This is a genomic window from Leucobacter sp. 1207-22 (assembly GCF_052850455.1).
Genome location: NZ_VXCR01000002.1, coordinates 1 through 230,686 on the forward strand (window position 1 = coordinate 1; position 230,686 = coordinate 230,686).

A 230,686-nucleotide genomic window follows, 5' to 3' on the forward strand; every position below is an offset into this window, starting at 1 on the left:
GGGATTCGTTGGTTTGCACAGTGTGTGTGTGCGGCTGGCGGGTCCCTTCTCTTTTTTGTTTGTGCCCGCGTTTGGGTGGTGTGGGTTTGTGTGTTTGCTCACTGTGTGTGGGTGTTAGGGGTTCCGTTGGTGGGGCCCCTTTTTTGTACCCAAACACAGGAACAGGAAAAGCCTGAGTGCTGCAGGCACCCCCGGAGCCAGGGGAGCGGCCCGTTACTGCGCTTAGCGAGCGTCGCTTGCCGCAACATGGACACCTGTCAGGCCGGTGTTCGCTAGACTGGTACGAGTGATGTGATTTACGCCGGAGGACGGCAGTAGGGGAGCTACGCCTATGGGTGTTATGACGTTCATACTCTTGGGGCTGGCCCTCGTATCTACCGTCACTCACCTATTGGCTTCTCGCATTCGTTGCAGAGCGTTTTACGTGCTTGCCGCAATTATGGCGGCGGTCTTTGTTGTGCTCGCGTCGTTCGGCCCAGCCGTCCTTGGTGGCGAGGCGTTCGTCGAATCCATTCCCTGGGTCCCACAACTCGGTCTCGACATCGTTCTCAGGCTTGACACCCTTGGCTGGCTCTTCTCCCTGCTGGTAAGTGGTGCTGGCGCGTTGGTGCTTTTCTATTGCGCCTCGTACTTCGACGACACCGATCTTGGTCAGCCGAGATTCGCTGCGGTGTTTATGGGCTTTGCGACGTCGATGCTTGGCCTTGTTCTCGCAGATAATCTGTACTTGCTCTTCATCTTCTGGGAGGGCACGACCGTCTTCTCGTTTCTGCTCATTGGTCATGTCTTCCGTCTTCGTACGGCAAACGTTGCTGCCCTACAGGCATTGATGGTGACGACCTTTGGCGGGCTTGCTATGCTCGTCGGCTTTGTGCTGCTCGTGAATGCGTCCGGCACATCTCTCCTGAGCGAACTTGTTGCTGATCCGCCTTCTGGCATGCTCGCAACGGTTGCTATTTACCTCGTGGTCGTTGGAGCCCTGACGAAGTCGGCTATTTTCCCGACGCACTTCTGGCTTCCCTCCGCAATGGCAGCGCCAACTCCTGTGAGCGCGTATTTGCACGCTGCGGCGATGGTGAAGGCCGGTGTCTACCTACTCATTCGCCTCAGTCCTGGCTTTAGCGATGTTCCAGGCCTTCGCTGGACTCTCGTCGTTCTTGGCGCCATCACGATGCTGAACGGTGGCATCCGTGCGCTTCGTCAAAACGACATCAAGCTCATCGTCGCGCACGGTACGGTCAGCCAGCTCGGCCTGTTGGTTATGGTCGTTGGTGTTGGAGATCCCGTCACAACCTTTGCTGCGCTCGTCATGTTGTTCGCGCATGCCGCTGCAAAGGCACCGCTCTTCCTTTCCGTTGGCATCATTGACTATGCGACCGGCGTTCGTGATTTGCGTAGGCTTTCTGGGATGTCGAAGCGCTTCCCGCTGCTCGCGGTAGTGAGCGCCGCCGCAGCTGCTTCGATGGCTGGGTTCCCGGTGTTCTTCGGCTTCGTTGCGAAAGAGTCAGTGTTTACCGAGCTCATCGCTGCAGCAGACCGTCAGCCGGTGGCGATGGTTGCACTCGTAGTTGCATTCCTTGGCAGCCTGCTGACGGTTGCATACATGGTTCGCTTCTTCTGGGGTGCATTCATGACGAAGCCGGGCTGCGCCCCGACTCCGGTCACGCACAAGCCAAAGCCGATGTTCTTTGTGGCGCCTACGGTGTTCGTCGTGTTCGCGCTGCTGTTCGGGATCATCGCACCCGTGCTCGATCCCGTGTTCCAGCTTGCCTCGCCTGACATCCCTGGCGTCAGCGAGGCTGCCGAACATCTGAGTCTCTGGCACGGCTTGACGCCAGCGCTTTGGATCTCAGTCGCAGTAATGATTCTTGGCTCGCTGCTCTTCTTCCCCGCTCGGAAGCTGCAGTCGAAGTTGCCACCGGCTTCTGAGCGCTGGTCTGCATCGCACTTCTACTGGCTGATCACCCACTGGCTCGATGCGTTCGCGGTGCGCATGACCTCTATCACGCAGCGCGGTTCACTACCGTTCTACCTTGCCGTCATTCTTCTGGTGCTGATTTTCGGGGTCGGCGGCACAGTGCTCGCGCTTCGACCGTGGCCAGATGAGTGGCAGTTCGTGTCCTCACCTGTGCAAGTGCCGATCGCTATCATCGTGATTCTCGCCGCGGTCTACTCGCTTCGTGCACGCACCCGATTCAAAGCGGCACTACTCGTGGGCGTTACCGGCTACGGCATGGCAGTGATCTTTGCGCTGCATGGCGCACCCGACCTCGCGCTCACACAGCTGCTCGTTGAGACCGTCACGCTCATTGCGTTTGTGTTGGTGATTCGACGGCTTGCTCCTCGCTTCGGCAATCGCGCCTCGGTGAAGGTCCGTTGGGCACGCGCTGGCATCGGTATTGGCGTTGGCCTCGTGCTCGGCGCGGTTGCGCTCATTGCGCTTGGTTCGCGTGTCGCCGATCCAATCTCGCTGCAGCTTCCAGACCTAGCTGTGTACGGCGGGCACGGCCACAACGTCGTCAACGTCATGCTTGTCGATATTCGTGGCTGGGATACGCTCGGAGAGCTCTCGGTGGTGCTGGCTGCTGCTACTGGCGTCGCATCACTGGTGTTCTTGAGCACACGTGTTGATACGAAGCCCAAGTTGAGCCGTCGCGAGGCCCGCAGCGCGATGCAGGACCACATGATGCGTGTGATCGACCCGAAGGATCCTGAGCGTCGTCTGAGCTGGCTGCTTTCTGGTCGCATGCTCGATCCAGACCGTCGTTCAATCATTCTTGAGGTCGTCGTACGCCTGATCTTCCACGCGCTCATTATTCTGTCGATCTACCTGTTGCTCGCTGGCCACAACCTCCCAGGCGGTGGCTTCGCTGGTGGTCTGGTCGCGGGACTTGCGCTGGTCGCGCGGTACCTTGCTGGTGGTCGCTTTGAGCTCCGTGCGACGGTTCCGCTTGATGCCGGTCGCATTCTCGGCACGGGACTCGCACTCGCGGTGACAATGGCGATTCTGCCGATGTTCTTCGGCCAGGCGGCGCTTGCCTCGGCCTGGGTTGACGTCGACCTTGGACCGTTCGGCACGCTTCCGTTCGTCACATCGACGCTGTTTGACGTTGGCGTGTACCTGGTCGTCTTTGGCTTGGTGCTCGATGTGATTCGCAGCCTTGGCGCTGAAATCGATGAGCATGAAGAAGAAGACGAGGCCTTCGGTTTCGACTCTGGCCAAGACTTATCTGACGATGACTCTCGGACCCAGGAAATTCCAACGGCACTGACAACTGAAGCGGAGGTGAAGACACGATGACTATGCCCCTCATCCTGGTACTCGTGATGGTGGTGCTGTATGCCTGCGGCATCTACCTCATGCTAGACCGTGCGCTCACCCGGCTGCTGCTCGGCTTCCTCATGGTCGGTAATGCAACGAACCTCTTGATCTTCCTGATGTCTGGCTCGTTCGGCGAGGCACCGATTGCTGATGGCACCCCGGCAGAGGAGATGAGTGATCCGCTCCCACAGGCATTCATCCTGACCGCGATCGTGATTACCTTTGGCGTCAGCGCATTCTTGCTCGCATTGATTTATCGCTCATGGCGTCTTGCTCAGGGCGCGCATGACCGCCTCGAGGACGACGAAGATGATCTCGGCCTTGCTGGTGCGGAGATGCTCACGACTGAGGAACTCACTGACGAAGACCTGGAGGATGCTCCCGAATTCGAGGACGAGACGCCAGAAGATTCTGATGGCCGCGATCGGTTCGTAACAGGGGAGCGCAACGTATGATTCAGCTAGTTCCCCTCGTCGTGCTGATCCCGCTTGCTGGAGCCGCGCTTGCGCTTGCGCTGCCCGGGCGTCGCCGCATTCAGCAGGGCATTACCCTGCTGGTGCTGACGGCGGTGCTGGTGATCGGCGTCGCATTCATGTTCCTCGTGCATGAGAACGGCACGCTCATCATGCAGGTGGGCGGCTGGGCCGCACCATTTGGCATTTCGCTGGTAATTGACAGCGTCTCGGCGATTATGATCGCGGTGTCTGCGGTCGTCTTGCTTGCGGTCTTCTTGTTCTCCATTGGTCAGGGTTTTGCTGATGGCGATGACGAGACGCCGGTGTCAATTTACTATCCGACGTACATGGTGCTTGGCGCGGGCGTATTTAACGCGTTCATCGCGGGCGACCTCTTTAACCTCTTTGTTGGTTTCGAGATTCTGCTCGTTGCCAGCTACGTGCTGATTACTCTCGGCGGCACTGCGCAGCGGATCCGCGCAGGTGTGACCTACGTGGTGGTCTCGCTGGTTTCTTCGACGTTGTTCCTTGCAGCGATCGGCGTGATCTATGGCGCGACCGGCACAGTAAATATGGCGCAGCTCACCGTGCGAATCGCTGAACTTCCGGATGACGTGCAGCTGGTGCTGAACCTGCTGCTTCTCATTGCGTTTGGTATCAAGGCCGCTGTGTTCCCGCTTGCCTTCTGGCTGCCGGATTCGTACCCCACAGCCCCCGCGCCGGTGACGGCAGTTTTCGCTGGTCTGCTCACCAAGGTCGGCGTATACGCGATCCTGCGTACGCAGACCCAGCTCTTCCCGGAGTCGAGTATTGATCGCCTCCTGATGGTGGTTGCTGGGCTGACGCTACTCGTCGGTATTCTCGGCGCGATCTCGCAGCTCGATGTGAAGCGACTGCTGTCGTTCACGCTGATTAGCCACATTGGTTACCTCATCTTCGGTATCAGCATGGCAACAAGCCTCGGTTTCGGGGCGACGATCTACTACATGGTTCACCACATTATTGTGCAGACGACCCTCTTCCTTGCGGTCGGGTTGCTCGAACGTCACGGCGGCACCACTTCGCTGTCGGGGCTTGGTGGAGTGCTGCGATCCGCGCCCGTGATTGGCGTGCTCTTCTTTATCCCGATGTTGAATCTTGGTGGCATCCCACCGTTCTCTGGCTTCATCGGAAAGATCGGTCTTTTCACGGCGGGTGCGCAGTCCGGATCGGTCGGCGCATACTGGCTCATCGGCATTGGAACCTTGGTGTCACTCCTGACGCTCTATGCACTTGCTCGAACCTGGGTGCTGGCATTCTGGCGGCCAAAGGCGCGCAAGGACGCGGATCGCGGCAGCGCGAAGCAGCCCTCGACAGAAGCAATGATTCTGCGTCGTCGTGAGGAGCAGATGTTCGAGCAGCTGCAGGACGCACCCGATGCTCAGCCTGCGCAGGAGGAAAAGGACATTCCCAAGCTCATGACGGGCGCGACTGCTGGCATGGTCGTCGTGAGTATCTTGCTCACGGTGTTCGCAGGCCCGCTCATGACGTACGCGGAGCGTGGCGGCGACGAACTGATGGCGCCGAAGGCTGTCGTGCAGCAGGTCCTCGATGGTGAACCAGTGTTGCCGGGCGGCTCAGGCGAGACGACATCGATGGACGATGGAGGTGCCAAGTGACCTCTGCGAAGCGCTCTGCAGAGCGAAATGTGCGTCGAATTGAGTGGCGGATCCGTCTGCACGAGATTCCGCTCATCATTGGCCTCGTGATCCTCTGGATGATGCTTTGGCGTGAGGTCTCGCTATTGTCGGCAGTAAGCGGCCTCATTGTCGCGTTCGTGGCGATGCGAGTCTTCTATCTTCCGCCTGTTGACCTCGCCGGCCGTTTCAACGTGTGGTGGGCGGCACGGTACCTTGGGCACTTCCTATTGCAGCTTGGCGTCGCGTCATGGAATGTCGCTTGGCTCGCTGTGAAGCCAGGGCCAGCACCGAAGACTTCGATCATCGAGGTGCCACTGCGCACCAGGTCTGACTTCATTTTGACGATGGTCGGTCTCACGATCTCACTGATTCCAGGATCGCTCGTAGTCGAGGTTGATCGGTACCGCTCGACCCTGTATCTCCATGCGATTGATACTCCCACCGGTGTGGAAGTTGCGGCGATGCGAGCAGAAGTTGCGCGGATCGAGCGGCTACTCATTATGGCTGCGGGTTCGAAGGAAGAGATGGGGAAGGTTCGATGACCACATTCACGACAATCATGTTGATTGCGGTGAGCGCTGGCTTGTCTGTGACTGCCATCGCCGCGATTGTGAGGATCGTTCGCGGTCCTTCGATTCTTGACCGCATGGTTGCCTCGGACGTATTGCTCACGACAGTGATGCTGGCGCTTGGCGTCGATATGGTGGTGCGCGGACACACTCACACGATTCCGCTCATGATCGTGATTGCGGCAACTGCGACGTTTGCAACGATCGTGGTTGCGAAGTTTGTGCGGCGCAAGGCTGAACTTGAGACCCCAAATGGCACCGCTGGCGATTCGTCAGTAACCGAAGGAGTAGGCGCTCATGATTGAAGATATTCTCCACGTCATTTCGTTGTGCTGCCTCTTGGTTGCGGCGTTGCTTTCCGTAGCAGCAGGCATCGGTCTCTTGCGATTCCCAGATGTGCTGAGTCGTCTCCACGCTGCAACCAAGCCACAGATCTTCGGTCTGTTGCTCGTGATTCTCGCGATTGCCCTTGAGCAGCAGTCATTCATGACCTTGTTCGCACTGATTCCAGTCTTTGTCTTCCAGTCGCTGACGGCACCTGTCGCTGCCCACATGGTCGGCCGCGCCGCCTACCGAACCGGTGAGCTCGATGAGGAAAGCCTGGTGCTTGACGAGCTCGAACCAGCAATTGAACGAGCAAACGCCGAGGCATAACCAGCACCGGTTCTGCCTCGGCGTTTGCCGTGACGCGTATGGTTACGCGTCTACCAGATACCTGCTGTAAGCAGGAAGCGTGAGGAACGTCGGGAAATCATCGCCAAGTGCCACCTCAGCAAAGAGTTCCGCGGCATCGTTGTAGCGGTCACCTTCGAACCGTTCAAATTCTGCGAGGGTCTCGTCGAGAATCTGTTGCACCCACGCACGAGTAATGCGTGTGCCTTCTGCCGTGCTGTGGTCCTGATGGATCCACTGCCAAATCTGTGACCGGCTAATCTCCGCGGTAGCGGCATCCTCCATGAGGTTGTCAATGGCGACGGCGCCAAGTCCCCGCAGCCAGGCTTCGATATACCGAAGGCCAATCGAAACATTCTCACGTACGCCACCCTCAGTGACCTCGCGTCCGATGTGAACGTCAAGAAGCTGAGCGGCGGTGACCGTCACATCATCGCGTTGGCGATCGACCTGGTTGGGGCGGTCGCCGAGCACGTTGTCGAACTCTGCCTGCGCAACTGCGATGAGGTCAGGGTGAGCCACCCAGGTGCCATCGAAGCCGTCAGTAGCTTCGCGCCGCTTATCTGCGGTGACCTTTTCTTCCGCACGCGCTGTCACCTCGGGGTCACGGCGGTTCGGGATGAACGCGCTCATGCCACCAATTGCGTGGGCGCCACGCTTGTGGCATGTCTTTACGAGCAGCTCGGTGTATGCCCGCATGAAGGGAACGGTCATCGTGACTTCGCTGCGATCGGGGAGGACGAATCGTGCGCCACGGCCACGGTAGTTCTTGATGATCGAGAAAATGTAGTCCCAGCGGCCAGCGTTCAGCCCAGCGATGTGATCACGCATGACATAGAGAATTTCCTCCATCTCAAACGCGGCTGGCAGGGTTTCGATGAGCACGGTGGCGCGGATCGTGCCATGCGGGAGACCAAGTTCTTGCTCGGTGTAGGTGAAAATGTCGTCCCAGAGCTTCGCTTCTTCGCTTGACTCGAGCTTGGCGATGTAAAAGTATGGGCCGCGGCCGCGGGCGACAAGCTCGCGCGCATTATGGAATGCGTACAGTCCGAAGTCGACGAGGCTGCCCGATGCAGCGCCGGCCTGCCCCTGTGCGTCGACGAAGCGCATGTGCTTCTCCACCAGATGCCAGCCCCGGGGGCGCATCACGATGGTCGGAGTGCGTTCAGCCGTGACACGATACTGCTTGCCTTCTGGGCTGGTGTATTCCAGCTGCTCACGGATGACGTCGTAGAGCGAAAGCTGACCGCCGATGACGTTGTGCCAGGTTGGGCTCGTGGCGTCTTCTTGATCCGCGAGCCAGACCTTCGCGCCTGAATTCATCGCATTGATGGTCATCTTGGGATCAGTCGGTCCTGTGATCTCGACGCGACGGTCCTCAAGCCCTGGACCCGCTCCTGCGACCTGCCAGCTCGGATCCTCACGAATGAGCTGGGTGTCTGCACGAAACTTCGGGTCCCTGCCATTGCCAATTTCGTACCGGCGGCGTTGACGGTCGGCAAGGCGTTCGTGACGAGTCGTAGCGAACTTTTCGTGGAGGGCCGTGACGAACGCGAGCGCCTCCGGCGTGAGGATCTCATCGAATCTTGGCTGTGGGCGCCCGAGTACTTCGATACGAGGGCCGTGGGTGGCGGTGCGCTGCGGCGCTGCCGCCTGCATGGTGGTCATGATCTTTCCGTTCTATGCGTTGATTGGCTGCGTCGTTGACTTGGGTGCCCAAGCGATGTCGAGTGTCATGATGGGCTCCTCCGCTGGCCATCGAAACTGAGATGAATTTCTGGGTGTGAGTCCCATCCTGCTGGGGAAATCGCGACATAGTGCATGCAGTGCGGGGTGAAGAAGTGCATTTTTTCTACTTGCGCAAAGTTTCGCGTTGCTGCGACGATGAGAAGAAGCACGTGAGAAAGGATTCGACAATGTCGTCAGCCAACACAGAAGTACCGGTCGCTGAGGCAAGTGACGCACTGGTCCTTGGCCGCCGCATAAGGGAGCGCCGCATGCAGATGGGCATGACCCTTGAGCACCTTGCCAAGCTGGTTGACCGGGCGCCATCGCAACTTTCATCTATTGAGAACGGGAAGCGTGAGCCGAACCTGCCGCTCCTTCGTGCCCTTGCCGTGGCGCTCAACTCGACGCTCGACGAGCTCCTGAGCGATGAGGCGCCGAGCGCACGGGCTGCGCTTGAGATCGCTGTCGAGCGTGCTCAGCGTGGGCCCGTGTTTCAAGCTCTGGGCTTGCAGCCGATCCGCGTCTCAAAGACTGCGAGTGATGAGGTGCTTCAAGCCATCCTTGGTCTGCACCAGGAAGTCGAACGAGTGCACCGTGAGCGAGCTGCAACACCGGAGGAGGCGCGCAGAGCAAACACCGAGCTCCGCTCAGAGATGCGTTCCCTGAACAATTACTATCCAGCTTTAGAACGTGCCGCGCACGAACTGCTGGAGCGAGTGGGGTACACGGAAGGTCCTGTATCGCAGCGAACCGTCTCTGACATTGCCGAGCAGCTCGGCTTCAGCTTGCACTATGTGACCGGCATGCCTCACTCAACTCGTTCGGTCATTGATCGTCGAAACGGCCGGGTGTATCTCAGCAGCACACAGCCGTCACGTGACGCGCGCGCGCCGATTCTGCGTGCGCTTGCAGGAATCGTGTGCGGACACGAAGAGCCTAAGAACTACGGAGAGTTTCTGCGGCAGCGAGTCGAGTCGAACTATCTCGCGGGTGCAGTGCTCTTGCCGGAACAATCTGCAGTCCGTACCTTGCAGGACGCAAAGGCGGCGCGCGATATTTCAATGGAGGATCTCCGTGACGCGTACGCGGTGTCATACGAGATGGCCGCCCATCGATTTACGAATCTTGCGACGACGCATCTGAATCTTGAGGTGCACTTCACCAAGGTGCACGAGTCAGGGACGCTCATCAAAGCATATGAAAATGACGGCGTGCGGTTCCCCTCCGACGCGCTCGGCAACCTTGAGGGCGCCATGATCTGCCGAAACTGGACTGCTCGTACCATTTTTGCCCAACCTGACCGGTTCAACCCTTGGTATCAGTACACAGATATGGCGAGCGGTGGCACCTACTGGTGTACCTCACGCGTGGAGAAGGCGAAGGAAGGGTTGTACTCGGTGAGCGCTGGCGTCAGGTTTGAAGATGTGAAGTGGTTCCGTGGACGGGACACCCCGCATCGCACGGCCTCACACTGCCCGGATGACACGTGCTGCCGGCGGGCATCTCCTGAACTTACCGAGAAGTGGCAGGAGCTTGCTTGGCCGGAGGCGGCAACGCCAACGAGCCTGCTCGCCGCGCTCCCGACCGGAGCGTTCCCAGGTGTCGACAATCACGAAGTCTTTGCCTTTCTTGAAGCTCACGAACGGGCATCGAACTCGAAACCGTAATATCTCTGTGATAAATGGTGTTGTGGGATGCGCCCGCAGGCTTGCCTGCGATAGCGTAGAGAGTGCAACGCATCGACGGAGTCCCGCGGTGCGAGTTCGAGCGACGAGATCGGAATGGTGAAGCCATGAGCAGCGAAAATCGCCAGCGCGCAGCAGACGACACTGAGGTGCGTGCAACGCAGCAATTCCGAGATGATCTTGGTGCGATGATTCGGGCACGCGCGACTGATCTGACGGTTGATGAGCGCGAAGCAGTTGAGGCGCTTCCTTCTGGAGCGGCCTTGCTCGTCGTTCGTCGCGGACCTGACCAGGGCGCTCGATTCCTCCTCGACCAGGCAAGCACAGTTGCTGGTCGTCATCCCGCAGTTGACATCTTCCTTGATGACGTCACGGTTTCGCGTCGTCACGCTGAGTTCACGCGTGAGGGCACGACGTTCTCGGTTGCAGACCTGGGGTCTTTGAACGGCACCTATTGCGACGGAACTCGCATCGTAGGCTCGCGCGAGCTTGCTGACGGTGACGAGGTGCAGGTCGGTAAGTACCGGTTCACGTTCTTCGCGTCGCGATTTGACCTTTCGGATCTGATCTAGCGTGTCCGTCGCGGTTGCCCGCGAGCAGCCGGAGCGCCTGCTCAGTATTGGGCAGGTGCTTTCGGTTCTTTCAGAGAGCTTTGCGGATCTCACGCCGTCGAAGTTGCGCTTCCTGGAAGAGCAAGGTCTGATTGCGCCTGAACGGACCAAATCGGGTTATCGCAAGTTTTCCCAAGAGCACATCGAGCGCGTTCGCCTGGTACTGACATTGCAGCGGGATCATTACCTGCCACTCAAGGTCATCGCAGAGATGCTTGAAGAGCTTGATGCTGGGGGAGACCCCATCATTCCCGGCGCTGCAGAACGCAGCGTCTCGAGCATGCTCGCGCCGAGCAAGGTGCTCAGCGGAGAAGAGCTCTGCCGTAAGGCTGGCACCGACATGCGCTTCTTGGGGCAGGTGATTGCAGCGGGACTCCTGCCGGCCGCAGAGGTGTTCCCGTTTGAGTGCATTGCCCAGCTGGCTGCACTGGTACGACTCGCAGAGCAGGGGCTTGGGCCGCGTCATCTGCGTGCGGTGCGGGTTGCTGCAGAGCGCGACGCTGAACTCCTTGAGCGTGGGGTCGAAGCCCGCCTGGCACATGCCGGGGAACACGCACGCCGTGAAGCCGCACTGGCGCTTGCTGAAGACCTTGAAGCTGTTCGCTCGGGCGTGTTGCATCGCGCATTGAATGGCGCGTAACAGCTCGGAAATTCGCGGGAAATCGCGGGTGAAATCCATCTGAATCAGGGGTGGAAAATATTGCCGCGTGGCGGTCGTTGCGTGTGGGGAAAAGCAGGGATACCTTTGACTGTGTCCACCCCACCCGAAAGGAACGTCATGGAGCATTCGGAGCCTTCGCACGAAGGTATGCACTTCACTTCGCTGGGTGCTGATCTCCTGTTTGATGACGGCCTCCCGAAGCCAAACACTGATGGTGGCTTCAAGGGTGCTGTGGCGGCTCGCGCCGCGGGCATTACCTATCGTCAGCTTGACTACTGGGCGCGTACGGGGCTCGTTGAGCCGACCGTTCGTAGCGCGAAGGGTTCTGGTTCGCAGCGACTGTATGGGTTCCGCGACATTCTCGTATTGAAGCTCGTAAAACGACTGCTTGATACCGGTATCTCGTTGCAGCAGATTCGTACCGCAGTTGAGCAACTCCATGAAGCCGGGGTTCACGACCTTTCGCAGACCACCCTGATGAGCGACGGCGCGAGTGTGTATCTCTGCACCTCCAGCGACGAGGTTATCGACCTCGTGAGCCAGGGCCAGGGCGTTTTCGGTATCGCGGTTGGTAAGGTGCTTCGCGAAGTAGAGACGACGCTTGTCGATATGGATGACCATCGCGAGAAGGGCGAGTCGGACCTCGTTGATGAACTTGCAGTGCGTCGTAATTCACGCCTGAAGATTTCTTAAGCTTCTTGCATCGGGTCGTAACTGTACGGCCGCATGATGCAAACGCAGATGGCCCCTATGCTTCCGAAAGAAGCATGGGGGCCATCTGCGTTCTCCCGAAACGGGAGTGAGGTTCTTTAGTTCTCTGTGACGACCGTCTCAGTGTTGCCGCGCTGGGGCGCCGCTGGAGCATCGATCTCTGCTGCACGAAGCACGCGATCGAGGACCTGGTCAAAGTTTGCGGCCATTTCTTGGGCGGCTTCGCCTGGCCACAAGTGAACTGGCTTTGCTGCACCCTGAGCCTGCTGCAGCGCAGGGCGCTCAGGCAGCTGTGGGTTGAGTACGAGCGGGCCAAACATTTCGCGAAGCTCGCGAACGCGGAACTGATGCTCCTGCGACTGTGGCTGCGAGCGGTTGATGAGCACGCCGAGCGGCTGCAACCGGGGGCTCACGCCGCGGCGGATCTCCTCAATCGCGCGAAGCGCTCGGTCAGCTGCGGCAACCGCGAACAGGCTGGGCTCGGTGACAATGATGACGCGGTCACTTGCTGCCCAAGCCGTTCGCGTCAGCGCGTTCAGCGAAGGAGCGGAGTCGATGAGTACGAGGTCGTACTCGGACTCGAGTGACGCAAGCGCCTCTTCAAGCTTCCAGATATCACGGGTAGACGGGTGGGGCCCGTCGAAGTTAATTGCCGATGGGCTACCGACGAGCAGGTCAACTTTGCCGCCCTCGTGAAGGGCGTTCCAGCCACTTGGCGCGATGGCAGCGCGAACGGTGGCGGGCTTGGGGCTCTCGAGGACATCAGCCACGTTGGAGAAACCTGCGGGGTTTACTGCGAGGCCGGTCGATACGTCAGACTGGGGATCGAAGTCGACCACCAGAGTACGTAGACCGCGCGAGAACGCAGCAGAAGCCAGGCCAAGGGTCACCGTTGTCTTGCCTACGCCGCCCTTGAGGGAACTCACACTCAATACATGCACAGTGACAGTCTACTGGATCTCGATTGAATGCGAGCTGGATTTGAGGCGGAATCGCTCTACGCGGAATTGATGGCCTACCATCGTACGGTGGGCCAACCGTGGCCTGTGTGAGGAGCTCAACAGTATGGCGATCCGCGAAATTCGCGTGTTTGGCGACCCAGTGTTGCGTACGGTCTGTACCCCGATCGAAACAATCGATGACGGCGTACGGGCGATGGTGCAGGACCTATGTGACACGGTTGCGTTTGACGGCAGGGCTGGCTTGGCGTCAACCCAGATTGGGTACACCCAACGTGCGTTTAGCCTGCACATCGACGGTGAGGTGAGCTACGTTCTCAACCCTGAGCTCTGTGATCTTGAGGGCGAACCTGTGCCCACAGGTGAGGGGTGCCTTTCGGTGCCTGATCTGTGGTTTGACGTGTTGCGGTACCCACGCGCCGCAGTGCGAGGTATCGACCTCGACGGCAACCCGGTCTTGATTCGAGGCGAGGGACTCATGGCTCAGGCCCTCCAGCACGAGTGCGATCATCTTGATGGAAAGCTGTATATTTCACGTCTCGAACGTGAAGCGCGGGGTGAGGCAATGCGTCAGATCCGCACCTCAAGCTGGTTCTAAGCGGGCTGCGGCCAGCGGCTGCAGTGCAAAACGCGCTGAGGGGCGACACACTTTTCATGTGTCGCCCCTCAGCGCGTTTTCAGCTCTTTTCGGGTGAAACTCAGTGCGAGTAGATCGCGTCGATCTCGCCCGCAAAATCGCGGAGGATCGCGTCTCGCTTGATGCTGAGCTTTGGTGTGATGTGTCCGTTCTCCTCAGTAAACGTCAGTGGGAGGATAGTGAACTTGCGGATCGATTCTGCGCGTGACACGTACAGGTTGGCGCGGTCGACAGCGTTCTGAATTTCTTCGCGAACCTTGGGGTTGCGCGCGGCCTCTGCGAGGGTCATGTGTTCGTCTTCGCCGTTGTTCGCGAGCCATGCCGGAAGCATTTCGGGATCGAGTGTGACGAGCGCGCCAATGAACGGCCGCTGGTCGCCGACGACGACAACCTCACCGACAATGGTGTTGCTGCGGATCGGGTCTTCAAGCGCAGCTGGGGCAACGTTCTTGCCGCCGGCGGTCACGATGATTTCCTTCTTGCGGCCGGTGATCGTGAGGTAGCCCTCGTCGTCGAGTGCACCCAAATCGCCTGTGCGGAAGAAGCCGTCGCTTGTGAAGGCCTTTGCAGTTGCTTCTGGATTCTTCCAGTACTCCTTGAAGACATCGAAGCCCTTGACGAGAATCTCGCCGTCCTCGGCAATGCGAATAGTGTGTCCTGGAAGTGCAGGGCCCACCGTGCCAATCTTGAAACGGTTCGGCAAGTTCACGCTGACAGGGGCAGTGGTCTCGGTGAGCCCATAGCCCTCAAGAATCTTGACACCGAGGCTTCGATAGAAATGGCCGAGGTAATTGCTCAGGGGAGCAGAGCCTGAGATCGCATACGTGACATGACCGCCGAGCTTCTCGCGAAGCTTGGCGTACACGAGCTTGTCGAAGAGCTGGAACTTCACGCCGAGCATGAACGGAACCTTGCCTGCATCGACCGCCTGGGAGTGCGCGACAGCGACCTTGGCGGCCGCGCGGAAGATCTTGCCCTTGCCATCAGCTTCGGTTGACTGCTCGGCTGAGTTGTACACCTTCTCAAATACACGCGGCACCGCGAGGATGAACGTGGGGTGGAAGGTTCCAAGCGCCGGCAGCAGCTTCGACGTGTCGGCCTGGTGGCCGACACGTACACCTTCTGAGACTGCAAGCACTGAAATGAACCGTGCGAACACGTGCGCGAGCGTCACAAAGAGCAAGGTAGATGCGCCAGGCTGCTGCACAACCTCTGACAAGCCAGCTGAGGCATTGTTCGAGAGATCTACAAAGTTCGAGTGGGTGAGGACACAACCCTTCGGACGCCCAGTCGAACCAGACGTGTAGATCAGCGTCGCCATGTCGCCTCCGACCGCGATGGAGCGGCGGCGTTCGATCTCTTCGTCAGCGATGTCCTGACCAGAAGTAAAGAGCTCGGCGAGTGCATCGCGATCGAGTCGCCACACGAGATCTACGTGAGGAAGCTCAGAAGCAACCTCGTGGAAACGGGCGGCCTGCTGGTCGGTCTCGGTCATGAGGCCACGGGCACCTGAGTCCTGCAGAATCCAATGCAGCTGGAGTGCAGAAGACGTCTCATAGATGGGGACCATGACAACGCCCGCGTAGTGCAGGGCGAAGTCAACGAGCGTCCATTCGTAGCTGGTCTTCGCCATAAACGCCACGCGGTCGCCAGCCTGGAGGCCGCTCGCGACGAATCCCTTCGCAAGCGCGATAACTTGGCGACGGAAAGCAGAAGCGGTGATGTCGTCCCAGCCGCCAACCCCGTCTGGCGTGGCAAACAACACGCGATCGGGTGTTGACGCAACGCGTTTCTCTAGGAGGTCAGAAATGTTCGTCTCTGGGTGGGAGGGAACAAGTGCGGGGGTTTCGGCTTGTTTCACGGCAACTCCTTCGGGACGTCGTGCGATCCGTAGCGGGCCAAGTCGTGTGACGAAACGCCCCGCGTGATTGGATACAGCTTATACGTATGGCTGTATTCCGCTACGTCTCTTGTATCCTTGTTGCAGCGAGGAAGGGAAGCCGCCGACTGTGCTCTATTGGATCTTTAAACACCTACTTATCGGCCCACTATTGAAGACGATCTATCGTCCGTGGGTTGAGGGCTCAGAGAACATTCCCTCGAGCGGGCCAGTCATCCTTGTCGGAAATCACCTCTCAGTGATTGATTCATTCGTGCTTCCCGTCATGGTGGACCGACGTGTCTACTTCCTTGCGAAGAGCGATTACTTCACCGGCAAGGGCCTCAAAGGCTGGATCGTGAAGTCCTTCATGCTTGGCGTCGGTCAGCTGCCGATCGACCGTTCTGGTGGAAAAGCTTCTGAGGCTTCGCTCAATACTGGTCTTTCTGTTCTCGAGCGTGGCGACGTGCTTGGTATCTACCCTGAGGGCACTCGCAGCCCAGACGCCAAGCTGTACCGCGGGCGTACCGGTGTGGCGCGTCTCGTACTGGAGTCGGGCGCAACCGTAGTTCCGGTCGTCATGATTGACACCGAAAAGGCCATGCCGATTGGCGTGAAGGTGCCTCGTATTCGGCGAATCGGCACGGTCATCGGCAAGCCGCTCGACTTTAGCCGTTTCGCTGGCATGTCTGCAGACCGCTTCGTATTGCGAAGTGTGACGGACGAGATCATGCTCGAGATCCAAAAGCTCAGTGGCCAGGAGTATGAAGACGTCTACGCCTCCAGCGTACGTAACCGTGCACCAGTGCGATAAATCACGTGTGCTCCCACTAGGCTGAAGGAAACGTGCATGCGGCGTAGCTGATACACGTTGAATTGATAAGTTTTTAAGCACCAAGGAGAGCAGAGAACGTGACTGGTCGACAGCAAAACGTTACCGATGAGCAAATCTTCGCGGAGCTTGATCACTATCTGAAGCTTGAAGCCAAGCAACAGCCAAGTTGGCCGAGCTTGGATGCCCTCGACGTTGCAAAGCGTGAGCTTTCGACACAGCCACCGCTCGTATTTGCAGGCGAAGTTGATGCATTGCGTGAGCGTCTCGCTGAGGCGGCACAGGGCAAAGCGTTCCTGCTCCAGGGCGGCGATTGCGCTGAGACGTTTGAGGCTGCAACGGCGGACAAGATCCGCGACCGTGTGAAAACACTGCTGCAGATGGCCGTCGTGCTGACCTACGGTGCATCGCTCCCAGTGATCAAGGTGGGCCGCATGGCCGGCCAGTTCGCAAAGCCGCGGTCAAGCAATGAAGAGACCCGTGAAGGTATCACGCTGCCGGCGTACCGCGGTGACCTGGTCAATGGATACGACTTCACCGAAGAGTCGCGTACTGCTGACCCCTCGCGACTCGTGCAGGGCTACCACGTCTCTGCTTCGACCTTGAACCTGATCCGCGCCTTCACCCATGGCGGATTCGCGGACCTGCGTCAGGTACATGCGTGGAACCGTGGCTTCGTTGCGAATCCAGCGAACCAGCGCTACGAGTCGCTCGCTGCTGAGATCGATCGTGCGCTCCGCTTCATGGAGGCGTGCAAGGTTGATCACGCTGCCCTCTCGCAGACTGAGTTCTACGTCAGCCACGAGGCGCTGCTGCTCGATTACGAGCGTCCGCTTGCGCGCATTGACTCGCGCACTGGTGAGCTGTATGGCACCTCGGGCCACATGCTGTGGATCGGTGAGCGGACACGAGACCTCGATGGTGCGCATGTCGACTTCCTGTCGAAGGTGCGCAACCCGATCGGTGTGAAGCTGGGGCCGACCGCGACAGTCGAAGACGCTGTTCGTCTGATGGACAAGCTCGATCCTGAGCGTGAGCCTGGTCGCTTGACGTTCATCACGCGTATGGGTGCTGGCAAGATCCGCGATGTACTCCCTGGCATTCTTGAAGGTGTGAAGCGTGAGGGGTCGACTCCGCTGTGGATCACCGACCCGATGCACGGCAACGGAATCACCTCATCGACTGGCTACAAGACCCGTCGCTTCGAAGACGTCATGGACGAAGTACTTGGCTTCTTCGAGGCTCACCGCGAGGCAGGTACATTCCCCGGCGGCGTGCACGTTGAACTCACCGGTGATGACGTCACTGAATGCCTCGGTGGTGCAGAAAACATTGACGAAGAGGCGCTTGCTACGCGCTACGAATCAGTGTGCGATCCGCGTCTGAACCACCATCAGTCGCTCGAGCTGGCGTTCCAGGTCGCTGAGGAGCTGAAGCGCTCGGTCTGATCCCAGCCGGAGCCGTTGTGGCGCTCAAGTACTCGCTTAGATGTACTTGAGCGCCACTTTCGTTCCTGCGGGGTGCTTGCTGCCAGCCTTTGGCTTGGTGCTTTTCACCTCAACAAGATCACCAGCGATGCCCTGCGGAATGACGCCGGTGTCGACCTCGAAGCCGGCCGCGCGAAGCTCTTCAACGGCCTCGTTGAGACTGCTGCCACGCACATCAGGGATCTCGAAGAGCTCGGGGCCCAAAGAGCGCGTGATCGAGAACGTGTCGCCTGGGCGAACCGGGTCTGTGCTCATCCTGGCAGACAGCACGAGACCCTCCTTCATGTTTGGGTCGTAAGCTTCATAGTCGTCGGAGTCGTCGTGCACGAGACCTGCGCCCTCCAAAGCGGAGATCGCCTCGTCTGCCTCCATGCCAACAACATTCGGAAGCGGGCCAGCAGAGACGACGAGATTGATCGTGCTCTGCTCCGGGAGAGTCTCTCCGACGACCTCTTCCGCCTCGTTGAGCGCGGCAAGGACCGTTCCGGCCGCGGCCTCATCGAATCGAGTGTCGACGACGCTGCCGTACACAAAACGAGCATCTGCAATGGCTTGCTCAGCCTTAGCAGTTGTGAGACCCACGAGTGCAGGGATTGGCAATTGCTCAGGCCCAGTGGAGACACACACCTGAACTGAGGACTCACGATCAACTCGCACACCGGCAGCGGGCTCTGTGCTGACGACTTTTCCGACTGGGATATCAAGGCTTGAACACTCAGCGGTTTGCATAGTGAGGTCGCGTTCGGAGAGGAGCGTTTCTGCCGCCTCGGGTGTCTGACCAATGAAGTCGGGGATTGCGACCTGTGAGCCGGGACCCTGACCAAACCAGAAGCCCAGCCCGCCTGCAACGAGAATAGCAGCAGCGCTCGAAAGCGCAATGGTGCGGCCGCGACGACGTCGGCGTTCAGCATGTTGCTGGGCCGTGGTGACCGGGGTTGTTTGCTCTGCGCTCACCGGGGGTGCCGCAGCTGCGACGTCCACCGGCGTAACACCTGCGATCGGCGCGTCAGTGAGGGAACCGAGTACGGTTGTCGCTGGTGTTGGGTGATCCGCCTCTGGGAACTCATGAAGCACCAGGGTGTCCGGTACTCGGTACGGATCAGAGCGAAGGTCTCGCAGGACTTCAAGGGCTACGCCCGCGTCAGCTGGCCGTTCCTCTGGCGTGCGACGCGTCAACCAAATAACGAAGTCATCGATTGCTGGTGTCGACGTTGGGGAGGCCTCTGAAGGCCGGGGGACCGTCGAGTGCGCATGCTGGTAGGCGATCTGCATGGGCTGCTCACCGGTGAACGGCTGCGCGCCAACGAGCATCTCGTACAGCATGATGCCGAAGGCATAGAGATCGCTACGCGCATCTGCGATGCCGCGGGTCACGAGCTCAGGGGAGAGGTAGGCAATGGTTCCCAACAATGCCTGACCGGTTGTCGTGTTTGCGCTGACCTCACGCGCAAGACCAAAGTCACCGATCTTGATGCGACCGTCATCGACGAGCATGACATTCTCTGGCTTCACATCGCGATGCACGATGCTGGCCTCGTGCGCAGCTGCGAGCCCGGCGAGCACAGCCTCAGAAATCTCAAGCGTTTCGTCAAGCGTCAGACTCTTGCGGCTCTTGAGAAGATCTCGCAGCGTGATGCTTGGGAGGTACTCCATGATGAGGTAAGAGCGCCCGAGGTCTTGCCCCTGGTCAAACACGTTGACGAGGTTTGGATGAGATAGCTGTGCAGCACTTCGCGCTTCGCGGTCAAAACGCTTTGTGAAGTTTTCGTCCTCAGAGAGGTGCTGGTGCATCACCTTGACCGCCACTTTGCGGTGGAGGCGGATGTCATCCGCGAGGTAGACCATAGCCATGCCGCCACGCGCGATCCTGGACAGGATCGTGTAGCGGTCCTCGAAGGTTTGCCCGATAAGCGGGTCCGTGGGATGGGTGGTCACCGTCAAAGTCTATGGAACATTCCTGCGTTCTTTGGCATGCGCGCCGTAGGTCTCGCGCGTTGCGTCAAAGAGTCTCGAGTGGCAAAGTTGTATGTGTGAGCGAGCAGCGTTATCTGGCAATTCCTGACCTAGTTGAAATTTTTGGTGTAACTCCGGGCCGTGTGCGCCGGATGATTGAGGAGCGTTACCTCCTCGCGGTGCGCGTTGATGGCGTACTGAGCGTTCCAGAAGAGTTCGTGCTCGACGGTGAACCCGTTGCCGGTGTGCGCGGCACTGCGCTTGTGCTGCTTGACGCTGGATTCTCGGAGACCGAGGCCGTTGAGTGGATGCTTGCTGAGAACGAGGAGCTTGGCGCTCGCCCCATCGATGAACTGCGACTTGGTCGCAAGGCTGGCGTGCGTCGCGCAACGCAGGGTTTGGCGTTCTGACACACGATTGGTAAAGAAACCCCCGCTGCACGTGTTGTGCGCGGGGGTTTTGTCTTGAGTGCGCTGATCTCGTTGCCCGTACGCACTTTGGGGTGAACTGGCCTGAACGCCGCGAGTAGGCTGGAGCATGAGCCGAATCGGCAAACAGTGTTGCCCGCCGGGGCAACAGAGAGTGAAGGAAGGCAGCTCATGGCATCTGAAGCTGACAAGCATCCGCGCGAGGCCGCGATTCGTGCGTACGTTCGAGAGAACTTTGCTGACACGATTGAGGACCTCAAGCGCCTCGTTCGTATCCCCTCGGTGTCGTGGCCAGCGTTCGACCACGAACCGCTTCAGCGCACCTCGGCTGAGATTGCAGAAATGCTGCGCGAAACCGGCATTTTCGACCTGGTAGATGTGCGCCGCGCACCGGTCGATGTTCAGCCAGAGGGCGCGACTGAAATGGAGCTCGGTCAGCCAGCCGTCGTCGCGCGCCGTGAGGCGAAGAATGGCCGTCCGACGGTTCTGCTGTACGCACACCATGATGTTCAGCCTCCCGGCGACGAACAGGAATGGGAATCGCCCGCCTTTGAGCCGACCGAGCGTAACGGACGTCTGTACGGACGCGGAGCCGCAGACGACAAGGCCGGTGTGATGTCGCACGTCGGGGCGATCCGCGCCCTGGCTGACACTATTGCAGCTGATGGCGGGGATCTTGATCTTGGTATTGCGCTCTTCATCGAGGGCGAAGAAGAGTGGGCATCGCAGTCATTCGGCACCTTCCTGCGCGAGAATCGTGACGTCCTTGCCGCCGATGCAATTATCGTTGCTGACTCAGGCAACTGGGACGAGAAGACTCCCGCGCTGACTGTCGCGCTGCGCGGAGCTGTCGCATTCAACCTGCGCGTTCGTACGCTTGGACACGCATCGCACTCTGGCATGTTCGGCGGCGCCGTGCCTGACGCAATGATGGCGACAGTCAAACTGCTCTCAACACTGTGGGATGAAGACGGCGCGGTTGCGGTTTCGGGTCTCACCTCTGCTGATATTGCATCGCCTGAGTATGACGAGGCGCGTCTTCGCGAGGAGTCGGCACTGCTTCCTGGTGTTTCAACCATCGGTCGCGGTGAGATTCTTTCTCGCATCTGGGCGCAGCCGGCGATTTCGATCACCGGTATCGACGCACCGAGCATTGAGAATGCATCAAACACGCTCATTCCCGCAACACGCGTGCGTGTGAGCGCACGTGTCGCACCGGGCCAGGACCCGGACGAAGCATACGCTGCGATTCGTCAGCACCTCGAGGAACGTGCCCCGTTTGGTGCGGAGCTCGAATTTGAGGACGCCGGTCTCGGTCAGGCGTTCCTTGTCGACACGAGCGGTTGGGCCGTGTCTGAGGTGCGTGGCGCAATGGCTGATGCGTGGGGCGTTGATCCTGTCGACATGGGGGCTGGCGGATCGATTCCGTTTATCGCTGAGCTCGTTGACGAGTTCCCCAACGCAGAGATTCTTGTCACCGGTGTTGAAGACCCGGATGGTCGCGCGCATAGCCCGAATGAGTCACTGCACATCGAAGCGTTCGAGAAGTCGGTGCTCACTGAGGCGTTGTTCCTCTCGCGGTTGAATGAGCGAGGCGAGTAACACTCGCATGCAGTGAGGCCATGTGGTCCTCACTCATAGAGGATGCCCCCTGCAGCTCTAGTGAGCGACAGGGGGCATCCTCTTCTCTAGGTGGCACTCGAACTGCGCATGACGAGTTACGAGTGATGGGGCTATGCGGCGCGCTTGCCAGCCTTATCTGCGAGCTGCGCAAGGCGAAGCGAAGCCTCTGCATCAATGGGTGCCCGCGTAATGGTTTCAAGAGCACGCTCGAGATTGCCTGCAATCATGCTCTCAACTTCGTCGACTGCTCCACTGTCGCGGATGGTGCGCTGCAGCATCGCGATCTGCTCAGCATCAAGGTCGGTGCCGAGGAGATCGTCGAAGATGCGCTGCTGTGTTGGCTGCAGGCCTCGTCGCGCGAACGCAACGAGTACCGTACGCTTCCCCTCGACGAGATCATCGCCACTGGGCTTGCCGGTGAGTTCTTCATCACCAAACACGCCGAGAATGTCGTCGCGAAGCTGGAACGCGATACCCACGGGAAGTCCGAATTCTGCGAGGGCACGCTCCTGCTCGGCTGATGCGCCTGCGAGTGCTGCGCCAAGGAGGAGCGGGGCTTCAACGCTGTACTTCGCTGACTTGAACACGAGGACGCGGGTGGAGCGGGCAATCTGTTCTTCGTGATCGGCAAATCCGGGTCGCTGCTCCTCGACGATGTCAAGGAACTGGCCAACCGCAACCTCAGACCGCATGCGGTTGAAGTGGCCTCGCACGGCACGCGCAGCAGGAGCATCTTGAATGCTGACGCACGCGCGGTCGAGGAGTTCGTCCGACCAGGACTGCAGAAGATCGCCGAGCAGAATTGCGCCAGAAATTCCGAAGTGATCGGCGGATCCGCGCCACGACTTCAGCTGATGCTGAGCGGCAAACTGCTGATGCGTCGATGGGCGACCGCGTCGCGTGTCTGAGCGATCAATGACGTCATCATGAATGAGAGCTGCCGCGTGGAACAGTTCGAGAGAGCATGCGAGATCGAGCAGAGCACTGAACTCAGCGTCGATGTCTTTGTGTACTGAGAAGGGGCGGATCGCACGAAAGCCTTGTACCGCAAACAGGGCGCGGAAACGCTTTCCGCCGGTCAGGAAACCAAGTGCCTCATCGAGGAGGGGAGTCGCGTCCGGGCCCAGCGCGGTGAGCGCCTCGCGGTGGCCGGCGACCGTATCGTTCAGGCGCTCCTGGAGAAGCCCTGCGAGTCTCGTTGTTTCATCCACGGCAACTAGCCTAGCTGTAGGTCAGCGGCGTAGACTGGTGGAGCTGACAACAGTCAGCATGTTATGTGGGAGGTACAGGGAGATGGCCCTTTCTGAGCACGAGCAGAGACTGCTCGATGAGATGGAGCGTCGCTTCTATCAGAGCGAAGCAGATGTGCTTCCTACAAGTGGCGCTAGTCGCCCTGCCCTGAGCTATCGAATGATCGTGCTTGGCACGCTCATCACGCTTGCTGGTGTCGGTGTCATGGTTGCTGGCGTAGCCGCGCAGCTGCTCTGGCTTGGGCTCATTGGTTTCGCTGCAATGGTTGCTGGCGTTGTGCTGTTCTTTACTCGTCGTGAAAAAGAGATTGGCGTGACCGATGCAAGCTCGGCGCGGTCGAGCGCTGCACCAAAGTCTGCTGCGGCAAAGGAGTCGTTGAGCGACCGCATGGAGCGTCGCTGGAATGAACGTATGGAGGGGGAGCGCTAGACGCGCGTTTCGCTTCAAAGACCCGGGCAACTCGTTGAGAGTTGCCCGGGTCTTTTTTGTGCGCGCAGATGAGGCCTGCCGAGGGGAATAGTCGCAAAAGTTGTGTTCGGCGAATGCCGAGGCCGGGATGCGCCACGCTGAGGGCGGCGTGTCGACACGGGGCCTGTTTGTTCGGATTGTGTCACCTCTCCACAATCGCTCCACTTTGCTCCACGGATGATGTTAGTTGCCCGATCTGCGGTGCTGTGTTCGCGAAAAGACGCGAAATTTGTGATGTCGAGATCACTTCGCAGATGCGTGAGGTGGCCTAACTTCGAGTGTTGCGTTTCGCGTGTTTTCAGTGATGTTTCACATAATTCAATTCTTATTCCCAAAAACTGGTGACTAGTGGAGTGAAGTGGAGTACTGTGGGGTCAACGCAACGGTGAGGAAGGGAGAGGACTATGTTCCTTGGTACTTTCACGCCGCGCTTGGATGAGAAAGGACGCCTCATTCTTCCGGCGAAATTCCGGGCAGAACTGGCAGACGGACTCGTCATCACCCGCGGGCAGGAGCACTGCCTGTATGTGTTTAGTGAGCGCGAATTTGCGGAGATGCACGACCGAATCAGGCAGGCGCCGGTGACGTCGAAGCAGGCCCGCGATTACCTGCGCGTGTTTCTGTCCGGAGCTCACCCTGACTCGCCTGATAAGCAGCACCGGGTGACTATCCCTCAAAGCCTTCGTGATTACGCGGGCCTCGACCGTGAACTTGCCGTTATCGGCGCTGGTTCACGTGCTGAGATCTGGGACGCCGAAGCATGGACGCGCTACCTGTCGGAACAGGAAAGCGCATTCTCTGAGATCGAGGAAGAGGTCATTCCCGGAATGTTTTAGCCGGGAGATCAATCATGAATCACCACATCGAACAGGATCCGCGCGACCTTCACATCCCAGTCATGCTCGATCGGTGCATCGAGCTTTTGGCTCCCGCGATCGGCGCAGAAGGTGCCGTCGCGGTGGACGCAACGCTTGGCATGGGCGGTCACAGCGAGGCGCTGTTGGAGCGCTTCCCGAACCTCACCGTTATCGGTCTTGACCGTGACACCCAAGCGCTTGCACTCGCGGGCCGGCGACTTGAACGGTTCGGCGACCGGTCGATCCGCGTGCACGCCGTGTACAACGAGATTGGCGATGTCGTTCGTCGCCTTGGCTTCAACCGAATTGACGGCGTGCTGTTCGACTTGGGCGTCTCGTCGCTCCAGCTTGATGCAGCTGAACGTGGCTTCGCGTATGCGCAAGATGCGCCGCTTGATATGCGCATGGACCAGACCTCAGGAATGACGGCAGCTGACATCGTCGCGACCGCCCCAGAAGGCCGTCTACGAGAGATTTTCGAACGGTACGGCGAGGAGCCGCTTGCAGCGCGGTACGCTCGCGCGATTGTCGCAGCCCGCGAGGAGGCGCCCATCGAACGTAGCGGTCAGCTGGTTGACCTGCTGCAGGAAGCAACACCAGCAGCAGTGCGGAGCCAGCGCCACCCGGCGAAGCGCGTGTTCCAAGCGCTTCGTGTCGAGGTGAACGCTGAGCTTCGCGTACTGGCAGAGGCAATTCCTGCAGCAATTGACTCGCTTCGTGTCGGTGGCCGACTCGTCTCGATGGCGTATCAGTCACTTGAAGACCGCATCGTCAAGCGTGAACTTGCACAGCGTGCGAAATCAACCACTCCAGCGGGTCTTCCGGTGGAGCTGCCTGAACACAGCCCCGAGGTCAAGCTGTTGACCCGCGGCGCTGAAAAGGCAAGCGAAGAAGAACAGCAGACGAATCCCCGTGCGATCCCCGCACGCCTTCGTGCAGCTGAGAGACTGAGGGAGCGTTCATGAGTGCACAGCCCGTTCGTCTACCGGTAGCACCGCTTCCGGATCGCATTCGCGAGGAATCTCCTCAGCATCTGCGCTCAGTGATCGCCGAGCCGCAGAAAAAGCGTTCACGCGTCGTCGTGGTCTCTGCGGTGCTCGTTGGCGTGTTTCTCGGCCTTCTCGGTATCCAGCTTGCGTTGAGCATCATCATCTCAAGTGGCGCGTATGAAGCGCGCGCACTGAAAGTCGAGGAACGCGATCTGATGCGCGTTGAGCGCGTGCTGTCGCAGAACATGGACAAGCTCTCCTCGCCACAGAACCTCGCTGCAAACGCAGCGCAGCTCGGCATGGTGGAGAACCTGCATCCCGCAACGCTGCGACTGAGCGATGGGGCGATTCTGGGCACGTTGGAGACCGCTACCTCTGAGGTGCGTGAAAACCGGGTGCCGAACGCGACGCTCGCAACCCTTGCGCCGGTGGATGCTGCGGGTCTGACCGCTGACCAGTCGGCTGCGAAGTCTCAGGCTCCCGCGACTTCAGCCCCGGTACGCTGGAAGGGCAAGCTTCCTGCGCCTGCTACTCACTAGTCAGCGCTGCGGCGCACGCTGGTAACTCACCACAGGAGGGGAAGAGTATGAACCGTACCTTTCGGGGTGTTCCCGCGCGTAGCGCATCCGTCCTCGTTGTCATCGTCTTTATGGCGTTGCTCTTTGCCATTCAGCTCATTAATTTGCAGGTGGTTTCGGCATCGGCGCTGAATGAAGAGTCGGCATCAAAGCGCGCTGTTCCTGACGTGATCAAGAGCGTGCGCGGCGATATTGTCGACCGCAACGGCGAGGTGCTCGCGACGACCGACGAACGATACGACGTTCAGCTTTCACCGAAAAACACCAAGGTGAACGGTGGCATGTTCTACCGCAAAGTTGAAGGCGGCGGCATCGGTACGGTCGAGGTGACTTCTGCGCAAGCATTCGAAGAGATTGGTGCCATCACTGGTCAATCCGGCGCCGAGATTCAGAAGATTGTTGACGACGCACTTGAAGAGGACCCGAAGTCTGACTTCGCATATGTGAAGCGTGGAATTGATCTCGCCCAACTGCAAAAACTGAAGGCACTCGACATTGACTGGCTGACGTTTGCGTCGCACCACAAGCGGGTCTACCCGAATGGTGCAGTGGCCGGCAACCTGGTCGGCTTCTCTGGCGCTGATGAAGAGCCGCAGGCAGGCGTCGAGGTCTCTCAGAACGAGTGCCTCGCTGGTGTCGACGGTGAAGAACACTATGAACGCAGCATGGACGGTGTGCCCCTGCCTGGAAGCGTGGTGACCACGCGCGAGGTAGAAAATGGCGGAACCGTACAACTCACCATCGACCGTGATCTGCAGTGGCAGGCACAGCAGATCATCAACACTCAGACGGAGAACGTCGGCGCTGAGTATGGGTACCTCACGATTATGGACGCGAAGACCGGAGAGCTTCTCGCGGTAGCGGAAGACGGTTCGGTCGACCCGAACGACGTTGACGCCTCTGAACCTGATAAGCGTGATGCACGTTCCTTTATTCGCCCGTATGAGCCTGGCTCGACCTTCAAAGCGGTGACGGCAGCGGCGCTGATCGACTCGGGGACCGCCACCCCAACTTCACAGCACCTCACGCCGATGCGGTGGGAACCAGAAGACGGGGTGACGTTCGGCGACTCGACAGTTCACGACGAGATGCCGTGGACCCTGACTGGAATTCTCACCGAATCGTCAAACGTTGGTACGGCCTACTTCGGCACGCAGATGTCAAACGAAGAGCGCTACAAGTACTACCAAAAGTTTGGTTTCGGTATCTCGACGGATGCCGGCATGCCCGTCGAGGACTCTGGGCTGCTTTATGAGCCAAGTGAGTGGGACCGCCAGAGCGTGTACAACATCACCTTCGGTCAGGCGATTTCGAGCACGATCATCCAGACCGCCGGTGCATTCCAAGCCCTCGCAAATGATGGGGTGCGGATCCCACCAACACTGGTGAAGAGTTGCACGAATGATGACGGTTCCGTCACAACATACGATCATGGCAAGCCGGTCCGTGCGGTGTCCGAGGAAACTGCAGATTCAGTTGTTCGAATGCTCGAAACGGTCGTCACCCATGGTTGGTACAGCGACATTGCGGTCGTTCCCGGCTACCGAATCGCCGGAAAGACGGGAACCGCAGAGCAATCTGATGGTGAGGGTGGCTACCGTGCTGACTACGTGTATTCGTTCGCAGGGGTCTTCCCTGCCGACGATCCGCAGTATGTAGCGGTAGCATCGATTGGGTTCCCGAGTTCGGGCGAAGGTGGTGTAGCCGCCATCACGGCGTTCCGTGAGGGGGCAGAAGCCACGATTCGTGCCTTCCATGTTCCGCCCTCCACGGGGGAACTTGATCCTTACCCCATTGAGTACTAGACCCGCGCCCAGCGCACCAGGAGATATTGATAGTGACCAGCGGACCCGCGGAAGCAAGCAAGCAGGCGACCGGTACGACGATCCGTCCGACGCGGCAGCGTGAGACAGAGATTCAACAGATCGCATCTCAGTTTGAGCTTGCGGTCAGTGGAGCCGAAGGTGCCGCGGATGCTGGTGTAGTTACTGGCATCACGCTTGATTCTCGAGACGTTCGACCCGGGGACCTGTATGCCGCACTGCCTGGGGCAAAGCGTCACGGTGCGGAGTTCGCCACGCAGGTTGCTGAGGCTGGGGCCGCAGCGATCCTGACCGATGCTGTTGGTCTCGAGCTCGTACGGTCTGCTCGTGTGGCGCTGCCGGTACTCGTCAGTGCAGAGAATCCGCGCGAAGTGATGGGTGACGTTTCAGCGGTCGTCTATGGGACCGCAGAACTCAACAGCAAATTCTTCGGGGTCACCGGCACAAACGGTAAGACGAGCGTCGTCTATCTCATTGCCGAGCTGTTGCGTGCGGCTGGCTACACTCCTGGGTTGAGCTCAACCGCAGAGCGCCGGGCTGGCGACACCATTATGCCCTCTGGTTTAACGAGTCCCGAGACTCCCGAACTGCACGGTCTGCTTGCTCGTATGCAAGAAGTCGGAGTGAACGCGGTAGCGCTTGAAGTTTCCGCGCACGCGGTCTCTCGCCGTCGCATCGATGGCGTGCACTTCGACGTCGTTGCCTTCAACAACTTCTCACAAGACCACCTTGACGACTACGGCGACATGGAGAGCTACTTCGCTGCCAAGCTTGCGCTGTTCTCACCGAAGCACGCGGCCCACGGCGTCGTCGTCGTTGATTCACCGTACGGTCAGCGCATCGCTCGCGAGTCTCAGATTCCCGTGACGACACTCGCAACCGAATTCGGTCAGACTGCAGACTGGCATCTCGCGATCACGTCACAGACGCTCGATGGAGTTGCGTTTGTGCTGCAGGGACCTGAGGGCGCCTATTTCCGCGGTCGCGTTCCGATGTTTGGTCGGTTCATGGCAGAGAACGCCGCGCTCGCCCTGATCATGCTGCACGAAGCAGGTATTTCGCTTGCTGCGGTCGAGAACGGGCTTGATAACGGCTTGATCCCGGTCTATATTCCCGGACGCCTTGAAGCATTGAACCCTGAGCTTCCCGCGACGGCAGGGCCACGGTTCTACGTTGACTACGGCCACACGCCAGGCGCGTTTGAAGCGATGCTCGATGCACTCGGTGACGTGGCGCAGGGACGCATTATTTTCATGTTCGGTGCCGACGGTGACCGTGACACCACCAAGCGTGAAGAGATGGGGCGGATCGCCGCAGCTGGTTCCGATGAACTGGTGATCTGCGACTACAACCCGCGCACAGAAGATCCTGCTGGGATCCGCGCTCAACTCATCGCAGGTGCACGCGAGGGAAAGCGTGCAAACATCCATGAAGTGGCTGATCCGCGCACAGCGATCGACACGGCTATTTCGCTTGCGGGGCCGGGGGACGTTATTCTGTATGCCGGTCCCGGACACGAGGATTTTCAAGAAGTTGCCGGACGGCGTGTGCCGTTCTCGGCGCGTGATGAAGTACGCGGAGCGCTCCGCGAGGCAGGATTGCTTGCGTGATTGAACTTACGCTCACCGAAATTGCTGAGGCCGTCGACGGCCGACTGGTGCTCGGCGCCAGTGGGGCCGAAGAGACCTCGGTGGTGACCGGGATTTCTCAGACAGACTCACGTGAGGTTGGCCCTGGGCAGATATTCTTCGCGCGCCGTGGAGAAGAAACCGACGGGCACCGTTTTGTCGGTGCCGCAATCGACCTTGGCGCTGCGCTGCTCGTTGTTGAACGTGAAGTTGACGACCGAGTCCCGCAAATCGTTGTTGCTGACAGCACTGACGCGCTTGGCTCGCTTGCTACTGAGGTCATTCGTCGTGTACGCGCCGCTGGCGACCTCACGATCGTCGGTATTACTGGCTCGAACGGAAAGACGACGACCAAGAATTTGGTTGCTGCGATGGCGGAGAAGCTTGGTACTTCCGTTGCGTCGGAGAAGTCCTTCAACAACGAGGTCGGCGGTCCACTCACCATGCTCCGAGTGGAAGCAGACACGCAGACCCTCGTCGCTGAGATGGGTGCGAGTGGCATTGGTGAGATCCGCCGCTTGACCACCATGGCACCGCCCCATATTGGTGTGGTGCTGTCGGTTGGGCTCGCGCACGCTGGCGAGTTTGGCGGCATCGAAGGTACATTCATCGCGAAAAGCGAGATGGTTGAAGACCTTCCCGAGACAGCAACCGCAGTTCTTAACCGTGATGACCCTCGCGTTGTCCTCATGGCAGAGAAGACCTCGGCGAAGGTTCGTTGGTTCGGCCTCCACCCTGAAGCCGATGTGCGCGCAAGCGATATTGCGTCTTCGGCAGCAGGGACGACATTCACGATTCACGCTGACGGCGCATCGGCTCCCGTGACATTCCGCGTGCTTGGTGAGCATCATGTGATGAACGCGCTCGCTGCGACAGCTATCGGACTGCAGCTTGGACTTTCACTCAGGAGCATCGTCGAGGTGCTTGAGAGCGCAACGCTTGCTGCCCCCGGCCGCATGCAGGTTCTTGGCGGACGTGATGGCATCACGATCATTAACGACGCGTACAACGCGAGCCCCGACTCGATGAGCGCGGCGATTCGCACGCTTGCTCAGATTCGGAAGCCAGAAGGGCGCTCAGTCGCGGTTCTCGGTGCGATGAGCGAGCTTGGTGAATTCAGCATCCAGGAGCACTTGCGGATCGGTCTGCAGGCAGTGCGGCTTGGAATCTCAGAACTTGTTGCAGTGGGCAAAGAAGCCCGCAACCTGCATATCAGTGCCATCAATGAGGGATCCTGGGACGGTGAGAGCGTGTTCTTCGAGACGAAGGACGAAGCGTTTGATTACCTGACTGAGACGCTTCGACCGAACGACACCGTCCTGGTGAAATCATCGAATGCGGCGGGGCTCCAGGCTCTCGGCGACAAGCTTGGGGAGGCTTACGCATGATCGCGCTGCTTATTGCGGGCGGTTTTTCACTGCTATACACGCTCGTACTCACACCGCTATTTGTGCGTGGGTTTAAGAAACTGCACTGGGGACAGTTCATCCGCGAGGATGGCCCAGAGTCGCACTTCGCGAAGCGTGGCACACCCACAATGGGTGGACTGATCTTTATTTCCGGCGCGGTGCTTGCGTACTTTGTTGGCAAGCTCGTCATGGGGGAGACCCCGACCGCCTCGGCACTGCTCGTGATTCTCATGGCGGTTGGTGCCGGCGCTGTCGGATTCATCGACGACTTCATGAAGACGCGAAAGCAGCAGTCGCTCGGGCTCGGCGGTTGGGCCAAGATCGCTGGTCAGGTGCTCGTTGCTGTGGTCTTCGCTGCGCTCGCGCTGAACTTCCCGAACGAGCAGGGGCTGACCCCTGCCTCGACCCACATCTCGTTCTTCCGTGACCTGCCCTTCGACTTCCTGTCGCTCGGCACTGTTGTCGGTATCAGCCTGTTCGTGCTCTGGGTGATCGTCATCGTGGTGTCGACCTCGAACTCGGTGAACGTCACGGACGGCCTCGACGGCCTCGCTGGTGGCGCATCCATCATGGTCTTCGGCGCTTATGTCATCATCGGATTCTGGCAGGCCTCACAGGACTGCGCGAGCACGGCATATGAAGCCGGCTGCTACCTCGTACGCGACCCGATGGATCTCGCGGTTGTCGCCGCAGCGTTCGTTGGCGGTCTTGCTGGCTTCTTGTGGTGGAACACGAGCCCTGCGCACGTCTACATGGGCGACACCGGTTCGCTCGGCCTCGGTGGCGCAATTGCAGCGTTCGCGATCCTTTCGCGTACTGAGCTCTTGCTTGTCCTGCTCGGCGGTCTCTTCATTATCGAGTCTGGCTCGGTCATCATTCAGCGGATCTACTTCAAAGCCACAAAGGGTAAACGAATCTTCCGCATGAGCCCGATCCATCATCACTTTGAGCTGAAGGGATGGCAAGAAGTCACTGTTGTCGTGCGCTTCTGGATCATCGCTGCGCTCTTCGTCATCGCCGGCATCGGCGGCTTCTACGCAGAATGGCTGTTGAACCAGTGACCGAACGAAACATCGCAGAGACGTTTGAGCGCGTGCAGGCGCTGACGAGCTGGCACCACGACTGGTCTGGATTGCGCGTTGCCGTGCTCGGGCTTGGTGTCACCGGCTTCTCCGTTGCCGACACGCTTGTTGAGCTTGGTAGCCGCGTGCGTGTGATTTACGGCGCACCCGATGAAGACCGTGAGCGTCTGCTTGACGTGATCGGCTCAGAGCGATATCTCGCAGCAGATACCGAAGAACAGCTTGTTGATCTTCGTGCGTTCGAGCCAGATTTGGTGATTGTTTCGCCAGGATATGCACCAGACCACCCGCTCACGTCGTGGGCAACCGGCCAGGGCATTACTGTCTGGGGTGATATTGAGCTCGGCTGGCGTCTGCGCGACAAGACGGGTCGCATCGCAGATTGGATCTGTGTCACCGGCACGAATGGCAAGACCACAACAACGCGTCTCACCGCACATATGCTGGTCGAGGGCGGGCTTCGGGCAACACCTGCCGGAAACATTGGTGTTCCGATTCTTGACGCGCTGCGTGATCCCCAGGGATACGATGCGATTGTCGTCGAGCTCTCGAGCTTCCAGCTCGAACGCATGGGCACGATTTCTCCATATGCGAGTGTCTGCCTGAATTTTGCGGCAGATCATCTCGACTGGCATGGCAGTGCTGACGCGTATTGGGCAGCCAAGGCGAAAGTATACGAAAACACCCAGGTCGCCTGTGTCTACAACCGTGTTGACGATGAGACGATTCGGATGGTCGAGCAGGCAGATGTCGTTGAGGGCGCGCGCGCAATCTCGTTCGGCCTTGACAGCCCGCCCCCCAGCGGGTTCGGTGTCGTCGAGGGGCTGCTTGTTGACCGTGGGTTCCATGCTGAGCGTCGTGGACAGGCATTTGAGCTTGTGACCGTTGAAGAGCTCGCTGAACGAGGTCTCAACGCGCCGCATCTCGTGCAGGACATTCTCGCAGCGAGCGCGCTTGCGCGTTCTCGTGGCGTCGAGCCTGCTGAGATCGCTCGTGCGGTACTGAGCTTTGTTCCTGATCCGCACCGCCTGCAGCAGCTGGGTGGGACCAAGCGACGCCCCGGCGTCCGTTGGATTGATGATTCGAAGGCAACGAACGCTCATGCTGCAGACGCCGCGTTGCGCGGTATGCACGATGTCGTATGGATTGTTGGCGGCTCCTTGAAGGGCGTCGACATCGCTGATCTTGTGGAGCAGCACGCGGCTCGGCTGCGTGGTGCCGTCGTGATTGGCATTGACCGTGAGCCAGTCTTGCGCGCGTTTGCTGAGCATGCAGCTCAGGTACCGTTGGTCGAGATCACTGAGGTAGACGGTGTCGCGACGATGCATGCAGCTGCCGCTGCTGCTGGAGAGCTTGCGCAGATGGGTGACACCGTGCTGCTCGCGCCTGCTGCTGCCTCGTGGGATCAGTTCCGTGACTACACTGAGCGCGGTCGTGCGTTCCAAGCTGGCATGATCGCCTGGGATGGCGCGGGTGACCTCGGGGCCGAGTAGTCCTGAGCCTGGCTCGGGACGGCTGGCGCAGTCGCGCATCAGCCTCGGATCGTCGCTGAAATTTGGCGGTGATAAGACGACGACTGCACTGTGGACGACCACGCTGCTCCTCGTCGGTTTCGGGCTCATTATGGTCCTCTCGGCGTCTTCGATTACGTCGTACCTCTCTGACAAAGGATTCCTCGGCGGGTTCAAAAGTCAGCTGCTGTACGCCGCCATTGGCGTACCCAACATGGTCTTTGCCGCCTCTCGACCGCTTGATTTTTGGAAGAAGTGGGCCTGGGTCCTGTTCGGCGCTGGCCTGTTCTTGCAAGCACTGGTGTTCACGCCGCTCGGTGTTGAAGTCTGGGGTAACCGTAACTGGATTCAGCTTGGTCCATTTAATGGACAGCCTTCAGAAGCGCTGAAGCTCGCACTCATTGTGTGGATCGGTGTTGTGCTCCTGAAAAAGGAACCGTTGCTCGGTCAAATGAAGCACGAGCTTATTCCGGTGGTGTTCCCCGGGGCACTCCTTGCGCTTGGCTTGGTCCTGCTTGGCAAAGACCTCGGTACAGCCATGGTCATGGCAGCCGTGGTGTTTGGTGCGATGTACTTTGGTGGAGTCCGCTTAAAGACGCTCGGTGTCATGCTCCTGGGAGCGCTGCTCTCGCTCGTGCTTTTCGTGGTCACGAGTGAGAATCGCATGAGTCGTCTATTTGGCCACGCGTCAGGCAACGAGGACTACAGTGGCCTTGGCTGGCAGCCACAGCACGGGCTTTGGGCCATTGCAGACGGTGGCCTCTTTGGAGTTGGGCTTGGTAACTCAAAGGCAAAGTGGTCGTGGCTTCCTGCAGCCGACAACGACTATATCTTCGCAATTATCGGAGAAGAGCTCGGATTCGTCGGCGCGTTTGGCGTGGTCTTGCTCTATGTCGTGCTTGCAGTGGTCATGCTTCGCGTCATTGGTCGCGCACGAGACCGCTTTGGCCGCGCTGTTGTCGGCGGCATTCTCATCTGGGTGGTCGGGCAGGCCTTCATCAATATTGGTGTGGTCATCGGCATCTTCCCAGTGCTCGGCGTGCCACTCCCACTCGTCAGTTCAGGCGGCACTGCGCTCATCGTTGGCTTGGCGGCCATGGGCGTGGTGATTTCGGTAGCAAAAGACAACGCGGCCTACGCAAAGGAACTCTCCGAGGGTGCATTCGTGGGACGATAGTCCTATGACGACTTACCTGCTCGCAGGCGGAGGCACCGCCGGACACGTGAACCCGTTGCTCGCCCTCGCTGATCTCATCACGAAGCGTGACCCGAACGCGGAGATCGTAGTACTCGGAACACAAGAGGGCCTCGAGTCGCGACTCGTTCCTGAGCGCGGCTACGAGCTCACCACGATTGCAAAGCTTCCGTTCCCTCGGCGTCCGAGTGGATACGCACTGAAATTCCCTGCACGCTACGCCAGTACGGTGAAGACCGTGCGCAAGGTGATTCGCGAGCGCAAAGTTGATGTTGTGGTTGGTTTCGGCGGTTATGCTTCTGCTCCCGCATATACGGCAGCAAAGCGCGAACGGATTCCCACGGTCATTCACGAAGCGAATGCGAAGCCAGGTATGGCAAACAAACTCGGTGCGCGAAGCGCTGCACGCGTTGCGGTGACCTTTGCTGGTACGCCAATTGCTGGAGCTATCGTTACCGGCATGCCGCTGCGTCCTGAGATCGAGTCTCTTGACCTCCAGGCACTTCGTGCTGAGGCACGTGCGCACTTTGGTCTCGATCCGAACCGCACGACGCTGCTCGCTACGGGCGGTTCGCTTGGTGCACGCGCGATCAACGAGGGTCTGTCGCGTTCGGCGACTGAGATTACCGCTTCAGGCGCTCAGGTGCTCCACGTCTGGGGTGGACTGAACGAACTCGTGGATCCTGGCGTTGACGGGTATCACGTGATTGAGTATTGCGACAGAATGGACCTTGCCTTCGCGGCAGCCGACCTGGTGGTGTCGCGCGCGGGATCAACGACTGTCAGTGAAATTGCTGGCCTTGGCCTACCTGCCGTGTTCGTTCCCTATGCGGTCGGCAACGGTGAACAGCGTTTCAATGCTGCTGGGGTTGTCGAAGCCGGGGGAGCGCTCCTCGTAGAAGACGAGGAGATCACAGCGGATTGGGTTTCTGGTGAACTGGTCCCGCTACTCCAGGACGCCGACCGACTCGCCGATATGTCGCAACGTGCGCGCGCAGCTGGCAGTCTTGACGGCACCGCGCAGCTCCTTGCGCTCGTTGATGACGTCCTGCGCGAACGAGCAACCGGCAACGGTAGTCTGTAACGCGAACACCCACCGCTAAGGAGCGCAGATGATCTATCCCGATCTCGACCTGGAACTGCCTGAAGACCTCGGTCGCGTACATTTCGTTGGTATCGGCGGCTCAGGCATGAGCGGCATCGCACGTATGATGCACGAAGCTGGCGTCCAGGTGACGGGTTCTGACCGTAGTGCGACCTATTCGACTGCGGCTCTTGAAGCAATCGGTATTCCGGTGAAGATTGGGCACGATGCTGCGCATGTTGGCGACGCTGACACGCTCGTCGTGACCGGTGCACTCTGGCAGGACAACCCTGAGTACCAGCGTGCACTTGCAGATGGCCTCCCTGTGCTCCACCGCTCACAGGCGCTCGCCTGGCTGTCGCGTGGTCGACGTGTCGTATCGGCGGCCGGGGCCCACGGTAAAACCACTTCGACCGGCATGATCATTACCGGCTTGCTGGGCACTGGCGCTGACCCAAGCTTCGTGAATGGCGGCATCATTGAGTCACTCGGCGTGAGCTCGAGCGCTGGCAAGGACGACCTGTTCGTCATTGAAGCTGACGAGTCTGACAAGTCGTTCCTGCTGTATGACACGTCGGTCGCGCTCATTACGAACGTCGATCCTGAGCACCTTGACTTCTACGGATCACGTGAAGCGTTTATGAGTGCTTTCGTTGACTTCGCGAGTGCTGCTCGTGAGCTTGTCGTGATCTCGTCTGATGACCCGGGAGCACTTGAAGTACTTGCGACGATGCGTGAGCGCGGTGCGACAGTGCCGATCCGCACCTTTGGTGAGGCAGCAAATGCTGACGTGCGACTCGTGGCCGTTGACGACTCCGGGCCGGTGAAATTCACGGTTGAGGTAGACGGGCAGCGCTACGACGCGCAGCTCTCGGTGTTTGGTAAGTACAACGCCATCAACGCGGTGGGTGCACTCGCGGTGCTCGTGGGGCTTGGCGTTGAGCCCGGCCCAGCACTTGAGGCGATCGCGACGTTTGGTGGCACGAAGCGCCGTTTCGAGTTCCATGCCGAAGTTGCTGGCGTACGCGTCTATGACGACTATGCACATCATCACACTGAGGTCGAGGCGCTCCTTGAAGCTGCACGAGCTGCAGCCGGAACTGGACGTGTGATCGCGATCCACCAGCCCCACCTGTACAGCCGCACCAGCCTGTTCCACAAGGAGTTCGCGCAGGTGCTTGAAGCCGGTGCGGATCATACGGTCGTGCTCGCAGTCGATGGCGCACGCGAAGACCCAGTCGAAGGTGTCACCGGTGCGCTTGTCGCAAATGACTTCGTTGATCCCGCGAATGTGGCCTACCGGCCCGAGTGGCAGGATGCTGCAGAGTACCTTGCGGAGATCGCGCAGCCGGGCGATCTCATGGTGACGATGAGCTGTGGAACGGTCTACCAGATCATTCCTCAGGTCGTGGAAGCCCTCACTCGTCGATTCGAGACTGCAAGCGCGTGAAGCGTCCAGGCGGTTTCGACGCTGGGCTCGACCCAGATCTCACCGGCAGGCAGGCAGATGTGATGCAAACTGCCAGCGAAGCTGTGTCTGAAACCGCCGCCGGCTCCTCGGAAAACCACGTCCTGACTGGCGGCGAGACTGAGCAAGAATCGTTCGTTGATTCGTCTGCCCCGCCGACCGCATCCACGGCTGTCGCGAAAGCCTGGCTTGGCGGCGTTGTGCAGCGCGGTTCGCAGGCCCTCGAAGCACGCTCGGCGGATCCGCTGCGCGACGCGAAACGTCGGGTGCGTGTCGCCGAACGTAGCGTGAAGCGCCGTGAGCGTCGAGAGCGGAAGCGTTTTTCGGCAGCAGGTCGGCGGAAGCGGATTCGTATTGCGATCGTTGGTGGCACGGTGCTTGGGCTGGCGCTCTTCGTGCTCATCGGTGTTTTTACGCCGATCATGTCGGTGCGCAACATTGAGGTGACGGGTACCTCAACGCTTGATCCGGCCGTTGTGGCGGAACAGCTGGCAACGCTTGAGGGGCAGCCACTTGCGCTCGTCTCGAAGGATGACGTCTTTCAAGCGCTTGAAGGGTTTCCTCTCATTGAGCGCTTTGGAGTCGAACTCATTCCGCCGAGCACACTCATTGTGCGAGTGCAGGAGCGAACACCTGTGATCGCACTCAAAGGCGACGGCGGGTTTACGCTGTACGATGCCGCCGGTGTGCAGGTAGGAACTGCCGCGGAACGTCCTGCGGGTGTGCCACTCGCGAACGAACAGGTGAGTGACGTCACCACGCCTGCGTTCGCCGAAGCGGCACGCATCATTCGCGATCTGCCAGCCGATCCGCGCAACAAGATCGTTGAGGTCTCTGCAAAAGGTGCGCAAGACGTGCGATTCAAGCTCGAAGGCGGCGTAGAGGTCTTTTGGGGCAACCGGGATCGGACCCAAGCGAAGGCTGCGGTACTCGTGAAAATGCTTGCCTCATTGCAAGATCGCGGCGTGTCTTACATCGACGTCTCATCTTCGGAGGCTCCTGTATTCCGTTGATCCTCTAAATCGGCGTGTCGATGGAGGTCGGGGCCAGTACGCACATAACTTTGGTGGGAAGCGTATACGTCAATACTAACTTTAAGGTTCAGGTTGAACTTTAAGGTTTGAGCGGAGGAACTCAGGTGGCAACCAACCAGAACTACCTTGCGGTCATCAAGGTCGTAGGTGTCGGCGGCGGTGGCGTGAATGCCGTGAACCGCATGATTGAGCTTGGACTTCGCGGTGTTGAATTCATCGCCGTGAACACTGACGCACAAGCGCTTCTGCTCAGCGACGCTGATGTGAAGCTTGATGTTGGCCGTGAGTTGACTCGTGGTCTTGGCGCAGGTGCAGACCCCGAGGTCGGCCGTCGTGCCGCTGAAGACCACGCTGAGGAGATCGAAGAGGCTCTCGCTGGCGCAGACATGGTCTTCGTAACCGCTGGCGAAGGCGGCGGTACCGGTACGGGCGCCGCTCCCGTCGTTGCACGTATCGCGAAGTCGATTGGTGCACTGACGATTGGTGTTGTCACGCGCCCATTCAGCTTTGAAGGTAAGCGCCGCGCCGCGCAGGCCGACAATGGCGTGAACACGCTGCGCGAAGCGGTCGACACGCTTATCGTGGTTCCGAACGATCGTCTGCTTGAGATCAGTGATCCCGGAATCAGCATGATCGAAGCGTTTGCTGCAGCGGATCAGGTGCTCCTTGCCGGGGTTTCTGGCATCACCGATCTCATTACGACCCCCGGACTCATTAACCTCGACTTCGCGGACGTGAAATCGGTCATGCAGGGCGCGGGTGCCGCGCTCATGGGCATTGGTTCGGCGCGCGGTGCGGATCGTGCGATCAAGGCAGCGGAGCTTGCTGTCGCATCGCCGCTGCTCGAAGCCTCGGTTGAGGGAGCGCACGGTGTATTGCTGTCGATCCAGGGCTCATCGAACCTTGCGCTGAGCGAGATCTACGAAGCTTCAACGCTCGTGCAAGATGTCGTGCACCCTGAAGCAAACATCATCTTCGGTACCGTCATTGACGACACCCTCGGCGACGAGGTGCGTGTCACGGTCATCGCTGCAGGCTTCGACGCCGACAACGGCATCTCGCAGCAGAGCACTGATCGCGGACGTCGTGGAAGCCACCATGAGACCCTTGACGAGGCAAAGAGCAACGGCCGAGCTGTCGATGCTGGTGGTGAGGCCACTGGTCTTGGATTCCCGGGGTTCTCTGCGGCTCGCGAGAAGGCGGTTGCTGCTGAACCAACGCTCTCGTCTCAGTTTGGTGAGGTACTTTCGAGCCCTCCCGTTGAGGCGCAGTTGAATGATCCCGCATTCGACGGTGACGATGATGACGATCTCGACATCCCGGAGTTCCTGAGGTAAACATTGGAACAGCAGATTGATACCGTGGCACTCGCTGAGCGGCTCTCGCGCGTGCAGTCCGATGTTGCGTCTGCATGCTCGGCCGCTGGTCGTGCGGCGGATGACGTCACGCTGATCGTCGTCACAAAGTTTCACCCTGCAGCGCTGGTGTCTGCACTCGCAGACCTCGGTGTTCGCGATGTCGGAGAGAACCGGCACCAGGAAGCGCGTGAGAAGGCAGCCGAACTTGCTGACCTTGATCTGAACTGGCACTTCATTGGCCAGTTGCAGACGAAGAAGGCAAGGCAAGCTGCGCAGTATGCCACTGCTATTCACTCCATTGATAGCGAGCGCCTCGTTGATGCGCTTGCGCCAATTGAGCGAACGATCGATGCGTTCGTGCAGATCAATCTCACCGATGACCCAGGTCGGGGTGGCATTGAACCAGGCGCAATTGAGTCGCTCGCTGAGCGGATCCTGGAAACACCATCACTTCACCTGCGTGGCGTGATGGCTGTAGCACCACTTGAAGAGGAACCCGCTCGTGCGTTCGAACGTCTCGCTGGTTACTCGGAGCGGGTACGCTCGCTTGATTCCAGCGCCACTGCGATTTCGGCGGGCATGACCCACGATTTTGCAGAAGCTATCGCTGCAGGGGCGACACACCTGAGAATTGGAAGCGCAATTACCGGGAATAGGCCGCCCCAGCGGTAACCTCGGAGCAAGCATTGTAGGGAGTAACAAATGGGTAACCCGCTGAAGAAGACGATGGTATTCCTGGGCCTCGCAGAAGAGGACCTTGCCGCTGAGGCCGCCGAGCAGGCTGCCCCTGTGCAGCGTCCCGCTGCTGCTGAGGCGGCTCCTGCGAAGGCAGCACCGCGCCCGACGGTAGCGCCGCTGCGTCGAGTGACGCCGGTTCGTCATCAGCCGGCTCAGCCTATGAGTGAAATCCTCACGGTGCATCCGACCGAATACAAGGACGCTCGCGCTATTGCCGAGAGCTTCCGCGAGGGTGTGCCCGTAATTCTCAACCTCTCCCGAATGGGGGAGTCAGAGGCGAAGCGACTGATCGACTTCGCGAGTGGTTTGACACTTGGTTTGCACGGGCGGATCGAACGTGTTACCAGCAAGGTCTTCCTGCTCACCCCAGAGCATATTGAGGTGGGCAGCGATGAGCCCACGCGTGAAGAGACTGGTTCGTTCTTCGTGAGCCCCAACGCCTAACACGTGGAGATTCTGCTTATCCTCACCACTGTGGTCCGAACCCTCCTTCGGATCTACGTGTTGTTCCTCTGGGCTCGACTCATTATTGACTGGGTCGTCGTGCTGAACCCTCGTTTCCGCCCACGCGGTATTGTTGCCGTGTTGGTTGAGTTTGTTTTTAGCATGACTGACCCTCCATTGAAGGCGATTCGCAAGGTCCTCCCGCCCATTCGACTTGGCCAGGTGTCAATAGACATGGGTTGGATGATCGCAATGTTTGTTTGTTGGATCGCACTCGGTATTATTCCGGGTTACTTCTAAACAACTAAGCGGTATTGCCACTTTGTTTGCTAGCGTAAGTGTGACGATCATGCGAATGGTCCCCAATCGAAAGAGACGGTAACGATGGCTTTGACACCTGAAGACGTGGTGAATCAGAAGTTCACGATCACCAAGTTCCGTGATGGCTACGACCTCGACCAGGTCGATGATTTCCTCGACACGATTGTCGAAGAGTTCCGCCAGCACGAAGCTGAGAAGGCTGAACTGCAGGCCAAGATTGACGAACTCACCGCACAGCTTGAAGAGGCTCGCGCGAACGCTAGCCAGGCTCCGGCTGCCCCGGTAGCGGCTGCGCCCCAGCCTGCGGCTCCGGCTGCAACCGAGAGCTCTGCTTCGCTCGAAGCAGACGCGGTCAAGTCGAGTGCAATGCTGCAGATGGCTCTCGAGCTTCACGACAAGTACGTTCGCGAAGGTGAAGAAACCCGCGACCAGCTCGTTGGAGATGCCCAGAAGAAGAGCACTCAGCTCGTCACCGATGCAGAGCGCACCGCAAAGAAGCTCACCGATGACGCGCAGACAAAGCGCGAGGCTGAGATGCGCGTACACACCGACGAAGTGAAGAGCATCAAGGGTCGTATTGTCGACCTGCGTCAGTTCGAGGCTGAGTACCGCACAACCCTGCGTTCGTACATTCAGTCTCAGCTTCGTGGTCTTGACACCACGAACGAGCCTGAGGGCATTCCCGAGGGCGTCGAGTAATACCTACGGTGGCTGAAGACATTATTCCCGCCACCGAACCTTCGCAGACCGCGAGGGCGACACATCGATCCATCTGGATCCCTGCGTTGCTCGTCGCGGTCGCGGCGGTTGTGGCAACAATTGACCAGCTCACGAAGAACTGGGTCGTTGCGAATCTCCCACCTGGTGAACCGGTGAAGGTGTTTGGCGAGGCGCTGCAGTGGCTCTTCGTGCGGAACCCAGGTGCCGCCTTCTCCATGGCGAGCGGCGCGACTTGGGTATTCACGATCCTCGCCGCGGTGGTCGCTGGTGTGATTATCTGGCAGATCCGACGGTTGCGATCCGTGCCCTGGGCGCTGTTCCTCGGGCTCCTGCTCGGCGGAGTTCTCGGCAATCTGACTGACCGTTTGACGCGCGATCCGGGCTTCCCTGAGGGGCACGTCATCGACTTCATTTACACGCCCTGGATGATGCCTGCGATTTACAACCTCGCAGATGTCGCCATCGTGTCAGCAATGTGCATCTTTGTGCTGGTGACGCTCCTCGGTCTGCCGATCACTGGTGGCCCGCGTGAGAAAGCACAAGCTGCCGCCGAAGCGTCAGCTGCTACTGACGAGCCAGCCCAGTCAGACGCTGTGGTCGATACAGCCGTAGCTTCTGAACTCGAGAAAGAAGATCGCAGTGGAACAGCGTAGCCTTCCCGTCCCGCCCGGACTTGCCGGTGAACGGGCAGACGCTGCACTCGCGAAGCTGCTTGGTTTCTCGCGTACGTTCGCGCAGTCTGTGCTCGCCGCCGGTGGTGTCGAGCTCGATGGTGTGGCGCTCGGCAAATCAGATCGTCTCGCTGAAGGCGGATGGTTGTCGATCGAGTGGACTGAGCCGCAGGGCCCCGAAGTGATTCCGGTCGACGTCCCAGAACTCGGCATCATTTACGATGACACTGACGTTGTGGTGATTGACAAGCCAGCCGGGGTTGCTGCGCACCCTTCGATTGGTTGGACTGGACCAACGGTGCTCGGCGCACTCGCAGGCGCTGGTTACCGCATCGCGACGTCAGGTCCACCTGAGCGCCAGGGCATTGTGCACCGACTCGATGCTGGAACGAGTGGTCTCATGGTCGTCGCGAAGAGTGAGCACGCATACAGTGTGCTCAAGCGCGCATTCAAAGACCGCGAAGTGCACAAGATTTATCACGCTGTTGTCCAGGGCCACCCTGATCCTTCTGCTGGGACTGTGGAAGGTGCCATTGGGCGCGCGCCAGGTAACGAGTGGAAGTTTGCGGTCACGAGTGACGGCAAGCCCTCGATCACGCACTATGAGACGCTTGAAGCGTACCCATACGCGACGCTGCTTGAGATTGAGCTTGAGACAGGTCGAACGCACCAGATCCGCGTCCACATGTCGGCACAGCGTCACCCATGTGTTGGGGATGCGATGTACGGCGCTGATCCGACGCTCTCCGACCGACTACAGCTCGATCGCCAGTGGCTGCATGCGAAGCGTCTTGGCTTCCGGCACCCAGACACTGGCACGTACGTGGAGTTCGAATCGGAGTATCCCGCTGATCTCGCCCACGCCCTCAAGGTGCTCGACGCGTAGCAACCGCGATCCGCGCACGGCGCACTGATCCGCCCACCAAGAATGATGATTCTGAACAGAATCCGATCTTGGTGGGCGGATCTTGTTTGTTCAGCGAGTGCCAAGAACTCGGGCGTCTGGCAGGGTACCCTGGAGATCGTCGAAAGGGGCCTGACCGGTGTCAGATAAAGACGGGTTTGTTCATCTTCACGTGCATAGCGAGTACTCGATGCTCGATGGTGCGGCACGCGTCGGGCAACTCATGGACGCGGTTGAAGCCCAGGGGATGCCGGCTGTTGCGGTAACTGACCACGGCAACATGTTTGGCGCGTTCGATTTTTGGCGGCAGGCGAAGGATCACGGCCTGAACCCGATCATTGGCATCGAAGCGTACCTCACTCCCGGGACGCACCGCACCGATCGTACGCGCGTGCGGTGGGGCAATGGTGGTGGCGACGACGTGTCGGGTGCTGGCGCCTACACGCACATGACGATGCTGTCCGAGACGACTCAAGGTATGCACAACCTCTTCCGGCTGTCGTCGCGAGCATCGATGGAAGGCTACTACTTCAAGCCGCGCATGGACCGCGAGCTCTTGCAGACGTACGGCAAGGGGCTCATCACGACGACCGGATGTCCATCGGGAGAGATCCAGACACGACTGCGTCTCGGTCAGTACGACGAGGCTCGTAAGGCCGCTGGTGAGTTCCAGGACATCTTCGGCAAGGAAAACTTCTTCTGCGAGATCATGGACCACGGCCTCGAAATTGAGCGTCGTGTGCAAAACGATCTCATGCGGCTCTCGAAGGAACTCGCGATTCCACTCGTCGCGACCAACGACCTTCACTACGTTCACGAGGCAGATGCCGAGGCGCACTCTGCGCTGCTCTGCGTGCAGTCGGGGTCACGCCTTGACGACCCGAACCGCTTCAAGTTTGACGGCTCTGGTTACTACTTGAAGAGCGCTGCTGAGATGCGGCACATCTTCCGCGACTATCCGGAGGCCTGCGATAACACGCTCCTCATTGCCGAACGCTGCAACGTTGAGTTCAATACTTCTGCGAACTATATGCCTGTCTTCCCTGTCCCTGACGGGGAGAGCGAGGACAGCTGGTTCGTGAAGGAAGTCGAGAACGGCCTCCACTACCGGTACCCAAACGGCATTCCTGACGACGTTCGGAAGCAGGCGGAGTACGAGATCGGCGTGATCACGCAGATGGGCTTCCCTGGATACTTCCTCGTTGTTGCCGACTTCATCAACTGGTCAAAGAAAAACGGCATTCGTGTTGGACCCGGCCGTGGTTCAGGCGCTGGCTCCATGGTGGCGTACGCGATGCGCATTACAGACCTTGATCCGCTGCAGCATGGACTCATCTTCGAGCGATTCCTCAACCCAGATCGTGTCTCGATGCCCGACTTCGATGTCGACTTCGATGATCGCCGCCGTGGCGAGGTCATTAAGTACGTGACCGAAAAGTACGGCGATGAGCGTGTGGCGCAGATCGTGACCTACGGCACGATTAAGTCGAAGCAGGCCCTCAAGGATGCGTCTCGCGTGCTGGGCTTCCCATTCGGCATGGGTGAAAAGCTCACCAAGGCAATGCCGCCAGCGGTGATGGCGAAGGACATTCCGCTTTCTGGTATTACTGACCCCAATCACCCGCGGTATAAGGAAGCATCTGAGTTCCGTGCCGTCATCGACGTTGATCCCGAGGCGAAGCAGGTCTACGAGACCGCGCTTGGGCTTGAAGGCCTGAAGCGTCAGTGGGGTGTGCACGCTGCCGGTGTCATCATGTCGAGTGACCCGCTCATTGACATCATTCCGCTGCAGAAGCGTGAGCAGGACGGTCAGATCGTCACGCAGTTCGACTACCCAACGTGTGAGGGGCTCGGCCTGATCAAGATGGACTTCTTGGGCCTGCGTAACCTCACGATTATTTCTGATGCGCTCGAGAACATTCGCTTGAACCGAGGCGAAGAACTCGACCTGGAGCACCTTGAGCTTGATGATGCTGAGTCGTATGAGCTGCTCGCCCGTGGCGATACTCTCGGTGTGTTCCAGCTCGATGGCGGCCCGATGCGCGGCTTGTTGCGCCTCATGAAGCCGGATAACTTTGAAGACATTTCGGCAGTGCTCGCCCTGTATCGCCCGGGTCCAATGGGCGCAGACTCGCACACCAATTACGCTCTTCGTAAGAATGGTCTGCAGCCGATCACTCCGATTCACCCGGAGCTCGAAGAACCACTGCAAGATATCCTCTCGACGACCTTCGGCCTGATCATTTATCAGGAGCAGGTGATGTCGATCGCGCAGCGCGTAGCGGGCTTCTCGCTCGGTCAAGCCGATATCTTGCGTCGCGCGATGGGTAAGAAGAAGAAGTCGGAACTGGACAAACAGTACGCTGGCTTTGCCGGCGGTATGAAGGAGCGCGGCTTCTCTGAGGCGGCGGTCAAGGCGTTGTGGGACATCCTGCTCCCGTTCTCGGATTACGCGTTCAACAAGGCGCACTCCGCCGCGTACGGTGTGGTGAGTTATTGGACCGCGTACCTGAAGGCGCACTACCCGGCTGAGTACATGGCCGCGCTGCTCACGAGTGTTGGTGACTCGAAGGATAAGCTCGCGCTTTACCTCAACGAGTGCCGCCGTATGGGCATCAACGTATTGCCACCCGCTGTCAACGAATCGTTCTCGAACTTCTCTGCTGTGGGAGATGACATCCGCTTCGGCCTCGGCGCGATTCGTAACGTCGGCACGAACGTGGTTGAGGCGATTCGAGAGGGGCGTGAACAACAGGGGCGCTTCGAGACATTCCACGACTTCTTGAAGAAGGTCGCTATCGCGGCGTTGAACAAGCGCACGGTGGAATCGTTGATTAAGGCTGGTGCGCTCGATGGCATGGGTGGTACCCGCCGTGCGTTGCTTGAGATTCACGAAAGCGCGGTTGAGAGCGCGGTGAAGGACAAACGCGACGCGGAGATGGGCAACGTCGGATTCGACTTTGACAGTCTGTTCGCTGAGGTAGCTGAGGACTCCGGTTCGGCTCCTGCTTCTTCGATCCCAGATCGGCCTGAGTGGACCAAGAAAGACAAGCTCGCGTTCGAACGCGAGATGCTTGGCCTGTATGTCTCAGATCATCCACTCCGTGGACTCGAGACAGCGCTCGCGAAAGAATCATCGACAAACGTTGAGAACGCGACGAACCCTGACGCGAACATGGACGGTGAGACTGTTGTACTCGCTGGTCTCCTCACGAGCGTGCAGCACCGCACTGCGAAGTCGGGAAACCTGTATGGCATGGTCACGCTCGAAGACTTCACGGGCGAGATCCAAGCGCTGTTTATGGGAAAGTCTTACCAAGAGTTTGGGCACATGCTGGTGCCTGACTCAATCGTTGCGCTTCGCGGCAAGCTCAACGCGCGCGACGACGGAATGTCGATGCACGCGTATGGCGTTCGGCCCGTCGATGCGGTCGTGCAAGACGATTCGCAGATGCTGACGATTTCGCTCCTTGATACCCGTGCCACTGAGCGGGTAATGGATGAGCTCCTCAATACGTTGAAACGACACTCGGGGGAGAGCGAAGTGCGTCTACACTTGGCAACCTCACACGCAATTCGTGTGTTCGAGCTACCTCTGAAAGTGCGTGTCAGCACCGAGCTGTTTGGTGAGCTGAAGGGAATCCTTGGGCCGCGGTGCCTCTCTCCTGTGGAGGAACTTGTCGGTGGCGGCGAGCGGAGTAGCCTGTAGTCATGCGTGCGATGCAAGAAGCGATCATTTCTGCCCTCGGTGTGCAGCCTGAAACGGATGCTGCCGCAGAAGTCGAAGCGAGGGTCCAGTTCCTTGCTGACTATCTGGACTCGGTACCTGGCGCAGGCGGCTACGTCCTTGGTATCTCTGGCGGGCAGGACTCGTCACTCACTGGGCGTCTCGCCCAGCTCGCGGTTGAGCGAGTGCGCGCGGCTGGGAAGACAGTGGAATTCATCGCTATGCGTCTTCCCTACGGTGTGCAGCATGACGAGGACGATGCTCAGCTTGCATTGCAGTTCATCCGTGCAGACCGGACAGTGTCCGTCAACGTTGCAGCAACCGTCGATGCGACAGTTGCTGAGCTGGAACGCGCCACTGGCGAGCCAGTAACTGATTTTAACAAGGGCAACATCAAGGCGCGTGCGCGTATGATCGCGCAGTACGGCGTTGCAGGCGATCGTCGAATGCTCGTGATTGGTACGGATCACGCCGCTGAGGCAGTCACTGGCTTCTACACGAAGTTCGGCGATGGGGCGGCAGACGTTACTCCGCTTGCCGGCCTGAACAAACGACAGGGGGCGGCAATGCTCGATGCGCTCGAGGCCCCGCGTCGACTCTGGGAAAAGATTCCCACCGCTGACCTGCTTGATGGCGACCCAGGACAAACCGATGAGGACAATCTTGGCGTCTCGTACGCTCACATTGACGACTACCTTGAAGGTCGCGAGGTGCCGGATGCCGCGGCTGATCGAATCGAGCACCTCTACCGTGTGAGCGAACATAAGCGTCGTATGCCTGTGGCACCCGGCGATACTTTTTGGAAGGTGGCACGATGAATAACGAACAGACGTGGGTGCTTGCAGGCGGGTGCTTCTGGTGTCTTGACGCGGCCTATCGGGCGCTGAGAGGCGTTTCTGCGGTCGAGTCAGGTTACACCGGCGGAACATACCCGAACCCGACCTATCAGGCGGTTTGCACCGGGCAGACTGGACATGCTGAGGCCGTGCGCGTGACGTTCGACGCAGACATCATCCCTGAGGACGTCATTCTTGATGCGTTCTTCACCATGCACGACCCCACTCAGCTCAACCGCCAAGGGAATGACGTTGGCACGCAGTATCGATCTGCCATCTTTGTTGCGGATGAGCGTCAGCGTGAAGCGGCCATCGCGGCACTTGCGCGTGCGGATGAGATCTGGCCAGGCGAGGTCGTCACTCAGCTTGATGAACTCGGGGAGTGGTATCGAGCCGAAGAATCGCATCAGGACTTCTTCGCAAAGAACCCTACCCAGGGATACTGCCTCGCAGTTGCAGTTCCAAAAGTGAACAAGGTGCGTGCGCGCTTTACTGAGTACCTCAGAGATTAGCGAGCGGTCGATCGTACTCACACGCGATTGCTGGATGAGTTGCGGTCAGCTGTGCCCTGTGCCCCGTGCGCTGTTCATGCACGGGGCACAGCTGTACCTGATGCAGCACCTGCAAGCTAAAACGGTGTGGCTATGAGCTCGCGGTTCTCTGCGTGGTCCTCTGCACGGGCTTGCGGAGCCGGAGCGGTGAAAGTCGTCGACGAAGCCGTCGGTGTTGCTGTATCGGATGAGGTCGCTTGTTCAGCATCGTCATCACCGCGCTCTGGCTCAAGCGGTCGCTTGCTGAACGACGAAACGCCCCACAGCAAGTCGTGCCCAACGGCTTCAGCATCAATCTCGACGGCGGTGCCAGACTTCTCATCATTCACCCACTGACGTACGCGGAGCCTGCCGTGTACAAGCACTCGCTCACCCTTTGCGAACGATTCACGGGCGTGGGTAGCGAGACGTCGGAACAAATGCACAGTGAACCAATTGGTGTCGCTATCAACCCACTTGTTCCCCTCTCGGTCGAATCGCCTGGAGGTGCTCGCGAGACGGAACGAGCAGAACTCGACTCCGCTTGCTGACCGATGAAAGCGTGGAACCGTTGCGATCTGACCGACCACGGTTACTGGCTGAGACATGATGACCCTCGTTTCTCTTCACATATGTTGGGCCACTCAGCATCTCTTGCAGCAGGGGCGCCGTCGGGCGATCTCACGCAAAGTGGAAAGATCCGCACCCAAATGGGCATGACCCCTTCTGTGAACAACACTGCATTTGCAGGGACGCACCTCCTAAGATGGGTCGCGTGAAGACTACAGATCACCGCCGAACCCTTCGCCGCACTGGCGCAGGCATCGTCGCCGCGCTCGCCGCAGTGACACTGAGCTCGTGCGCCTTGCTTTCTGGCCCGACTCCCGACACGCCTGAGCGGCCGACAACGCCAGTTCCCGAGGTGGCACCTGAATTTGTCCCTGACGGGTCGGCTGAAGACAACCTGCCCTACTTCACTGAGGTGATCCGTACATTCGCTGCAGGCACGGAAGAAGTGCGGGGCCAGCAGGTCTCTACCGCGGTCATGAACGCAGGCTTTTCGAAGGACGCCATGCAGGTATCGTTCGATGAGACCAAAACCGATCTCGTTGCAGACGCAATCTATGTCTCTGTTCGCATCGACGAGTCATGCCTCCTCGGACAGGTGATGACCGAGGACCGCACGTTCGTCACGCGCGTGGATGCCGCCCTCGGGCCGAATAATGACATCTGCCTAATTGGGCAGACTCGCCTGATCGATTGGTAGGCTTGTGAACCATGGCTGAGTACATTTACCAGATGGTTCGCGCGCGCAAGGCGGTCGGCGAAAAGCTCATTCTCGATGACGTGACGATGTCGTTCCTGCCCGGCGCGAAAATCGGTATGGTCGGCCCTAACGGTGCCGGTAAGTCGACGATTTTGAAGATCATGGCCGGGCTTGACACTCCCTCGAACGGTGAAGCTATGCTCACCCCGGGGTACACCGTCGGCATCCTCATGCAGGAGCCCGAGCTTGATGAGTCGAAGACTGTCCTGGAGAACATCCAGGACGGCATCGCAATCAAGGCGAAGGTTGACCGCTTCAACGAGATTTCGGCGCTCATGGCAGAGCCTGACGCAGACTTTGATGCGTTGCTCGCTGAGATGGGCACGCTGCAGGAAGAGATCGACGCAGCTGACGGCTGGGATCTCGACAATCAGCTCGCGCAGGCGATGGACGCACTGCGTACCCCTCCGGCTGAGGCTTCGGTCTCAAACCTGTCGGGTGGTGAGAAGCGTCGTGTCGCACTGACCAAGCTGCTCCTCCAGAAGCCTGACCTGCTCCTGCTCGATGAGCCGACGAACCACCTCGACGCTGAGAGTGTGCTCTGGCTTGAGCAGCACTTGCAGAAGTATCCCGGCGCGGTCATCGCGATTACGCACGACCGGTACTTCCTTGACAACGTTGCTGAGTGGATCGCTGAGGTCGACCGCGGTCGTCTCTACCCCTACGAAGGCAACTACTCGACCTACCTTGAGAAGAAGGCTGAGCGCCTCGATATTCAGGGCAAGAAGGACGCCAAGCTCGCAAAGCGTCTGAAGGACGAGCTCGAGTGGGTTCGTTCGAGCGCCAAGGGTCGCCAGACGAAGTCGAAGGCTCGTCTCGCTCGCTACGAGGAAATGGCTGCTGAGGCGGAGCGCACAAGGAAGCTCGATTTCGAGGAGATCCAGATCCCAGCTGGTCCACGTCTGGGCAATGTCGTCATTGAGGCGAAGGATCTCGTCAAGGGATTCGATGGGCGCACGCTCATCGACGGTCTGTCGTTCAGCCTTCCGCCGAACGGTATCGTCGGTGTCATCGGCCCGAATGGTGTGGGTAAGACCACGCTCTTCAAGACCATCGTTGGACTTGAGCCTCTCGACGGTGGCGAACTGAAGATCGGTGAGACGGTTCAGATCAGCTACGTGGATCAGAACCGCGCAAACATCGACCCTGAGAAGAACCTCTGGGAAGTTGTTTCTGATGGCCTCGACATCATCACGGTTGGTAAGACCGAGATTCCGTCGCGCGCATACGTGTCGAAGTTTGGCTTTAAGGGCCCGGACCAGCAGAAGAAGGCTGGCGTGCTCTCAGGTGGCGAGCGCAACCGACTGAACCTCGCGCTGACGCTGAAGCAGGGTGGCAACCTCCTGCTCCTCGATGAGCCGACGAACGACCTTGACGTTGAGACCCTGCAGTCGCTGGAGAACGCGTTGCTCGAGTTCCCCGGTTGTGCAGTGGTCATTACTCACGACCGTTGGTTCCTGGATCGCATTGCGACGCACATCCTTGCGTACGAGGGCACCGAAGAGAACCCGTCGAATTGGTACTGGTTCGAGGGTAACTTCGAGGCATACGAGGCAAATAAGGTTGAGCGCCTTGGTGCCGATGCTGCGAAGCCATCGCGTAGCCACTACCGCAAGCTGACTCGCGACTAAGTCACACGGATTGAGTACAGAAGATGGCGCGCGCGCATATCGACCTTGAACTGAGGTGGGCGGATCAAGACGCCTACGGTCATGTCAACAACGTGACCTTTGCTCGGTACCTCGAGGAAGCGCGCGTGCGCCTCTTCTGGCTCGGCTCCGGCAGGGAGCAGACGGGCATGGAGAAGCATTTCAGGGGCGACGCTCCTGATGGCCCGAAGATGCTTGTTGCGAGCCAGCAGATTGAATTTCTCCGGGTGCTTGAATACTCAGAGCACCCCATCACCATCGAGATGTGGATCGGTAAGTTCGGCGGCTCAAGCCTCGAAGTCCACTACGAGATTTTTGACGGTTCGAATGCGGAACGCAGCGTTGTTGCTCGCGCGATCACAACGGTTGTGATCGTTGATGGGGAGACGCTCCGTCCGACTCGACTGTCGCCAGAAGGACGTGCCTCGATAGAGCCGTGGAAGGATACGCCGCTCACGCTGCGCCGATAGGCGAGCGGAGCGGCGTTGCCGTTTCATCCTGACGAGGAACCGTTGATGCTCGGGGCGCCGAACGTGCCGAGCACGTGCAGGGTGACTTAGTTCTGGGGGAGCCTGACCGTCGATTCCTGCGCGACGGTGGCAACGAGTTCGCCAGCTGTGTTGTAGAAGCGACCCTGCGTTAGCCCGCGACCGTTGCTGGCAACTGGGGTGTCGAGTTCATAGAGGAGCCACTCATCCACCCGGAATGGGCGATGGAACCACACCGCATGGTCAAGGCTTGCTGCCTTGAAGCCAGGGGTCGCCCACGGAATGCCATGGCGACGCAGCACCGGCTCAATAAGCACGTAGTCACTCGCAAAGGTGAGCGCTGCAGCGTGCAGCATGTCGCCATCTGGCATGGTGTCCCTGGCGCGCATCCACACGCGCTGGTAACCAGTCTTCTCCTCGACTTTCAAAAGCGTGTCGCTCTCGACATACCTGAAGTCAAACGGGCGGGCGAGGATCCACGATGCTCGACCGCTGTCAGCAAGATGGCCGTATTTCTCCCACACTGACGGAAGTTCGTCTGGCGGAGTAATGCCGGCCATGTCGTAGGGAGTCTGATGCGCAATGCCTCCGGATTCAATCTGGAACGAGGCGATCATAGCCATCACCTCGCGGCCATCTTGATATGCCTGCACGCGACGGGTTGCGAATGAGCGACCGTCGTGCAGTGGCGTAACCTCGAAGGTCATGCGCTCATCGGCAACGCCGGGGCGAAGGAAATACCCGTGCATTGAGTGCACTCGGTGATCCGCGCTCGTCGTCGTCCCTGCCGCCGCGATGGCTTGCCCCATAACTTGGCCGCCGAATGCGCGCCCGTGTGGGGTTGGGAAGGGAGGCCCGGTGAGAATATCTGAACTCGTGCGGGCGCCTGCGTCGACGACGCTGAGCATCTCGACGAGGTCTGGAACAACGAATTGTGTCATGTCATTACTCCTAGTGAGCCGCGATGACGTGTGTGTCAGGCGTGGGGGTACGGTCAGCTTATCGCCACAAATATGCGACTGGAGATGAGAGAAACACACTTCACGAGGGTGGCGCGTCGACGTTTTTGATTCGACTCGGCTAGAATGTCAAGGTCTACCAGAGGAGAGTGTCCCCATGGCCAATGTGAACGGCATCATCGACCCACCCATCGACGACCTTCTCGAGAAGGTCGATTCGAAGTACGCACTGGTGATCTTCGCGGCACAGCGCGCGCGTCAGATCAACGATTACTACTCCGATCTTCACGACGGCAACCTGTTCGACAATGTTGGACCGCTCGTAGAGTCGGCAGTTGACGACAAGCCCCTCTCGATCGCGCTGCATGAGATCGTTGAAGACAAGCTCGAGATGAAGCGCCGCTCGGCGTAACATTTCTTCGTCTTGTGGCGCTCTGAGCGTCACTGTCGGTGGCGCCGGATACCCTTGTGGTACCGGCGCCACCGGCTTTTCAGCGGGAGGCGTCTCGCACCCACCACCTATCTAAGGAGCACCGTGCTGCGTCAGTTCACTTCGGAATCGGTTACCGAAGGACACCCCGACAAGATCTGTGATCGTATCTCTGACACGATCCTTGATGCCATGCTCGAGCAAGACTCAGGCGCGCGTGTCGCGGTTGAGACGCTCGTGACCACTGGCCTCGTGCACGTGGCTGGCGAAGTCAACACCACGGGGTATGTTGAGATTCCGCAGCTCGTGCGCGACGCCGTGCGTGATATCGGCTACACGAGTTCCGACATGGGGTTTGATGGCTCGTCATGTGGCGTATCAGTCTCGATTGGTCAGCAGTCACCTGACATTGCAGACGGCGTTGATACTTCACTTGAAGCACGTGAAGGTGCCGAGATTGATGAGCTGAGCCGCCAGGGTGCTGGCGATCAGGGCATCATGTTTGGTTACGCAACAGACGAGACTCCCGAGCTGCAGCCGCTTCCGAGCTGGATCTCGCATCGCCTTGCTGAACGCCTCGCGTTCGTTCGTAAGGAAGGCATCATTCCTGAGTTGCGTCCTGACGGCAAGACTCAGGTGACTGTCGGGTACGACGGTGACCGGGCAGCGTCGATTGAGGCACTGGTTGTCTCAACCCAGCATGGTGCAGACATCTCACAGCCCGCGCTTCGTGACGCAGTCATTCGAGAGGTGATCCGCCCGGTGCTTGACCGTGTTGAGCTGCCAAGCGATGACGCAAAGCTGTTTATCAACCCGGCTGGCCCCTTCGTTGTCGGTGGACCCATGGGTGATGCGGGGCTGACAGGTCGCAAGATCATCATCGATACCTACGGTGGTGCGAGCCGTCACGGTGGCGGTGCTTTCAGCGGCAAGGATGCGTCGAAAGTTGACCGTTCGGCCGCATATGCGATGCGTTGGGTAGCGAAGCACGTCGTGCGCGCAGGCCTTGCGAAGCGTGCAGAGCTGCAGGTTGCTTATGCGATTGGTGTTGCTGAACCAGTGGGGCTCTACGTAGAGACTTTCGGCACTGAGACCGTGCCAAGCGAGCGTATCGAGGCGGCGGTTCGCCAGGTGTTCGATCTGCGTCCGCTCGCGATCATTCGTGACCTTGATCTGTTGCGTCCAATCTTTGCTCAGACGAGCGCGTATGGGCACTTTGGTCGCGAACTGCCAGACTTCACGTGGGAAGCAACGCCGCGTATCGACGAGCTGCGTGCAGCAGCGGGCCTGTAGTTCACATGACCGGGTGTTCATGTCAGCTGGCAGAAGCCCCCGGCACTCGGCGGGTTGCTCAGGTACTGCTGGATTCAGCGCTGCCGCAACTCGACCACCTGTTTGACTACGGGATCCCAGAAGAGCTGGCCGACAGCATTGTTGTCGGCCAGCGAGTCCGGGTGCCGTTCCGATCAAGCAGTAGAAACACGTTTGGCTGGGTGATCGGATTCGCTGAGGCGAGCGAATTCAAAGGTCAGCTCTCACCGATTACGGACCTTGTCGGCAGCGTGCCGCTGTTGACCCCCGAGGTGTGGCGCCTTGCACGTGCGGTTGCTGATCGCGCAGGTGGATCAGCTGGCGATATTTTGCGACTCGCTATCCCTGGTCGACAGGTTCGCGTCGAGAAGAAGCACATCGCGGCAGGAGCTGCGGCACTGGAAGCGGGGGCGACGACCAAGAGCCTCGAGTCCTTCAATGAAGAAGTCGTGGCCCCGGTTGCGGTTGCGCTCGGCGACGGTGTGTCCACTGAGCCGGAAGGCACGGTTGAAGACCAAATCGCGACCCAGTTGTGCGCTGGTGCTCGTCTTGCGATGACGCTGTCGCACGGTCCTGAGCGGCTATCGACAGGCGAATGGGTTGGCGGTTGGGCGCTTCGTCTCGCCCGTCAAGCAGTCGCAGTGTTTGAACAAGGTCGCAGCGTGATTATCATTGCCCCTGATTACCGTGACCAAGATCAGATTCTTGATGCACTCTCTGCCATCGGGCATGACGACACCGTCCGCGTGGATTCCCGACAGTCGAACGGTGAACGATACGCAAGTTTCCTCCGCGCGCTCGATAAGGAGCCGCGAATCATCGCGGGGAATCGATCCGCCGTGTATGCCCCAGCCCACATGCTTGGGGCAGTCATCGTGTGGGATGACGGCGACCCGCTGCTGTCTGAGCCGCTTGCGCCCTATGTGCACGCACGCGATGCCGCGCTGGTGCGAGCAGAGCAGAGCGGCGCTGGGCTGTTCTTTGCCGCGCACGCGCGCAGCACGGACGTACAACGGCTCGTAGAACTCGGGTATGTCGACGCGCAGGTAAATCCACCTCGCCGAACCCGTGTGATTCACGCAGATTCTGCGCTCGCGCCTGACGCGTTCGCGGGTCGCGTTCCTGAATTTGTGGCGCGTGAGATTCGTCGCGCGTTGCGCACAGGGCCAGTGCTCGTGCAGGTGGCGACCGCTGGCTATGCTCCAGTTGCCGTCTGCGCAGATTGCAATGATCTCGCTCGGTGCGGTGCCTGCAATGGCCCCTTCGGTTTTCGTGCCGCTGGTCGTGCGGCGTGCCGCTGGTGCGGCGAACCGCCTACCGGGTGGGAATGCCCGACCTGCGAGGGGCGGCAACTCCAAGAGCGAGGCATGGGTTCTGGCCGAACGGTTGAGCAGTTTGAACAACAGTTCAAGGGCTTCCGTGTGCTGTTGAGCGATGGTGAACACCCCCGTGAAAGTGTTGATGCGCGCCCGGCACTCGTCGTTGCAACGCGCGGTGCTGAACCGCTTGCGGCAGGTGGCTATCGGGCTGTGGTCTTGCTTGATGCAGAACGACTCTTGGGGCTACCGCACCTACGAGCAGGAGAAGACTGTCTGCGTTGGTGGGAAAACGCGGCTGCACTCGCACATCCAGACGGTGTCTGCATCATGGCCTCAGGTGGTGGTGATGTCGTGCAAGCATTTGTCTCGGGTCGCACAGAAGAGTGGCTGCGACGGGAGCTCCGTGATCGCCAGCAGTTGCGCTATCCGCCAGCTGTACGGGTGGTGAGCGTGTCTGGTGGCCGCGCAGAAATTGATCGTGCGCTGTCGACGCTCGAGAAGAACCCTGCGGTGACTGGCTTCGATGTGCTCGGCCCGACCGCATTGCCGCCTGAGCCAGGGCTGCCTCAACTCAGCCGTGCGATTGTGCGTTTTGAGTACAGCCGTGGGGCAGAAATTGCGAAACGGCTCCGAGGTGCCCTGGTTGCTGATGCCGCAGGCGGATCCTCGAAGGCTCGCACGAAGAGTGCACCGGGTCGAGCGCGGCCTGAGGCGCTGAGACTGCGGTTTGACGATCGCGGAGTCTTTGATGGTTGAGTATGCGTGCGACCATCGCCTTGACCGTGGTAGTCTTCGTGCATGCTTATGAATCGTCAGTGGTGGCACGCCGGGAGGCGTGCCCGTTCGTGAGCTAAAAAATAACGAATCCGACACCGCCTCGCCAGGGGCGGTGTTTTCTTTTTGTTACGCGACCCGGTGGCGGGTCCCAACAACAAGGAGTCATCGATCATGGTCGATACGACATCAACTTCCACTTACCGCGCAGATGCGAGCGGTTTCTTCGGCGATTTCGGTGGGGCAGAGTTGCCTCCGTTCCTCGTGGAGCCAATCGCGGAGGTGGCTCGTGCGTATGAGGAGGCAACGCAGGACCCTGGCTTTATGGAGGAGTACCAGTCGCTCCTTTCGAAGTACGTCGGGCGCCCATCGTTGCTGTACTACGCAGGGAACCTCACCGAGAAGCTCGGCGGCGCAAAGGTGTACCTCAAGCGTGAGGACCTGAACCACACCGGCGCACACAAGATCAACCACTGCCTCGGCGAAGCGCTCCTTGCGAAGCGTATGGGCAAGAAGACCCTCATCGCTGAGACAGGTGCAGGTCAGCACGGTGTTGCACTCGCGACCGCGGCTGCACTCACTGGCCTCAAGTGCGAGATCCACATGGGCGCGATTGACATTGCGAAGCAGCACCCGAACGTCGTACGCATGGAACTGCTCGGCGCGAAGGTCGTCTCGGTCGAAGAAGGCGGCAAGACCCTGAAAGAAGCCGTTGACTCGGCATTTGGAGTCTTCGCGGCGAACCCCGAAGAGTACTTCTTCGCTATTGGTTCAGTCGTTGGGCCGCACCCGTACCCGTCGATGGTGCGCGACTTCCAGTCGGTCGTCGGCCGCGAAGCACGTGAACAGATCATCGCAGAGGAAGGCAAACTTCCTGACTACCTCGTCGCAGCAGTCGGCGGTGGATCGAACGCGCTCGGCCTGTTTGATGCGTTCCTCAATGACGACTCGGTCAAGATTCAGGGTGTTGAGCCAGCAGGTGAAGGCCTCGACTCGGATCGTCACGCGGCGACGATGACGCTCGGCACGCCAGGCGTGCTGCACGGCATGCGCACGGTGGTGCTCCAGGATGCTGATGGCGAGCCTTCGGCAGTGCACTCGATCGCTTCGGGTATTGATTACCCTGGCGTTGGCCCACAGCATGCACACCTCGCAGAGCTTGGTCGCGTCGAGTACGTCTCGGTCACCGACGTTGAAGCGCTGGAAGCCTTCCAACTCCTGACCCGCACGGAGGGCATCATCCCCGCGCTCGAGTCATCGCACGCACTCGCGCAGGTGATCAAGCTCGCACCGACGCTCGGCAAGGAGCAGATCATCATTGCGAACCTCTCGGGTCGTGGCGATAAGGACGTCGACTTCGTCGCGGAGCGCCTGCGCCAGGCGTAGTTCCTACCTCGCAGCGCCCAAACTCGCGAAACTCGCAACGCCCAAGCCCGCGAAACTCGCACTTTCTCCCGAAACAGGTCGTTTCATGCGCATGAATCACCCCGTCTCGAGAGAACGGCACCGTTTCGAAGCTGTGGAGCGATGAGCTTACGCTGCAACGCGCATACGTGGGGCGCGGATCCGGAACACTCGGATCCGCGCCCCACGCGTATATCCGGACTCTGCGTTGTGGGGTGTCAACCCACAAACTCCATAAGCTCCGCCAACCCCACAAACCTCGGGAACCCCGGGAACCCCGTGAGATGGGTCCGTTCTGCCGAGATGGCCCCCTTCATGCGTCGGTAATCCTTGATCTCGACAAAACAGGGGTGTTTCGACGGTGCGGCCTCCTGCGGTGGCCGCCATCCCTATAGGGAAGTGGCGCTATGGCTCCACCAATCTTTCAACACGCAGTGGGCGCGACCTGTGTCGATGACCCGGTCACCGCCACAGGCCCTCGGCTGCCCTCGAACAACGCCGAAAAGGGGCGTTTCTCTCGAGATGAGGTGTTGCTCGCGTATGCAAGTACCTATCTCGGCGGAAAGTGCCCGTTTCGAGGGGTTTGCCCATGGGGGCGGCCCTGTTTCCCGCTGCTTGGGCGGGCAAGCAAGGAGGACCATGGAAGACCTGAGAGAATGGAACAATGCGCATCATCTTTGCTGGAACCCCAGAGTTCGCAGTTCCGAGCCTCAGGGCACTCGTGGCGGCAGGCCACGACGTCGTCGGAGTGATCACCCGTGAAGACGCCCCGCTCGGGCGTAAGCGTGTTCTGACACCATCACCTGTCGCAGCAACGGCTGACGAACTCGGTCTGCCAATCCTGAAGGCAAATCAGCTGGGTGACGCGGAGACCGAATGGGCGAAGACCCTGAACGCAGACCTTGGCGTCATCGTTGCGTACGGTGGCCTCGTCCGGCAGGCGCTGCTCGATACGCCAGCCAATGGGTGGATCAACCTGCACTTCTCCGACCTTCCGCGTTGGCGTGGTGCTGCACCCGTGCAGCGTGCGCTCATGGCGGGGGAGCAGGAACTCGGAGTCACGGTGTTCCGCCTCGTCCCAGCACTCGACGCGGGTGACGTTCTCACTCGTGACGCGAAGACTTACCCACTGGGTACCTCCGCAGGAGAAGCGCTGACCGATCTCGCTGACTTTGGCACGGCTGCGTTGATCCGCGCCGTGCAGGTACTGGCAGATACCCCCGAGTCGGGGACGCCGCAGGAAGGTGAGACCAGCTACGCGCACAAGCTCACCCGTGAAGACGGCAAGCTTGACCTGACCCAGCCCGCAGCCGCGGTACTCGCCACGTGGGCGGGTGTCACCCCAGAACCCGGAGCGTATGCGTTCCTGGGGGAGCAGGCCATCAAGCTGCGGACGATCCGCCCGACGACGCTTCCCGCGCCGGGGGAGCCAGGCACCGTCACTCTCGTGAACGGCACCGCCCTTCTTGCACTCACCGATGGTGCACTCGAACTCGTAACCGTACAGCCAGCGGGTAAGCCCGCCATGGCAGCAGATGCTTGGCTCCGTGGCCGACAGGAAGCAACGATCCTCGCATGAACCAGCGCAACAACGCACGTAACGACCGTCCCGCACGTAACGACCGCCACCAGCGCGACGACCGCCCGGCACGTAAGCCACGCATTTCACCAGCACGTCTCGTCGCATACGACGTGCTCCGTGACGTCGAAGACCGCGAGGCATACGCAAACCTTGCCCTCCCCGCACGCATCCGCGAAGCAGAACTCGACGGCCGTGACGCCGCACTCGCAACCGAGCTCGTCTCAGGCACGCTCCGCTGGCGCGGCCGCTACGACGCAATCATCGCGCTCGCCGCAAAGCGCAAGATCGAGGACATCGATTCGCGCACCCGCAACGTGCTGCGCCTCGGCGCGCACCAAATGCTCGGCATGCGCACGGCAGCGCACGCAGCAGTGAACGAGAGCGTCGAACTCCAGCGCCACGTGGCAAACCGAGGTGCAGACGGCTTCGTCAACGGTGTCCTCCGCCAGATCGGCCGTGCAGACAACACAGAGTGGGACGAGCGCATCACCGCAGACGCCTCGAGTGCAGACGAAGCGCTCGCCGCACGCACCTCACATCCGGTATGGATTGTCCGCGCACTCCGCGACGCCCTCACTCTCGAAGGCCGCGCAGACGAACTGCACTCACTCCTCGAAGCAGATAACGCCTCACCCCGTGTCAGCCTTGCCCTCCTGCCAGGCACAGATGTCACGCCCGACGCGCTCGCCGCAGAGCGTGAAGATCTCGAGCCAGCTGGCTTCGCCCCGACCGGCATCGAACTCGCGGGTGGCGACCCAGGCCGCATCATCGCCAACGCCGACGTGCGTGAGGGCTACCTCCGGGTGCAGGACCAGGGTTCACAGCTCGCGGCACTCGCGCTGACGCGTGTGCGTCCGATCAAGGCAGGGGAGCGCTGGCTCGACCTCTGTGCAGGTCCTGGTGGCAAGACCGCGTTGCTCGGGGCTGAAGCACTCACCGCCGAAAACGTCACTGTGCGTGCAAATGAGGTGTCACCACACCGTGCCGATCTCGTACGTCGCTCGGTTGAGGGTGTTGAAGCCGCGGTGGAAGTGGTGTCGCACGACGGTCGTGACCACGGCGCGTATGGCGGGGCTGAGGCGCGATTCGACCGCATCCTGGTCGATGCACCGTGCTCAGGCCTTGGTGCTCTGCGGCGGCGCCCTGAGGCGCGGTGGCGCAAAAGTCTCTCAGACATTCCCGAGTTGGCGAATTTGCAGGGCGAATTGCTCGATGCGGCATTCGAGCACCTCACAGTCGGCGGTGTACTGGCATATGTGACCTGTTCGCCGCACCTGGCGGAGACCCGTGTTGCGATCAAACGCTGGGTCGGCCGTCACGAGAATATTGCAGAGCTTGATGCGAAGGAAGTTGTCCGGCGCGAAGCTCGCGGTGACATCGATCTCGCTGGTTCAACAAAGAGCGTGCAGTTGTGGCCCCATCGTCACGGGACAGATGCGATGTTTATCGCGCTGTTTGAGCGCACGGCGTAGTTCCTCCTGTGTGAGTGCGGGCGCGGGCGTGGAAGTCAGTCGGCGTCCGAGCGCTGCTATTCCACGGTAAGATTGCCCCTGTGACTGAGCAGCGCATCAATCCCAGCATCCTTTCGGCAGACTTCGTGAACTTGCAGTCTGAGCTCGAGGCAATCCGTTCGGCGGATCTCGTGCATGTCGACGTGATGGACAATCATTTTGTGCCCAACCTCACGATGGGTCCGCCCATTGTTGAGCGGATCCAGGCGGTCTCGCCGATTCCGCTCGATGTGCATCTCATGATCTCGGACGCTGACAAGCATGCGCCGACATATGCCGAACTCGGTGCGTACTCGGTGACGTTCCATGCAGAGGCTGCGACTGATCCTGTTGCGCTTGCGCGCAAGATCCGCGACATTGGCGCACGTGCTGGCATTGCCTTGAAGCCGGGAACTGACCCCGAGCCGTACCTCGAGTTGCTTCCTGAGTTTGACCAGGTGCTCGTGATGACTGTTGAGCCAGGTTTTGGCGGGCAGTCGTTCATGCCTGACATGATGCCGAAGCTGCGTCGCTTTGCTGAGGCAAAGCAGAAGCTCGGCCTTGACGTCTGGCTGCAGGTCGACGGTGGTATCTCGGTCGACACGATCGGTATCGCGGCTGAGGCTGGGGCCGACACCTTTGTTGCTGGCTCGGCCGTCTACGGTGGCGTTCCTGAAGAGCGAATCGCAGACCTTCGCGTCGCCGCTGCGGTGCACCAGCACTAGGCTCGCGACTTCAGCTGGCAAATTTCTGAATCCGACTGCGATACGCTGGTGACTGTGAAAACCTTCGAATCACTCTTTACCGAGCTCTCAGAAAAGGTTGCTGCCCGCCCAGAGGGCAGTGACACCGTCGCACGCATTGACGCGGGCGTCCATTCGATCGGTAAGAAGATCGTTGAAGAAGCGGCAGAGGTCTGGATGGCTGCCGAGTATGAGTCTGATGACGAGTGCGCGGAAGAGATTAGCCAGCTGCTCTACCATCTGCAGGTGCTCATGCTCGCAAAGAACATCAGTCTTGAAGACGTCTACCGTCACCTCTAAACACACGAAAGAAGCGCTGTAACTCATGCTTCGCATTGCTATTCCCAATAAGGGCTCGCTCTCTGAAACTGCTTCTGCAATGCTCGCAGAAGCAGGCTACAACGGCCGTCGCGATAGCCGCACGCTGGTGCAGGCAGACCCGAAGAACGACGTCGAGTTCTTCTACCTCCGTCCCCGCGATATCGCAACCTATGTTGGTTCTGGCGCGCTTGACGTCGGTATCACTGGTCGCGACCTCCTTCTTGACTCCGCATCAGCTGCGACAGAGATCGCTGAACTGAACTTTGCAGACTCGACCTTCCGTTTCGCTTCCCCCGTCGGGAGTGACATCTCTGAGATTGAGCATCTCGAAGGTAAGCGCGTTGCGACGAGCTACCCAGTGCTTGTGGGGAACTTCCTCGCAGAGCGCGGCATTAATGCGACGACCGTCAAGCTTGACGGTGCTGTTGAGTCTGCCGTGCAGCTCGGCGTTGCAGACGCAGTAGCCGATGTTGTATCGACTGGCGCGACGCTACGTGCGGCCGGGCTGTCAATCTTCGGTCCAGTCATCCTTGACTCAACGGCGCTCATTATTGGTGGCCCGACTGAGCACCCAGGAATTGACCGACTGCTTCGTCGACTGCGTGGCGTGCTCGTTGCGCGTAAGTACGTGATCATGGATTACGACCTTCCTGTCGCAAAGCTTGAGGCAGCTGTCGAGATTGCAGGTGGCATTGAGTCCCCAACAGTCTCTCCGCTCCGCAATGAGGGATGGGTTGCCGTTCGCGTGATGGTACCTTCTGCAGACGCAAACGAGATCATGGACAAGCTCTACGACCTCGGTGCACGCGCAATCCTTGTGACCGCGATTCACGCGGCGCGTCTGTAAAGGGGGAGTGCACATGGCTACGACGGTTCGTGTCATCCCCTGCCTTGATGTTGCGGCAGGTCGCGTCGTCAAAGGCGTGAACTTTCTCAATCTTCGTGACGCTGGTGACCCGGTAGAACTTGCAGCAAAGTACGCGCTCGAGGGCGCAGATGAGCTCACCTTCCTCGATGTCACGGCAACCGTCGATGACCGATCCACGACGTACGACGTCGTGCGACAGACTGCCGAGCAAGTCTTCGTTCCGCTCACCGTCGGTGGTGGCGTGCGTTCGGCGGAAGACGTCGCTCGTTTGCAAGACGTTGGCGCTGACAAGGTCGGTATCAACAGTGGCGCGATTGCTCGCCCCGAGGTCATTGGCGAGATTGCTGATCGATTTGGGTCGCAGGTTATCGTGCTTTCTCTCGATGTTCGTCGGAGTGAGCGCATGCCATCTGGCTTTGTCGTCACGACACATGGTGGCAAGCGAGAGACTGATCTCGACGCAATCGAGTGGTGCCGTAACGCAGTTGAACGCGGCGCAGGTGAGTTGCTCGTGAATTCAATGGACGCAGACGGCACACGAGATGGATTCGACCTCGAGCTCATTTCTGCCGTACGCGAGGTTGCGAGCGTGCCGCTCATTGCCTCGGGCGGCGCCGGCAAGCTCGAACATTTTGCGCCAGCTGTCGATGCAGGCGCTGACGCGGTGCTTGCTGCATCGGTGTTCCACTATGGCACTTTCACGATTGCTCAGGTGAAGCAGGCGCTCGCTGATGCTGGTCACTCGGTGCGACTGTGAGTGCGAACATTTCTGCAGCTGAGCTGCTTGAGGCTGCGGTGTTTAATCCCGATGGTCTCTTGCCTGCGATCATTCAAGATGATGATTCAGGCGCGGTACTTATGTTGGCGTGGATGGACGCCGAAGCGATCCGCCGCACGTGCGAATCGGGTCGCGTGACCTTCTGGTCACGCTCACGTCAGGAATACTGGCGTAAGGGAGACACCTCTGGGCATCGGCAGTATGTGAAAAGCGTCGCGGTTGACTGTGACAACGACACACTACTCGTGCGAGTGGAGCAGATTGGCGCCGCTTGCCACACTGGCTCTCGCACGTGCTTCGATGGTCGCGCCGTCGAAGTCATCGTTGGTGAAGCCGCGGTTTCGTAACTCTGCAAATTACGAGGGAAGTCCGCGCTAGGCTGGAGCCGTGAACTCGACGACCACCCGCGCAGCGTTTGATGCAGCGCGAGCTTCCCAGTCCGTAATCCCGGTTCGCCGCGAGATCTTCGCAGATGCAGACACTCCCGTCAGCATCTACCGTAAGGTCGCGGCTTCGCGCCCAGGCACGTTCCTGCTGGAGTCTGCTGAACAGGGTGGCGTATGGACCCGCTTCAGCTTCGTCGGAGCAGGGTCTTTTGGCGTGCTGAGTGAAATTGATGGAAAGGCGGCCTGGCGCCCAAGCGGGACGGAACTCTCTGAGGATCGCCTGCTCCCAGGCGGTGTATCTTCGCTTGCTCCAGTCGAAGCATTGAGTGCAGTCTACGATCGCTGGCGTGCTCCGCACGATCCTGATCTGCCGCCGCTCGCAAGTGGATTCGTGGGGTACCTCGGCTGGGAAACCGTGCGCCAGTTTGAACAGCTGCCGGTGAACGACAAGCCTGGAACCAACCTCCCCTCGCAAGGGCTGAGCTTTGTCTCTGAACTCGTGGTGATCGATCATCGCGAAGGTTCGGTTGTGTTGCTTGCCAACGTGCTCAATGACTCGGTTTTGGGGGAGCGCGGGGCACATGGTGGCACGTCATCGGACGAGCAGTGGGCCGATGCGCAACGCCGTCTCGATGCGCTACAGGCAGCACTCGCTGAGCCTCTGGCGTCGCCGCTGAATACGATTGACCGTGAAGCGCTTGCTGCACCTACCCGGTTGACCACGAGTCCCGAGTTCGAAGCCGCGGTTTTGCAGGCAAAGCAGCACATCGTCGACGGCGACATTTTCCAGGTGGTGCCCTCGCAGCGGTTCGATCAGGAATGCACGGCTGATCCGCTCGATGTCTATCGCGTGCTTCGCCACCTGAACCCGAGCCCGTATCTCTACTTGCTGCAGCTCGAAGACGCGTCTGGTAAGCCGTTCGCAGTCGTTGGTTCGAGCCCCGAGGCGTTGGTGACGATTCAGGCTTCTGGTCATGTGATGACCCACCCGATCGCCGGGTCGCGACCGCGAGGGGCGACCGTGGATGAGGACCAATTCTTTGAACGTGATCTGCTTGCCGATGAGAAAGAGCGTGCAGAGCACTTGATGCTTGTAGATCTTGCACGAAATGATCTCGCACGGGTGTGCGATCCGGCCTCGGTAGAGGTCACCGAGTTCATGCGTGTTGAGCGGTTCAGTCACATCATGCACATCGTCTCGAGTGTCGAGGGGAAGATCGCAGCAGGCAACAGCCCGGTTGATGTCTTCCGATCAACGTTCCCTGCCGGAACGCTGTCCGGTGCACCAAAGCCGCGAGCCCTCGAGATTATCGACGAGCTCGAGCCGGTGAAGCGTGGCGTTTACGGCGGTGTGGTTGGGTATTTCGGCTTCGGTGGGGCGGCGGATCTCGCTATCGCGATCCGCACCGCGACGATTCAGGACGGCGTTGCAATGATTCAGGCCGGTGCGGGCATCGTGGCTGACTCGGTTCCCGCGAGCGAGGACGAAGAATGCCGCAACAAGGCTGCGGCTCCATTGCGGGCTGTGGCGATTGCGAATTCGCTGCGGACGGCAGCAGAAGAGAAGGCATAGTATGCGGAACAAATGGGCACTCATCTTGGCGATTGCCGTGCTCGGGGGTGGATCACTCATTATCGGGTCGCAGGGATGGGTGCAGTATGACATCACTCAGCTCGGCGTCGATGAAACTATCGGTCTCGGGGCGGTCAGTGGACATGCTGCAAACCCCGCGCTCTCTCCCGTCGCCGTCGCCGCGCTCGTGGCGTCCCTGGTGCTCGCAATTGCTGGATCGGTGTTTCGGCGTGTCCTTTCTGCACTCATTGTCTTGCTCGGCGCTGGAATCGCTTACGGGGGATACAGCGTGCTCGCCGATCCGATCGCGGCAGTTCGCGGAACGGCGACGGAACATACGGGCCTCGTCGGAGACGCCGTCGATGCAGCAACGATTGCTACCGTGACGATGTGGCCGAGCGTCGTTATTGCGACAGGTAGCCTGATCGCCGTGCTCGGTGTGGTAGCGCTCTTTGTCTCAGGCGGCTGGGGTGCGGGAGACCGGAAGTACGCGAGTGCTTCTGAGAAGGCGAATGCAACAGCGCAGACGGCCTCGGGCGACAGGAAGTCTTCGAAGCAGGCTGGTCCTGATCGGATTTCCGACTGGGACGCATTGAGCGATGGCGACGACCCCACGCTTTCAGGGGCATAGGGGAGATCTTGGCCTCCCGGCGGATCGACGCGCCGCCCCGACTTTGGGAGAAAGCTGAGAGAACCGATAGACTGAGCCAGTACGTATCCGCCCGGGTACGAGCTTGTATACAAGGAGATTCATGAGCACCCAAAACGGTGACCCTGGTCACGGAGATTCGCCCGCAGCATGGACTGCGGTAATTGTGATGCTGCTTGGCGTCGCCGCCGGAACCGTGTTCTTCTTCCTGCACATGCCCACCATGGTGTGGGTAAGTGGAGGTGTTGTTCTCTTTGGCTTGATCCTTGGCTGGATCATTTCGAAGGCGGGTTACGGCGTGAACGGACCCAAGTACGTTCCCAAGTCGCACGACTAACAGTGCTTGAGCAGCTTCTCGCGGGTTCACTCGAGGACGCGGCTACGCGCCGCCTCGCTCGACCGCTTTCGGTTGTAGAAGCCGAGGCACTCGCACGTGTGCCCGCACTTGACGCGCTTGCGGCGCTTGCCCCTGCCGATCACATCAAGGTGATCGCAGAGGTGAAGCGCGCAAGCCCGTCGCGCGGGCCTCTTGCTGATATTCCTGAGCCGCATGCGCTCGCTGCACAGTACGAAACTGGCGGCGCGAGCGTTGTGAGCGTCCTCACGGAGGAGCGCAAGTTCAAGGGGTCGCTCGCCGACCTCGAGGCTGTGCGTAAGGCAGTAAGCATTCCGGTGCTTCGTAAGGAGTTCATCGGCGAGGAGTACCAGATTCTGGAGGCCCGCGCTGCGGGTGCAGACCTTGTACTTCTCATTGTGGCAGCGCTTCCGCAGCCACTTCTTGAACGGCTGTACGCGTTCACACTCCAGCTCGGCATGACGCCCCTTGTTGAAGCCCACTCGGCTGATGAGGTAGCTCGCGCAGTTGATCTGGGTGCGCAGCTCATCGGGGTAAATGCCCGTGACCTTCGTACCTTTGAGCTGGATCGCGATCTTTTCGGTCGCGTTGCGGATCAGATTCCCGCTGGGGCAATTCGCCTCGCAGAATCTGCGGTGCTCAGCGTCGCTGATGTTGAGCACTACCGGCAGGCCGGTGCTGACGCAATCCTTGTTGGCGAGGCCCTCGTGACGAACGACCCAATCGCTACGCTGCAGTCATATTTGAACGTTTAAAGCTAGATCGACGGGGCACTCGAGATGACAGACCAGGCACCTGGTGAGGCTCGCAGCACGCGTAGCCTCCGTGATGAACACGGACCATTCTTCGGCGAGTACGGGGGGCGGTTCATGCCTGAGTCGCTCATCGCCGCCATTGATGAGCTGACCGAAGCATACGCAGCGGCGAAGGCGGATCCTGCCTTCAGCGAGGAGCTTCTTGAACTCCTTCGCTCGTACGCCGGTCGGCCGTCCCCAATCACCGAAGTACCGCGTTTCGCGGCGCTTGCGGGGGGAGCGCGCATCTTCTTGAAGCGTGAGGACCTGAACCACACTGGTTCACACAAGATCAATAATGTGCTCGGTCAGGCCTTGCTGACGAAGCGCCTTGGCAAGACCAGGGTCATCGCCGAGACTGGTGCTGGTCAGCACGGCGTCGCAACGGCAACAGCGGCTGCGCTCTTCGGGCTTGAATGCACGGTGTACATGGGTGAGGTTGACACGGAACGTCAAGCTCTCAATGTGGCGCGCATGCGTCTGCTCGGTGCAGAGGTTGTCCCGGTCACTGCTGGCTCACGCACGCTGAAGGACGCCATCAACGAGGCATACCGTGATTGGGTAGCGACCGTTGAGCGCACGAACTATATTTTCGGTACGGCGGCAGGTCCCCACCCGTTCCCCGCAATGGTTCGTGACTTCCAGAAGGTTATCTCGGAGGAAGCCCGCGCCCAGATCCAAGAAAAGACTGGCAAGCTTCCTGCTGCTGTCGTGGCTTGTGTCGGTGGCGGATCTAATGCGATTGGCATGTTCGACGCGTTCTTGGATGATGCCGATGTGAAAATTTATGGTGTTGAGGCCGCTGGTGAAGGCGTGAACACCGATCGACATGCAGCTTCTATCGAACGCGGTGTTCCCGGTGTTTTGCATGGCGCACGCACCTACGTACTCCAGGACGAAGATGGCCAGACGATCGAGTCACATTCGATCTCGGCCGGTCTTGACTATCCCGGTGTCGGTCCTGAGCATGCCTGGCTCGCAGATATCGGTCGAGCTGAGTACATCCCTGCGACGGACGACGAAGCCATGCAGGCACTCCGTGCTTTGAGTCAGACTGAGGGAATTATTCCTGCAATTGAGTCTTCACACGCACTCGCAGGTGCACTTCGTCTCGCTGCTGAGCTGCCTGCTGACGAGATTGTATTGGTCAGCCTTTCGGGGCGTGGCGATAAAGACATGGTTACCGCTGGTCGTTACTTCGATCTGCTGGACGCTGCTGATTCGGAGGTCATCGGTTGAACACTTCGTTAGAAGCGCACGGCGGATCGCGAGTTTCAGAAGTTATTCGGCGTGCCAATGTTGAGCGCCGTGGCGCGCTCATCGGTTACCTTCCCGCTGGCTTCCCTGATCTGGATACGAGCGTAGAAGCAGCAATTGCGCTTGCTCGTAACGGTGCAGATGTGCTTGAGATCGGTGTTCCTTACTCTGATCCCGTCATGGACGGTGAAATCATTCAGGCGGCAACCAGGCAGTCACTTGCGAACGGGTTCAAACTGCGTGACCTCTTTACTGCAATTCGCAGGATCACAGAGGCAGTTGAGACTCCGGTTCTCGTGATGACCTACTGGAACCCAGTCATGCAGTACGGGGTTGAGCGGTTTGCCCAGGATCTCAAGGCAGCCGGTGGCGCGGGTCTCATTACGCCAGACATTACCCCTGAGGCGGCTGCAGAATGGATTGCAGTCAGTGAACGTGTCGGTCTTGACCGAGTGTTCCTCGCGGCTCCAACATCTTCGGATGAGCGGATCAAGCTCATCCGAGACAGCTCCACCGGATTCGTGTACACCGTCTCGACAATGGGCATCACTGGAGAACGCGCGTCGCTTGATGCTGCGGCCCGCGTACTTACCGCTCGCCTGCGTGAAGCTGGCGTCGAGCTCCCGTGCGTCGGTATCGGCATCTCAAACGCCGATCAGGTCTCTGCTGCGCTCGAATACGCGAGTGGTGCAATCGTCGGTACCGCACTTGTCCGAGCTCTCCGTGATGGGGGAGTCGAAGGACTTTCTGAGGTTGCTCGCGCGATTTCGCAGGGCACGCTGCGATAAGCTGAAACTGTTCCGCTGCGGGAAAGCTTCTTGCAGCCCGACGTAATATCCCGGCGAACCGTTCGTTGGTGAAAGAGGAGTCAATGATTCTCCCGCTGAGCATTCCCAGCCCCGATTTCCAGTTCATTGAAATCGGCGTATTCCAGATCAGAATGTACGCACTGTGCATTCTGATTGGCATCATCCTTGCAGCAATCTGGACTGGTCGTCGCTTGAAAGCGCGTGGCGGCGAAGGCGGGGCTGTCCTCGACTTTGTTGTCTGGGCCTTGGTGTTCGGTATTGTTGGCGCCCGCGTTTACCACGTACTGACGCACTTCGGTGATTATTTTGGGCCAGGCAGCAACCCGCTTGATGCGCTTGCTTTCTGGAAGGGTGGCATCGCAATCTTCGGTGCGCTCATTGGTGGCGCAATTGGCGTGCTGATCGCTTCCCGGCTCACAGGCATTCGATTCTTCTCGTTTGCTGACGCCCTGGTTCCTGGACTCCTGCTCGCGCAGGCAGTTGGACGCTTGGGTAACTGGTTTAACCACGAACTCTTCGGCGGACCGACCACTCTCCCTTGGGGCCTTGAGATTAGCCCGATGAATTCGGCATTCCCCATTGGTCTTCCTGAGGGAACGCTGTTCCACCCCACGTTCCTGTACGAAGCTGTCTGGAACATTCTCGGCATCGTTGTGCTCCTCGCCATTGAGAAGCGCGCTCAGCTCCGTTGGGGCAGCTTCTTTGCTCTGTACCTCATCTGGTATGGCCTTGGCCGTGTCATGGTCGAGTCGCTTCGCGTTGACCCAAGCATGCAGTTCCTTGGGATGCGCACCAACGTACTCGCGGCTTGGGTGGCGGTTCTCGCTGGCGTGATTTTGTTCATCATCGTCCGTCGTCGCCACGTCGGTTTGGAAACCTCGGTCTACCTGCCGGGGCGGATGAACCCGACCGACGCGATTTTGACCACAACTGATGATCCTGAAGCGTTCCATCACATCCTCGATCACGGTCAGCAGCCTGCTGTTGCCGTCGACTCGACGAACTAACGGGGAGGCACTGTCATGCGTCACGCCAAAATTGTTGCAACATGGGGACCGGCGGTCTCCAACTATGACAACACGCTCGAGCTGATTCGCGCCGGCGTTAACGTCGCTCGTTTGAACATGTCGCATGGCACGTACAACGTGCATGAGGGTGTGTACCGAAACATTCGACGCGCTGAAACTGAGGTTGGACGCCCAATTGCTGTTCTCGCAGACCTTCAGGGGCCCAAGATTCGCCTCGGAAAGTTTGAAGGGGGCCCGTACGAGCTCGAAGTAGGCGATGAGTTCGCAATTACGACGCGCGAAATCGTCGGTAACCGGGAGATTTGCGGAACGACGCATAAGAACCTCCCAGGTGATGTGTCGGTTGGTGATCCGCTGTTGGTAGATGACGGCAAAGTTTTGCTGCGCGCAACCAAGGTCACCGAGGACACCGTGCACACGGTGGTCGAGATCCCTGGCGCAGTGTCGAACAACAAGGGAATCAACCTGCCTGGTGTGGCAGTGAACGTCCCTGCACTTTCAGAAAAGGACGAAGAAGATCTGCGTTGGGCTATGAAGCTCGGTGCTGATTACATCGCCCTGTCCTTTGTGCGTGATGCTGCAGACATTGTCCGTGTTCACGAGATCATGGATGAGGAGGGTTTCCGCCTTCCTGTCATCGCAAAGATCGAGAAGCCGCAGGCGGTTGAGAACCTGCAGGAGATCGTCGATGCGTTTGACGGTGTCATGGTGGCTCGCGGTGACCTAGGCGTTGAGCTTCCGCTCGAACAGGTGCCACTCGTGCAGACCGAGGCGATCGCTATGGCCCGCCGAAGCGCAAAGCCCGTCATCGTTGCGACGCAGGTCTTTGAGTCGATGATTGAGAACCCGCGCCCCACTCGCGCAGAGGCATCTGACTGCGCAAACGCGGTACTTGATGGTGCGGACGCGGTCATGCTCTCTGGCGAGACGAGCGTTGGTGCGTACCCTGTCGAGGCAGTCGCGACAATGAACCGAATCATTACGGCGACTGAGGACCATGCGCTCGATCGAATCGAACCGCTTGGTACACAGCCACATACTCAGGGCGGCGTGCTCGCGAAAGCTGCTGGTGACGTTGCACGGGGTGTTGGTGCGAGCGCGATTTGTGTGTTCACGGAATCGGGGGACACCGTACGTCGTATGTCGCGCCTGCGCTTGCCACTGCCGATCTTTGGGTTCACGCCGAGTGCTGAAGTTCGTCGTCGCATGGAGTTGACCTGGGGTGCTCGAAGCTACGAGGTTCCCCGTGTTGAGAGCACGGACCGCATGTTTGAGCAGGTCGATGAGGTACTCCTTGAGGTTGCGCGTCTGCAAGTTGGCGACAAGGTCGTCATCATCGCAGGGTCCCCTCCAGGAATCGTGGGCAGCACCAACACGCTGCGGATTCACCGTATGGGTGAGTCAACGGGGCAGCTGCCCGAGGCGCGTCCTCGGAAGCACATTATTGGTCGCGGAGCCTAAGAGGTAATGCAAAAGGGTCGTACACATTGTGTGCGACCCTTTTGCGTTGTCCCTGAGAATCTCGTGCCCAACCCTTGACGTAAGGTGCCAATCGGCGTGTACTGGTGTCACCCGAAAGGAGTGAAAATGGGATTCATCGCATTTCTCGTGTTGGGTTTAATCGCTGGTGCAATCGCCAAAGCGATTCTCCCCGGTAATCAAGGTGGCGGTTGGTTCGCAACCATGCTGCTCGGTGTCGTTGGTGCGATGCTCGGCGGCATACTCGGATCGTTCCTCTTCAACGCCTCTCTTGAGGAATTCTGGTCGTTGCAGACCTGGGCGCTAGCCATTGGTGGTGCGATCATCGTGTTGTTGGTCTGGGGTCTTGTCACAGGCCGCAAGCGAACTGAGTGACCGGGCAATCACAATGGGCGAAACGATGCCCTCACATGAAAGAAGGTAACAATGGGGTTTCTTGAAGACGCAAAGGACGCCGCGGAAGGCGTTGCCGACAAGATCGGCAAAGCCGTGGAAGACGGGGTCGACCGCACAAAAGACAAATTTGAAGAGCTTCAGGCCGATGTTGATGTGAAGCGTGCAGAGCTTCACAGAGACGTTGTCCACAAGAAGAATGATGTGAAAAAAGATCTTCGAGATTGAGCATCTTCAGCGTGTCGCGCCTCATTCGTGGGTGCTGAAAGGTGTGACCCGCCGGCAAAAGCGCTGAGAACAATTGTTCGACTGGTTGATCGCGCGTCAACGAAAAGACTGAGGGCTCCTGAGCTTTACTTCGTGTAAAGCTCAGGAGCCCTCAGTTATGAGTACCGGATAAGGGACTCGAACCCTTACACCTTTCGGCAACGCATTTTGAGTGCGTCGTGTCTACCAATTCCACCAATCCGGCCTATGGAAAATACTGTATCGCATCGCCGCGCCAGTTTTGTGCAGACTGAGGGAGTAAGATTGTTCACATGACTGAACAGAGCAGCACTCCGCGTCGCGTCGTCGTCGCGGAAGATGAATCACTGATTCGCCTGGACATCGTCGAAACGCTGCGTGACAACGGCTACGACGTTGTTGGCGAAGCTGGCGACGGTGAGACCGCGGTGCAACTGGTCAAGGAGCTTCGTCCGGACCTCGTGGTGATGGACGTGAAGATGCCTCAGCTTGACGGCATTTCGGCTGCAGAGCAGATCAACAAGGAGAACATTGCTCCTGTGGTGCTGCTCACCGCGTTCAGCCAGCGTGAGCTGGTCGAGCGTGCAACCGAGGCAGGTGCACTGGCTTACGTCGTGAAGCCGTTTACCCCAGCTGACTTGATCCCTGCCATTGAGATTGCGCTCTCACGCTTCCAGCAGATCGTGACGCTCGAGAACGAGGTCGCTGACCTTGCAGAGCGATTTGAGACCCGCAAGCTTGTTGACCGCGCAAAGGGAATCCTCAACGACAAGATGGGGCTTTCTGAGCCTGAAGCTTTCCGCTGGATCCAGAAGGCTTCCATGGACCGCCGCCTCACGATGCAGGATGTCGCGAAGACCATCATCGATCAGCTTGGTCCCAAGAAGGACTAATCAGAGTAATGAAAAAGCCCCGCACATCAGCGGGGCTTTTTCGTGTTTACAGGTCTTTATAGACGTTGGTGATCCGCACTGTTGAACACCGTCGTCCTCGTTCGTCAGTGATGACGATCTCATGCACTGTGAGTGTGCGTCCAAGACGGATAGGGGTACAGACTGCCGTAACGAGACCGCTTACCGCTGACCCTGTGTGGGTGGCGTTGATGTCCACTCCTACCGCAACTTTGCCTTCTGGCGCCACGTAGTTTGCGTGCATCGAACCGAGTGTTTCGCCGATAACGACGTAGGCGCCACCGTGCATCAGATTGATCGGCTGCGTGTTTCCCTCGACTGGCATCGTTGCAACGGCGCGTTCACGAGTGAACTCGGTAACTGTGATGCCCATCTTGTCGGCGAGGGCACCGAGGCCGCGCCATGCAATGAAATTCTGTCCCGCGCCTTCTGGCTCAGGGATGAGGGTGTTGTGCTCGCTCAAGATCTTCCTCTCAGCGTTGCGTCGCGTCACCGTATCGAATGTCGGCGGTGACTTGTAGGCTGTATTTGTGTCGAAAACTCAGCCTACCCTCATGGTCGTAGATGGTCACTCGCTGGCCTTCCGTGCGTTCTACGCGCTTCCCGTCGATCGTTTCCAGACGCAGACGGGCCAGCACACGAATGCGGTGCACGGCTTTATCGCAATGTTCCTCAATCTCTTGACGAACGAGAAGCCTGATGCGGTTGCTGTCGCGTTTGATATCTCGCGTCACTCATTCCGCACCGAGGAATACCCGGAGTACAAGGGCACCCGCGGTGAAACACCACCTGAATTTAAGGGCCAGATTCCGCTCCTGCAAGAAGCCTTGCACTCGATGGGTATTGTGACCATCGAGAAGGAAGGGTACGAAGCTGACGATATTCTGGCGACGCTTGCGACGACCGCGTCTGCGGCTGGCTATCGTGTGCTCGTGGTGAGTGGCGACCGTGACACTATTCAGTTGGTTGACGACAACGTGACGCTGCTCTACCCCTCCAAGCAGGGGGTGACTGAACTCACTCGCTATGACGCTGAGAAGGTTATGGAGCGTTATGGTGTGCGCCCTGAGCAGTATCCAGAGATTGCGGCACTCGTCGGTGAGACAAGCGACAATCTTCCAGGAATCCCGCGCGTAGGTGAGAAGACAGCCGTCAAGTGGATCAATCAGTTTGGTTCACTCGAGGAGATTTTGCGTCGTCAAGATGAGGTGACTGGCAAGGTAGGGGAGAGCCTGCGAGAACACTCCCACCTCGCTGAGCGTAATCGCCGGCTGAATCGTCTTGTGCGTGATGTTGAGTTGCCAGTGACGCTGCCAGAACTCGATCGGGGCGAGCTCGACATCGCCCAAGTGCAGCCTGTCTTTGCGAAGCTTGAGTTCCGAACCCTGCTGCAGCGTGTTGCGAAGCTCGCTGGAACGGAGGTGCCAGTTGGCGCAGCCGCGGTCACTATTGAGCTGGCGCCGAAGCTGCCAGAAGCAAAGCTACTTATCGACGAAGAGCTGGGGGACTGGCTCGCAAAGACCGATACACCGGCTGTCGAGTTTGCGGTGCTCGATAGCGTCATTGAAGTTGGGCTTGCAACAGCAGAGTCAACGGTGAAGTTCACTTGGCAGCCGGGCGGTCGTGACTACCGTCAGTTTGAAGAGTGGCTGTCATCTGATGCGCCGAAGGTCTTCTTTGATGCGAAGGCTCACATGCGAATCGCTGCTGGTGTTGGTGTGCAGATCTCCGGAATCGCCGGTGATGCTCTGCTTGCCGCTTGGCTCTTCCGCCCGTCCGCTGCTGAAAAGACGCTTGCCGAGGCCGTGTTCCGGTATCTCGGTGAAGAGATTCCGACGCCCGATCCCAACCAGCTTGTTCCCGAAGAAGACGAGAACGCCGGGGTCGACGCACGTGCTTGGTATGTCTCCCGAGTCCATGCTGCGGTCATCGCACGATTCTCAGAACGTACTGCTCGCGTCTACACAGAGATTGAGCTTCCGCTACTTCCGATCCTGGTTGCGTTGGAGACCCGGGGTGTTGCTGTAGACCTCCCGTTGTTTGAAGCACATGACGCTGAGCTTCGTGCGCGCGTAGCTGAGCTTGAACAGCGTGCATTCACGGCAATCGGTCACGAAGTGAACTTGTCATCACCAAAGCAGCTTCAGCAGGTGCTCTTTGAAGAGCTTGACATGCCGAAGACGCGCAAGACACGAACCGGGTACACCACCGATGCGGCAGCTTTGCAAGATCTGCAACAGCGTCAGCCCCATCCGTTCCTTGATGCACTCTTGGAGCACCGTGATGCAAATAAGCTTCGCCAGATTGTTGAGACGCTGATGAAAGCGGTGCAGGCGGACTCACGAATTCACACGACTCTCGTGCAAGTGGGTGCGAGTACCGGAAGGCTTGCGTCGACGGATCCAAACCTGCAGAACATTCCTGTTCGTACGGCCGAAGGCCGACGAATCAGAGAAGGCTTCATCCATGAGCCGCAGTACAGCACGCTCATGACGGCTGACTATTCCCAGATTGAGATGCGGATCATGGCTCATTTGTCTGGTGACGAAGGGCTGATCGAGGCTTTCAATGCTGGTGAAGATCTGCACCGTTTTGTTGGCTCACGCATCTTTGGTGTCGAGCCGTCAGAAGTCACCAATGAAATGCGTTCGAAGGTGAAGGCCATGTCGTACGGCTTGGCCTACGGTCTCTCAGCATTCGGCCTGTCCAAACAGTTGGGTATCACCGCGGCTGAAGCAAAGCAGCTCATGACGGACTACTTCGAGCGCTTCGGCGGCGTGCGTGATTACCTTCGCTCGGTCGTCGACCAAGCGAAGGCCGATACCTATACTGAGACAATCTTTGGTCGACGTCGCCCGTTCCCCGACCTTGCGAGCCCGAACCGCATCCTGCGTGAAAACGCGGAACGTGCGGCGCTGAACGCTCCGATCCAGGGATCGGCAGCGGACATCATCAAGATCGCAATGATTCGCGTGGAGGAAGCCATTGCATCAGCCGGCCTCTCATCACGTATGTTGTTGCAGATTCACGATGAGTTGATGTTTGAAGTGGCGCCGGGGGAGGAAGCGCAGCTCGAGGCCCTGGTGCGTACCGCGATGGCTGATGCTGCGGATCTCTCCGTGCCTCTCGAAGTTCAGGTCGGTACCGGGCCGAACTGGAACGCTGCGGCGCACTAGAGAAAGCCACATGTCGGGTGGGCTGTGTGAGGCGAAATCTGTAGCCTTTCACAGCCCCTTTCCCGTTAGACTGAAACGGCCCGTGCGCTTGCGCGGAATTCTCTTCTTGGAAGGACCATCAGGGTGGATCCCATTTCAATCGTGATGTTCGGTCTCATCGCCGTGCTCATCTTCTTCATGTTCCGCAACGGGAAGAAGCGTCAGGCAGCAGCACAGGAGATGCAGAACAACATGCGTCCCGGTGCTGAGGTCATGCTTTCCAGCGGAATCTACGCAACCATCGACTCGATTGATGAAGAGAGCAACAAGGTAACGGTAACGAGCGGAACTACTACCCTCGTCGTTCACCGCCAGGCGGTAAGCCAGATCGTAACGCCGAATGAGGCTGCTGTTGCAGATGACGCAGAGAGCGAACTCGCTCCTGACGACGACCCCGCATTCGGTGAGCGTATCGAAAGCACAGAAGCAGCACCGTCGGAGACCACTGAAAAGAACTCCGACAACGACGACAGCGCCGACCAGGCGAAGTAACTACTGATGCCGGGCCTCGGCCCGGCATCTCCTATTGAAAGCGAAAGCGCACTCATGGCGTCATCCCCTGCCGTCAAGAAGGCGAGGCGTTCCCTCGTCTTCCTTCTCGTACTTATTGTTGGCTTGTCTGGACTGATCACTCTCGGAGTCTTCCGCAGTGATGCAACCTGGACTCCAAAGCTTGCCCTCGATCTCCAGGGCGGCACTCAGATTTTGCTCGCTGCGAATCAGACTGACGGCCAAGCTGTCAGCGGTGAACAGCTGAGTCAGGCCGTCTCGATTATCCGTCAGCGCGTTGATGCTTCAGGCGTTTCGGAAGCCGAAATTACGACCCAGGGCAGCAACCACATCTCGGTCGCCATTCCAGGCAAAGCTGACGAAGCAACGCTGAAGCGCATCGAGGCATCTGCAAACCTTGAGTTCCGTCCGGTGCTCGCGGTCGCCGCAGGCATGACGCAGGAGCAGCTGGCAGAGTTGCAGGCTGATCCGAATGCTGAAACGCCGGATGCCGCAGCAAATGCTGCGAATGGCGAGGGCGCAGAAGCAGAGCAGCCAACGGTTCCGGTCGAAGAGCAGATCGCAGCTCGTGACCCAGAGACGATTCCCGACAACGCCGGTGACACGGCATGGCTGACTGAACAGCTGCAGCAGGATTTCGTTGCGTTCAGCTGCCTTGATGACGCTGCGCTGACTGCTGCTGAGATGCCGAAAGATCGTCCCCTGATCACGTGTGACTCGAATGGGATGCAGAAGTACATTCTTGGTCCTGTGGAGCTCAACGGTGACGTGATCACTGACGCATCGGCCCAGATGGGTGTCACAAACACTGGCGCATCGAACGGTCAGTGGGTTGTGCAGATGACCATGAACAAGAAGGGCGCGAAGACCTTCGGCGAAATCAGCACCCGCTTGTACGGCCAGCCTTCGCCGATGGATCAGTTTGCGTTCGTGCTTGACGGTCGCGTGTTGTCAGCACCGCAGATGCAAGCGCAGATTCTCGATGGTCGACCATCAATCTCGGGCGATTTTACGCAGGAAGACGCGGCGACGCTCGCTGACCAGCTGAAGTTTGGTGCGTTGCCCATCGGCTTCACCGTACAAAGCCAGGAAGACATTTCTGCAACGCTTGGCTCGAGCCAGCTGCAAGCCGGCCTGCTGGCTGGCCTGATCGGCCTGTTGCTTGTGGTTGTGTACTCACTCTTCCAGTACCGACTGCTCGGCACCGTGACCATTGCCTCCTTGGCGATTGCAGCAGTACTGACTTACCTCTTGCTGACCTTCTTCTCCTGGCGCCAGGGGTACCGTCTGTCGCTTGCAGGCGTCGTCGGTATCGTCGTCGCGGTTGGCTTTACTGCCGACTCGTTCATCGTGTACTTCGAACGTATCCGTGACGCGCTTCGTGATGGACGCCCAATTGAACGTGCGGTTGAGAATGGTTGGAAGCGCGCGATCCGAACGGTTCTCGCGTCAGACGGCATCAACTTGCTTGCCGCCGTTATCCTGTTCATCCTCGCCGTCGGCAATGTGAAGGGCTTCGCGTTCACGCTTGGCCTCACTACCGTCGTCGATGTCCTCGTGATTGCACTCTTCACCCATCCGATGCTGGTGCTCCTGTCGCGCACACGTTTCTACCAGTCGGGTCACCCGGCTTCCGGCCTGAACCCGCAGCAGCTTGGTGCGGTCTACCGTGGTCGCGCACAGTTCCGTGAGCCCGTGGTGGCGACGAAGGGTGCTGGTAAGAAGGTTGCGAAGAGTCGGAACGAAGCCGAACGTCGTCAGACGATCGCTGAACGCAAAGCTGCCGATCTGGCTGCTGCTGGTAAGGAGGGCTAATCATGGCTCGTTCATTCTCTGAGTTTGGTAACGCGCTCTACACCGGCGAGAAGTCGATTAACTTCATCGGCAAGCGCAAGATCTGGTACGTGATTTCGATTGTTCTGATCGCACTCGCGGTACTCGGCCCCATCGCCCGTGGGGGCTTTGCCTTTGGTATCGAGTTCACCGGAGGAAGCCAGTTCCAAGTGCACCTGACGGACTCTGCCAAGCAGGATCCTGCGGTTGCTGAGAAGGCTGTCGCTGAGGTGCTCCCGAACGCTGCTCCGAAGATCACGAAGCTTGGCCCGACTGATATTCGTGTACAGACAGAAGCTCTCGCTGAGTCTGAAAATGTCGCAGTGACTGACGCCCTGGCCTCTGCCTACAACGTCGAGTCTGAAAAGGTCACCTATTCGTATGTCGGCCCAGCTTGGGGGCAAGACATCACGAAACAGGCGATCATCGCACTTGTTGTGTTCATTTTGCTCGCGGCCTTGGTGATGGCGATCTACTTCCGCACCTGGAAGATGTCGCTTGCGGCCTTGGTCGCGCTCCTGCATGACCTCGTGATTACCGCTGGCGTCTACGGTATTTCTGGGTTCGAGATTACGCCAGCGGCGATGATCGGCTTCTTGACGATTCTCGGTTACTCGCTGTACGACACCGTCGTGGTCTTTGACAAGATTCGTGAGAACACGGCGACTGGCGAGCTCAACGAATCACGAACGTTCGGTGAGTCGGTGAACTTGGCGGTAAACCAGACGCTCGTGCGTTCTATCAACACTTCTGTGGTGGCTTTGCTTCCGGTTGGTTCGATCCTGTTCATCGGCGCATTTGTGCTCGGTGCGGGAACGCTGCGCGATATCTCACTTGCACTGTTCATCGGTATTCTCGTTGGTGCGTACTCAACGATCTTCATTGCGGCGCCTGTGTACGCACAGCTTCGTGAGAAGGACAAAGCGATCATCGAGCACGATAAGAAGGTGCACCGCCTCCGCGAACGTGAGGCGAACACCGTTGCTGCGGAGGCTTCTGAATAGGAGCGAAAAGAAACTCGCGCAACCGCGGGTTCGTTAATTCGATCCCCTGTGGTGTAGCGTTCAATCAGTTCGAGGGAGAGTGCCATGAACGCGACTGACGCTACACCCGGGGGATCGACTGCCCTCCGCCGCCTTGTTCCGCGTATTTTTTCGCGGGGATCGGGACACGGAGCTGTGGACGATCTGATCCGCACAGTAAAGGCCAACCACCCGCGGGGTGACGTTGGACTCATTGAACGCGCATACACCGTTGCCGAGAAGGCACATCGCGGCCAGAAGCGACGGAGCGGTGAGCCATATATCACCCACCCGATAGCGGTTGCTCAGATTCTGGCAGACCTCGGCATTGCACCGGTCGCTATTGCGGCGGCGCTCTTGCACGATACTGTCGAAGACACCGACTACACACTCGAGCAACTTACGGCCGATTTTGGGCCTGAGATTGCCATGCTTGTTGATGGCGTGACCAAGCTGGACAAGGTGAAGTACGGCGATTCTGCGCAGGCAGAAACCGTCCGAAAGATGGTCGTCGCGATGTCGAAGGACATTCGTGTGCTGGTCATTAAATTGGCAGATCGCCTGCACAATGCACGCACCTGGGGCTTCGTGCCAGGTGACTCCGCAAAGCGTAAAGCGCAAGAAACGCTTGAAATCTTCGCGCCGCTGGCGCACCGTCTCGGTATTCAGTCGATGAAGACTGAGCTTGAGGACCTTTCGTTTGCGGTGCTGAAGCCGAAGCTGTACGCAGAGATTGACAATCTCGTACAGCAGCGAAACCCGCAACGTGATGAAGTTGTCGGCAACGTTATTGGCGCGATCGAGTCTGACCTTCGTGACGCGAAGATTCGCGGCGAAGTAACCGGACGGCCAAAAGAGCTTTACTCGATCTACCAAAAGATGATCGTGCGTGGTCGCGATTTTGACGACATCTACGACCTCGTAGGCATTCGAGTGCTCGTGAACTCGATCCGTGACTGTTACGCGGTGCTAGGGGCTGTTCATGCGCGCTGGACACCGATCCCTGGTCGGTTCAAGGACTACATTGCGACACCAAAGTTCAACCTTTATCAGTCGCTGCACACAACTGTCGTCGGGCCAGATGGTCGTGCGGTAGAGATCCAGATCCGCACCTACGAAATGCACCAGCGCGCCGAGTACGGTGTCGCAGCGCACTGGAAGTACAAGCAGCGTCAGCAGCGTCCTGAAGAGACGACCTCGAACGATATGGCGTGGCTTGCGCATATTTCTGACTGGCAGGCTGAAACCGAGGACCCGAGCGAGTTCCTTGACGCCCTCCGTTTCGAAATCGGTGCGAAAGAAGTCTACGTTTTCACGCCAAAGGGCCGAGTGATCGGCTTGCCTGAGGGTGGCACCACTGTGGATTTCGCGTATGCCGTGCATACTGAGGTCGGCCACCGCACCATGGGGGCGAGGGTCAATGGCCGACTCGTCCCGCTTGAGACCACGTTGCAAAATGGCGATGTCGTTGAGGTGTTCACGTCAAAGGATCCCGACGCCGGACCAAACCGGTCATGGTTGACGTTTGTGAAGAGCAAGCGCGCCCAGAACAAGATTCGGCAGTGGTTCTCGAAGGAGCGACGCGACGAGGCAGCTGAAGCTGGGAAGCTCGAGCTCACTAAGGCATTGCGCAAGCAGAGTCTCCCGCTGCATCGGCTGTTGAACTCTGAGGTGTTGTTGCAGGTCGCTGCACAGCACAACTTCGCCGACGTCACCACGTTGTATGCGGCGATCGGTGAAGGGCGCATCTCTGCGGCAAACGTGATTGACCGCGCAACTGCGCTCACCGCATCTGACGCTGGCACGGTGGATCCGACGAGTATCGCGGTGCAAGGCATCGATGCGCCCCGCGCAAAGCGGCACTCTACGTCAGCGAGCGGTGTCATTGTGAAGGGCGCGAGCGACGTCCTCGCTAAGCTAGCGAAGTGTTGCACTCCTGTTCCCGGTGATGAGGTTCGAGGCTTCGTGACCAAGGGTCAAGGTGTTTCAGTGCACCGGGTTGATTGCCCGAACTTCATTGCCTTGTCCTCGCAGGAGGAGCGGCTCGTCGACGTTGAGTGGGCGCCGAACTCTAAGAGCATGTTCCTCGTGCAGATCCAGGTTGAAGCGCTCGATCGTTCAGGATTGCTCTCTGACGTGACGAAGGCCTTGTCAGAGCATCACGTCAACATACTGTCGGCTTCGGTGCATACCTCGAGTGCAAGGCTAGCGGTGAGCCGCTTTGTGTTTGAGATGGCCGGCACGAACCATCTCGACCACGTCCTCAACGCTGTGCGGCGCATTGAAGGCGTGTATGACGTGTATCGCGTCACGAACTAGGCTGTGCTGCGCTGTTCGCTTAGAACAGCGGCACCGTAGACCGTCTCGAGCCGGGCGCGGATCCGATGCGCCTCACTGGGGGAGCACTTTCGTGCCCGTGCTCTGAGTTCGGAACCGCGAGCAAATGCGAGCAGCCTCACGGCGACTCGTTCGCGAACCCCAAATGGATGCGCACCACGGATCAGGTCATATGCGGTACGTATTTGTGAACTGACGGAGTACCCGGCGAGCACTGTAATGTCTTCGGTTGCGATGCGACCAATAATGTACTTTGCGCCAGGTCGTTCGCGAGTGCGTGAGATTCGGCCGCCGCGAGTGAGAATGATTGGCTCGCCGGGGGAGTAGCATGCTCCCCAGACCCACGCTGCAGTGAGGTGCGCAGCGATGTATCGGGGCGAATCGAGCCAGTTCGCCAGCGCAGTTATTCTCGTGATCGGAACGTCCGGCCAGGTGGCAAGTCGGAAGCCTGGACCGCATGCGACGACTGTCCCTCGCAGTCGCTCTGCGTACTGTTGGGCAACTGGCCAGTCAGAGATGCGTGGTGGCAGTGACCGGCCGCTGGTGGATGCTGGAACTGGATACATGCGCACCATCATGCGGCAATACGAAGGGCGGGCGCCACCTCGTGACGCCCGCCCTGTGTATAAATCTGGAGACCTTAGTCACCGATGGCTTCAAGCCAGGACTTCTGAGTCGAGAGCTTGGACTCTGCGGCCTCAGCCTTCTTGGTGTTGCCCGCTGCCTTTGCGGCTGCGATTTCTTTCTCGATCTCGGCAATTGATGCCTCGAGCTGGGCGCGCAGGCCAGTGGTGCGTGCCTGGGTCTCGGGGTTCGTGCGTGACCAGTGGTCTTCTTCAAGCTGCTTGACGTGGTCTTCAATGCGGCGAAGACGGCCCTCGATGTCGCGAAGCGACTCGCGAGGTACGCGGCCAACCTCGTCCCAGCGGAGCTGAAGCGCGGTTACCTGCTTGCGAGCAGCGACGTGGTCGGTGACTTCGAGGATTGCGACGCCCTCGGCGAGGATGGCTTCCTTTGCCTCGAGGTTCGCCGTGTACTCTTCGTTGGTCTGTGCGGCGGCTTCAGCCTTCGCCTGGTACAGCACGTCGCCAGCAGCCTTGAATCGCGCCCAAAGCTGATCGTCGAGCTTACGACTTGCGCGGCCCGAGCGCTTCCACTCATCAAGAAGGTCGCGGTATGCGGGAATGCCATCGATGCCGCGGTCTGCGAGTCCCTCAGCCTGAGTGATGAGGCGCTCCTTGCGGTGCTTGACCTCTTTGTTGTTCGCATCGAGCTGCGAGAAGTGTGCGCGGCGAGCCGTGTCGAACGTCTGACGGGCGTTGCGGAAACGCTTCCAGAGCGCGTCGGCAACCGGCTTTGCAATGTGGAGCCCGGTGCGCTGTGCTGTCTGCCAGTCGGTGAAGAGCTTCTCAAAAGCGAGGCTCGTATCCTTCCAGCGGATCGACTGTTCCGGCTGTGCAGCGAGGCGCTCGGCCTCAACAACGATTGCTTCGCGTTCAGCGAGGGCAGCCTTTTTGGCTTCCTCGCGCTCCTGCTGCTGCTTCTCAGTGAGTTCTGCTGCGCGGCCATCAAGCTTCTCAAGTCGTGCACGAAGCGCGGCGATATCGCCGACGGCTGCGGGCTCAACGAGCTGCTCACGCAACTTGGTGACAGCCTCGGCTGCAGAACCGTCAGTGGTGCCGCGCGCGACACGTGCCTCAAGCAGTGTGATCTGCCCTGCGAGATCGTTGTACTTGCGCTCGAAGTAGGCCAGGGCCTCTTCAGGGGTGCCGTCAGGGAAGGAGCCTACGACGCGCTCGGCGTCACCTTCGCGCACATAAACCGTGCGGTCCTCATCGACTCGTCCCCAAGGGGTTTCGTTCGTAGCTTCGCTCACCGTGTTGCTCACCTGCCGTGCGGGATCGACGTTGTCCGCCGACCGTGGAATAGACGGTATCCACTATAGCCATATGCGAGCATAAAAACTGTGGGGAGTTCGACGCTGCATCAATTGCGCGGTTACGATGGCAACGTGTCTGGATCCGCGCCCTTCTCAACGACCGCCCCGCTTGCGGTGCGAATGCGGCCGCGCTCGCTTGATGAAGTCGTGGGGCAGCGCAAGTTGCTCCGTCCGGGTTCTCCGTTGCGGCAGCTTGCAAGTGACAGTACGGGTTCTGCGGTTTCTCTGATCTTGTGGGGACCGCCTGGCACTGGCAAGACCACGGTTGCGCAGGCGATTGCGCATTCGAGCGGTCGGCGATTCGTTGAACTCTCTGCGGTCACAGCGGGCATCAAAGATGTCCGTACGGTGATGGAACGCGCGTTGAACGACCGGGATTTGTACGACATTGCGACTGTGCTGTTCCTCGATGAGATTCATCGATTCACGAAGGCGCAGCAGGATGCGCTGCTTCCCGGGGTTGAGAACGGTTGGGTGACTCTGGTCGCCGCAACAACGGAGAATCCTTCTTTCTCTGTCATCAGTCCTTTGATGTCGCGGTCACTGTTGCTCACACTTGAGCCGCTCACTGACGACGATTTACGAGAACTGCTTTCGCGTGCGGTCTCGGACCCGCGCGGCTTGCGTGGCGAAGTTGAGCTCACCCCTGAAGCACTAGATGCGCTGGTGCAATTGGCCTCAGGTGATGCCCGCCGCGCGCTCACGGCACTTGAAGCGGCGGCAGCCTCCGCAATGACCGGCAACACGCAGGACGACGAGCCAGGCGAAGTCAGCACTGATGCGCCCACCGAGACTCCGCGCGTTACGCTCGAGATCGTCGAAGCTTCAGTGGACCGTGCGCTCCTTCGCTATGACCGCAACGGAGATCAGCACTACGACGTTGTCAGTGCCTTTATTAAGTCGATGCGTGGCTCTGACCCCGACGCCGCCATTCACTACCTTGCTCGGATGCTTGAGGCAGGGGAGGATCCGCGGTTCATTGCGCGCCGCCTCATGGTGCACGCGGCCGAAGACGTGGGTATGGCGGATCCGCAGGCTCTTCCAATAGCGGTCGCGGCGGCAGAAGCTACCCAAATGATCGGTCTGCCAGAAGCGCGGATCCCGCTCGCCGAGGCGACTATCTATATTGCAACTGCACCGAAGTCGGGTGCGGTTATTGCGGCAATTGATGCTGCGATCGCCGATGTGAAAGCGGGCCGATTCGGCCTGGTGCCAAAGCACTTGCGGGACGCTCATTACCCTGGTGCGAAGCGGCTTGGACACGGGAAAGGGTACCTGTACCCCCACAACGACCCGCGCGGGGTGTCGACGCAGCAGTATCTGCCTGATGAACTCAAAGACCGGGTCTACTACTCGCCAACCACGCATGGAAATGAGCGTGACGTGTCCGAGCGGCTTGAGAAGATTCGTCGTATCACGCGGGGCTCGTGATACGATAGACGCTGGCCAACACCGCGCTAAAGTTTTTTACTTGGGCAGAACGGTGGCAGTGGGCCCCTTATCGGGTTTCTGCAATGGTCGTTCCCTCACCGAGAAATCGGTTCGCTGCGTCGCGTGCGTCACTTGTTGGCGCGGGCGCAGCATAGCCGGGAGAACGCGTGGCTTCACCGAAGCTGCGATGTAATCAGAAACCGAAAGGATCCACGTGTCAACCACGTCGCGTACCCGTTCACAGACTCGCCTGAGCCGCTCGCTCGGCATTGCTCTGACCCCCAAGGCTGCTCGTTACCTCGAGAAGCGCCCCTACGGCCCCGGCCAGCACGGCCGCACCAAGCGTAAGAGCGACAGCGACTACGCAGTTCGTCTCCGCGAGAAGCAGCGTCTTCGCGCGCAGTACGGCATCCGTGAGAAGCAGCTCACCATCGCGTTCAAGGAAGCTCGTCGTCTCGACGGCCTGACCGGTGAGAACCTGGTCGAGCTCCTCGAGATGCGTCTTGACGCACTCGTGCTCCGCGCAGGCTTCGCTCGCACCACCGCCCAGGCTCGTCAGATGGTTGTGCACCGCCACATCCTCGTTGACGGCAAGATCGTTGACCGCCCGTCGTTCCGCGTGAAGCCCGGCCAGCTCATCCACGTGAAGGAGCGCTCGGAGGCTACTGAGCCTTTCCAGATCGCTGCTGCAGGTGGCCACGCTGAGGTACTTCCCGCAGTTCCGGGTTACCTCGAGGTTGAGCTCGAGAAGCTCCAGGCTCGCCTGGTTCGCCGCCCGAAGCGCGCTGAGGTCCCCGTGACCTGTGAAGTTCAGCTCGTCGTCGAGTACTACTCGGGTCGCTAAGCTTCCGCTTACATTAAGGCGGGTGTCGGTTTTCCGACACCCGCCTTTTTGCGTCATCGCCCGAGAGCGTATGCGTGACCGGATAGACTGGAGCGATGTGCACGTGCCAACGGGTACGCTGCAAGGTGCATTCGTGACGAGAGGCAAATCGATGCGCAAACTGAACTGGCTGGTAAGCGGCGTAGTAATCGGCTTTGTGGCCGCTCACTTCGTAAACTCCACCGAGGGAGGCCGTCGCTTCTTTGGCCGACTAAATCGCGGAATAGACGAGTTTGGCCGCGCTTTCGCGAACGGCTACCACGACGCTGAGGCTGAAGGCCGTCCGGTAGATGTCGAGCAAGCGCTCGACAGCCAGACGGAACAGCACTAACTTTTTAACTTTTTTAGAGGAGCAGCACCCGCATGCAGACCGCAGAGATCCGACGCCGTTGGCTTGACTTTTTCGCACAGCGCGAGCACACGGTAGTCCCGTCGGCCTCACTGGTAACTGACGATCCGAGCTTGATGTTCACGGTCGCGGGCATGGTTCCGTTCGTGCCGTATCTCTCGGGAATGGTGCCTGCGCCTTACGACCGCGCGACAAGCGTTCAGAAGTGCATTCGCACCAATGACATTGAAGAGGTTGGCAAGACCCCTCGGCACGGCACCTTCTTCCAGATGTGCGGCAACTTCTCGTTCGGTGATTATTTCAAGGACGGTGCAATTCGTTACGCCTGGGAGTTTCTCACCACTCCCGAGGCTGATGGCGGCCTCGGCTTCTCTGCAGATGACTTGTGGGTCACTGTCTATGAAGAAGACGACGAAGCCTTTGACCTTTGGTCGCAGCATTCGACCTTGCCTGCAGAGCGCATCCAGCGCCTCGGCAAAGAAACGAACTACTGGTCGACTGGCCAGCCTGGCCCCGCTGGCCCCTGCTCTGAGATCTTCTTCGACATGGGTCCCGAGTACGGCATCGATGGTGGCCCCGCGACCGATGACGATCGCTATGTTGAGATCTGGAACCTCGTCTTCATGGAGTACCAGGTCACTGATGTGAAGTCGAAGATTGACTTCACGATCGAGGGAGAACTCCCGAAGAAGAACATTGACACCGGCATGGGGCTCGAACGCGTTGCCTTCATTAAGCAGTGTGTTGAGAACATGTATGAGATCGACGAGGTCCGCCCAGTTCTCGACCGCGCGGCCGAGCTCGCAGGGAAGACCTACGGCGAGAATCAGGCTGATGACGTGCGCTTGCGCATCATCGCTGACCACGTTCGCTCATCACTCATGCTCATCGGCGACGGCGTGACGCCGTCAAATGAGGGTCGCGGCTACATTCTTCGTCGACTGCTCCGTCGCGTCATTCTCTCGATGCGGCTGCTGGGTGTGAACGGAACTTGCTTCGCTGAGCTCTTTGCTGCCTCACGCGATGCGATGGCAAGTTCTTATCCTGAGATCGCGGAGAACTATGACTTTATTTCCCGCGCGGCGCTTGCAGAGGAGAAGACCTTCTTGCGCACGCTCGCTTCAGGCATTGAAGTGCTAGACGAGGCTATTTCTTCGGCAAAGCAGGCAGGCGGGGTTGTGACGGGTGACGCTGCATTCCTCCTGCACGACACCAAGGGCTTCCCGATCGAGCTCACCCTTGAGCTTGCTGAAGAGGCTGGGGTTTCGGTTGACCGCGAGGTCTTCACGACTCTCATGACAGAGCAGCGCGAACGTGCGAAGGCTGACGCAAAGGCGAAGAAGGGCCAGCGCGCTGATCTTTCCGTGTACAAAGAATTGCGCGGTCTCGGCGAGACCAAGTTTGTCGGGTATGACGAACTGCAGCATGAGAGTCGCGTGCTCGGTATCGTCGTTGATGGCGAATCACGCCAGGAAGCGCGCGAGGGCGAAGTTGCAGAGGTAGTTCTCGGCGAGACCTCACTCTGGGCAGAGTCAGGCGGTCAGGACGCAGACCAGGGTCTTATCGTTGGTGACGGATTCGAAGCTGAGGTGCTCGACGTACAGAAGCCGGTGCCCGGTCTGATCGTGCATACCGTCCGGGTAAAGATTGGCGTGCTGAGCCTTGATGCGCGCGCAGAGAGCCGCGTTGATGCAAACTATCGCCGCGGGGCGACTCAGGCGCACTCCGCAACGCACATTGTGCATGCTGCCTTGCGTGATGTGCTCGGCCCGAACGCACACCAGGCTGGTTCATACAATAAGGCCGGCTATATGCGCCTTGACTTTACTCAGTCCGAGGCGCTTTCGAACGAGACGAAGAGCGAGATCGAAGAGATCTCGAATCTTGCGATCCGTTCGAACTACGAGGTTGTTACCCGTGAAATGGGGCTTGACGAGGCCAAGGCACTTGGCGCAATGGCTCTCTTCGGCGAGAAGTACGGCGATCGTGTACGCGTTGTTGATATCGGCGGTGCCTGGTCACGCGAGCTGTGCGCTGGTACCCATGTTGGAACCTCAGCAGAGGTGGGCATGATCAGCCTCGTGAGTGAAAGCTCAGTTGGGTCAACCAACCGTCGCATTGAGTCCCTCGTTGGCTTCGAAGCGTTCCAGAACTTCGCAGCAGAGCGTGCAATTGTGCAGCAGCTCAGCAGTGGACTCAAGGTTCCCCGTACCGAGCTCATCGCTCGTGTGCAGGAACTCGGTGTTCAGCTCAAAACCGCTGAGAAGAAGATTGCGTCGATGGAAGCAGCACAGCTCCAGCAGCGTGTGCCTGAACTCATCGCCGGCGCAGAAGACCTGAATGGTGTTCACGCTGTGCTCGTTTCGCTCGGTGCTGCTGCCGGTGGCGATGACTTGCGAGCGCTCGCGATCGATATTCGTGAACGACTCGGTAGCGATGCTGCCGTCGTCGTGCTTGCCGGTGAGGCAGGGGGCAAGCCTGTGCTTGTTGCGGCGACCAATGCTGCCGCCCGTGAGCGTGGCGTGAAGGCCGGTGACCTCGTCAAGCGTGGATCGCAGATTCTTGGCGGCGGCGGCGGCGGAAAGCCCGACATGGCTCAGGGCGGCGGCACCGACACGACGCAGGTTGCAGCTGCTCTCGCTGCGATCCGCGAAATGATCGGCGCGTAAGCGCGTGCGCACTGGAACACGACTCGGTATCGATGTCGGCAAGGCACGCATTGGCATTGCGCGCTGTGATCCGCACGGCATGCTCGCGACACCGGTCGAGACAGTGACTCGTGATCACGAGGGCACAGCTGACCTCACGCGTATCGGGGCCATTGCTGATGAACTCGACGTGATCGAGTTCGTCGTCGGCCTTCCTCTGAATATGCAAGGAAAAGCTACTCCGTCGACCGAGGATGCGCGAGAATTTGCACAGGCTATTGCGCGTATGCATCCTCAGCGCAGTGTTCGTTTGGTTGACGAGCGACTTTCGACAGTCACGGCTCAGGCGCAGCTGCACCAGACCGGGCGCAATACCAAGAAAAGCCGTTCGGTGATCGATCAAGCGGCAGCAGTGATTATCTTGCAGCAAGCGTTGGACGCAGAACGAGCACAAGATCGTGCCCCCGGAACCGCTGTCATGGCGGACGACTGAACTAAGGGACCCTGACGTGAATCGACGAACAAAGACTCAAGCCCGGAAGAAGCGTGCAGCTATTGTGTGGTCCATCGTGGCCGCCGTCGTTGTGCTACTTGGCGTTGGTGGTGGCATCGCCTGGGTGCAGTTTGGCGACCGTATCTCACTCGCGCTTGGCTGGACGACGAATGACTATGTCGGAGAAGGTTCCGGCGAGGTCACCGTGGTGATTCGATCGGGCGATGATGGCACCGATTTGGCGAATCAGCTTGCTGAACTTGACGTGGTAAAGACGCCCGAGGCGTTCATCTCTACGCTCGCTGCGCAAGATGAAGAGCCGATGTTCCATCCTGGTGCGTTCCAGTTGCGTTCACAGATGAGCGCGCAGGCTGCCCTCGACGCTCTGCTCGACCCCGCGAATGAACTTGACCTTCGCGTCACGATTCCTGAGGGAAAGACGGTTGAGCAGACTATTCGGATTATCTCTGAGCAGTCAACGGTCCCGCTCGAAGATATGCAGAAAGCAGTGGCAAACCTTGATGCGTTCGCGCTCCCTGCTGGAGTTGAGAGCCTTGAGGGGTGGCTCTTCCCTGCGACATACGAGTTTGAGATCGACACCACTGGTGAAGAAGCAGTACACCTGCTTTTCGATACCCAGCTTCAGGTGCTTGATGAGTTTGGCGTCGCTGAAGCTGATCGTGAGCGAGTGCTCACCATCGCGTCGATCGTGCAGCGCGAAGCTGGGCAGGTCGATGACTTTGGGAAGGTGTCACGTGTGATTGCGAACCGTCTCGAAAAAGACATGAAGCTCGAGATGGACTCGACCGCGCACTACGGTATTGGTGCGCACGAGGATGGCGATGTGTGGACCTCTGATGAGGCGCGTGCAGACCAGAACCCTTGGAACACATATGCGCACACCGGACTTCCTGTCGGCCCCATCGCCAACGCAGGTCGTGATGCGATCGCTGCAGCATTGATCCCAACGCCGGGGGACTGGGTCTACTTTGTGAACGCTCCAGGCAACGACGGAACGCTTGCATTCAACTCGACGCTTACGGCGCACGAAAAGTCTGTCGATGAATTCCGTGCTTGGTGTAACGCTACTCCCGACAGTGGGTGCTAGTTGAGCGGCGAAGCGAAGATCACCGCGGCTGATGCTGCGACTGAGTTTCTCGGCGTGGTTGGGTCGCCGATTTCACATTCGAAGTCACCAGACATTCACGCTGCGGCATATGCGGAGCTTGGGCTTGCCTGGCGCTACGGACGTGACGAGTTGCAAGCAGACGATCTTGCTGACTACCTTTCAGCACGCAGAAGCAACTGGCGGGGTCTTTCGCTGACGATGCCGTTGAAGGAAGAAGCTTTTGCTCTCGCTTCGCTTCGAGATCCCGTCGCCGAAGAAAGTGGCGTGGTGAACACGCTCTTGCGGCTTGATAGCGAGAAACAGCCATGGGCAGGTTTCAATACCGATGTTCCTGGACTTGCGGCAGCGATCAAAAACGCCGGACTTGAAGCCTCGCAGACACTCATTCTTGGCTCTGGGGCGACCGCTGTTTCGGCGGTGCTCGCCGCTCGTAAGTTGGGCGCAAAGACTGTGCATGTTCTCGCGCGCAATGCTGATGCCGTGCAAAGCTTGGTGGAACGGTTCGATGGTTCTATAGAGCCAGGTAGCACGTTGCCAATGACTGTGCGGGCTGTGACGGCCAACGGGGCAACCCGCGGTGCGCTGTCGTTGACGGAGGCGAGTGAGCGCGACGCCGAGCTGACAATGACCACTCTGGTGGTCTCGACGCTTCCTTCCCATGCAGCAGCAGAACTTGCGGTGCCGAAGGCGCTTGCAGGTACTCCGTTGTTTGATGTGGCATATGATCCTTGGCCTTCTGCGCTTGCGAGTGCCTGGATTGATGCCGGCGGAGTCGCGTACCCAGGAGTGGCTATGCTCGTTGAGCAAGCACTGTTACAGGTGCGAATTTTCGTCAATGGTGATCCGAACTTCCCGGTGGAGAGTGAAGATCGGGTGTACGCAGCAATGCGCCAGGCTGCTGGTCTCGGCGCACCTGACGTTCAGAATGTGGAAAGATAGGGCTTATGCTTCGCTGGCTTACTGCAGGGGAATCTCACGGCCCTGAACTCATCGCAATGATCGAGGGGATGCCCGCTGGCGTCCCCATTTCCCTTGACGCGATCCGTGAGGATCTCGCACGTCGCAAGCTCGGCTATGGCCGTGGCTCGCGAATGAAGTTCGAGCAGGACGAACTCAACATCTCTGGCGGCGTGGTGCAAGGTGTCACCATTGGTGGCCCCATCGCGATTCGTGTCGGAAACACTGAGTGGCCTAAGTGGACTGAGGTCATGTCAGCTGAGAAGACTGACCTCTCGGAGAAGTCACGTGGTCGCGGTGCTCCGCTGACACGTCCGCGGCCCGGTCACGCAGACCTTGTTGGAATGCAGAAATATGGCTTTGACGAGTCACGGCCCGTCCTTGAGCGTGCGAGTGCCCGTGAAACCGCGGCACGTGTCGCACTTGGTGCGGTTGCGCGTTCATTCCTTGGCGAGTTGGGTATTACGCTCGTCAGCCACACGATCTCGATGGGGACGGTCGAGGTGCCTGCGGGTTCGCCGCTGCCTCGCCCCTCGGATGTCGATGCGCTTGATGCTGATCCGCTGCGTTGCTTCCACGCAGAGACCAGCGCGCGCATGGTTGACGAAGTTGACGATACGAAGAAGTCAGGCGATACGCTCGGCGGCATCGTTGAGGTGCTCGTGTACGGTCTTCCCGCTGGTCTCGGCTCGTACGTGCACTGGGATCGTCGCCTGGACTCACGTCTCGCAGGCGCTTTGATGGGTATTCAAGCGATCAAGGGTGTTGAGGTTGGCGACGGCTTCGAGACGACTCGCCGCCGCGGCTCGGTCGCGCATGACGAGTTGCACCTCAACGACGGCCAGATCGTTCGCAACACCGGTCGTGCCGGTGGTATTGAGGGGGGCATGACCACAGGTCAGGTACTCCGCGTTCGCGCAGGCATGAAGCCAATTGCGACCGTTCCCCATGCGCTCCCGACGATTGATACCGCAACTGGTGAAGAGGCGAAGGCCCACCATCAGCGCAGCGATGTCACCGCGGTTCCTGCTGCGGGTGTGGTTGCTGAAGCAATGACCGCGCTGGTGATTGCTGATGCGGTAGTCGAAAAGTTCGGCGGCGACAGCGTCGCGGAAACCAAACGCAATCTGCAGGCGTACCTTGCCGCGATTCCTGAACAGCTGAACACAGCGATCGAGTCGTGAGCGGATCGCGGCGCGCTGCACGACCTGCTGGTCCGCCCAGCGCAGTTGCCGAAGAGCGGCCGAAGCCGTCACCGCCCGTACAGCGAGCGATGACGGCTCCGATCGCGGTGCCTACGCGTCAGGCAGTGCAGGCGACGAAAACCGCTCACGTTCGAGGCGCTGAGGCAGAGAGCGCACAATCTGCGACGGGTAAGCCAAACCCTCGTCGTCGCCGCAGGCGCGGAGGCGGGAAGCGCCTGCCAGACCGCGCAATTGTCTTCGTCGGCCCAATGGCTGCCGGGAAGACGAGTCTTGGCAAGCGAGTTGCGCGAGATTTGGGGATTCCCTTTGTCGATAGCGACGCTGTCTTCGTTCGGAAGTACGGCGTCATTACCGAGTTCTTTGCTGAGCATGGTGAAGCGGAGTTCCGCCGCATCGAGGCAGAAATCATCGCGGCTGAGCTCGCTGAGTCAGGAACAAAGGTTCTCGCACTGGGTGGAGGCGCGGTGCTCACGGCATCTACTCGCGAGTTGCTGTTGGAACACCCCACAATTCTGCTGATGACCACCCAGGAGGCGGTGCTTCGCACGGCGAACTTGTCCCGTCGGCCGCTCTTGCGCGATGACCCCAATGCCTGGGGGAGAATTCTTGAGGAACGCAAGCCGTTGTATCAAGAGGTCTCGCAGGTCACCTTTAGAACTGACCGTGCCACTAAGGAGCAGTTGTCTCGCCGTGTGACCCAGTGGGTGCGCGGCTATGCGCGTAAGCAGCAGGCCAATGCGGCCGAAGCAGGCGCGGCGCAGCCGGAACACGTACCTGAGCAGCAGACGCAGCTCACACATTCGCAACGTGTCGCCGCGAAGAACGCGAACGCTCGCAGTGGTGGTTCGCGCGCGGCCGCACGACGTAGAGCGGCGCGCAATAGCGCCGCAAAGAACTCACAGCCTAGGAGTGAAGCATGACCGCCGAGCCAACCATTATCCGCGTCACCGGAGAGACTTCGTACGAGGTCACCGTTGGTCGCGGGGTGCTTGACCGAGTACCGGAGGCACTGGGTGATCGTGTGGCAAAGGTGCTTATCGTGCACACGTCGACCGTTGGTCGGCTTGCAGAGAACTTGCGCAACGATCTTGCTGAGAAGTACGAGCAGGTGCTCCTTGCAGAGGTACCTGACGCAGAGTCCGCAAAGCGCGTTGAAGTTGCAGCATTCATCTGGGGCATCTTGGGCCAGGCTGATTTCACGCGCACTGATGCCATCATCGGTCTTGGCGGTGGCGCAGTTACTGACCTCGCTGGATTCGTCGCGGCGACGTGGCTTCGTGGTGTTCCGCTTGTTCACATTCCCACCACGGTGCTTGGAATGGTTGACGCCTCAGTTGGCGGGAAGACTGGCATCAACACGGCAGAGGGGAAGAACCTCGTGGGTGCGTTCTACGCGCCGCAAGCCGTGATCTGCGACCTCGAGTTGCTTGACACTTTGCCGCACAATGAGATTCTTGCCGGATTTGCTGAGGTCGCGAAGTGCGGCTTCATCGCAGAGCCAGAGATTCTTGACATCATCGAGGCAGACGTTGCGCAGGCGACCTCACCGAAGACCCCGGAATTTCAGCGCGTTGTCGAACTCGCAATTGGCGTCAAGGCGCAGGTTGTCTCAGAAGACTTCAAAGAATCAGGTCTGCGCGAAATCTTGAATTACGGTCACACGCTCGGGCATGCGATTGAACATGCTGAGCGCTACCAGTGGCGTCACGGCGTGGCAATCTCGATTGGCATGATGTACGCGGCAGAACTTGGCCGCATGGCAGGCGCACTGTCTGATGCTGACGTTGAACGTCACAAGCGCGTGCTTTCGCTGCTGTCACTTCCGCTCTCATACCCGGCCGGTCGTTGGCCTGGGCTTCTTGAAGCTATGCAGCGTGACAAGAAGGCCCGCGCGGGCATGCTGCGATTCATCGTGCTCGACGAGATCGGAAAGCCGCGAGTCCTTGCAGGGACTGACGCCTCGATGCTGCAGTTTGCCTACCAGGAGATCGCGAACTAGCCACGATCGACCATGTGCGCTTAGGAGGCCAGGGGTTGCGGTGTTTCCCGCGTGAACCCCTGGCTTTCGAGTATCAGGGTGAGGACCTGGCGGTCGCCGGTGTGCATGACACCTTCGACGAACCGGTAGAGTGCGTGTGCGAGTGAGACTCGACCACCGCTCCCAGCGGTCTTACGTAGGATCGCGACAAGCGTGCGCGGTGCGAGTACCGCCTCTTCGAGACCAGGACGGCCATCGATTTCGCGTTCAGTTGAGACGAAATCGCCAAATCCTTCTCCGGTTGCGCCCGCGAATACCTGCTGGCTAATGAACGCGACGCGACAGACACGTTCGAGCTCGGCGGCGCTGAACGGAACGTTCCCTCGGGAGTCTGCTGTGGCTGCTGCAGCAAGGAGCGCATTCTCGGTGGGCGGATCGACGAAGCGATTTCCCGTATCTGGATAGTGCACTCTGTACGTGTTGGCGCCAAAACGGTTGACAAGCTCGGCGCTCAGGCGGTCGATGCCGCGGTAGCGGTGCGGGGTCTGTTCATTCGCCGTTGCGAGGATCGCGAAGCCATGCGTGATGTCGATGGTGCGGCCACCGTCCTCCTGCACCGCGAAAGTATCGCCTGGGCGCAACTGCAAGATGCGGTTGAGTCGCTTGAGGAACTCAGGGGGCATCGCGTTGACTTCGTCCAGAATGAGGGGCGAGCCGTTCACCATTGCCCGCAGTAGGGGGCCTGGGACGAAGCGGCTAACGGTTGCGCCCTGTTCGGCGTGCAATTCGTGAGCGCCAATGAGTTGTGCGCTGGTGATGTCACCGTAGCCAGAGATGAGCTCTGGCTCAGCGCCGAGTTCCCTGCGTGAGAGGTATTCAGCGAGCGCGGTCTTTGCGCCACCGGTTTCACCGATCAGGAGGAGCGGTTCACCTCGGAGCAGCGCTGGGACGGACTCCTCGATAATGTTGCGCATCTGTCCAGTGAGGAGGAGACCTGCATCGAGCTCTTGTTTTGCTTGACGTATGCGTAGTGTTGTGAGGGCTGCAGCTACGCGATCGCGCACCTCTGCGTTGGTGATCTGCGCGTGCCAGGCTGGTGCATCTGAGATGCTGCCGAGAAGTTCTTCCCGCCTGGCTTCTTCTGCTCGGATGAGCCCTCGATGTTCTCGCGCAGCAAGCGCTGAGACTTCTGCCGCTTGGTGACGTATCTCTTTGCGGTGACGTTCGTCTTGACGCGCCTGTACGACGATTCGTAGCGCATGTGCCCGCGTATCGAACTCGTCATCGATGAGTGACTTGTGTGCCGGGTTCTTTACGAGTGTGTTCCACCGTGCGTTGAGATCAGCGAGTGCTGCATCTAGGAAGGTGGAACGCTCAGCGGTTCCATCGTTGCCCTGCCGCTTGGCAATTGCGCGAAGCAGCTCGCGCCGCTCGTCGCGAATCTCGAAGGCTTCGAGGAGGACGGGGTGAGCGGCGGGGGAGAGCATATCGTCACGCTATCACTCCGCTGCGGCTTCTCGCGAGGATCGCTAGGGTGGAGCTATGTCGTATGGCTCAGAGGAATCCCTCGCACAGTTCCGCGTGCGCCTGACTGCCGCAGCGGCGCTTGCTGGAGTCGCCGTCGACGTGATTGAGGGTGAGGACTGGCAAGTTCTTGACGGCCGCGTGCTCGTTGGGAGCGGTTGGTTCGCGTCTCGTGGAATTTCGGAAGAGCAGGCCATTCCACTCGCGCTCCTGTTCATCTGGGAATCCGTGCGTGAGCTTCAGCAAGCGCGCATTCGCAGTCGACGTCGACTCTCGATGAGCGCACGTCGCCCCGAGTGTGAACCGCTGCTGGCTGGCGTGATCCGCGCTCTGTCAACCGCAGAACTCAACCTGGCCTTCCCTGCGTTCCGTGGTCCGCTTTCGCGCGCACTTCACGCACTTGCGCCAACGCAACCTCTCGAACTACCGCGGCATCTGCAGTTTGTTGCTGGCTGCGTTCAGCATGTTGCCGGAGCTGAACTTGCTCCGGTTGATCCAGAAGTGTCACGCGAGCTTGCGTTGCTGACAGCTGGCCCAGATTTGCTCCGGCTTGCGGCGAACCCTGCTGCAGGCGAGCTTGAACGGTTTGAGCGCGTGTTGGCGGTGACGCTGCCAGCCTACGATCGTTTGTTGCGGCGTGATGCAGCAGACCGTGGACTTGGCGCATCCGGAGATCTTGAAGCCGCATCACCGGATTCAGAAAGTGAGGAATCCGGTCTGGAAACCGGCGCCTCGGATGGCCAGGGTGAAGCGGAACGTGAGACCGAGGGGGCAACCGGTACGGCAGGTGAGAGCGAAGTCGCTCGAGCGGGCGATCGTCCAGAGGATGCCGAGGGCTCTGACCTGTTTGCTGCGGAGCAGGCGGGATTTGTCCGTACGGTCCTCTCAACACCGCTACCAGCGCAAGGTGCGTGGATGGACGGCGTCGAAATCCCCGAGATCGAACGTGACGCATCCTCGTCGCACGAAGTGAGTGAGACACCCGGTGGGCAGGGACCTGCAGCGCGACTCATGATTTCACACGCGAACTACCGTGAGCGTCTTGACGCCCAGCGTGAGGCTGTTGAACGCGTGCGAGCTGTGTGGGCGCGGATCATTGCGGAACGCGTTGGTGCTCACCGGTCGCTTTCTCGCCGCGTGGAAGCCGAAGGGGATCTGCTCGACCACAATTCGTTGGTGAGTGCAGTGACCGAGGCAATGTCTGGTGTGCGTCAGCCGCGAGCCTTCCGCTCGCCTGAAACGCGTCCGAAGCGTTCATCCAGAGCGGGCAGCACCGACTATGTGTTGTTGATCGATCGCTCGGCCTCGATGCAGGGCGCGACAGCCGAAGCCGCTGCTGATGCTGCACTCATCGTGCTTGAAGCGCTCGCTGGTGTCGAGCGCGACATTGCGCACGAAGAAGCACAGCTTGGGATTGATCTTGAATTGAGCATTCGCACGGCGCTTGTGCTGTTTGACGCGGAGCCGATCGTCATTAAGCCGCTCGCTGGCGCTCTCGACGAAGGGATGCGGGAGCGCATGTTCGGCGAGATTCGCACCCCGCGAGGCTCAACAAATGATGCGGCTGCACTGCGTGCCGCGGCGCGAGAGCTCCGGCTCGTTGGGGGCTCAGCTGATGGCATTGCTCGAAAGCGTGTCGTGATTGTCGTGGGTGACGGTGGCACGAACGATGCGGGAGCTGCGGCGGCTGAGATCCGCCATCTTCGGTCGCTTGGGGTGAGCGTGCTTGGCGTCGGGATCGGCTCTTCCGATCTCGCACTCAGGTACGCGCCTGACGGGCACACTGTCCGCAGGCTCGATGAGCTCGCACCTGCACTTGAGCAACTCGTCGAGAACGCAGGACTCACGCAAGTATGACCATGCGCGGTATGGTTCAGAACGAAAAGAAATGGGAGTGAAGATGAGCGATGAGCTTCAGCTGGCACGGCTGCTGTTCCCTGCCCTCGTGAGTGAACTCGATGACGCGTTTGCGGTGCATGCCACAGAGCCAACCCTCGCCGACACTGCTGATGCGGCCATTGCTGCTGCCGTGCAACAGTTCCACGACACCGAACTCGGACGCACTGGGTTTGATGCGTTTGAGGTGCCTGGGCGTAATGGCGACATCTCAACCAAGGTCGCGGTCGCGTTCGATGAAGTTCGTCGCATTATGACGTGGATCGGCGGCGACGTTCCAGAGCCTGAAGCGTTTGTCGCTGCTGGGGTTGACGCTGGCAAGCTCGGGACTGCGCTCGCTGGGAATTCAGACCTGGCAATCGTGCCTGCCCCACACGGTATTGGTGCAGAAGGCTGGCGAAGCCTATTTCGTGCCGCAGCACGGCAGCCCGGCAGCCAGCTTTCGCTTGCAGACCCACTCGTGCTTGCTGAAGAAATTGCGTTGTCTTTCCCGGTCCTCGATGAGGTGCCAGAGGGAGTTGTTCGCGTACCGATTGATGCAGCAGGCGAATCCAAGGTGTACTGGACGCTTCGTGCTATTCCGTCGGGTGCCGCGCCAGCTGTGCTCGGATTGAGTCACTTGCATGGCCCGCACTTGACGATTGCAGAGATGCTCATGTTGCAACTCATGAGGCTGACTCGCGGAGCGGATCCACTTGATGCGCGATCGTTCACCTGGCTTGATGGTGTGCTCACTGATGGGCGATTTGCTGCCCGTCACGTATTCGATGCGGGGGAACGAAACGTTCGGGTGACGAGTCGAGAAGTTGGAAATCAGGGTCCGCATTTGGGGGCCCGTCCGCCCGTGGGGTAGGTGACACCCTGGAATAAAACGTTCAGGCAAAAACGTGTTTGCCTGTGTAGACTGAATCGTCGCAAATTTGCGCTCGTACTTTATAGAATCCGGAGAATAACTGGTATGGCAACCTCGAACGACATCAAGAACGGCACCGTCATCAAGGAGAACGGTCAGCTGTGGAGCGTAGTTGAGTTCCAGCACGTTAAGCCGGGCAAGGGTGGCGCATTCGTCCGCACCAAGCAGAAGAACGTCGTGTCGGGCAAGATCATCGACAAGACGTACAACGCTGGTGCAAAGATTGAAACCGCGAACGTTGACCGTCGTGACTTCCAGTACCTCTACCAGGACGGTGCTGACTTCGTATTCATGGACAAGACTGATTACGATCAGATCAACGTTTCGGCCGCTGTTGTTGGCGACGCTTCGAAGTACATGCTTGAGAACCAGGATGCGCAGATTGCGCTCCACGAGGGTGAGCCCCTCTACGTTGAGCTTCCAGCTTCGGTAGTTTTGGAGATCACCTACACCGAGCCTGGCCTGCAGGGCGACCGCTCGACCGGTGGCACCAAGTCGGCAACGGTTGAGACCGGCGCTGAGATTCAGGTCCCGCTGTTCCTCGAGACCGGCACTCGCGTCAAGGTTGATACCCGCACGGGTGACTACCTCGGTCGCGTGAACGACTAAGCGCCGTTGTCAGCCCGTACTAAGGCGCGCAAGCGCGCGCTTGACATGTTGTTCCAGGCCGACGTGCTTGGTGTGCCTCTCTCCGAGGTGCTCACCGCAGAGGCGCGTCGCGCGGCAGGTGAGCCTGACCGTGCGGCCTCGTGGGTCTACGCCCGTGAGATTATCGACGGGGTCTCGGATCACCGTGACCAGATCGACGATCTTATTTCGACGTATGCCCAGGGGTGGACGATCGAACGCATGCCGAACGTGGACCGTGCGGTCCTGCGTCTTGCTGCTTGGGAGATCCTCCATAATCCAGAGGTGCCAACTGCGGTAGCTATTGATGAAGCAATTGAGCTCGTAAAGAACTACTCAACTGATGATTCGAGCCGCTTCGTGAACGGCGTCCTTGGCAAGATCGCGGATCACGCCAACGCATAATTCCAGCGTGAAACCCCCATGTCCCTCAGTGAGGGAGGTGGGGTTTTTGCGTATCTGCGGAGCGAGGCAGGCACCTGCTGGAGGGCAGCGGACACCCCGCCGCCGCCAGACGTTCGCGGAAGCCGTCTGAAAGTGCGATAGGCTAAAGGTTGTTTGTAGCACTTCTTTAAAACCGTCCAGTGAGGCGGAGAAGGGGGGCGAAGCGTGGGAGCGATTACGGTACTCGAAAGAGCCGAGATTTCGCGGGCGCTCACCCGTATCTCGCACGAGATCATCGAAGCCAACCGCGGCGTCGAGAATCTTGTCATTGTCGGCATCCCCACGCGTGGTACCACCCTCGCCCACCGGATCGCCGCCCGCATCGAAGAGATCGAAGGCACGCCAATTGAAGTTGGCATTCTCGATGTGACGATGTACCGAGATGATCTCGCAAACCATCCGACGCGAACCCCGCAGCCAACGGTAATGCCAGCTGAAGGGATCGACAATGTCACCGTGGTGCTTGTCGACGATGTCCTCTATTCAGGACGCACCGTTCGTGCTGCACTCGATGCGCTGAACGACCACGGTCGGCCAAAGGCAGTTCGCCTTGCGGCCCTCATTGATCGAGGTCATCGCGAGTTGCCGATCCGCGCCGACTACATCGGTAAGAATCTGCCAAGCGCAAAACACGAACGAATTTCCGTGCGACTCGAAGAGCTTGACGGCGTTGATGAAGTCACGATTTCTTCTGGTGAGTCTGCAGCAGCTCAGGAAGTGCAAGCATGAGACATCTCCTCGACACGAAGACACTGACTCGTGATGAGGTGCTCCTCATTCTCGACACTGCCGAAGACATGGCGGCGACACAGCAGCGTGAGGTGAAAAAGCTTCCTACGCTGCGAGGGAAAACCGTTGTCAACCTCTTCTTCGAAGACTCAACTCGCACGCGCATTAGCTTTGAGGCTGCCGCAAAGCGTCTGAGTGCTGACGTCATCAACTTCAGCGCCAAGGGTTCCTCGGTCTCGAAGGGCGAGTCTCTGAAAGACACCGCGCAGACGCTCCAAGCAATTGGCGCGGATGGCGTCGTAATCCGCCATCCAGCGTCTGGTGCACCCAATACGCTCGCGAACAGTGGGTGGATCAACGCAGGCGTGTTGAATGCCGGCGACGGTACCCACGCGCATCCGACGCAGGCATTGCTGGACGCCTTTACGATGCGTCGCCGTATTCACGGTGAGGCGAGCCGTGGTCGCGACCTCGAGGGGGTCAGCGTTGTCATCGTTGGCGACATTTCCCACTCGCGAGTGGCGCGTTCAAACCTCTGGTTGTTGAACATTCTCGGCGCAAAGGTCAGCTTCGTCGCTCCCGAAACCTTGATTCCATTCGGCGCGCGCACGTGGCCTGTGAGCATCTACCACGACCTTGATGAGGCGCTTCGTGTCGAGCGCCCTGACGTGGTCATGATGCTGCGAATTCAGACTGAGCGCATGCACGCAGCCTTCTTCCCGAACGAGCGTGAATACGCGCGCAACTGGGGTCTTGATGACCGCAGGCTGCAGCTCCTCACTGACGAGGCAATCATCATGCACCCCGGCCCGATGAACCGCGGCCTTGAGATTTCATCGGCGGCTGCCGACTCACCCCGCTCCACCGTGCTCGAACAGGTCGCCAACGGCGTATCGGTTCGCATGGCGGCGCTGTACCTGCTGCTTTCAGGCGAACGAGGAGATGCCTAATGACTGAAAACCCCGACATTCTTATCCGCGGTGCGCGACTCGCTACTGCGCTCACTGAGCGTGGCGCGGACGTCAGCGCTGCGCCTGCTGTCGACCTGCGGGTTTCTGGCGGCCGAATCGTGGAGCGCGTGGCACAGGCAGACGGTGGGCTCGTGGCGCGAGCGGGCGAGCGAGTCATTGAAGCTGACGGTCTCGTCGCCTTCACCGGTTTTGTTGATCTGCACACGCATCTGCGAGAGCCAGGTTTTGAGCAGTCAGAGACGGTACTCACCGGTTCGCGTGCTGCCGCAGCTGGCGGCTTCACGAGCATTTTTGCCATGGCAAACACGATGCCAGTGCAAGACACCGCCGGTGTCGTCGAGCAGGTGCAGGCGCTCGGTGATGCAGCTGGCTACGCAACGGTTCGACCTATTGGTGCGGTGACCGAAGACCTCGCAGGCGAGCGCCTGAGTGAGATCGGTGCGATGGCGAAGTCACGGGCAGCGGTTCGGGTGTTCTCGGACGACGGCAAGTGCGTCCATGATCCGCTACTCATGCGTCGAGCGCTTGAGTACGTAAAGACGTTCGACGGTGTGATCGCTCAGCACGCTCAGGATCCCCGCCTCACCGAGGGGTCGCAGATGAACGAGGGCGTGCTTTCAAGCGAACTCGGACTCAAGGGTTGGCCCGCAGTCGCCGAAGAATCGATCATCGCGCGCGACGTGCTGCTGGCAGAACACATCGGTGCACGCCTGCACATTTGCCACCTGTCGACCGCAGGCTCTGTTGAGGTGATTCGTTGGGCAAAGGGGCGCGGTATTCAGGTGACCGCTGAGGTTACGCCGCATCACCTCATCCTGACGGAAGAGACCGCACGAACGTTTGACGCTCGGTACAAGGTCAACCCGCCGCTTCGTCGCGACAGTGACGTACGGGCATTGCGTCAGGCTGTTGCAGAGGGACTCATCGACATCGTCGCAACTGACCATGCGCCGCACCCCGTTGAGATGAAAGACTGCGAGTGGGACCAGGCAGCATTCGGCATGGTCGGCCTGGAGTCGGCATTCCCGATCGTGCTCCACACCCTCATCAACGACGGCAATGCGAGCTGGGCAGAGGTCCAGGAATTGCTGTCACAGCGTCCCGCACGAATCGGGCGACTCGAAGGTCACCCGACCGAGCTTGAGCCCGGTCAGCCTGCCGATATTACGCTGGTCGACCCGACTGGCGTGAGCACATTCGATACCGGCCGCCTGGAAGGTCTGAGCATTAACTCTCCCTTCCTTGGTATGGAGTTGCCTGGCCGCGTGCACACCACGATTCGTCGCGGTTATGAGACTTTGACGGATGGTGCGCTCGTCGACGTTGACACCGTCTCGGCTGCTGCACGAAATATCGAGGTGAAGACCGCATGAGCCCGTTGCAGTACGTCTTGGTGATGGCCGCGATTGCGGTGCTCGCGGTTGGTGCAATGCTGCTTGGCTGGCGTGCACGATTTCGACGGAGCACTGAAAATGCAGTCGAAATTGCAGAGCTGACGGGCGAACTCATCGACCAGCTTGAAGACGTGAGCTACGTCTCCACGACGCCGGTAGGTCAGCCGTTTGACCGTGTAGCGCTGAAGGGCCTCACCTACCGCGGGAAGGCGGATCTCGAGATCCGCGCTGATGGAGTGCGGATCACCGTCACGGGTGAACCGGCTTTAACCATCGCAGGCGATCGCGTGCAGGGCTTTGCAGAGGCTGCTGCCCGAGCAGGCAAAGCAGTTGAGCCCGGCGGGCTCTCACTGATCGTGTGGCGCTCCGCAACTGCAGAAGACCAGTTGCTTGAAACTACTTTCCGGTTTGCTGGCGTGCAGATCCGTGATCGATTCGAGGCGGCAATTGCTCGTCTTGTTGAAATCAATGAAAACGCCGCAGCGCAGAACCACAGCTTGAATACACCCATGAACCAGGAGGACGCGTGACCGCGACAAATAACGAAGTATCGGTGCCACCGGCATCTGCCAAGGCTGAGGGCGCGGCAGTGCTCGTGCTTGAGGATGGCGCTCGTTACGAGGGTCGCGCATACGGCTCGACCGGCCAGGCGCTCGGTGCGATGGCTTACACCTCAGTGATTGTCGGCTACCAGGAAGTGCTGACCGACGCCGCGAACGCGGGCAAGATCGTCCTGTTTGCAGCTCCCCACGCAGGCATTACCGGCGCGAATGATAAGGACGCTCAGGCGGATTCGATTCTCGCGTCTGGTCTCATTGTGCGTGATCCTTCGCGCCGCGCATCGAATTACCGTGCGACGCGCACGCTCGACGAGGAGCTCGTTGACAACGGCACCGTCGGGATCTCGGGTGTTGATACCCGCGCGCTGAGCCGTCTCGTGCAAGGCGGCAAGGAAATTCGCTGCGGCATCTTCTCGGGCGCAGCGCTCGAACTTTCGAATGACGAACAGCTGGCACTCGTGACCGGCGCAACCACTGGAGAGGCGAACTAATGCCCAAGCGCCAAGACATTAACTCAGTTCTCGTCATCGGCTCTGGCCCGATTGTTATCGGTCAGGCGTGCGAGTTTGACTACTCAGGCACCCAGGCGTGCCGCGTGCTTCGCGAAGAGGGTGTTCGCGTGATCCTCGTGAACTCGAACCCTGCAACGATCATGACCGATCCTGACTTCGCTGATGCGACGTACGTTGAGCCGATTACTTCTGAGGTCATCGAGTCGATCATCATCAAAGAAAAGCCCGACGCTATCCTCGCGACGCTCGGTGGCCAGACCGCGCTGAACGCGGCGATGGAGCTTGACGCAAAGGGCATTCTTGAGAAGCACAATGTCGAGCTCATCGGTGTGAACATTGATGCAATTGAGCGTGGTGAGGATCGTCAGATCTTCAAGGAGCTCGTGCTTGAGTGTGGTGCTGATGTTGCTCGCTCGCACATTGCGAACACGCTTGAAGAGGCGAAGGAATTCGCGAAGGATCTCGGCTACCCGCTCGTCGTTCGTCCGTCGTTCACGATGGGTGGCCTGGGCTCGGGTTTCGCGTACACCGAGGAAGACCTGGTTCGTATTGCTGGCGATGGCCTGCACTACAGCCCGACCAGCGAGGTGCTTCTCGAAGAGTCGATCCTTGGTTGGAAGGAATTCGAGTTCGAGCTCGTTCGTGACCCAAGCGACAACATCGTTGTGGTCTGCTCGATCGAAAACTTTGACCCGGTAGGCGTGCACACCGGCGACGCGATTACGCTTGCCCCCGCACTCACGCTCACCGCGCCCGAGTACGAAAAGATGGTCGACATCTCGAAGCAGATCATCCGTAAGGTTGGCGTCGAGACCGGTGGCTGCAACATTCAGCTTGCACAGGACCCGAAGACCGGGCGCATCATCGTCATCGAGATGAACCCTCGCGTCTCGCGTTCGTCGGCACTCGCGTCGAAGGCAACTGGTTACCCGATTGCAAAGATCACCGCGAAGCTCGCACTCGGCTACCACCTGCCCGAGATCGACAACGACATCACGGGTGTGACCAACGCCAACGTTGACCCAGCCGTTGACTACGTTGTCGTGAAGGTACCTCGTTTCGCGTTTGAGAAGTTCCCGGCTGCGGATGACACGCTCACTACGACCATGAAGTCGGTCGGCGAAGCCATGGCAATCGGCCGCAACTTCTCGACCGCGCTGCAGAAGGCACTCCGTTCACTCGAGAAGCGTGGCACTTCGTTCCACTGGGGTGAAGACACCCGTTCGCTAGAGTCGCTCCTTGAAGGCATGGCTCGTCCGACCGACGGCCGTATCGTCGATATCCAGCAGGCGCTCCGCAAGGGGGCAACGATCGAACAGATCAACGCCGCGACCGATATTGATCCTTGGTTCGTCGACCAGATCGTGCTCATCAACGAGGTTGCGGATCGCGTAGCAGCTGCAACGCAGCTTTCCGCTGATGTGCTTGCAGAAGCAAAGGACCACGGGTTCTCGGACGTACAGATCGCGCAGCTGCGCGGTTCGAGCGAGTCAGAGGTACGCGGCCTCCGCCACGGCCTCGGCTTGCGCCCCGTGTACAAGGCGGTTGATACCTGCTCGGCTGAGTACTCGACCACCGTGCCGTACCTTTACTCCTCGTATGACTTTGAGAACGAGGCGCAGCCCTCAGATCGCAAGAAGGTCATCATTCTCGGCTCAGGTCCGAACCGTATCGGTCAGGGCGTCGAGTTTGATTACTCGTGCGTGCACGCGTCGTTCGCGCTGGCTGAAGCTGGCTACGAGACCGTCATGATCAACTGCAACCCCGAGACTGTCTCGACGGACTATGACACCTCTGACCGTCTCTACTTTGAGCCGCTCACGCTTGAGGACGTGCTCGAGGTCATCCACGCTGAGCAGGCATCGGGCGAGCTGGTTGGCGTCGTCGTTCAGCTCGGCGGCCAGACCGCTCTTGGTCTTGCGCAACCACTCAAGGACTCGGGTATCCCGATCCTCGGCACTACCCCTGAGGCGATTGATCTTGCTGAAGAGCGTGGCGCATTCTCCAACATTCTTGACAAGGCTGGCCTGCTCGCACCGCGCAACGGCACTGCTATTGACAAGGAAGGCGCGATCCGCGTCGCAGAAGAGATCGGTTACCCCGTTCTCGTGCGTCCGTCGTTCGTGCTTGGCGGCCGTGGCATGGAGATCGTGTACGACACCGAGTCGCTGCACGGCTACTTCGAGCGCATCGCTGGCCATGCACTGGTCGGCCCCGGCCACCCGCTCCTCGTGGATCGCTTCCTCGACGACGCAATCGAGATCGACGTTGACGCAATCTTCGACGGTGAGCAGCTCTACGTTGGCGGCATCATGGAGCACATCGAGGAAGCCGGAGTTCACTCGGGCGACTCGAGCTGCACCCTGCCTCCCATCACGCTCGGTCACGACCAGATCGCACGAGTGCGCGAGGCAACCCGCGGTATTGCAGAGGGCATCGGCGTTCGTGGTCTGCTGAACGTACAGTTCGCGATCGGCCAGGGTGTGCTCTACGTGCTCGAGGCAAACCCCCGCGCGTCGCGTACCGTTCCCTTCGTGTCGAAGGCGCTCGGTATTCCGCTCGCGAAGGCGGCATCGCGCGTCATGGCTGGTGAGTCGATCCAGTCGCTCATTGACTCGGGCCTGCTGCCTGAGCGTGATGGCTCGCGCACCCCGATCGATGCGCCGATCGCCGTGAAGGAAGCCGTGCTTCCCTTCAAGCGCTTCCGCACCAACGAGGGCCTGGTCGTTGACTCGCTCCTCGGCCCTGAGATGCGTTCGACCGGTGAGGTCATGGGCATGGACCGCGACTTCCCAACCGCGTTCGCAAAGAGCCAGTCGGCCGCAGGGAGCGAACTTGCAACCTCGGGTACCGTCTTCCTGTCGGTGGCGGATCGCGACAAGCGCTCTATCGTGCTCCCAGCACTGCGCCTGCAGGAGCTTGGCTACCGGATCCTCGCTACCCAGGGCACCTCGGTTGTCCTGGCTCGCAATGGCATCACTTCTGAGGTCGTTCGTAAGAACTCGGCATCGGCTGACGGTGAGACGATCGTCGACCTCATCAATAACAATGCTGTTGACATGATCATCAACACGCCTTCGGGAAGTTCGGCTCGTGCAGACGGGTATGAGATCCGCGCGGCTGCCGTAGCAGCTGGCAAGCCGATCTTCACCACTGTGTCGGAGCTTTCAGCTGCGGTTGGAGCGATCTCGGCTCAGAAGACTGGCTTCGATGTGAAGTCGCTCCAGGAGTACGAACTCGATCGTGTTGCTGCGCGTCAGGCCTCAGCTTGAGCGCGTTGACGTTTGGTGACCGGCTCGCTGCGGAGTTCGTAGCGGGCCGGCACCTGTGTGCCGGAATTGATCCACACGTGGGTCTTCTCGCAGACTGGGATCTCGCCGATGACGCGGCAGGCGCTGAGCGGATGGGCCGTGACGTTGTCGCGGCCGCCGCTGGCGTCGCCGCATGTGTGAAGCCCCAGATCGCGTTCTTTGAACGTTTCGGCTCGGCTGGATTCGTTGCGCTTGAGCGAATCTACGCTGATGCACGAGCGGCTGGAGTCCTCGTTGTCACAGACGCAAAGCGTGGTGACATTGGCTCGACCTTTGCCGCATACGCTGACACGTGGCTTGCTCCTGGATCACCGCTCGAGTCTGACGCGTTGACAGTGAGTCCATACCTTGGCTTCGGTGCACTTTCCGGCGCGTTTGACTATGTCAATGACCATGGCAAAGGCCTGTTCGTCCTCGCCGCGACGTCGAACCCTGAAGCGCGTGAGTTGCAGACCGCCACCCAGGAAGATGGTCGGACGCTTGCGAACGTCATGATTGATGAAGCGCTTGCTCATGGCGCGCCGTCTGATACCAAGGTGAACTCGGTTGGAGTCGTGCTCGGCGCCACACTGAAGCTCGCTGATTTTGGAATCGACGTCACCGCAAACCGTGATGGTGCGGCACTTCCTGTGCTCGCTCCAGGGTTCGGGCACCAGGGCGGACGAATTGAGGACGCGGGCGAGATCTTCGGCAACCTTGGCAAAGCGCTGCTCGCCAACGAATCTCGCAGTATCCTCGTAGGTGGAAGCGCCACGCTCAAGACGCGTGTGCGCGATCGGGCGGATGCCATTGCGCAGGCGCTCTCGTAAGACAAACAGCTGATTCAAGGAGATCAATGAACAGCAACGCCCAGCCCGCAGCGGGGGAAATGCCGGCGGTAGATCGCCGTGCTGCGACCGAGGCAGCCGTTGCTGCCCGTCGCGCCCGTGCAGCGCTCAAACAGCGTCTTCGGAGCGGAGAACTCTCACCGTTGAAGGCGCTCGAGTTTGCTCGGGTGCCAGGACATGCTGCTTCGACACTGCGAATCACTGACTACCTACTTTCATTCCCCGGCATCGGTGCAGTGAAAGCGGAGCGGATCCGTGATGACCTGAAGATCTCTGAGCGGAAGCGCCTCGGTGGGCTTGGCGACTTGCAGCGCGCGCGGCTTGAAGAGTTTGTGCGTGAACGTTCTGGAGCCCTTCCTACAGGGGATAGGCCGCCGCTGACGGTGCTCGCTGGGCCGACCGCTGTCGGAAAGGGCACTGTCGTGCAGCACCTGCGCGACAACTACCCGAACGTGAAGCTGTCGGTGTCTGCGACCACTCGCGATCCGCGACCAGGTGAGGTTGACGGCGAGCACTACTTCTTCGTCGATCAAGAAGGCTTCGACCGCATGCTTGCAGGTGATGAGCTGCTTGAGTGGGCCATGGTGCACAACAAGCACCGCTATGGCACGCCGCGAGGACCGATTGCTGAGGCGAGTGAGCGCGGTGACCTGGTGCTCCTTGAGATCGATCTCCAGGGTGCGCGTCAGGTTCGAAAGTCGATGCCCGACGCAAAACTCGTCTTTCTCGCTCCGCCGAGCTGGGATGAACTCGTGAATCGACTGGTCGGCCGTGGCACCGAGGATGACGAGGAGCGCGCACGCCGGCTAGAGACCGCAAAGGTTGAGCTGGCTGCCGCAGACGAGTTCGACGAGATCATCGTAAATGATGAGGTCCCGCGTGCGGCAGAGCGTCTGTTTGAGCTGATGCGCGGCGAGGATCACACCGCATGATGTTTGTAGCGGGGGAGACCGTAATGCCAGTGATGGGTGCGGTCTTCTCAGCTGCCGAATTGGCTGAAAACAGCGGTGCGTCGAAGTTTCTCGGCATTCCGTTGGCTCTCATAGGAGCTGTACTCTTAGCCTTTGGTGCGCAGTACCAGTCGCGCGGCGTCTCGAAGATTGAGAACACGCTTGGCAAGAGCGCGGGTGGGCTGTCCTTCAAACACCTTGTAAGTATGCTCCGCCGCCCCTCCTGGGTGGTGGGAACCTTGCTGCTCGGTCTCGCGGTCTTGTTCCAGATCGGATCACTTTCCCTCTCGCCGATTACCATCGTGCAGCCGATCGGTGTGGTCGGGCTCGTCGTAACCTCCGTACTGAATTCGCGGATCGCGAAGGTTCGTCTGGGGAAGCGAGTGAAAGCCTCCATCGCGTTGGCAGTCGTAGGTATCACCGCCTTTGTAACGATCGCTTCGTTCACCACGTATGACCGAGTGGTGACGGACAAAATGCTTATCGTGATCCTCATCACGTTTGCGGTGGTGTTGCTGGCATCACTGGTGATGTACGCCGTCACAAGGCACAGTGCGATTGCCCTGCTCCATATTGTCAGCGCAGGCATTCTCTACGGTTTTGTCGCCACCTTCGCCAAGGTGCTCATCAGCCGCTTTCAGCAAGAGCAGTTTGAGGCGTTGACCTGGATCTGTGTCGCGGCGCTTGCCATTGGCGGACTTGCTGGAATGCTGTTCGTGCAGAACGCGTACTCGTCAGGTCCACCGGATCTCGTCGTAGCGGGTCTCACGGTGATTGACCCGATGATTGCGGTACTGATTGGCATTGTGATCCTCCACGAAGCTGCAGGGGCATCCATCTGGGCCTACGTCGGCTTTGGCGTCACGGGTATTGTGAGCATGCTTGGAGTCCTCGGGCTTGCGAAATACCATCCTCAGGTTTCTGACCAGGGTGATTCAGCAGGCCGAGTAGAGGCGTAGACAGCGTAATTCACTGCTGACGACGCGGTTGCATTCAGCGCTTGGTAAGCCCCCCCAACACTTCTTTCTGGCTCTCTCGCAGCTCTGCGGGTGCTCTGGAAGCGACCACCGAGTCGCGCGTGCGTAGTTTCTGGCTCGGCTCTCTCAGTCTGCTTGTCAAGGATGGTGACGGCTGATTCTCCGCACGGTCGCCGCAATGCAAAGCGCCTGCTGGTGGCTTCGACAGCCACCAGCAGGCGCTTTGCATGTTTATGCTCTGGCCCTACAGCGATTCAGCGTCTTCGTTCACATCGTCTGTCTGCTGCTTGCGCTTGCGGAGTCCGAAGAACGCGAGCGCTGCGCCTGCGAGCACGAGCGCACCAATGCCGATAAAGACACCCATTGGTACTTCGGTGCTGCCGGTGTTCGTGAGTCCACCAGGACGGCCAGGCAGGGTGCCAGTTGCGTTGCCCTGGCCGTTGGCGTTGCCGCCGTTGGCACCTGCTCCACCATCGATCGGCTTCCATCCTGCATACAACGTGAATGGGGCGGTGACCGGAGCGGTGAAATCGTATTTAACTGTGGCTGCCTCGTCAGTGAACCAGCCGGTGAAGACATGGCCATCCTTGCGAGGTGTGCTGGGGATCACGAGATGTGAACCATAGTCAACAGAATCTGATGCAGTTGCTGATCCGCCGCGCGTATCAAATGTGATCGCGAACGAGTCGATCTTCCAGCCAGCGTGCAACGACAGCGGTCCCGTGATAGGTGAGGAGAAATCGTATGCGTTGGTTGCTGCCGCATCGGTAAACCACCCCGTAAAGGAGTGATGCTCTCGCGTTGGTGCGGAGGGCTCAGCGAGCAGATCTCCATACGCGATGGTTACGGTGGTGACTTCTGATCCACCGTGGGATGCGAAGCTGATCTCGTACGAGTCGATGCTCCAACCTGCGTACAGTGTCACCGGTGCCGTTACCGCATTGCTGAAGTCATACTCAGTATTTGCGGAGGCATCCGTGTACCAGCCAGTGAAGGTGTGACCTTCGCGTGTAGGGTCAGCCGGTGCCGTGATCGCGCTGCCGTGCTCGATGGTTTTGGGCTTGACGGTTGATCCGCCTTGGCTGTCGAAAGTTACCTCGTAGGTGTCGATCTTCCACGCTGCGTAGAGGGTGAGCTTGCCGGTGACGGGGGTCGAAAAGTCGTACGTGTTGTTCTCGTTTGCGTTTGGATCGGTGTGCCAGCCGGTAAAGGTATGTCCCTCGCGTGTCGGCTGGGCTGGTTCTGCGACAGGTTTTCCGTGGTCGACCGTGGTGGCAGCTACGGCGGAACCACCCTGGCTATCGAATGTGACGTCGTAAGTGTTCAGCGTCCAACCTGCGTAAAGGGTGAGGTTGCCGGTGGCTGGGGTCGCGAAATCGTAGCCGGTAGTTGCCTGCTTATCGGTGAACCAGCCAGCAAAGCCGTAGCCTTCGCGTGTGGGTTGGGCTGGCTCCCCAACGATCTTTCCGTGGTCGACCGTGGTGGCGGCTACGGCGGTGCCGCCCTGGCTGTCGAAAGTTACCTCGTAGGTGTCGATCTTCCACGCTGCGTAGAGGGTGAGCTTGCCGGTGACGGGGGTCGAAAAGTCGTACGTGTTGTTCTCGTTTGCGTTTGGATCGGTGTGCCAGCCGGTAAAGGTATGTCCCTCGCGTGTCGGCTGGGCTGGTTCTGCGACAGGTTTTCCGTGGTCGACCGTGGTGGCAGCTACGGCGGAACCACCCTGGCTATCGAAGGTGACGTCGTAAGTGTTCAGCGTCCAACCTGCATAGAGGGTGAGCGCTCCGGTGACCGGGGTTGCAAAATCATAGGCATTGGTTGCCTGTTTGTCGGTGAACCAGCCCGCGAAGCCGTAGTTCGCGCGAGTTGGATTTGCAGGAGTAGAGACTGGTTTTCCATGCTCAGCAACAACTGATGCAACAGCTGATCCGCCCTGGCTGTCAAACGAGACATCGTAGGTGTTTGCTTTCCAACTCGCGTAGAGAGTGAGTGACTGAGTAACCGGGGTAGCAAAGTCATACTTCACTTTTGCTTCTTTGTCAGTGAACCAGCCTTCGAAGCTGAAACCGTCTTGCATCGGGTCGGCCGGGGCGGACACTGCCTTGCCATGGTCTACGGTTGCTGCGGGTACGGCTGACCCGCCTCGGCTATCAAAGCTGACCGAATACGTGCTGAGCTTCCAGCCTGCGTAAAGCGTCAAATTATCCGTGACGGGATTCGCGAAGTCGTATGCTGTGGTGGCTTGTTGATTGGTAAACCAGCCAGTGAACTCGTAGCCTGAGCGAGAAGGCGGAGTAGGAATCTGTACTGGTTGACCGTATCCAACAGTTGCACGAGGCACGTTACTGCCTCCCTGGCTGTCAAAGGAGACGTAGCTCTCGAGATACTGGAGCGAGTATCCGTGCCACAGACTTGGCGGGGCAGGGTAGCCAGTTGCATCGCGATGAATGTGAACTGTCTTGCCAGCAGCGGGCCCAAAACTACCATCATCTCCTGCTGCTTTGATGCCCTGCGGTGCGTTTCCCTCGAGGGTGATCTTGGTGAGGTTTGGATTGGCAGCGAATACGCCATTCTGCAGAATTTCAACTGAGGCAGGGACAGTTACCTCCGTGAGATCGTTGAACGGAAAAGCTACGGCTTCAAGGTTCTTTAACGAATTGGGGAGAGTGAGCTTGGAGATCGAGTTGTTGCCAAAGGCCCAAGGCTCAACAGTGACGGTTGAAGAGGGTAGCGTGACCCCGGTGAGATTGTTTCTGTCGAAGAGGCCATTCGGAATAGTCTTCATCGAGCTGGGAAAATCAACAGCGGAGATCTTGTTGCCACTGAAGGCGTACCTTCCAAGGCTCTCAATGCGTGAAGACAATGTGATGCTTCCGGAGATCTCATTGTTTCTGAACGCACTTTCGCCAATGAAATCCAAGCGTGCTTGGGTGAGGTCAAGCGACTGCAATTTGTTCTGAGCGAATGCAAACGCTCCAATATGTTCGACGGGCCAAGGGAGGTCAATGCTGGTGAGCATGTTCCCAAAAAAGGCATTGTCTCCAATCTCATGGACAAATAGGGGAAGCGTCACTGAAGTGAGTCCGACCTGTTTGCATGCCCCCGGCGCTATCTTATGGACAGTGTAATAGGGTAAATTCTCCCCAAAATCGAGATTTGTTGGTATTTCAAGAACGCCAGATGGAACTGACGTGGGGCAGCTCGTAAGAGTTGCGCTGCGATCAGGGTCGGTCGAGTCGGCTCTAAATTGCATGCCATCAATCTCGATTTCCAGCGGTGCCGCTTGTGCGGGGAGTGGCGTCGCGATCATGCTTCCGACTGCGACTGAAGCCGCAAGGGTTACGGCAGTCAAAACCTTGAGTCGTGAAACCCGTGAAGACCACCAGCGTAAGCCGTGAGTATTTCCCTTTTGGCGAGCACGAACCCCATGTTGATCTGAACGCATAACCTATGGCCTTACCGTCTTGTGTTTTGGCGCACGCTAAGGTTTACCCGCGCGTGGCATGTTCATAGACTACCCAAAAATATGCCAAATTGGCGATACTCCTAGGCAATAAGGATATTTATCCTAGGTTACAAAATGCACGCAAGAAAGTTGAGCCTGCAGTTTGCCGCAGGCATAGACATTCTTCGTCAATGTACGTGCAAATTGCGCCCTTGTCTACCAACAGTGGGCTAAGCTTGAAAAGTTGCTCGGGGCTGTAGCTCAGTTGGTTAGAGCACACGACTCATAATCGTTCGGTCGCGGGTTCAAGCCCCGCCAGCCCTACTCGTTCAACAGACTTAGCCCCACCAAGCAGATTGCCCGGTGGGGCTAAGTGCTCCTCGAATGCCTTCCGGCTCGATGTCGATGAAGAACCCACAGGCCCTGCAGCCACCAAAATACGCTGAGGGCCCTGTACCAGACTGTGGTGCAGGGCCCTCAACGTGTATGCGTAGTCGTTATGCGTCGTAGGAACGAATCGCGACGACCGCGTTGTGTCCACCAAATCCAAATGAGTTGGAAATGGCGAGCTGTGGCCCCTCGCCAAGCGCGACAGGCTCGGCTGAGATCGAAAGCGGGATCTCCGGATCCTGCTCGGTGACATTGATCGTCGGGGGAGCAATACGGTTCTGTACCGCGAGCACGGTGAACATTGCCTCGAGTGCGCCAGTTCCACCAAGCAAGTGGCCAGTGGCTGACTTCGTTGCGGAAACCGGAATCTCATCGGTGCGATCGCCGAAGACCACGCGCAATGCGTTGTACTCAGCGCCGTCGCCAGTCGGAGTCGAAGTTGCGTGTGCGTTAACGTGCGTGACGTCTTCAGGCTTTGCACCTGCCGTTTCGAGCGCGAGATGCACCGCTCGGCTCGCGCCCTGACCCTCAGGCTCAGGAGCAGTGATGTGGTACGAATCGCTGGTCACGCCGCCGCCGGCGATTTCAGCGTAGATCTTTGCGCCGCGAGCAAGCGCGCGTTCTTCGGTCTCGAGTACGAGAGCTGCGGCGCCCTCACCCATGACAAAGCCGTCGCGGTCGGTTGAGTATGGGCGCGAAGCGGTCGCGGGGTCATCGTTGCGGCGTGAAAGTGCCTGCATCGAGTTGAACGAAGCGATGGTGATGGGGTGAATCGCAGCTTCTGATCCGCCGGCAATGACGACATCTGCGAGGCCTGCCTGAAGATGCTCGTACGCATTGACCAGTGATTCGGTGCTGGAAGCGCATGCTGATGCAACCGTGCGAGCAAACGCGCGAGCGTTGAGGTGCATCGACACGGCCGCAGCGGGTGCGTTTGGCATGAGCATGGGAACCGAAAGTGGCATCACGCGGCGCGGGCCCTTTTCACGGAGGGTATCCCACGCGTTGAGGAGCGACCATACTCCACCAATGCCGGTCGCCCAGTCAACGCCGAGGCGGTCTGGGTCTGTGCCCTCAAGGTTCGCGTCAGCGTAAGCCTCGAGCGCTGCGACAAGTGCGAACTGGCTCGAAGGGTCCAGGCGCTTTGCTACTGGACGGTCGAGAACCTCTGTGGGGTCAACTGCAGCTTGGCCAGCGAACTTGACGGGGAGCTCATACTTCTCAACCCAGTCATGTTCGAGGGTGCGGACGCCGGACTTGCCGGCGAGAAGTGCTTCCCAGCTTTCACTGGCGGTGCCGCCGATGGGTGAGGAGGCGCCGATACCTGTGACGACGATCTTCTTGCTCATGTTGCGTGCTCCGCTACTCGTGAAGGGGTGGGTCGGGCGTGCGCCCGGAAGTCTAAATCGGTGTCGATCCGTGCGAAGAACGGCGCGGATCGACACCGGTGGGTCCGGAGACCGAGAGTCTTAGGACTCGAAGGGGGAGACGATTACGCCTGTGCCTTCTCGATGAAGGTGACAGCGTCGCCAACGGTCTTGAGGTTCTTGACTTCCTCGTCAGGGATCTTGACGTCGAACTTCTCTTCTGCGTTGACGACGATGGTCATCATCGAGATCGAGTCAATGTCGAGGTCGTCAGTGAACGACTTGTCGAGTGCAACAACGTCAGCGGCGATGCCGGTCTCGTCGTTGATGAGCTCTGCGAGGCCTGCGAGGATCTCTTCGTTGCTGTAAGCCATGGGTTTCTCCTTGGTAATTGTGGGGGATTAAAGACAGTGGTAAGCCTTCATGGCCGCACTTGGCATGTGCCACGCGACCAATCGATCTTACGGCAGCTCGACGACCTGCGCACCAAACACGAGGCCGGCGCCGAAACCAATCTGCAATGCAAGACCGCCGGAAAGCTCAGGATGCTCCTCGAGGAGCGCGTGCATTGCGAGCGGAATCGATGCTGCTGAAGTGTTGCCCTGAGTTTCAATATCGCGTGCGATTACGACGCTCTCTGGCAGCTTGAGCTGCTTTGCGAACTCGTCAATAATGCGCATGTTCGCCTGGTGAGGGATGAATGCTGCGAGTTCCTCTGGTGCAATACCTGACTCCTCAAGTGTGCGGCGCGCAACTTTTGCCATCTCCCAAACCGCCCAGCGGAAGACCGTCTGGCCGTCCTGGCGGAGGGTGGGCCACGCAATCTCGCCAGCGGCTTCACGGTATTCATTGAACGTGTTAGTGACGCGGATCGTGTCCCACTTGGAACCGTCCGAGCCCCAAACCGTCGGGCCAATGCCTGTGTGATCACTCGGGCCGATGATTACTGCACCAGCACCATCACCGAGCAAGAACGAGATTGAACGATCGGTGGGATCGATGAGGTCGCTCATCTTCTCCGAGCCAATGACGAGGACGTTCTTGCAGGTGCCAGAACGCACGAGCGAATCGGCCTGTCCGACACCGTAGACGTATCCTGCGCACGCTGCCGAAATATCGAACGCAGCGGCAGGAGTGAGGTCGAGTCGGTGCGCCACGAGCGATGCCATCGACGGAGTGACCGCAACGTTTGAGATCGTCGAAATGATCACGCCATCGATCTCTGAGCGATCGAGACCGGAGCGGAGGATGGCCTCCTCGCCAGCAGCAACTGCCATATCTACCGCGAGGACCTCGGCGCTTGCACGCTTACGGGTGATAATCCCGGTGCGCTGGCGGATCCACTCATCCGAAGAATCGATCGGGCCGATGATGTCGTCGTTCGGAACTACCAGATCACCGCGTGATGCGCCCACCGAGAGAATCCGGGTGTGCGCTGGGCCGGTGGGCTGTACGAGAGGAGACATCGAAATCCTTCGGTCTATGGAATGAGGGGAGGGTTACGCCGCAGCGAGAAGCTCAAGAGCCGCATCGAGGTCTGCGGGCGACTTCACTGCAACAGCTGGAATGCCCTTGAGGCCACGCTTCGCGATGCCCGTGAGTGCTCCAGCAGGTGCAAGTTCAATAAGACCAGTAATACCGGACTCCGTAAACCCGTTCATGCATGCGTCCCAGCGAACCGGCTGGGCGATCTGCGATACGAGTGAGTTCAGGAAGTCGGTGCCGCTGGTGACGAGGGTGCCGTCTGCATTAGTCCAGAGTGGGCGGATCGGGTCGGCAACGGAGACATTTGCGGTCTCGGCAGCGAGTGCGGGAATCGCAGCTTCCATGTAGGAGGTGTGGAAAGCGCCAGCAACCTGTAGCGGAATAACGCGGGAGCCGCGTGGCGCATTGTCTGCGAGCTTGGCGATATTCTCGACTGCGCCAGCCGCGACGATCTGACCGCCGCCGTTGCGGTTGGCGGGGGTGAGGCCAGCCGCAGCGATTGCCTCAAGAACTGCTTCTTCGACGCCGCCAACAACTGCAGCCATGCCGGTCTCGACTGTGGCTGCGGCTTCAGCCATTGCGCGACCGCGAACGCCGACGAGGCGTACGGCATCAATTGGGTCAAGTACCCCGGCAACGGATGCTGCAGCGAATTCGCCAACTGAATGGCCTGCGACTCCAGCAGCACTCAAGTCAGCGCGGGTTGAAAGCGCATTCCAAGCGAGGATGGATGCGCTCACGATGAGTGGCTGTGCAATTTTGGTGTCGCGGATAACGTCAGCGTCACTCGTTGTGCCGTGCGCAATGAGGTCAACCTGGGCCGCGTCACCCGCGGCCTGCATGAACTCGCGAGCGTTTGGCAGTTCAAGCCATTCGTTCAGGAATCCGGGAGTCTGTGAGCCCTGTCCGGGGCAAGCGATAACAATCACGTGAATAAGTTTCTCAAATCAGCATGCAAAGAGCCGCATGTATTCCATCACAGTTTAGCGAAATGCTTGTAGATATTCGCTAAACGCGCGCGGAAACTTTCCTCTGGCCTTGGTTTGCGATGGAGCCAGCAATGAGTGCTGACTGCAAAATGAGCGCCTCGCGTGCTCCGGTCGCATTCCAGCCGATCACTTCTGAAACCTTCTTGAGGCGATAGCGAACGGTATTTGGATGCACAAAAAGCTCACGCGCTGTTGCTTCGAGCGAGCGACCGTTGTCAAGGTAACACCACAGTGTCTCGAGGAGTTCCCCTGAATGGTTCATGAGTGGATCATAGATCTGTTCGATGAGCGTGCGACGAGCAAGCCCGTCACCCGCGAGAGCGCGTTCAGGGAGGAGATCGTCGGCGAACACCGGACGTGGCGCGTGTCGCCACGAGCGAGCAACTGCAACGCCTGCGAGTGCTGCGCGTGCACTGCGCGACGCTTCGACAAGGGTGTCAACCGATGGCCCGAGGACCAGTGGTCCCGGACCAAAACCTGAGCTGAGCAGGGTTGCCAGCTCGAGAAACGGAATCGGCTCGAACGCAGAGTTGCCATCGATACGTGGTGAGGTAATGCGACCAATTACCAAGACCAGGCGATTGCCCTGGAGACCGATAAGTACATCAGCACCGTGATGGCGTGCGATGCGTCGGAATTGATCAATGTCGTAGTTGTGGTCAGCGCTGCCAACCAGGACCGCAGCCTCACCGTCACCGTGCCAGCCGAGAGCGGCGATGCGGCTCGGGAGTTCGTCATCAGATTCGCCGGTCAGGATCGAATCAACAACGAGTGCTTCGAGGCGGGCATCCCAGAGCCCACGAACCTCGGCTGCTCGCGCATACACGTCTGCTGCAGCAAAGGCCACATCTCGCGAGTAGTGCAATACTGCCTCGCGCAGCTGTTCGCTTCGTGGGGCAACGCGTTCTTCAACAACGCCGACTACCACGCGAATCAGCTGCAGCGTTTCTTGCAGGCTGATCGAGCGAAGGAGTTCCCGTGGGGCCGCGCCGAACACGTCGGACGCGACCCACGGGGTCGAGGAGGGATCCTCGTACCACTGAATGAAGGAACTAATGCCGGTCTGCGCAACCAGGCCAACGGACGATCTGCGGCTCGGGGGCATGCCTCCGTACCAGGGGAGGGTCTCTTCGAGGCGGGCGATCGTCTGTGTTGCGAGTTCGCCCGCGATGGTCCGTAGCCAGGAGAGCTCCTGGTCCTTTGTTCCTGTCATCAGCTGCTCCTCTGTTAAGCGTCTCCGCCCGCGCCGCCGGTCGTGCCAGCGTTCACGTCGTCGAGCTTGTACTTGGCTGCCGCCTGAGCGGGGATGCTGGCATCAATCTTTCCCTGTGCTGCAAGGCGCTGAAGCACCTTCACAACGATCGACTCGCGGTCGATTCGGAAGAAGCGGCGCGCTGCGGCGCGAGTGTCCGAGAAACCGAAGCCATCGGCGCCGAGCACAGAGTAGTCTGCTGGCACGTACGGGCGGATCTGTTCGGGTACCTGCGTCGACCAGTCGCTGACGGCAACGACTGGGCCCGTTGCGCCTGCGAGTCGCTCTGATACGTACGACTGCTGAGGAGCCGCCGAGAGGTTCTCGAAGTTATGCTTCTCGGCTGCGGCGCCATCACGCTGCAGCTCGCCCCAGCTCGTGACACTCCAGACATCTGCTGCAATGTTCCAGTCCTGAGCAAGGAGTTGCTGAGCCTCAATTGCCCAAGGAACAGCAACACCCGAAGCGAGGATCTGTGCGCCAAGCTCACCTGCGGTCGCGGGGGCAACGCGGTGCATGCCGCGGATGATCCCGTCAACGTCAACATTCTCAGGCTCGGCCGGATGGATGATGGGCTCGTTGTACACAGTGACGTAGTACATGACGTTCGGATCTTCGTGGTTGCCGCCATACATGCGCTCAATGCCGGAGCGCATGATGTGACCAATTTCGTATCCGTATGCCGGATCGTACGACAGCACTGCCGGGTTAGTTGCAGCGAGGAGCAGTGAGTGGCCATCAGCGTGCTGCAGGCCTTCACCAGTGAGCGTTGTGCGACCAGCGGTTGCGCCAATCATGAAGCCGCGAGTCATCTGATCGCCTGCTGCCCAGATTGCGTCACCGGTGCGCTGGAAGCCGAACATCGAATAGAAGATGTAGATCGGGATCAGGGGCTCGCCGTGTGTCGAGTAGGAGGTGCCAACCGCGGTCATCGCAGCAGCCGCTCCGGCCTCGTTGATGCCAACATGCAACAGGACGCCCTGCGGGCTCTCCTTGTATGCAAGCAGCAGGTCACGGTCAACCGAAACGTAGTTCTGGCCGTGCGGGTTGTAGATCTTCTTCGTGGGGAAGTACGAGTCCATGCCGAACGTACGGGCCTCATCGGGGATGATTGGCACGAAGCGATCACCCATGCTCTTGTCGCGCATGAGGTCCTTGAGCAGGCGCACGAAGATCATGGTCGTCGCAGCTTCTTGCGCGCCAGAACCCTTCTTGGCGATCGCGTAGGTCTTTTCTTCTGGCACAGCGAGATCTACGTGCGTTGAGCGACGCTCTGGCAGGTAGCCGCCGAGTTCGCGACGACGCTCGTGCATGTACTGGATGGTCTCGTTGTTCTCGCCCGGGTGGTAGTACGGGGGGAGCGACGGGTTCTCTTCAAGCTGAGCATCCGTGATGGGGATGTGCATGGTGTCGCGGAAGAGCTTGAGGTCTTGCAGCGTCATCTTCTTCATCTGGTGCGTAGCGTTACGCCCCTCGAAGTGTGGGCCGAGGCCGTAACCCTTGATCGTCTTCGCGAGGATGACGGTTGGGCGCCCCTTGTGCTCCATTGCTGCCTTGTAGGCCGCGTATACCTTGCGGTAGTCGTGGCCACCACGGCGAAGGCCCCAGATCTGGTCATCTGAGTAGTCCTTCACCAGGTTGAGCGCGCGCTCATCCTTGCCAAAGAAGTGGTTTCGCACGAAAGCACCGTTCTCGGCCTTGTAGGTCTGGTAGTCACCATCGGGTGTGGTGTTCATGATGTTCAGCAGCGCGCCGCTTTCATCACGCTGGAGCAGGTCGTCCCACTCGCGGCCCCAGATGACCTTGATGACGTTCCAGCCCGCGCCACGGAAGTAGCTTTCGAGCTCCTGAATGATCTTGCCGTTACCACGAACTGGACCGTCGAGGCGCTGCAGGTTGCAGTTCACGACAAATGTCAGATTGTCGAGGCCCTCGTTCGCTGCGACCTGCAGCTGACCGCGGCTCTCAACCTCATCCATCTCGCCGTCACCAAGGAAGGCCCAGACGTGCTGGTCAGATGCGTCCTTGATGCCGCGGTTGGTCAGGTACTTGTTGACCTGAGCCTGGTAGATCGCGTTGATCGGCCCGAGGCCCATCGAAACCGTTGGGAACTGCCAGAATTCAGGCGCCAAGCGGGGATGGGGGTAGCTCGGAAGGCTGCCTGCCGCGTGCGACTTTTCCTGACGGAAGCCATCGAGCTGATCGGCGCTCAGGCGTCCTTCGAGGAATGCGCGAGCGTACATGCCAGGTGAGGCGTGACCCTGAATAAAGATCTGGTCGCCGCCGCCAGGGTGGTCCTGGCCGCGGAAGAAGTGGTTGAAGCCAACCTCGTACAGCGAAGCAGCCGAGCCGTACGTCGAGATGTGACCACCAACGCCAATGCCGGGGCGCTGCGCACGGTGCACGGTCATTGCTGCATTCCAGCGGATCCATGAGCGGTATTGGCGTTCAATATCGTGGTCGCCGGGGAATTCGGGCTCATCAGCGCTTGCGATGGTGTTGACGTAGTCCGTGGTCGGGACCATCGGTACGTTGAGATGCAGCTGACGTGAGCGGTCGAGCAGATCAGTCATGATCTGACGGCCACGGCCAGCACCTCGCTCCTTTACAACGGCGTCAAGTGAGTCTCGCCATTCAGCGGTCTCTGCCGGATCTACGTCCTCGTGATCCGGTGCGTACGGGTCTTGGGTGTTAACCGCCACAGGAAGCTCCAATACTTTCCATGGCACGCAAATGAGACGACAAGGGTGATCATCAATTTGCGTGCACAACCGAGTCGGCGGATTCGCCAACACCGTCCCAGACTATCGGGTTTGCACGAGAAAACAGGTGATTGTGCGATATTTCATGTGGAAACTGAACAATCTGCGGCCGAGGCGGCGAAAGTTGAGTGAAAATCAAGTCCACTGGTTAGCAGAATCGGGGGCGAGTGTGACGCTTTAGGAATACTCAAGCCCCTGAAGGCTCATGCTGTCGTCATCGTATCACGATGACGTGAGATGAAGGCTGAAGAAAAGAAAACTCCCCGCTCGCGTGAGCGGGGAGTTGGTGGTGCGCCCTGAGAGACTCGAACTCCCGACCCTCTCGGTGTAAACGAGATGCTCTAACCAACTGAGCTAAGGGCGCTTGCTGTCGACTGCGACCTGTTAACTATAGAACAGAACGGCACCCGACAGCGAATCGAGCGCGCCTAAAACCTAGGCAAGCTTCGCGACAGCTTCGCGATACGCGGCGAAATCTCGCGCCTGACCAGGCTCTGTTGCGAACGAAGCGAGGATTTCGCGATCTTTACCGATGAGGAAAGTCGCGCGTGTTGCAATGCCTGCTTCTTCGATAAATACGCCGTATTCCTTCGAGACTCCACCGTGAGGCCAGAAGTCTGAGAGTACGGAGAAGTTGTAGCCTTCCTGATCCGCCCATGCCTTGAGCGTATAGACAGAATCGACAGAGACGCCGAACACGCGAACCTTCGCATCTTCGAAGATTGCGATGTTGTCACGCAGCTCGCAGAGTTCACCGGTGCAAATGCCGGAGAAAGCGAGGGGGAAGAAGACCAGTGCGACTGGCGACTCGGTGACGAGTTCGCTCAGGGTGAGTTCCTCACCGTGCTGATCGGACAGCGTGAAATCAGGTGCGATTGTGCCAACTTCGAGGACCATCTTTGACTCCTTAGTATTCAGGACGTGCGTTGCTCACCATTGGGAGATGCAGGCGAGTTGCTGCAAGCGTATCGCAGCGTCATATTGAGACATCTCCCGAGGTTCACTGCGTGGCGCGGATATGGTGAGTAGGCACGAGTCTGTAAAACAAGGAGTTATTCGGGCATGAGTATTACCAAGCCGGGAAACGTTGTCGTTGAGTCAACCACAGCAACCGCGGATGCCCTAAAACTTGCATTTCGGGACCATCCTGCCGGTGTCTCACTGATTACGGCGCAAACTGAGGATGGCCCGGTTGGTCTGACTGCTTCAAGCGTTGCTTCGGTAAGTGTTGATCCGCCAGCTCTCGTGTTCTCAGTGACGCGGGCGACCGGGAGCGCCGGGGGAATTTTGCGGGCAGAATCGTTCCTCGTGCATCTCCTTGACTCGAGGCATTCAGAAATTGCTCGGACGTTTGCCGTCTCGGGCACGGAGCGATTTACTCCCGAGCAAGGATGGGCTGAGCTCGCGACGGGGGAGCCATACCTACGAGGTGCGCGAGCCGCGCTACGTTGCCGGGCCCTGCACACGGAGACGGTTGGGTCATCGGTCGTGGTGGTAGCTGAGGTTATTGGCTCGGTACAAGGTGAAACTCACCCGCCCATGGCGTATCACAACCGTGAGTTCCTGAGCCTCGGCGAGCCTGTCGGGACAACCTCGAACGATTGAGCAGAACGGAAGGGGGCCTGGACGAAGCGTGAAGCTTGGTCCAGGCCCCCTGGTGTGGTGCCTGCCGAGACGAAATTACTGTACCGGGATCGGCGACGTGGTCTCCTTGGGGCGTTCGGAGGTGGCCAATGCTGACGGTGACGACGCCTCCTGTTTCTCGATGCTCTGGGTAGCAGGTGAGACGCGCGGATCGGGCATCACCGCATCAATGCACGGTTTCGCATGTTTGTGGGCTCGTGCCCAGACAACGAACCCGGCTGCGGTAAATGCGCCGTAGAAAACGTACATGAATGCCGTCGCGTAGTAGCCAGAGCTAAAGAGAAGTGGCACCCCAACCAGATCAACGGCGATCCAGATGAGCCAGAATTCCGTCCATCCTTTGGCCATGCCATATGTGGCGAGCAATGAACCAACGAACGTCCATGCGTCTGCCCATACTGGATCCCATGAGCCGAGTGCGCGGAAAAGCGGGGTCAGTGCGACCGTGCCGAGAATCATGGTGAGTACAAGCCCGATGCGAGTTGAGTTTGATGCCCAACGTGGTGTCACCTGGCCGTTGTTGCTCTTGCTTGCGTTCTTCCAGCGCACCCAGCCATAGATCGCGACAGTGATAAACATCACCTGCCGTCCAGCCTGCCCGAGCAGACTCGGAAGCTCATGGGCTGGATTGAGAATCGAGCCCAAGAACACAGTGAGAAGCAGGAGGTTTCCGACGATGCCGACCGGCCAGGCCCAGATGCGCCTGCGCATGCCTCCGAGTGCTGACGCGAGACCGAATACGTTGCCAACGACTTCACGTACCAGCAAAGACTGACCGCCCGGTAGTTGCCAGTGGGCATTAAACAGCTCAACGAACCAATGGAACAGATTCATTTTTCTCCTCTCGTTCGATACTGCCGAGGGAGAACGTGAGTGCAGCGCGCGCCAAATGGCGTACGCGACTGTACCTCACGCCTGTGCTTCTACCATCCAGACTGTAACTGTCGGTACCAGAGTTTCACTGGTTCAACCTTGGCCAGAAGGCCTCGGGTCGCGGACTATCACCGCCGGCTCGGAATTTCACCGACCCCGGAGCACGAGTGTGTTCATCACCAAGTGTAGACCCGTACGTCGTCGCGCGCGTGCAGCTATGCTTCAGGCGAACTCGCTTCAAGCCTCGAGACGCTAGGCGTTGTGGCGTCGCCAGGCTTCCATGCTTGGTGCCTCATCCGCGACGGAGGTGAGTTCGCCGTGCCCAGGAAGTACCCTGGTGTTGTTGGGGAGCGTCAAGAGACGAGTTTCAATTGAATCGAGGATCTGGGGCCAGCTTGAGTAGCTCCACCTGACAGCACCTGGCCCACCATGGAAAAGCGTGTCACCGCTAAACACCACATCAAGCGCAGGCACAGCGAAACTCACAGAGCCTGGAGTGTGGCCCGGAGTGTGGATGGTCAGCAGTTCAAGCCCGGCAGCGGCAAATAGTGCGCCGTCTGCAAGTTCAAAGTCGGGCAGGGCCTCACCGTGCGTTTCTGCCCAGATCGGCAAGTCAGCTGGGTGAAGATACACGTGAGTATCAACCTTCGATGCGAGTTCGAGCGCCGCGTTCACGTGATCTTCGTGCCCGTGGGTGAGCAGAATTCCCAGTACGCTGCGGTCACCAACTGCTGCAGCGATGGCCTCAGCATCGTGGCCTGCGTCGATGATGAGCACCTCGGCATCGTCGCCGAGGAGCCACACGTTGTTCTCGAGTTCGAAGCCCTCTGCAGGGAGCCCTGGACGGCCTGCTCCGATCCACCCACGTGTGATCACCTGTTCGATTCGAGCTTCGCTCATGCGGTGTCTCTCCTTGCGCATCGATAGCTGCCAGTGCGGGCTTCATTCGCAGAGAAGGCCCACTCCTGAGCGTATCCGGTTGGTGCGTGAAATGCACTCGAACCCTGATTCTGGGTGTGCGAGCAAAACAATGGCGGGGTGGATCTTGGTGATCCACCCCGCCATTGACGAAACAGGTAGTTACGGCTTAACCACGATGGTTGGCACCGGCAGTGCCTGGAGAACACCGTGGCTGACCGATCCGAGGAGCAATCGGCTGAGGCCACCGCGACCGCGGCTACCAACAACAATCATCTGGGCATTCTCGGCGGCCTGCACGAGAGCAGCGACCGGGGGAGCCTGCACGATGTGACGCTCGATCGTGAGATCGGGGTAGCGTGACGCGAGACCTGCTGTGCCGATTGCAATCGCCTCTTCTGCCGCAGCCTGCTGCGACTTGACGAGGTCCTCGCTCCACAGGTACTCAAGGCCCGGGGTAAGCGGGGGCATCCATGCGTACACCGCAATGAGGGGTACGCCACGGAACGATGCGATTTCAGCGGCGTAGTCGATTGCCTTCTGCGACGCTTCAGAGCCATCGACACCGACAACGATTCCAGCAGACGAGTCGACCTCGGTGCTTGGAATCACCGCGACGGGGCAGTGTGCCGTTGCCGCGACCTTGACCGCGCGCGTGCCAAAGAAGGAGCCAGCGAACTTGCTGCCTTCATGGGCACCCAGAACGAGCAGGTCAGCGCGCTTTGACGCTTCTTCGACCTCGAGGATCGGGTGGCCGACCACAGCGGTCCCAGTGATTTCACCCTCGAAACCGATGCTTCGTGCGTATGCCGCCTCAAGGTCGAGCATCTGCTGAGAAGCGTCCTGCGCTTCAGAGAGGAAGACTGCACTTTCCGACAGGAACGAATCGTCGGCTACGTGCAGCAACTCGACAGACGCCTTGCGGTCCGTCGCTCGCGACAGGCCCCACGCGAGTGCGGTGCGGCTCTGTGCCGAACCGTCGACACCGATAAGGAACTTCTCAGACATGATGCTCTCCCTTGTGCATGTTTCGTCGGGGTGTGGGAATTAGGCGTTACGTGCTGGTACCTGTGCGGGATGTGAACCCGCGAGCTGCTCGATGATACGAACAACCTGGCAGCTGTAACCGTACTCGTTGTCGTACCAGACGTAGAGGATTGCGGTTGAGCCGGTCACGATGGTCGCGAGGCCATCAACGATGCCAGCGCGGTTTGAGCCAACGAAGTCCATCGAGACGATCTCTGACGACTCGACGTACTCAATCTGGGTACGAAGCGCGCCGGTCAGCGATACCTGGCGAAGGAGCTCGTTGATCTCCTCGCGAGTGGTTTCCTTCTCAAGCTGCAGGTTCAGCACAGCCATCGAAACGTCAGGGGTTGGAACGCGGATAGCGTTGCCCGTCAGCTTGCCCTCGAACTCGGGAAGCGCCTTGGCAACCGCCTTTGCCGCACCGGTCTCAGTGAGCACCATGTTCAGTGCTGCCGAGCGGCCGCGACGGTCTCCCTTGTGGAAGTTGTCGATGAGGTTCTGATCGTTCGTGTACGCGTGTACGGTCTCGACGTGGCCCTGCTTGACGCCGTACTCGTCGTTAATGACCTTGAGAACGGGGGTGATCGCGTTCGTCGTGCAAGATGCGGCGCTGAGGATGGTGTCAGCATCGGTGATCTTGTCGTTGTTAACGCCGTAGACAACGTTGAGCATGTCGCCCTTGCCCGGTGCGGTCAGCAGAACGCGTGCGATGCCGTTGTTCTGGAGGTGCTGGCCGAGGCCTTCAGCGTCGCGCCAGCGGCCCGTGTTGTCCACAAGGATCGCGTTGTTGATGCCGTAAGCGGTGTAGTCAACGCTTGCGGGATCGTTCGAGTAAATCACCTGAATGCGAACGCCGTTCGCGAGGATGACGTTCTCTTCAGGGATGATGCTGATGGTGCCGTTGAAGGGGCCGTGTACCGAATCGCGGCGGAGGAGGTTTGCGCGCTTCTCCAGATCGTTCTCTGATCCCTTGCGCACAACGATCGCGCGGAGGTTCAGGCCGTTCTCGCTGCCGGAGTGATCGATGATGATGCGAGCAAGGAGGCGGCCAATGCGACCAAAGCCGTAGAGCACGACATCGCTACCTGCGGTAGGTGCGGTGTCAGCGTTGCTTGCGAGCTGTTCGCGAAGGAACGACTCCAGATCTGCTGACTCGGTTGCGCGGAATGCCGCTGCGAGAAGCGCGAGGTCGATCGAAGCCGGGCCGGGCTGAATTGCCGCGAGGGTTTCAATGATCGCGAAGGTTTCGGTGAGCGGGAGCTCATTGACGTCGATCTTGCGTGCAAAGCTGTGCGCGCGGATGATGTCGATTGCTGACTGGCCAACGAGCGTGCGGCCATGTACTGACATGACGACATCATGGTCGCGGTAGAGCTGGCCGATCATCGGGATCATGCGTTCGGCGAGCTCTTGCTTTGCGTTCCAGGACTCGAGGTGAGTAGCTGCGGGCTGATTCATCTGAACGAGGGGTTCCTTCCCGGGTGGGTTGGCGGAGGTAAACACTTTCCCCGCCGGATACTGATATCAGTCTCCCTCCAGTATCCCACGGGTCTGAGTCGAGAGTGACGGAATGTGACACCGCGATTCGCGAGAAGTTCAGCATTCGGGTGAAACTTGTTGACAACACGGTTCCTCCACATCGAATTTTGCTCACTTCTGCAGTGAACTTTGAGAGGTTCCACATTGGATTTTCAACTTCACGAAAGGGACTGCAATGTCATTGAAGAAGCGCGGCCTCCTGGCTGCATCCGTCGCAGCACTCGCACTCGCCACCACCTCACTCGTTGGATGCTCGGCCCCTGCGGCTGACGACGCCACCGTAAAGATTGGTGTTGTTCCCGGCGGTCAGCCCTACTGGACCACCTTTGTCGACGCTGCTGCAGAAGAAGGCATCACCGTTGAAATTGTTGACTTCGATGACTACCCCCAGCCCAACCCGGCGCTGACGGAGGGCGAGCTCGACCTCAACCAGTTCCAGCACATTCAGTACCTCGCTGAGCACAACGTTGCTTCGGGAGATGACCTTGGGATCATCGGCTCGACGTTCATTTACCCGATGAACATCTTCTCGGCTAAGTACAAGAGCCTTGACGAGATTCCTGCAGGCGGCACAATCGCTGTTCCTGATGACCCCTCGAACGGTGCACGTGCACTGCTGGTGCTGCAGAAGTTTGGCCTTATCGAGCTGAAGGATGGTGGTTCGAACACGTCGACTGCCGACGATGTCATTGCAGAGAAGTCGAAGGTCAAGGTGCAGACCCTTGCTGCTGACCTCATTCCTTCGTCACTCCCAGACGTTGACGCAGGCGTTGTGAACAACGATTACGTTGAGCCAGCAGGCCTGGACTTCAAGGATTCACTCGGCGCAGACGGCGTAGAGGATGAGTCGGTGCAGCCCTACATCAACATCTTCGCTGCACGTACGGATGATCTCGATAACGAGACCTACAACAAGCTCGTCGACATCTACCAGAACAACGCAGACGTCCAGGCTGCGCTGAAGGATTACGTCGGTGACGGTGCGGTAGCGGTTAAGCTTTCCAAGTCGGAGCTTGCGAAGATCCTGAAGACCGCGGAGGACGACGTCCGCGCTTCACAGAAGTAATCGCGAACTTACGCAGCAATGTCGACAGCGGGGTGCACGGGTGACCGGGCATCCCGCTCCGGCGTTTTAGCTCGCACGAAAGGAGACGCTCATGACTCGCGTCACACTCACAGACGTATCGATGCAGTATCCGGGGCGCGGATCAAAGGACGCCACCCCGGTCCTCGCCGTCGATAATGTCTCAATTGACGTTGCCTCGGGCGAAATTCACGCGATCATCGGTTACTCCGGTGCTGGAAAGAGCACCCTGCTGCGGCTGGTGAACGGCCTCGAGCGAGCGACATCCGGCAGTATCACGGTTGGCGAGCAGGAGATTACTGCACTGCCTGAATCAAAGCTGCGTCAGGTACGCGGCGGGATTGGCATGATCTTCCAGCAGTTCAATCTCTTCCATTCGAAGAAGGTTGCAAAGAACGTCGAGTATCCGCTCATCGTTGCTGGTGTTCCGAAGGCGGAACGCGAAGCGCGGGTAGCTGAGCTGCTCGAGTTTGTCGGACTGTCTGACAAAGCAACTTCGTACACTGACCAGCTATCTGGCGGACAGAAGCAGCGCGTGGGTATTGCGCGTGCGCTAGCGACACGGCCGGGGCTGTTGCTCGCTGACGAAGCCACGAGCGCGCTTGACCCGCAGACTTCTCAGGAGGTCCTCGCCCTGTTGAAGCGTGTGAACGCTGAGCTCGGCATCACGATCATCTTGATCACCCACGAGATGGAAGTCGTGCGTGAGATCGCTGACCGTGTCACCGTCATGTCTGGTGGCGTCGCCGTCGAGCAGGGCGAGGTCTACGAGGTCTTCTCAAACCCGCAGGCGGAGACCACGAGTCGCTTCGTCGCGACAGCGTTGCCGACGCTGCCAGACCAGGTACATCTTGACAAGCTCAAAGAACGGCACCGCGGCCGCATCGTCTCGCTGAAGTTCCGTGACGGAGATGTGGATCAGCCCGTTGTGTTCCAAACACTTGCCGATCGGGGTGTTGGTGTGAACATTATCCACGGTGGCATTACCGATGTCGGCGGCCGCAGCTTTGGTCGTCTCACTCTTGAACTTATCGGCGACGACGTGCGCGTCGAACATGCAGTGGCCGCACTCGGCCAGGTTGCAGAACTGGAGGTGCTTGTCTAATGGATCGGCTACTTGATCTGATTTCTGACGGCAAGCTGCTGGAAGCTGTCGTACAAACGCTGACTTACGTGTCGATTGCGCTCGGTGTCGGTGGATTCCTCGGGCTCCTGCTTGGCGTGCTCCTCACCGTCACTCGGCAGGGCGGCCTGTTGCAGAACCGCCCGGTCTACTGGGTGTTGAACTTCTTGGTGAACTTCTTCCGCCCGATTCCATTCGTCGTGCTGATCGCTGCCCTGCAGCCTCTCGCGCGTCTGGTCGTCGGCGTCGGTATTGGAGATAAGGCACTTATCTTTGTGCTCTCCTTCGCAGCGACTTTCGGTATTTCGAGGCTCGTTGAGCAGAACCTCTTGACAGTGTCGCCCGGCGTGATCGAAGCGGCGCGCGCGATGGGCGCTGGCCCGATCCGCACGATCTTTACGGTCTTGATTCCCGAAGGTCTTGGCCCACTCATCCTGGGGTACACGTTCGCGTTCGTCGCGATTGTGGACATGACCGCGATGGCTGGCGCGATAGGCGGAGGTGGCCTTGGTCAGCTCGCGCTGCAGTACGGCTACCGTCAGTTCAACCCGTGGGTTACTTGGACCGCGGTGCTGATTATCATTGCGCTAGTACAGGTTGTGCAGCTGCTGGGTAACTGGCTCGCACGCAAGCTCCTTCGGAGGTAGTCATGAGTGAATACGTACTTGCTGATCTGCGCGCAGTCGCTGAGGACTTTTGGCCAGTAGAAACGGCTGCGTCGTGGGACCAGGTAGGTCTAGTGACTGGCCGTGACGCACAGCCGATCACGCGTGTGCTGCTCGCGGTAGACGCGGTCGCCGCAACTGTCGATGAGGCCATCGAGTGGGGCGCTGATGCGTTGCTGACGCACCACCCGCTCCTTTTGCGTGGGATCCATACGGTTGCTGAGGACACCGCCAAGGGTGCCTTGCTCGCGCGGCTCATTCGCGCGGAATGTGCGCTGATTGCGGCGCACACAAACGCAGACGCTCCCGAGGAGGGAGTTTCTGATGTCATCGCTCAGCGACTCGGCCTACTCGGCGCCATTCCCATTGAGCCAGGCGCGGATCCGATGTCAGGGATCGGTCGAGTCGGTACTCTCGTCGCATCCGTCACGCTTCGTGAATTTGCGGATCGCGTGAACAACGTCATGCCTCAGACCGTGACGGGCGTGCGTGTTGCAGGCGATCCTGACCGCAAGGTGAGTCGCGTTGCACTCTGCGGTGGCGCAGGAGACAGTTTGCTTGCGCATCCTGCAGTGCTTGAGGCCGATGTGTATGTCACCAGCGACCTTCGCCATCACCCTGCGCAGGAAGCCATTGAGGCGGCGAATGTCGCCGGGGGACCGGCGCTCATTGATGTTGCGCACTGGGCTAGCGAGTCGCTGTGGCTTGCCGGTGCAGCGGAACGATTGAGCGCGAGGCTGCCGGGCGTTGAGTTCCGGGTCAGCGACCTGCGCACCGACCCGTGGACCTTTGCGGTGGGGGCCGAGCGCTGATTTTCAGTTGACGTGCGTCTGGCGCGGTAGGATTGCAACCATGAAGGCTCTTCCGCGTCAGCAGCACTTGCTGCTTGATCTCCAGGCTCTTGACCATAACCTCGCTCGACTGCATCGTATGCCCGGTCAGTTGCCAGAACGGGCCGAGCTTGCCGCGATTGAGGGGGAGCGCGTGGCATCACGCGATGCGTTCCTCGCAGCGCAGCGTGAGTCTGACACAGTCGCGCTTGAGCTTGCGCGGTTTGGCTCTGATGTGAAGCTCGCTGCAGAGCGCCGTGCACACGATGAGAAGTTGCTTGCAGAGGCGACTGATCCAAAGCACGCTATCGCCATCCAGAGCGAGATCGACGCGCTCTCACGCCGTCAGGCGTTGCTGGAGGAGCAGGAATTTGCTGCAACCGAGGCAGCTGAAGCCGTATCGGCCAAGCTCGCCGCAGCAGAGGCCGATTACCACGGCATCGATGAACGCCGCGCACTCGTGCAGGCGCGACTCGCCGCAGCCGAGAAGCAGATCGCTGAAGATCTTGCGCAGGCAAAAGAAGACCGTGCCGGTCTCGCTGCTGAAATTCAAGGTGACCTGCTTGCACTGTACGAGGAGACCCGTGCGCAGGTGGGCATCGGCGCTGCACGCTTGCGCGGCAATGTTTCCGAGGGCAGCAACATGGCGCTTTCGCCAGCTGAGATGAGCACGGTGCTTGAAGCGCCAGTCGATGAGGTTATTTTCTGCCCAGGCTCTGGCGCGATTCTCGTTCGGGTGATCGACGAAGACTAAGTCTTTCCCTCTTGCAACCGTTCGCGTCGGCCCGTCGGGTGGAGTAAACTGGCTCCTGGAATGGGCCGACGGACGGTCGCGTCACGTTGTGTTTGCACGGCGTGCCGAGGAAAGTCCGGGCTCCGCAGGGAAGAACGGTGGATAACGTCCACTCGGGGCAACCCGCGAGAAAGTGCAACAGAGAGTAGACCGCCATGGTTGGTTCGCCAGCTCGGGTAAGGGTGAAAAGGTGGTGTAAGAGACCACCGGCGCTCGTGGTGACACGGGCGGCCAGGTAAACCTCGTTCGGAGCAAGGCCAGATAGTAGGCGATGAGGCGTCCCGCTGAGTCTACGGGTAGGCTGCTAGAGCCGGTCGGCAACGGCCGGTCGAGAGAGATGACCGTCGCCGCGAGCATTCGCGGTACAGGACCCGGCTTACAGTTGGCCCATTCCTTCTTCGAAATCATTCGTCTTTGTCATCGCAGTGTGGCGATCCACCGACATGATGGTGATCTCGGAGCGCCGGAGCACACAGTACAGCGCGGAAGTCGACCAAGGTCAACTCCCGCGCTATATCTTTGCCTCTGTGGGGTTACTCCGAGACGGTGAGAAGCTCGAAACCATCCTCGCGGATCACGACCGTGTGTTCGAACTGCGCCGTGATCGACTTGTCACGTGTCGTGACAGTCCAGCCGTCGTCCCACTGGGACCACTCGTGCGTGCCGAGCGTGAGCATCGGTTCCACGGTGAAGACCATGCCTGGCTTGATGACATCCGCATAGCTGGGCGCCGAGTCGTAGTGCGGAATGATGAGTCCAGAGTGGAATGATGAGCCAACACCGTGACCGGTGAAATCGCGTACGACACCGTAGCCGAATCGCTTCGCATAGGTCTCGATAACGCGGCCGATGATGTTCACTTCGCGACCGGGACGAGCAGCCTTAATGCCTCGCATCATCGCCTCGTGTGTGCGTTGGATGAGGAGATCGACCTCTTCCGAAACCTCTCCAACACGATACGTGCGGTTCGTATCGCCGTGGTATCCGTCAAGATATGCCGTCACATCGACGTTCACGATGTCGCCCTCGCGGAGAACTGTGTCGTCTGGGATGCCGTGGCAGATCACCTCGTTCACCGACGTGCATGACGAAGCGCGGTAGCCGCGGTACCCAAGCGTCGAGGGGTAGGCGCCGGCGCCGATGACGTATTCGTGCGCGATGCGGTCGATCTCTGCGGTCGTAATGCCTGGGCGGATCGCTTCTCCGACAGCATCGAGAGCACGGGACGCGATGCGTCCGGCTGCGCGGATGCGGTCAATCTCATCGGGGGTGTACGTGTTGTCGCCGGTGTATGGCGGGGGCGTTTCAAGGCCCACGTACGGCGGACGCTGGATGTCGGCGGGAACTGCACGAGGAGCAGGATACGCGCCGGGAATAATTTGACCATGACTATCGAACGGCATAGCTCTAGTCTAGGAGTTAAGAATCCACTACCAACTTGGAGGAGGCTGTCATGAGCAAGAAAGACTGGGGCGTCGACGATTCAGGCGATACCTACTGGTTCAACGACAAGACCGGCGAAGTTGAATACGGACCGCAGTCGATGGGCATCGACCGCATCGGCCCCTTCAAGACAGCCGAAGAAGCTGCGCACGCAAAAGAGACACTTGCGGAGCGCGCTCGCCAGTGGGCTGCTGAAGACGAGGAAGACAGCTACTAATTCCTCTGAGCTTCGTTGCTCGCCAGGCTTCTCAATCCCCATTCACCCCTCACTCGCAAGGAAATTACATGAGCAAGCAACGTGACTACGTCCTGCGCACCATCGAAGAACGACGCGTGAAGTTTGTGCGTCTCTGGTTTACCGATGTTGCGGGCGCGTTGAAGTCTGTTGCGCTTTCGCCCGCTGAAGTTGAGGCCGCTTTTACCGAGGGCATCGGTTTCGACGGTTCGGCGATTGAGGGACTTACCAGGGCATATGAGTCTGACCTCATTGCGATTCCTGATCCGTCGACGTTCAAGCTTTTGCCGTGGCGTGGCGAAACTGAGCCGACGGCAAGCATGTTCTGCGACATCCATACCCCGAATGGTGAGCCGTCCGTGGCGGATCCGCGCAACGTTCTCAAGCGAACGCTCGAGAGCGCTGCTGACATGGGTTTCAAGTTCTTCACGCATCCGGAGATAGAGTTCTACCTCTTCAAATCGAAGGAGTTCGGCCCCGATGGTCCGATTCCCGTCGATCGCGCCGGGTACTTCGACAATGTTCCGGGTGGCACGGCTCATGATTTTCGTCGTGAGAGCGTGAACATGCTTGAGGAACTCGGCATCTCTGTGGAGTTCAGCCATCACGAAGCTGGTCCCGGCCAGAATGAAATCGATCTGCGGTACGCAGATGCACTCACGACTGCGGACAACATCATGATGTTCCGATCGGTAGTGAAGGAAGTGGCGATCGCCCAGGGGGTACACGCCACGTTTATGCCGAAGCCACTCGCAGGACAGCCTGGTTCCGGCATGCACACGCACCTATCGCTCTTTGAGGGCGACACGAACGCGTTCTTTGATCCGAGTGCGAAGTATCAAATGTCAGTTACCGCTCGACGCTTTGTTGCTGGCCTGCTAAAGCACGCGCCCGAGATCACCGCCGTCACGAACCAGTACGTGAACTCGTACAAGCGGTTGTGGGGTGGCGACGAAGCGCCCTCATTTGTGAGCTGGGGGCACAACAATCGATCCGCGCTTGTTCGCGTGCCGCTGTACAAGCCAGGCAAAGGCAACGCCGCGCGAATCGAATACCGAGCAATGGACACCGCGGTGAATCCATACCTTGGTTTCTCTGTGCTGCTTGCAGCCGGGCTCAAGGGTATCCGCGAAGAGTACGAGTTGCCGCCTGAGGCTGAGGAAAACATCTGGGAGTTGAGTCAAGGCGAGCGCCGGGTAATGGGATTTGATCCGCTTCCGCAGAGTCTCGAACATGCCCTCGCCGTCATGGAACGTTCTGAGCTCGTTGCGGAGACGCTGGGCGAACAGGTGTTCGCGTACTTGCTGCGTGACAGCCGTCAAGAAGTTGAGGCGTACCGTCGCCAGGTGACACAATTCGAACTCAAGACCATGTTGGACACGATCTAGCAACAATGAACACCACTGATCCAGCCCGTGGCCGTACCTCCGGGGTGACGCTTGGCGCGTTCGCGAAGGCTGGTTTTGACCGGCTGAGTGAAGCCAGGGAGCGTCTTGCTGAGGTTGCCGACGCCGTAGGTGTCGAACTCCCGGTACTGCTGCAGGCGGCCTCGCACGCAGCGGACCCAGATACTGCTCTCGCGCTCACACAGCGGATCGTCAACGATCTTCCAGATGCGCTGGAATATCTTGGCGATGATGTCGTGCGTTGGCATCGTTGGTGGCTGCTGACTGGTTCGTCTGCGGCACTGGGGGAGTTCCTCTATCGAAACCCAGAAGTCATACCTCGGTTGATGAGTCAAGACGGTACGGTTGCGACGCTTGAGCAGGCAAAGGCTGAGCTTCTTGCGGCCGTGCAGAGCGAAGAAACGTCTTCCGAACTGCTCGTGGGGGAGCCGGGGAGCACTGCACTGCGCGTTGCATACCGCGTGCTGCTCGCAGAACTCATGCTGTGGGACCTCAACGAAGGGTTGGCCGGCAGGGCGATTGAGGCGGTGAGCGTCACCTCGGAGGCACTCACCTCCCTCGCTGACGCGGCAATCGAAGTGGGCCTTCTTGTTGCGCGGGCTGGGCTCGCAGCAGGCGCAGCTGGCCCTGCAGTGTCATCTTCCAGACTCGAGGCATTGCAGCTTGCGGTCATCGGCATGGGGAAGTGCGGTGCACGCGAACTCAATGTCGTCTCTGATGTAGACGTTATCTATGTCGCAGGCACAGCCAATGAGGACGTGCTAGACGGGGACGCACTGATCCGCGTTGCAACACGACTCGCAAGCGAGCTCATGCGCGTCATTCATGACCCGGGGTTCGAACCAGCGCTGTGGGAGATCGATCCAAACTTGCGGCCAGAAGGTCGTCAGGGCGCACTCGTACGCACGCTCGGCTCCATGCGGGCCTATTACGAGCGTTGGGCAAAGGCCTGGGAGTTCCAAGCTCTCATGAAAGCGCGAGCGATTGCGGGCGATCGTGAGCTTGGCGAGGCCTTTGTCGCGTTTACCCGCCCCATGGTGTGGTCTTCGGGAGGGCGAGAAGACTTTGTCGGCTCCGTGCAGCGCATGCGCGAACGCGTGACCGAGCACATTGCGCTTGAAGACGTCGAATATCAGCTCAAGCTTGGCCCAGGCGGCCTGCGCGACATCGAGTTCAGCGTGCAGCTCTTGCAACTGGTGCACGGTCAGTACGATGAGCGTCTGCACCGTAGCGGAACCCTCGAGTCGCTTGCCGCGCTTGTTGCCGGTGGCTATGTCGCCCGCAGCGATGGTGACCGGCTGGTCGAGGCATACCGTTTCTTGCGTGTGCTTGAGCACCGACTGCAACTTCGTGACCTCCGTCGGACGGCATTGATGCCTCGCGATGAGGAGGAGTTGCGAATACTTGCACGGTCAAGCCAGCTTGCTGAGGGCGCGAGACCGCTCGTGGAAAGCTGGGAACAGGTCAAGCGCGATGTTCGCCGTCTGCATCTCAAGATCTTTTATGCGCCGCTGCTCAGCGCGGTGTCGGAACTGCCAGACGAAGAATTCGTGCTTGGCTCTGACGAGGCGCGAGCGCGACTGCAGAGTATCGGTTTCAGGGACCCAGAGGGGGCGTTCCGCCACCTTGCAGCCCTCACCAGAGGGACCTCGCGACGAGCGAAGATTCACCGAAACCTCGCACCCGTTCTCCTACAGTGGCTGGCAGACGGTACTGACCCGGACTTCGGCCTCCTCGCGTTCAGGCGTGTGAGCGAGGCGAACACAGATAAGCAGTGGTATCTCCGTCTCCTTCGTGACGGCTATGAGGCAGCGGAGCGACTCACCGGCGTGCTCTCAAACTCGCGATTCATAGCCGACCTTCTCGAGACCACTCCCAACGCGGTTGCTTGGCTTGAACGTGATGACCAATTGCGTCCAGTCGGTTTCGATCAACTCCGTGGTGAAATGCGGGCATTGACATCTCGTCGCTCAAATGTAGCCGAAGCAGGGAGAGCGCTTCGCGATGTTCACAGGCGAGAAGTCCTCCGATTGGCAATGGGACGAGTGGTTGGCGTGCTCACTGAACGCGACGTCTCGCTCGGGCTCGACGCCGCGCACACCGCATTGCTCGACAGCCTCTTGCTTGCCGTGCGAGAACACGGCGACGAGATTGCAAGCTCACTCGAGATCTCACTGATTGCGATGGGTCGGTACGGCGGTGGAGAGCTAGGGTTTGCCTCAGACATCGATTTGATCGCTGTGTACCGCGCCCCAGAAGATGTGCCAGCTGACAAAGCGCAGCGTGCAGCGGTCAAGCTCGTCAGCGAGATGAAGCAACTGGTGTCGGACCCACGCTTTTCTGTTGACCTTGACTTTGACCTTCGGCCTGAGGGAAAGAACGGCCCGCTCGTGCGGAGCCTCAGCTCATATCGGAGCTATTATCAGCGATGGTCGGTCGACTGGGAAGCGCAGGCGCTCCTGCGAGCCCGGGCCGTTGCGGGTGACGCAGAACTTGGGCAGACGTTTATCGAACTTGCGGACGAGATTCGGTACCCCGCTGCCTTCAGTGACGAACAAGTCCGAGAAGTGCGACGGATCAAAGCGCGCGTCGAGGCGGAGCGACTACCACAGGGCGCAAACCCGAAACTGCACCTGAAGCTCGGGCCAGGGGGAATCTCTGACGTGGAGTGGCTTGTGCAGCTACTCCAGCTCCAGCACGGGGCAAAGACGCCTGCGATGCGCACTTCGGCGACGCTAGAGGCGCTCAGCGCTGCTGTTGAGGCAGGGTGGATTGAGCTCCCGGACGCAGAGCTGCTGCAGGAGTCCTGGGAGTATGCGAGTACCATCCGATCCGCGCTCAAACTCGCGTCTGGTCGAGCGAGTGATGTGCTGCCGACGGACTGGGCACAGCTCGTTGGAGTCGCTGGAATTCTTGGACATCCGAGGGACCAAACCACGGAGTTGAGCGAACGCTGGCTGTCACTCTCGCGACGTGCCCGTGCGGTGTTTGAACGAGAGTTCTTTGGCTACGAGGAGCCCCCGCTGTACACCGCGTACTGACGTGTAACCTGTTGTTCGCAGAGCCGTTACCGTCAATCTCTGGTGTTTCTTATGCGCCCGACTTACTGTGGAGATATGAAATATCTGCAGCAAATTCTCGAATCGCTGCTCGCGGAAACGGACTACGAGGTCGCCGACGAAGCAGAGGCATGAGCGCGAAAGCTCTCCCGACAAGACGAAAGCCTCGTGGATCACACTGAAGTGAACCGCGAGGCTTTCGTCTTGTCAGCTATTTAGCAGCCGAAGTACATCTCGAACTCGTAGGGGTGAGGACGAAGCGTCATCGGAACAATCTCAGTCTCGCGCTTGAGATCGATCCAGGTCTTGATGAGTTCTTCGGTGAACACGCCACCCTCGAGCAGGTATGCGTGGTCTGCTTCGAGAGCGCTGAGTGCGGCCTCAAGGTTCTGAGGTACCTGCGGGATGTTCTGAGCTTCCTCAGGAGGCAGCTCGTAGAGATCCTTATCGATCGGAGCGATCGGCTCAATGCGGTTACGGATACCGTCGATACCGGCCATGAGCTGTGCCGCGAATGCGAGGTAGGGGTTGCCTGACGCATCAGGAGCGCGGAACTCAATGCGCTTAGCCTTGGGGTTCGAACCCGTCAGCGGGATACGAACGGCCGCAGAACGGTTACCTGCAGAGTACGCCAGGTTAATCGGCGCCTCGTAGCCCTTGACCAGGCGACGGTAGCTGTTGATGGTTGGGTTCGTGAACGCGAGCAGCGATGGTGCGTGGTGCAGAATGCCACCGATGTACCAACGTGCGGTGTCCGAAAGGCCTGCGTAGCCTTCCTCGTCGAAGAAGAGTGGCTCGCCATCCTTCCAGAGCGACATGTGGGTGTGCATGCCCGAACCAGCATCACCGAAGACGGGCTTCGGCATAAAGGTTGCGGTCTTGCCCCACAGCTCTGCCGTGTTCTTAACGATGTACTTGAACTTCAGCAGGTCGTCTGCCGAGTTCACCATCGTATCGAAGCGGTAGTTAATCTCTGCCTGGCCGGGAGCACCAACCTCATGGTGTGCACGCTCGAGCTTCAGGCCAGCCTCAATGAGACGAACCGAGATGTCGTCGCGCAGATCAGCCTGCTTGTCGACAGGCGAAACGGGGAAGTAGCCGCCCTTGAGGCGGGTGGTGTTGCCAAGGTTGCCGCCCTCAACCCTTGCGGCTGAGTTCCAGTACGCCTCTTCCGAGTCAATCTCGTAGAAGGTACGGTTTGGCTTTGTCTCATAGCGAACCGAGTCAAGAATGTAGAACTCAGCTTCGGGAGCAAAGAAGGCGGTGTCTGCGATGCCGGTCGAAGCGAGGAATCGCTCAGCCTTCTTCGCGACCTGACGTGGATCCTTTGAGAAGATCTCACCGGTGCGTGGGTTGAAAATATCGCAGAGAATAATGAGGGTGCGCTCGGCGCGGAACTGGTCAATGTAGCAAGTGGTTACATCGGGAATCAGCTGAAGGTCGCTCTCAGCAATGCCAACAAACCCGCGAATCGATGAGCCGTCAAACATCTGTCCAACTTCGAAGAAGTCTTCATCAACAGCTGCGCCGGGGATATTGAAGTGCTGCTGCACGCCCGGGAGATCTGTGAAACGAATGTCGAGGAACTTGACGTCCGTTTCCTGAATGTAATCGATGACTTCTTGGGGCGTTTTGAACATGTGGTTCCTTAGCATCTGAAGACGTACGCGTCTGTAACAGTTTACAGTTACGCGGTGCGGATGAGTACCGTGCCCGCGATTTTGTCGTGGAATCCACGCTGATCTGAGTCCCAAACCAAGACGGGAATCACGAGGACGAGCAGAACTGTACGAACAATGGGGCGCCACAGTCCGACCCAGGTCCCGTTCAGCGAGACGACACGCATTCCGGTAAGTCGGTGTCCGATCGATCCGCCGATCGTTGGAATGAAGACGATCTGCAGTGCCATAAAGAACACAAGGTTCCAGACGCTTGCGAGCTCGCCACCGATCAGGAAGTACGCAGGAATTGCTGCGAGTGCCCAATCAATGCAGATTGCAAGAAAACGGCGACCTACGCGGCCGACGGACCGGGGACCGTCTTCGGGGAGACCGAGACGTTCCCCGGGCCACGTGCTGGGCGCCAGGTCGCCAAACTTCTGAGGTTGTGCCACGGCGATTTAGCGGGGCTTGCCTGCGGAACGGACGCGGTTGGGGTCCATGCCCTTGGGGATACCAACGGGTGAAGCCTGAAGCGATGAAAGGCGGTTGAAGACAGCCTGCACCTCGTTGCGGTTGAGCTTCGGCTTGAGCTTCGTGAGTTCCTTCGAAAGCTTTGCGAGCGGGATGCCACCCTCGTCGGGGCCAACGTAGAGGTGAACGACCTCAACGTTCATCATCGCGCGCTTCACCTTGCGCTCTTCTTCTTGTGCCATGCGGCGGGTGCGCTGCAGCGAACCTTCGGAAATCAGCACGACGCCGCCACGGCCAACGACACGGTAGACGGCATCCTGCTGGCGATTAATTGCAACGGGAACCTCGGATCCGCGCCAGCTGCGGCGGAGTGCGCTCTGAACAATTGCGCCAACCGCACCAGCGCGGCCTTCGATCTGGCTGTAAGCCATTGCCTCGGCGCGGCGACCAAGTACGATCATCGCAACCAAGAGACCAACGAGTGCGCCAGTCACGCACCAGAGAATCCAGCCGATCCAGTTTGAATGCAGGAGGAGTGCTACGAGCACGCCTGCGAGGATCGGGCCGACGAACGACACGATCATGAGAGGCGTCAGTGCCCGGTCATGTACGCGTGTGTTCTGGTAGACCTGCACCATTTGCTTGATGCGGCCCGGTGCCTTCTGCTGCTTGTCCTTTGCCATACCTTCTAGAGTACCGCTTCTTGGGTCGGGGATTTGACCTGTTCGCCGTAAGCCGGTGCAACTCTCCACACCGAGAAATACTCGTGCGTCTCGCAAACGCGTGGATCCGGCAGAATGTACCGCCAGGGAAGGAGCCAACCCCCATGTCGGAACAAACACAAGCACGGGCTGGGGTCACCGTAGCGAGTCTCATTTTGCAGCTGCTGCGGCGAGCGTGCGTCGCTCACGAGAACGGGAACTGCTTGGGCGTGCGCTTGGACCTTGCTTTTGACTGGAACGGTGTCGATCTCCGACCTCGGGGGCGAACGACTGGCCGCGAGTGGCCCCGCAGCCTCGCAGGGTGGCGTTTGGCGCGGATCACTCAGCTTGGTGTTGCTCACAGCAGGGGAGGACATGAAACTGGTTGCGCGAGTATCGGTGTGTCGCTTCGCGAGCTCGCGCAGCTCGTTGCGCGATACGACCCGTCCCATGTCGGTGACTATCTCTTGGAGGGCGTGAGTGCCTGTGCGTCGGAGCTTGAATGTGAAGATCGCCCTCCGATGGGGCGAGAGCTATTCGAAATATTGCAGGCCGAAATCCAGTCGAGAATTCACGTACCAAGCTGACTCCAACTGGTGTCGACGACGGGAAAACGTGCGGGCCCCTGGATAACTCCAGGGGGCCCGCACGTTGATCGGCTGCTTAGATACCGAGGTCGTTTTCGAAGTTGCCTGCCTCGAGGCGCTGCTTCATCTGGCTGAGGAAGCGTGCCGCGTCTGCACCATCGATCGTTCGGTGGTCGTACGAGAGAGCGAGGTAGACCATTGAGCGGATCGCGATCGCATCGCCTTCGGGAGTCGATACCACGCCTGGCTTCTTGACAACTGCACCAGTGCCAAGGATGGCCGACTGCGGGAGGAACACGAGTGGAGTATCGAACAGCGCACCACGTGAACCGGTGTTGGTCAGTGTGAACGTGCCACCGCTGAGCTCGTCGGGAGTGAGCTTGTTGTCGCGTGTGCGAGCAGCGAGATCAGCAATGTCTGCTGCGATCTGAGAAATGTTCTTCGCGCCTGCATCCCGGAGAACCGGAGTGAGTAGGCCTCGTTCGGTGTCGACCGCGATTGCAATGTTCTCAGTCGACGGGTAGACAATTTCATTGTCTTCAACGGTCGAGTTGATGATCGGGTATGACTGCAGTGCTTCAGCCGCTGCAATAGCAAAGAACGGCATGAACGAGAGCTTGTTGCCAGTCTTCTGAAGGAACTCGTCCTTCTTCGCCTGACGGAGCTTGGCGACACGGGTAACGTCAACCTCAACCATTGTCGTGAGCTGAGCGGTGGCCTGCAGCGATGCTACGGCACGCTCGGCAATGACCTTACGGAGACGTGACATCTTCTGGCGCGTGCCACGAAGGTCTGAAACCTCGTGTGCGGCCGCTGCGGCAGCAACTGCGGGAGCCGCTGCTGGGGCGGGGGTCGCAGCTGGCTTCGGAGCTGCGGCGATGACGTCTTCCTTGCGGATACGTCCGCCGACGCCGGTGCCAGTAACAGACTCAAGATTGACGTTGAGATCCGAGGCGAGCTTGCGAACAATCGGGGTGACATAGTTCGGGTTCGATGCAGGCGCTGCAGGGGCCGGAGCTGCGGGCTGAGGTGCTGCAGCGGGAGCGGCAGGTGCTGCTGCTGCAGCTGCAGGGGCAGCGGGGGTGACGACTGCTGCGGGGGCAACAGGTGCTGCAGGTGCAGCAGGCGCGACCGCTCCGCTACCCACGCGAGCAAGTACTGCACCAACTTCAACGGACTCGTCTTCCTGCACGAGGATCTCCTGCAACACGCCTGCGACAGAAGAAGGGACCTCGGTGTCAACCTTGTCGGTTGAGACCTCAAGGAGTGGCTCGTCGACGGCAACGGTGTCACCAATGGCCTTGAGCCAGCGCGTGACGGTTCCTTCGGTGATGCTTTCACCGAGCGACGGGAGAACGATGTCCTGTGCGTCTGCGCCTGCAGGTGCGGCCGCGGGGGCAGGCGCTGCTGGTGCAGCCGGTGCCACGGGTGCAGCTGGAGCTGCGACAGGAGACGCTACAGGTGCAGCAGGTGCAGCTGCACCGCTACCGTCACCAATACGGACGAGAACTGCGCCGACCTCGGCGGTCTCGTCTTCCTGGACGAGGATCTCCTCAATAACGCCTGCTACGGGCGAGGGAATCTCAGTGTCGACCTTGTCTGTTGAGACCTCGAGCAACGGCTCGTCAACAGCAACAGTGTCGCCAACGTTCTTGAGCCAGCGGGTAACCGTACCCTCGGTGACACTCTCGCCCAGCGCGGGGAGGACTACCGATTCACTCATCGTGATTCTCCGTTTCTAAAATGCTTCGTAAAAGATTTGGGGTGCGTCGTTTAGAGCGCGTGAAGAGGCTTGCCAGCGAGCTTCAGCATCGCTTCGCCGATGGTTTCGTTCTGGGTCGGGTGTCCGTGAATAAACGGTGCGACGTCCTCGGGGTACGCCTCCCAGTTCACGATGAGCTGAGCTTCGCCGACGAGCTCACCGACACGAGCGCCGATCATGTGCACGCCAACGACAGGACCATCTACAACACGAACTGCCTTGACCGAACCGGCGGTACCGAGAATCGAGCTCTTCGCGTTGCCTGCGAGGTTGTACTCGTAGCTGGTGACCTTGTCTGCGCCGTACTTTTCCTTTGCAGCAGCCTCAGTGAGGCCTACCGATGCAATCTCGGGGTCGCAGTAGGTGACCTTCGGAATGTTGATGTCCTCAACAATGACGGGTGCCAGCCCAGCGATCTCTTCAGCAACGAAGATGCCTTGCTGGTAGCCGCGGTGTGCAAGCTGGAGGCCAGGGACGATGTCGCCGACTGCAAAGACGCCGGGAACATTCGTTGCGAGGCGCTCGTTGGTGAGGACGAATCCACGGTCCATAGAAATACCGACCTCTTCAAAGCCGAGACCTGCCGTCGCTGGTCCGCGGCCGACTGCAACAAGAAGGTAGTCCGCTGAAATAGCTGAACCGTCTTCGAGTGTGACCGTGACGCTCGAAGCGTCCTGTGTGACTGACTGGAAACGAATGCCGGTCTTGAAATCGATGCCGCGCTTTCGGAATGCGCGTTCGAGCTGCTTCGACACTGATTCCTCCTCGTTGGGTGCCAAACGAGGAAGGCCTTCGATAATGGTCACTTCAGCGCCGAATGAACGCCAGACACTTGCGAACTCGACACCAATGACGCCGCCACCGAGGACGATCACCTTCTGGGGGACCTCAGTCAGTTCGAGCGCGTGCTCACTGGTGATGACGCGGCCACCGATTTCGAGCCCGGGAAGCGAACGCGAGTACGAACCCGTTGCAAGGACGACATGCTTGCCGATGATCTGATCCGCACCCACCTGGACGGTGTTCGCAGCAATCAGTCGACCTTCACCAGCGATGACCGTGATGCCGTTGGCCTTGAGTAGGCCCTGCAGGCCTTTGTGCTTGCCCGCAACGAGGTTCGTGCGGAAAGCGTTCACGCCGGCCATATCGATGCCAGCAACGTTGGAAATGACGCCGTAAGCCGCACCTTCGCGCGCCACGTCAGCAATCTCAGCAGAGTGGAGAAGTGCCTTCGTCGGCACGCAACCGCGGTGGAGGCACGTGCCACCCAACTTGTCCTTCTCAATGACCGCTGCGGTCATGCCCAGCTGTCGAGCACGGATTGCGGTTGCGTATCCCGCGCTGCCACCGCCGAGAACGACGACGTCAAAATGCTGTTCGGTCACGTGGGCACTCCTTATAAAAGCGTTTCGTGTACTACATCTTCGTGTATAGCTTGCGCCGGGTAGGCGCGCACCCTCTCAGCCTACTACTCGTAGTGACCTTGGGCTGAAGATTGGAGTCAGGGTGTTCGCCAGTGGCGGATGCGCGTTCGTTCTGAGGCAAGGCATACGTAGGATGAGGAGTGTGAGCGAGTCAGTAATTTCAGAGGATAACGCGCAGCTGCGCGCTGACGTCCCGCGCGGCCTGCCCATGGTTGTAGTGCTGTCTGGCGTCAGCGACGCTGGTAGCGTCGTGAGTCAACTCGGCGAGTATTTCTCCGAAAACAGTTCACCTCGTGAAGTGATTCGATTCGACACTGATGTGCTGCTCGACTATCGCGCACGTCGCCCTGTGATTACTTTCAACAAAGATCATTTCGAGGACTATCAGCCAGAGACGCTGACGCTCAGTATCGCGAGCGATGCATTGGGTGAGCCATTCCTGTTGTTGAGTGGCTTCGAACCAGACTTCCGGTGGGAGCGCTGGGTGGACACCATGCTGTTCCTTGTTGATGAATTTGAGGTTTCGACCACCGCATGGGTGCATGCGCTCCCTATGCCTGTGCCGCATACGCGTGACCTTCGCGCAACGATCAGTGGTTCACGTGAAGACCTGATTGAGGAACACTCAATTTGGCAGCCAACGTCTCGAATCGCTGCCACTGCAGTTCATTTACTTGAATATCGGCTCTTTGGCATGGGGGAGAGCGTGGCAGGAATCACGCTCCTCATCCCGCACTATCTTGCGGGTAATGAGTACCCGGCGGGCCTGGTGGGTGCGCTCGACTACCTCATGGCCGCGACCGGCAAGCTGTTCTCAACTGAGGCTCCGCGTGAGCTTGCGCAGAACTTCCGGGCGCGCGTTGATGAACAAATTGGTGAGAACGACGAGTCTCTTTCGATGGTGCATAGCCTTGAGGAACGATACGACCAGTTTGTTCGCGACGCAGCGACGGGTGGCGGATCGATTGAGCTCGATGGTGAAGAAGTGACGGGTGATGATATTGATGGTCTGCCCACTGCTGATCAGCTTGCGAGTGAGCTCGAACAGTTTCTCGCTGGCCAGATCTCGGATTCTGATGACGATGATCAAGATGGCTGGGATATCGGAAGCAACCCACCCGAGTCTCCCAATGGCGGCGGTACCCCCGGGGACGTGCAATAATAGGACGTGTATACCCATTCAATGATTCGGAACCAAGAATTTGGCTCTCGGACTTGACATGGGTTTTCGCACTGTACGCACATTCTTCTGAAGAAGTGCGTAGACCCTCAGACGACATCGAGAGAGGCGGGTTGCGTGGCAACTGCATCCACGAAGGGCACTGACCCTACTGAGAGCGCTGAGACGACCGACAAGGTGAACTCGACCTCCACGGCAGCAACTCAGAAGACTGCTGCCGCGAAGAAGACCACGGCCGCAACGAAGAAGGCGCCGGCAGCCAAGAAGGCTGCCGCGACGAAGGCTGCTGCTGATGAAGTGACTGCGGTTGCTAAGAAGCCCGTGCGTCGACGTAAGGTGAACGAGGTCGACGCAATGGTCGCTGAGGCTGAGGCGACACCTGATGTCGCTGAAGAAGACACTCAGACGAAGCCGGTCATCATCGAGCCACTTCCCACTGGCGCGATTGTGCTCAAAGCTGGCGATGAAGAGGATGTTCCTGCGGTTACTACCGCAATTCCGGGAGCGACTGCTGATCCGGTAAAGGACTACCTCAAGCAGATCGGTAAGGTCGCACTGCTGAACGCAGCCGAAGAGGTTGAACTCGCAATGCGCATCGAGGCTGGTCTGTTCGCAGAGGAAAAGCTCGCTACTGAGCCAAACCTGCCGAAGAAGCTCACCCGTGAGCTGAAGTGGGTTGCTCGTGATGGTCAGCGCGCGAAGAGTCACCTGCTCGGCGCGAACCTGCGACTGGTGGTTTCGCTGGCGAAGCGTTACACCGGCCGTGGCATGCAGTTCCTTGATTTGATTCAGGAAGGCAACCTAGGTTTGATCCGTGCGGTCGAGAAGTTCGACTACACGAAGGGCTTTAAGTTCTCGACCTACGCAACATGGTGGATCCGTCAGGCGATCACCCGTGCAATGGCTGACCAGGCGCGTACGATTCGTATCCCTGTGCACATGGTCGAGGTCATTAATAAGCTTGCTCGCGTACAGCGCCAGATGCTTCAGGATCTTGGCCGTGAGCCAACCCCTGAAGAGTTGAGTCGCGAACTCGACATGACCACTGAAAAGGTCATCGAGGTGCAGAAGTATGGCCGTGAGCCAATTTCGCTCCACACACCGCTCGGTGAAGATGGCGACAGCGAGTTTGGTGACCTGATCGAGGACACCGAAGCGGTTGTTCCTGCTGACGCGGTCGGTTACACGATGCTGCAGCAGCAGCTTGAGCAGCTCCTTGACTCGCTTTCAGAGCGTGAGGCTGGCGTCATCAAGATGCGCTTTGGCCTTGGTGACGGTATGCCGAAGACGCTTGATCAGATTGGCGACACCTTCGGTGTGACCCGTGAGCGTATTCGTCAGATCGAGTCGAAGACGATGGCGAAGCTTCGTCATCCATCACGCAGCCAGCAGCTGCGTGACTACCTCGAGTAAATCGACAACATCGACGCTGACCGCAACGCCGCGATCTCTCTACGCGAAACGAGAAACCTTTTATGATCCAGCCGAATGAAGGCAAGCAGCTCACGACAACTGTCGATGGGACCGAGTACCTGCGCATCCCGATCAAGACGCACGTCATCATGCCCGATGACCAGCTCTTGCCCGTGGTGAAGCAGTACGCTCAGGACGTTGTTGAAGATGGCGACACTCTTTTCATCACCGAGAAGATCGTCGCCATTATGCAGGGCCGTTCGTACAAGCTCGATGACATTCAGCCGCGTAAGCTTGCAACCTTCCTCTCGAAGTACGTGACCAAGACGGCCTATGGCATCGGTCTCGGAATGCCGGAGACCATGGAGATGGCACTTCGTGAGTGCGGTACGCCTCGTATCGTGTTCGCAGCTGTTGTTGCGGCAATCACGAAGGCCTTCGGTCGTAAGGGTGACTTCTACCGCATTGCAGGCGCGAAAGCGCGTGGCATCGATGGTCCGACGAACGGCACGATTCCTCCCTACGACAACCGCGTGGTACTTGTTCCGCTCGACCCTGACAACGCCGCACGTTCTGTGCAGCGTGAACTTGGAAAGAACATTACCGTGATGATTGCGGACATCAACGATTTTGGTGGCAACATCCTCGGTTCGAACTCGACTCCGGAACACGAGCTGCTTGTGGCTAAGATTCTGGGCGATAATCCGCTCGGTCAGGGCACTCAGAGCACCCCGATGGGCGTGATTCGCGAGGCGTAAGCCTCGGCGCAAAGAGCCGGTATCTAGCACAAGCTGGGTGCCGGCTCTTTGTATGCGTACAGACGTCTCGCGGATCATCAGCTGACCTGCTTCGACGCAAAGAACCCCCGTTCCATATAAATGGAACGGGGGTTCTTTAGCGGAAGGGCGGTCGCTCTACTGATTAGAAGCCGATTGCCTCGCGGTAGCGGGGGAGCAGGCCCGTACGAACGCCCGAGACGCTCGGCTTTGCCTGGAACACGCCCGTGTTGTAGTTGCCCTCAATGACGACGGGACGATCGGGAGAGATTGCAATGTCCCAGCCGACATATGGGATCTCGGGCACAATGCGTGCAAGATGATCAACGAGCTGCAGTACTTCCTCATATTTCGGGACCTGGAACCCAACAATTGAAACACCTGAGATCGGGTGAATTCCAAAGGTACGGTTCTCGCCATCGAAAGCGGGGTACAAAGCCTTTCCGTTGTCGTCGAGCATCGTGTACATGCCACCGTGGCTGAAGTTATCAACGGCACCACCGTTACCAACCTTCAGTACGCCGGCGAGCACGTGAACGTCAGTTCCGTCGAAATAGGTGACGACGCGAAGCGTGTTCACGCTTCGGTCGTATAGGCGCGACATCTCTGCGTGCTGCGGGATCACCTGTTCAACGAGGAACTGGCGACCATTCAAGAGTTCAGCATGTAGCTGTGCATAGTCGGTGATGTCTGACGCTTCAAGACGCCCGATGCCTTGACCGCCAAGGCTGTCAGGAACTTTCGCCATCACCGCACCGTGACGCGTGACAAACTCTTCGAGTTGCGCCGGTGATGATTCGCGGAGATCGAGCCACTCGCGCCCGATGTACTCGTTGAATTCGCGGTTGAAGTTCGATTTATCAGCGAAACGATGACGATGCTCAGGTTGATTGAGTTTCTGTGCAAGGTGGTTTGACTTCGGATGAGTCATGTACGTGCTGCGCTCGGCGCGAGAGAGCATGTAGAAGTCCCAGTCCTGATAGTCCTGGAACGCAACTTCATATCGTGCAGAGCTGTACATCATGTCGCAGAGAATGAAGATACGCGGCTTGCGCGCGTCTTTCGACATTGAACCTGCGAGGCCCCACAGGCGGGGCATATCGACCGCTTTGACGCGATCAAAGAAGTAGTTGAGGCGGCGGCGTGCTCCGAGTCCCATCGCTTGCGTCACCGAGTTTCCGAGAGACGCGCGGTCTCATCGTGCCACGCCTCAGCCATGGGGCGAAGCTTCTCTTCGTGACGCTTGGCGTGGTGGCCACAGAACAGTAGTTCGCTGCCGCCAAGAATCGCGCGAACGTAAGCCTGTGCGCCACAGCTGTCGCAGCGATCGAGTGCGCTCAGGGGCCGATCCGCCGCCGAATCAGTGGCGGTCGCGTCGGCATTGAGCGAGGGGTTCTGCTCAAGTGTCGTCATGGTGGCCTCCTTCAAAAGGTGTATTCCCTACTATCCAACCACTTTCCTCCTGTGTCGTCCCATTTGGGGCCCGTTGTTTCGCTGTACGCGTAGCAAATTCGCGCCGAGATCGTAATCGCCGCGCCAGATGGCCTCGAGTGTCTGAGGGGTGACCTAAAGTTAAAGGGGTTCGAAGTGAAACGAGGTTTGCGTGGCTGATTCCAGTTACTCTGCGAGGCATCTGACCGTTCTTGAGGGTCTCGAGGCGGTACGTAAACGACCCGGCATGTACATCGGCACGACCGATTCACGTGGCCTCATGCACTGCCTGTGGGAGATCATCGACAACTCGGTTGATGAAGCGCTGGCCGGTCACGGCAATGAGATTGGAATCACGCTACACGCAGATGGCAGTGTGACCGTTGCCGATAATGGCCGTGGTATTCCCGTTGATATTGAGCCGAAGAGTGGGCTGACTGGTGTTGAACTTGTCTTCACCAAGCTGCATGCCGGCGGTAAGTTTGGCGGCGGCGGGTATGCTTCCTCGGGCGGCTTGCACGGCGTAGGCGCTTCGGTAGTGAATGCTCTCTCATCGCGTCTCGATGTCGAGATTGACCGCGATGGCAAAACGTGGGCGATGTCCTTTAGGCACGGCGAGCCTGGCGTCTTCGAAGGCGAAGGCCCAGAGAGCCCGTTTGTGCCTTTTGAGAACGCGTCGGAGCTCCGCGTCATTGGCAAGGTGAAGAAGGGCATCAGGGGGACCCGGGTTCGTTATTGGGCGGATCCGCAAATCTTCCTTCCTACTGCGCGGTTCGAGCCGGAGTCACTTGTTGCACGTGCGCGTCAGACAGCATTCCTCGTGCCAGGACTTGCTCTCGATATCACTGATGAGCGACCTGAATCACTGAGCGAGGCTGGCGAAGCGCCGGTGCATCGTTTCCAGTACGAAGGTGGGCTTTCTGAGTTTGTAGACTTCCTTGCCCCAGATGCACCGGTCACCGAGACGTGGCGCGTGGAGAACAAGGCGACCTTCACTGAGACCGTGCCAGTGATGGATGAGCAGACAGGGCACCTTGTCTCACGCGAGGTTGAGCGCGAGTGCGAAGTTGATGTCGCATTGCGGTGGGGCACTGGCTACGACACTGAGATTCAGAGTTTTGTCAACATTATTGCTACCCCCAAGGGTGGCACGCATCTCAGCGGTTTTGAACAGGGCCTCACTAAGTTCTTCCGCAAGCAGATTGAGCAGAACTCACGCAAACTTAAGGCTGGCAGCGATAAGCCAGACAAGGACGACATCCTCACGGGTCTCACTGCGGTGGTCACCGTGAGGTTCCCCGAACCGCAGTTCGAGGGTCAAACCAAGGAAGTGCTGGGTACCGCTCCGATCCGCTCGATCGTCTCAAAGGCCGTGACTGCGGCGCTCACCGAACGATTCGAATCGACCAAGAAGCAAGACAAAGCTGAAACGGCTCTGCTGCTTGAGAAGATGGTCTCCGAGATGAAGTCGCGCATTGCTATGCGCACGCAGCGCGACACGGCGCGACGCAAAAGCTCGCTTGAGAACTCTTCCCTGCCCGCAAAACTCATTGACTGCCGTTCGAAGGACGTGCAGAGCACCGAGCTCTTTATTGTCGAGGGTGACAGCGCGCTCGGTACCGCGCGTCCAGCCCGTGATAGCGAATTCCAAGCGTTGCTTCCGATTCGAGGCAAGATTCTGAACGTGCAGAAGGCCTCCCTCGCTGAGATGCTGTCAAACGCAGAGTGTGGAGCGATCATCAAGGTGGTTGGTGCTGGTTCCGGTCGTGACTTCGACCTGTCTGCAGCCCGCTACGGCAAGGTGATTCTGATGAGTGACGCCGATGTTGATGGCGCACACATTCGCACACTGTTGTTAACCTTGTTCTTCCGCTACATGCGACCGATGGTTGAAGCCGGTCGCGTCTATGCGGCGGTCCCACCGCTGCATAGAGTGATCGTGCAGAATGCGGGTCGAAAGCCAAACGAGGTCATCTATACCTACAGCGAGCGTGAGCTCCAAGACCTGCTTTCGGATCTGAAGCGCCGCAATAAGAAGTACCAGGAGCCGATTCAGCGCTACAAGGGTCTTGGTGAGATGGACGCCGATCAGCTGGCAGAGACGACGATGGATCGCGAACACCGTATGCTGCGTCGCGTGCGTGTGGAAGATGCGCAGGCCGCTTCACGGGTGTTTGAGCTGCTCATGGGGAACGAAGTTGCCCCTCGCAAGGAGTTCATTGTCGAGAATGCTGACGGCCTCGACCGTGAGCGTATTGACGCCTAACGACGGGTAGTGTCTGTGCGGGCGATGAACAACCCCGCTAAGGGGAAGTGATGTCCACCCTCGCACTCGTTCTCGTGCTTGCAGCAGCGGTCGCACACGCCGCATGGAACATCATTGCTGCTGGAAAGAGCAAGTCAGGCCTGCCGTTTTTGTGGTGGGGTGCGGTGTTTGCTTCCACTATTTGGGCGGGCATCATTCCTCTGACCGGGGGACTGCAAGGCGCGAGCTGGCGAGACTTCCTATTTGGCGTCGCAGTGTCTGGTGTGCTTCACGTGGTCTACATGCTTGTGTTGCAGCGAGGATACGCGGCAGGCGACCTCGCGACCGTGTATGCGACTGCGCGAGGTTCAGGGCCAATCTTGACCGTAATCATCGCGCTCGCCCTGTTCGGGGAGCGTCCTTCACCTGTCGCGCTGCTTGGAGTGATGTTCATCGTTCTTGGCGTCGTGTGCATTGGCCTTATTGGCAGGAGTAGTGCGACAGCAACGCGCCCGTTGATGATTGGAAAGCGTGGCCGAATCGATCCAGGCGTGCTCTATGGCCTACTCACCGGCGTAGCGATTGCTGCCTACTCGCTCTGGGATGCATATTCGGTGAATGAGCTTTCGCTCCCTCCGGTGCCCTACATGGTGGGTTTCTTGGCCGCGGAGCTTCCGTTCTTTAGCGTGCTCCTCCTGAGGGCGCGAGGATACTCACAGCTCGGGCAAACACTGAAAACCAGTTGGCGACAGCTGCTCGGGTTTGGAATCATTTCCCCGCTGTCATACATTCTCGTGTTGACAGCTAACACGATGGCTCCCGTTTCCTTGGTTGCGCCAATGCGTGAAGTGAGCGTCGTGCTCGTGAGCTTGTACGGCGTCATCAGATTCGGTCAGGACCGACCTGTCGCGCGGGTGGTTGCGGCGCTTACTGTGGTTGCAGGAGTCGTGCTGATTGGCCTGTGAAAAAGGGTGAATGGCGGGGTGCAGATCAATTGATCCGCACCCCGCCATTCACGACTCACGCTCGGCGCGTGTTACTCAGCGTGAGTTATGGGGCAAGCCCAACGCACGCAGCTGAGCCGTCAAGCGGAAGCCCCGAGCCATCTCGCTTTCCAACTTCAGTGGGGAGTACGCGAGCGGTTCCGTCGGCTGCAAGAGCGCGCGGATCTCCAATTCCGACCCAGGCCGCGGTGAGCTGGTCTTCCCACTTGAGGAAGCGCTGTGCTCGAACACCGGCCGTCGCGCGGCCCTTTGCCGGGAACTCAGCCCAATCGGAGACCTTTGCGGACGAGGACTCCGTTCCTTCAAGCGCAATGGAGCTACCAGCGATCGTGACAACGCGCGCTTCCGCGTCTGCGGGGACCGCTGTTGCAAAGATGACCTCGGCGCCGTCAGCGAGCTTCATGCCAGCCATGCCGCCTGCAGGTCGACCCTGTGGGCGCACTGCCGTCGTCGGGAAACGGAGGAGCTGGGCGTTGCTTGCAACGGCCGCAAACTCGCTCCCATCTGGAGCCGGTGCCGCCATCACGAGGCGATCTCCTGGCTTCAGTGTGATGACCTCAAGGTCTGGCTTCGCCGGGAGCTCAGTCAGCACCACACGTTTGACGACACCCGCCGCGGTAAAGAGGCCGATGGGCTCCTCGGTCTCGAGTGAGACAATGCCGACGATCTTCGCCTTCTTGTTGGGGAGTCCGAGGTACTCGGTGAGTCGAATGCCAGCCGAGAATGCGATCGCTGCCGCGGGAACAAGCGGCAGGTCGACAGGGGAGAAGCGATGCAGTGAGCCGTCTTCGAGGATTGCGCCAAGCTCACCTCGTACCGTGGTGTCTACCTGCGAGAGGATCGCGCCGTGCTTCGTTGCTCGTGCCGGGCGGCGCGGCTGGTCCGCGGCCTCGGGATCGCGATCGATGCGAAGCGCACGTCCAGTCGCGGAAAGCATGACGGTGCAAGGCGAATCTGCGACCTGGAGTGCGTCTGGTGAAGACGCCGCACGTGACGGGCGCGCAACAGCGCCAGTGAGCATGGTGCGACGGGGGGTGCCGTACGCTGCGGCAGCATCGTCCATCTCCTGTGCCACGACCTTTCGGAGCCGCACCTTGCTGCCAAGAATCGCGAGGAGCTCTTCGATCTCTGCATTGAGCTGGTCGCGTTCGGCCTCAAGCTCGACGCGTGAAAACTTCGTCAGACGGCGTAGACGCAGCTCAAGGATGTACTCGGCCTGTGCCTCAGAGAGCTCAAAGACTTGCTTCAAGCGCTTGCGTGCGCCGTCAACGTCGTCGCTCGTACGAATAAGTTGAATGACCTCATCGATATCGAGGATCGCGATCAGTAAGCCCTCGACGAGGTGCAGACGATCACGGCGCTTGCGAAGTCGGAATTCGCTCCGGCGGGTGACCACTGAGACGCGATGGTCGAGGAACACATGAAGCATCTCGAGCAGGCCGAGTGTCTGCGGCTGGCCGTTCACGAGCGCGACGGAGTTGATGCTGAACGAGTCCTCAAGCGGCGTGTATCGGTACAACTGTTCGAGCACAGCCTCTGGGGAGAAGCCGGTCTTGAGCGTAATAACGAGCTTGAGGCCGTTCTTGCGGTCAGTGAGGTCAACAACATCGGTGATGCCAGAGAGCTTCTTCGCATCGACGCCCTGCTTGATCTTTTCGATGACGCGCTCTGGCCCAACCAGGTACGGGAGCTCAGTGATAATGAGGCCGGTGCGGCGGGGACTGAGCTGCTCAATCGCCACCTTTGCGCGTGTGCGGAATGCGCCGCGACCCGTCTGATAAGCCTCGGTGATGCCGTCAAGGCCAACGATTGTGCCACCGCCAGGCAAATCCGGGCCGGGAATGAACTCCATGAGTTCTTCGACCGTGGCCTTCGGGTTAAACAGCAGATGCTTTGCGCCCTCGACGACCTCAACGAGATTATGGGGAGCAAGGTTTGTTGCCATACCCACCGCGATGCCAGCGGCACCATTGACAAGCAGGTTTGGAACAGCCGAAGGAAGAACCTCGGGTTGCATGAGCTGGTTGTCGTAATTGGGAACGAAATCTACGACGTCCTCATCAAGCGACTCAGTCATTGCAAGCGCTGCGCCAGCCAGGCGAGCCTCGGTATATCGTGAGGCGGCCGGCCCATCATCAAGCGAGCCGAAATTACCGTGGCCGTCGACAAGTGGGAGACGCATTGCGAACGACTGCGCCATGCGCACAAGTGCGTCATAGATCGAAGAGTCGCCGTGCGGATGGAGCTTACCCATGACCTCGCCGACAACGCGCGCTGATTTCACGTGACCCTTTTCAGGGCGCAGCCCCATATCGGTCATCATGTAAAGGATGCGTCGCTGGACAGGCTTGAGGCCATCGCGCGCATCGGGGAGCGCGCGCGAATAGATCACCGAGTAGGCGTATTCAAGGAACGAACCTTCCATCTCTTGCGAGATGTCAATTTCTTCGATCCGTTCGTTGGCAGCTTCGTGTGCCACGCCTGCGGTGTCAGGGATCACGGGGGCATCGGTCATAATGGAAATCATGCTACCGACTGCCACTGACAACGGTGCGAGGCTTGCCGCAATTCTCCCAAGTGGACTTGCCGCCCTCGCCAAAGGACAAGGGGCCGACGAGGCCGAAATTCTTGCGGCAGCGGTGGGGTCGGATCAAGCGGATATGTTCGACTCAGCGATCGTGTCGCAGGTCAATGAGCTCACGCCAGCGCTACGTTCGCTCGTCGTTGTGCTTGTTGACGGGTTGGGGAGTTCGAACCTCAAAGCCCGTGCAGGGCACGCCCAGACGATTTCCTCGCTCGCCAACCGTCGCATTACAACCGTGGCACCCTCGACGACGAGCGCTGCACTCACCTCGTTTACCACTGGCACTTTGCCTGGCGAACATGGAATGATCGGCTATCAAATTCGCCACCCTGAACTCGGGCTCGTGAGTCCGCTGCGGGATTGGGACGGCATTACGGATCCGCGCTCTTGGCAGTTGAGTGAACCGCTGTTCGCCTCGGCACAACAGCGGGGCCTGCGCACGTTCACGATCGGTCGAAGTGCACATGCGGGGAGCGGACTGAGTGGTGCGATCCTTTCTGACGCGGAGTACGTGTCTGGCGATCGTATCGAGGATCGATTCCGTGTGGCGCGCGAGCTTCTACGCACCGAAGAGCCCGCCGTTATTTACGTGTATGTCGATGAACTGGATCGCGCCGCGCATCGTGATGGCTGGCAAAGCGATCTCTGGACGCATCGCCTCGAACAGCTGGATCGAGCCCTGCAAGACTTCTTGACTGGCCTTCCGTCAGGCGTCGGTGTTGCATTAACCGCAGACCATGGCATGGTCGATATCGCACCGCACCAGCGCCTCATCTTGCGGCGCGAGGACGAGATGCTGCGTGACGTTGTGGAGATAGGCGGAGAGCCTCGTTTCCGTTCGCTGTACCTTCGTGCAGGCGCAGACCCCGAAGAAGTTGCGGCGCGAATCAGGGAGAGCGAGGGGCAACGCGCGCTTGTCATGACGCGAAGCGAGGCTATTGCGACAGGAATGTTCGGGCCCACGATCGCACCTGGAGTAGCTGAGCGACTCGGCGACGTGCTGCTCATTGCGCGGAAGCAGGTTGCCTATTTTGATGATGCTGCGGATCCCGCTGCGTTGGAAATGGTTGGCCAGCATGGCGGGCTTACCGATGAAGAACGTGGCATCCCACTGATCCTTGGTGGAGCGCTGGCAGGTACGTCCTTCGCCAAGCTCGTTGAGCGGGTTGCTGCGATGCGATTCCCAAGTTAGCTGCAACTCGAGGAGACGTAGCAACACAAGAGCCCGTCAAGTGAAAGTGTTCATATGACGGGCTCTTGTGTTGCTTACCCAAATCTATGCGGGATCGTCTTCGCTGCGAGTGCCGAAGAGAATGTCATCCCAGCTGGGGATGGACGAGCGTCCCTTTTTTGCGTTGCGATCGAGCTTTTCGGGTTCGTCTGTTGACAAGCTCTGCAGTGCAGCAGGCTCTCCCACAGCAGCGTTTGGATCGTCGGTCACACCCTTTGATTGCCAAATGCTTGTAGATCGTGGCTTCTTGGACGCCGCTGGAGGTGCCGGTGCTGGCTCAATAGGAGCGGTGATCGGATCCTCGAAGAGTGGCGGTGGCAACTCGAGATACGGATCATTTGGTGCGGGCTCTGTGTGCGGCGTGCGCTCCGACTTTTCTGACGTTGGCTCGACCGGCGCCTCAGGTGCTGGCGGAACAGGTCGAAGCACCGGGGGAGCAAGACGCGGAACTTCCTCGTCCTGGACGTCTGCTGGAGCGTCGCTGATCAACTCAGCGACGCTCGCGGCTTCGCTCTGTGCCGCGGCATCGCGCATGCTTTGCTCGCGGTCCCCGCGACGGCGGCGGAGGGCGTCTAGGAGATCTGCCGTCTGGCTCATATCGACACGCTCTTCTGGTGCGGATCGACCAGGAAGATTCATCGCCCGCTGCTCAATTTCGCGACGGCGCTCGTAGTCACCCTCTGAGGGTGACTCGCTGCTGTTCTTAGGTGGCTGGGGGGCGGTCGCGGACGGGCTCCCGATCGCACCTGTTGATGTGCGGATCGGCGTAATTTCAGTCGTGTCTTTCAGGCCCTCAGCGTGATCCACGAACTCGGGCTCAGCAGCAGCAGCGGTGGGGGCAGGCTCGGGCGCTTGTGTGTCAACTGCGCGCAGCTTCGGGATGAGCTGAACCGCAACATCACCCTGTTTGGAAAGGTGCGTCGCGTCAGGATTCAGGGGGCGCAGTGTGCTCTTCTTGTGGTCGAACTCCCAAATCGCGTCGCGGACGGCATCGCTTGTGGCGAAGGCAAGACCGATGTGCCAGGATCCGCCATCGATCTTCCAGCTGCGCCACTCAACCTCATCTGCGCCAAGGGTCGCGAGGCGGGATTCTACAGCCTCGCCGAACGCACTCTGTTCGCCTTCCTCGCCGGCCGTGCGAACGGGAACCTCCCGCGCCAGATCGAGAATGTATCGTCGCTCTGCGAGGACAGGTTCTTCGAAGCGTGCAACATCTTGTTCGTCGAGTTCGGTGATCCGCGCAACCTCGAGGCGGCTCTTGCCAGAACGCAGAAGGGACTGAATCTCGCGTGGGCGAGCGCCGGTATTGCGGCGCTCTCGTTTGGAGATTTGGCGGATCTCTGCGAGCAGTACTTCGTCTACGACAAGTCGGAATTCGGTACCGTCGTCGGACGCGACAATGAGCGCTTGCTCTTCGCTGCGTACTACGCGCAATTCATCCATTTCAGAGGCTCCCTTCGGCACACTTCACCACAGGGTGCCATATCGAAATAGACACGCGCGGTATTGATGTGGGCGAGTGTAAAACCAGGCCGCGAGACGTTCGCTTGCTGTGAACAGTCTCGAAAACTTTCATTTGAGTTTGCATATGCGTGCCGACATGAGGCAGACTATGGCCGCTCAATAGGAGTAATTTCCGACCAAACCCGTAGGAGATCATGGCTACCGACTACGACGCCCCGCGTAAGGGTGACGAAGAAGCGACTGATTCAATTGAGGCGCTGAAGGAACGCGGTCCAGCTAAGGGCGCATCTTCCATCGACTCGGAGGATGCAGATAACCCGAGTTTTGATCTCGGCGGCTCAGACCTGTCTGACGTCGAGCTCGATGTTGTCGTGCTTCCGCAGCAGGCAGATGAGTTCACCTGCACCAGCTGCTTCCTCGTGCGTCACCGCTCGCAGATGGCTGAAAAGGGCGAGTTCGGCTGGATTTGCGCCGAATGCGCCGGCTGATTTAGCTCACAGCGTTCTCGTGAAGGCCCCTGTGGCCCGACATTGCGTCGGACCACAGGGGCCTTCTGTGTTCTGGGGGGCTCTGGTCTGACTTAAGCGGACAATGTGCTGGGTCGCGCATCGTCGTATCGAACACAAGTCATTACATCAGCTCACTATTACATGTTCACAATGACGCTTCTTCCCTTGCGTAGCAAGGGAACGGATTGGTTACAGGCATAGCCATGCTTTCCTGTCAGTGGCATTTCGAAGACTGTACAAAAGGGCAAAAAACACGCGCCCTACGTGATGCAGGACGCGTGTTTGGAGAGTCAGTCACCCCGACTCCCGCGGGCGGGAGAAGTTACGCGGCTACGCGTGCAGACTGGATAGCGTCTGCGAGAGCGACCGGCTTGCGGCTGGTGATAATCCAGTTGGGCGTTGGGTCGGCCGGGTCGCTGATCTCGATACGGACGCCACGGTGGATCCAGCCTCGGACCACAAGGTAATTACGCGCATCAGACTTCGCACCGATCAACTCACGCAGGGCATCTGCTCCGAGGAGCTCAATGTCGCCAAGTTCCTGAATTGAGATGGTTGCCCGACCTGCGTAAAGCTTGCCGTCTTCGACTCGGACAACGGGGCTCATGAGCACGAGGGCGATCGCAATAATGAGATACAGCGCGATCGCGACAGGCCAGGCGATTTTGGAATTGACTGGAGTAAGTACGAGCGCAGTTGCCGGAATGAAAAGCAGGCAAGCGGTGAGAATCCCGAATCCGGGCAAGAGACGTTCGCGGTAGGTGACCATAGTCTCATTATCCTCTGTCGTTGCTGAGAAGCTCGGGATCTGCCGGGGTGGGGCACAGAATCTTGAGTGGCTTCGGCAGAAGCTAGGTTCGATCCGCTAATCTGGCGGGGTGACTGATGTCGTTTCAATTCCCCTGCTCGGTGATTCTGTTCCCACGTATGCGCACCATGATGATGCTGGCGCCGACATGCGCGCCTCTGAATCAGTGGTGATTGCTCCGGGTGAGCGTGCACTGATTGGCACCGGTGTGTCCATCGCCCTTCCCGAGGGTTACGTTGCCTTTGTGGTTCCCCGGAGTGGATTGGCGGTGAAGCACGGCATCACGGTCGTGAATTCGCCAGGCACCATCGACGCTGGCTACCGTGGCGAAATCAAGGTTCTGCTCCTCAACACCGATAAGGAAAACTCCTTTGCGGTGCAGGCGGGGGATCGAATCGCCCAAATGGTGGTGATGCCAGTGTCTCGTGCAGTGTTCACTCCGGTCGCAGAGCTGAGCGACAGTGTGCGCGGAGCAGGCGGCTTTGGCTCCACTGGCGTGAGTGCTTAGTGGCGCGCTGACCGTCAGGGCCGTTCGGCTGGCGTGCGCGAGAGTCGCACGCTCCAAGAGTTTTACAGGAATGAAGGAGAGCTCGAATGAGTGACGTAGAGCAGAACAGCGCAATTGAGCCCATCGAGGGTCAGTCGGCGCCTGAGGTTGATCGCAGCAAATCAGCCCCAGAGGATCGCGAGACTGCAGGTCCATTTGATTTCACTGAGGTTCCTGCGATGCGGCCGTATGTTGATCTCGGTGGCATTAAGGTGGCGCCCCGTGAGGGTCTTCAGATGCGTCTGGAGGTTGACGAGCGCGCAAAGCGCGTCGTAGCGGCAACGCTCGGGTATGCGGAGTCGCAGCTGCAGCTACAGGCCTTCGCTGCTCCGAAGACGACTGGGCTTTGGAATCAGACTCGTGCGGAGTTGGCGGCTCAGCTGTCTCAGCAGGGTGCAAAGGTGCTTGAGCTTGAAGGTGCGCTTGGCACCGATCTGTTGGTGACGACGCCAGCCGTGGCAGGCCAGAGCGAGTCTCGTGAGATTCGCTTCATTGGTGTTGACGGCCCGCGCTGGATGCTGCGTGGCTTGATCATGGGCAAGGGTGCTTCAGATCTTGACGCCTATGACTCCTTGATTGAACTGTTCCGTGAGACCGTGGTCGTTCGCGGCGAACAGCCCCTCCCTCCCGGTGAAATGCTCGCATTGAAGGTTCCTGCTGGCGCGCAGGCGGGCACGACCGAGACTCAGGCGTAGTCTTCATGGCAGCGGAGCCGCAAGAGCCAGCCCGTGACGGCTCTGAGAGCGAGTCTGATGCGGCACCAAATCAACCAAAGAACATCGGCGGCTCAATGGGTCGCGCCGTTGCTGCCGCAACGAGTGGAGAGGACCTCACTGCTGAGGGAGTACTTCGCACGATAGGTGGCTGGCGGGGTGTCGTTGAGACCATCGTCCCGGCATTTGTGTTTATTGTGATCTTCGCAATCACTCAGGAAGCGCGAACGGCGGCACTTGCCTCAGGCGCGCTCGCGATTGTTGCTGTCATTGTTCGACTTGTGCAGCGCGAGACGATCGTCGCGGCACTTTCGGGTGCGCTCGGGGTTGGTATCGCCGTGCTCATTACCTTGATCACTGGCCGTGGCGTTGACTACTTCCTGTCAGGATTCATTGTGAATGCCGCCTGGTCGCTTGGCCTGCTTGTCTCGATCGTTGTCGGCTGGCCAGCCATTGGGCTGATCCTCGGCTTCCTTCGTGGAGACGTCACGGGTTGGCGCAAGGATAGGTTTGTTCGACGCGCCGCAGTATGGCTGACCACATTGTGGCTTCTGCTTTTCCTGGGGCGGCTCGTGGTGCAATTCCCGATGTATCTTGCGAATCAGGTAGAGATGCTTGGCGTTGCGCGAATCGTGATGGGTATTCCATTGTTTGCGGCTGGCGTTGTTGTTACGTGGCTTGTATTGCGCAAGCTGCCAAAACCGGAAGACGCGGAATCGCGATCCGCCGACTAATCATCGGATGAATTTGCGCGGGACTTCCTTGAAAAATAAGGGAACCAGCGCTCGCGCGTCGTGGTCTGGCGTGCTCGGAAACAGTGTAAGATGTATCTCGACATCGAGAGACTTTGGGAGGACTCATGGCTTCGGTAAATAGCTTTGGTGCAAAGAGCACCCTCACCGTTGGTGGGAAAGATTACGAAATCTTCAAGATCAACCGGGTTGAGGGTGCAGCACGTCTGCCCTACAGCCTCAAGGTGCTTCTTGAGAACCAGCTTCGCACCGAGGATGGCGCGAATGTGACCGCAGAGCACATCAAGGCGCTCGGCAACTGGGATCCGTCGGCACAGCCTGACACCGAGATTCAGTTCACGCCCGCACGCGTGATCATGCAGGACTTCACGGGTGTTCCCTGTGTGGTTGACCTTGCAACTATGCGTGAAGCTGTCGTGGACCTTGGTGGCAGCCCCGACAAGATCAACCCGCTCGCCCCTGCCGAGCTCGTCATTGACCACTCGGTGATCTCTGATTCGTACGGCAACGCAGCGGCGTTTGAGAAGAACGTTGAGATTGAGTACGTTCGCAACGGTGAGCGCTACCAGTTCCTCCGTTGGGGCCAAGGTGCGTTCGACGAGTTCAAGGTTGTTCCTCCCGGGACTGGCATCGTTCACCAGGTGAACATTGAATACCTCGCGCGAATTACCTTCGCACGCGAGGTCGGCGGCGTTCTCCAGGCCTACCCTGACACCTGCGTCGGTACTGACTCGCACACCACCATGGAGAATGGCCTTGGCGTTCTCGGCTGGGGTGTTGGCGGCATTGAGGCTGAGGCAGCAATGCTGGGCCAGCCGATTTCGATGCTCATTCCGCGTGTTGTCGGCTTCAAGCTCTCGGGACAGATTCCCGCTGGCGTGACCGCAACTGACGTTGTGCTCACCATCACGCAGATGCTCCGTAAGCACGGCGTTGTCGGCAAGTTTGTTGAGTTCTACGGCGAGGGCGTTGGCTCGGTCCCGCTCGCTAACCGTGCAACTATCGGCAACATGAGCCCCGAGTTCGGTTCGACCGCTGCGATGTTCCCCATCGACGATGTCACCCTCGACTACCTCCGCCTGACCGGCCGCACCGAAGAGCAGCTTGAGCTCATCAAGGCGTACAGCCAGGAGCAGGGCATGTGGCACAATCCCGCAGTTGAGCCAGAGTTCAGCGAGTACCTCGAGCTCGACCTCTCAACGGTTGTTGCCTCGATTGCTGGCCCGAAGCGTCCGCAGGACCGCATCGAGCTCACCAGCGCGAAGGAACAGTTCGAGGTTGACCTCAAGAACTACGCTCCCGCTTCGAACCCCGCAACCGTTGTTGACGAGCAGGGTCGCGAGTTCACGATTGATCACGGCGCAGTCAGCCTTGCATCGATTACCTCGTGCACCAACACCTCAAACCCCTCGGTCATGCTCGCAGCCGGTGTGCTCGCGCGCAACGCAAACGCTAAGGGCCTGAAGGCTAAGCCGTGGGTAAAGACCACGCTTGCCCCAGGTTCAAAGGTCGTTACCGACTACTACGAGAAGTCAGGCCTCAAGACTGAGCTCGAAGACCTTGGCTTCTTCCTCGTCGGTTACGGCTGCGTTACCTGCATCGGCAACTCGGGTCCCCTCAACCAGGAGATCTCGAAGGCTGTGAACGACAACGATCTTGCGGTCACTGCAGTTCTCTCGGGCAACCGTAACTTCGAGGGTCGCATTAACCCCGACATTAAGATGAACTACCTCGCGAGCCCTCCGCTCGTCGTTGCGTACGCTCTTGCGGGCTCGATGGACTTCGACTTCGATAACGAGGCGCTCGGCCAGGACGCCGACGGAAATGACGTCTTCCTCCGCGATATTTGGCCTGATCCCGTTGAGGTGCAGCAGATCGCTGACAACTCGATTGACAGCGACATGTTCAACTCGAAGTACGCAACGGTCTTCGATGGTGATAAGCACTGGAACTCACTGCCGACTCCCGACGGCAACACCTTCGCGTGGGACGAGAAGTCGACCTACGTTCGTAAGGCTCCATACTTCGACGGCATGAAGCTCCAGCCTGAGCCTGTCAGCGACATCAAGGGTGCACGCGTTCTTGCAAAGCTTGGCGACTCGGTCACCACTGACCACATCAGCCCTGCTGGCAGCTTCAAGGCAGAGACCCCTGCAGGTCGCTACCTTGTCGAAAACGGCATCGCGCCGAAGGACTTCAACACCTACGGCTCGCGCCGTGGCAACCACGAGGTCATGATTCGCGGTACCTTCGCGAACATTCGTCTGCGCAACCAGCTTCTCGACAACGTCGAGGGTGGCTTCACGCGTGACTTCACTCAGGCTGACGCTCCCAAGTCGTACATTTACGACGCAGCAGAGAACTACCGTGCAGCAGGTATCCCGCTCGTCGTTCTCGGCGGCAAGGAGTACGGTTCGGGCTCGTCGCGTGACTGGGCAGCAAAGGGCACCAGCCTCCTCGGCGTCAAGGCAGTCATCACCGAGAGCTTCGAGCGCATTCACCGCTCGAACCTCATCGGTATGGGCGTCATGCCACTGCAGTTCCCTGCAGGCCAGAACGCCGACACCCTCGGCTTGGATGGCACTGAGACCTTCTCGATCACCGGTATCGAGCAGCTCAACGAGGGCGTTACGCCGAAGACTCTCGCGGTCGAAGCAACCAAGGCTGACGGCTCGGTCGTTTCGTTCGACGCAGTTGTTCGTATTGACACCCCGGGTGAAGCTGAGTACTACCGCAACGGTGGCATTCTGCAGTACGTGCTCCGTTCGCTCGTGTAAATCTTGCTCGTCTGTCCCGGAACCCGCGTAGCTCGTCGTGTTCTGAGGTAGACAGCCAGCATCAGTGCGCCCCGTCCAGGGAACTCCTGGACGGGGCGCACTGATGTGTAGTGGAGCGCTGATAGGTGTGGCTCACTCATTGGTTGGATCCTGTCGCCCGCATGGTGTGGCAATTGGTGCTTGCTGCCCAACAACATTGAGCGCATACTTCAGTGAGTGCCCGAAGTGCTCGGCGCACCACGAGAAAGGATCCACGCATGGCGAACGAAGATCTTGGCAAGCAGGCAGCTGACGCGGCAGAGAAGGCGAAAGCTTTTCTTTCCGAGAACGCTGACAAGGTGAAAGAAGCCCTCAACAGCGAGCAGGCTGAGGCGGTAAGTGACAAAGTGCTTGATGGCCTAGCTGACCTGGCAAACAAGGTTACTGGTGGTGAGCACTCGGCAAAGATCGAAGAAGTGAAGAAAAAGCTTGATGGCTCAATTGGTAATGATTAACTGGTGAGTTCTTGACACATCGGAGGTCTCCTTGCGCGAATCGCGCGGGGAGACCTCCGATGTGTGCCGTGTTCCGATCCACACGTCGCTGGCGGGTAGACTGTGGGGATGCCCGGCGTTCACGTCGGCGAGAGAAGGGACGGGTGGCGAGTGGCGATCCTCGATCAGATCGAAGGCCCTGCAGACCTTGCGTCGTTAAGCGCTGAGCAGTGTGCGCAGCTTGCGGCAGAGATCCGCGAATTCCTCATCAGTGAGGTTGCGAAGACCGGTGGCCACCTCGGCCCAAACCTTGGCGTGGTTGAGCTCACGATCGCGTTACATCGTGTGTTTGAGTCTCCACGTGACCCGATCATCTTTGATACCGGGCACCAAAGCTACGTTCACAAGATCCTCACCGGCCGTAAGGACTTCTCGCAACTCCGTCAGCGTGATGGCCTCGCAGGGTACCCTCAGCGTTCCGAGTCTGATCATGACATCGTCGAGAGCTCTCACGCGTCGAGCTCCCTGAGCTGGGCTGATGGTATTTCACGGGCATTCGCTCGCACCGGGCAACAGAACCGAACCGTCGTTGCGGTCGTTGGTGATGGCGCGCTCACGGGCGGCATGACCTGGGAAGCGCTGAACAACATCACTGACGACAACGAGCGCAATCTCGTCATCGTTGTGAACGACAACGGCCGATCGTACGCGCCAACGATTGGTGGCATGGCGCGTTTCTTGAACTCAGTGCGCAGCCGCGCGACCTATCGCGATCTGCAAGAGGGGAGTGAGCGCCTCTTTGCCCGACTCGGCAAGCCAGGTCGCACGCTCTATCGCGGAACCCGTGGTGCACTGCACGGCTTCCTGAGCCGAGCCAGTGACAACGATCACCTGTATTCGAATCTCGACATTAAGTACTTTGGCCCGGTCGACGGACACGACGAAGCTGGTCTCGAAGCGGTACTCACCCAAGCGCGCGAGTACGGACGCCCTGCGCTCGTGCACGTCATCACTGAGAAGGGTCGCGGCTACGCCCCGGCTGAGAACCACATTGGTGATCAGTTCCACGCAATCGGTCAGTTCGACCGCGACAGTGGCGAGCCGATTTCTCACGGTTCAGCGCGAACCTGGACTTCGGTCTTTGGTGAGAGCATCGTCGACCTCGCTGCGAACAACGAGAAGATCGTCGCGATTACTGCGGCAATGCTTGAACCCGTCGGCCTGGCTCCGATGTCGGAGCGTTTCCCCGACAGGGTCTACGACGTGGGAATTGCGGAGCAGCATGCGGTGACCTCAGCGGCTGGCCTCGCATACGGTGGTCTTCACCCGGTGGTCGCGTTGTACGCCACATTTATGAACCGCGCATTTGACCAGGTATTGATGGACGTCGCGTTGCATCATGCCGGCGTCACCTTTGTGCTTGATCGCTCAGGCATCACCGGCCCGGACGGCGCAAGTCATAATGGCGTGTGGGACCTGGCTATGCTGCAGATCGTTCCAGGCATCCGAATCTCGGCGCCACGCGATGCAGATACGTTGACAGAGTTGCTCGCTGAAGCGACGACCGTTGAAGACGCTCCGACCGTCGTTCGGTATCCCAAGGGCTCTGTCGGGTCTGCGCTCCCCGCGATTCGTCGCACGCCAGACGGCGTGGATGTGTTGCGTGAAGCCAAAGGATCCGCGGACGTCCTGTTCGTGACGGTTGGACCGATGGCTCGTGTGGCGCTCGAGGCAGCTGAGATTCTTGCCCGAGAAGGCATCTCTGCCTCGGTGATTGATCCGCGCTGGGTCGTGCCGGTAGCTGACTCTGTGGTTGAAATGGCCCGGTCGCATCGATTGCTGGTGAGCATTGAGGACGGCATTCGTGTCGGTGGTGTTGGGACGCGGATCCGACAGGCGCTTCGTGATGGCGCCGTCGATACTGCGGTGAGTGAACTGGGCACCCCAGACGAGTTCCCGCCACATGCGACGCGTGATCAGCTGCTCGACGATGCTGGTCTGACCGCAGAACGAATCGCAGCGAACGTCATTGATCAGGTACGCGGAACACGAATTCCCATCGCACGCCCCGAATAAGCGGAGTAGTCTGGCGCTGGTGGCTTGCGCCGCGTGCTCGCCACGTAGACCGTTCATTTCTGAGAGGTGGCACAGTGACCGACCGTGAAGCCCAGCATCGCGAAATCGCTGAACGTTTTCTGCCAGATGAGCTTGTCTCATCGATTCGCGAACGAGCCGGTGAGTATGACCGTGCTAATGAATTTTTCGCTGAGGATCTTGAGGCGCTCCGCGATTCCGGGTACTTAACGACCTTCGTGCCGGAGTCACACGGCGGACCAGGCCTGACACTCAACCAAGTTTCGCGTTTGCAGCAGCGACTCGCGGGAGCGGCACCTGCGACCGCGCTTGGCATCAACATGCACCTCTTGTGCGTTGGTGTCGCGCGTGCGCTCCATGAGCGCGGCGACGATTCTCTCGACTACGTTTTTGCGCAGGCACTTGCTGGCGAAATCTTCGCGTTCGGTATCAGTGAGCCGGGAAATGATTTTGTGCTCGCTGATTCAAAGACCCACGCAGTGCCGACAAATGACGGCGGCTTCGCGCTCACCGGCACGAAAATTTTCACCTCGCTCACGCCCGCATGGACAAAGCTCATCGTGCACGGACGTGATGAATCGGGGGAGGAGCCGCAGCTGGTGTTCGGATTCCTCGATCGGGATGACGAAGGCGTACAGTCGGCCGGGAACTGGGATGTGCTCGGCATGCGAGCATCCCACAGCCGTGCGACACGACTGACGGGCGCGGTGATGCCCGCCGGTCAGGTGATCCGCACGCTCCCTATCGGTCCCACCGCGGACGCACTGGTGTTTGCGATCGCAAGCCACTTCCAACTCCTCGTTGGCTCGGTGTATGCGGGCGTCGCAGCCCGCGCGCTCGAGGTTGCAGCTGTTGGCTTGACGCATCGAAACTCGGCAAAGGCAGAGTCGACGCTCGCCGAGGTTCCTGAGTTTCGGGCGCGGATCGCTGACGCACACATGACCCTGATCCCTGTCGCCGCGCAGCTCGATGCCTACACCCGTGACATCGACGAACTCGTGAATCACGGTGAGCGGTGGCCGCTGCTGCTTGTGCACGCGCGTATCAATGCGGGTGATGTCGCTCGACGTAACGCTGAAGTCGCGCTCGCCTGCGCAGGCGGCGCTGGTTTTAGCGCAATGCATGAGGCGAGTCGCCTCTACCGTGATGCCGCCGCGTCGCTGTTTCACCCGCCAGGGGTTGACGCGGCTCGACCGATGTTTGCGGCAGCGCTACTCGGGGAGTGAGCTGACTCAGGCAGTGAGCCGGCTCGGGGAGTGAATCTGTTCGGGGAGTGCACCGGCTCGGGGAGTGAATCTGTTCGGGGAGTGCACCGGCTCGGCTGGGTTTGCCCAGTTGGCCTTCCCCTAGAAATCGGCCGTCGTCCAGACGAATTCCTGAGAAAACGTCTGGACGACGGCCGATTTGCAGGTGTGGGGAAACTCACTTGTCCCCGCAGCTGAGAACTTCGCAGCTACGCTCCCGCGACGCGCGGCGTATGGAACGCCCCGCCGAAGACCCGCTCACTCGCGCCGACGCGATCGAGGTATGGCGTTGCACCGCCAGCCTGGAAAGGCCAGCCCGCGCCAAGAATGAGGCAGAGGTCGATATCTTCTGCGGCGTGTACGACGCCCTCATCGAGCATGATCTTGATTTCACCAGCGAGTTCGTCTTCGACCCGCTGCAGAATGACGTCCTCGGTCACTGCCGTCTTGCCGAGCGTGAGCGCCTTCTTGCCCGACTTCGAGAGATCCTCGACCTTGCCGATCTTGCTCTTCACGAGCGGATCGGTCACATCAGCAAGCTTGTGGAGATTCTCTGACGCATAGAAACGTTCAGGGAACGCAGCGACCATCGTGTCTTGCACGTGTGCAGCGACCTTCCATCCGACCAGGTCGATGAGTTCGAATGGCCCCATCGGCAACCCGAGGCGAGCGAGCGAACGCTCGACGACGGGCATTGGGGTTCCCTCGTCCAGTGCACGAGCTGCTTCTCCCATGACCTTCGCGAGGAGGCGGTTGACGACGAAGCCAGGGCGATCTGCCGTGATGACTGCGCTCTTACCGAGCTTGCGGGCGACGACCATCGCCGTCGAAAGCGTTGCATCGTTCGTGGTCGGTGTCTTCACCACCTCGATGAGGGGCATGATCGCAACGGGGTTAAAGAAGTGGAATCCGACGAGGCGCTCAGGGTGCGCAAGCTTCGAGCCGATCTCTTCAACCGAAAGGGAAGAAGTATTCGTTGCGATAATCGCCTCGGGGGAGATGTGCGGCTCCACCTCGGCGAAGACCTGCTGCTTGACCGTCAGCTCTTCGAACACTGCCTCGATGACCCAGTCACAGTCGGCAAAATCGACCTTGTCAGTCGTGCCCCGCACGAGCGCCTTGACCTGGTTTGCCTCGTCAGCTGACAGGCGGCCCTTTGCCGCGAGCTTGTCGATCTCGCCTCGAATGTAGTCGAGACCGCGGTCAACGCGCGACTGGTCGAGATCGGTGATGAGCACTGGCACACGCAACTTACGGGCAAAGAGCAGTGCGAACTGGCTGGCCATGAGCCCGGCGCCGATGACACCAACCTTTTGAACCGGACGTGCAAGTGCCTTATCGGGAGCACCCGCAGGACGCTTCGCCCGCTTTTGCACAAGGTCAAAGGCGTAAATCGACGCCGCGAACTGATCGCCAGAAATGAGCTCTGAAAGAGCTGCGTCCTCACGTTCAAATCCGCGTACGCGATCGTTGTCACGGGCAGCTGCGAGAAGATCTAGCGCGACATAGGGTGACTTTGCCGCGGTGCCGATCTTTGCCTTCAGGGTGTCACGCGCGATCTTGATTGCGACGTTCCACTTGGTCAGGCGTTCAAGCTTGCCAGGCGTATTTGGGCGTTCGACCTGAGTCACGCCGGTGATGACCTGATCCGCCCACGCAATCGACTCTTCCAAGAATCGACCCGCGCTGTACATCTGGTCGAAGAGTCCGAGCTCATATGCCTGAGCAGGCTTGAGCATGCGGTTGTTCTTCAACGGGTTTGAGATGACAACCTCGATGGCCTTCTCGATGCCGATGAGGTTTGGAACGAGTGTTGCGCCGCCCCAGCCAGGGATGATGCCGAGGAAAACCTCGGGAAATGCGAGTGCCGCCGCTGAAGAATCAAGCGTGCGGTAATCGCAGTTCAACGCGATCTCCATCGCGCCGCCGAGTGCCAGGCCGTTGACAAAAGCAAATGACGGAACGCCGAGCGAACTGAACTTGCCGAGCACATGGTGGCCAAGCTGCGCCATGAGTAGCGCATTCTCGCGAGTTGCGAGAGTCGAAACCTTCGACAAATCGGCACCTGCCGCGAAGATATAAGGCTTTCCCGTGACCGCAACCGCCTGGATTTCACCCGCGATGGCGCGCTCGCGCTGTGCGTCAAGCACGGCTCCTAGCGCCTGGAGTGTGCGTGGGCCGAGGGTATTCGGGCGTGTGTGATCGCGACCGTTGTCAAGGGTGATGAGTGCGAGCGTCCCGCCAGACGGCAGTTGTACGTCTCGCACGAACGACTCGGTGACCACCTCATCCGCTGAGGCGTTGATGATCGGTGAGAAGTCGATCTTGCTGTAATCAGTCATCGCGCTTACTTACCCTTCTTGCCGTTGTAGTGGGGGTTTTCCCAGATCATTGATCCGCCCTGTCCGAGGCCGACGCACATCGCGGTGAGGCCGAATCGCACCTCGGGTCGCTGCTCGAATTGACGTGCGAGCTGAATCATCAAACGTGTGCCAGAGGCCGCAAGCGGGTGGCCGAATGCGATTGCACCACCCCAAGGGTTGACGCGCGGATCGTCGTCTGTGATTCCAAAGTGATCAGTGAACGAGAGCACCTGCACGGCAAACGCCTCGTTGAGCTCGAAAATGCCGATGTCGTTGATCGAGAGACCGGCCTTCTTCAGCGCCTTCTCTGTCGAGGGAACGGGGCCGAGACCCATTACCTCGGGCTGCACTCCGGCGTACGCAAACGAGACGAGGCGCATCTTGGCGCTCAAGCCGAGTTCTTTCGCGGTGTCGGCGCCAGCAAGGAGCGACATCGTTGCGCCGTCGGTCAGCGGGGATGAAGTGCCAGCGGTGACTCGACCGTGTGGTCGGAACGGGGTCTTCAGTCCAGCGAGACCTTCCATGCTGGTCTCGGGTCGTCGCCCCTCATCCTCAGTTGCCAGACCCCAGCCAGCGGCAGACCGTGTGGCAATCGGAATGAGGTCGGCCTGAATGTCTCCGCGGTCGTATGCGGCCTGCACCTTGTGCTGGCTCAACATGCCAAACCGATCCGCACGTTCCTTGGTGAGCTGGGGGAAGCGATCATGCAGGCGCTCAGCAGTGATGCCCATGTTGAGGGCATCGGGGCTGACAAGCTTTTCCGCAACGAAACGGGGATTCGGGTCTGCGTCGAGACCGAGTGGGTGACGCCCCATGTGCTCGACGCCACCGGCGACAGCGATGTCGTATTGGCCAGCCATGATGGCTGCGCCCATAAAGGACGTCACCGTCATGGCGCCGGCACACATGCGATCGAGCGCAAAGCCCGGAACGGTCTGAGGGAGCCCAGCGAGCATGGCAACCGTGCGGCCAAGTGTCAGGCCCTGATCGCCCTGTTGGGTGGTCGCCGCAATTCCCACATCATCAATGCGATCAAGCGGGAGTTCGGGGTTTCTGGAAACAAGCCCTTGCAGTGCCTTCACCGCGAGGTCGTCCGCGCGCGTTCCCGCGTACATACCCTTTTCACCAGCGCGTCCGAATGGAGTGCGAACTCCGTCTACGAAAACGACTTTTCTCATTGCGGCCACTTTGCCTCCATCAGGTGTTGAATCAGGTCGTGCTTCACATCATAGGAAGCGCGGCCTGGCTCGGTAGAACTCATATGTCCGGTCACGTGAAGTCGTAGCCGGACGCCGTACAAGCTTTAGCCCAAGTCTACAAACGCAGCAGAAATTATTGGTGCGACTCGGGCAATCTGCCAGGGACGCGCGCCAAGCTCAGCAAGTCGTGCCGCAATATTCTCTGGGGTCGGGGGACTCGGAGGATTCCACGCCACGCGTCGCACAAGCGACGGCGTGATGAGGTTCTCAAGCGGCATGTTCTGGGACTCGGCCTCAGCCTCGACACCTGCGCGCGCTGCCGCAAGGCGGACAGCCGCTTCTGGAGCCTTCTGTTCCCAGCTGCGATGATGCGGAATGGCATCGGGATCTCTGGGTCGTGGGCCTGGCACATTGCGGGTGGTCTTTCCAGCGAGAATCGCGTTCCACCACCGATTGAGCTCGGTGCGACTTGCGCGCCCACGGAAGGTTTCGAGCTTTGCGAGCTCGCCCTTCGATCGCGGATTTGCTGCGACTGCCGCGATCAGTGAGGCGTCAGGCACGAGCCTGCCAGGTGCGACATCCTTCTCGCGCGCAAGTCGGTCACGCGCATTCCAGAGCTCGCGTGCAACCGCGAGTTGCCGCGGACCGCGAAGCTTGTTTCCACCCGACAGTTTGCGCCACGGCTCGTCGTTTACCGGCTTTGGTGGCTTCGTACGAACCGCTTCGAACTCCTCATGTGCGATTTGTACCTTGTCGCTGGCCTCAAGCTCGCGGTACACCGCATCGCGAAGATCTGGCAGCACAATAACGTCGAGCGCTGCGTACTCGAGCCATTCGATGGGCAGTGGTCGTGTCGACCAGTCCACTGCCGAGTGCGCTTTCGCGAGCTGAATGTCGAGGAGACGCTCAGTAACAGCTCCGAGGCCGACGCGCTCAAATCCGAGCAGCCGCGAAGCAAGCTCGGTGTCGAACAGCCGGTCGGGCTTCAAGCCCAGCTCGGCGAGGCTCGGAAGATCTTGGTCAGCAGAGTGCAGGATCCACTCTTCGGGATTGATGAGTTCTGCAAGCGGCAGCATCGAGTCGAGCTTCGTCGGATCGAAGATAAAGGTTCCCGATCCGCGCCGAAATACCTGCACCAGAAACGCGCGATTGCTGTAACGAAATCCCGAAGCGCGTTCAGTGTCGATGCCATACGGACCCTCGCCCGCAGCAAGCTGTTCAAGGGCGGAAGCTAGCGACCATTTGTCGCCGACCATCGTCCAACTTGCCAGTTCTGTTTCAGTCACGCCCGCCTGCTCGCATCCGCAGCCGGTGAGCTGCAATCGATTCAATGCCCTCTTGATGAGGGAGCCCTGCCAAGAGGCAGAGCAGTTCTGACCAGGCTTCGGCGTGCACGGCAAAGTTTCCGCCAAGTGGCGTCCACGAAGCCCGCAGCTCAAGGTGAGCGCCATCGCCCTGCCCCTCAAGCGTGCCGAAGCCGCTCGAGAGCACCTTCGTCGCTGTCCCAGAAATAAACGTGTATTCGGCGGATCGCGTATCTAGCGCATCAAGCAGCCAAGACCACGCCACATCAGAGATGAAAGGGTCAACTCCGATTTCAAGTTCGAGTGGTGCCTGCGCGTAACAAATAACGCGGAATTCCCCGCCCCACTCATCCGCAGCATCTGGGTCGTGCAGCAGTACGAGCCGCCCGACACCAAACCCGGATTCGACTGCGGCCGAATCGTCAGTCATGTCCTGCTGTTTCAAGCCACCTGCGAGTGCGAATGACTCGGGTGCAATGCTCTCTGGCGCCGGTGTTTCGCGGATCGCCAGCTCTTCGCGCAGGTGTGCGTGACGCAGCTGTTCAACTGCCTCAGCAAACTTTCGCGAGAAACTTGGGGGTGTTCGGGTCACAGGGGAAGACTAGAGTTTGCTGTGAAAGAGTTCGGATTGCCACGCCGAACGCGTTCGAAACGTTAGAGAGTGGGTCCCAGATATGGGCAATCGCCGCGGAATCATCGCTGGAGCTGTCGCTGCGGGCGTTGTTGGTGCTGTTGCAGTGGGCGGCATCGTTGCCGGCGCAACGGTGTTGGCTCGACGTGCAGTCGAGGGGGAGCGGATCAGTGAGGATCCGCTCGAGGTTGTAAATCTCGGTGAGGCAAACGGTCGTCCAGCGATCGTGCTCAACGGGGTCGGCGCTGGGCTGCGTGGCGACTACACCTTGCTGCTTGAGCAGGACACGATCCGCGCTCGGGTGGGCAAGGTTTTGAAGCGAGAAGCAGGAAACGTCATTCGTGAGCTGCTTGCTGTCGATCGCGGGACCCTTCGCCCTGGATTGCGTGGACGCCTGACTGGTTGGTGGTATGCAGATCCGGCAGAGTTGGGTCTGCGTGTGGAAGAAATTAGCTACCCGACTGAGCTGGGTGATGCTCGCGCCTGGGTGATCCGCCCAAAATTTGCGCGTAAGAAGCGGTGGGCGGTTCACGTACATGGCCGAGGCGCGGAGCCTGTCGAGACGCTGCGTGGTGTCCTCCCGCTCGCACGTGCTGGCATCACGAGCCTCGTCATTACCTACCGCGGCGACGAGGGTGCTCCTGCAAGCGCGAATGATCGGTTCGGGCTCGGAATCTCTGAGTCACGTGATGTCGAAGCAGCGATATCAGAGGCCCGACGCCGTGGAGCCGAACGTGTAACGCTCGTCGGTTGGTCCATGGGCGGTACCGCTTGCGTGCTCGCGACGCTGCGTCGTGCCCACAGGGATGTGATTGATGGAGTCCTGCTCGATTCGCCAGCCCTCGACTGGCCAGACGTACTCCGCGTGCATGCTCGCGCTGCTGGTGCGCCAGCGCCGCTCGCAGATATTGGTCTTGCGCTTCTGCGAAATAACGTTGTGAAGTCCGGTGTTGAAGACGGGCTTGACGCGGGACTCTTGGTACCCGAACGGTTTGCGCCTGACTTGGATGTGCCCGTATTAATTCAAGCGAGCCGGGGCGACGGATATGTGCCAAGTGGAGGAGCAGAACGGCTTGCGAAGTTGCGGCCAGACCTCGTAGAACTGCGCCTGGTAGACAACGCAAAACACGTCAGGCTATGGAATATGGATCGTGACGGCTGGGAGGAAGCAGCTCACCGCTTCGTCTCGACCTTGCCGCGGCCAGCGTTCCGTGGATAGTCGAACAAAGGACGGGATCTAGCAGGTAGGCGACTGTGGCGTGGCGGGACTAGACTGGCAAGGATGTCTGCCAACGAATTGCACAGCACTGCCCGGATCGTAGATCGACGCCCAGCAATCTCAGGTCCTGAGCTTGTTGCCTCTCTCGTTCCGCCCCCGCAGTTCGACCACGCCTCATTCGAGTCTTACCGCCCGGATGACCGCTACCCGTCGCAGGCTGAAGCTCGCGACATGCTTGATGCTTTTGCGAAGCCTGCAACTGCCGCACGCAATGGTGGTGGCGGATTCTTTGGATTTGGCCGGAAGAAGGCTCAAGCTTCTGCAGCGACCGCCGCGCCAGCCAAGCCTGGTATCTACCTCGATGGCGGGTTCGGCGTTGGTAAGACTCACCTGCTCGCTGCGACGTGGCATGCGACAGCCGGGCGTAAGTACTTCGGAACCTTCATCCAGTTCACCGCGCTCGTCGGTGCGCTGGGGTATGAAGGTGCAGTAAACGTGCTGCGTGGTGCAAAACTCATTTGTATCGATGAGTTTGAGCTTGATGATCCGGGCGACACGATGCTCATGACGCGCATGATCGGTGACCTCACCTCATCGGGATCGCGCATCGTTGCAACCTCGAACACGCCGCCAAACGCGCTTGGCGAGGGCCGTTTTGCTGCGGCTGACTTCATGCGCGAGATTCAGGCGATGTCAGACCGATTCACGACGCTTCGTATCGATGGCGTTGATTATCGTCAGCGTGACCTCGAAAGTGACGCAGTGTCGCTCAGCGATGAGGCGTATCAGTTCGCGGTCGCAGACGCCGCAGCATCAGGAAACCGCATGACAGACGACGTCTTCGGTGACCTCATTGAGCACCTCGCAACCGTGCATCCCTCGAGCTACGTTGGATTGCTCGCTGGCGTCGACGCTCTCGGTATCCGAGACGTGCATGAGATCACTGATCAATCCGCTGCACTGCGTTTTGTCGCGTTCATTGACCGCGTGTACGACGCCCAGATTCCGATCAGCGCGACGGGCATTCCGCTCACAAACATCTTTGGTGGCGGGATGATTGACGGCGGATACCGCAAGAAGTATCAGCGCTGCCAGTCGCGACTCAATGCGCTCACTGCGGCGACGATCGAAGCATAACGAGGTTTCACCGTGTGGACTGATCTCGCCCGCAAGGTCCTTGACATTCTCCTGCCGGGGGAGAAACGACGCTCACCTGGGTCGACCTCTAGTTCACCTGGGAGAAAATCCGGTGGGCGCGGATCAGCGAGGCCAAACTCTCGTGCGCGAGCTGACCGTACGAGCGCCTACCAAGACCCCGTGGTTCCCGGGCGCGACGGGGGAGCTGACAGCATCACCCGTGATCTCACACTCGCAGAGAAGCAGTCGCTGCGGTTTGAGTATGCGCCAAATCGCGATGGGGACCCTGACCCTGGAGAAGTCGTCTGGACATGGGTGCCGTACGCAGAAAATGATGGACGAGGCAAAGACCGGCCAGTCCTCATCTTGGGACGAGTGAGTCACACAGCGCTCGCTGGCTGCTACCTCAGTACGAAGCAACACCGTGATTTCATTCCAGTCGGGACTGGCGGATGGGATCCGCAACACCGCCCAAGCTTCCTCTCGCCAGAGCGTCTTCTGCGCGTCACGCACGCTGGCATGCGTCGCGAGGGGCACGAAGTCGACCGAGAAACATTTATTGCGGCAGCTACAGCTGTGGCCCGCACCCACCACTTGCGCGGTTAGTGCGGGCCACAGCGGCCTGCCGTGAAGGCTACATCTTGGTGATGTCACCGCGGTTCGGCGCCTTGATGTCGGTGTCTTCGCCCCACTTGCTGTAATCAAGGGTGGAAACGCCAGTACCGAGGTCCATGACGATTCGGCGAGGGAGATCATCGGGTCCGACGAAGAGCTTGTACTCAACGCTCTTGCCGAGTGCAAGAAGTTCCTCTGGGCCGAGTGCTTCGATCTGGCCGGTACTCGTGAGCAGCTTCTCTGGGTCAAGTGCGAGCGTGTACTCAGTCGTCTTTACGCCATCGATCTCTTCTTCGCCGCCTGACTTTGTGAGCGACTGCAGCGCGGTCTCAAACGCAGCGAACTGTGCCGCTGGATCTGTCTGCGCGGTGAGATCGTCGATATTCAATACGCCAGACTGATCTTCAGATACCTCTACCCACTTGTTTGACGTGAGCTCGCCGAGTGACATGTAGACCTTGCCCTTGATGAGTTTGAGTTCGGCCTTGGTTGAGGTCTTCTCGTCAACTGGCATATCCATGATCATGTGCATGCGCAGGTCTTTTGCACTCTCAGAGAACTCCATGTCGGCGCTTGCCGTGATCGCGGATCCCTGACCTTCAATCTTGGTCTCTAAGTGCGCTGAGCCTGCACGCAGCTGTGCGGCACTGATCCGCGTGACGAAATTGTCAGCGGTGAGCTCAGTGCCAATTTCCGCCTCAGAGACCGTGTCAGCAGGGCTCGTGCCGGCGCCAGAGCAGCCGGTCAGGGTGAGGCCTGCAACGAGGGCGAGAGATGCGAACACCGTGCGTTTCTTGAAAGAAGCCATAGGCGTCAGTGTATTGGTGCGGGGTGGGGAGGCGCTGTGTGCATGGGGAGGGTGTCGTGAGTCAACAACGGTGGCGAGCAAATCACCTCGCTGGGCGGGGCAGTCCTCTGCGGAAACGTGACAGAGCTGGTCAATTTGCGTGTGTTAAGACTGTGCAGCCTAGGTTCCTAGTGTGAAGCTTTTATACCTCATTGCGCTAATTTTCGTTCTGTTCTTTGCCGGATCTGCAGTTTCTTCTTGGTCCGCTTCGGAGGTTGCGCCTACAGAAGAGGAATCGCTCATTGTGACTTCGAGACGTATCGCGCGAGAGGTGAGCGGTCGAGGGCTCTACATTCCAATCAGTTGCTACTCAAAATACGATTGGCCACACCCGTCTTCACTTTCGGGTCGACGCACTGTGAACGCACATTTGCGTGTCTATTGCAGAGGAACAGATGCCCACCTTGTCAAGATCACTGTGAGGTCTCGAATGACAACGATTGGTCGTGGAGGTCTCCAGAGCGTGCGTACCGGCAGGAAAAGTGTGACAGTCGGGGGAGAAATGCCTTGTGCTGTCAAAACGTTGAGGTACCAGGCTCGTGGCTCATACAGGATTGTGATGCCGTCGGGGTACAGGCCTGCTGTACATTCGAATGTTCGCAGTAGTACTCCGAAGTATTTGAAACACAGTAGAACCGGAGTCTGTATTTATGGATGAAGTGAAGTCGGACACGGGGTGGTTACATTCAAATCCTCGGCTTGGCATTGACGAATTCATGGGTTGGGTACTCTCTGACCGCGGAAGCCTGCCGCGTCGCTTTTCGAGAATGGTCCTGGTTCCTCATGAGGGAGCCGAAGCCACAGGTGACCCGGACATGCCGTTTCGCGCACCAAACGCGAATAACGCAGGATTGAGCGAGTCCCAACAGAGGTTGCTGCAGGACATTCTGCTTGAGTCGTTGGACACAGAGAGCCCCTGCGGGTATGCGTTATATGCGGGATACAACGTCCCCGGCGTTCGGAAGCATTTGAAGGAAGCAGGCTTAGGCTATTTCAGGGGTCGGCTTGCATATTTTGCGGGTGAAAGTAAGTTAGTGAATTGTCTCTTCGAGTCCGTCGAGGAAACATATGGATGCTTTCATCAGCTCTCCTATTTGTGGGACTTGGAAGGAAAATGGTGCTTCTCGATGCCGCCGGATCTTGACTTCACCACTGTTGGATGCTCAAGCGAGATCGCAGACCGAATGCTCGCAACACCCGACCTTCGGGCGACGGAAGGCATACAGGTGACTACCGGCGGGCAAGAAGCTGACAGCATCTGAAGTTGTGCAAACGAAAAAGCCCCCGGTGAAAACCGGGGGCTTATCTGTGCGCGATACTGGGATCGAACCAGTGACCCCTTCCGTGTCAGGGAAGTGCGCTACCGCTGCGCCAATCGCGCCAATATATGGCAAGTTTCAAATGAAACCCAGAAGAAAGACTCGATGAAACTCATCTTTCAGAGCGGATGACGAGATTCGAACTCGCGACCCTCACCTTGGCAAGGTGATGCGCTACCAGCTGCGCTACATCCGCATGTCATGTTGAGCGACGTTTTCGTTGCCCTGCGACTTGAATAACTATAGGGGGCGCTTGGTTGAGGGGCACAATCTGCGCAAATTCGGGCGCGTCGCTCGGCGGCTGAAGGGCACCTGAACGCACTTGGATATGTGCCCTCTGTGGCCCGGGGCGCAGAGAGTCGAAAGTAGAGGTGTCGTTTGCTTGATGGCGGATCAGGGTCTGGGGAAGGGGTGTAACCCTGAAATTACCAGCCTTGGTGTTAAGGGGAAACGAAAAAGCGCCTGGGTTTTCCCAGGCGCTGTCCGAGCGGATGACGAGATTCGAACTCGCGACCCTCACCTTGGCAAGGTGATGCGCTACCAGCTGCGCTACATCCGCATGTCACTCAAGTGGCCGTTTCTGGCGCCTTGCGACTCAATAACTATGCCGTATGCCTGCCCCTAATGCATAATCGAGGTCCATTTCGGCGCGTCGTATGGCCGGTGAAGGGCAGTATTCTCGCCAACACATGTGCGACAGTTTCTGTTTGAATAAACGAATGTTCAGAGAACGGGCGATGACTTCACCTAATGCGTGACGCAAACCATCACAGCCGACTATTCCTGAGTCATGCTCTGCTTGGGTACAGTGGGCCAAGCTCTGAGCTGACTTGAAGAAAGTTGGGACATCGTGTATCGAGTCACGCTTCGCATGCGGTAATATATGAGGGTTTTCAGCTTTTCTTTAATTCCCGTCCTGTGAGGCGGAGAAGGGAGGCTCGAATATGGGTACGCGAATTGTGCTTGAAAGTGCTGATATTTCGCGGGCGCTGACTCGAATCTCGCATGAAATTGTCGAGGCCAACAAGGGTGTTTCCGGTCTTTTGATTGTTGGTATTCCTACCCGCGGCAGCCTTTTGGCGCAGCGAATTGCTGCATTGATTTCACGCATCGCTGGTGTTGATATTCCCACCGCAACTCTTGACGTGACGATGTACAGAGATGACCTTGCCGAGAAGCCCACATTGGCTCCGCAGCCAAGCGAGATGCCAATCGAAGGCGTCGACAATCTGTCTGTTGTTCTTGTTGACGATGTCTTGTACTCAGGCCGTACCGTTCGTGCCGCTCTCGACGCATTGGCAGAGCACGGTCGACCGACTTCGGTGCGTCTTGCCACACTCATAGACCGCGGGCACAGAGAGCTCCCGATTCGCGCGGACTTCATTGGTAAGAACTTGCCGAGTTCCCGGCACGAACGAATCTCGCTACGGCTCCTTGAGCACGACGGGGTCGAAGAAGTTGCCATTTCCGTTGATGACAGTCAGCTCGTCGCATGACAGCTGAGCGGACAACCTTGATTTTCGTCCCTGCTACACACGCAGTGACGAATTACCTAGCCATTTGTAAAGACCAGACCCAGGAGGACGCGTGAACACAAACACGATTGAAGTGACTGTACCCCCATCGGGCGTCGTACCAATTGGCGCAGCGGTGCTGGTGCTTGAAGATGGGTCGCGCTTCACTGGTCGCGCATATGGTGCCACTGGTGAAACGCTTGGCGAAGTGGTGTTCGCAACCGGTATGACGGGCTACCAAGAGACACTGACTGATCCGTCGTATGCTGGCCAGATCGTTGTCATGACTGCTCCGCACATCGGAAATACTGGGGCAAACGATACGGACATGGAATCGGACAAGATCTGGGTGTCAGGTTTTGTGGTGCGAGACCGAGCACGTCGCGTCTCCAACTTCCGAGCAACTCGTTCACTCGACGAAGACCTGGTGCAGGACGGAATCGTTGGAATCGCCGGTGTTGATACGCGGGCTATTACTCGAATTCTGCGCGACGCTGGTGCGATGCGTGGCGGCGTCTTCTCAGGCGCTGCGCTGGAGCTCACCGAAGCGGAGCAGCTCGAGCGCGTGAAGAACCAAGCTTCAATGGCTGGTCGAAACCTCTCAGTAGAGGTATCGACGAAGGTGCGGTATACGGTTCCAGCCGTCGCAGGCGTTGAACGCGTGGGCACTATCGCAGTGCTCGACCTCGGTGTGAAGCGCGCGACGGTGAACTACCTCGCGGAGCACGGCTTCGACGTAGAGGTGCTGCCTGCGGCAACCACAGCTGCAGAAGTGCAGGCGCTCGAGCCTGACGCCCTCTTCTTCTCGAACGGTCCTGGTGACCCTGCCGCGAGCGATGGTCAAGTGGAAATGTTGCAGACAATGCTGCGGCAGGGGATCCCATACTTCGGGATTTGCTTCGGCAACCAGCTACTCGGACGTGCTCTCGGCTTGGACACCTACAAGCTGCCGTTCGGTCACCGTGGCATCAACCAGCCTGTGCTTGATAAGCGAACCGGTCGCGTCGAGATCACCGCGCAGAACCATGGCTTTGCTGTTGATGCGCCGATTGATGGCGAGTTTGCGTCACCCGCCGGCTTTGGACGTGTACAGGTCAGTCATTACAGCCTGAACGATCACGTTGTCGAAGGTCTTGAGTGCCTCGACATCCCTGCATTCTCGGTGCAGTACCACCCGGAGGCTGCGGCGGGGCCGCACGACGCCTTCTACCTCTTTGACCGGTTCCGCACGCTTGTGAAGGATCGCGCAGCCAGCACTACTACTTCGGGGGATGACAACTAATGCCCAAGCGTCAAGATATTAACTCAGTTCTCGTCATCGGCTCTGGCCCGATTGTTATCGGTCAGGCGTGCGAGTTTGACTACTCAGGCACCCAGGCGTGCCGCGTGCTTCGCGAAGAGGGCGTTCGCGTGATCCTCGTGAACTCAAACCCTGCGACGATCATGACTGATCCTGACTTCGCTGATGCGACGTACGTTGAGCCGATTACTTCTGAGGTCATCGAGTCGATCATCATCAAGGAAAAGCCCGACGCCATTTTGCCAACCCTCGGCGGCCAGACCGCTCTCAACGCGGCGATGGAACTCCATGAGCAGGGCATTCTTGAGAAGCACAACGTTGAGCTCATCGGTGCGAAGCCCGAAGCCATCCAGCGTGGTGAGGATCGTCAGATCTTCAAGGAGCTCGTGCTTGAGTGCGGTGCTGATGTTGCTCGCTCGCACATCGCGCATACGCTTGAAGAAGCGAAGGAATTCGCGAAGGACCTCGGCTACCCGCTCGTCGTTCGTCCGTCGTTCACGATGGGTGGCCTGGGCTCGGGCTTCGCGTACACCGAGGAAGAACTCGTCCGAATCGTTCGTGATGGCCTGCACTACAGCACCACGACCGAGGTGCTGCTTGAGGAATCGATCCTCGGCTGGAAAGAGTACGAGCTCGAGCTCATGCGCGACAACGCAGATAACTCGGTCGTGATCTGCTCGATTGAAAACGTGGATGCTGTAGGCGTGCACACGGGCGATTCGATCACCGTTGCGCCAGCACTGACGCTTACTGATCGCGAGTACCAGAAGCTTCGTGACATCTCCATTGACATCATTCGTTCTGTTGGTGTCGACACAGGTGGCTGCAACATCCAGTTCGCCATTGACCCGAAGACCGGGCGCATCATCGTCATCGAGATGAACCCCCGCGTTTCGCGCTCGTCGGCACTCGCGTCGAAGGCAACCGGATTCCCGATTGCAAAGATCGCCGCGAAGCTCGCACTGGGGTACCGGCTCGATGAGATCCCGAACGACATCACGCAGAAGACGCCCGCAAGTTTCGAACCCTCGATTGACTACGTCGTGGTGAAGACCCCTCGTTTTGCGTTTGAGAAGTTCCCAGCTGCGGATGACACGCTCACGACGACCATGAAGTCGGTCGGCGAGGCCATGGCAATCGGCCGCAACTTTACGACGGCGCTGCAGAAGTCGCTCCGTTCGCTTGAGAAGCGCGGTTCGTCATTCCATTGGGGCGAAAATGATCGCACCGTCGATGACTTGCTGGAAGCGATGAAGCGACCCACCGATGGTCGAATTATCGATATCCAGCAGGCGCTTCGTAAGGGCGCAACTATCGAACAGGTGTACGCTGCGACCGCAATCGATCCATGGTTCCTGGACCAGATCGTACTCATCAACGAAGTTGCTGACGCTGTGCAGCAGGCAGACAACCTCACGCCTGAGCTCTTGCGTGAGGCAAAGGAACACGGTTTCTCTGATGTGCAGATCGCGCAGTTGCGCGGATCGAGCGAGTCCGAAGTTCGTGGACTCCGCCACGGCCTCGGCCTGCGTCCCGTCTTCAAGACCGTCGACACGTGTGCCGGCGAGTTCCCTGCACTCACGCCGTACCACTACTCGTCTTATGACTTCGAGACTGAGGTGACGCCTTCTGAACGCAAGAAGGTGGTGATCTTGGGTTCGGGCCCGAACCGTATCGGTCAGGGCGTCGAGTTTGATTACTCGTGCGTGCACGCGTCGTTCGCCCTTGCCGAGGCAGGCTACGAGACGATCATGATCAACTGCAACCCTGAGACAGTGTCGACGGACTATGACACCTCTGACCGTCTCTACTTTGAGCCGCTGACGTTGGAGGACGTGCTCGAGGTTATCCATGCCGAGCAGGCGTCGGGTGAGCTGGTTGGCGTTGTCGTCCAACTGGGCGGCCAGACTGCTCTTGGTCTTGCGCAGCCACTCAAGGACGCGGGTATCCCGATCCTTGGCACCACGCCTGAGGCGATTGATCTTGCTGAGGAGCGTGGCGCGTTCTCTGAAATCCTCGACCGCGCTGGCATTCTTGCACCGCGCAACGGCACCGCAATCGACGAAGTGGGCGCGATCCGCATCGCCGAGGAGATCGGTTACCCCGTGCTGGTGCGCCCATCGTTCGTGCTTGGTGGCCGTGGCATGGAGATTGTGTACGATACCGATTCGTTGCACGGTTACTTTGAGCGCATCGAAGGACATGCGTTGGTTGGCCCGGGCCATCCGCTCTTGATCGATCGCTTCCTCGACGATGCAATTGAGATTGACGTCGATGCTCTGTATGACGGTGAACAGCTGTACGTCGGCGGCGTAATGGAACATATCGAAGAAGCCGGAGTGCACTCGGGTGACTCGAGTTGCACCCTGCCGCCGGTAACTCTCGGTCACGCCGAGATCGCGAAGGTGCGCGAGGCGACACGTGGCATCGCCGAAGGTATTGGCGTTCGCGGACTCCTGAACGTGCAGTTCGCCATCGCGCAGGGCGTGCTCTACGTTCTTGAGGCGAATCCTCGTGCTTCACGTACGGTGCCGTTCGTCTCAAAGGCGCTCGGAATCCCGCTTGCAAAAGCAGCTTCGCGGGTGATGGCAGGCGAGTCAATTGCAGATCTCATCGCATCAGGACTTCTCCCGGAACGCGATGGTTCACGTGTAGCAGTTGACGCACCAGTCGCTGTGAAAGAAGCAGTGCTCCCGTTCAAGCGCTTCCACACGAAGGACGGCAAGGTTGTCGACGCCCTGCTCGGTCCTGAGATGCGATCCACCGGTGAGGTTATGGGCATGGACCTGGACTTCCCGACCGCATTTGCAAAGAGCCAGGCGGCCGCGGGAAGCCCACTGCCGACGAGCGGGACGGTCTTCCTGTCTGTGGCGGATCGTGACAAGCGCGGGGTAGTGCTGCCAGCTCTGCGGTTGCAGGAACTCGGATATGAGATTCTTGCGACGCAGGGCACCCAGGTGGTGCTTGCACGGAACGGTATCAAGTCAACGGCGGTCGCAAAGCACTCCGAACGGAGCGAAGGCGAGTCAATCGTCGACCTGATTAACAGTGAGAAGGTCGACTTGATCGTGAACACTCCGGCTGGCGGATCTGCACGCGCGGACGGCTACGAGATTCGCGCAGCTGCCGTTGCGGCGGGTGTGCCAATCTTTACGACGATGTCGGAACTCTCGGCAACCGTCGGCGCGCTCTCTGCTGCGGCAATCACGTTCGACGTGAAGTCGCTGCAGGAATACCAGGCAGACCGCGACGCAGTACTCGCCAAGGCGTAACGGGACTCGACAAAGCGCCCTGCCCGTCACCAGAAATGGTGGTGGGTAGGGCGCTTTGTTGGTTGCTGCAACATCGGTAGACCTGTCGAGGTGTGGATGGCATCCTAGTCGTACAGCCGCAAGAACTGAGCCTGACACCCAAGAGGCGTGGCGGTATCTCAGCCCCTTCGCTTGGCTCATTACGCAAATCAGCTTTCCGTTGTCGGCATCACTGGTTGTTGGCTCCATCGTCGTACGGCGATTGCCAGAGCAAGCCTGCGGAATCGTTCACGAGTCAGGGGAGTGCTAGCCCGACCGTCCAAGGGGACTGATTCTTAGCCCCCGCTGAGAGTAGCCGCTCACCGTGTGCCTGCACGCAGTGAGGCAGTTACAACGGATGCGCGAGCGCACAGTGAATGCGGGCGCCCCAGCTGCGCGAAACGGGCAAAGCAACTGGCGGAATATGTCTCAGAAAAAGTGGAAAGCCCCTGGTAGTCCCAGGGGCTTTCTTTTGTGGGCGATACTGGGATCGAACCAGTGACCCCTTCCGTGTGAAGGAAGTGCGCTACCGCTGCGCTAATCGCCCGTATGTGCTGGGCTGTTATGCCTTGCAACTCCAGCTACATTACACGACGGTGTTTTTGTCTCTAAACTCGATGTATTCCGGGCGCGTAGCGAAATCTTGGTGGGCGAGTGCCAAGCAACCAAGATGGCAGAGTTATTCTTCAACCTGGTCGCTTGGCTCTGGGGCCTCGATGATGGGAGCTGGCATGGAATTCATTGAAGCATCGAGCTCAGCGCCGATCTGCTTGAGTCCCTCAAGCTCGTCACGAAGTTCGTTGTAGCGGTCCGTGTCAGTGCGCAGTGACGCAAGCTGGTCTTCAAGGTCTGCATGCCAGTCGAGGAGGTGCCAGCGAATCTCGTCGAATTCTGCAACGTTGTTGCTGAATTCGAATCGCTCGTTGCGATCCTTGAACTCGGCAGTTTCGGAGTTGTATGCGGCGACGGATGCCGTGTACTCGTCACTGCGCTTTTCAATCGATGCTTTCAGGGTCGTGAGTTCTTCAGAAAGCGATGCTGCCCGAGCGCGCAGGTCAATAAAGACGCTGAATACCTGCTCGTGGACATCAACGATGTCAACACGGTTGTTAAACCAGTTCGCATAGCGAGCTTCGAGTTTCTTGCTGAGTGAAAGCTCCTCGGTGCCGAGTACCGCGAAGAGTTCGTTTGCGTAAGCGGTGGGGGAGAGTGATTCGTATACCTGCATTCGCTCAGCCAGTTCCGGTGAATCAGTGACAAGCCTGTCGTACTCGGCCCGCAGCTCCTTGGCGAGCGCTTCCTGTTCGGCCGGAGTCATTCGCGCGAACACCGCGTGCAACAGTTCGTGGGCTGCTGTGACTTCCACGATGCCTTCGAGACGTGGATCTGTGACGTTAAACAGGAAAATGTTGTTCCGCTTGAAGCAGCCAAGAACATGGCTTTCTTCAGAGTGGTTCACCCCTGAGCACCAGGCCGTGAAATGTTCCGCGCCGCCAATAGCGGGCTCTGAAGCGAGAAAGATTCTTTCGCCGGTCGGGGTCAAGTCAAGGCTCTCGGTAAGCCGCTCGATCTCGGGTGACGCGTCGAACGTGGAAGCGACAAAGTGATCTTTGATGACGCCGCGATTCATGAACGCGAACGCGAGAAGCAGGACAATCAGGAGCGAAATGATGACGGCAATGCACCGTTTCATGACCACTCTGCCTGTTCGCCGCATGATTACAAGGTTAGTTGAGGCCGCACTGCAAAAGCCAGGAGAATGGCGTAAATTAGCCAAAGAATGCCCTCGCCACTCCCGGGGCGGCGGTGAAGATTTGCACTGCCCCGCGAAATCCCCCTATAGTTATCTACGTCGCAAGGACGAAACGGAAACGTGAGTTCGGCTGACATGCGGATGTAGCGCAGCTGGTAGCGCATCACCTTGCCAAGGTGAGGGTCGCGAGTTCGAATCTCGTCATCCGCTCTGATCATGATATTTATCGTGATTTTGTGGTGGCAAATCACATACGGTGGCGTGGCCGAGAGGCGAGGCAGCGGCCTGCAAAGCCGTATACACGGGTTCGAATCCCGTCGCCACCTCGTATTTACAACTGAATAGCCTAAAAATAGGCGCGATTGGCGCAGCGGTAGCGCACTTCCCTGACACGGAAGGGGTCACTGGTTCGATCCCAGTATCGCGCACAGTAAGAAAACCCTTGAGAAATCAAGGGTTTTCTTGTTTTATGGGTGGTTTATCAGATGTCGTTTTTTGCGAACCATGGAGGACACGTGACCGAGCTCTACATTGATGACATGGACGGCGACGGCACCTCTCCAAACACCAGCCACCCTCGGTTTGTGGCGGTTGCACCCGACTGGTTTTACGAAGAGATGTACGACTTTGCCCCGTTCGGCAGCGACGATGGCAGTGACGCACTTCGTGGCCTTGAGGACTGGTTCTCGGCTCACGGCGCCGGTGCTGATCCTGAGGAGTATCTTGCTCATGCGCTTGCCGACTCCGGCTTCGAAATTCCGGAGGGCCTCGCTGACGGGCCCGAACAAGAGCTGCTGGCTTGGGCTCGAGCAGATGGCATGAATGAATCTGCCCTGCTGTTCGCAGCGTGCACGCGTGTCGCGACCGCGCTTGGACAGATGAAAATCACCGGCAATCTCGGGCCTCAGATGCTTCGGGAGGGTCGTCAGGGGCTCCGCATCTGGCAGTCGCTCACCAGTGACACTGCATTGCATCCGAATTGGCCGCATCGAGAAGAGGCGTTAGGCCGTCTGGTTGCCATGGGGCAAGCACTTGACGCATTTGAGAGCGGCAAGACGGCACTGCAGGGCAGCTAGGCACCCAGGGGAGTCTAGCTTGCAGATCCGCTCCGGTGAACTGCGGCAGAGCGAACCGACCAGAATCTGACACCCCGGTTTTGTGTGCGTAGGTTTCGCGGCAAGTTCTCGCATTGACGGGAGTTTTCCTGCCCAACACTGTGCGCGGCTGGCAATTGAGACAGCCGCAGGCGTTAGGATTGTGGGGTTAGTCTCTACTGTCTTCGAAGGAGTGTGCCCCAGTGGCCGATGGCTTCTCCCTGTTTACCGATCGTTCGATCGTTGCAATGCGCGTTAATGGCGAGCTGAAAGATCTTGCCGCGACGGTAACTGAGACGGATACGGTCGAGCCTGTCACTATTGACAGTGAAGATGGCCTCTCGATTCTTCGCCACTCGGCAGCTCATGTGCTCGCGCAGGCTGTGCAGCGCATCAACCCTGAAACCAAGTTGGGTATTGGCCCGCCCATTACTGACGGTTTCTACTACGACTTCGATCCCTCGACTCCGTTCACGCCTGAAGATTTGAAGGCAATTGAGAAGGAGATGCAGAAGATCGTCAAGCAGGGCCAACGCTTCGTCCGACGCGTGGTCACTGAAGATGAAGCTCGTGCAGAACTTGCGAACGAACCCTACAAGCTTGAATTGATCGGGCTCAAGGGTGGCGCGGATCAGGGCTCAGACAATGAGAGCGTCGAGGTCGGCGGCGCCGAACTCACGATCTACGACAACGTCGACCCCAAGACTGGTGAGCTGTGCTGGAAAGATCTCTGCCGCGGCCCGCATGTTCCCTCGACACGCATGATTGGTAATGGCTGGGCGCTCATGCGTTCGGCCGGCGCCTATTGGCGCGGCAGCGAGAAGAACCCGATGCTGCAGCGCATCTACGGCACGGCTTGGCCCACGAAGGATGAGCTTCGCACCTACCAGGTTCGTCTTGAAGAAGCAGCGAAGCGCGACCATCGCAAGCTCGGTGTTGAACTCGACCTGTTTAGCTTCCCTGACGAGATCGGTTCTGGCCTCGCGGTGTTCCACCCGAAGGGTGGCATTATTCGTCACGAGATCGAGACCTTCATGCGTGAAGAACTCATCCGTAACGGGTACGAGGTCGTGAACACGCCACACATCACTAAGGGCACCCTGTTTGAGACCAGCCAGCACCTGAACTGGTACAAGGACGGCATGTTCCCGGCGATGCACCTCGACGAGGTGGTCAACGACGAAGGACAGGTTATTAAGCAGGGCCAGGATTACTACCTGAAGCCCATGAACTGCCCGTTCCACAACTTGATCTTCCGTTCACGCGCCCGCAGCTACCGTGAACTTCCGCTGCGACTCGCTGAGTTCGGCACGGTGTACCGCTACGAGAAGAGCGGCACGCTTGCCGGCCTGACCCGCGTGCGTGGTTTGACTCAGGATGACGCGCACATTTACGTCACCGACGAGCAGGTGAAGGGTGAGCTCAAGCGTCAGCTTGAGTTTGTATTCGCAACACTTCGCGCGTACGGCCTTGATGACTTCTACCTTGAGCTCTCAACGCGAGACCCTGAGAAGTCGGTTGGCACTGACGAACAGTGGGCTACCGCTGAGCAGACACTCCGCGAGGTTGGTGAAGAGTCCGGTCTCGAACTCGTCGCCGATCCGGGTGGGGCTGCGTTCTACGGCCCGAAGATTTCGGTTCAGGCACGCGATGCGATCGGTCGTACCTGGCAGCTTTCGACGGTGCAGCTCGACTTCAACCAGCCTGAACTCTTCGAACTTGATTACGCTGCGGCAGACGGAACGCGCAAGCAGCCGGTTATGATCCACCGTGCACTGCTTGGGTCGGTAGAGCGTTTCTTCGCAATTCTGCTTGAGCACTATGCGGGCGTGTTCCCCGTCTGGCTGTCGCCAGTGCAGGCCGTGGGCATTCCTGTCGCAGAGGAGTACGGCCCCTACCTTGACGAGGTTGTTGCGAAGCTTCGCAAGGCAGGTGTTCGCGCAGAGGTTGATCATTCTGACGACCGGATGCCGAAGAAGATCCGTAACCACACCAAGGCGAAGGTTCCGTTCCAGCTCATTGCCGGTGAAGATGACCGTGCCGCTGGCGCTGTCAGCTTCCGGTTCCGTGATGGCACCCAGCTCAACGGGGTGCCTGTTGACGAGGCAATCTCCCGCATCGTGAACGCGATCGAAACTCATGAGCAGGTGACGACTGCGTGGACCGAATGAACGAGTCTGCGGATGTAGACCCCACACCCTCGATTGAGGGCGTGGGCGAGCGAGGAACCGTTGGCGTTGCTGACGACCTCGCTCGCCTGTGGGTTCCACACCGCATGGTCTACGTTTCAGACGATCGACAGCCAACGAAGTCAGACTGCCCGTTCTGTGCAGCTCCCGACATGAGCGATGAAGACGCGCTTATTGTGTTTCGGGGTAAAACCGCGTACGTGATCATGAACCTGTTCCCGTACAACAACGGTCATGTTCTCGTCTGCCCGTACCGTCATATCGCGCAGTATGACGAAGCTTCCGTCGAAGAGGTCGCCGAAATCGGTGAACTCACGCAGAAAGCGATGCGAGTGCTTCGGCGGGTCATGGGCTGCCACGGTTTCAACCTGGGTATGAACCAGGGTGAAATTGCGGGAGCCGGTATTGCCGCACACCTGCACCAGCACATTGTGCCAAGGTGGGCAAACGATGCCAATTTCTTCCCCATCATCGCGAAGACAAAGGCGATGCCGCAGTTGCTCGGCGACCTGCGTGAGGCGATTGCGGTTGCGTGGGCCGATCCACCGGATTGATCCGCACCCGCCGTTTTATCACCTCTGAGTATCAACGAACTTTCACGAAAAGGAGCTCCCCATGGCAGGACACTCCAAGTGGGCAACCACTAAGCATAAGAAGGCTATTCTCGATTCGCGTCGTGCGAAGGCTTTCGCAAAGTACATCAAGGTCATCGAAGTTGCTGCCCGTATCGGTGGCGCTGATCTTGCGGGCAACCCGGCACTTGCTGAGGCCGTCCACAAGGCAAAGAAGAACTCGGTGCCCGGTGACAACATCGATCGCGCGATCAAGCGTGGCGCTGGTCTGACCGGTGAGTCCATTGAGTACATGAACATCATGTACGAGGCATACGGACCCAACGGTGTCGCGCTCATGATCGAATGTCTGACCGACAACAAGAACCGCGCAGCAGCAGAGGTTCGCACCGCGCTCACCCGTAACAACGGTGCGTTGGGCGAGCAGGGCAGCGTTGCGTACAACTTCGCACGCAAGGGAGTCATTACGGTTCCCGCTGCGGGCACCACTGAGGACGATGTCCTCATGGCCGTGCTCGACGCTGGCGCAGATGAAGTGACACCGACGCCGAATGGTGAGGCTTTTGAGGTCTACACCGAGCCTACCGATGTTGAGGTAGTTCGTAAGGCTCTCGTTGACGCCGGCATCGAATACGACTCGGCTGAGACCGAGTTCGTTCCGAACCTCAAGGTCGAAATTGATGCTGACACCGCCCGCAAGGTGTTCCGCCTCATCGATGCACTTGAAGACAGCGACGATGTGCAGAACGTATTCTCGAACTTCGACCTCACCGCAGAGGTGCAGGCGGAGCTCGCAGAAGACGAGTAAGTCATGCGTGACCGAGGCCTGCCGCGAAGTAATTGAGCGTGGCAGGCCTCAGTCATATCCTGCGGTGGTCCACCGCAATCACATCGCCTACCCTCACCTCGAAATGAGTGCTCATGAGTCGAATCATCGGGATTGACCCTGGACTGACCCGCCTCGGTGTCGGGATCGTCACCGCGGGCGCGTCCCGCCAGGTCACCTTTGAGCACGTCGAAGTGCTGCGAACCTCGGCAGATACGCCGCTCCCGAAACGGTTACATACCCTTGGCAAGAGCATCGGGCGGCTCCTTGACGGCGAAAAGCCGACAGCAATCGCTCTCGAGCGTGTTTTTGCGCAAGATAACGTGGCGAGCGTGATGGGAGTCGCGCAGATCAGCGGCGTAGTGATGTTTCTCGCAGAAGAACGGGGGATACCCGTCTCGTTGTACACCCCAAACGAGGTCAAGGCACAGGTCACCGGCTACGGTGCAGCTGACAAGGCGCAGGTCACCACGATGGTGACCCGACTCCTGAAACTTGCCGCGCCACCAAAACCAGCAGATGCTGCAGACGCACTCGCACTCGCAATTACGCACGCATGGAACGTGAGTAGAGGCGGATCCGCCAGCCGAATGGAGCGGTTCGATGGCGTGGGTGCGCCAGTGACAGAAACTCCGGCGCAACGCGCATGGCGAGAGGCTGAGGCCAAGCTCGGAAAGCGCCGCGGCGCGCGCACCTAAACCTTCGGTGTTGGCCCCGTGTAGCCGAAACGCTCGTCTTCGTCTGGATCGTCTGCGGGCTCAGGGCCAGCGTTTGGCAGCGGGTACGCATCAGGAAGAATATCCGGGAGTGGCATCGGGAGATTGAGCGCGCCTGTCTCGAGTGCCTCCTGAATCGCGACTTCGACCTCACGTTGCTTTCGCAGGCGGATCCGCGTCAGGGCGCGCTGCTCTGGCAAGCTCCAGCCAAAACGCACGGCGAGCAAACGCACTACCGTCGTGACGACGACACAGACCGTGCCTGCGATCAATACCGGAACTTTGAACATCAATAGGACGGTGAGCACGCTCACTCCGGCGAGACTTGCGATCGCATAGAGCGACCCGACATGCATGAGTGCAATTGGCATGTTGAGCATCACATCTCGTAACGCGCCGCCACCAACTGCTGAAACCATTCCGATAAAGATGGCTGGAACGATGGGGAGCCCCATTTCGAAGGCCTTGGTCGTGCCAATTGCGCCGAACATGCCGATGCTGATCGCGTCCAAGAACGTAATCGCGGGGTCAAGTCGCTCAAAGATGCGAGGCAGGCTCATACCCAACAACGCTGCACCAATAGCAACGATGAGGTAGTAGTTGTTCGAAAATGCCGCTGGCGTTACCCCAAGCAGCATGTCGCGCAAGAAACCGCCGCCGACGCCTGTCGCGACGCCGATGAGTGCAACGCCGAGCAGGTCAAGTTTCTTAAAGCCCGCAGCGAAAAGGGCGCCCTGAAGGCTACCCGTGCCGACCGCAATGAGGTCAGCAGCAAGCGGAGTCTGAAAGGTTTCATCGAGCAGCACACCCCTATTCTTCCACCGCTTTGCTCGCAGTTCGCTCGACGAGTAATAGGGAATACTAGAGACATGCCCCTGTACCGTGAAGTTGGCGTGGTTCTGCGCACCCAGAAGCTGGGTGAAGCGGACCGCATCATTACGCTGTTCACGCGCGGCCACGGCATTCTGCGCGCGGTTGCGAAGGGAGTCCGCCGGACCTCGTCGAAGTTCGGCGCTCGACTTGAGCCGTTTATGGTGGCTGATCTGCAGTGCTTTGAAGGACGCACGCTGGACACCATCACGCAGGCCTCCACTCTCGGCTCCTATGGTGCTCAGATTACTGCGGACTACGACCGGTATCGCGCCGCGAGTGTCATCGCGGAGACCGCTGAGCGTCTCGGGGAGGGGGACCCATCAGAGCAGCAGCTACGTCTGGTGATTGGAGCGCTGCGCACACTTGCTGCTGGAAGGATTCCTCCTGGACTCGTGCGGGATGGGTACTTGTTGCGTGCACTCGGCGAAGCCGGCTGGACTCCCGGGCTGGACGAGTGCGTGCGGTGTGGTGCCGAAGGTCCACACACACTGTTTGCGGTGCAGCTCGGTGGTGTGGTGTGTGAAGACTGCAAGATTGCTGGCATTCCGCGGCTCGACCCAGAGACCATAGGGTTGCTCACAGCACTTGGCGCGGGCAATTGGGAAGACGTTTCGCACGGGACAGAACGCGCAGTTGACCAGTCTGCTGGCATTGTGGCGGCTTACACCCAGTGGCACCTTGAGCGCGGCCTGCGCGCACTCAAGGTCGGCCGGGCCTAAACTGTCACCCATGCACCAGGCACCCGATACCCTCGTCCCTGTCGATTGGACAGGGGAGCAGCCCCCGAGATTTGCTGGACCAGCACCTAAGCACGTCGCCATTGTGATGGATGGTAACGGTCGCTGGGCGAATCAGCGCGGGCTAGCTCGTGTCGAGGGACACAAGATGGGGGAGCAGGCGCTGCTCGACGTCGTTGCCGGTGCGATTCAGGCTGGCGTGAAGCATCTGAGCGTGTATGCCTTCTCAACAGAGAATTGGCGGCGTTCGCCCGATGAGGTGCGCTTCCTGATGGGGTTCAATCGTGACGTGCTGCGGCGCAGGCGAAATCAGCTCGACGCGTGGAACGTTCGAATGCGCTGGGCAGGTCGTCGTCCGAAGCTTTGGGGCTCAGTGATCAAAGAGCTGCAAGCCTCAGAGCGGGTGACCCGAGACAACACGGGTCTCACTCTCACCATGTGCGTGAACTATGGCGGGCGAAACGAGATTACCGACGCGGTCCGACGCATTGCTGAAGAGGTGAAGCGCGGAGAGCTGAGCCCGAAGGGGATTACCGAGCGTGTCATCGAGCGACACCTCTACGTCCCTGAGCTTCCAGAGGTAGATCTCTTTGTGCGAAGCTCCGGTGAACAACGCACGAGTAACTTCATGCTCTGGCAGTCTGCATATGCAGAGATGGTATTTCTCGACACACTGTGGCCTGATTTCGGCCGCAAGGAGCTTTGGGAGGCGATCCGCATTTTCCATGCGCGAGATCGCCGATTCGGCGGTGCGATTGATACTCCGCAAGATGAGCGCAACTCAGCTGAACTGAGTTGACAGCAGGATCTGAGAGAATAGACGCGATATGACTGCTCAGACTGCCACGGCGCCCGCCCTGAAAATTGGCCCGCTCGAACTCGATGTCCCCGTCATCCTTGCGCCGATGGCTGGTATTACGAACACCGCATTCCGTCGCCTCTGCCGTGAATACGGTGTCGGCCTGTACGTCAGCGAGATGGTGACGACGCGTGCGCTGGTTGAGCGAACGCCAAAGTCGCTCCAGCTCATCAAGCATCACGAGAGTGAGACCACGCGGTCGATCCAGCTGTACGGCGTCGACCCGACGACGGTGTCTGAGGCAGTGAAGTTTTTGGTTGGCGAGAACCTTGCCGACCACATCGATCTCAACTTTGGTTGCCCCGTGCCTAAGGTAACGCGCCGCGGTGGTGGCTCGGCACTTCCATGGAAGAGTGACCTGTTCCGCGCCATCGTCGAAGGCGCGGTGAAGGCGGCAGGCGACATCCCGCTGACCGTCAAGATGCGTAAGGGCATTGACGCGGATCACCTCACCTACCTTGATGCCGCACGTGCTGCGGAGGGTGCGGGCGTTGCCGCGATCGCACTGCACGGTCGAACGGCAAATGAGTTCTATTCAGGGCAGGCTGACTGGTCATCGATCGCCAAGCTGAAGGAGACAATCACCAGTGTCCCCGTGCTGGGAAACGGTGATATTTGGGCAGCTGACGACGCGATCCGCATGGTTCGTGAGACCGGGTGCGACGGAGTCGTCGTGGGACGTGGTTGCCTGGGTCGTCCCTGGTTGTTTGGTGATCTCGCGGCTGCATTCAAGGCCGAGGCGGGCCAGATCAGTGCTGATGAAGCTGCTGCGGCGATCGCTCACCCGAATCTTGGTGAGGTAATGGTCGCAATGCGACGTCACACCGAGCTTCTCGTTGACTTCTACGAGGGCTCTGAAGAGCGTGCGTGCCGCGATATTCGTAAGCACGTCGCGTGGTACTTCAAGGGTTACGGTGTTGGCGGAGAAACCCGTCGCGCGCTCGCGACCGTCGAATCGTTCGATCAGATGGATGCGATCTTCGACACCATGGATCGTGCAATGCCATACCCGGGTGAAGGCGCAGAAGGCCAGCGTGGCCGTGCGGGTAGCCCAAAGCGCACGATCCTTCCGTACGGCTGGCTCGACAGTCGCGAAACGACCCACATTGACCTCGCTGCGCTCGCAGAAGGCGAAGGAGATGAGACCGGAGTAGACGGTGGCTAATCGTGCAATGCCCGGCGAGGCAACGATGCCTCCTGGGTACGGTTCGGCAGACGCTGAACGATTCCTTCCCGAGACGCACAGCGGTGCGCGTGGAGATTTCGCGCGCGACCGAGCTCGAGTCTTGCACTCAAGCGGCTGGCGACGCCTTTCAGCGAAGACGCAAGTACTCAGCCCGACCGCGGGCGTAGATTTTGCGCGTAACCGGCTGACGCACTCCCTCGAGGTCGCGCAGATTGGTCGTGAACTTGCCGCGTCGCTTGGGCTCTCGCAGGATGTCGTGGACACGGCGTGCCTCGCGCATGACCTGGGCCACCCGCCCTTCGGGCATAACGGTGAACGAGCCCTCAACGAGTGGATGACGGGCTTTGGCGGGTTTGAAGGGAACGCGCAGACGCTGCGTATTCTCACCCGTCTCGAACCGAAGCATTTCACTGCAGACGGTGAGAGTGCCGGTCTGAATCTCACGCGCGCGACGCTCGATGCGAGTTGCAAGTATCCGTGGGCACTTGATGAAGCGGCCCCAGGCAGCATGAAGTTCGGGTATTTTGCTGATGATTCGCCCGTGTTTGACTGGCTTCGTCAGGGCGCCGTCGGCCGTCAAAAGTGCGCAGAAGCGCAGGTCATGGACCTGTCAGATGACATCGCGTATTCGGTGCATGACTTCGAAGATGCAATCGTGAGCGAGCACATCGATCCACTCTTTTTGACCGCGCGTTCAGGCCATGACGCCTTGATCGGCGCAGTGTCAGATTGGGCTGGTGGTGACTTTACTGCCGATGAGCTTGGCGCAGCGTTTGACCGTATGGCCCACAGCCAAAACTGGCTGACAAGCTGGAACGGATCTCGCCGTGACCAGGCGCAGCTTAAGAATTTCACGAGTGACATGATCGGTCGGTTTGCGCGCGAGTCAATTTCCGCAACCGAGGCTGCAGCCAATGGAACTTCGCTCGCGAGGTATGGTGCAGAGATTGTGGTGCCACGTGAGATCCATGCCGAAATTGCAACGCTGAAAGGCATCGTTGCCGCGTTTGTTATGCAAAGTGGCCGCCGACAGCCAACGTATCGCCGACAGCGTAGTTTGCTCATTGAGCTCCTGCACACGCTGTGGGAAGCCGGGCCGCAAGAGCTTGAACCTGCGTTTGCCGCGGATTTCCGCGCAGCAAAGGACGAGGCAGGCGCCAGGCGTGCGATCGTCGACCAGGTCGCATCACTGACTGATCAGTCGGCAATCGCTTGGTATGAGCGCCTCTGCACGGCTTCACTCGTCTAAACTTCACCTCATGGCCGGCCGAATCAAAGCAAGTGATGTTGAAGAGGTCAAGCGACGCACAAATCTCGCGGATCTCGTAGGGGACTACGTCGCCCTCAAGAACGGTGGCATCGACTCCATGAAGGGCCTCTGCCCGTTTCATGATGAGCGAAGCCCGAGTTTTCATGTACGCCCGGCGCTGGGTTATTTCCACTGTTTCGGCTGTGGCGAGTCTGGTGATGCGATCAGCTTCCTGCAGAAACACGATCATCTGTCATTTACGGAGTCCGTGGAGCGCCTCGCCGCGCGTACGAACTATGTATTGACGTATGAAGATGGTCCTGCGAGTCGTGAGGACGGCCCGCCGCGGGCTCGATTGCTGGCAGCCAATCAGGATGCCGCGCAGTTCTACCGTGAGCAGCTGTTGCAGTCTGAGGAGGCAGGCACCGGCCGAGCGTTCCTCGAGCAGCGTGGATTTGACCGCGAGGCGTGGGCAACGTTTGGCGTCGGCTATGCTCCGCGTGGCTGGGACGCACTCACCTCATACCTTCGCGGGAAGGGGTACACGCCACAGGAGCTCGTGCTTTCTGGGCTTGTTTCCGAAGGGCAGCGTGGGGTCTACGACCGCTTCCGTGGACGTGTGGTGTGGCCGATCCGCGACACCAGCGGGCAGGTTCTCGGGTTTGGTGCTCGCAAGTTGTACGACGATGACCAAGGTCCGAAGTATCTGAACACGCCAGAAACCCCGGTCTACCATAAGTCGCGCGTGCTGTACGGGCTGGACCTCGCCAAGAAGGCGATATCTCGGGGCAAGCGCGTCGTTGTTGTTGAGGGCTACACAGACGTCATGGCGTGCTATCTCGCCGGGGTTGAGTGCGCGGTTGCGACCTGTGGCACTGCGTTTGGCCCTGATCACATCCAGGTGCTTCGGCGCATGATGGGTGATGACACCGCGGCTGAAGTGATCTTCACGTTTGATCCCGACGAAGCGGGTCAAAAGGCAGCACTTCGCGCGTTTGCGGAAGAGAAGCGTTTTAGTGCGCAAACGTATGCGGCCGTCGCTCCCGACGGCTACGATCCTTGCGATCTTCGGCTTCACCAGGGGGACGAGGCTGTACGTGACCTGTTCGATCGTAAGATTCCACTCTTCCAGTTCGCACTGAAGCAAGCGATTAGTCGGTTTGACCTCAATACCATTGAGGGGCGAATTGCGGCATTGAGAGCAGCGGCACCGATTGTGGCTGGGATTAAAGACCCGTCGATCCGCCCCGCATACACGCGCGAACTCGCTCGCATGCTGGGAATGGATCTGCCCGAAGTGCAACACGCTGTGCGCACGGGCCGATCGCAGGTCCTTCCTGCGCGTGAGATCACTTCGGAGCCAGAGCCGTGGGCACATGGCCCGACGCTCGCGACACTGCAGTTCCAGCCGACGATGCTACTTGAGCGCGATGCGCTGATGGCAATGTTGCAGCAGGCGCAGGCGATCGGTTATGACCTACTTGCGCAGGTGGTGACGGCGCAGGTGCATGAGCCCAATCTTCGGGTGGTGCGTGATGCGCTTGCGGTTGCGCTGCCCGAATGGCAGGGTGACGGGTGGATTCCCGCGGTCGTCGCTGCCGCCCCTGAGTCACACCGCACACTCGTGCGTGAACTCGCGGTTGCTCCGCTCCCACAGAAGAATGCGGATCTCCTCGCCACTTATGCGCGTGGCGTCACCGTTGCTCTGCTTGACCGCGATCTGCAGGCTTTGAAGCAAGAGCTTTTGGCGAGGCTGCAACGTCAGAGCGAAGTGGGGAGTGAGGAGTCGCTCCTCATTCAGCAGCAGCTCGTTGCGCTTGAAGCGGCTCGGCGAAGTCTGAAACACGAGTAGCGACACACGCGGCTCTGCTCGGTGAACGCCAGTAGGGTGAGTTACGTACATTCTTATCTCGGAACGGAAGCAGCATTATGGCTCACCCAAATCCGCAGGCGGATCCGGCAATTTCGGCATCGGATCTCTCGCTCGGTTACCCAGCTCACGGCGGCGGGGCGGCATTCCAGGCTGTCGAAGGTGTGAGCTTTGAGCTTGCGCGAGGCGGCGTGCTCGCTGTGCTTGGCGAGAGCGGATCGGGTAAGTCGACCATGACAAAGTTCCTTGCGGGGCGGGCAAAGGATGCCGGCGACAAGGGCGCGCGGATCAAGCACGTTGGTGGCGCAGGTACGACGCTTGACATTGATCTCACGAGGGCCTCACGAGGCACCCGAAACAAGCTCACCGCCTACGTTGGCTACCTCAGCCAAAATGAGGGGGCGACACTCACCGCGGAGCTCACGGTCGGTGATGTGCTGCTTGAACCGGTTTCGGAGCGCACTCGTAAATTTGATCGTGACGCGATGGGCGAGGTGATCGCTGAGATGATGGACATTGTTGCCCTTCCCCTCAGTACGCTGCAGCAGTTCCCGCACGAGCTCTCGAAGGGCCAACGGCAGCGAATCGCCGTCATGCGTTCACTCATGCTGGAGCCGCCGGTGTACATCGCTGACGAGCCGACGCTCGGTGTTGACGCGAACAATCGCCCGCGGATCGTGGAATTGCTGCGCTGGTACCACAAGCGAACGAACTCAGCGATGATGCTCATTAGCCACGACATTGGCATGCTCGAAGCCTTGGTGGAAGACGTTCTCGTCATGCAGCAGGGTCGAATCGTGGGGGCCGGCGACATTAACGCGATTTTCCGGCAGGCGGATCACGAGTATGTACAACGGCTCGCGCAGGCTTTGCGCAGCACGGCGTATGACGAGATTGCCACGGAGTAGTTGTGTGCGTGAGTTTACGCGAGGCGGGGACGCGCGCGGGATCTTGAACTGATTTGCAGCGGCCCTTTCTCGCGGGCTACTATCGTTTACGTTGCTTCGGCAATGATCCCCTGTAGCTCAGTTGGCAGAGCGCTTGACTGTTAATCAGGATGTCGCTGGTTCGAGCCCAGCCGGGGGAGCGATCAAAACCCTTGTTCTTCGGAACAAGGGTTTTTCGTTTGTGTGCCTGGAATGTGAAGCAGCGCGCCCCAAGTCGCCACGTTTGCTGTCGGCGTGCGGCTTTTGCGGCGTGCGTGAAGCAAGAATGTGCAACTTGCGTGGCGACACGGCGGAATGATTTGCGATTGCGCTCGGCAGGCCGCTACTATCGTAAACGTTGCTTCGGCAATGATCCCCTGTAGCTCAGTTGGCAGAGCGCTTGACTGTTAATCAGGATGTCGCTGGTTCGAGCCCAGCCGGGGGAGCGATCAAAACCCTTGTTCTTCGGAACAAGGGTTTTTCGTTTGTGCTGACACCAGCCTGGGAGTGCGGTCGGGTGGAGTCCGACACGCGGACGGTTGGCGAAGATGTGCGCGACCACCGGTTTGCACTATGCTGATCGAGGTGCTTCTGCACAACATAACTCACTGAGTTATGGGGATGTAGCTTAATGGTAAAGCTCCAGTCTTCCAAACTGGCTACGCGGGTTCGATTCCCGTCATCCCCTCCACTGAACCCCCTGTGATTCACAGGGGGTTCTTGTGTTTCTGCATGCTTTTGGCTCGAGATTTCCATCTCGCCCGCGTGGTCCCGATTGCTGTGTATTTGCTTCTCGCAAAGGGTTTGAGCAGCGCGGTTCCGAGAGTGCTGCGAGGAGAATTTCAAATTCCTTTCCAAACATCTGATGAATCTGCTACAGTCGCTCCGTAAGGTTCTCCTTGCATTGATCTGATGTTTGAAAAATGAAAGGCCGGAGCATGCTCGCGACGCTACTTATTGGAATGCGCGAGGGGCTCGAAGCCGCACTGGTAGTAAGCGTTCTGCTCGCCTACGTGAATAAAATCGGACGCCGAGATGCAGCTCGGAAGATCTGGTTTGGCGTTGGCGCAGCAATCTTGCTTTCGCTTGTCGTTGGCGCTGTGTTGACCTACGGAGCTTATGGACTCTCGTTTGTCGCGCAGGAGGCCATTGGCGGCATCTTGTCGCTGGTAGCCGTTGCAATGGTCACCTGGATGGTGTTCTGGATGTTGCGCATGTCGCGAGGCTTGAGTGGTCAGCTTCGCACACAGCTTGACGCAGCACTTCTGGGTGGCGGTTGGGGAGTAGCGGCGGTCGCGTTCATCTCAGTTGCTCGTGAGGGTATCGAGACGGCACTTTTCATTTGGGCAACCACGCGAGCGAGTGACACAACACCATTGGCTGGCTTCCTTACTGCGATCTCCGGCATCGTCATAGCGGCGGTACTCGGTTGGGCGCTCTACAGAGGGCTGATCGTGGTCAACTTGACGGTGTTCTTCCGCTGGAGTGGTGCGTTGCTCATTATCTTCGCTGCGGGCGTGCTTGCATACGGGCTGCACGATCTGCAGGAAGCCGGGCTTTTGCCCGGGCCGTTCATGCCGGCACCTCAGGATGCCGGACCCGTGATGGCGGCTTGGTTTGGTGAGGCTGCCTGGGCCTTCCAAATCTCACACGTCATCGCGCCAGACGGGTTCTTCGGTGTTCTCTTGAAGGGAACGATTGGCTTCTCGCCTGAGATGACCAAACTTGAGGTGCTGGCATGGGCCACATATCTGATCATCGTCCTTCCGTTGTTCTTGATCCGCTCGTACCGGCCGCGAGCACCTCGCGCGACTCAGCCGGATGGTCTGCCGACGGAGCGGGATCCTGCCACCGTGGCCGCGTCCGCTACCTCGGCGGCAAACCCAACCCACGCTTGATAACTCTTCACCCGTCCCGAAAGGACCGTCCGTGATTCCCTTGAAGACCCCTGTTGCTCGACGCGCGTTCGGTGTTGTCGGCGCATGCAGCATCGCGACACTCGCACTGACAGGCTGTGTGCCGAATGCTGGTGCTGATGCGACCAGCATCACAGTTACCGCAACTGATGACGGCTGTGAGGTCGCATCACCGAGCTCGCCGAGTGGCGTCGTGACGTTCCAAGTCACCAATTCGGGCACGAAGGTGAATGAGTTCTACGTCCTTGGGAGCAACAAGCTCACGATTGTCGGCGAAGTTGAGAACATCGCCCCGGGCGCAACCCGCGACTTGACGGTACAGGTTGGGCCGGGCGAGTACTTCACGAGCTGCAAGCCGGGCATGATTGGCGCTGGAGTTGGACAGGCCGCATTCTCAGTCACCGGTGATGCGGTGAGCGCTTCACCAGAAGAAGAAGCCGTAATTGCACAGTACGTCGCCTACGTAAAAACTCAGACGGAGGAGCTCGTTCCTCAGGTGCAAGCATTTGTCGACGCTTACAAGGCTGGCAACGACGATGAAGCCCGTGTGCTGTTCCCAATCGCCCGTATCAACTACGAGCGGATCGAACCCACGGCTGAGCAGTTCGGTGATCTTGACCCCAAGATCGACTACCGAAAGCCCGGCGCGATTGAGGAAGGCCTCGATTTCACCGGTTTCCACCGCATCGAACAAGATCTTTGGCTTGACCGTGCAATTGAGAATTACTCGCAGCCCGAGACAAATCATTACCCTAAGGACGACCTCGTCGCGCTTACCTCAGAGCAGCGGGCTGAAATTGGCGATCAACTCGTGGCGGACGTCACCGAGCTCAAAGAGAAGGTTGCAAGCCCCGACTTCTCACTCACGCTTGCCGATATCACCGAGGGTGCCAAGGGTTTGCTTGACGAGGTTGCTGCGCCCGATGGCAAGCTCCCTGGTGAGGAGAATGAGTTTGCGCATACAGATCTTTACGACTTCGTCGCAAATGTTGAGGGTGCTCAGGTTGCATTCGACACTGTCCGTCCGCTCCTTGAGGCAAACGGCGGTACGGCGCTCGCAGAGGATCTTGATACTCGATTTGCTGACATGTTTGAACTACTTGGCACGTATGGTTCGTATGAGGCTGGTTTTGTCTCGTACGACACCGTAGATGACACCAAAAGAAATGAACTCGCAGCAAAGCTCACCGCTCTGAGCGACCCGATGTCCCGTCTCACCGCAGGCGTCGTCCAGAGCTGACCATGTTTTCCGACGACGACACCACGTCACATATTCCAAACGACCCCGCTGATTTGTCAGTCCATTCAGTGCCGCAGGGTCAAGAACAACGCAAGACAGCAGCCGAAGGCACTGCCGATGATGAGCGACGCGATCGGACCTCCTCCCTGATCCGGCCCTCACGTCGTGGTCTCTTTGGACTCCTCGGCGCAGGTGCCGCGGGCCTTGCGTTGGGTGGCGTCGCCGGAAAATTCATTCACCCCGGGGGCGAATCATCTCCCGCCCCCATGCGGGCCACTGTAGATTTCAGTGGCCCGCACCAGGCCGGAATCATTACGCCAGCTCAGGATCGGTTGCACTTCGCTGCATTTACGATGAATTCTGGCACCACGCGGGACGATCTTGTCTCGCTGTTGCGTGACTGGAGTGCTGCGGCGAGCGCGCTCTCTCGCGGTGAAGAAGTCGGTGGGGGAATGGAGCCATCGAATGGACTCCTGCCGCCGGATGACACCGGTGAAGCTACTGGGCTCGGGCCGGGGAATCTGACGTTGACGTTTGGGCTTGGGCGCTCGTTGTTTGTGGGCCCTGGCGCCGATGTTGATGGCGCAGATCCTTACGGTATTCGTGACAGTTTGCCGAAGCAGTTTGTTCCCCTGCCAAAGTTCGCGTTTGACCTTTTGGACGCTACACAGAGCGGGGGAGACCTGTGCGTGCAAGCCTGCAGTGATGACCCCCAGGTTGCCGTGCACGCGATTCGAAACCTTGCACGTATCGCGACAGGGCGGGCACATCTCGCCTGGAGTCAGCTGGGCTTTGGGCGAACAGCGTCGACCTCTCTTGCGCAGGACACCCCGCGCAACTTGTTCGGATTCAAGGACGGTACGGCGAATGTGATGTCCGAAGAGACGAGCGAGCTCGCTGAGCATGTGTGGGTGGGCAATGAGGCTCCGGAATGGCTGCAGGGCGGGTCGTATCTGGTGGCGCGCAAGATTCAGATGACCATCGAGACTTGGGATCGTGCGAATCTCACCGAGCAAGAACGTATTTTTGGACGGACGAAACGCGAGGGTGCGCCACTGACGGGCTCAGAAGAGTTCGATTCCCCGGATTTTGACGCGATTGATCGTGCATCTGGAACGCCACACATTGATATGGATGCGCATGTGCGACTTGCTCATCCCGTACACAATGGCGGCGTGCGCCTCCTTCGTCGCGGCTACAACTATGTTGATGGCTCGAACTCGCTCGGCCAGATGAATGCTGGGTTGTTCTTTATCGCGTTTCAACGGGATCCCGCAGCGTTTGTGCGTGTACAGAATTCACTGAAGACAGATCTGCTGAATGAGTACATTCGCCATATTGGGTCTGGCCTGTGGGCAGTACCGCGTGGTGTTGGTGCCAGTGGGGGCAGCGCGGGCAAGGGTGATGAGTTCCTCGCTCAGGCACTATTTGAGTAACAGTTCCTTCGTCGTGTTGCACCGAGACCGTCACCACTCGTAAACTCCCTAACGACCATTAGTTAGGGAGTTATGGTGACAGAGACTCGTTCACAGATTCTGCGGGCCGCATTACTTCGCTTCTCGCAGTCGGACTACACGGCGACGTCGCTGAAGGACATTGCGTCTGATGTAGGAATTAAGGCGCCATCGATCTATGCGCACTTCACGAGCAAAGAACAGCTCTACGGCGAAGTGTATGTCAAGTCTATCGAGGACCACCGAGACTATTTCACGGCTCGTATCGCGCACGCAACGGAGCGTGCCCCCATCGAGCGACTCCACTTGTTGTTCACTGGCGTGCGGGACTTCTACCGCCTGCGCCCTGAACTCCTTGAGTTTCACCTGAGCACCGCACTCGGACACAATCGAGCACAGGAGCCAGGCACGGCCGACACCTTCCAAGGTTGGGATGAGGATTTGTCGGCAGCCGTCCAAGAGGCATATCTCGCGGGCGTTTCACGGGGGCAGTTCACGAGCCTGCCACCCGAGGCCTTCACATCCCACTTCATTTGTCTCCTGGACGGACTATTCCTCCAGATGGGGCACTATCCACCTGCGCTGTATGACGCGCACCTCACTCAGACATGGGATGTCCTCGTGCAGTTCCTCACGGCACACACATCCCAGGAGAGCTCGTAATGTCTCACATCACTGAATCGTCACCCGCGAATACTCCCGCGGAACCGCCAACAGAAGGCGTTCGCTCAGACTATGAGCTTGGCACCGTCCCGGCTTCCGAGCGAAAGGGCTGGCTCCCGATTGCCGGCATCTGGATTGCAATTGGCATTGATCTGTCGGGAACAATCATGGGCGTCTCGCTTGGTAGCGGCCTGCCCTTCGGCGATGCCCTCGCTGCAACAATCATTGGCTCAATCCTCCTCGGCCTGCTCGCGATGGCCTGCACGTATGTCGGCGCCGCTACCGGGCTGACAAGCGCGATGTTGTCGCGCGCCGTGTTTGGCCGCGTTGGCGGGCTGGTGATCGCCGTTGCGATGGCGATTTCCTCACTCGGTTGGTTTGGTGTCCAAACTGGATTCTTTGCTGACAATGCGCGGATCGCATTCGATGAAATGTTCGGCCTGAGCGTGCCTGTCCAGGTCTTCACCGTCATCGGTGGCGCACTCATGATTCTCACTGCGCTCTGGGGCTACCGCTCAATTCAGCGACTGAGCTCATGGGCAGTGCCCCTGCTCATCGCGCTGCTTGCACTCGCGGTCGTCATGGCATTTATGCAGTTTGGTACGGGGAACCTGTTCAAAGATGTGGCCCCAGCCTTCACCTTCGGTGGCGCGGTCTCGCTCGTCATGGGAATCTTCGTGTTCGGCGTCATCGTGTCACCGGATATTGCGCGCTGGGCAAAGACCCCGAAGCAGGCGATGGCGGCAGGCTTTGTCGGCTTCTTTGTGGGCAACTCGCTCATCGTCATCGTGTCGCTCGTATTGTCGCGCGTCATGGGAACTGAAGACTTCATGCGAATGTTCTTCATGCTCGGCCTCGGCGGTGTCGCAATCGTCGTGCTCACGCTCGCCCAGTGGACAACGAACACGAACAATCTCTACTCTGCCGCACTGAACTTGTCTGCGGTATTCCCCAAGGTCAGCCGCCGTTCGCTCACCCTGATTGGTGGCGTTGTCGCGATCGCTGCCGCCCTCGCAGGCATCTATGACGCGTTTATTCCGTTCATCTCGCTCATGGGCACCTTCATCGCGCCATACGGTGGCGTCTACCTCGCGGACTTCTTCACGAACGTGAAGGGCCGCCTGCGTACTGGCAATACCGCAGTGCCAAAGGTTGATGCATGGGCGTTTGTTGCATGGGCGATCGGTTGTGTGGCTGGTCTGCTCACCACGAACCCGAGTGATGGTTTCGGCGTTGGCGTCATGACACTTACGACGATTCCCGCGCTTGACGCAATCATTGTCGCGTTCGTCGCACACATGCTGATTGGTTGGGCACGCCGTTCATCTGGCACCCGCGCTCACACTCAGCCCGCAGGAGCTGGTGCACAGAATGAAGGAGTGGAAGCTTGAGTACCGAACACCTCACGGTCATCACCGAGGCTGATATCGACGATATTGCGATCGGCGCCGCTGTACTCGGCACCGGTGGTGGTGGAGACCCGCATGTTGGTTCCCTGCACGCAAAGCGTGCGATCCGCCTGCACGGTGAAGTGCCCGTCTTGCAGGTCGCCGATCTGGATGATGAGGGACTCGTTGTGCCGGTCGGAATGATTGGCGCACCGTCGGTCTCGATCGAGAAGATTGCTGGAGCGAACGAGCTTGGGCGAGCACTTGACATGCTTGAGCAGGGGACAGGCAAGCGCGTCGCTGCCATCATGCCGATCGAGATCGGTGGCGGGAACTCACTCATCCCAATTGCGGCAGCTGCAGAACGTGGCCTTCCCATCGTTGATGGCGATGCGATGGGCCGCGCGTTCCCTGAAGCGCAGATGGTGACGTTCCACCTCGCAGGCTATGGTCCAGGCGCAACAGTGCTCGTAGACGCACAGGGCAATGCGGTGCTTTCGTACCCGATCAATGGCGCATGGTCTGAACGCCTTGCGCGCGTCATTACGTTCGAAATGGGCGGATCCGCGACCATGATCGACTACGCATACCCCGGCGCAGTTGCTCGTGAGTGCGCGATTCCAGGCACGCTGACCATGGCACGTGACATCGGTCGCATGCTGCGAAGCTCGGAACTGCGCGACGATGAGCGTACCGATGCGATGCTCGAAAAGCTCGGTGGCTTCCGACTCTTCATAGGTAAGGTAACTGAAATCGAGCGCGCCGTTCAGGGTGGCTTCACTCGTGGCCGAGCTGAACTCGCTGGTACAGGCGCGGATCGCGGCGACACCTTTGAGCTCAGCTTCCAGAATGAGATGCTCCTGGCAACACGAAACGGCGAACTCGCCGCTGTCACCCCTGACCTTATCGCGGTCCTGGATCAAGCCACCGGTCATCCAATCACCACTGAAACACTGCGCTATGGTGCGAGAGTCACCATTGTTGCCTTCCCATGCCACCCGCAGTGGCGCACTGAGCGCGGTATCGAGACCGCTGGGCCAGGCTATTTCGGGTACGACGTTGAATTCACGCCAGTGGAAACCCTCGTGGCGTCGGCAAATGCTCAGGAGGACCGCGCATGAGCTACAGAATTGGAATTGATGTCGGAGGCACAAACACTGACGCCATCGTCCTCGATGCAGAGCGCAACGTGCTTGCTTCAGTAAAGACGCCAACACAGGCACAGTCCGGTAACGGCGTGGCGCGTGCGATTGATCTCGTGCTTGAGGCCTCCGGAGTTCCAAGCGCAGAGGTTCGCTCCGCAATGCTTGGCACCACGCACTGCACGAACGCAATCGTGGAGCGTAAGGGGCTCGGCAAGGTTGGCGTGCTCCGCCTCGGTGGACCTGCGACGAGCGCCGTACCTCCGTTCGAGGGTTGGCCTGCCGACCTGCAGGCGGCTGTCGAAGGTCCGTCGTACATCATCGCTGGCGGTAACGAGTTTGATGGTCGTGAGATCAGTGCGCTCGATGAGGCAGCGATTCGCGCTGCTGCAACCGAGATGCGTGGCAAGGTCGACGCAGTAGCAATCGTCGGTGTCTTTTCACCGGTCGCAACTGAGCACGAACACCGTGCCGCCGACATCGTTGCCGAGATCATTGATGTCCCGATCTCGAAGTCTGTCGAGATCGGCTCGATCGGGTTGCTCGAGCGAGAGAACGCCACCATTCTCAATGCGGCCTTGATCCGCACCCTCGGCGATATGGCGGCCGGATTCGAGCGGTCACTCGCAGAGCATGGCATTGAAGCGGACATCTATTTTGGCCAGAATGACGGAACGCTCATGCGTCTCGCGTTTGCGTTAAAGTACCCGGTGTTTACGATCGGCTGTGGCCCGACGAACTCGATTCGCGGCGCGGCTCACCTTTCGGGAGTTTCTGACGCGCTCGTGGTGGACATCGGTGGGACGACGACTGACATCGGCGTACTCGTTGACGGCTTCCCGCGCCAATCGGCACATGCCGCTGAAATTGGTGGCATTCGTACGAACTTCCGTATGCCTGATGTGCTCTCAATCGGCCTCGGTGGCGGCACGATCGTGCGCGGTCAAGGCGCGAATGGCACGGGTGCCGACGAGCCAATGAAGCTCGGACCCGACAGTGTGGGGTACCGCATCGCAAGTGAAGCGCTGGTGTTCGGCGGATCGACGGTCACGGCAACAGATATTGCCGTTGCTGCAGGCAGACTTGAGATTGCCGATGGCCAGCATCCTGAGCTGCCTGCCGGTGTTGCTTCTGCTGCTGACCAGGCGATCCGCGAAATTATTGAGGAAGCGATCGACCAGATGAAGCCGAGTGCGGCTCCGGTCCCTATCGTGCTCGTCGGTGGCGGCGCTGCAATTTCACCCACCACCCTCGCGGGGGTGTCAGATGTTATTCGCACCGAACACTCGAGTGCGGCAAATGCCGTTGGTGCGGCCCTCGGTGATGTCGCGGGGCAGGCAGAGCGCGTGTTTTCGCTGCGAGAAATGACCCGTCAGGAAGCTGTCGCACTGGTGCGTGACGATGCAATTGCACGCGCTGTCGAAGCGGGCGCGGATCCTGCAAGCGTCGAGGTGCTCTCGCTCGAAGAGCTGCCCGTCGCATACATGGAAGACACCGTGATTGTTCGGGCTCGTGCTGCAGGTCGTCTTGCATAGGGCGTGTATTGACTTGCAGCGCCGGGTGGCCTGTAGCGCCTGACGCTGAACATATATGGCCCGTCTCACACTTGCGTGTGGGGCGGGCCATTCACGTTTCCTCGCTGACCGACGGGCGCGTAGAGCTTCACAGGGAGCGATGGATACATTTGCATAGTGTGGCTATGTAAATCTGATACACTTCAATTCGTGACCAAAACTACGCACGCCGAGCAGCAGGTTCTCGACTCGCTCGCACTTGATCTCATCCTGTCCGCGGCACGCCTCACACGACTAGCTGGAAAGAAATCCGGATCAGCCTACTCGTCAAACGCGTGGCGAGTTCTGGCAGATCTCGAGCGTCATGGGGCACAGCGTGTCAGTGACCTTGCCCAGCAGCAACACGTTGCGCAGCCAACAATGACCACACTCGTGCAGCGCCTCGGGAGCGAGAATTGGGTGACGCGCGAGGCGGATCCGTCTGACGGGCGCGCGACACTGGTCGCAATCACCCCAACCGGCGCTGACGCCCTCGCCGAGTACCGCAGAAGCGCGGCGGCTGTCCTCGCCCCGCACCTTGCCGATCTCCCGGAGGGGGATCAGGCGACGCTCCTGCGGGCAGCAGAGATCATGCACCGGATCGTAGAGATCGCGTGACGCAGCGCACGCTCGAACAAAGGAACAGCAACGAATACTGCAACTCCACACAAGACATCAATCTGGCGCCAGCCGACAGCCGTCTGGGCCATTGCGTTCGCCTGTGCGATTTCATTCATGGGGATTGGGCTCGTAGACCCAATCCTTCCCGCTATTAGTCAAGAACTCGGGGCATCCCCGAGTCAGACAATGCTGCTCTTTACGAGCTATCTTTTTGTGACCGGCATTGCGATGCTCTTCACGAGCTGGGTATCTGGCCGCATTGGTGTGCGATGGGCGCTCATTATTGGTCTAGTGCTCGTCGTGATCTTTGCAGCACTCGCAGGCACTGCGGGGTCTGTTGACGCAATCATTGGGTTCCGCGCGGGATGGGGCCTCGGTAACGCGCTCTTCATCTCCACTGCGCTCGCGGCAATCGTCGGCGCTGCCTCTGGTGGGTCAAGGCAGGCGATCATGCTCTACGAAGCCGCGCTTGGCGTGGGTATGGCGGTCGGGCCACTCGTTGGTGGCGCACTCGGCTCGCTTTCATGGCGTGGACCCTTCTTCGGCACAGCCACACTCATGGCCATCGCGTTGCTCGCGATTTTGGTGTTTTTGAAGTCCCCGAAGCAACCTGCCACCCAGGCTGTGGGGGAGCGGCCTGAGCCGCTTTCGAGCTTGAGAGCACTGCGGAACCCGGCATTGCGCTCGCTTGCGCTCGTTGCGGTCTTCTACAATTTCGGCTTCTTTGTGCTGCTTGCGTATAGTCCGTACCCCATGGAGGGGGCCGCAAAACTCGCTGGAGCTGACAGCTTTGGAGCACATGAACTCGGGCTCGTATTCTTTGGCTGGGGCCTCGCGCTCGCATGCACCTCAGTGATGCTCGCGCCTGCCCTCACCCGTCGTTTCCGGCACACTACTGTCCTCTTCGTGATGCTCGCTGGACTCGCAGCCTGCCTCGTGTTGCTCGGTGTCTTTACCGCCTCAATTGCGGGTCTCATAGCTGTCGTGGTGGTGAGCGGTCTACTGCTCGGGGTTATTAACACGACGCTCACTGAGGCAGTCATGGAGGCAACTGATCTTCCACGTAACGTCGCGTCGTCGACATACTCTGGCGTTCGGTTTATTGGTGGCGCAATCGCACCCGCGGTCGCCGGCCCAATTGCGGTGAACTTCGGAGCCGCGGCACCATACTGGCTCGGTGCAGCTGCTGTCTTGGGAGCGATCCTCGTGTTGTTCTTTGCTCGGAAGCGACTCGGGCAAATCGGAACCTCGCATGAGAACGCAGTCACCCAAGCCGCGGTTATCGGAGTTGGTGACGCGGCATAGGAGACGTTGCGCTAACAAAGAGCAAGGCCGGCAAACCTGACACCCCTGTGGATTCCCACACAGGGGTGTCCTTTGCTGTGAGGGATTGTTAGCCTTGCAACACGCGACTACGCTTCCTCGTCGTATTTTCCGGCGAAGGTGCTGAGAACGAAGGAGTCAACATGTCAGGGACAACCGCATCAGGGATCGAGATTCAACGCGAGTTTCAGGCAGCCCCAACCTCCGTTTTCACTGCTTGGACGACGTCTTCATCGTTTGCGCATTGGTTTGGCGGCTCAGGCGTCAGTGTGCCGCAGGAGCATCTCGACTACGTCGCAGAGGTAGGTCGAGACTGGCGCGCTCAGATGGAGCTGCCAGATGGGAGCCGGATCGACTGGGCAGGGGAGTTCGTCGAGGTCACCCCCGGTGCGCGACTTGTGCTCACGATTACCGATCAACCAGACTCACCCGCCCGCGCGGTGATCACCGTTGATCTGTTGAGTTCTGAGGCAGGCACGCTCATGAAATTCACGCAGGAGACGCCTGGATTTGATGCGGAGCAACGTGAAAACGTACTGCACGGCTGGGAGTCGTTCTTTGACGCGATGGAGACTCTGCTGCCCCGGTGACGAGATGTGACACGCCCGTGAGCCACGCCGAAGTGCTCTCGGTTTGCTTTCATGGGGTGGGTATCCGCTAGACTTTCTCAGGTTGCCCCCCATATGGCGAGCAACAACCGAGAACCCACAGGGTTTCGGGGTATAGCTCAGCTTGGCTAGAGCGCCCGCTTTGGGAGCGGGAGGTCGCAGGTTCGAATCCTGTTACCCCGACCAGGGCCGTCCGGTCCGATTCGTATCACTAAGACAACGATGAGAGGCCAAATTGCCGAAGACGATTGCTGAGAAGCTCACACCGACCCGCGTTAAGTTTAACGTGACCGTTACGGCTGATGAACTCGCACCGTACCTCAAGACTGCTTACAAGACGGTCGCGGAGCAGGTTAACATTCCCGGCTTCCGTAAGGGCAAGGCTCCTGCGCAGATCATCGACCAGCGCGTTGGCCGCGATGCAGTTGTTCAGGAAGCAGTGAATGCTTCGCTCGACGACTTCTTCCGTGCAGCACTCGAAGAGTCGGGTGAGCAGCCCATGGGTCGTCCCACCGCTGACGTTGTGACCTGGCCTGAGGCAAAGGATGCTGAACTCGTTCTCACGTTTGAGGTCGAGGTTCGCCCCGAGTTCAAGCTTCCTAAGTACGCAGGCATGAAGATTACTGTTGATAACGCAGAGATCGACGATGCAGCTGTTGATGCGGAGCTCGATAAGCTCCGTGAGCGCTTCGGTACTCTCGTTACCGTTGAGCGCCCAGCAAAGACCGGTGACTTCGTTGAGCTTGATCTTCTCGCAAAGATCGATGGCGTTGAGGTTGACCAGGCAAGCGGCGTCTCTTACGAGGTTGGCGCAGGTAACCTGCTGAACGGCACCGATGAGGCTATTGAGACCCTCACCGCTGGCGAGTCGACCACCTTCACGTCGCAGCTTCTCGGCGGCGAGCACGAGGGCAAGGATGCAGAGGTAGAGCTCACCCTGACTGCAGTCAAGGAGCGCGAGCTTCCCGAGGCAAACGATGATTTCGCTCAGCTCGCAAGCGAGTTCGACACCATCGCTGAGCTTCGTGAGAGCCTCAAGGAGCAGGTTGGCCGCGCAGCTGTGTTCGCACAGGGCCAGCAGGCGCGCGATATCTTCACTTCGACACTCATTGAGAAGGCGGGAATCCCCATCTCAGAGGAGCTCGTTGAGGAAGAGGTGCACAACCACCTCGAAGGCGAAGGTCGCCTCGAAGATGACGAGCACCGTGCAGAGGTTCGCAAGCAGGCTGAGGATCAGATCCAGCTGCAGCTCCTCCTCGACGCACTCGTTGACGCTGAAGAGGTAACGCCGACTCAGAACGAGCTTCAGCAGTACATCTTCCAGTCGGCTCAGCAGTACGGCATGGAGCCAGGTCAGTTCCTCCAGGCGATCAGCCAGGGCAACCAGATGGGCGTCATCATTGGTGAAGTGACCCGCAACAAGGCGCTTGCAATCGCACTGGCGAAGGCAAAGGTGACCGATAAGGCTGGCAACGCTGTTGACCTCACCGAGTTCACCGCCGTTGACAACGAGCCTGCTGAGGACGCAGCTGAAGAAGCAGCTGCAACCGAAGAGGCAGCAGCCGACGAGAAGTAAGCTTCTCTCCGCGCGTCGCTACGTGTGAAAGGATCCCCTGTCAGTTCGCTGGCAGGGGATTCTTGCGTTCTACCTCACGCCCACGGCGAACAGAGCCGCTAGATTTCCCCTGAGTCGATAACCTCGAATCAGATACCCGACGAATGGAGCCCCGAATGGCTGATCAGATGGCACCGAACAGTGTGTTCGACCGACTGCTCAAGGATCGCATTATCTGGCTTGGGTCAGAGGTGCGAGACGACATGGCGAATGAGATCTGCGCCAAGATCTTGCTGCTCGCAGCTGAAGATCCTGAGGCAGATATCTACCTCTACATCAACTCGCCGGGTGGTTCGATCACCGCAGGCATGGCAATTTACGACACGATGAGTTTCGTGCCGAACGACATCGTGACCGTCGGCATTGGCATGGCAGCTTCTATGGGCCAGTTCCTGCTTACCGCGGGCACCAAGGGCAAGCGCTACATCACGCCCAACGCACGCGTCCTGCTCCACCAGCCTCACGGTGGTTTTGGTGGTACCGCAAGTGATATCCAGACGCAGGCGCAGCTGATTACCTCGATGAAGAATCGTCTTGCCGAGATCACCGCGGCGCAGACCGGTAAGACCGTTGAGCAGATCAATGCTGATGGCGACCGCGACCGCTGGTTCTCAGCCGATGAGGCACTCGAGTATGGCTTCGTTGACTTTATCCGCGATTCCGCGGCAGAGGTCACCGGCGGCGGCGGCACCAGCAAGTAATTCCGGACGCAACAGACATGGAGTACGACAAGATGAACACTTCAATCCCGCAGGCTGGCGGCGCCGGACTCATGATGCCCGACTCGCGATATGTTCTGCCCTCGTTCGAGGAGCGCACCGCATACGGCTTCAAGCGTCAGGATCCCTACGCGAAGCTTTTTGAAGACCGCATCATTTTCCTGGGTGTCCAGGTAGATGACGCATCGGCTGATGACGTCATGGCGCAGCTGCTCGTTCTGGAAAGCCAGGATCCCGAGCGTGACATCACCATGTACATTAACTCGCCTGGTGGCTCGTTCACGGCGATGACCGCAATCTACGACACGATGCAGTACATTCGCCCTCACATTCAGACGGTGTGCTTGGGTCAGGCTGCTTCAGCAGCTGCCGTGTTGCTCGCGGGTGGCACTCCCGGCAAGCGACTCGCACTGCCGAACGCCCGGGTACTGATCCACCAGCCGGCTACCGGTCAGGGCGGTCACGGCCAGGCATCTGACATCGAGATTCAGGCTCGCGAAATTATGCGGATGCGTGAGTGGACTGAAGAGACGCTCGCGAAGCACTCCAACCGTTCCATTGAACAGGTTCACCAGGACATCGACCGCGACAAGATCCTCAGCGCTGCTGAAGCTCTTGAATACGGTCTGGTAGATCAGGTGCTCACCAGCCGCAAGAACCCAATTCAGGCAATCTCCGCCTAGTCGATTCATTGGTGGGGTCGTATCCAGGGAGCGACACGACCCCACCAGAATCTTCAAATGTCGGTGGGTGCGACTAGGCTCGGGGGTAATCTCACGATGATCACTAAGGGGGCTCAGGCATGGCACGTATGACTGAGAGTAGTGAAGTGCTCAAATGCTCCTTCTGCGGAAAGTCGCAGAAGCAGGTTTCGCAGTTGATCGCAGGACCACAGATTTACATCTGTGATGAGTGCGTTGCACTGTGTAACGAGATCATCGAAGAGCGCCTTTCTGAGCAACAATCACCCGAACCAAGCGATGTCGCGCTGCACAAGCCGCGTGAAATTGCTGAGTTTCTTGACGAATACGTCATCGGCCAAGATCGCGCAAAACAGGCTCTCGCAGTTGCTGTGTACAACCACTACAAGCGGGTGAAAGCTGCAGGCACGCTTGCAAGTACCGACCTTGCTGGCGACCAGGTTGAAATCGCAAAGTCGAACATCCTTATGCTTGGCCCCACGGGCTGCGGTAAGACCTACCTGGCACAGTCTCTCGCGCGTCAGCTCGGTGTACCTTTTGCGGTTGCTGACGCAACAGCACTCACAGAAGCTGGCTACGTCGGTGAAGACGTTGAGAACATTCTTCTGAAGCTGCTGCAGGCCGCTGACTTCGACGTGCAGCGCGCGGAGCACGGCATCATCTACATTGATGAAATTGACAAGATCACCCGTAAGGCTGAGAATCCTTCGATCACCCGCGATGTCTCGGGCGAGGGTGTTCAGCAGGCACTTCTCAAGATTCTTGAAGGCACTGTGGCGTCAATTCCGCCGCAGGGTGGCCGCAAGCATCCAAATCAAGAGATGCTGCAACTCGACACTACCAACGTGCTCTTTATCGTCGCCGGTGCCTTTGCCGGGCTTGAAGAAATCATCGCTTCACGCCTGGGCAAGGGTGGCATTGGCTTCGGTGCCCCGGTCGCCGCGAAGCAGAACGAGCAAGAACTCTTTTCGTCAGTCCTCCCAGAGGATCTCCATAAGTTCGGTTTGATCCCCGAGTTTATTGGTCGCCTCCCGGTTGTTGCGACAGTCGATCCGCTCGACGTCGATGCGCTCACACGGATTCTCGTTGAGCCAAAGAACGCTCTCGTCAAGCAGTATCAGCGCATCTTTGAGATGGACGGAGTGAAGCTCGAATTCGAGCCAGATGCTCTTACCGCAATTGCCGAACTCGCGGTGTCTCGCCAGACAGGCGCACGCGGCCTTCGCGCGATTCTTGAGTCTGTGCTCGGCCCAGTCATGTTCGACGTTCCGTCAGAGGAAGACATCGCACGCGTCATCGTGACTCGTGCGACCATTGAAGACGAAGCGGCTCCGACCTACGTCTACGAGTCCAACGCAAGGGAAAGCGCGTAGCTCTCTGCGCGAATTCGCTCATCTGGTGTGTGCCGCCGAAGCGCCCATGTCATAGATAGCAAACCGCCCCTGTATTCCTATCTTGCTCCGTGTGTACGGGGCGGAGTTAGAGTACAGGGGCGGTTTGCTGCGTCTATCGCGAGCTCTACGACTTTACGTGTGTTACGGAGTGAGTGTGAACACCGAAATGTCGTAGTTCATGAGTACAGTGCCGTCTTCTCGGGGGAGGGTCATCGCGCTCACGGATGCCTTGTCTGAGGTGAGGATCGCAGAGGTGCCACCCTCGACCGTTTCTGCAGCCTCAGTGACCTCGAAATTACCATCAGCTATGACCTGAGACCAGAGCGCTTCTGCTGACTGAGCATCGGCAGCCTTCAACACGACGAACCATGTCGCAGCATCACGCGATCCTGCGTCATAAATCTCTGCGTCTGCAGGGACTGGGAATGCTTCGGGGAAATCCGCGGGAAGCTCCGTGACCTTCGGGGTTTCCTGTTCGAGGTCCGGCCATGCGGTCTCTTCTTCGGTCTGCGTGGTGAGATCATCCGGTGCCGCAATCTCCGGTTCCGGTGCACACGCTGTCAACGCGCTCAGGGCAATTGCCCCCGCAGCGACAGTTGCAAGCACACGGCGTCCGCCACGAATCCATTCAACCTGCATGCCTAGCCTCCAAGTAGCCACTCATCGTCATCGTCATCGTCATCGTCATCTTCGCTGTTGTGCGGTGAAGAAGTAGACCCGCTCAGATCTTTCACCAGAATCGTACCTGCGGCATCGACTGAGACCTCAGCTACGTCGTCAAGCGCGAGTCGCGGACGTCCCTCAAGCCAGGTGAGCGTCCACGACAAGGCGTTCGGAAAGACACCCTCGCACTCAGCAACCGTGGCAAAAAGCGTTGGGGGCACACTGCGATGCGGCTCTTGTCCAACCTGCCAGCGTGCCCCCAACTGCATGATCGTTACTCTGCGGTTTCGAGGGTGATCTCAGCGACTACGACGCCTTCAACGTCTGCGGCCTCGATACGGAGTTCGGTGATACGACCAACGCCCGCAAGATCCTCTGCTGCGAGCACGAGACGCTCCTGCAGCGCTGCCGGCGCCTGCACAACGGCGAGCGTTGCCTGGGTGCGCTGCGAGACCTTTGCTTCAGACTTCGCTCCGCGGATACCGATGAGCGCTGTGCCGACGAGATCGAGCAGATCGATGTCAGCATCCTCACCAATGAACTCAGCGAGTTCGCCAGCGACAGGCCACGAGGCCTGGTGAACCGAGCCCTCTGCGAACCACGACCACACCTCTTCAGTTGCGAAGGGGATGAACGGCGCGAGGAGACGCACGAAGACGGAAAGAGCCTCACGGAGCGCAGTGACTGCTGAGGCCTGAGCCTGCCCGGTGCCAGCGTGCGCACGATCCTTTACGAGCTCAAGGTAGTCATCACAGAAGGTCCAGAAGTACGACTCGGTGATCTCGAGCGCGCGCTGGTGATCATACGTCTCGAACGAGCGAGTTGCTTGTTCGATGACCCGAGCGAGGCCTGCCAGCATCGAGCGATCGAGTGCCTCGGTCACCTGGCCGGCGCCCGAAGCGTCGAAGCCGAGTGTGAACTTCGCTGCGTTGAGCAGCTTGATCGCAAGGCGACGGCCGATCTTGATCTGCGTCGGGTTCTGAGGATCGAACGAAGCGTCGGTGCCGAGCTTCGCTGAGGCCGCCCAGTAACGAACTGCATCGGAGCCGTGCTGCTCGAGCATACCGGCCGGGGTGACCACGTTGCCCTTCGACTTCGACATCTTCTTGCGGTCGGGATCGAGGATCCAGCCCGAGATGCCGGCGTTCTTCCAGGGGAGTTCACCTGACTCAAGCTCCGAGCGCAGCAGCGTCGAGAAGAGCCAGGTGCGGATGATGTCCTGACCCTGGGGACGGAGATCGAACGGGAAGACGAGCTGATAAAGCTCCTCATCGCGCTCCCAACCGCCAGCGAGCTGCGGGGTGAGCGAGGAAGTCGCCCAGGTGTCCATGACGTCAACTTCGCCCTGGAAGCCACCGGCCTGTCCACGCTGCTCGGCGGTGTAGCCCGCGGGAATGTCGGTCGAAGGATCAACGGGGAGCTGATCGGTCGTTGGCAGGATCGGCTTGTCAAATACGGGGTTGCCGTCACCGTCGATGGGGTACCACACGGGGATCGGGACACCGAAGAAGCGCTGACGCGAAATGAGCCAGTCGCCCGAAAGGCCTTCTACCCAGTTCTCGTAGCGCACACGCATGAAGTCGGGGTGCCAGTCCAGTTCCTTGCCGTGCGCAAGCAGGCGCTCACGCAGGGCCTCGTCCTTCGCGCCGTTCTTGATGTACCACTGGCGAGTGGAAACGATCTCGAGGGGCTTGTCGCCCTTTTCGAAGAACTTGACGGGATGGTTGATCTTGCGGATCTCGCCAACAAGTTCACCAGAGGCCTGAGCTGCCTCAACGATTGCCGCCTTCGCGCTGAAGACGGTCTTGCCCGCGATCTGTGCGTACAGCTCGAGGCCACGCTCCGAGGTAATGACCTCGGGAGCTTCCGAGATGATGCGGCCGTCAAATCCAAGGATTGCACGGTTCGGGAGATCGAGTTCGCGCCACCAGATCACGTCGGTGACGTCACCGAAGGTGCAGATCATTGCGATACCGGTGCCCTTGTCTGGCTGGGCAAGGTGGTGCGCAAGGATCGGAACCTCAACGTCGAAGAGTGGGGTGCGCACGAGTGAACCGAAACGGTCCTTGAAGCGCTCGTCGTCAGGGTGGGCCACGAGCGCAACACACGCGGCGAGCAGCTCGGGACGAGTCGTGTCGATGAGGATGTCATCGCCGCCGTCAACCGGGTGGAATGCAAGCTGGTGGTACGCGCTTGGCTGCTCACGATCTTCGAGCTCAGCCTGCGCAACTGCGGTACGGAAGGTGACATCCCAGAGCGTTGGAGCCTGTGCCTGGTATGCCTCGCCACGCTCAACGTTGCGGAGGAACGCGAGCTGCGATGCGCGAAGCGAGTCAGCCCCGATCGTGCGGTAGCTCTGCTTCCAATCGACCGAGAGGCCGAGGGTACGCCAGAGGTCTTCGAACTGCTTCTCGTCCTCGACAGTCAGCTTCTCGCACAGCTCAATGAAGTTGCGGCGCGAGATGGGCTGCTGATCCGCTGCCTTAATGCTCTTGCCTTCACCGCCGTCGTGGGGCGGCACGAAGTCTGCAACGTAGGGGAGCGACGGGTCGCAGCGCACGCCGTAGTAGTTCTGCACACGGCGCTCGGTAGGGAGGCCGTTGTCGTCCCAGCCCATGGGATAGAACACGCGCTTGCCCCGCATGCGCTTGTAGCGAGCAACGGTATCGGTATGGGTGTACGAGAATACGTGGCCCACGTGGAGTGAACCAGACGCTGTGGGAGGCGGGGTGTCGATGCTGTAGACGCTGTCGCGATCCGCGCCCTCACGCGAGAATGCGTAGGTACCCTGCTCTTCCCAGACCTGGCCCCACTTCTCTTCAAGGCCTTCGAGTTTCGGCTTGTCAGGGATAGCGCTCATTGAGGGGCTCCGATTCAGTATGGGCGGCACCGCGTAGTCGCACACTCACGAAATGGGTACACTGGTGCCTGAAGGTGTAAACCTCTCCAGTCTAGCTTCGATATGTGTGGGGAAGCGTACAGCCCACGCAGTGTCGCGCCCTGGTAGTATTTGGGTCATACGACTTTGATCCGGCAATCACCGGGGAGTCTTCGGAAGAACAGGGTCCCAACGAGAGTTGAGTTCCTCAGTAGAACCGAACGGGCAACGGCACGTTACGTCGAATGAAGTGGCAAGATCCGCGCACTTGCGAGAGTGGGTGGATCAGCAAGCGGGGTGGTACCGCGGGCAATGAGTCAGTGAGACTTGTAGCTCGTCCCGGCACGATACGTGACAGACGTTCGACCGAAGGAGCCACATGGCTTACCCCAAGCAGCCCACTCACGCGGGCGATGCAGCAACCCAGAATGGCGCAAGCTTTGGCGTCGTGCCGTCGCCAAACTTCCCAACGCTCGAAGAGCAGGTACTTGCGTTCTGGAAGAACGACGACACCTTCCTTGAGTCGATTCGTCAGCGCGAAGGCGCAGAGGAGTGGATTTTCAACGACGGCCCGCCTTTCGCAAACGGCCTCCCGCACTACGGCCACCTGCTGACCGGTTACGCGAAGGACGTCTTCCCGCGTTTCCAGACCATGCGCGGAAAGAAGGTTGAGCGTCGTTTCGGATGGGACACGCACGGTCTTCCCGCTGAGCTGGAGGTCATGAAGCAGCTCGGCATCACTGAGAAGAGCGAAATCGAAGCCATGGGCATCGACGTCTTCAACAAGAAGGCGCGCGAATCAGTGCTCCACTACGCAGGAGAGTGGGAGACATACGTCACTCGCCAGGCGCGTTGGGTCGATTTCGAGAACGACTACAAGACGTTCAACCTGCCGTTCATGGAGAGCGTGCTCTGGGCCTTCAAGCAGCTGCACGATAAGGGCCTCGCATACGAGGGGCACCGCGTGCTGCCGTACTGCTGGCGTGACGAGACTCCGCTGTCGAACCACGAGCTGCGCATGGACGACGACGTGTACCAGATGCGTCAAGACCCATCAGTCACCGTCACCTTCCCGCTGCAGGGCGCGAAAGCTGCTGAGCTTGGCCTGACCGGTGCGCGTGCGCTCGCCTGGACAACGACACCCTGGACACTGCCCACGAACGCGGCACTCGCAGTCGGCCCGGAGATCGCGTACGCGGTTGTGCCTGCTGGCCCACTCGGTGCCGCTGATGGTGGCGAGGCTGGCGCAGCAAGCTATCTGCTCGCGATCGATCTCATTGCAGGCCATGTCAAGGAGCTGGGGTACGAATCAGCCGAGGACGCGCTGGCTGCAGTCACCAAGACCGTCAAGGGTGTGGATCTCGAAAACATCGAATTCGAACCGCTCTTTGATTACTTCGCTGACGCTGAGAAGTGGGGCACCGAAAACTACTGGCGCATCCTCGTTGACGACTACGTCTCGACGACCGACGGTACCGGCATTGTCCACCAGGCCCCTGCCTACGGTGAAGACGATATGCGCATCACCGGCGAGGCTGGCATGCCCCCGATTCTCAGCGTTGACGAAGGCGGCCGCTTCATTGCAGCGGTGACCGACGTTGCTGGTGAACTGTGGCAGGACGCGAACCGTCCACTGATCCGCATCGTGAAGGACAAGGGTCGCCTGCTGCGTGAGCGTTCGTACGAGCACTCGTACCCGCACTGCTGGCGTTGCCGTAACCCACTGATCTACCGCGCCGTTTCGAGCTGGTTCGTGAGCGTTGGCCCGATCAAGGAACGCATGCTCGAGAACAACGAGCAGATCACCTGGGTTCCAGGAAACGTGAAGCACGGTCAGTTCGGCAAGTGGCTTGAAGGGGCACGCGACTGGTCAGTGAGCCGCAACCGTTACTGGGGCAGCCCGATTCCCGTGTGGAAGAGCGACAACCCAGATTTCCCTCGCGTTGATGTCTACGGTTCGCTTGACGAGTTGCGTGCCGATTTCGGAACCTTGCCAGTGAATGACGACGGTGAAGTTGATCTGCACCGTCCATACATTGATTCGCTGACCCGACCGAACCCTGACGACCCCAGCGGGCAGTCGACCATGCGTCGCATCGAAGATGTCTTCGACGTGTGGTTCGATTCTGGCTCAATGCCGTTCGCGCAGGCACACTACCCGTTTGAGAACCGCGAGTGGTTCGATGCAACACAGCCAGCTGATTTCATCGTCGAGTACATCGGCCAGACCCGTGGCTGGTTCTATGTCATGCACGTCCTTGCAACCGCGCTCTTCGATCGTCCCGCGTTTAAGAACGTCATTAGCCACGGCATCGTGCTCGGCTCTGACGGCAACAAGATGTCAAAGAGCCTCCGCAATTACCCGGACGTGAATGACGTATTCAATCGTGATGGTTCAGACGCGATGCGGTGGTTCCTGATGGCATCGCCCGTTGTGCGCGGTGGCAACCTGATCGTTACTGAAGAAGGCATCCGTGAGGGCGTCCGCCAGTTCATTCTGCCGCTCTGGAACACCTGGTACTTCTTCAGCCTCTACGCGAACGCTGACGGGGTCGAAGCAGAGTGGAGCGTCGATTCAAACGACCCGCTCGATCAGTACATTCTTTCGAAGACCGGCGACCTCGTGCGCAAGGTTGAGGCGGATCTCGAAAACCTCGACACCACCTCGGCTGCAGAGTCGTTGCGTGACTTCGCAGAGGTGCTGACAAACTGGTTCGTGCGCCGGTCACGAGACCGCTTCTGGGAGGGCGTCAACGGCGAGAACGGGAAGCCAGAGAATCAGCAGGCGTTCAACACCCTGTACACGGTTCTTGAAACACTGACCCGCATTTCTGCACCGATGGCCCCGCTCGTCACGGAAGAGATCTGGCGTGGTCTTACCGGTGGCCGTTCGGTCCACCTCACGGATTGGCCCGATGCCTCGGTCTTCCCAAGTAATGCTTCGCTCGTCGCTGCGATGGATGAGATCCGCCAGGTCACCTCATCAGCGCTCGCGCTGCGTAAGGCGAATGGCTTGCGAGTTCGACTGCCGCTTGCAGAACTCACTGTTGTGACCGATCAGCCAGCCGGCATCGAACCGTTCGCGGACATCCTGCGCGATGAGCTGAACGTCAAAACCGTCAGCATCATTGAGCAGAAGCCTGAAAGCGCTGCGGAGTACGGCATCGTACACTCGCTCGCGGTGAATGCACGCGCAGCTGGCCCACGTATCGGTAAGAGCGTGCAGCAAGCGATTAAGGGCGCGAAGTCGGGCGACTGGTCTGAGACGAACGGCGTCGTCACTGCAGGTGGTATCGAGCTGGTGGCAGGTGAGTACGAACTCACCCTCACGGCTGATGGCGCTGCTGCAGCTGGCCGCGCACTCGGCCTGCTACCCACTGGTGGCTTTGTGCTGCTTGCGACGGATCTTACCCCTGAGCTGCTTGCAGAAGGACTCACGCGTGACGTCACTCGTGCCGTGCAGGAAGCCCGCAAGAACGCAGGGTTTGAGATCAGCGATCGAATCGAGCTTGAGCTGTGGTTCAGCTCAGCGGAAGACCTCGCTGATGTCACGAGTGCATTCGTTGCAGTGGCAGTTGCAGAGGATACCCTGAGCGTTGCCTACTCGCTCGGCTCAGGTGACGCAGCTGCGCTGTCTTCAGCGTCCTTGGCTGAGGGTCGCCTCACCGGTGAGTTTGAACACACCGAAACTGTCGCAGCTGACAAGTACGCAAACCGCGGCGAGATCCGCGTGAGCGTGCGTCGCGCTACTGAGGCTGCCGCATGAGCGCGCTCACGCAGCACCTCACCCCAGGCGAGCGCATTTATAGTGCCTTGCTCGAACGCACAGGTGAAGCCGCGCCCGAGCCCCGTCTCGGGCCGGTTCGCCGGCTTGCAGAGCTCGCCGGGTCGCCCCAGCTCCAGTATCCGGTAATTCAGGTCGCAGGCACCAACGGCAAGACCTCGACGAGTCGCGCAATTCAGACGCTTCTCAGTGCGCACGGTGTTCGTTCGGGGCTCTTCACCAGCCCCCACCTCATCGATTTCACCGAACGATTCCAGATCGATGGCCAGCCGATTGATGCTGACGTACTCGAATCCGTCTGGAACGAACTGCAGCTCCCGCTGTCAGTCGTCGATGCTGAGCTCGAAGCAAAGGGCGAACCGAAGATCACGTTCTTTGAAGCCCTTGTGGTGCTCGGATTTGCCGTCTTCGCAGATGCCCCCGTAGATGTCGCAGTCATCGAGGTTGGTATGGGTGGCGAATGGGACGCGACGAACATCGTCGACGCGACCGTCGCTGTATTCACGCCGATTGGTCTGGATCACACCGAGATTCTCGGCGATACCATCGCCAAAATTGCGAAGACGAAGTCAGGCATTATCAAGCAGGGTTCGATCGTCGTGAGCGCAGCTCAGGACGATGCGGCACTCGCCGAGATCACCGCTGCTGCTGCTGCGCACGATGCGAAGCTCTACGTCTCTGGCGCGGACTTCTCGATTGGCGAAGACCGTCTTGCCGTCGGTGGCCGCCAGGTCGACTTCGTCGGCATCACCGGCCACGCTTACGAGCCTGCGTTCGTGCCGCTCTTCGGACAGCACCAGGCGGCAAACACCTCGCTCGCTATCGCGGCAGTCGAAGCGTTCTTCGGTGCTGAGCGCCCGATTCCTGATGAGGTTCTCGAGGAGGGTCTCGGTCACTTCACGTCCCCGGGTCGCCTCCAGCTCATCTCGAAGGAGCCTGTCACTTACGTCGACGCGGCACACAACCCGCACGGTGCCGAGGCGCTCGTGCGTGCGGTCACTGAGTCGTTCTCATTCTCCGAGCTTGCCGTAGTCGTTGGCGTGCTGGGGGAGAAGGACGCCGCAGGGCTCCTCCAGACGCTCGCGCCGATCGCGCACCGCGTGTATGCGACCGCTGTTGATTCACCTCGCTCGCTTGAAGCGGATCGAATTGCCGAACTTGCAGAAGTCGCAATCCCTGAGACTCCTGTACTGACCGTCGACGAGTTTGAGGACGCGGTCGCAGACGCGCACCAGTGGGCAACTGAGGAAGACGGCCGTGCCGTGCTCATTGTCGGTTCGGTTGTACTTGCGGGCCAGGCGCTCGCGCTTTCGCATCGTGAGGATTGGGGCATCGCGTGAGTAATCAGAACACCAACTCTGAAGAAGAGTTCAAGATGTCTCCGTCGGAGACGCTTGCCCATAACTCGGCGATGCGTATCTCCGGCGCGGGCCGTACGGATGACGCAGCAAAGACCCAGAAGGCGCTCGCGTCCATCGTGCTCGGCTTCGAGCTCATCATCGTCGTCCTCATTGGCCTCGCCATTTTTGGTCTTGGTCTCCTTGAGCCACGCGAACTCGGTCTCTACATCGGTGGTGGCCTCGCGCTTGTCCAGATCATTGGTCTCGGCACGATGCGGATCGGTCGCGTCGGCATCATCGTCGGTTGGATCTCACATGCGCTCATGCTCTTGTGCGCATTTATCCTGCCGATGGCGCTCATTGTTGGCCTGCTGTTCACCGCACTATGGGTGTACTGCATGGTCAAGGGTGCGCAGATTGACCGCGGTCGCATCGCGCACTTCGCGGCAATGGGCCGTTAACAAATTTGCCGGGTTCGCTCGGATACACTGAACGCCGGGGGACACCCCCGCAGCACTACATTTGAATGGAGCATGCATGTCCGTAGAAGCAACTCTCATCCTCGTGAAGCCCGACGGCGTAGCCCGTGGCTTGACCGGTGAGATTCTCCGCCGCATTGAGGCAAAGGGCTACACCCTCGCAGACATCCGCTTCGTGAACGCAGACCGCGAACTTCTTGCTCAGCACTACGCTGAGCACGAGGGCAAGCCGTTCTACGAGCCGCTCCTTGAGTTCATGCTCTCGGGTCCGATCGTCGCAATCAAGGCAGAGGGCGAGCGCGTCATCGAGGGTTTCCGCTCGCTCGCAGGCGCAACCGATCCCACAACCGCTGCTCCTGGCACCATTCGTGGTGACCTCGGCCGCGACTGGGGCCTCAAGGTGCAGCAAAACCTCGTGCACGGCTCTGACTCGACGCTCTCCGCTGAGCGTGAGCTGGGCCTCTGGTTCGCATAAGCGAATACCAGCCAGCACAAACTGAAGGGCTGGCGCCGATCCGCATGTGGATCAGCGCCAGCCCTTCAGTGTTGCAGCGAAGACTTAGACGTCTTCGGGGATAACGCGAACTGCGCCCTTATCGGCCGACTGCGCGAACGCCGCGTATGCACGAAGCGCATCGGTTACTGGGCGGATACGGTTCTTCGGCTTGTAGCCGCCGTTTGCCTCGAGCTCCGCACGACGACGATCGAGCTCGTCCTGGGGCACGTCGAGTGTGAGCTCACGTGTGGGGATGTCAATCTTAATGATGTCTCCATCCTCAACGAGAGCGATAACGCCACCACGAGCCGCCTCGGGGGAGACGTGGCCGATCGAGAGTCCTGAGGTGCCGCCTGAGAATCGGCCGTCAGTGATGAGCGCGCATGCTTTCCCAAGACCGCGTCCCTTGAGGAACGAAGTGGGGTACAGCATCTCTTGCATGCCTGGGCCGCCCTTTGGGCCCTCGTAGCGGATCACCACAACATCGCCCTCGACGACCTGCTTGTTGAGGATCTTCTCGACAGCTTCGTCCTGCGACTCACACACGACCGCAGGGCCGGAGAAGGTCCAGATCGACTCGTCAACACCAGCGGTCTTTACGACTGCGCCATCAACAGCGATGTTGCCACGGAGCACGGCTAGGCCGCCGTCCTTCGAGTATGCGTGCTCAACCGAGTGGATGCAGCCACCCTCCTGGTTAAGGTCAAGCTCGCGCCAACGTTCTGACTGCGAGAACGCGGTCGAGGAGCGAACGCCGCCGGGAGCAGCGTGCCACAGTTCGAACGCCTTCTCAGACGCCTTACCGCCGCGCACGTCCCACTCATCGAGCCACTCACCGAGCGTCTGCGCGTGCACAGTGTGGACCTCGTCGTTAAGCATGCCGCCGCGGCGGAGCTCACCGAGCAATGCGGGAATGCCACCGGCGCGGTGCACATCCTCCATGTAATAGGTTTTGCCGTTCGCAACGTTCGGTGCGACCTTTGCAAGACACGGCACGCGACGCGAAACCGCATCGATCTCTTCAAGACCGAAGTCGACACCGGCTTCGTGAGCAGCGGCGAGGAGGTGAAGGATCGTATTCGTTGATCCGCCCATCGCGATGTCGAGTGCCATTGCGTTTTCGAACGCGGCGTGCGTTGCGATATTGCGGGGGAGGACGGTCTCGTCGTCCTCCTCGTAGTAGCGCTTCGTGATGTTCACGATGAGCTCGCCGGCCTCTTCGTAGAGGGCGCGACGTGCGGTATGAGTCGCGAGAGTCGAGCCGTTGCCAGGAAGCGCGAGTCCGATCGCCTCGACGAGGCAGTTCATCGAGTTTGCGGTAAACATGCCAGAGCACGAACCGCAGGTTGGGCAGGCTGATTCCTCGATCTTCTGGAGATCTTCGTCAGAGACGTTCTCATTCACTGCCTCGGAGATCGCGTCAACGAGATCGAGGGTACGAACCATGCCGTTTGCAAGCGTCGCGCGACCCGACTCCATGGGGCCACCCGATACGAACACCACAGGGATGTTCAGGCGCAGCGCTGCGAGGAGCATGCCCGGGGTGATCTTGTCACAGTTTGAGATGCAGATCAGTGCGTCGGCGCAGTGTGCGTTCGCCATGTACTCGACCGAATCAGCAATGATGTCGCGCGAGGGGAGCGAGTACAGCATGCCGCCGTGGCCCATTGCGATGCCGTCATCGACTGCAATGGTGTTGAACTCGCGGGGGATGCCACCTGCACGGGTGATCGCCTCAGAGACGATGCGGCCGACGGGTGCGAGGTGGGTGTGGCCTGGGACAAACTCGGTGAACGAGTTTGCCACGGCGATGATGGGCTTGCGGCCAAGATCAGCGCCGGGAACGCCGGCAGCACGGAAGAGCGCGCGAGCACCAGCCATGTTGCGACCATGGGTAACAGTAAATGAGCGATAGGCGACCATAACTCATATTATCCACCCCTTCATTCGCGGAAGTGGACGATGCGCGAACAGCGTTACTACTAGTACTCCTGGTACTATGAATGCATGATTCGTCCTCGTACCCCGCGCGGTGTCCAGCTCGGTGAATTCCTTGCCACGAAACGCAAGGCCGTGGATCGTGAGGGGCTCGGCCTTCCGAGCGGCTCGCGGCGGTCGACTACTGGCTTGAGTCGCGAGGAAGTCGCAATTCTTGCCGGCATGAGCGTCAGTTGGTACACGTGGCTTGAGCAAGGTCGAGACATCAACGCTTCCCGGCAGGTGCTCGCCGCCGTCGCTCGAGTGCTGCAACTGACGTCGTCTGAGGCGGAATACGTGTTTGCGCTTGCTGGCCCTCACGCAGATCTTCCGACGGTCGAGCATGAGATGGCGCCTGCGCATTTGCAGCGCCTGATCGACGCACTCGACTATCCAGCGTTCATCGTTGACTCGGCATGGGAGATTCTTGGCTGGAATCAAGGGTATGAGTGGTTGTACGGCCCTATCGCCACGCTACCCACGGCGCAACGCAATCTCCTCGGGCTCGTGTATACCGATCCGCGCCTCCGAGAGATGCTGCCTGATTGGGAGGCCGACAGTCGGGCATTCATGGCCGAGTTTCGTGCAGAGTCAGGTGTGCGCTTAAGTTCTGCGCGTCACCGCGCCGTCATAGAGCGGCTCCTTGCGCAAAGTGAAGACTTCAAGCGGCAGTGGGCCGAGCAGAGTGTCGAGCGATTCAAGTCGCGGCTGCGTACGTTTGTGCACCCTCAGGATGGCGTGCGCGTGTTTGAGCACCATCGCCTGGTGCCATCCGACGCGACCGATCTTCACGTGGTGATGTATGTTCCCGTCGTCGAGCCAGTGGCGGGAACGAGGTAACTAGCCGCGGCGGACGATCTCGTCGTATTTGCGGAACACCGCGTTCAGTCCGCGATCAAATGCGGCCCGATCCTCTGGCGCGATTGCGCGGACCAGTTCGCGGGAGACTTCTGCGTGTGCCAGCTGGCGCTCTCGCATCTCCTGATGTGCCATTGGCGTGAGTGTGACGAGTACTGCGCGACGGTCGTGCGGGTCGGCGGCGCGGATCGCGTAACCAGACTCCACCAAGCCATCAATCAAAGAGGAGATACTACGCGGGGTGATGCCCATCGTGCGAGCGAGTGCCTGTTGCGAGGACGGGCCCCCGTGAAAGAGCGTCTGCATCACCTGGATTCGGGCAGCCGTTAGAGAGGTGCCCTTGAGTGAACGGTGCTCGTTGCGCTTGAAGAGTGCGCTGATGGCGAGTAGTCGATCAAGCAGAGTCGGGTTCACGCCTTTACGCTAGCACTTCGTGAGGTGATGTAATGAACGATGCCCACCGTCCAAGGTGGGCGATTGACCTGTCACGTGGTGGATCTGACCACCTTCGGGCGTGTTGGCTCGCTCCTACTATCGAGTGAAAATTACGGCATGTACTGGTTTATTGTTCGCGTTGGGCGTGCCGTTTTTGGGTGGGTGATTTACGCGTCTCATGGGTGAATGTCGGCGGCAAAAGGTATGGTGAGAAACATGGAAACCACGCGCAGTGTTCGACCATTTGAGGTCATCTCCGAGTACGAGC

The 230,686-nt window shown here is 59.2% G+C and carries 198 protein-coding genes, 14 tRNA genes, 1 other RNA gene and 1 riboswitch (1 of these 214 cut by a window edge); of the genes, 161 read left to right on the forward strand and 52 right to left on the reverse strand.

Translation table 11 applies throughout. From position 1 onward, the window contains the following. The first annotated feature begins 340 nt into the window (after positions 1-340). The 6 genes from FW756_RS03165 to mnhG are packed head-to-tail and all read left to right on the forward strand — an operon-like array spanning position 341 to position 6,679. Complete coding sequence (locus FW756_RS03165; RefSeq protein ID WP_446429197.1) at positions 341-3,301, forward strand: Na+/H+ antiporter subunit A; 2,961 nt, start codon at positions 341-343, stop codon at positions 3,299-3,301. After that, on the forward strand, positions 3,298-3,777 hold the full coding sequence (locus FW756_RS03170; RefSeq protein ID WP_446428743.1) for a Na(+)/H(+) antiporter subunit C: 480 nt from the start codon (positions 3,298-3,300) through the stop codon (positions 3,775-3,777). Before FW756_RS03165 ends, FW756_RS03170 begins: the two co-directional genes overlap by 4 nt. Further along, positions 3,774-5,435, forward strand: coding sequence for a Na+/H+ antiporter subunit D (locus FW756_RS03175; protein WP_446428744.1), 1,662 nt, complete (start codon positions 3,774-3,776; stop codon positions 5,433-5,435). Before FW756_RS03170 ends, FW756_RS03175 begins: the two co-directional genes overlap by 4 nt. Then, positions 5,432-5,998, forward strand: a complete 567-nt coding sequence (locus FW756_RS03180) for a Na+/H+ antiporter subunit E (protein ID WP_446428745.1) — start codon at positions 5,432-5,434, stop codon at positions 5,996-5,998. Before FW756_RS03175 ends, FW756_RS03180 begins: the two co-directional genes overlap by 4 nt. Beyond that, a complete protein-coding gene (locus tag FW756_RS03185; protein ID WP_446428746.1) occupies positions 5,995-6,330 on the forward strand; it encodes a monovalent cation/H+ antiporter complex subunit F in 336 nt (111 codons plus the stop codon). Before FW756_RS03180 ends, FW756_RS03185 begins: the two co-directional genes overlap by 4 nt. Beyond that, positions 6,323-6,679: a monovalent cation/H(+) antiporter subunit G gene (gene mnhG / locus FW756_RS03190; RefSeq protein ID WP_446428747.1), complete on the forward strand. Its 357-nt coding sequence runs from the start codon at positions 6,323-6,325 to the stop codon at positions 6,677-6,679. Before FW756_RS03185 ends, mnhG begins: the two co-directional genes overlap by 8 nt. A gap of 42 nt (positions 6,680-6,721) precedes the next feature. Here the strand turns inward: mnhG and aceB are convergent, their stop codons facing one another. Continuing rightward, positions 6,722-8,365 (reverse strand): malate synthase A, encoded by a 1,644-nt coding sequence (gene aceB / locus FW756_RS03195; protein ID WP_446428748.1) that lies wholly within the window; start codon positions 8,363-8,365, stop codon positions 6,722-6,724. Positions 8,366-8,613: 248 nt separating this feature from the next. Here aceB and FW756_RS03200 point away from each other — a divergent pair, with 248 nt between their 5' ends. From FW756_RS03200 to FW756_RS03215, 4 genes are all read left to right on the forward strand, one after another. After that, positions 8,614-10,092: a helix-turn-helix domain-containing protein gene (locus FW756_RS03200; protein ID WP_446428749.1), complete on the forward strand. Its 1,479-nt coding sequence runs from the start codon at positions 8,614-8,616 to the stop codon at positions 10,090-10,092. 125 nt (positions 10,093-10,217) lie between these two features. Next, positions 10,218-10,682, forward strand: coding sequence for an FHA domain-containing protein (locus FW756_RS03205; RefSeq protein WP_446428750.1), 465 nt, complete (start codon positions 10,218-10,220; stop codon positions 10,680-10,682). 1 nt (position 10,683) lies between these two features. Continuing rightward, positions 10,684-11,361: a transcriptional regulator FtsR gene (gene ftsR, locus FW756_RS03210; protein WP_446428751.1), complete on the forward strand. Its 678-nt coding sequence runs from the start codon at positions 10,684-10,686 to the stop codon at positions 11,359-11,361. A 138-nt stretch (positions 11,362-11,499) separates the two neighbouring features. Next, positions 11,500-12,075 carry a MerR family transcriptional regulator gene (locus tag FW756_RS03215; protein WP_446428752.1) on the forward strand — a complete coding sequence of 192 codons (576 nt, stop codon included), beginning with the start codon at positions 11,500-11,502 and terminating at the stop codon, positions 12,073-12,075. Positions 12,076-12,191: 116 nt separating this feature from the next. Here FW756_RS03215 and FW756_RS03220 read toward each other — a convergent pair whose 3' ends face one another. Then, positions 12,192-13,034: a ParA family protein gene (locus FW756_RS03220; RefSeq protein WP_446428753.1), complete on the reverse strand. Its 843-nt coding sequence runs from the start codon at positions 13,032-13,034 to the stop codon at positions 12,192-12,194. A 124-nt stretch (positions 13,035-13,158) separates the two neighbouring features. On the opposite strand from FW756_RS03220, the gene def reads away from it, so the two are divergent. Further along, on the forward strand, positions 13,159-13,650 hold the full coding sequence (def, locus tag FW756_RS03225) for a peptide deformylase (RefSeq protein WP_446428754.1): 492 nt from the start codon (positions 13,159-13,161) through the stop codon (positions 13,648-13,650). Positions 13,651-13,750: 100 nt separating this feature from the next. Here the strand turns inward: def and FW756_RS03230 are convergent, their stop codons facing one another. Beyond that, complete coding sequence (locus tag FW756_RS03230; RefSeq protein WP_446428755.1) at positions 13,751-15,550, reverse strand: AMP-dependent synthetase/ligase; 1,800 nt, start codon at positions 15,548-15,550, stop codon at positions 13,751-13,753. 148 nt (positions 15,551-15,698) lie between these two features. Between FW756_RS03230 and FW756_RS03235 the strand changes: the two genes are divergently transcribed. Together FW756_RS03235 and FW756_RS03240 are read left to right on the forward strand one after the other, a co-directional pair. Beyond that, positions 15,699-16,382, forward strand: coding sequence for a lysophospholipid acyltransferase family protein (locus tag FW756_RS03235; RefSeq protein WP_446428756.1), 684 nt, complete (start codon positions 15,699-15,701; stop codon positions 16,380-16,382). 134 nt (positions 16,383-16,516) lie between these two features. Continuing rightward, a complete protein-coding gene (locus FW756_RS03240; RefSeq protein ID WP_446429198.1) occupies positions 16,517-17,848 on the forward strand; it encodes a class II 3-deoxy-7-phosphoheptulonate synthase in 1,332 nt (443 codons plus the stop codon). Positions 17,849-17,884: 36 nt separating this feature from the next. Here FW756_RS03240 and pknB read toward each other — a convergent pair whose 3' ends face one another. Continuing rightward, on the reverse strand, positions 17,885-19,822 hold the full coding sequence (gene pknB / locus FW756_RS03245) for a Stk1 family PASTA domain-containing Ser/Thr kinase (protein ID WP_446428757.1): 1,938 nt from the start codon (positions 19,820-19,822) through the stop codon (positions 17,885-17,887). A 95-nt stretch (positions 19,823-19,917) separates the two neighbouring features. Here pknB and FW756_RS03250 point away from each other — a divergent pair, with 95 nt between their 5' ends. Next, the gene (locus tag FW756_RS03250; protein ID WP_446428758.1) at positions 19,918-20,250 is read left to right on the forward strand and encodes an Rv2175c family DNA-binding protein; all 333 of its coding nucleotides are present in this window, start codon (positions 19,918-19,920) and stop codon (positions 20,248-20,250) included. A 189-nt stretch (positions 20,251-20,439) separates the two neighbouring features. Continuing rightward, positions 20,440-21,870, forward strand: a complete 1,431-nt coding sequence (locus tag FW756_RS03255; protein WP_446428759.1) for a M20/M25/M40 family metallo-hydrolase — start codon at positions 20,440-20,442, stop codon at positions 21,868-21,870. A gap of 131 nt (positions 21,871-22,001) precedes the next feature. Here the strand turns inward: FW756_RS03255 and FW756_RS03260 are convergent, their stop codons facing one another. Next, positions 22,002-23,102 (reverse strand): polyprenyl synthetase family protein, encoded by a 1,101-nt coding sequence (locus FW756_RS03260; RefSeq protein WP_446428760.1) that lies wholly within the window; start codon positions 23,100-23,102, stop codon positions 22,002-22,004. Positions 23,103-23,184: 82 nt separating this feature from the next. Here FW756_RS03260 and FW756_RS03265 point away from each other — a divergent pair, with 82 nt between their 5' ends. The 23 genes from FW756_RS03265 to msrA all read left to right on the forward strand — a co-directional run bounded on the left by FW756_RS03265 (position 23,185) and on the right by msrA (position 48,499). Continuing rightward, a complete protein-coding gene (locus FW756_RS03265) occupies positions 23,185-23,571 on the forward strand; it encodes a DUF3040 domain-containing protein (RefSeq protein ID WP_446428761.1) in 387 nt (128 codons plus the stop codon). A gap of 443 nt (positions 23,572-24,014) precedes the next feature. Continuing rightward, positions 24,015-24,446, forward strand: a complete 432-nt coding sequence (gene mraZ / locus FW756_RS03270; RefSeq protein WP_446428762.1) for a division/cell wall cluster transcriptional repressor MraZ — start codon at positions 24,015-24,017, stop codon at positions 24,444-24,446. 14 nt (positions 24,447-24,460) lie between these two features. Further along, positions 24,461-25,432, forward strand: coding sequence for a 16S rRNA (cytosine(1402)-N(4))-methyltransferase RsmH (gene rsmH / locus FW756_RS03275; RefSeq protein ID WP_446428763.1), 972 nt, complete (start codon positions 24,461-24,463; stop codon positions 25,430-25,432). Next, positions 25,429-25,995 carry a hypothetical protein gene (locus FW756_RS03280; protein WP_446428764.1) on the forward strand — a complete coding sequence of 189 codons (567 nt, stop codon included), beginning with the start codon at positions 25,429-25,431 and terminating at the stop codon, positions 25,993-25,995. Before rsmH ends, FW756_RS03280 begins: the two co-directional genes overlap by 4 nt. Positions 25,996-26,042: 47 nt before the next feature. After that, positions 26,043-27,839 (forward strand): peptidoglycan D,D-transpeptidase FtsI family protein, encoded by a 1,797-nt coding sequence (locus FW756_RS03285; protein WP_446428765.1) that lies wholly within the window; start codon positions 26,043-26,045, stop codon positions 27,837-27,839. Positions 27,840-27,871: 32 nt separating this feature from the next. Beyond that, a complete protein-coding gene (locus FW756_RS03290; protein WP_446428766.1) occupies positions 27,872-29,467 on the forward strand; it encodes a Mur ligase family protein in 1,596 nt (531 codons plus the stop codon). Then, positions 29,464-30,873, forward strand: coding sequence for a UDP-N-acetylmuramoyl-tripeptide--D-alanyl-D-alanine ligase (locus FW756_RS03295; protein WP_446428767.1), 1,410 nt, complete (start codon positions 29,464-29,466; stop codon positions 30,871-30,873). The genes FW756_RS03290 and FW756_RS03295 overlap by 4 nt, the downstream gene beginning before the upstream one ends. Then, positions 30,870-31,955 (forward strand): phospho-N-acetylmuramoyl-pentapeptide-transferase, encoded by a 1,086-nt coding sequence (mraY, locus tag FW756_RS03300; RefSeq protein ID WP_446428768.1) that lies wholly within the window; start codon positions 30,870-30,872, stop codon positions 31,953-31,955. The genes FW756_RS03295 and mraY overlap by 4 nt, the downstream gene beginning before the upstream one ends. After that, positions 31,937-33,469 (forward strand): UDP-N-acetylmuramoyl-L-alanine--D-glutamate ligase, encoded by a 1,533-nt coding sequence (gene murD / locus FW756_RS03305; protein ID WP_446428769.1) that lies wholly within the window; start codon positions 31,937-31,939, stop codon positions 33,467-33,469. Before mraY ends, murD begins: the two co-directional genes overlap by 19 nt. Next, the gene (gene ftsW, locus FW756_RS03310) at positions 33,441-34,664 is read left to right on the forward strand and encodes a putative lipid II flippase FtsW (RefSeq protein WP_446428770.1); all 1,224 of its coding nucleotides are present in this window, start codon (positions 33,441-33,443) and stop codon (positions 34,662-34,664) included. Before murD ends, ftsW begins: the two co-directional genes overlap by 29 nt. Before the next feature lie 4 nt (positions 34,665-34,668). Further along, a complete protein-coding gene (locus FW756_RS03315) occupies positions 34,669-35,766 on the forward strand; it encodes a UDP-N-acetylglucosamine--N-acetylmuramyl-(pentapeptide) pyrophosphoryl-undecaprenol N-acetylglucosamine transferase (RefSeq protein WP_446428771.1) in 1,098 nt (365 codons plus the stop codon). A 28-nt stretch (positions 35,767-35,794) separates the two neighbouring features. After that, positions 35,795-37,216 (forward strand): UDP-N-acetylmuramate--L-alanine ligase, encoded by a 1,422-nt coding sequence (gene murC / locus FW756_RS03320; protein WP_446428772.1) that lies wholly within the window; start codon positions 35,795-35,797, stop codon positions 37,214-37,216. After that, positions 37,213-38,247, forward strand: coding sequence for an FtsQ-type POTRA domain-containing protein (locus FW756_RS03325; protein WP_446428773.1), 1,035 nt, complete (start codon positions 37,213-37,215; stop codon positions 38,245-38,247). The genes murC and FW756_RS03325 overlap by 4 nt, the downstream gene beginning before the upstream one ends. 125 nt (positions 38,248-38,372) lie before the next feature. Then, positions 38,373-39,605 (forward strand): cell division protein FtsZ, encoded by a 1,233-nt coding sequence (gene ftsZ / locus FW756_RS03330; RefSeq protein WP_446428774.1) that lies wholly within the window; start codon positions 38,373-38,375, stop codon positions 39,603-39,605. Positions 39,606-39,608: 3 nt separating this feature from the next. Continuing rightward, a complete protein-coding gene (locus tag FW756_RS03335) occupies positions 39,609-40,298 on the forward strand; it encodes a YggS family pyridoxal phosphate-dependent enzyme (RefSeq protein ID WP_446428775.1) in 690 nt (229 codons plus the stop codon). Between the two features lie 30 nt (positions 40,299-40,328). After that, positions 40,329-40,808, forward strand: a complete 480-nt coding sequence (locus FW756_RS03340) for a cell division protein SepF (RefSeq protein WP_446428776.1) — start codon at positions 40,329-40,331, stop codon at positions 40,806-40,808. Positions 40,809-40,811: 3 nt separating this feature from the next. Further along, the gene (locus FW756_RS03345; RefSeq protein ID WP_446428777.1) at positions 40,812-41,108 is read left to right on the forward strand and encodes a YggT family protein; all 297 of its coding nucleotides are present in this window, start codon (positions 40,812-40,814) and stop codon (positions 41,106-41,108) included. A gap of 84 nt (positions 41,109-41,192) precedes the next feature. Continuing rightward, positions 41,193-41,828 (forward strand): DivIVA domain-containing protein, encoded by a 636-nt coding sequence (locus FW756_RS03350; RefSeq protein WP_446428778.1) that lies wholly within the window; start codon positions 41,193-41,195, stop codon positions 41,826-41,828. A gap of 8 nt (positions 41,829-41,836) precedes the next feature. Further along, positions 41,837-42,502, forward strand: coding sequence for a signal peptidase II (gene lspA, locus FW756_RS03355; RefSeq protein WP_446428779.1), 666 nt, complete (start codon positions 41,837-41,839; stop codon positions 42,500-42,502). Continuing rightward, entirely contained in the window at positions 42,489-43,406 is a 918-nt protein-coding gene (locus tag FW756_RS03360) for an RluA family pseudouridine synthase (protein WP_446428780.1), read from the forward strand. Before lspA ends, FW756_RS03360 begins: the two co-directional genes overlap by 14 nt. 208 nt (positions 43,407-43,614) lie before the next feature. Beyond that, complete coding sequence (gene dnaE / locus FW756_RS03365; protein ID WP_446429199.1) at positions 43,615-47,133, forward strand: DNA polymerase III subunit alpha; 3,519 nt, start codon at positions 43,615-43,617, stop codon at positions 47,131-47,133. Between the two features lie 2 nt (positions 47,134-47,135). Further along, positions 47,136-47,969 carry an ammonia-dependent NAD(+) synthetase gene (nadE, locus tag FW756_RS03370; protein ID WP_446428781.1) on the forward strand — a complete coding sequence of 278 codons (834 nt, stop codon included), beginning with the start codon at positions 47,136-47,138 and terminating at the stop codon, positions 47,967-47,969. Next, positions 47,966-48,499, forward strand: a complete 534-nt coding sequence (gene msrA, locus FW756_RS03375) for a peptide-methionine (S)-S-oxide reductase MsrA (RefSeq protein ID WP_446428782.1) — start codon at positions 47,966-47,968, stop codon at positions 48,497-48,499. Before nadE ends, msrA begins: the two co-directional genes overlap by 4 nt. 116 nt (positions 48,500-48,615) lie before the next feature. Here msrA and FW756_RS03380 read toward each other — a convergent pair whose 3' ends face one another. After that, positions 48,616-49,125 carry a single-stranded DNA-binding protein gene (locus FW756_RS03380; protein ID WP_446428783.1) on the reverse strand — a complete coding sequence of 170 codons (510 nt, stop codon included), beginning with the start codon at positions 49,123-49,125 and terminating at the stop codon, positions 48,616-48,618. Between the two features lie 167 nt (positions 49,126-49,292). On the opposite strand from FW756_RS03380, the gene FW756_RS03385 reads away from it, so the two are divergent. The 3 genes from FW756_RS03385 to FW756_RS03395 are packed head-to-tail and all read left to right on the forward strand — an operon-like array spanning position 49,293 to position 51,963. Then, positions 49,293-49,784 (forward strand): DUF6993 domain-containing protein, encoded by a 492-nt coding sequence (locus tag FW756_RS03385; RefSeq protein ID WP_446428784.1) that lies wholly within the window; start codon positions 49,293-49,295, stop codon positions 49,782-49,784. A gap of 11 nt (positions 49,785-49,795) precedes the next feature. Next, positions 49,796-51,475: an energy-dependent translational throttle protein EttA gene (gene ettA, locus FW756_RS03390; RefSeq protein WP_446428785.1), complete on the forward strand. Its 1,680-nt coding sequence runs from the start codon at positions 49,796-49,798 to the stop codon at positions 51,473-51,475. A 23-nt stretch (positions 51,476-51,498) separates the two neighbouring features. Continuing rightward, on the forward strand, positions 51,499-51,963 hold the full coding sequence (locus FW756_RS03395) for an acyl-CoA thioesterase (RefSeq protein WP_446428786.1): 465 nt from the start codon (positions 51,499-51,501) through the stop codon (positions 51,961-51,963). Between the two features lie 86 nt (positions 51,964-52,049). Here the strand turns inward: FW756_RS03395 and FW756_RS03400 are convergent, their stop codons facing one another. Further along, entirely contained in the window at positions 52,050-52,922 is an 873-nt protein-coding gene (locus FW756_RS03400; protein ID WP_446428787.1) for an acyl-CoA thioesterase, read from the reverse strand. 175 nt (positions 52,923-53,097) lie between these two features. On the opposite strand from FW756_RS03400, the gene rpoZ reads away from it, so the two are divergent. The 21 genes from rpoZ (at position 53,098) to FW756_RS03505 (ending at position 72,911) form a co-directional block, all read left to right on the forward strand. Beyond that, positions 53,098-53,352 carry a DNA-directed RNA polymerase subunit omega gene (gene rpoZ, locus FW756_RS03405; protein ID WP_188024851.1) on the forward strand — a complete coding sequence of 85 codons (255 nt, stop codon included), beginning with the start codon at positions 53,098-53,100 and terminating at the stop codon, positions 53,350-53,352. A gap of 126 nt (positions 53,353-53,478) precedes the next feature. Continuing rightward, entirely contained in the window at positions 53,479-54,663 is a 1,185-nt protein-coding gene (gene metK / locus FW756_RS03410) for a methionine adenosyltransferase (RefSeq protein WP_446429200.1), read from the forward strand. 5 nt (positions 54,664-54,668) lie between these two features. After that, the gene (locus FW756_RS03415) at positions 54,669-56,756 is read left to right on the forward strand and encodes a primosomal protein N' family DNA-binding protein (RefSeq protein ID WP_446428788.1); all 2,088 of its coding nucleotides are present in this window, start codon (positions 54,669-54,671) and stop codon (positions 56,754-56,756) included. 192 nt (positions 56,757-56,948) lie between these two features. Then, positions 56,949-58,160, forward strand: a complete 1,212-nt coding sequence (gene trpB, locus FW756_RS03420; RefSeq protein ID WP_446428789.1) for a tryptophan synthase subunit beta — start codon at positions 56,949-56,951, stop codon at positions 58,158-58,160. Between the two features lie 682 nt (positions 58,161-58,842). Beyond that, positions 58,843-59,757, forward strand: coding sequence for a methionyl-tRNA formyltransferase (locus FW756_RS03425; protein ID WP_446428790.1), 915 nt, complete (start codon positions 58,843-58,845; stop codon positions 59,755-59,757). Beyond that, positions 59,754-61,232 carry a transcription antitermination factor NusB gene (locus FW756_RS03430; protein ID WP_446428791.1) on the forward strand — a complete coding sequence of 493 codons (1,479 nt, stop codon included), beginning with the start codon at positions 59,754-59,756 and terminating at the stop codon, positions 61,230-61,232. The genes FW756_RS03425 and FW756_RS03430 overlap by 4 nt, the downstream gene beginning before the upstream one ends. A gap of 80 nt (positions 61,233-61,312) precedes the next feature. Further along, the gene (gene rpe / locus FW756_RS03435; RefSeq protein WP_446428792.1) at positions 61,313-61,975 is read left to right on the forward strand and encodes a ribulose-phosphate 3-epimerase; all 663 of its coding nucleotides are present in this window, start codon (positions 61,313-61,315) and stop codon (positions 61,973-61,975) included. A gap of 54 nt (positions 61,976-62,029) precedes the next feature. Then, the gene (locus FW756_RS03440; RefSeq protein WP_446428793.1) at positions 62,030-62,293 is read left to right on the forward strand and encodes a phosphoribosyl-ATP diphosphatase; all 264 of its coding nucleotides are present in this window, start codon (positions 62,030-62,032) and stop codon (positions 62,291-62,293) included. A 25-nt stretch (positions 62,294-62,318) separates the two neighbouring features. Then, complete coding sequence (gene hisG, locus FW756_RS03445) at positions 62,319-63,161, forward strand: ATP phosphoribosyltransferase (RefSeq protein ID WP_446428794.1); 843 nt, start codon at positions 62,319-62,321, stop codon at positions 63,159-63,161. 13 nt (positions 63,162-63,174) lie between these two features. Then, positions 63,175-63,939: an imidazole glycerol phosphate synthase subunit HisF gene (hisF, locus tag FW756_RS03450; protein WP_446428795.1), complete on the forward strand. Its 765-nt coding sequence runs from the start codon at positions 63,175-63,177 to the stop codon at positions 63,937-63,939. Further along, positions 63,936-64,307 (forward strand): phosphoribosyl-AMP cyclohydrolase, encoded by a 372-nt coding sequence (hisI, locus tag FW756_RS03455; RefSeq protein WP_446428796.1) that lies wholly within the window; start codon positions 63,936-63,938, stop codon positions 64,305-64,307. Before hisF ends, hisI begins: the two co-directional genes overlap by 4 nt. 40 nt (positions 64,308-64,347) lie before the next feature. Further along, the gene (locus tag FW756_RS03460) at positions 64,348-65,919 is read left to right on the forward strand and encodes an anthranilate synthase component I (RefSeq protein WP_446428797.1); all 1,572 of its coding nucleotides are present in this window, start codon (positions 64,348-64,350) and stop codon (positions 65,917-65,919) included. A 1-nt stretch (position 65,920) separates the two neighbouring features. Beyond that, the gene (locus tag FW756_RS03465; RefSeq protein ID WP_446428798.1) at positions 65,921-66,550 is read left to right on the forward strand and encodes a Trp biosynthesis-associated membrane protein; all 630 of its coding nucleotides are present in this window, start codon (positions 65,921-65,923) and stop codon (positions 66,548-66,550) included. A gap of 121 nt (positions 66,551-66,671) precedes the next feature. Then, positions 66,672-66,905, forward strand: coding sequence for a DUF6704 family protein (locus FW756_RS03470; RefSeq protein WP_446428799.1), 234 nt, complete (start codon positions 66,672-66,674; stop codon positions 66,903-66,905). Between the two features lie 2 nt (positions 66,906-66,907). After that, positions 66,908-67,678, forward strand: a complete 771-nt coding sequence (gene trpC, locus FW756_RS03475; protein WP_446428800.1) for an indole-3-glycerol phosphate synthase TrpC — start codon at positions 66,908-66,910, stop codon at positions 67,676-67,678. Positions 67,679-67,702: 24 nt separating this feature from the next. Further along, complete coding sequence (gene trpB / locus FW756_RS03480; protein ID WP_446428801.1) at positions 67,703-68,956, forward strand: tryptophan synthase subunit beta; 1,254 nt, start codon at positions 67,703-67,705, stop codon at positions 68,954-68,956. Beyond that, positions 68,953-69,762, forward strand: a complete 810-nt coding sequence (trpA, locus tag FW756_RS03485) for a tryptophan synthase subunit alpha (protein ID WP_446428802.1) — start codon at positions 68,953-68,955, stop codon at positions 69,760-69,762. The genes trpB (FW756_RS03480) and trpA overlap by 4 nt, the downstream gene beginning before the upstream one ends. Before the next feature lie 83 nt (positions 69,763-69,845). Further along, on the forward strand, positions 69,846-70,790 hold the full coding sequence (lgt, locus tag FW756_RS03490; RefSeq protein WP_446428803.1) for a prolipoprotein diacylglyceryl transferase: 945 nt from the start codon (positions 69,846-69,848) through the stop codon (positions 70,788-70,790). 15 nt (positions 70,791-70,805) lie between these two features. After that, a complete protein-coding gene (pyk, locus tag FW756_RS03495) occupies positions 70,806-72,272 on the forward strand; it encodes a pyruvate kinase (protein ID WP_446428804.1) in 1,467 nt (488 codons plus the stop codon). Between the two features lie 126 nt (positions 72,273-72,398). Then, positions 72,399-72,665 (forward strand): GlsB/YeaQ/YmgE family stress response membrane protein, encoded by a 267-nt coding sequence (locus FW756_RS03500; protein WP_446428805.1) that lies wholly within the window; start codon positions 72,399-72,401, stop codon positions 72,663-72,665. A gap of 51 nt (positions 72,666-72,716) precedes the next feature. Then, entirely contained in the window at positions 72,717-72,911 is a 195-nt protein-coding gene (locus FW756_RS03505; RefSeq protein WP_446428806.1) for a hypothetical protein, read from the forward strand. A gap of 162 nt (positions 72,912-73,073) precedes the next feature. Here FW756_RS03505 and FW756_RS03510 read toward each other — a convergent pair. Continuing rightward, a tRNA-Leu gene (locus FW756_RS03510) sits at positions 73,074-73,155 on the reverse strand. A gap of 67 nt (positions 73,156-73,222) precedes the next feature. Between FW756_RS03510 and FW756_RS03515 the strand changes: the two genes are divergently transcribed. Further along, positions 73,223-73,822: an ANTAR domain-containing response regulator gene (locus tag FW756_RS03515; RefSeq protein ID WP_446428807.1), complete on the forward strand. Its 600-nt coding sequence runs from the start codon at positions 73,223-73,225 to the stop codon at positions 73,820-73,822. Between the two features lie 46 nt (positions 73,823-73,868). Here the strand turns inward: FW756_RS03515 and FW756_RS03520 are convergent, their stop codons facing one another. Next, positions 73,869-74,213: a hotdog fold thioesterase gene (locus FW756_RS03520; RefSeq protein WP_446429201.1), complete on the reverse strand. Its 345-nt coding sequence runs from the start codon at positions 74,211-74,213 to the stop codon at positions 73,869-73,871. A gap of 181 nt (positions 74,214-74,394) precedes the next feature. Between FW756_RS03520 and polA the strand changes: the two genes are divergently transcribed. The 5 genes from polA (at position 74,395) to FW756_RS03545 (ending at position 82,739) form a co-directional block, all read left to right on the forward strand. Then, positions 74,395-77,016: a DNA polymerase I gene (polA, locus tag FW756_RS03525; RefSeq protein ID WP_446429202.1), complete on the forward strand. Its 2,622-nt coding sequence runs from the start codon at positions 74,395-74,397 to the stop codon at positions 77,014-77,016. 123 nt (positions 77,017-77,139) lie between these two features. Next, a complete protein-coding gene (yajC, locus tag FW756_RS03530; protein WP_446428808.1) occupies positions 77,140-77,547 on the forward strand; it encodes a preprotein translocase subunit YajC in 408 nt (135 codons plus the stop codon). Positions 77,548-77,601: 54 nt separating this feature from the next. Then, positions 77,602-79,380: a protein translocase subunit SecD gene (gene secD, locus FW756_RS03535; protein ID WP_446428809.1), complete on the forward strand. Its 1,779-nt coding sequence runs from the start codon at positions 77,602-77,604 to the stop codon at positions 79,378-79,380. Positions 79,381-79,382: 2 nt separating this feature from the next. Continuing rightward, positions 79,383-80,402 carry a protein translocase subunit SecF gene (gene secF, locus FW756_RS03540; RefSeq protein ID WP_446428810.1) on the forward strand — a complete coding sequence of 340 codons (1,020 nt, stop codon included), beginning with the start codon at positions 79,383-79,385 and terminating at the stop codon, positions 80,400-80,402. An 84-nt stretch (positions 80,403-80,486) separates the two neighbouring features. Next, on the forward strand, positions 80,487-82,739 hold the full coding sequence (locus tag FW756_RS03545) for a RelA/SpoT family protein (RefSeq protein WP_446428811.1): 2,253 nt from the start codon (positions 80,487-80,489) through the stop codon (positions 82,737-82,739). On the opposite strand, the gene FW756_RS03550 is transcribed toward FW756_RS03545, so the two are convergent. Continuing rightward, positions 82,736-83,323, reverse strand: coding sequence for a hypothetical protein (locus tag FW756_RS03550; RefSeq protein WP_446428812.1), 588 nt, complete (start codon positions 83,321-83,323; stop codon positions 82,736-82,738). The two genes, FW756_RS03545 and FW756_RS03550, sit on opposite strands and share 4 nt — an antisense overlap. A 74-nt stretch (positions 83,324-83,397) precedes the next feature. Next, positions 83,398-84,633, reverse strand: coding sequence for a DUF349 domain-containing protein (locus FW756_RS03555; RefSeq protein WP_446428813.1), 1,236 nt, complete (start codon positions 84,631-84,633; stop codon positions 83,398-83,400). Between the two features lie 183 nt (positions 84,634-84,816). Between FW756_RS03555 and FW756_RS03560 the strand changes: the two genes are divergently transcribed. From FW756_RS03560 to aroB, 10 genes are all read left to right on the forward strand, one after another. Beyond that, on the forward strand, positions 84,817-86,127 hold the full coding sequence (locus tag FW756_RS03560; RefSeq protein WP_446429203.1) for a replication-associated recombination protein A: 1,311 nt from the start codon (positions 84,817-84,819) through the stop codon (positions 86,125-86,127). 214 nt (positions 86,128-86,341) lie between these two features. Then, positions 86,342-86,971, forward strand: coding sequence for a 30S ribosomal protein S4 (gene rpsD, locus FW756_RS03565; protein WP_188024295.1), 630 nt, complete (start codon positions 86,342-86,344; stop codon positions 86,969-86,971). Positions 86,972-87,104: 133 nt separating this feature from the next. Continuing rightward, a complete protein-coding gene (locus tag FW756_RS03570) occupies positions 87,105-87,341 on the forward strand; it encodes a hypothetical protein (RefSeq protein ID WP_446428814.1) in 237 nt (78 codons plus the stop codon). Positions 87,342-87,373: 32 nt separating this feature from the next. After that, positions 87,374-90,028, forward strand: coding sequence for an alanine--tRNA ligase (gene alaS / locus FW756_RS03575; RefSeq protein ID WP_446428815.1), 2,655 nt, complete (start codon positions 87,374-87,376; stop codon positions 90,026-90,028). Positions 90,029-90,032: 4 nt separating this feature from the next. After that, entirely contained in the window at positions 90,033-90,500 is a 468-nt protein-coding gene (gene ruvX, locus FW756_RS03580) for a Holliday junction resolvase RuvX (protein WP_446428816.1), read from the forward strand. Positions 90,501-90,516: 16 nt separating this feature from the next. After that, positions 90,517-91,608: an endolytic transglycosylase MltG gene (gene mltG, locus FW756_RS03585; RefSeq protein WP_446428817.1), complete on the forward strand. Its 1,092-nt coding sequence runs from the start codon at positions 90,517-90,519 to the stop codon at positions 91,606-91,608. After that, positions 91,609-92,568, forward strand: a complete 960-nt coding sequence (locus FW756_RS03590) for a shikimate dehydrogenase family protein (protein ID WP_446428818.1) — start codon at positions 91,609-91,611, stop codon at positions 92,566-92,568. A gap of 5 nt (positions 92,569-92,573) precedes the next feature. Beyond that, complete coding sequence (gene aroC / locus FW756_RS03595) at positions 92,574-93,770, forward strand: chorismate synthase (protein ID WP_446428819.1); 1,197 nt, start codon at positions 92,574-92,576, stop codon at positions 93,768-93,770. After that, positions 93,767-94,711, forward strand: coding sequence for a shikimate kinase (locus FW756_RS03600; protein WP_446428820.1), 945 nt, complete (start codon positions 93,767-93,769; stop codon positions 94,709-94,711). The genes aroC and FW756_RS03600 overlap by 4 nt, the downstream gene beginning before the upstream one ends. Continuing rightward, complete coding sequence (gene aroB, locus FW756_RS03605) at positions 94,708-95,790, forward strand: 3-dehydroquinate synthase (RefSeq protein ID WP_446428821.1); 1,083 nt, start codon at positions 94,708-94,710, stop codon at positions 95,788-95,790. The genes FW756_RS03600 and aroB overlap by 4 nt, the downstream gene beginning before the upstream one ends. Positions 95,791-95,810: 20 nt before the next feature. On the opposite strand, the gene FW756_RS03610 is transcribed toward aroB, so the two are convergent. Continuing rightward, positions 95,811-97,256, reverse strand: a complete 1,446-nt coding sequence (locus FW756_RS03610) for an AAA family ATPase (RefSeq protein WP_446428822.1) — start codon at positions 97,254-97,256, stop codon at positions 95,811-95,813. A gap of 55 nt (positions 97,257-97,311) precedes the next feature. Here FW756_RS03610 and FW756_RS03615 point away from each other — a divergent pair, with 55 nt between their 5' ends. From FW756_RS03615 to FW756_RS03675, 13 genes are all read left to right on the forward strand, one after another. Continuing rightward, entirely contained in the window at positions 97,312-99,150 is a 1,839-nt protein-coding gene (locus FW756_RS03615) for a vWA domain-containing protein (RefSeq protein ID WP_446428823.1), read from the forward strand. A 43-nt stretch (positions 99,151-99,193) separates the two neighbouring features. Beyond that, positions 99,194-100,042, forward strand: a complete 849-nt coding sequence (locus FW756_RS03620; RefSeq protein ID WP_446428824.1) for a hypothetical protein — start codon at positions 99,194-99,196, stop codon at positions 100,040-100,042. A gap of 105 nt (positions 100,043-100,147) precedes the next feature. Beyond that, on the forward strand, positions 100,148-100,711 hold the full coding sequence (gene efp, locus FW756_RS03625) for an elongation factor P (RefSeq protein ID WP_446428825.1): 564 nt from the start codon (positions 100,148-100,150) through the stop codon (positions 100,709-100,711). Positions 100,712-100,717: 6 nt separating this feature from the next. Then, complete coding sequence (gene nusB, locus FW756_RS03630) at positions 100,718-101,134, forward strand: transcription antitermination factor NusB (RefSeq protein WP_446428826.1); 417 nt, start codon at positions 100,718-100,720, stop codon at positions 101,132-101,134. Between the two features lie 204 nt (positions 101,135-101,338). After that, complete coding sequence (pyrR, locus tag FW756_RS03635) at positions 101,339-101,902, forward strand: bifunctional pyr operon transcriptional regulator/uracil phosphoribosyltransferase PyrR (protein ID WP_446428827.1); 564 nt, start codon at positions 101,339-101,341, stop codon at positions 101,900-101,902. After that, on the forward strand, positions 101,899-102,852 hold the full coding sequence (locus FW756_RS03640; protein ID WP_446428828.1) for an aspartate carbamoyltransferase catalytic subunit: 954 nt from the start codon (positions 101,899-101,901) through the stop codon (positions 102,850-102,852). The genes pyrR (FW756_RS03635) and FW756_RS03640 overlap by 4 nt, the downstream gene beginning before the upstream one ends. Next, positions 102,852-104,246: a dihydroorotase gene (locus tag FW756_RS03645; RefSeq protein WP_446428829.1), complete on the forward strand. Its 1,395-nt coding sequence runs from the start codon at positions 102,852-102,854 to the stop codon at positions 104,244-104,246. The genes FW756_RS03640 and FW756_RS03645 overlap by 1 nt, the downstream gene beginning before the upstream one ends. Then, positions 104,243-104,797: a PH-like domain-containing protein gene (locus FW756_RS03650; protein WP_446428830.1), complete on the forward strand. Its 555-nt coding sequence runs from the start codon at positions 104,243-104,245 to the stop codon at positions 104,795-104,797. The genes FW756_RS03645 and FW756_RS03650 overlap by 4 nt, the downstream gene beginning before the upstream one ends. Beyond that, entirely contained in the window at positions 104,794-105,318 is a 525-nt protein-coding gene (locus FW756_RS03655) for a carbamoyl-phosphate synthase domain-containing protein (RefSeq protein ID WP_446428831.1), read from the forward strand. Before FW756_RS03650 ends, FW756_RS03655 begins: the two co-directional genes overlap by 4 nt. After that, positions 105,318-108,611, forward strand: a complete 3,294-nt coding sequence (gene carB, locus FW756_RS03660; RefSeq protein WP_446428832.1) for a carbamoyl-phosphate synthase large subunit — start codon at positions 105,318-105,320, stop codon at positions 108,609-108,611. The genes FW756_RS03655 and carB (FW756_RS03660) overlap by 1 nt, the downstream gene beginning before the upstream one ends. Beyond that, entirely contained in the window at positions 108,608-109,459 is an 852-nt protein-coding gene (gene pyrF, locus FW756_RS03665) for an orotidine-5'-phosphate decarboxylase (RefSeq protein ID WP_446428833.1), read from the forward strand. The genes carB (FW756_RS03660) and pyrF overlap by 4 nt, the downstream gene beginning before the upstream one ends. A 26-nt stretch (positions 109,460-109,485) precedes the next feature. Continuing rightward, positions 109,486-110,409, forward strand: coding sequence for a guanylate kinase (gene gmk, locus FW756_RS03670; protein ID WP_446428834.1), 924 nt, complete (start codon positions 109,486-109,488; stop codon positions 110,407-110,409). Beyond that, positions 110,406-111,386, forward strand: coding sequence for a multidrug DMT transporter permease (locus tag FW756_RS03675; protein WP_446428835.1), 981 nt, complete (start codon positions 110,406-110,408; stop codon positions 111,384-111,386). Before gmk ends, FW756_RS03675 begins: the two co-directional genes overlap by 4 nt. Positions 111,387-111,648: 262 nt before the next feature. Here the strand turns inward: FW756_RS03675 and FW756_RS03680 are convergent, their stop codons facing one another. Then, positions 111,649-114,846, reverse strand: coding sequence for an InlB B-repeat-containing protein (locus FW756_RS03680; RefSeq protein WP_446428836.1), 3,198 nt, complete (start codon positions 114,844-114,846; stop codon positions 111,649-111,651). Positions 114,847-115,096: 250 nt separating this feature from the next. Here FW756_RS03680 and FW756_RS03685 point away from each other — a divergent pair. Further along, a tRNA-Ile gene (locus FW756_RS03685) sits at positions 115,097-115,170 on the forward strand. Positions 115,171-115,343: 173 nt separating this feature from the next. Here the strand turns inward: FW756_RS03685 and FW756_RS03690 are convergent. The 8 genes from FW756_RS03690 to FW756_RS03725 all read right to left on the reverse strand — a co-directional run bounded on the left by FW756_RS03690 (position 115,344) and on the right by FW756_RS03725 (position 123,988). Then, positions 115,344-116,585 (reverse strand): beta-ketoacyl-[acyl-carrier-protein] synthase family protein, encoded by a 1,242-nt coding sequence (locus FW756_RS03690; protein WP_446428837.1) that lies wholly within the window; start codon positions 116,583-116,585, stop codon positions 115,344-115,346. Between the two features lie 143 nt (positions 116,586-116,728). Then, positions 116,729-116,977: an acyl carrier protein gene (locus FW756_RS03695; RefSeq protein ID WP_446428838.1), complete on the reverse strand. Its 249-nt coding sequence runs from the start codon at positions 116,975-116,977 to the stop codon at positions 116,729-116,731. An 87-nt stretch (positions 116,978-117,064) separates the two neighbouring features. After that, positions 117,065-118,069 (reverse strand): beta-ketoacyl-ACP synthase III, encoded by a 1,005-nt coding sequence (locus tag FW756_RS03700; protein WP_446428839.1) that lies wholly within the window; start codon positions 118,067-118,069, stop codon positions 117,065-117,067. 33 nt (positions 118,070-118,102) lie between these two features. After that, positions 118,103-119,017 (reverse strand): ACP S-malonyltransferase, encoded by a 915-nt coding sequence (locus FW756_RS03705; protein WP_446428840.1) that lies wholly within the window; start codon positions 119,015-119,017, stop codon positions 118,103-118,105. A 79-nt stretch (positions 119,018-119,096) separates the two neighbouring features. Continuing rightward, entirely contained in the window at positions 119,097-120,290 is a 1,194-nt protein-coding gene (locus tag FW756_RS03710) for a PucR family transcriptional regulator (protein ID WP_446428841.1), read from the reverse strand. Between the two features lie 14 nt (positions 120,291-120,304). Further along, entirely contained in the window at positions 120,305-123,031 is a 2,727-nt protein-coding gene (gene aceE, locus FW756_RS03715; protein WP_446428842.1) for a pyruvate dehydrogenase (acetyl-transferring), homodimeric type, read from the reverse strand. Between the two features lie 347 nt (positions 123,032-123,378). Continuing rightward, positions 123,379-123,455, reverse strand: a tRNA-Val gene (locus FW756_RS03720). 71 nt (positions 123,456-123,526) lie between these two features. Continuing rightward, positions 123,527-123,988, reverse strand: coding sequence for a peroxiredoxin (locus tag FW756_RS03725; protein ID WP_446428843.1), 462 nt, complete (start codon positions 123,986-123,988; stop codon positions 123,527-123,529). A gap of 165 nt (positions 123,989-124,153) precedes the next feature. Here FW756_RS03725 and FW756_RS03730 point away from each other — a divergent pair, with 165 nt between their 5' ends. Beyond that, a complete protein-coding gene (locus FW756_RS03730) occupies positions 124,154-124,696 on the forward strand; it encodes a flavin reductase family protein (protein ID WP_446428844.1) in 543 nt (180 codons plus the stop codon). Positions 124,697-124,771: 75 nt separating this feature from the next. Here FW756_RS03730 and pnuC read toward each other — a convergent pair whose 3' ends face one another. From pnuC to FW756_RS03750, 4 genes are all read right to left on the reverse strand, one after another. After that, a complete protein-coding gene (pnuC, locus tag FW756_RS03735; protein WP_446428845.1) occupies positions 124,772-125,569 on the reverse strand; it encodes a nicotinamide riboside transporter PnuC in 798 nt (265 codons plus the stop codon). Positions 125,570-125,649: 80 nt separating this feature from the next. Next, positions 125,650-125,776, reverse strand: a riboswitch (FMN riboswitch). An 84-nt stretch (positions 125,777-125,860) separates the two neighbouring features. Beyond that, entirely contained in the window at positions 125,861-126,508 is a 648-nt protein-coding gene (locus FW756_RS03740) for an MBL fold metallo-hydrolase (RefSeq protein ID WP_446428846.1), read from the reverse strand. Between the two features lie 180 nt (positions 126,509-126,688). Continuing rightward, positions 126,689-127,534: a universal stress protein gene (locus tag FW756_RS03745; protein ID WP_446428847.1), complete on the reverse strand. Its 846-nt coding sequence runs from the start codon at positions 127,532-127,534 to the stop codon at positions 126,689-126,691. A gap of 39 nt (positions 127,535-127,573) precedes the next feature. Next, entirely contained in the window at positions 127,574-129,013 is a 1,440-nt protein-coding gene (locus FW756_RS03750) for a glyceraldehyde-3-phosphate dehydrogenase (protein ID WP_446428848.1), read from the reverse strand. Positions 129,014-129,269: 256 nt separating this feature from the next. Here FW756_RS03750 and FW756_RS03755 point away from each other — a divergent pair, with 256 nt between their 5' ends. From FW756_RS03755 to rnpB, 6 genes are all read left to right on the forward strand, one after another. Further along, positions 129,270-130,160, forward strand: a complete 891-nt coding sequence (locus FW756_RS03755; RefSeq protein WP_446428849.1) for a MetQ/NlpA family ABC transporter substrate-binding protein — start codon at positions 129,270-129,272, stop codon at positions 130,158-130,160. A gap of 91 nt (positions 130,161-130,251) precedes the next feature. Continuing rightward, positions 130,252-131,283, forward strand: a complete 1,032-nt coding sequence (locus FW756_RS03760) for a methionine ABC transporter ATP-binding protein (protein ID WP_446428850.1) — start codon at positions 130,252-130,254, stop codon at positions 131,281-131,283. Further along, positions 131,283-131,948 (forward strand): methionine ABC transporter permease, encoded by a 666-nt coding sequence (locus FW756_RS03765; RefSeq protein WP_188024329.1) that lies wholly within the window; start codon positions 131,283-131,285, stop codon positions 131,946-131,948. Before FW756_RS03760 ends, FW756_RS03765 begins: the two co-directional genes overlap by 1 nt. Positions 131,949-131,950: 2 nt before the next feature. After that, complete coding sequence (locus FW756_RS03770; RefSeq protein WP_446428851.1) at positions 131,951-132,778, forward strand: Nif3-like dinuclear metal center hexameric protein; 828 nt, start codon at positions 131,951-131,953, stop codon at positions 132,776-132,778. A 40-nt stretch (positions 132,779-132,818) separates the two neighbouring features. After that, entirely contained in the window at positions 132,819-133,550 is a 732-nt protein-coding gene (locus tag FW756_RS03775; protein ID WP_446428852.1) for a zinc ribbon domain-containing protein, read from the forward strand. A 60-nt stretch (positions 133,551-133,610) separates the two neighbouring features. Further along, positions 133,611-133,984: RNase P RNA component class A (gene rnpB, locus FW756_RS03780), an RNA gene on the forward strand. Between the two features lie 138 nt (positions 133,985-134,122). Here rnpB and map read toward each other — a convergent pair. Beyond that, on the reverse strand, positions 134,123-134,992 hold the full coding sequence (map, locus tag FW756_RS03785; RefSeq protein WP_446428853.1) for a type I methionyl aminopeptidase: 870 nt from the start codon (positions 134,990-134,992) through the stop codon (positions 134,123-134,125). Between the two features lie 50 nt (positions 134,993-135,042). Between map and FW756_RS03790 the strand changes: the two genes are divergently transcribed. The 3 genes from FW756_RS03790 (at position 135,043) to FW756_RS03800 (ending at position 139,714) form a co-directional block, all read left to right on the forward strand. Next, a complete protein-coding gene (locus FW756_RS03790) occupies positions 135,043-135,249 on the forward strand; it encodes a methionine aminopeptidase (protein ID WP_446428854.1) in 207 nt (68 codons plus the stop codon). 68 nt (positions 135,250-135,317) lie between these two features. Further along, on the forward strand, positions 135,318-136,655 hold the full coding sequence (glnA, locus tag FW756_RS03795) for a type I glutamate--ammonia ligase (protein WP_446428855.1): 1,338 nt from the start codon (positions 135,318-135,320) through the stop codon (positions 136,653-136,655). A gap of 5 nt (positions 136,656-136,660) precedes the next feature. Further along, positions 136,661-139,714: a bifunctional [glutamine synthetase] adenylyltransferase/[glutamine synthetase]-adenylyl-L-tyrosine phosphorylase gene (locus FW756_RS03800; protein ID WP_446428856.1), complete on the forward strand. Its 3,054-nt coding sequence runs from the start codon at positions 136,661-136,663 to the stop codon at positions 139,712-139,714. 233 nt (positions 139,715-139,947) lie between these two features. Here FW756_RS03800 and glnA (FW756_RS03805) read toward each other — a convergent pair whose 3' ends face one another. The 5 genes from glnA (FW756_RS03805) to lpdA form a co-directional block, all read right to left on the reverse strand. Further along, complete coding sequence (glnA, locus tag FW756_RS03805; protein ID WP_446428857.1) at positions 139,948-141,372, reverse strand: type I glutamate--ammonia ligase; 1,425 nt, start codon at positions 141,370-141,372, stop codon at positions 139,948-139,950. A gap of 47 nt (positions 141,373-141,419) precedes the next feature. Beyond that, a complete protein-coding gene (locus FW756_RS03810; RefSeq protein ID WP_446428858.1) occupies positions 141,420-141,845 on the reverse strand; it encodes an RDD family protein in 426 nt (141 codons plus the stop codon). 6 nt (positions 141,846-141,851) lie between these two features. Continuing rightward, complete coding sequence (locus FW756_RS03815; RefSeq protein ID WP_446428859.1) at positions 141,852-142,547, reverse strand: DUF4191 domain-containing protein; 696 nt, start codon at positions 142,545-142,547, stop codon at positions 141,852-141,854. 681 nt (positions 142,548-143,228) lie between these two features. Beyond that, positions 143,229-144,875 carry a 2-oxoglutarate dehydrogenase, E2 component, dihydrolipoamide succinyltransferase gene (sucB, locus tag FW756_RS03820; RefSeq protein ID WP_446428860.1) on the reverse strand — a complete coding sequence of 549 codons (1,647 nt, stop codon included), beginning with the start codon at positions 144,873-144,875 and terminating at the stop codon, positions 143,229-143,231. A 50-nt stretch (positions 144,876-144,925) separates the two neighbouring features. Continuing rightward, positions 144,926-146,299 carry a dihydrolipoyl dehydrogenase gene (gene lpdA / locus FW756_RS03825; RefSeq protein ID WP_446428861.1) on the reverse strand — a complete coding sequence of 458 codons (1,374 nt, stop codon included), beginning with the start codon at positions 146,297-146,299 and terminating at the stop codon, positions 144,926-144,928. A gap of 181 nt (positions 146,300-146,480) precedes the next feature. On the opposite strand from lpdA, the gene FW756_RS03830 reads away from it, so the two are divergent. The 3 genes from FW756_RS03830 (at position 146,481) to FW756_RS03840 (ending at position 149,689) form a co-directional block, all read left to right on the forward strand. Next, positions 146,481-147,500, forward strand: coding sequence for a PAC2 family protein (locus FW756_RS03830; RefSeq protein WP_446428862.1), 1,020 nt, complete (start codon positions 146,481-146,483; stop codon positions 147,498-147,500). Positions 147,501-147,635: 135 nt separating this feature from the next. Beyond that, complete coding sequence (locus tag FW756_RS03835) at positions 147,636-148,931, forward strand: RNA polymerase sigma factor (RefSeq protein ID WP_446428863.1); 1,296 nt, start codon at positions 147,636-147,638, stop codon at positions 148,929-148,931. 62 nt (positions 148,932-148,993) lie between these two features. Beyond that, positions 148,994-149,689, forward strand: a complete 696-nt coding sequence (locus tag FW756_RS03840) for a coenzyme F420-0:L-glutamate ligase (RefSeq protein WP_446428864.1) — start codon at positions 148,994-148,996, stop codon at positions 149,687-149,689. A 163-nt stretch (positions 149,690-149,852) separates the two neighbouring features. Here the strand turns inward: FW756_RS03840 and FW756_RS03845 are convergent, their stop codons facing one another. Continuing rightward, positions 149,853-150,878, reverse strand: a complete 1,026-nt coding sequence (locus FW756_RS03845; RefSeq protein WP_446428865.1) for a sugar-transfer associated ATP-grasp domain-containing protein — start codon at positions 150,876-150,878, stop codon at positions 149,853-149,855. After that, positions 150,875-151,120 (reverse strand): DUF7455 domain-containing protein, encoded by a 246-nt coding sequence (locus FW756_RS03850; protein ID WP_446428866.1) that lies wholly within the window; start codon positions 151,118-151,120, stop codon positions 150,875-150,877. The genes FW756_RS03845 and FW756_RS03850 overlap by 4 nt, the downstream gene beginning before the upstream one ends. Before the next feature lie 190 nt (positions 151,121-151,310). Here FW756_RS03850 and FW756_RS03855 point away from each other — a divergent pair, with 190 nt between their 5' ends. Together FW756_RS03855 and FW756_RS03860 are read left to right on the forward strand one after the other, a co-directional pair. Then, positions 151,311-153,404 (forward strand): DNA gyrase/topoisomerase IV subunit B, encoded by a 2,094-nt coding sequence (locus FW756_RS03855; protein WP_446428867.1) that lies wholly within the window; start codon positions 151,311-151,313, stop codon positions 153,402-153,404. Between the two features lie 50 nt (positions 153,405-153,454). Further along, the gene (locus FW756_RS03860) at positions 153,455-154,348 is read left to right on the forward strand and encodes an EamA family transporter (RefSeq protein WP_446428868.1); all 894 of its coding nucleotides are present in this window, start codon (positions 153,455-153,457) and stop codon (positions 154,346-154,348) included. A gap of 85 nt (positions 154,349-154,433) precedes the next feature. On the opposite strand, the gene FW756_RS03865 is transcribed toward FW756_RS03860, so the two are convergent. Further along, a complete protein-coding gene (locus FW756_RS03865; protein ID WP_446428869.1) occupies positions 154,434-156,902 on the reverse strand; it encodes a DNA gyrase/topoisomerase IV subunit A in 2,469 nt (822 codons plus the stop codon). A gap of 10 nt (positions 156,903-156,912) precedes the next feature. Here FW756_RS03865 and FW756_RS03870 point away from each other — a divergent pair, with 10 nt between their 5' ends. Further along, entirely contained in the window at positions 156,913-158,163 is a 1,251-nt protein-coding gene (locus FW756_RS03870; protein WP_446428870.1) for an alkaline phosphatase family protein, read from the forward strand. An 84-nt stretch (positions 158,164-158,247) separates the two neighbouring features. Here FW756_RS03870 and sepH read toward each other — a convergent pair whose 3' ends face one another. Next, positions 158,248-159,645 carry a septation protein SepH gene (sepH, locus tag FW756_RS03875; protein ID WP_446428871.1) on the reverse strand — a complete coding sequence of 466 codons (1,398 nt, stop codon included), beginning with the start codon at positions 159,643-159,645 and terminating at the stop codon, positions 158,248-158,250. A 215-nt stretch (positions 159,646-159,860) separates the two neighbouring features. Between sepH and FW756_RS03880 the strand changes: the two genes are divergently transcribed. Continuing rightward, complete coding sequence (locus FW756_RS03880) at positions 159,861-160,154, forward strand: DUF4193 domain-containing protein (RefSeq protein ID WP_188024351.1); 294 nt, start codon at positions 159,861-159,863, stop codon at positions 160,152-160,154. A 343-nt stretch (positions 160,155-160,497) separates the two neighbouring features. Here FW756_RS03880 and FW756_RS03885 read toward each other — a convergent pair whose 3' ends face one another. Continuing rightward, positions 160,498-160,944 carry a DUF3093 domain-containing protein gene (locus tag FW756_RS03885; protein ID WP_446428872.1) on the reverse strand — a complete coding sequence of 149 codons (447 nt, stop codon included), beginning with the start codon at positions 160,942-160,944 and terminating at the stop codon, positions 160,498-160,500. 109 nt (positions 160,945-161,053) lie between these two features. On the opposite strand from FW756_RS03885, the gene dut reads away from it, so the two are divergent. The 7 genes from dut (at position 161,054) to FW756_RS03920 (ending at position 169,565) form a co-directional block, all read left to right on the forward strand. Further along, positions 161,054-161,491: a dUTP diphosphatase gene (gene dut, locus FW756_RS03890; protein WP_446428873.1), complete on the forward strand. Its 438-nt coding sequence runs from the start codon at positions 161,054-161,056 to the stop codon at positions 161,489-161,491. Positions 161,492-161,577: 86 nt separating this feature from the next. Next, the gene (locus tag FW756_RS03895) at positions 161,578-162,225 is read left to right on the forward strand and encodes a DUF3710 domain-containing protein (RefSeq protein ID WP_446428874.1); all 648 of its coding nucleotides are present in this window, start codon (positions 161,578-161,580) and stop codon (positions 162,223-162,225) included. A gap of 5 nt (positions 162,226-162,230) precedes the next feature. After that, positions 162,231-162,977: a DUF3159 domain-containing protein gene (locus FW756_RS03900; protein ID WP_446428875.1), complete on the forward strand. Its 747-nt coding sequence runs from the start codon at positions 162,231-162,233 to the stop codon at positions 162,975-162,977. Between the two features lie 125 nt (positions 162,978-163,102). Next, complete coding sequence (gene acnA, locus FW756_RS03905) at positions 163,103-165,772, forward strand: aconitate hydratase AcnA (RefSeq protein WP_446428876.1); 2,670 nt, start codon at positions 163,103-163,105, stop codon at positions 165,770-165,772. A gap of 257 nt (positions 165,773-166,029) precedes the next feature. Continuing rightward, entirely contained in the window at positions 166,030-166,266 is a 237-nt protein-coding gene (locus FW756_RS03910; RefSeq protein WP_446428877.1) for an Rv0909 family putative TA system antitoxin, read from the forward strand. A 150-nt stretch (positions 166,267-166,416) separates the two neighbouring features. Then, entirely contained in the window at positions 166,417-168,321 is a 1,905-nt protein-coding gene (gene dxs / locus FW756_RS03915; protein ID WP_446429204.1) for a 1-deoxy-D-xylulose-5-phosphate synthase, read from the forward strand. Positions 168,322-168,395: 74 nt separating this feature from the next. Beyond that, a complete protein-coding gene (locus tag FW756_RS03920; RefSeq protein ID WP_446428878.1) occupies positions 168,396-169,565 on the forward strand; it encodes an acyl-CoA dehydrogenase family protein in 1,170 nt (389 codons plus the stop codon). 227 nt (positions 169,566-169,792) lie between these two features. Here FW756_RS03920 and FW756_RS03925 read toward each other — a convergent pair whose 3' ends face one another. The 4 genes from FW756_RS03925 to FW756_RS03940 form a co-directional block, all read right to left on the reverse strand. Then, positions 169,793-171,925: a 3-hydroxyacyl-CoA dehydrogenase NAD-binding domain-containing protein gene (locus FW756_RS03925; RefSeq protein ID WP_446428879.1), complete on the reverse strand. Its 2,133-nt coding sequence runs from the start codon at positions 171,923-171,925 to the stop codon at positions 169,793-169,795. Positions 171,926-171,930: 5 nt separating this feature from the next. Further along, positions 171,931-173,124 carry a thiolase family protein gene (locus tag FW756_RS03930; RefSeq protein WP_446428880.1) on the reverse strand — a complete coding sequence of 398 codons (1,194 nt, stop codon included), beginning with the start codon at positions 173,122-173,124 and terminating at the stop codon, positions 171,931-171,933. A gap of 125 nt (positions 173,125-173,249) precedes the next feature. Further along, on the reverse strand, positions 173,250-174,416 hold the full coding sequence (locus FW756_RS03935; protein ID WP_446429205.1) for an HRDC domain-containing protein: 1,167 nt from the start codon (positions 174,414-174,416) through the stop codon (positions 173,250-173,252). Positions 174,417-174,423: 7 nt separating this feature from the next. Next, on the reverse strand, positions 174,424-175,041 hold the full coding sequence (locus tag FW756_RS03940) for a DUF3000 domain-containing protein (RefSeq protein WP_446428881.1): 618 nt from the start codon (positions 175,039-175,041) through the stop codon (positions 174,424-174,426). 82 nt (positions 175,042-175,123) lie between these two features. Between FW756_RS03940 and FW756_RS03945 the strand changes: the two genes are divergently transcribed. The 3 genes from FW756_RS03945 (at position 175,124) to FW756_RS03955 (ending at position 178,042) form a co-directional block, all read left to right on the forward strand. After that, positions 175,124-176,299 (forward strand): alpha/beta hydrolase, encoded by a 1,176-nt coding sequence (locus FW756_RS03945; protein WP_446428882.1) that lies wholly within the window; start codon positions 175,124-175,126, stop codon positions 176,297-176,299. A 63-nt stretch (positions 176,300-176,362) separates the two neighbouring features. Continuing rightward, complete coding sequence (gene zapE / locus FW756_RS03950) at positions 176,363-177,436, forward strand: cell division protein ZapE (protein ID WP_446428883.1); 1,074 nt, start codon at positions 176,363-176,365, stop codon at positions 177,434-177,436. Between the two features lie 180 nt (positions 177,437-177,616). After that, positions 177,617-178,042 carry a hypothetical protein gene (locus FW756_RS03955; RefSeq protein WP_446428884.1) on the forward strand — a complete coding sequence of 142 codons (426 nt, stop codon included), beginning with the start codon at positions 177,617-177,619 and terminating at the stop codon, positions 178,040-178,042. Between the two features lie 28 nt (positions 178,043-178,070). Here the strand turns inward: FW756_RS03955 and FW756_RS03960 are convergent, their stop codons facing one another. Continuing rightward, entirely contained in the window at positions 178,071-178,859 is a 789-nt protein-coding gene (locus FW756_RS03960) for a hypothetical protein (RefSeq protein ID WP_446428885.1), read from the reverse strand. 689 nt (positions 178,860-179,548) lie between these two features. Here FW756_RS03960 and FW756_RS03965 point away from each other — a divergent pair. Next, positions 179,549-180,160, forward strand: a complete 612-nt coding sequence (locus tag FW756_RS03965; RefSeq protein WP_446428886.1) for a hypothetical protein — start codon at positions 179,549-179,551, stop codon at positions 180,158-180,160. A 47-nt stretch (positions 180,161-180,207) separates the two neighbouring features. On the opposite strand, the gene FW756_RS03970 is transcribed toward FW756_RS03965, so the two are convergent. The 3 genes from FW756_RS03970 to FW756_RS03980 form a co-directional block, all read right to left on the reverse strand. Then, positions 180,208-180,279, reverse strand: a tRNA-Val gene (locus FW756_RS03970). Between the two features lie 61 nt (positions 180,280-180,340). Beyond that, a tRNA-Gly gene (locus FW756_RS03975) sits at positions 180,341-180,413 on the reverse strand. Between the two features lie 290 nt (positions 180,414-180,703). Then, positions 180,704-180,776 (reverse strand) — tRNA-Gly (locus tag FW756_RS03980). 385 nt (positions 180,777-181,161) lie between these two features. Between FW756_RS03980 and pyrR (FW756_RS03985) the strand changes: the two genes are divergently transcribed. From pyrR (FW756_RS03985) to carB (FW756_RS03995), 3 genes are all read left to right on the forward strand, one after another. Then, a complete protein-coding gene (gene pyrR, locus FW756_RS03985) occupies positions 181,162-181,713 on the forward strand; it encodes a bifunctional pyr operon transcriptional regulator/uracil phosphoribosyltransferase PyrR (RefSeq protein ID WP_446428887.1) in 552 nt (183 codons plus the stop codon). Between the two features lie 91 nt (positions 181,714-181,804). Then, entirely contained in the window at positions 181,805-183,013 is a 1,209-nt protein-coding gene (gene carA, locus FW756_RS03990; RefSeq protein WP_446428888.1) for a glutamine-hydrolyzing carbamoyl-phosphate synthase small subunit, read from the forward strand. Further along, complete coding sequence (gene carB / locus FW756_RS03995; protein ID WP_446428889.1) at positions 183,013-186,303, forward strand: carbamoyl-phosphate synthase large subunit; 3,291 nt, start codon at positions 183,013-183,015, stop codon at positions 186,301-186,303. Before carA ends, carB (FW756_RS03995) begins: the two co-directional genes overlap by 1 nt. Before the next feature lie 493 nt (positions 186,304-186,796). On the opposite strand, the gene FW756_RS04000 is transcribed toward carB (FW756_RS03995), so the two are convergent. Continuing rightward, positions 186,797-186,868, reverse strand: a tRNA-Val gene (locus FW756_RS04000). Between the two features lie 132 nt (positions 186,869-187,000). After that, positions 187,001-188,014, reverse strand: coding sequence for a hypothetical protein (locus tag FW756_RS04005; protein WP_446428890.1), 1,014 nt, complete (start codon positions 188,012-188,014; stop codon positions 187,001-187,003). 197 nt (positions 188,015-188,211) lie between these two features. Here FW756_RS04005 and FW756_RS04010 point away from each other — a divergent pair. From FW756_RS04010 to ruvC, 8 genes are all read left to right on the forward strand, one after another. Next, positions 188,212-188,284: transfer RNA gene (locus FW756_RS04010), tRNA-Gly, on the forward strand. 45 nt (positions 188,285-188,329) lie between these two features. After that, positions 188,330-188,400, forward strand: a tRNA-Cys gene (locus FW756_RS04015). Between the two features lie 30 nt (positions 188,401-188,430). Then, positions 188,431-188,502, forward strand: a tRNA-Val gene (locus tag FW756_RS04020). An 87-nt stretch (positions 188,503-188,589) separates the two neighbouring features. Then, complete coding sequence (locus tag FW756_RS04025; protein WP_446428891.1) at positions 188,590-189,150, forward strand: hypothetical protein; 561 nt, start codon at positions 188,590-188,592, stop codon at positions 189,148-189,150. Positions 189,151-189,371: 221 nt separating this feature from the next. Further along, positions 189,372-191,339 (forward strand): threonine--tRNA ligase, encoded by a 1,968-nt coding sequence (gene thrS / locus FW756_RS04030; protein WP_446428892.1) that lies wholly within the window; start codon positions 189,372-189,374, stop codon positions 191,337-191,339. Beyond that, positions 191,336-191,911 carry an HIT family protein gene (locus FW756_RS04035; protein WP_446429206.1) on the forward strand — a complete coding sequence of 192 codons (576 nt, stop codon included), beginning with the start codon at positions 191,336-191,338 and terminating at the stop codon, positions 191,909-191,911. Before thrS ends, FW756_RS04035 begins: the two co-directional genes overlap by 4 nt. Positions 191,912-191,972: 61 nt before the next feature. Beyond that, positions 191,973-192,737, forward strand: a complete 765-nt coding sequence (locus tag FW756_RS04040) for a YebC/PmpR family DNA-binding transcriptional regulator (protein WP_446428893.1) — start codon at positions 191,973-191,975, stop codon at positions 192,735-192,737. Between the two features lie 113 nt (positions 192,738-192,850). Beyond that, entirely contained in the window at positions 192,851-193,453 is a 603-nt protein-coding gene (gene ruvC / locus FW756_RS04045; RefSeq protein ID WP_446428894.1) for a crossover junction endodeoxyribonuclease RuvC, read from the forward strand. On the opposite strand, the gene FW756_RS04050 is transcribed toward ruvC, so the two are convergent. Beyond that, a complete protein-coding gene (locus FW756_RS04050; RefSeq protein WP_446428895.1) occupies positions 193,450-194,277 on the reverse strand; it encodes a trimeric intracellular cation channel family protein in 828 nt (275 codons plus the stop codon). The genes ruvC and FW756_RS04050 overlap by 4 nt on opposite strands. A 63-nt stretch (positions 194,278-194,340) precedes the next feature. Here FW756_RS04050 and recO point away from each other — a divergent pair, with 63 nt between their 5' ends. From recO to clpX, 24 genes are all read left to right on the forward strand, one after another. Then, positions 194,341-195,063, forward strand: coding sequence for a DNA repair protein RecO (gene recO, locus FW756_RS04055; protein ID WP_446428896.1), 723 nt, complete (start codon positions 194,341-194,343; stop codon positions 195,061-195,063). A gap of 10 nt (positions 195,064-195,073) precedes the next feature. Next, positions 195,074-195,880: an isoprenyl transferase gene (locus FW756_RS04060; RefSeq protein ID WP_446428897.1), complete on the forward strand. Its 807-nt coding sequence runs from the start codon at positions 195,074-195,076 to the stop codon at positions 195,878-195,880. Between the two features lie 28 nt (positions 195,881-195,908). Beyond that, positions 195,909-197,105, forward strand: coding sequence for a tRNA dihydrouridine synthase DusB (dusB, locus tag FW756_RS04065; RefSeq protein WP_446428898.1), 1,197 nt, complete (start codon positions 195,909-195,911; stop codon positions 197,103-197,105). A gap of 7 nt (positions 197,106-197,112) precedes the next feature. Continuing rightward, positions 197,113-198,375, forward strand: coding sequence for a deoxyguanosinetriphosphate triphosphohydrolase (locus tag FW756_RS04070; RefSeq protein ID WP_446429207.1), 1,263 nt, complete (start codon positions 197,113-197,115; stop codon positions 198,373-198,375). Between the two features lie 10 nt (positions 198,376-198,385). Next, the gene (dnaG, locus tag FW756_RS04075) at positions 198,386-200,227 is read left to right on the forward strand and encodes a DNA primase (RefSeq protein WP_446428899.1); all 1,842 of its coding nucleotides are present in this window, start codon (positions 198,386-198,388) and stop codon (positions 200,225-200,227) included. A gap of 77 nt (positions 200,228-200,304) precedes the next feature. Continuing rightward, complete coding sequence (locus FW756_RS04080) at positions 200,305-201,153, forward strand: ATP-binding cassette domain-containing protein (protein ID WP_446428900.1); 849 nt, start codon at positions 200,305-200,307, stop codon at positions 201,151-201,153. Between the two features lie 106 nt (positions 201,154-201,259). Beyond that, positions 201,260-201,332 (forward strand) — tRNA-Asn (locus FW756_RS04085). 212 nt (positions 201,333-201,544) lie between these two features. Continuing rightward, a tRNA-Asn gene (locus FW756_RS04090) sits at positions 201,545-201,617 on the forward strand. Between the two features lie 171 nt (positions 201,618-201,788). Next, a tRNA-Gly gene (locus FW756_RS04095) sits at positions 201,789-201,862 on the forward strand. 247 nt (positions 201,863-202,109) lie between these two features. Beyond that, positions 202,110-203,069: an iron uptake transporter permease EfeU gene (gene efeU, locus FW756_RS04100; protein ID WP_446428901.1), complete on the forward strand. Its 960-nt coding sequence runs from the start codon at positions 202,110-202,112 to the stop codon at positions 203,067-203,069. A gap of 31 nt (positions 203,070-203,100) precedes the next feature. Continuing rightward, a complete protein-coding gene (gene efeO, locus FW756_RS04105; protein ID WP_446428902.1) occupies positions 203,101-204,327 on the forward strand; it encodes an iron uptake system protein EfeO in 1,227 nt (408 codons plus the stop codon). A 2-nt stretch (positions 204,328-204,329) separates the two neighbouring features. Then, the gene (efeB, locus tag FW756_RS04110; protein ID WP_446428903.1) at positions 204,330-205,763 is read left to right on the forward strand and encodes an iron uptake transporter deferrochelatase/peroxidase subunit; all 1,434 of its coding nucleotides are present in this window, start codon (positions 204,330-204,332) and stop codon (positions 205,761-205,763) included. 75 nt (positions 205,764-205,838) lie between these two features. Further along, positions 205,839-206,444: a TetR/AcrR family transcriptional regulator gene (locus tag FW756_RS04115; protein ID WP_446428904.1), complete on the forward strand. Its 606-nt coding sequence runs from the start codon at positions 205,839-205,841 to the stop codon at positions 206,442-206,444. Further along, entirely contained in the window at positions 206,444-207,835 is a 1,392-nt protein-coding gene (locus FW756_RS04120; protein WP_446428905.1) for a cytosine permease, read from the forward strand. Before FW756_RS04115 ends, FW756_RS04120 begins: the two co-directional genes overlap by 1 nt. Beyond that, a complete protein-coding gene (locus FW756_RS04125) occupies positions 207,832-208,953 on the forward strand; it encodes a DUF917 domain-containing protein (RefSeq protein WP_446428906.1) in 1,122 nt (373 codons plus the stop codon). The genes FW756_RS04120 and FW756_RS04125 overlap by 4 nt, the downstream gene beginning before the upstream one ends. Continuing rightward, positions 208,950-210,509, forward strand: a complete 1,560-nt coding sequence (locus FW756_RS04130; protein WP_446428907.1) for a hydantoinase/oxoprolinase N-terminal domain-containing protein — start codon at positions 208,950-208,952, stop codon at positions 210,507-210,509. The genes FW756_RS04125 and FW756_RS04130 overlap by 4 nt, the downstream gene beginning before the upstream one ends. A gap of 189 nt (positions 210,510-210,698) precedes the next feature. Then, on the forward strand, positions 210,699-211,145 hold the full coding sequence (locus FW756_RS04135) for a MarR family winged helix-turn-helix transcriptional regulator (RefSeq protein WP_446428908.1): 447 nt from the start codon (positions 210,699-210,701) through the stop codon (positions 211,143-211,145). A 60-nt stretch (positions 211,146-211,205) separates the two neighbouring features. Continuing rightward, positions 211,206-212,453, forward strand: a complete 1,248-nt coding sequence (locus tag FW756_RS04140) for an MFS transporter (RefSeq protein ID WP_446429208.1) — start codon at positions 211,206-211,208, stop codon at positions 212,451-212,453. A 161-nt stretch (positions 212,454-212,614) separates the two neighbouring features. Next, positions 212,615-213,061, forward strand: coding sequence for an SRPBCC family protein (locus FW756_RS04145; RefSeq protein WP_446428909.1), 447 nt, complete (start codon positions 212,615-212,617; stop codon positions 213,059-213,061). Between the two features lie 126 nt (positions 213,062-213,187). After that, positions 213,188-213,265, forward strand: a tRNA-Pro gene (locus FW756_RS04150). Positions 213,266-213,314: 49 nt separating this feature from the next. Further along, a complete protein-coding gene (gene tig, locus FW756_RS04155; RefSeq protein ID WP_446428910.1) occupies positions 213,315-214,655 on the forward strand; it encodes a trigger factor in 1,341 nt (446 codons plus the stop codon). 143 nt (positions 214,656-214,798) lie between these two features. Then, the gene (locus FW756_RS04160) at positions 214,799-215,395 is read left to right on the forward strand and encodes an ATP-dependent Clp protease proteolytic subunit (protein ID WP_446428911.1); all 597 of its coding nucleotides are present in this window, start codon (positions 214,799-214,801) and stop codon (positions 215,393-215,395) included. Between the two features lie 32 nt (positions 215,396-215,427). Next, the gene (locus FW756_RS04165) at positions 215,428-216,096 is read left to right on the forward strand and encodes an ATP-dependent Clp protease proteolytic subunit (RefSeq protein WP_446428912.1); all 669 of its coding nucleotides are present in this window, start codon (positions 215,428-215,430) and stop codon (positions 216,094-216,096) included. 119 nt (positions 216,097-216,215) lie between these two features. Beyond that, entirely contained in the window at positions 216,216-217,487 is a 1,272-nt protein-coding gene (gene clpX / locus FW756_RS04170; RefSeq protein ID WP_446428913.1) for an ATP-dependent Clp protease ATP-binding subunit ClpX, read from the forward strand. Positions 217,488-217,649: 162 nt separating this feature from the next. Here clpX and FW756_RS04175 read toward each other — a convergent pair whose 3' ends face one another. From FW756_RS04175 to valS, 3 genes are read right to left on the reverse strand one after another with little or no spacing between them, the layout of a single operon-like run. Then, complete coding sequence (locus FW756_RS04175) at positions 217,650-218,147, reverse strand: hypothetical protein (RefSeq protein ID WP_446428914.1); 498 nt, start codon at positions 218,145-218,147, stop codon at positions 217,650-217,652. Positions 218,148-218,149: 2 nt separating this feature from the next. After that, entirely contained in the window at positions 218,150-218,440 is a 291-nt protein-coding gene (locus tag FW756_RS04180; RefSeq protein WP_446428915.1) for a Fe-S oxidoreductase, read from the reverse strand. 5 nt (positions 218,441-218,445) lie between these two features. Next, positions 218,446-221,031, reverse strand: a complete 2,586-nt coding sequence (gene valS, locus FW756_RS04185; RefSeq protein WP_446428916.1) for a valine--tRNA ligase — start codon at positions 221,029-221,031, stop codon at positions 218,446-218,448. 397 nt (positions 221,032-221,428) lie between these two features. On the opposite strand from valS, the gene ileS reads away from it, so the two are divergent. The 4 genes from ileS to ndk all read left to right on the forward strand — a co-directional run bounded on the left by ileS (position 221,429) and on the right by ndk (position 227,127). Beyond that, entirely contained in the window at positions 221,429-224,815 is a 3,387-nt protein-coding gene (ileS, locus tag FW756_RS04190) for an isoleucine--tRNA ligase (RefSeq protein WP_446428917.1), read from the forward strand. After that, entirely contained in the window at positions 224,812-226,173 is a 1,362-nt protein-coding gene (locus FW756_RS04195) for a bifunctional folylpolyglutamate synthase/dihydrofolate synthase (RefSeq protein ID WP_446428918.1), read from the forward strand. Before ileS ends, FW756_RS04195 begins: the two co-directional genes overlap by 4 nt. Beyond that, on the forward strand, positions 226,170-226,634 hold the full coding sequence (locus FW756_RS04200) for a DUF4233 domain-containing protein (RefSeq protein WP_446428919.1): 465 nt from the start codon (positions 226,170-226,172) through the stop codon (positions 226,632-226,634). Before FW756_RS04195 ends, FW756_RS04200 begins: the two co-directional genes overlap by 4 nt. 76 nt (positions 226,635-226,710) lie before the next feature. Continuing rightward, positions 226,711-227,127, forward strand: coding sequence for a nucleoside-diphosphate kinase (gene ndk / locus FW756_RS04205; RefSeq protein ID WP_188024004.1), 417 nt, complete (start codon positions 226,711-226,713; stop codon positions 227,125-227,127). 84 nt (positions 227,128-227,211) lie between these two features. Here the strand turns inward: ndk and ilvD are convergent, their stop codons facing one another. After that, positions 227,212-229,071, reverse strand: a complete 1,860-nt coding sequence (gene ilvD / locus FW756_RS04210) for a dihydroxy-acid dehydratase (RefSeq protein ID WP_446428920.1) — start codon at positions 229,069-229,071, stop codon at positions 227,212-227,214. Positions 229,072-229,155: 84 nt separating this feature from the next. On the opposite strand from ilvD, the gene FW756_RS04215 reads away from it, so the two are divergent. Further along, complete coding sequence (locus FW756_RS04215) at positions 229,156-229,965, forward strand: helix-turn-helix transcriptional regulator (protein ID WP_446428921.1); 810 nt, start codon at positions 229,156-229,158, stop codon at positions 229,963-229,965. Here FW756_RS04215 and FW756_RS04220 read toward each other — a convergent pair whose 3' ends face one another. After that, positions 229,966-230,397 carry a MarR family winged helix-turn-helix transcriptional regulator gene (locus FW756_RS04220; protein ID WP_446428922.1) on the reverse strand — a complete coding sequence of 144 codons (432 nt, stop codon included), beginning with the start codon at positions 230,395-230,397 and terminating at the stop codon, positions 229,966-229,968. A 237-nt stretch (positions 230,398-230,634) separates the two neighbouring features. On the opposite strand from FW756_RS04220, the gene uvrB reads away from it, so the two are divergent. Beyond that, positions 230,635-230,686: the 5' portion of an excinuclease ABC subunit UvrB gene (gene uvrB, locus FW756_RS04225; RefSeq protein WP_446428923.1), read on the forward strand. Its footprint extends 2,039 nt past the window's final position; 52 of the gene's 2,091 nt are visible here — the first part of the coding sequence; the start codon lies at positions 230,635-230,637; its stop codon lies off the right edge, out of view.

Excerpts from the sequence above, each read along its gene's own strand:
- secF (WP_446428810.1), top strand. The coding sequence starts at position 79,383 with ATGGCTCGTTCATTCTCTGAGTTTGGTAACGCGCTCTACACCGGCGAG.
- FW756_RS03895 (WP_446428874.1), top strand. The coding sequence starts at position 161,578 with ATGAGTGACGTAGAGCAGAACAGCGCAATTGAGCCCATCGAGGGTCAG.
- FW756_RS03740 (WP_446428846.1), bottom strand. The coding sequence starts at position 126,508 with ATGAGCGAAGCTCGAATCGAACAGGTGATCACACGTGGGTGGATCGGA.
- FW756_RS03185 (WP_446428746.1), top strand. The coding sequence starts at position 5,995 with ATGACCACATTCACGACAATCATGTTGATTGCGGTGAGCGCTGGCTTG.
- FW756_RS03885 (WP_446428872.1), bottom strand. The coding sequence starts at position 160,944 with ATGGTCACCTACCGCGAACGTCTCTTGCCCGGATTCGGGATTCTCACC.
- msrA (WP_446428782.1), top strand. The coding sequence starts at position 47,966 with ATGAATAACGAACAGACGTGGGTGCTTGCAGGCGGGTGCTTCTGGTGT.
- ruvC (WP_446428894.1), top strand. The coding sequence starts at position 192,851 with ATGAGTCGAATCATCGGGATTGACCCTGGACTGACCCGCCTCGGTGTC.
- ndk (WP_188024004.1), top strand. The coding sequence starts at position 226,711 with ATGTCCGTAGAAGCAACTCTCATCCTCGTGAAGCCCGACGGCGTAGCC.
- FW756_RS03815 (WP_446428859.1), bottom strand. The coding sequence starts at position 142,547 with ATGGCAAAGGACAAGCAGCAGAAGGCACCGGGCCGCATCAAGCAAATG.
- FW756_RS03415 (WP_446428788.1), top strand. The coding sequence starts at position 54,669 with ATGACCGGGTGTTCATGTCAGCTGGCAGAAGCCCCCGGCACTCGGCGG.
- alaS (WP_446428815.1), top strand. The coding sequence starts at position 87,374 with ATGCAGACCGCAGAGATCCGACGCCGTTGGCTTGACTTTTTCGCACAG.
- FW756_RS03880 (WP_188024351.1), top strand. The coding sequence starts at position 159,861 with ATGGCTACCGACTACGACGCCCCGCGTAAGGGTGACGAAGAAGCGACT.
- mraY (WP_446428768.1), top strand. The coding sequence starts at position 30,870 with ATGATCGCGCTGCTTATTGCGGGCGGTTTTTCACTGCTATACACGCTC.
- FW756_RS03865 (WP_446428869.1), bottom strand. The coding sequence starts at position 156,902 with ATGACCGATGCCCCCGTGATCCCTGACACCGCAGGCGTGGCACACGAA.
- FW756_RS03425 (WP_446428790.1), top strand. The coding sequence starts at position 58,843 with ATGCGCATCATCTTTGCTGGAACCCCAGAGTTCGCAGTTCCGAGCCTC.
- FW756_RS03550 (WP_446428812.1), bottom strand. The coding sequence starts at position 83,323 with ATGTATCCAGTTCCAGCATCCACCAGCGGCCGGTCACTGCCACCACGC.
- pnuC (WP_446428845.1), bottom strand. The coding sequence starts at position 125,569 with ATGAATCTGTTCCATTGGTTCGTTGAGCTGTTTAATGCCCACTGGCAA.
- FW756_RS03200 (WP_446428749.1), top strand. The coding sequence starts at position 8,614 with ATGTCGTCAGCCAACACAGAAGTACCGGTCGCTGAGGCAAGTGACGCA.
- glnA (WP_446428855.1), top strand. The coding sequence starts at position 135,318 with ATGAGCAAGCAACGTGACTACGTCCTGCGCACCATCGAAGAACGACGC.
- FW756_RS03315 (WP_446428771.1), top strand. The coding sequence starts at position 34,669 with ATGACGACTTACCTGCTCGCAGGCGGAGGCACCGCCGGACACGTGAAC.
- FW756_RS03560 (WP_446429203.1), top strand. The coding sequence starts at position 84,817 with ATGCGGCCGCGCTCGCTTGATGAAGTCGTGGGGCAGCGCAAGTTGCTC.
- zapE (WP_446428883.1), top strand. The coding sequence starts at position 176,363 with ATGTCTGCCAACGAATTGCACAGCACTGCCCGGATCGTAGATCGACGC.
- trpB (WP_446428789.1), top strand. The coding sequence starts at position 56,949 with ATGGTCGATACGACATCAACTTCCACTTACCGCGCAGATGCGAGCGGT.
- murC (WP_446428772.1), top strand. The coding sequence starts at position 35,795 with ATGATCTATCCCGATCTCGACCTGGAACTGCCTGAAGACCTCGGTCGC.
- FW756_RS04040 (WP_446428893.1), top strand. The coding sequence starts at position 191,973 with ATGGCAGGACACTCCAAGTGGGCAACCACTAAGCATAAGAAGGCTATT.
- FW756_RS04165 (WP_446428912.1), top strand. The coding sequence starts at position 215,428 with ATGAACACTTCAATCCCGCAGGCTGGCGGCGCCGGACTCATGATGCCC.
- FW756_RS04120 (WP_446428905.1), top strand. The coding sequence starts at position 206,444 with ATGTCTCACATCACTGAATCGTCACCCGCGAATACTCCCGCGGAACCG.
- FW756_RS03380 (WP_446428783.1), bottom strand. The coding sequence starts at position 49,125 with ATGTCTCAGCCAGTAACCGTGGTCGGTCAGATCGCAACGGTTCCACGC.
- polA (WP_446429202.1), top strand. The coding sequence starts at position 74,395 with ATGGTCGTAGATGGTCACTCGCTGGCCTTCCGTGCGTTCTACGCGCTT.
- clpX (WP_446428913.1), top strand. The coding sequence starts at position 216,216 with ATGGCACGTATGACTGAGAGTAGTGAAGTGCTCAAATGCTCCTTCTGC.
- FW756_RS03465 (WP_446428798.1), top strand. The coding sequence starts at position 65,921 with ATGCGGAACAAATGGGCACTCATCTTGGCGATTGCCGTGCTCGGGGGT.
- FW756_RS03215 (WP_446428752.1), top strand. The coding sequence starts at position 11,500 with ATGGAGCATTCGGAGCCTTCGCACGAAGGTATGCACTTCACTTCGCTG.
- glnA (WP_446428857.1), bottom strand. The coding sequence starts at position 141,372 with ATGTTCAAAACGCCCCAAGAAGTCATCGATTACATTCAGGAAACGGAC.
- FW756_RS03750 (WP_446428848.1), bottom strand. The coding sequence starts at position 129,013 with ATGAATCAGCCCGCAGCTACTCACCTCGAGTCCTGGAACGCAAAGCAA.
- FW756_RS03925 (WP_446428879.1), bottom strand. The coding sequence starts at position 171,925 with ATGACTGATTACAGCAAGATCGACTTCTCACCGATCATCAACGCCTCA.
- FW756_RS04080 (WP_446428900.1), top strand. The coding sequence starts at position 200,305 with ATGGCTCACCCAAATCCGCAGGCGGATCCGGCAATTTCGGCATCGGAT.
- FW756_RS03930 (WP_446428880.1), bottom strand. The coding sequence starts at position 173,124 with ATGAGAAAAGTCGTTTTCGTAGACGGAGTTCGCACTCCATTCGGACGC.
- FW756_RS03340 (WP_446428776.1), top strand. The coding sequence starts at position 40,329 with ATGGGTAACCCGCTGAAGAAGACGATGGTATTCCTGGGCCTCGCAGAA.
- FW756_RS03675 (WP_446428835.1), top strand. The coding sequence starts at position 110,406 with ATGATGTTTGTAGCGGGGGAGACCGTAATGCCAGTGATGGGTGCGGTC.
- dnaG (WP_446428899.1), top strand. The coding sequence starts at position 198,386 with ATGGCCGGCCGAATCAAAGCAAGTGATGTTGAAGAGGTCAAGCGACGC.
- lgt (WP_446428803.1), top strand. The coding sequence starts at position 69,846 with ATGATTCTCCCGCTGAGCATTCCCAGCCCCGATTTCCAGTTCATTGAA.
- FW756_RS03900 (WP_446428875.1), top strand. The coding sequence starts at position 162,231 with ATGGCAGCGGAGCCGCAAGAGCCAGCCCGTGACGGCTCTGAGAGCGAG.
- FW756_RS03775 (WP_446428852.1), top strand. The coding sequence starts at position 132,819 with ATGAAGGCTCTTCCGCGTCAGCAGCACTTGCTGCTTGATCTCCAGGCT.
- FW756_RS03285 (WP_446428765.1), top strand. The coding sequence starts at position 26,043 with ATGAACCGTACCTTTCGGGGTGTTCCCGCGCGTAGCGCATCCGTCCTC.
- FW756_RS03690 (WP_446428837.1), bottom strand. The coding sequence starts at position 116,585 with ATGAGCAAGAAGATCGTCGTCACAGGTATCGGCGCCTCCTCACCCATC.
- FW756_RS04160 (WP_446428911.1), top strand. The coding sequence starts at position 214,799 with ATGGAGCCCCGAATGGCTGATCAGATGGCACCGAACAGTGTGTTCGAC.
- FW756_RS04215 (WP_446428921.1), top strand. The coding sequence starts at position 229,156 with ATGATTCGTCCTCGTACCCCGCGCGGTGTCCAGCTCGGTGAATTCCTT.
- dusB (WP_446428898.1), top strand. The coding sequence starts at position 195,909 with ATGACTGCTCAGACTGCCACGGCGCCCGCCCTGAAAATTGGCCCGCTC.
- mraZ (WP_446428762.1), top strand. The coding sequence starts at position 24,015 with ATGTTCCTTGGTACTTTCACGCCGCGCTTGGATGAGAAAGGACGCCTC.
- carB (WP_446428889.1), top strand. The coding sequence starts at position 183,013 with ATGCCCAAGCGTCAAGATATTAACTCAGTTCTCGTCATCGGCTCTGGC.
- FW756_RS04070 (WP_446429207.1), top strand. The coding sequence starts at position 197,113 with ATGCCCGGCGAGGCAACGATGCCTCCTGGGTACGGTTCGGCAGACGCT.
- FW756_RS03640 (WP_446428828.1), top strand. The coding sequence starts at position 101,899 with ATGAGACATCTCCTCGACACGAAGACACTGACTCGTGATGAGGTGCTC.
- ileS (WP_446428917.1), top strand. The coding sequence starts at position 221,429 with ATGGCTTACCCCAAGCAGCCCACTCACGCGGGCGATGCAGCAACCCAG.
- carB (WP_446428832.1), top strand. The coding sequence starts at position 105,318 with ATGCCCAAGCGCCAAGACATTAACTCAGTTCTCGTCATCGGCTCTGGC.
- FW756_RS03910 (WP_446428877.1), top strand. The coding sequence starts at position 166,030 with ATGGCGAACGAAGATCTTGGCAAGCAGGCAGCTGACGCGGCAGAGAAG.
- FW756_RS03695 (WP_446428838.1), bottom strand. The coding sequence starts at position 116,977 with ATGGCTTACAGCAACGAAGAGATCCTCGCAGGCCTCGCAGAGCTCATC.
- murD (WP_446428769.1), top strand. The coding sequence starts at position 31,937 with ATGGCTGTTGAACCAGTGACCGAACGAAACATCGCAGAGACGTTTGAG.
- FW756_RS03255 (WP_446428759.1), top strand. The coding sequence starts at position 20,440 with ATGGCATCTGAAGCTGACAAGCATCCGCGCGAGGCCGCGATTCGTGCG.
- FW756_RS03170 (WP_446428743.1), top strand. The coding sequence starts at position 3,298 with ATGACTATGCCCCTCATCCTGGTACTCGTGATGGTGGTGCTGTATGCC.
- gmk (WP_446428834.1), top strand. The coding sequence starts at position 109,486 with ATGAACAGCAACGCCCAGCCCGCAGCGGGGGAAATGCCGGCGGTAGAT.
- FW756_RS03960 (WP_446428885.1), bottom strand. The coding sequence starts at position 178,859 with ATGGCTTCTTTCAAGAAACGCACGGTGTTCGCATCTCTCGCCCTCGTT.
- FW756_RS03755 (WP_446428849.1), top strand. The coding sequence starts at position 129,270 with ATGTCATTGAAGAAGCGCGGCCTCCTGGCTGCATCCGTCGCAGCACTC.
- FW756_RS04005 (WP_446428890.1), bottom strand. The coding sequence starts at position 188,014 with ATGAAACGGTGCATTGCCGTCATCATTTCGCTCCTGATTGTCCTGCTT.
- FW756_RS03545 (WP_446428811.1), top strand. The coding sequence starts at position 80,487 with ATGAACGCGACTGACGCTACACCCGGGGGATCGACTGCCCTCCGCCGC.
- FW756_RS03870 (WP_446428870.1), top strand. The coding sequence starts at position 156,913 with ATGCTACCGACTGCCACTGACAACGGTGCGAGGCTTGCCGCAATTCTC.
- FW756_RS03610 (WP_446428822.1), bottom strand. The coding sequence starts at position 97,256 with ATGCTCTCCCCCGCCGCTCACCCCGTCCTCCTCGAAGCCTTCGAGATT.
- FW756_RS03860 (WP_446428868.1), top strand. The coding sequence starts at position 153,455 with ATGTCCACCCTCGCACTCGTTCTCGTGCTTGCAGCAGCGGTCGCACAC.
- FW756_RS03645 (WP_446428829.1), top strand. The coding sequence starts at position 102,852 with ATGACTGAAAACCCCGACATTCTTATCCGCGGTGCGCGACTCGCTACT.
- pyrR (WP_446428887.1), top strand. The coding sequence starts at position 181,162 with ATGGGTACGCGAATTGTGCTTGAAAGTGCTGATATTTCGCGGGCGCTG.
- FW756_RS04175 (WP_446428914.1), bottom strand. The coding sequence starts at position 218,147 with ATGCAGGTTGAATGGATTCGTGGCGGACGCCGTGTGCTTGCAACTGTC.
- FW756_RS03790 (WP_446428854.1), top strand. The coding sequence starts at position 135,043 with ATGAGCAAGAAAGACTGGGGCGTCGACGATTCAGGCGATACCTACTGG.
- FW756_RS04195 (WP_446428918.1), top strand. The coding sequence starts at position 224,812 with ATGAGCGCGCTCACGCAGCACCTCACCCCAGGCGAGCGCATTTATAGT.
- FW756_RS03165 (WP_446429197.1), top strand. The coding sequence starts at position 341 with ATGACGTTCATACTCTTGGGGCTGGCCCTCGTATCTACCGTCACTCAC.
- recO (WP_446428896.1), top strand. The coding sequence starts at position 194,341 with ATGCCCCTGTACCGTGAAGTTGGCGTGGTTCTGCGCACCCAGAAGCTG.
- FW756_RS03205 (WP_446428750.1), top strand. The coding sequence starts at position 10,218 with ATGAGCAGCGAAAATCGCCAGCGCGCAGCAGACGACACTGAGGTGCGT.
- FW756_RS03945 (WP_446428882.1), top strand. The coding sequence starts at position 175,124 with ATGGGCAATCGCCGCGGAATCATCGCTGGAGCTGTCGCTGCGGGCGTT.
- secD (WP_446428809.1), top strand. The coding sequence starts at position 77,602 with ATGGCGTCATCCCCTGCCGTCAAGAAGGCGAGGCGTTCCCTCGTCTTC.
- ftsW (WP_446428770.1), top strand. The coding sequence starts at position 33,441 with ATGGCGCGGGTGACCTCGGGGCCGAGTAGTCCTGAGCCTGGCTCGGGA.
- FW756_RS03515 (WP_446428807.1), top strand. The coding sequence starts at position 73,223 with ATGACTGAACAGAGCAGCACTCCGCGTCGCGTCGTCGTCGCGGAAGAT.
- sucB (WP_446428860.1), bottom strand. The coding sequence starts at position 144,875 with ATGAGTGAATCGGTAGTCCTCCCCGCGCTGGGCGAGAGTGTCACCGAG.
- FW756_RS04130 (WP_446428907.1), top strand. The coding sequence starts at position 208,950 with ATGAGCTACAGAATTGGAATTGATGTCGGAGGCACAAACACTGACGCC.
- FW756_RS04035 (WP_446429206.1), top strand. The coding sequence starts at position 191,336 with ATGAACGAGTCTGCGGATGTAGACCCCACACCCTCGATTGAGGGCGTG.
- nadE (WP_446428781.1), top strand. The coding sequence starts at position 47,136 with ATGCGTGCGATGCAAGAAGCGATCATTTCTGCCCTCGGTGTGCAGCCT.
- FW756_RS03350 (WP_446428778.1), top strand. The coding sequence starts at position 41,193 with ATGGCTTTGACACCTGAAGACGTGGTGAATCAGAAGTTCACGATCACC.
- FW756_RS03700 (WP_446428839.1), bottom strand. The coding sequence starts at position 118,069 with ATGTCTCCTCTCGTACAGCCCACCGGCCCAGCGCACACCCGGATTCTC.
- FW756_RS04145 (WP_446428909.1), top strand. The coding sequence starts at position 212,615 with ATGTCAGGGACAACCGCATCAGGGATCGAGATTCAACGCGAGTTTCAG.
- FW756_RS03520 (WP_446429201.1), bottom strand. The coding sequence starts at position 74,213 with ATGGGCATCACAGTTACCGAGTTCACTCGTGAACGCGCCGTTGCAACG.
- aceB (WP_446428748.1), bottom strand. The coding sequence starts at position 8,365 with ATGACCACCATGCAGGCGGCAGCGCCGCAGCGCACCGCCACCCACGGC.
- FW756_RS03965 (WP_446428886.1), top strand. The coding sequence starts at position 179,549 with ATGGATGAAGTGAAGTCGGACACGGGGTGGTTACATTCAAATCCTCGG.
- FW756_RS03725 (WP_446428843.1), bottom strand. The coding sequence starts at position 123,988 with ATGGTCCTCGAAGTTGGCACAATCGCACCTGATTTCACGCTGTCCGAT.
- FW756_RS03650 (WP_446428830.1), top strand. The coding sequence starts at position 104,243 with ATGAGCCCGTTGCAGTACGTCTTGGTGATGGCCGCGATTGCGGTGCTC.
- FW756_RS03800 (WP_446428856.1), top strand. The coding sequence starts at position 136,661 with ATGAACACCACTGATCCAGCCCGTGGCCGTACCTCCGGGGTGACGCTT.
- FW756_RS03175 (WP_446428744.1), top strand. The coding sequence starts at position 3,774 with ATGATTCAGCTAGTTCCCCTCGTCGTGCTGATCCCGCTTGCTGGAGCC.
- valS (WP_446428916.1), bottom strand. The coding sequence starts at position 221,031 with ATGAGCGCTATCCCTGACAAGCCGAAACTCGAAGGCCTTGAAGAGAAG.
- FW756_RS03745 (WP_446428847.1), bottom strand. The coding sequence starts at position 127,534 with ATGTCTGAGAAGTTCCTTATCGGTGTCGACGGTTCGGCACAGAGCCGC.
- ilvD (WP_446428920.1), bottom strand. The coding sequence starts at position 229,071 with ATGGTCGCCTATCGCTCATTTACTGTTACCCATGGTCGCAACATGGCT.
- FW756_RS03615 (WP_446428823.1), top strand. The coding sequence starts at position 97,312 with ATGTCGTATGGCTCAGAGGAATCCCTCGCACAGTTCCGCGTGCGCCTG.
- trpB (WP_446428801.1), top strand. The coding sequence starts at position 67,703 with ATGACAGACCAGGCACCTGGTGAGGCTCGCAGCACGCGTAGCCTCCGT.
- pyk (WP_446428804.1), top strand. The coding sequence starts at position 70,806 with ATGCGTCACGCCAAAATTGTTGCAACATGGGGACCGGCGGTCTCCAAC.
- FW756_RS03680 (WP_446428836.1), bottom strand. The coding sequence starts at position 114,846 with ATGCGTTCAGATCAACATGGGGTTCGTGCTCGCCAAAAGGGAAATACT.
- acnA (WP_446428876.1), top strand. The coding sequence starts at position 163,103 with ATGGCTTCGGTAAATAGCTTTGGTGCAAAGAGCACCCTCACCGTTGGT.
- FW756_RS03430 (WP_446428791.1), top strand. The coding sequence starts at position 59,754 with ATGAACCAGCGCAACAACGCACGTAACGACCGTCCCGCACGTAACGAC.
- efeB (WP_446428903.1), top strand. The coding sequence starts at position 204,330 with ATGTTTTCCGACGACGACACCACGTCACATATTCCAAACGACCCCGCT.
- FW756_RS03470 (WP_446428799.1), top strand. The coding sequence starts at position 66,672 with ATGAGCACCCAAAACGGTGACCCTGGTCACGGAGATTCGCCCGCAGCA.
- FW756_RS03765 (WP_188024329.1), top strand. The coding sequence starts at position 131,283 with ATGGATCGGCTACTTGATCTGATTTCTGACGGCAAGCTGCTGGAAGCT.
- FW756_RS03395 (WP_446428786.1), top strand. The coding sequence starts at position 51,499 with ATGGCGCGCGCGCATATCGACCTTGAACTGAGGTGGGCGGATCAAGAC.
- FW756_RS03730 (WP_446428844.1), top strand. The coding sequence starts at position 124,154 with ATGAGTATTACCAAGCCGGGAAACGTTGTCGTTGAGTCAACCACAGCA.
- FW756_RS03770 (WP_446428851.1), top strand. The coding sequence starts at position 131,951 with ATGAGTGAATACGTACTTGCTGATCTGCGCGCAGTCGCTGAGGACTTT.
- dnaE (WP_446429199.1), top strand. The coding sequence starts at position 43,615 with ATGCTCGATGGTGCGGCACGCGTCGGGCAACTCATGGACGCGGTTGAA.
- efeU (WP_446428901.1), top strand. The coding sequence starts at position 202,110 with ATGCTCGCGACGCTACTTATTGGAATGCGCGAGGGGCTCGAAGCCGCA.
- rpoZ (WP_188024851.1), top strand. The coding sequence starts at position 53,098 with ATGGCCAATGTGAACGGCATCATCGACCCACCCATCGACGACCTTCTC.
- sepH (WP_446428871.1), bottom strand. The coding sequence starts at position 159,645 with ATGGATGAATTGCGCGTAGTACGCAGCGAAGAGCAAGCGCTCATTGTC.
- mnhG (WP_446428747.1), top strand. The coding sequence starts at position 6,323 with ATGATTGAAGATATTCTCCACGTCATTTCGTTGTGCTGCCTCTTGGTT.
- aroB (WP_446428821.1), top strand. The coding sequence starts at position 94,708 with ATGACCGCCGAGCCAACCATTATCCGCGTCACCGGAGAGACTTCGTAC.
- FW756_RS03620 (WP_446428824.1), top strand. The coding sequence starts at position 99,194 with ATGAGCGATGAGCTTCAGCTGGCACGGCTGCTGTTCCCTGCCCTCGTG.
- FW756_RS03280 (WP_446428764.1), top strand. The coding sequence starts at position 25,429 with ATGAGTGCACAGCCCGTTCGTCTACCGGTAGCACCGCTTCCGGATCGC.
- efp (WP_446428825.1), top strand. The coding sequence starts at position 100,148 with ATGGCAACCTCGAACGACATCAAGAACGGCACCGTCATCAAGGAGAAC.
- FW756_RS03850 (WP_446428866.1), bottom strand. The coding sequence starts at position 151,120 with ATGACGACACTTGAGCAGAACCCCTCGCTCAATGCCGACGCGACCGCC.
- aroC (WP_446428819.1), top strand. The coding sequence starts at position 92,574 with ATGCTTCGCTGGCTTACTGCAGGGGAATCTCACGGCCCTGAACTCATC.
- FW756_RS04060 (WP_446428897.1), top strand. The coding sequence starts at position 195,074 with ATGCACCAGGCACCCGATACCCTCGTCCCTGTCGATTGGACAGGGGAG.
- hisF (WP_446428795.1), top strand. The coding sequence starts at position 63,175 with ATGGCTACGACGGTTCGTGTCATCCCCTGCCTTGATGTTGCGGCAGGT.
- FW756_RS03760 (WP_446428850.1), top strand. The coding sequence starts at position 130,252 with ATGACTCGCGTCACACTCACAGACGTATCGATGCAGTATCCGGGGCGC.
- def (WP_446428754.1), top strand. The coding sequence starts at position 13,159 with ATGGCGATCCGCGAAATTCGCGTGTTTGGCGACCCAGTGTTGCGTACG.
- FW756_RS03400 (WP_446428787.1), bottom strand. The coding sequence starts at position 52,922 with ATGACACAATTCGTTGTTCCAGACCTCGTCGAGATGCTCAGCGTCGTC.
- FW756_RS03710 (WP_446428841.1), bottom strand. The coding sequence starts at position 120,290 with ATGACAGGAACAAAGGACCAGGAGCTCTCCTGGCTACGGACCATCGCG.
- FW756_RS03505 (WP_446428806.1), top strand. The coding sequence starts at position 72,717 with ATGGGGTTTCTTGAAGACGCAAAGGACGCCGCGGAAGGCGTTGCCGAC.
- rsmH (WP_446428763.1), top strand. The coding sequence starts at position 24,461 with ATGAATCACCACATCGAACAGGATCCGCGCGACCTTCACATCCCAGTC.
- ettA (WP_446428785.1), top strand. The coding sequence starts at position 49,796 with ATGGCTGAGTACATTTACCAGATGGTTCGCGCGCGCAAGGCGGTCGGC.
- FW756_RS03500 (WP_446428805.1), top strand. The coding sequence starts at position 72,399 with ATGGGATTCATCGCATTTCTCGTGTTGGGTTTAATCGCTGGTGCAATC.
- FW756_RS04180 (WP_446428915.1), bottom strand. The coding sequence starts at position 218,440 with ATGCAGTTGGGGGCACGCTGGCAGGTTGGACAAGAGCCGCATCGCAGT.
- hisG (WP_446428794.1), top strand. The coding sequence starts at position 62,319 with ATGCTTCGCATTGCTATTCCCAATAAGGGCTCGCTCTCTGAAACTGCT.
- FW756_RS03840 (WP_446428864.1), top strand. The coding sequence starts at position 148,994 with ATGATCCAGCCGAATGAAGGCAAGCAGCTCACGACAACTGTCGATGGG.
- FW756_RS03265 (WP_446428761.1), top strand. The coding sequence starts at position 23,185 with ATGGCCCTTTCTGAGCACGAGCAGAGACTGCTCGATGAGATGGAGCGT.
- map (WP_446428853.1), bottom strand. The coding sequence starts at position 134,992 with ATGCCGTTCGATAGTCATGGTCAAATTATTCCCGGCGCGTATCCTGCT.